Origin of the sequence: Pseudoalteromonas maricaloris (assembly GCF_024746855.1) — a bacterium.
In the GTDB taxonomy this organism is placed as follows: Bacteria; Pseudomonadota; Gammaproteobacteria; order Enterobacterales; family Alteromonadaceae; genus Pseudoalteromonas; species Pseudoalteromonas maricaloris.
The window spans coordinates 1,654,044-1,884,729 of the sequence record NZ_CP024625.1 but is presented as its reverse complement, the minus strand read 5'-3'; the positions used below and the strand labels follow the sequence as shown (position 1 = coordinate 1,884,729).

Below are 230,686 nucleotides of genomic sequence, written 5' to 3'. Positions count from 1 at the left end.
CCATCAGCGGTTTGTTTGATATCAGTGGCAAGAGAAAGGCCGCCGTATTCTGTAAAGGCAGGCTCTAACCTAATTTTCTCTCCAGCTGGTGTAACTAAAATACCTTTATTTCGCCAATCACGTACAAAATAAGTTTCTTCTTCTGTTTCACCCTCAGGAGTAAAAGTTATCTTTTTAAAAGGTGCAGAACCCCAGCCCACTATTGTACCGTCTTCTGCGATGCTTGTAAGATAGTTAGTGACCGAGCGAGTGAGTCCTTCATAATCAGGAGATTGTTCATCAAATACCACAAACTCTTCTGCGGTATTATTGTTATATGTCAAAGAAATTGCTCTTTCAATTCTTTGATATTCTTGGCTAACTACTCTACTTGAATTCATAACATAAGACAGCATAAATGCATGAGCTTGAGCATTCGTATTAGCTGCATCATTGTTTTGAATATCTTCTAATGTGAAGGTGATTTCTTCTTCGATCAGCTCGTACTGCTTTTTTGTACTGTCGTAATAATTTTTGAGTGTTGAATCATCGAAGTCGATATACGACACATCAATCTTTACACCAAATAAATTGGAAGCGTGACCAATCACGTCTCCAGCTTCATTGGCATCTGACACGTAGCTATATTTGCTATTATCATGTCTTGGTAATTCAGTTAACTGATAGGTGGCAGCGGCCGCCTGTTGTGAAAGGGCTACGGCGACACTCGCGGCTAAAAGTTTAAATTTCATTTTAATCCTTACTGCTGATTCTGTAATGCTTCTAGTTCTTCCCAGCGTTCAAACGCGGCTTCCAGCTTCGACTCTAGCTCAGTCAAATGGTTCAATGCCTTGTGGGTCGTTTCTTGATCTTGTTTAAAGAAGTCTGGATCGCTGACCAGTGTTTGTTGTTTGTTCACTGCCTCTTCAAGTTCCTCTACTTTACTGGGCAACGACTCTAATTCAAGTTTTAATTTGTAACTCAGCTTATTTGAACGAGCAGGCGCAGCTGCCTTTTTAGTCTCGGCCTGTTGCTGCTTTTCTTGATGAACCTTTTGTACTTCTTTCTTTTGCTGCTCTCGTCTTTGCTGATACAGCTCAAAATCACTATAGCCGCCAACAATTTCCGTCACTAGGCCTTCGCCTTCGAATGCCCACACACTGCCACAGGTATTATCGATAAACTCTCGGTCGTGGCTGACGACCAGCACTGTGCCCTGGTATTGGTTTAAGATTTCTTCAAGTAGTTCAAGCGTCTCAATATCCAAGTCGTTGGTCGGTTCGTCCAGCACAATAATATTTGAAGGCTTAAGGAAGAGCTTAGCAAGTAATAAGCGGTTTTTTTCACCGCCCGATAATGCCTTTACAGGAGTTCGAGCTCGCGCAGGCGGAAATAAAAAGTCTTGCAGATAGCCAAGTACATGACGCGAGCGGCCGCCCATCATTACTTCTTGCTTACCTTCTGCGACATTATCCTGCACAGTTGCTTCTTCATCCAATTTTTCACGGTATTGATCGAAGTACGCAACTTCCAGATTCACGCCTTGTTTTACACTGCCTGCGTCAGGTTTAATATCACCAAAAAGCATTTTTAACAGCGTAGTTTTACCTGCTCCATTTGGACCGACCAAGCCAATACGGTCGCCACGCATCACCAGCGTTGAAAAGTCCTTCACAATGCATTTTTCTTGGAATGCTTTGTCTAAATGTTTCGCTTCAAAGACCAGCTTACCGGAACGATCCGCCGTCTCGATGTTGAAGTCTGTCTTACCTTGCTGCTCGATGCGTTGCTTGCGCTCAACACGAAGCGCTTTTAGTGCTCGCACACGCCCTTCGTTACGAGTTCGCCGGGCCTTGATCCCTTGCCTTATCCAGGTTTCTTCTTCGGCAAGCTTTTTATCAAACAAGGCATTCTGTTGCTCTTCCACTTTTAAATCATGGGCTTTTTGTTCTAGATATTGCGCATAATCTCCAGGGTATGAAACCAACTTGCCACGGTCTAAATCTAAAATTCGAGTCGCCATTGCGCGAATAAAGGCACGGTCGTGGGAAATAAACACGATCCCCCCCTTAAACTCTTTCAGGAATTGCTCAAGCCAGATAACACTTTGCATATCAAGGTGGTTAGTCGGCTCGTCGAGTAGCAGCAAGTCTGGATCGCTCACCAACGCCTTGGCCAGCGCGACTTTGCGTAACCAGCCACCTGAGAGCTCTTCTAGGCGCATATTCGCATCTAATTGCAACTGGCTAAGCACTTGCTTGATCCGTGACTCAAAACGCCACGCATCTTCGCTTTCCAATCGCTGAGTTAAGCGCTCAAGCGAGGTCATCAATTTATCTGACTGGCTGGTTTGTAGTTTTTCACTGACTTCATGAAATTCAATGAGCAGCTCAGCAACATCAGGTAAACCGTTCGCAACATAATCAAAGACCGAGCCATTTGCGCCCTTTGGTGGGTCTTGTTCTAGCCTTGAAACTTTTAATCCACCAACACGGTTGATTTCACCATCATCAAGTTGCACTTGATCATCAAGCACTTTCAGTAACGTTGATTTACCGGCACCGTTTCGGCCCACAATACAAACGCGCTCGCCTGATTCAATAACGGCATCAGCTTGGTCAAGTATAGGGTGTGAGCCAAAAGCCAGTTGGGCTTTAGCAATTCGAATGAGATCCATATTAGTCTATAAATTCTTGTAGTTGTTGTTGAGTAAAAGGCCAGCCAAGTTCCTGACCTGTCTCGCCTTTTTTAATCACTGGAATTCTATATTGATATTCCGTCATCGTCTCTTCACTATCGACGATATCGACGAGTTCAATTTCGGCTTCAGGCAAAAATTGAATTAACATCGCCAATGCTTCTTCACAAAGATGACAACCATCGGTGTGGAATAAGGTACATTTAATCATGACGGATCAACCAGCTGTTGTGAATTTGCTTGTTACGTTTAAAATCCAAAGACAAGGTTTGCGATGAGTATTCCTCAGCAGTTAGGCCAAGTGCCGCAAGTCCCATTTCATCGATTTTAAATCCGCGTTTGTTGTTAGAAAACAGCAGTACACCATTCGGTGCTAATATTTTCTTTACCCAACCAAATAGTTTTAAATGATCTCTTTGCACGTCAAATGCGTCAGACATACGTTTAGAGTTAGAGAATGTTGGTGGGTCTAAGAAAATGAGATCATATTGACCAACGGCTCTTTCAAGCCATTTTAAGCAATCCGCTTGCTCAAATCTGAAACGTGGGTTCTTCAAACCATTTAGCTCAAAGTTTTCTTCAGCCCATTTTAGATAGGTCTTTGACATATCTACTGTGGTAACAGACTTAGCGCCGCCAACTGCGGCGTGCACAGAAGCACTACCTGTGTATGCAAATAGATTCAACACGCGTTTATCTTTCGAATGTTGCTGAATAAACTTGCGAGCTAAGCGGTGGTCAAGGAATAGACCCGTATCAAGATAATCAAATAGGTTAACCTTGAACTTAGCACCGTACTCTTCTACTACCTCAGTGCGGTTTTGCTTGTCCAGGGCTTTGTATTGTTCTTGACCTTTTTGGCGCTTTCTTACTTTTACCGCGATGTTTAGCGGGTCGATATTAAGCTGCTCGGCGGTAAGTGTGATCACGTCTTGCAAACGTTTTTGCGCAACACTATCGTCAATTTCTTTTGGCGCTTTGTATTCAAAGATGACTGCGTTATCGTTATAAATATCAACTGCAACATTGTATTCAGGGATATCCGCGTCATAAACACGATACGCATTAATGTCTTCTTTTTTCAGCCAAGATTTTAAGCCTTGTAGATTTTTCTTCAAGCGGTTGCCAAACGCAGTCGAGCCTTCAAAATTAAGCCCACTGCTCTGTTTATTTTGCTGTACCTGCATTTCATTCATTTCATACAAGTTAAGCAGCACGTCGAGCGGGCCATTTTTGAATTTATAAGACTTTTTACGCGCTAGTTTTAGCACTTTTAATAGGCTTTCTTCACTCGCAAGTAACGCCAAATTCCAGTCTTTATAGTGCTTTTTAAAGGCGATACCCATATTGCGATATAGCGTAATAATTTCAGCCATACCACCTAGACGTTCACCATAAGGTAAGTTACTCAGCACAGTGCCGGGGCGTTTAGCAGCAAGGCTAAGCTGATTGGCATCTTCAAACTTAAACTTTATATGTGACTCAACGCCTGCGCGCTTGGCATTACGCTCAGCAATTGACAGCACACGTTCATCGATATCACTACCGATCAGCCATAAGCTCTTTTGCTCTGGTTGTACATTTAATTGTGCTTTAAGCTCGGTGAACTTACTTTCACGAAAACTCGGCAGGCGTTTAAAGGCAAAGTCTTTATTGAGGTTAGTAGGTAAACCAAGTGCCATAGAAGCCGCTTCTATCAATAACGTGCCAGAACCACAGCAGGGATCAAAAAGCGGCTTATTAGTATCTTCAAGCCAGCCGCTACGTTTAACCAGCGCTGCCGCTAAATGTTCACGAATTGGCGCTTTACCTTGTTTGTCACGATAGCCTCTATCAGATAAGCGAGGTCCCGAGAAATCGATATATAGCGCACAGCCTTGCTTTGATAATTTCGCTATGATGCGAATATCCGGTGTCTGCTTGTCAACATCTGGACGTTGTTCAAACAGGTCATTGAAATAGTCAACGATCCCATCCTTAACCACCAGACCAGAGAATTGCGTATTTTTTAGCGCATTATTCGTACCATTAAACTCTACTGCAAAGGTCTGCTTTGGGCTAAACCAATCTTGCCATGCCTGAAAACGAACAAACTTGTAGAGAGAATCTTTGTCATTCACTTCTGGTTTGTCATCGATAAGCAACATCACGCGCGTTGCAAATCGTGTCATCATACAGAACTTTTGTACGTCTAGATTAGCGCCTGTGAACTTAACTGAACCAACGGTTTGCTTGTTTATTTCAAAACCAAACTCGGTTAATTCTTCAACCAGTAACTGCTCTACACCAATAGATGTCAATGCGATAAATTGCAATTTGAATACCCTTAAATTTCAACTGGGCGCAGTATAACACACAAGTTATCGTTAGTTATTAGTTGAGCTTGGTTGTATGGGGATAAATTACGTTAAAAATTTAGCAAGCTCAGAAAATCTAACTTATCTAGCGCGCTTATGTCCGAACTCTTGCTTTGGTAATTTTGTAGTAAGTTATGGAGCTCCCCTTTTTCAAACCACACGCCACCACAGCACCCGCACTCACTAAAACTAGCTTCAAAGAGCGTATAGTCTTTAAGTGTATGACCATCATCAGGGCATAATTGTAAAACGTCACGCTCAACCAACGACCGCTTTGCAATAAAATCGGTATAACTAAAATGATAAGTATGTTTAATGGAATCAATAAATTTGCGCGGCAGCCAAATGGCACCGCATGACTGACATTGATAACCGCAATGTCCTTCAGCGTCGGCATAAGTTAATTTTAATGTTTTATCGCAGAGGCAGCGCATTCTGTTCCCTAGATCAGCGAACAACTCAAAGTAGGTACAGATTAATACAGGAAATAATTGCTGGTCAATAAAACGATGGGAAGAACTTGGCTATGCGCTTTGATGAACTCGGTGTGTTAACACAAGAGGCGCTAACCGATCGTTCAGTACTTTTATCGCTTGAAATTGTTCAAGCTCTATTCCCTCATCAAGAATAAATTGCTCGTTCAAGCTTAAACAAAGACTTGATTGACCATCATGCTCGATAATTAGAAACTCGCCGCTGCTTAACTTGGAATTTAAACACACAACTGCCTCACTCACAGGTTCGCCACCAAAATATGGCTTAAAAAACCAGCTTTTTGCTTGCATAGGTTGTAGATGAAACTTTGCCGCAGTGGCATTTAAAGCGATTTGGCAGCACCTAGGCTCGTTCCAAACACCAAAACCGCAAAGGTAGGAAAATACACTCTGATAAAATTCAGCTTCGCTGAGACTAAAATTGGGATTAGCGGTGGAGTCTTCAGTAAGGTGGCGCAAACGAAAAGGCGTGCAAAGCTGAAGCTCGTCACCCAAATCAATTAACAACCTGTTCCTTTCTGTGCAGCGGATCCATTGCCACTCTTTTGAAGCTTGCAAAACTTCTCTCCCACCAACCAATTAGCTCAACTAGTAAGTGGGAGTATAACGCGAAAAACGCAATGATGAAATTTTTTATAATAACGTTTTGTTTTGGATCATTTGGTTATATGACCGATCCTTATAAGGACGAAACGATCTTTTTAACAAGCGCTGGCCCTTCATAAATAAAGCCTGTATAGACTTGTACTAAATCTGCACCAGCTGAAAGTTTCTCTTTTGCAGATTCAGCACTGTCAATACCACCTACACCGATGATTGGTAGCTTACCGTCGGTAATACGCTTCAATTCGCTGACAACATGCGTCGATTTTTCACGAACAGGTCTTCCAGACAAACCACCTGCTTCATTACCGTGCTCTAGGTTTTCTACCGCATCTCGGGCTAATGTTGTGTTAGTTGCAATAACACCATCGATACGATTATTAACTAATGATTCTGCGATCTGGGTTAACTGAACGCCATCGACATCTGGTGCGATCTTTACCAACATAGGCACTGACTTGTTATGCTTGGCGATCAGATCCATCTGTTCATTTTTCAGGCTTTGCAATAGATCGTCCAGCGCCTCGCCATATTGTAGATCTCTCAGACCCGGTGTATTTGGTGAAGAGATATTCACGGTGATATATGAGGCATGCTCAAATACTTTTCTCATACAGTGAATGTAGTCATCTTTACCTTGTTCATTCGGCGTATCTTTATTTTTGCCAATATTGATCCCAAGGATCCCATCGTATTTTGCTGCTTTTACGTTGTTGACTAGGTAATCAACGCCCTTGTTATTGAATCCCATGCGATTAATAATCGCATTTGCTTCAGGTAGACGAAAGATCCGAGGCTTGTCGTTGCCCGCTTGTGGTCTTGGCGTGACAGTCCCTACTTCAATAAAACCAAAACCCATTTGTGCAAATGCTTCGATACACTCAGCATTTTTATCAAGACCGGCGGCCAACCCTACTGGATTTTTAAACTCTAACCCCAGAAAATTAACCGGTTTGTCTTGAACTGATTGAGACCATGCAAGGCTCATTGGCGTATTCGCAAAGCGGCGCAGGTTGTTTAGGGCAAAATCGTGTGCCCACTCCGCATCTTTATTAAACATAAAACGACGCGCAAGATCGTAAAACATGGTAGCTCCTCAGTATTGGTAACGTAATCGACTTAGCTAAAATTACCCAAGCGTAACTTTAGCTAAATGGATTATGCCAATGGCATTAGACAAAAAAATACCCCAGTCAAAGCTGGGGTATTGTAGCGATTTCTAGATTATTTGGAAGTATCGCAGTTATGGCTTAGTAACATTAGCTCACGAAGTGCAACTGAGAACTTAGCAAAGTCATGACTTTGCGACGTCTTAAACTCAGTTAGCATTTGCTGCCAACGGTGTAGTAAGCCTGCTTGCTTATCCATCCACTGTTCAATCTGTTCATTGATATCACTGTCATCACCAGCAAAGCTGTTTAACACAACCTCTGACAATGAACGCTGTTGCCAATCCAGCTCTTCACGATATGAAGCACGAGCAAGCGCCTGCCAATGGTTTGCAACAGGTTGAGCCGTGATTTGGTCAAGGAACCAATGTAGGCCCATGTTTGCACCAAGCGTGAAGTAGGTATTAGACACAACACCGATCTTACGACCTGAGCTATGTGCAACTTCCGCTAAGTCCATGACAGAGAACAAGCTTGAAAGTGACACGATACGCAGTGCAATCTCAGCTGGTACACCTTGAGATTCAAGGTCACGTGCTTTATCAACGATCTGCTCGCTTTCATTTGCAACCATGTAGTTGTGTAGATTTGCACTTAAATCTTTAAATGTAGGTGCAAAGAACGCAATGGTTTGCTCGATAGTTTGAGACTTGTCACGGTGACGTAAGAACCAACGCGTTGCACGGCGAACCGTACGACGTAATTGATATAGCATTTCCGTTTGAACTGCCGCTGGGATCTTATTATCAAGCGCAGAAATCGCTGACCACGTTTCCTTCATTTCAAAGATTGCACTTGCAATTGAGTAGCAAACCGCAATTTCTGCATCCGTTGCACCTGTCTCTTCGTGCATACGAACCATGAAGTTTAGACCCATGTCGTTAACGATGTTGTTTGCAAGTTTCGTTGCAATGATCTCTTTACGTAGCGGGTGATTATCCATCGCAGCATTGAAGCGCTCGCGCAGTGGTGCTGGGAACGAGTTCACTAGCAACTGACGGTAGTATGGATTTTCTGAGATCTCATCAACAACCAATGTCTCTTTTAACACCATCTTAGAGTAAGAAACCAATACAGATAGCTCAGGACGCGTTAGGTCTTTACCTGCCGCCGCGCGCTCTGCTAGCTCTTCATCAGTTGGTAAGAATTCGATTGCACGATTTAGCTTGCCGTCTTTTTCAAGTGCATGGATAAAACGTACTTTCTCTTTCAGCGTTGCTGGACCTTTAGACTTAGTAACCGAAAGCGTGTGCGTTTGACGGTAACAATCTTTCAGTACCAATTCTGATACTTCATCAGTCATTGAATACAGTAATTCGTTACGCTGCTTATTCGTCAATTCACCTTCAGCAACTAGGCCGTTAAGTAGGATCTTGATATTAACTTCATTATCCGAACAAGCAACACCACCTACGTTGTCGATAAAGTCAGTGTTGATACGACCGCCGTTTGAAGCAAATTCGATACGACCCAGCTGAGTTGCACCTAAGTTACCACCTTCACCAAAGATCTTCGCACCAAGCTCACCGCCGTTGATACGTAGCGCGTCGTTTGCACGGTCGCCTACTTCAGCGTCAGTTTCAGATTTAGACTTGATGTAAGTACCGATACCACCATTCCACAGCAAATCAACTGGCATCTTTAACAATGCTTTGATCAACTCGTTAGGTGTCATGCTCGATTTCTTAGTGCCTATCATCTTCTTCATTTCAGCGCTTAGCGTAATTGCTTTCGCTGCACGAGAGAAAATACCACCGCCCTCAGAAATTAGATCCTTATTATAATCTTCCCAACTTGAACGTGGCAGATTAAATAGACGCTCACGCTCTACATACGAGCTTGCCGCATCTGGGTTTGGATCGATAAAGATGTGCATGTGGTTAAATGCCGCTTGTAAACGAATGTGCTTAGATAGCAGCATCCCGTTACCAAATACGTCACCGCCCATGTCACCGATACCAACCGCTGTGAAATCAGTTGTTTGACAGTCAACGTCCATTTCACGGAAGTGACGCTTAACCGATTCCCAACCGCCTTTAGCAGTAATACCCATCTTCTTGTGGTCGTAACCAACTGAACCACCTGACGCGAAAGCGTCACCAAGCCAGAAGTTATAAGACTCAGCGATACCATTTGCGATATCAGAGAAAGTCGCAGTCCCTTTGTCCGCTGCAACAACTAGGTATGGGTCGTCTTCGTCGTGACGTACAACATCCACTGGCGGCACAATGTCACCATGTACGATGTTATCTGTGATGTCTAGTAGACCACGGATGAAGATCTTGTAACACTCTTGGCCTTCTTTGAAGAACGCTTCACGTTCAGTTGGAAGTTGTTTACAAACAAAACCGCCTTTAGAACCCACAGGGACGATAACCGTATTCTTAACCTGCTGTGCTTTAACTAGGCCAAGTACTTCTGTGCGGAAATCTTCACGACGGTCTGACCAACGTAGACCACCACGAGCCACTTTACCACCACGTAGGTGAACACCTTCTACGCGTGGAGAGTATACGAAAATTTCAAACGCTGGTAATGGCAATGGCATATCTGGCACTGCGCTTGGCTGGATCTTGAATGACGTATACGACTTATTCGTGCCATCAGCTTCTTTTTGATAGAAGTTAGTACGCAGCGTTGCATTGATCATATCAACGTACAAACGAATGATACGGTCATCATCTAGATTCGCTACGTTTTCAAGCTCTAGGTAGATAGCATCAACAACCTTCTGAAGTGCCTTTTCAGTAGCAACTTTCTTCGGTGCAAACTTCTTCACGAATAGATCAACGATCATCGCTGCAATGTGCGGGTAGCGGTCAAATGTATTCTCGATGTAAGACTGCGAGAACGTCACACCAATTTGGCGCATGTATTTAGCATATGCGCGCAGGATAGATGCTTCACGACCAGTTAGACCACCTAATAACACTAAACGGTTGAAACCATCGTTTTCTAGGCGGTTATTCCACACATTGGTCAATGCCGCACGGAAACGTGCTGATACTTTGTCAAAATCAGTGATCCCTTTGCTGTCGATAAGCATAGAGAAATCCATGATCCAGTTTACTTGACCATCAGTCGTCTTCACCGCGTATGGTGTTTCACCAATAACACGTAGACCAAAGTTCTCAAGCATTGGCATCACGTCTGATAAGTGAATAGGCTCTGCTTTATGGAACAAGCTCAAACGAACAAGTTGTGACGTTGCTTCTTCCTGAGGTCTGTAGAACAGCATCTCAAGTTTGTTGTCATCATTTAGTTGCTCTAGCTTTTCGATGTCTACGACTGCTGCGCTTGGCAATACTTGGTCTTTATAAGCAGACTGGAAGGCATTCGTATATTTACGGTTTAACTCGTTACCACGAGACTCACCCGTTCTTTCAAGAAGTGCAGATTGTAGCTTGTCTTCCCAAGTACGAGCGGCTTCTACCAAGTTATTTTCAATTTCTTTCACGTTGTAATCTATGTTGTTGTCATCAACACGCACGATGTAATGCGTACGCGCTAGTGTTGATTCAGAGAAAAAGGTGGTGAACTCTACTTTGTCGCTAGACTTAAATGCACGGCCTAGCAGTTGTTGAGTTTCACGGCGTAACGCAGTGTTGTATCGCTCTCTCGGCACATAAACCATACAAGAGAAGAAACGACCATACACATCCTTACGCACAAATAAGCGACACATGTCACGCTCTTGAGTTTGTAGAACGCCCATTGCCACTTCAAGCAGCTCGCTTTCGCGTGCTTGTACTAACTCATCACGTGGATAGGTTTCAAGAATGTTGAGTACCGCCTTGTATGCATGTGTGCCTTTGGCAAAGTCACATTGCTCCATGATACGGTTAATTTTACTCTTAAGTACCGGAACATCTACCGCACTGTTGTTGTAGAAGCTAGAAGAGAACAAGCCAATGAAACGGTCTTCACCAATCACGTTACCTTCATCATCAAAACGCTTGATACCAACATAGTCGATATACGCGGGTCTATGAACGCGTGAAAGTGAATTTGTCTTAGTTAAGATCAACAAGTTGTTACTACGTGCTTCTTTGCGCGCAACTTCAGGCAATTCAGACAATAAACGACTGTGGTCATCACCTGAGTTTTTCATTAGTCCGAGACTTGTGCCTTCAACTGGCTTCAGCTCATAGTCACCTTGAACTGGAGTCAAATCATATTGGCGGTAGCCCATAAAGGTAAAGTTGTCGCTAACCAGCCAGTCTAAAAACTCGACGGCTTCAGCAACTTCTTCTTTTGAACAACTATAATGACGGGTCGGCAGCTCTTTACTTACGCTCACCAATTTATCGCGAATTGGTAGCCAATCAGCAACCGCAACAGAAACATCATTTAAGACAGATTCAAGCTCAGCTGTAAAATCAGCGATCACCGAATCATCTGTTTGCCTGTCGATTTCGATAAAAAATACGGTCTTAGTAGACGTAGATTCTTGTTCTGCTTTTAAGTTAGAAACCGCGGTGATTGCACCGGCATCGTTTCTTTGTAACTTAAGTGGAGAATGAAGTAATAGGTGAGAGACTATGTTTTTGCGATTCATCGCCATGCGCACTGAATCAACCAAAAACGGCATATCTTTAGCGATTATCTCGACAATTGTATGCGATGATTGCCATCCATCCTTTGCAACCTCAGGATTAAAAACGCGAATGACGGCGTCGTCAGACTTGTTTTTATCAAGGGCATTCCAAAGGCTCAATGCTGCGCCGTATAAGTCACTGTCGTTACGATGTGCCAAATCCTCTTTAGACATATTGCTGTACAAGGTTTTGGCAAACGTTTCGACAAGTGACACTTTGTCAGCATGGACTTTTTTATGGATAAGCTTGCAGACGTTATCTAGGATAACAGAAGCTGTGCCTTCATTTTGTGTCATTATGTGTTCCTTAATCTATACCACCTTTGAACGGTAGATTATTTGTACAGCCATTTATTAGCGTGGAGTCAGGTAAATTCTAACCTTTCTGACGCTAATAAACAGCCTTTTTGACGAAAACATTTCAAGCTTTTCAGCTGTTTGCTCATCTATTCACAAAAAATAGATATAAATCGCCAATACCAAATAAAAAGGAGCACAATTATTCACATTATTTTTTCTGGTCAGACCAGATAAGCGTTCCAATTGCCGGTAAAAGCAGCACAGCACCCAGCATATTTACCAAGAACATGAAGGTTAAAAGGATACCCATATCAACCTGGAACTTAAGCGCAGAGAAAATCCATGTGCTTACGCCAATCGCCAATGTGATACCAGTAAACAGTACCGCACTGCCTCGTTCAGCAAGCGCATTTCGATAGGCAACCGACAACGGCATACCTTGCTTAAGCTGTCCCATCATAGAGGATAGAATATAAATGCCGTAATCGACACCTATTCCCACACCCAAAGCAATTACCGGTAGCGTCGATACCGTTAAACCGATTTCAAGCTGCACCATAAGCGCCTGAGCCAGCGTTGATACCACATATAAAGGTAGTACCACTGCGATAGTCGCTCGCACGCTCCTAAAGCTCGCTAGGCACAACAGGATCACCGCGCCGTACACGTAGATCATCATAGGAACCTGCGCCTCGGAAACGGATTCATTTGTTGCCGCCATCACACCGATTGGACCTGATGCTAATTTAAAGGCAACGTCATCAGTTCCCTCTTCTTCTGAGAACGCTTTTATCTTCGCAATCACATGGTCGATAGATTCGGCCTTATGATCTGCCATAAAGATGATAATAGGCATCACCGAACAATCACCGTTAAGTAGCCCTGAGCTTGTCTCCACTCGAGAGGTAGCTTGAACTAGAGAAGCGGTATTTCTTGGTAACGTCTGCCACTTTAAGTTACCTTCGTTGTACCCAGCATTAACCGCTTGTGCAACGGAGCTTAAAGAAACAGCCGATTGTACACTCGGTAAGTTTTCTACTCGCCATTGGAAACGACTAATACGCTCCATTGTATCGTGCTCGGTACAAGCCGCAGGTGTCGCTTCTACAATGACCTTTAAGATATCAGAAGAAATTGCATAACGGTCTGAGATAAGGAAAGTGTCTTGGTTGTATCTGGCATCTTCATGTAGCGCCGGTGCACCAGCATGTAAATCACCAATACGCATTTTTTCAGATTGCCAGTAGCCAAATGCGAACAATACTGCACTGATAAGTAAAATCACTCTGGCCACTTTTTTGTCTGTGGTTTTCACCAAGGCCTCTCGCATTGCCTCAAACATACCATGGCTGGCGTTTTTACCATCACCAAGTCGCTTAATATTTGCAGACTCAAAGAACGACGCCATCACTGGAAGCAGTACCAAGTTGGTAAAGATAATAACTGCAACCCCTAAACTGGCAGTAATAGCAAGTTCACGAATAATACCGATGTCGATTGCCAGTAAGGTTAAGAAGCCAACGGTGTCAGAAAGTAGAGCAATGCCACCTGGGATAAGTAATGCTTTAAAGCTCGCTTCAGCAGCCACTTTGCAGCTTACCCCTTCCGCTACTTTTTTACCTATCGCGTTGATCATTTGCACACCGTGACTCACGCCAATGGCGAAGACTAAGAAAGGCACCAAAATAGACATGGGATCAACACCAAAGCCCAAAGTACTGAGTAAGCCCATCTGCCAAATCACAGCAATAAATGAACAAACAATCGGAAGCAGCGTAAGCTTAAAGCTCTTACAGAACATCCAGACCATAATAAAGGTAAAAGCAATTGCTAACGCAAAGAAAAGCACTACACCTTTCGCACCATCAGCAATGTCACCGGCCATTTTCGCAAAGCCAATAATATGTATGCTCACTTTGTCAGTGCTAAGAGGCGCTCGGATCTCAGACTCTAATTTTTGCGCAAAGGCTAAGGTATCAAGCTTTTCTTGAGTTTGCGGATCGGTTTCCATTAGCTGAGCGGTTACCATGGCACAAGAATAATCGCTCGCAACCATACGGCCCACAACTTTTGCTTTTTCAATGTTCTGCTTTACAACCGCTAGGCCTTGTTCAGTAGGTTGAAAATTAGCCGGAATAATAGGTCCACCGGCAAAGCCGTCCTCTACCACCTCGACGAATCTCGCACTGGGTGCAAAGATTGAATTCACCAGTGGGCGATTAACACCTGGGATAAAATAGAGCTGATCATGCACAGCCTTTAGCTGAGTGAAAAATGGCTCATTAAAGATGTCACCATCTTTATCACAAACAGAAATAAGAATACTATTTGCACCACCAAACTGTTTTTCGTGCTTCAAGTAAACTTTCATGTATTCATGATTTAGTGGAATATTTTTGTTAAATGAGGCATCGAGCTGAATTTGTGTGGCTTTGAAGCCCAAAAATATCGTCGTCAGTACGAAAAAAGACACGACGGTAATACGATGCCTAAAGATGGCGTATACCAATTGATTTAAAAACGCTTGCATTAGTTGTTCACCTCTACCTCAGCAATCCCCTGCTCCGTCGCCAGAATTAGCTGATTCTTTTTAACCACACCTGCTAAAATAGAGTGGCCGTTTTTTAGTTGTTTTGAGGTTAGCTTACCTGCTTTCAACGTGAATATTACGCCGCTGTTAGCAAACATATAGGTCACATTATCTTTGTGGGTAATACTATTTATTGTCGCCGTTTTTTGAGTATCAAGTTGCACTACTTGCTGTGCATTGCCAATAAATGCGTTGCCCCTAAGGCCTGCAACAATAAGTTGGTTATCTGAGGTTTGATCAACAGCAAAAAATGAACCGCGATAAAAAGGCTCAAATTTTTGCCATGTTTTTCCTAAGTCATCACTTTGTGCCACAAGTCCCATTTCACCGGCAAGGTACATCATGCCTTCGGCGATTAACAGGCGATTAAAATGGGGAAGAATAAACGCCGTTTCTTGTTCATATGCCGCGGGGTCTTGCTCTTTTAAATCGGCTAAGTAGTCGACATCATCGGGGTGAACAAATTCACTGATAAAACGTTTTGTCCAAGACTCACCACCATCAGTGGTTTCAAAAAACATGCCATAAGCACCCACAGCGAAGCCGTGTTGTTGGTCAATAAACTCAATATCAAGACAAGGCTTTTCCAATGTTGGTAGATATTGTTTTAGCGCCCATGTTTTACCACCGTCTGTGGTTTTGATTATGCTAGCGTCGTGGCCACAAGCCCAACCAATATCTTTGCCTTTGAATGTCACAGAGGTCAACAGTGATTGAATTGGCACCTCTGCCTGCGTCCAGTTTTGCCCTTCTTGTTTAATAATTATTGTGCCGTGTTTACCTACCGCAATTAACGCATCACCATTATCTGTAATATCTGTGAAAAGCGTTTGTTCTGGGTGAGCGACCATCAGGGCTGATTCTGCTGAAATCTGATCACTACTTTCGGCTACTGCTACATGCGCCATAGTTAAAATCGAGGCTGCTACTAACTTCTTCATCATGAGAAAACACTCGAGTTGTGAGAGGAAAGGAGGAAGAAGGCTGAAGCGAGGTTGCTTCAGCCTGATAATATTTGATTAACGGCGACCCTCACGGCGCAGCGCACCCTGAGTAAACTCGTTATCGTTGAAAGACTGACTGAAGTCATACATGTCTTCTTCGTTATCTAACCCAATCGCAAGGTAGCGACGAGAGTTTAGATCATGATAGACATCCAACGTACTCCAATGTGTCGGCACTTCGTAGTAATTAAGACCATGTGCCATCGCAACGCGATACATCTGGTCACGGTTATCATAGATATCCGTTACGTGGATTTGCCAGCTATCTTCATCAATATAGAACACACGCTTTTTGTAAATATGGCGAGTACCTTCTTTCAGGTTAGCTTCGACTACCCATACGCGGTGCTTTTCATATCGTACATGCTCAGGGTTAATATGACCGGCCATCAAGATATCATCATACTTCAGCTTGTCGCTATGTAGTTTGTAACTGTTGTAAGGGATATACATCTCTTTTTTACCAACAAGTTTCCAATCATAACGGTTTGGAGAGCCGTTAAACATATCAAAGTCATCTGTTGTACGTAAGCTATCTGACGCAGTTCCTGGTGCATCATATGCAACGTTTGGCGCACGTCTTACACGACGCTGGCCTGCGTTATAGGTCCAAGCCTGACGAGGTGTCAAAATTTGGTCCATGGTTTCATGTACAAGCAATGCAGTTCCAGCAAGACGTGCAGGCTCTGTCACTTGCTGCTTAAACTTAAACAGGATATTTGACTCTTGCAACGCTTCAGGGGTTGCATCTGTTGCAGAGTACTTAACCAATAATTGCTCATCGAAACCGATAATGTTGTAAGCACCTGACTCCGTAGGCATCGCTTGACCGCCGTAACGTGCAATCGACAAGCCACGGAAACGCAATAGGTGGTTCCAGATAGCTTCTAAGCCATCTTTTGGCACTGGAAACGGGATACCGATAGCGGTATTTTTAATGCCGTTACCACCTTCGATCAGCTCTGCTGTAGATGCGTATTTCTTTGTTGCATCATACACAAACTGCGGATAAGAAGCGCTGCGTCTAGTTGGGTAAATGTTCATTTTGAACGTTTCTGGATACGTTTCAAATAGCGCAATTTGACCTGGGCTTAGCAATGACTTGTATTTATCTAAATTTGATTTATCAATTGTGAACAATACTTTGTCATCAGCAAATGGATCTGGATGGTGCATGCCCACTTCATAACCAGCTGGAGGCACAGTGATCCCACCATTCCAAGCCGGAATACTGCCATCAGCATTACCCGCTTTCTCTGCACCGATAGGCGTCAAGTCTTTACCTAAACGTGCAACTTCGTCAGCGCTCATTTTCGCCATAGCGCTGCTGGCAGATAGCATTGTAATTATTGTTGCTGCGATAAATGTAGGTTTTCTAAACATATCGAAAGCCCTTAAATTGAATACTTAATGTTGAATGAGATGAAATCACGGTCCGCAAAGGTATTCGTCTTACCACCACCCCAAAACGTGTTATAGCCAAAATCAAATGACCACGAATTTAAGTAGTTAAAGTTAAGATTAATGCCTAGCGATTTACGATCCTCAATGAACAAGAACATAGGATCCGGGGTGATACCGTTAACATCATGTGAGAACACTACACGTGGAGAAAAATTCACACCACTGAATAGGTTGTTATACTCACCCTTAGCAATAAGGCGATAGCCCCATGCAGAAGCCGATGGGAATGGGTTGGTCTCTGGACCATTTGAAACCGCTTGATGGATAAGATTGTAATCTCGGCCAGAAAGCCCCTCAATCGTGCCACTTCGGCCAGTACCTGAAACATTCAAACGAAGCTCATCGTACTCTGGCATGTCTTTAATAGTAACAGCACCGACTTCACCAACCACTGCCCAGCTATCTGCACCTAGCGATGGTCCGAACAAATGTGTTGCAGTAAACTGTGCTTGAATAGTGTCTCGCAAAATATAACCTTGCGCGACTTCACCAGGACCCACATAAGCAACATCGTCCCCTTGACTAAGCTGAGATAAACCAGCCAAATCATCACGCAGACCCGCAGCGGCTAACTGCTCAACCATACCTGCGTAAAGTAGTTCAACGTCATCTATCTGTAGTGGCTCATCTTGTCTATATGCCACTTCACCAGCAAATGCGGTTTCACCAATCGCAGTATTAAAACTTAAACCATACAGCTTGATGTCTTCTGGGTAGGTAATTTGCGCTTGAGTAAAGGCATTTAGGTTAGTGACATTGTCTGCGGTAATTTGATTTTGTGCGATGTAAGCTAAATCAGCCATGATCGCTTGTCCTGTAAAGTTAGAAGCTTTACCGGAAATCAGAGGTCTACGGCTGTGGTAATTAATGTAATACAAACCAAATTCAGTGTCGTTTAGCTCTGGAGAGAAAATACCTAAGCGTAAACCGTACTGACCACCATCATCAGGTTCGCTCTTACCGTTATTCCCTTTTCCTTTAAGCGCCACTTTAGTCGGATAAGCCATATACATGGACGCTGCAGCACTGCCCACTGCTTCTGCTGTCGGCACTACGCCTTGAGCAACCAATGCGGCAGTTGCATCAGCATATAAACTGTTTAATGCGTCAGTGAGGTGATACAAATCGATATCAGGGTTTGAGGTAAAACCAAGCTGAACATTTTGCATATAACCATTTTCAGATGCAAAATCATTGGTTGAGAAGTAACTACCTGTTGCCGGCAATCTGGTTTCATGCCATTGATACTGATAAAAACCTTCAAGGTTGACGTTTTCAGACAAACCAATCGACGCCCAAAGCATACCGACAGGGATAAAGGCTTCTTTTACTTCAGAGCCAGGGGCTTTCAAGCGGTCAATATCCACTGGGTTGACGTTAATGCCATGGGAAATAAGCGTACTTTCACCCCAGTTAACGACTTGCTGACCTAAACGCACGGAGAGCGGGTTTTTGCCATCATTGAGGTCAAAATCCGCCCAAACAAATGCATCTAGCAAGCGTAAATCCGAACAGACTTGTTTTCTGGTATCGTCGTCTTCACACGGGTCAACTTTTTTGCCTGAAACAGGGTTGCTATACGCAAAATCGCCATCTTCCATCGCAAAATCGTAGAAATACATGAAACGAGTGAACAAACCATAGTTATCTTTGGTAATTGCTAAATCATGGGTACCTTTTAACAACTGAGAGAAAGTATCTCCAGAGTCAAAATTTAGGTTACCAGCATCACCATTATTTGAATAGGCACCCTGTTGTGACCAGATCTGTGACGAAGAATAGATGGTATTGCCAGTGGTTGCTTTATAACCATCCCAGTTAAACTGTGGATGATTACTTTTACCGATGAAATCAAAGTTACGATCTTCAACGCGAATGCTTTGACCATAAGAAAAAGTCGAGTCGAAGGTAATTTCGAAATCACCAACCTCAAAACTGGCCGCGTGTACTGACGTGGCGGCAGCTCCCATTACTGCCGCACTAAGACCGAGCATGATTTTGTTTTTCACAAAGAGCGATCTTTTTATCATTATTTCTCCCCCTTTTGGCGGGTCATGTCTAGAGCTTAAGCTCTTAGAGTTATTGTTTTTTGTTGTCTAAACGATAGAAGCAAAACCGCGAAAATACAAATACTGCTCAACTAAATCAACGCTTTTTCGCCTCTAGGGGCGTATTTTACTCTTGGTAAGACGTCCTACCAGATAATTTATAACACGTATTTCAAGCTTATAACAAACTCATTTAACAAAAATAAAATATGTTTTGCAGTTCTACTTCGATTAAGTGACTTTTTCTAACGATAGAAACTTATTGCTATCATCCAAGATGAGACGAAATCTCCCCCTGATCCCAATTGATGAAATAAAGGGGCGAATATGCTCTGCGGGGAAGCGAATGCTCTTCCCCCCATCTTCAATCACTTGCACTGAAGTATAGTGCCCGTAGTAGTAACCGAGGCACTTGTCGTAGCTCAAATCCATGTAAAAGAAGTACTCTTTCATCTACTGCGCTAGCGCCTTCTCTACCTTCTCATATAAGTCGTCGCTTAAGCCTTCTAAGTTAGCCAAACGATTCAACTGTGCCCGCATCAGTTGTTGGCGCGTTTCATCATAACGCTTCCATGACATAAACGGCGTGATCATACGTGACGCATTTTGTGGATTGATGTTGTTTAGCTCCACTAATAAGTCTCCCAATAGCGCATAGCCCTTGCCATCTGTACGATGGAATTGCGCGGGGTTACTTCTTGCGAAGCTTCCTATCAATGCGCGAACACGGTTAGGGTTGCCTTTATCAAAACAAGGATGCGCATAAAGCGCATTTATATTCGATATCACCTCATCATTAGATAAGCTTGCACTTAATGCAAACCATTTATCCATGACTAGACTATCGTGACGCCATTGACTATCGAATTGACTGAACAAGCTTTCCATCTTTGTGTGCTGCGCGGCGACGGCGGCTTTTAATGATGCCAACTTAGTGGTCATATTGCTTGAAGAAAATTGATTGTCTAGCGCGCTGGCAACACTATCGGAATCTGTTTTCGCTAAGTAATAAAGCGCTTTATTTTTAAAGGCTCTGATCGCGACATCCTTTGCTTCTAATGAGCCTGAGTCTTGCAAAGACAAATAAGCATGTTCAAACACCGGTTGCAGTGATTGCGCAATTTGCATTTCAAATGCATCGGAAATTGAAACGAGTTTGTCTACTGGGATAATTTCAAATTGACTAGCTAGCGTATCAAACGTTGGTAAAGTCAATAACTCGGCCAATAGCGCAAGGTCTCCATCTAATGTTTCCACCAATGCGGACAACGCATCGAGTACTTTTGGATCCAGTTTGAAATCGCCTGACGTAACCGCTCGTTTAACTTCGATCATAAAGATTTGCTGCACTGCTTCCCAACGAGCGTAATCACTACGCGCAAAACGCAATATGTGTAGTAACTCATCAATGGTATAGCTGTACTCCATAAGCACAGGCGCTGAGAAATCTTCTAGTAATACAGGAACGGGTTTACTTACAACTTGCTCAAACTCAAACCGCTGTTCAAATTCAGTAATATCTAACGCTCGTTGTATTTCTCCGTGCTTTGTTAGCAACGGAATGCTTTCACCTTGCTCATCCAAAAGCTCTAGCTTAAAAGGAATATGCAGTGGCGCTTTTACGGGGTCGCAATCAGCATGGCTTTGGCTCACCGTAATTGCATATGTTTGCGCCTGTTTGTCATACTCGGTAGCCACTTTTACTCTTGGCGTGCCGAATTGCTCGTACCATAGTTTAAATTGCGTTAAATCAACACCAGAAGCATCCATCATTGCATTAACGAAATCATCGCACGTCACTGCTTGTCCGTCATGACGCTCAAAGTAGAGTTTCATCCCTTTTTGGAAGTTTGCTTCCCCCAATAAGGTATGCATCATGCGGATCACTTCAGCGCCTTTGTTATAAACAGTTACGGTATAGAAGTTATTCATTTCAATAACTTGCTGAGGCCTTATCGGATGTGCCATTGGCCCCGCGTCTTCTGCAAACTGATGTGTACGCATCGCCATTACTGCGTCGATTCGGTTGAGGCCTCGAGAACCTAGATCGCTGCTAAACTCCTGATCTCTAAATACAGTTAGGCCTTCTTTTAAACTAAGCTGAAACCAATCACGGCAAGTAACCCGGTTTCCAGTCCAGTTATGGAAGTATTCATGTCCAACTATCGACTCAATGGTGTGAAAGTCTCGGTCTGTCGCAGTCTCTTGGCTTGCCAACACACAGGCACTATTAAAAACATTTAGTCCCTTGTTTTCCATTGCCCCCATATTGAAAAAATCAACCGCGACAATCATGTATATATCGAGATCGTATTCCAAATCGAACCTTGACTCATCCCACTCCATGGCCTTTTTTAATGACGTCATAGCATGGGGAGCTTTATGTAAATTGCCTTTATCAACAAATAACGCCAACTTCACTTCTCTACCCGATTTAGTGCTGTAATTATCTTCTAATACGTCAAAATCGCCGGCAACTAAGGCAAACAAATAGCTTGGTTTTTTGTGCGGATCGTGCCATTTTGCAAAATGTCTGCCGTCACTTAAGCTCCCTTCTTCAACTTTATTGCCATTTGATAATAAGTAACGATACTTTGACTCACCAATGACCGTCACCGTATATGTCGTCAGTACATCAGGTCTATCCATAAAGTAGGTGATTTTTCTAAAACCTTCCGCTTCACATTGCGTACAATAAGCGCCATCAGAGAGGTATAAACCTTCAAGTGAGGTGTTTGTTTGTGGCGAAATTTTAGTGACAATTTTAAGCTCAAAGGCCTTTGGCAAGTTAGAAAGAATCAATTCTGAGTCAGATTTTTCAAGGCTTTGCCACTCTTCACCATTTACCTGACAAGATACTAACTCTAAGTCGACACCATCTAATATTAATTGTGTCGCATTACTCACCGCGACAACCTGACTTACGGCAGTCACTATGGTATTTCTAGGGCTTAACTCAAAGGTCAAGCAAAGCGTATCAACAGTATGGCTTGGTGCAAGGTAATCTTTAAGAAATTTGGCTTGTGGTTTTTGAGTCATATATATTCCTTACAAAAACGCCCCAAAAAGGGGCGAGTGATAAAACAAATTTGATATCGCCAATTCTAAGGATAGGCGTTTAATTTCTATTTGACCTGTTGGAAAAGGCCTGAGCAAGATTGCAAATGCACTATTTTATGCACGGCCTGCTGTCTCATTTGGTTCTTCTGCGTTTACCGTAGGTGGCGTAATCTTAAGGATCTTGATACCAAGATACGCGTAGATGACCGCCAGCACAGGATTGATCAAGTTAAAGAATGCGTACATGGCATAATCAAACGGATTGATCAGTAGTACGCTCTGCATATATGCGCCGCAGGTGTTCCAAGGGATCAGTGGACTAGTGATTGTGCCACCGTCTTCCAGCGTGCGAGAGAGGTTTACACTCTTCAAACCGCGCTTTTTGTATTCTTCTTTGAACATACGACCAGGAACAACAATCGCGATGTACTGATCCGCGGCAACTAGATTTGTACCAATACAAGTTGCAATAGTCGAGGCAATTAGTGAGCCTGTGCTTTTTGCAATTTTAAGAATGCTGCGTACAAAGACATCAAGTAAGCCAGTTTTTTCCATAATGGCACCAAACATCAATGCCGTCATCACCAGCCAAGTTGTCGTTAGCATTGATGACATGCCACCGCCACTTAACAAGTCGTCCATTTTTGCATCGCCTGTTTGCAATGCAAAACCATCAAAGAAAGTCGCCCACACCAATTTCACATAGCCCACTAACTCGCCTTGGCTAGCATCAATTTGACTTGCAATAAGATCACCTTGGAACAGCACTGCCCATATCGCCCCTATCACCGCGCCGATTGAAATCGCCGGAAAAGCAGGCATCTTCTTGATAGCAAGCCCAAGCAGCACCAGCAAAGGAACTAGCATTAACAGGTTAATGTTGAAATTAGTTTGTAGTATCGAAACAATTTCATCTATTCGCCCCGCTTCACTTGACGCTTCAGCATTGAAGCCCATGACAATAAATATAATAAGTGCGATTACAAAGCTAGGTACTGTGGTCCAAAGCATATGTTGAATATGATCAAATAAATCACTACCGGCAACTGCAGGCGCTAAGTTTGTGGTTTCAGATAATGGACTTAACTTATCGCCAAAATAGGCACCTGAAATGACTGCACCTGCGGTTACGACCTGATCTAAGCCAAGCCCAGTCGCTACACCTAATAGCGCTACACCTATGGTTGCGGCCGTCGTCCACGAGCTACCTATACTCATCGCCACAATCCCACAAATCAAACAACTCGCGGCATAAAACCAACTTGGATTGATAATTTGTAGTCCGTAATAAATCAGTGTGGGAACGGTACCAGACAGCAGCCAAGTACCTATTAGGGCACCTACCATCAATAAAATGATAATGGCACCAAGAGAGATAGTGATCCCCTTTATCATCGCTTCTTCAAGCGTCTTCCACGTAAAACCATTTTTTAGGCCGACGAGCGCCGCAGTGAATGTTGCAAAAAGCAAGGCTATTTGGTTTGGACCTGATGATGAACTGTCACCATAGAGGTACACCGCAGCACCGAGCAAAGCGACCAACAAAGTGATCGGAATAAGAGCGTCAATAAATGACGGCTGTTTTTGTTGTTTCAAAAGGAATACTCCTACGCACGACGACCCATGCTTATAATTATTTTATTTGCAGTATACCGTTTTGAGCCGTTTTGAGTAGCTAGGTTGCCAGTGGTCGAGCCACGCACCATTCTCAAAAAGCCTCAAAAGAGTATCAGCTTAGAAAATCTGGCAGATGATAACAAAATTTGTAAAGTAAAAGTAAGTGTAAAAGGCATAATAAAAGGCGCTTGAAGCGCCTTTTATTATTTATTAACTTCGTTTTTGGCTATCCGCCCGTATGAAATTAGGTCCTGCGTGATAAGCGCAGCCTCTTCAAGGTAAGGGTCTAACTCCGAAATAACCTCTGGTGCATCATCCAAATCTTTAACCGGTTCTAAACCAAGACGTTTCAACCTTTCATTAGTACGTTTCAATACCAGATCATCGCGTTCTTCACGTTCCTTGATACGTTCGGCTTCAACTAATGAAATCGCCTTATCATCTTTGCGCGCTTTGTATTCTTCAATATCTTTATAAATATATTCGAATTCAGGCTCTGCTTTTACTCGCTCATCATGGCGCTTACTCAAGTATTGAATAGTTGGCGACAAGTTATCTAGACTCGCATATTTTGCACGAACAATACTATCCCAAGGCAGTGCATTATCTTCTTGGCTCTCTCCCCACTCTTCCGGGTTGATTGCCGAAGGTAGCAAGATATCAGGGATCACGCCTTTATGTTGCGTACTGCCACCGTCGATACGATAAAACTTCGCAATAGTGTAGGTTACACTCCCCAAAGGGTTTTCGAATAAATCGTAATTTTTACCGAGACCACGATGTTGTTGCACGGTGCCTTTACCAAAGGTTTGCTCACCAATCACTACTGCTCGGCCATAATCTTGCATCGCAGCAGCAAAAATCTCGGATGCCGATGCACTGTAGCGGTCAACCAAAACAGTCAAAGGTCCATCGTAGAAGGTAATGCCATCTCTATCTTGTTGACTTTCAACCCGGTTATAAGCGGTATGGATCTGAACAACTGGACCTTGGTCAAAGAATAAACCGGATAGCTGGGTCGCTTCGTAAAGTGAGCCACCACCATTTTGGCGAAGATCAATGATAACCCCATCTACTTTGGCTTCTTTAAGTTTCGCGATTTCAGCTTTTACATCTTGAGAAAGATTATTGTAGAAACTCGGGATTTCTATCACGCCTATTTTGCTTTGTAGCTCAGAATATTTGGCTTCAAATACAGAAGACTTAACTGCGCGATCTTCTAATTTTACTTTGTCACGAACAATTTCAACGACCTTAGGCGTCCCGTGACTATCAGTACCTTTAAGGTATTGAAGTCGAACCTTGGTCCCCTTAGGGCCTTTGATGAGATCGACCACATCATCTAAACGCCAGCCGATAACGTCTACAAATTCTTTATCATCTTGTGCTACGCCGATGATTTTGTCGTCCGGCTTAAGCTTTTCGGTTTTGTCCGCAGGGCCGCCAGGAACTAAACTCCGGATCACGGTGTAATCTTCATCGTAACTTAATACCGCACCAATACCTTCCAGCTCTAAGTCCATATCCATTTTGAACTGTTCGGCTCGGCGTGGTGAGAGATAGGAAGTGTGCGCTTCAATACTGCGTGCAAACGCATTCATGATTACTTGAAATGCATCTTCACTGTTCGTTTGGACTAGGCGTTTTTGCGCGTTTTTATAGCGCTTGGTAAGAACTTCTTTGATCTCTTCCCAATTTTTTCCAGTCAACTTTAAGCGCAGCGCATCAGATTTAACACGCTGGCGCCAATATTCGTCAAGTTCGCTTGTCGCGGTTGCATAATTTTGCTCTTCTCTATCAAAAATGAACTCATCTTTTTTGTCAAAGTTCATTTCTTTGTCGAGTAAGCCAATGGCAAAATCATAGCGCTCAAAGCGACGCTTCATGCTTAGGTTAAACATATCATAAGCAAAACCCAGTTTTCCTGAGATCAATGCATCATCAAATTGCTTACGATATTGTTGAAAACTATCGATATCCGACTGTAGAAGCAAAGACTTATTAAAGTCGATGGCTTCTACGTAACGATCGAAAATTTTATCCGATAAGCTGTCATCAAAGCTGAAGCGTTTGTAGTGTTGTCGAGTAAATAAGTTAGTCACTCGTTTACTAGCCGTTGTGTGTTGCGCTTCAGGTTTAAGAACCGGCAAGTCCTTAATAGTGACTGTGCTTGTTGAGGCTAAAGTAACACTCGATACGAACGCGGCGACTAGGGAAATGAGTGGTAACTTTTTACTCATATACAACTCCTTACTGGATATATAGGCTATCTGCTTTAGTTTTAACTTGCATTCCTGTTACAAGCTCTACGTGCACTTCATCATTTTTGACTTCAGTGATAGTAGCGTTAACAAGCGCTTGACCAAGTTTAACTTTAACTTTGTTATTAACCTTGACCTGTTCAGCCGGTAAAGGTTCAACTTTACCACTACGCTTTGGTTTGACTTCAGCAGGTTTACTACTCATTTTAGGGCGTTTTTGGTCTTGACGATCCCTAGAGTGAGGTTTCTTTTTGTAAGATTTTGTTTCGCCATCGCGATTGTTTGGACGCTGTGGCTTTTTACGCTTAGCCATTTTTGCGCGGCTCTCGGCCAATGCTTTTTCTGCGTGTTCAACGTGCTCTTGTTCAACCTTCTCAGCTTGATTGCCGTCTAGGTCTACACGAAACTCGTTCTTAGTGACTGCTTCGAGATAACGCCAGTTTGAAGTGTATTTACGAAGTGCTTGACGAACTTGAGTTTTACTGACTTTGTCAGACCCCTCAATACGCTCAGCGATATCTTTGAAAATACCAACCTTTAATGGCTTAATCCCTTCCTTTTGCTTGAAGCAGTTAGGAAATTCTGAAAATAAGAAGTCTAATACTTCATTTGTGTCTTTTAGCTTGTTTGTGGTTTCCATTTTTAAACCTATTAATTACATCTGCTCATCGAGCGACGAGTTTATATAGTGTGTAACCCAGTCAATTAGCTCTTCTATATCTGCTTCAAGAAGCGCTAAATCACCGCGAAGATGTTCCCAAATACCTTCTATGAGCCTATCTATTGTGTCACAGTCTAAATCTTCGGGAAGCAAATCCCATGCGTGATGAATAAGTTCATTTAAGCGTTCTGCAACAACTTCTTCTTCGCCTTCCCAATCACCAACATCGGCGTAGGAAAACAAATAATCTTGTACCTGAAGCATATCTTTCATTAAAGCGTTTCCTCAAACGCTTTAACTAACGCTTCTAATCCGATCTTATCCTGCTCGTCAAATCTTGCCAGACTAGGACTGTCAATGTCTAGCACGGCAATCACTTTATTATCTTTAAAAACAGGGATCACAATTTCTGAATTTGATGCTGCATCGCAAGCGATGTGGCCAGCAAACGCATGAACATCCTCAACCAATTGCGTTTCACAAGTTGCAGCGGCTGTACCACACACCCCTTTACCAACAGGAATTCGAATGCAGGCTGGGTTGCCTTGGAATGGCCCAAGAACCAACTCTTCAGCGCTATCCATAAGATAAAAGCCTGCCCAGTTGATATCTTCAAGAGTTGTAAATAAAAGCGCACTCAAGTTTGCCATATTGGCAATCACATTGTGTTCACCACTGATTAGCCCTTGAGCTTGTTTAACTATAGTCTGATAAAAGTCTTGCTTTTGCATTACCATCAAATTCACGAATTGAACGACAAAAGCTAAAGGTACTCTTTCGGAGAAATAATTAAAACCTTTTCGACTGAAAAAGTATTAATTATCTGTAAAACTGACACTGCTCGGTTAATTATCACTCAGTTTTACGATGACCTGCCCGTAAACCAAACAAGAACAGCCCCGCAGCGAGCATTGACATTAAGGCGTTAACAATAAAACCGATACCCGATTGTGCAGCGAAAAGATAGCTAAATACCGCACCACCAAGTAAGCCCAGTGTTAACAGACCACCATATTGCACCTTGTTGTACCTAAACATAAGGATATATCCGGGAACAACGAAAAGGCACATTGCAAGACCAACGATGTATGCGTTAGAAATTGCGCTAAGTAGTAAGTTAAAGAACATTTCACTGCGACCGAGTGTAAAGCTGTAGTAAATCCCAAGCACACCACCCACGATTAACGGTGATAATAAAGAGAACCCTACTCCTTTGCCAACTTGTTTCATATTCAACACTCTCTACACTAATTATTCATTCAACACTACTGAGTATTGTGCAAGCAGTGCCTCTGCACTAGCCGACTTTGGTCTAATAAGTATTTTTATCAAGAGTATACTGGTGAAATCGCAAGGCGGGAGATTTCTGATATCAGAAACAAAAAAGCCCTCAAATTTGAGGGCTTTAAATGTGGCGGAGAGATAGGGATTTGAACCCTAGATACGCTATTAACGTATGCCGGTTTTCAAGACCGGTGCTTTCAACCACTCAGCCATCTCTCCAAAACCTACAATCCACGCTTACGAGCATGAATCTAAAATAAGTGGCGGAGAGATAGGGATTTGAACCCTAGATACGCTATTAACGTATGCCGGTTTTCAAGACCGGTGCTTTCAACCACTCAGCCATCTCTCCGCAGCGGGGCGAATAATAGAGAATCCCTATGCGCTTGTGAAGCTTTTTTTTCAAATATTTGATCGTTTGCGTAAAATTTGGCTCAATCGTCTAAGAACCAGTCAAAATTATGCGTATTTTTGATATTTCAGCGAACTTTTGAAAATATTCAAAGTCTTACGTATTGAGTAACTATTACCGTAGAGACCCAATTAACGACAGATATTGATCCAGAAATCATTGCCCCAACATATAACAATTGATACTCTTATCTCAGTTATTTTTGGGATCAGCATGTTTTATTAAGGAGCTTGAATCATGGCATTCAATCATTCATACAACACTGCAAAACCTGTCATGTCGACAATGGAAACAAACAAAGTGTTGAAAAACACTTACTTCCTATTGGCAATGACATTAGCGTTCAGTGCAGTAACAGCCGCAATTTCAATGACAATGGCATTACCAGCGTTTACCGGTATTGTTTGTTCATTAGTTGCATTTGGTTTGCTATTTGTTATCGGTAAAAAAGCAAACTCATCTTCTGCTATCGGTCTTGTATTCTTATTTACTGGTATTTTAGGTTTCGGCCTTGGGCCTATGCTTAATCACTATGCTGCACTACCAAATGGTGGCATGTTGATAGCACAAGCACTTGGCACAACAGCGTTAATTTTCTTCGGTTTATCAGCTTATGCACTAACTACGAAAAAAGACTTCTCGTTTATGGGTGGCTTTTTAACGGTTGGTTTAATCGTGGTTATTATCTCAAGCCTAGTAAACTTGTTCATTGGATCAAGCATCGCATTCATGGCAATTAACGCGGCAGTCGTTTTATTAATGTCTGGCTTTATCCTTTATGATACAAGCCGCATCATCAACGGCGGCGAGACAAACTACGTGCTTGCAACTGTGAGCTTGTATTTAAGTATTTATAACTTATTTACCAGTATCCTTGCCCTTTTAGGCGCGTCGGATGACTAACTCAGAATTTCTGATAAAATAAGCCCCATTACGGGGCTTTTTTTATGAGTAAAATTTGAGTCAAATAGTCATATCAGTGCACTTTGGCGTAGCTGCACAGTCAAAGTTAACGTTACTAGAACGGTATGTCGATGCCGCTATTAAAAGTGACCATCAAATCGCGTGTATCTTTCTATACCAAGATGGTGTTTATCACGCCAGTCAAAATATCATACACGCTTCCGACGAATTGCAAGTCAACGCGATTTGGCAACGCATCAAAGATAAAGGGATCCCCCTGTTGTTGTGTGTCACAGCAGCAGAAAAACGCGGCGTTAGCATCGAAGACGTTAGCCCTTTCACCGTTGCAGGCCTTGCGGAGTTTGCCATGATCTCGAGTAAGTCTGATAAGTGGATGCAGTTTAAATGAGTAAAAACGTGTTAATTATTTCTCAAACCAGTCCATTTGACCAAAATAGTCTGAAAGAAGCGCTCGATGTCGCACTAATCTATGCAGCGATTGATCAACAAGTAAGTTGGCTTTTTACCGGTTCTGCTGTGCTATCGCTCCAGAAAACCCTCAATGCTCCACTACTGGGTTTAAAAGACATGTTTAAGCAATTAAAAACTCTGGAAATTTATGATGTCGAGCGGGTTTATGCCTGTAAGTCAGCGATGGAGGAGTTTAACATATCGCCACACTCCCTTGCTGTTGATACTGAAATCAAAAATCAACATGAAATCCTTGCGTTAATCAAACAACATGACTTTGTGGTGACACTATGAGTACGCTACATATTATTTCTAGTATCGAAGCATGCGATCAGCTGCAGTTTGTATCCCATCACGACACAATTTTATTATGTAATGATGGCTGCTTTGGGCAAACACGTATCTCAGCTGGAGATGCAAATGTGGTGATGCTGCAAACTTGCGCCAGTGCCAGAGGCATTGTCCCAGAGGCCGGAGTAGAGCTTATCTCTGACAAAGATTGGGTTGAGCTGACCATTACGATGAACAATTCAATTACTTGGTAATCATCATGCTAGAATTTAACAACCAAACTATCGAGACAGATAAACAAGGCTATTTGCTAGACCATACTCAATGGACTAAAGATTTAGCACCACTTCTAGCCGCAGAAGAAAATATTGAGCTTTCAGATGCACATTGGGAAGTCATTGAGTTTGTGAGAAATTTTTATCTCGAATACAATACCAGCCCCGCGATCCGCATGCTGGTTAAGGCAATGGCTAAAGCACTAGGCGAGGATAAAGGTAATAGCATCTATTTATATAAGTTATTTCCAAAAGGTCCAGCCAAACAAGCAACAAAAATAGCTGGATTGCCAAAACCCGCCAAGTGTATTTAACCTGAACTTCGGATAATTAATGCCTTTCTAGCAGTCAGTTTTAGCGCTAACTGCGTTGAATTCACTTCCAATAGCCTGCTATTGGTGCGTAAATTCGTCTAGTTATCCCTAAAACTCTCTGGCTAGATAACGAAATAATTTAATTAATTTTAAGAACAATTAGTTAGCTCATTCCTTACCTAAATCTCAGGTTATTTAGGACGGGACAATCGAATTAAAAAAGGCCTCAAATGAGGCCCTGTATAAAAACGTTACTTCGTATACGCTCTAGGCATATCAGAATCTGTTGTATATCTGTCTCTTAGTTTATCGTGGCGTGACTCAATAGACACTTCCTCACCATTGATCCAGATTTTATCGATTGTGGTGCTAAATTCGAAAGGATCCGCACTCCACATTACGATGTCTGCACGTTTACCAGCTTCAATCACACCGCCATCAATGCCCAGTGCTTTCGCGGGGTTAGCGGTAACCGCCTTAAGTGCGCCTTCATGACTCATGCCATTTGCTACAGCAATACCCGCATCAAAGCGTAGCTGGTAGACGTTATGACTACCGTCACCACCAATTGACAGGATGACATTGACACCCGCTTTCTCAAGCTTACCTGCGTTATCTAGACTTGCATGCATTGAGTCAAAGCTAGCTGGTAGATTTGATACTGCACTCAAAATAACAGGTACTTTCGCCTCAGCTAATTGCTCAGCGACCACTACCGCATCATCTGCCCCCTGAATAATCAGATCTAAACCAAACTTTTCTTTTAGCTTAATCGCTTCAAGAATATCCGACGCTCTTGAAAGCGTTGCAATCACAGGCATATCACCCGCAAGCACTTGAGTTAACACTTGTTCTTCTGAACTCGGTTTTCCCTCGTCTTTTTTGTCTTTCTTAGCAAGCTTTTCTTGCTGTGCCTCAAGCTTTTTAACAACGTTATCTAACGCTTTTGCACGAGACCCTTTGCTTTTGGCACCCAGATGAATAATTAACGCTGTTTGCTTGTCAGTCACACTGTTAAATTCACCAGATAAGTCAACAACAAAACCAAGCCCTGCAAATTCACTTTTACCACCCCAAGGTGCGACAAAGTTTTGCGTTACACCGCCTTTTCTTGCATAGGCAATTAAGCTACTACGTGGATTAAATGCGGTGCTTGCGTCAAAGTCTACGCCGGCATCGTCATCACCAGCATCACGAGAAGCAGCAACAGCACCAACTTCCACTAAACCAAGTTGGTTCATTGAGCCGATAAAGCCTGGAGTGACAACCTTACCGCTGGCGTCAATCGTTACATCAGCAGTCACGTTATCTGGGTTAATCGCTTTTATTTTACCGTTCTCGATAACTAAAGTCGCACCTTCAAGTACGCCCGCATCTGTCGCGGTATGGATCGTTGCATTAGTAATTGCGGTAACATTGGCAAAAGCAACAGAGTGAGCTAGCAATGCGCTAGTGATCATGGTTAGTTTCATGGTTTTCATCTCATCAACTCCTTACTTTTGACCTAACATAAAATCACTAACCGCTTGATATTTTTCATCGTGACGATCATAGACTTTACCACCATCTACAAAGACCTGCTCTGCACGAGAGTACACGCTGAACGGATTGGTGTTCCAAATTACTACATCGGCTTGTTTGCCTTGCTCAAGCGATCCAGTTTTATCCTGAATGCCTAAAGATTTAGCTGCGTTCGAGGTGATCCACTTAATTGCATGCTGCTCGTTGATGTTAAAGCCAGACTGGTTAGCTGTGTTCATCACTTTTGCGGCTTCATGATTCAAGCGTTGGATTGTGGTATCTGAATCAGAATGAACTATCGCACATGAGTTTTTCACTGCATCTACAATTGCTACATTTTCCTGAACCATATCATAGGCTTCCATCTTAAAGCCCCACCAATCTGGCCACAGTGCAGCACAATTACCGTTTTCACCTAACAGATCTGCAATCTTGTATGCTTCAATACCGTGGTGGAACGTCCCTGCGTGATAACCAAACTCTTTAGACAAGTCGATCATCATTGCCATTTCTTCTGCTTTATAACAATGGTTATGGATCAAGATTTCACCATCTAGCACACCACGAAGCGTATCGAACTTGATATCACGTTTCGGTGCATCCGGATTCAATCCAGCAGCATATTCGGCTTCGTACTGTTCCCAAGCGCGCTTATATTCACCAGCTTCAATCCAAGCTTCACGATATCCTGCCATATTACCCATACGAGTATAAGGGGCAACACCTTTGGAGCCATATACACGCTTTGGATTCTCACCACATGCCATCTTTAACCCATATGGCGCATCTGGGAATTTCATTGCCTGCATTGTTGGTGCCGGCACATTCTTTAAGGTAACACCACGACCACCAAATAGGTTTGCAGAGCCAGGTAAGATTTGTAGCGTGGTGATCCCCCCTTCTCTAGCTCGGTTAAAGCCTGGATCTTGCGGCCATACAGAATGCTCAACCCATACTTGAGAAGTATTAGGGTTAATCATTTCATTGCCATCACTGTGCGATTCTACACTTGGGCTGGGGTAAGCTCCTAAATGAGAGTGCACATCGATAATGCCAGGTGTTACCCATTTGCCTTCAGCATCAATGGTAATATCTGCCGTGACAGATAGGTCTTTACCAACTTGCTTGATTTTACCGTCAACAATAAATACGTCACCTTGTTCTATTTTTTCACCCGTTCCGGTTAAAACGGTAGCATTAGTGATTAGGGTTGACTGAGAAGGTACAGGCTTGTAAGTACTGGGATATGGGTTTTTCTCTATGGTAACTTTTTCTTTTTGTGGGCCGTTATCCTGACAGCCCATCAAAGCTGCGGCAATGCCAGCTACGACTAGGGAGGGAGCAAATTTATACATTTTTGTCATCTCTATTGTTTTTTTGTGACTTTAACTCATGCCATCGCACTTTACGCAATTATGAGTTTTAGTGACAAGTAATTACGACGAACGTCCGGATATTATAACGCATGTTGTCATCAGTGAGTAATTTAGAAAAGCCTTAGTTGCCATAACTGAATGTAAATTTGCGTCAATATTGACACGTTTTGACACATCAAGAGGCATAAGTAACAAAGAGGAAGTAAATCTAAGAATGAAGTGTTAAATTATCGATAATAGTATTTTAAAGTGAAAAAAGCTTTTGCTATTTGTATCCTTAGAAACAAAATAATTTATTACTTTACAGATAGATAGAAAGCCTGCACACATTTGACATACTCTATTACATTCGGAATTACTTGATTTACAGCATTCTGCAGCAACTTTAGTAATACTAAGAACGTGTCCTAGAGATAGCCAAGGAGCTAACCATGAAACTGTTCAATTTAGTATGTGCAACCTCGCTTCTGATCGCAGGTACCGCATCTGCGGCAGACTTTGTTGCTGCGGATAATAGTAAAGCGACTAAAGTTTGTATGTCGGTAGTCAAAGACAATAAGATTCACTTGTTCCACACCATTAAAGAGAACCACCTAAAAAGACGTGTTGTAGAAGAAAAACTACACTGTAATGATATGCCAGTCGGCAAATTTGCAGCAACCTACGGATTTAATAAGGCTGCGGACTTCCTTGGTGTAGACAGTAATGTAGAAACCAGTATTAAAGACATCGCTAAACTTGATAAAAAGACCATTTTTGTCTCAGGTTCTAAGTAGCCATGTCGACATGTTTGTAAACAAAAAAGCAAGGCGTAGCAATCCCTGACTGCGCCTTTTTCTTTGTTCAGCTATACAACTGCAGCCAATAACCCAAATAGACCCCCAAAGACGCCTCCCCATACAACTAACCAACCTAAGTGAGTCTTAATCATGTTTTGTACAATCTCCTTTACCATTTTCGGCGTTAGCTCATTAAGTCGATCATCCACCGCTTTTTCAATGGTTTGATGTAAATCATCACCGAGTAGACCGTTACTGAGCGACTCACTAATTGCAGCATCAAACTCAGGCTGTTCACCGAGCTCAACTATTGCTAATCGCATTTTCTCAATAAATGGCTCTCGCAGCGGTTGTACAGCTTCAGTCCCACCAAACATCTGCAGCATCGCACCAAATTGCGACGCTTCAATGACACTTAACAAACGGTCAAACGCTGGATTTAAATCGACTTTATTAGCGATAGGCGCCAAGTCAAACTTTGGATGCTCCTTGCCGATAAACTTTTCTAGTTTTTCTCTACTAAAGAACTCGCTCAAGATGAGCTCTCTAATTGACGCTTTAAACGACTCGAATTTAAGCGTAATAACCCCTGAGCCATAGAGGAAAGGCACTTTCTCAAATAACATATGTACCGCTAACCAATTCGTCATTGCGCCAGATAGTGAAAACAATCCAACCGAAAACAACGTGTCGTTTTCTAGTGCGAAGCCAGTACCTGTTAGCAGTATCGCCAGTAAATTGGTGATGATATTTTTATTCAATGTACTTCCCTTGGATAAAATGACAGACGCGATATTTTATTTTTTTTAGAAAAAGGCCTCAAGTATTTGTGATCTTGAGAATTTCAACCATATTTTAGAGTAAGTGAATATGTTGGATCTAACTTATGTGGAACAAAGTCAACCAACAAATCTCTGAATCTCTCCATGACACTTTTGAGTTTACTTCAAAGCAAACCTTAAAAAGTTATGGGTCTAAAAAACTTTATAAGATTGCAGACGATACCCATCAATTTTTGGTCAAAGTTGCTCCAATTCAGGCTTTAGAGCGATTTGAATGTGAAGCATCTAATCGTGAAAAGCTTATTCGCGACTCTGATTTCCTTGTGGCCGATACAATTACCCTAGGTACGAGTGTTGAGTTCTGCTTTATTGTGCTGGAATGGTTAGAACTTGATCATCGCAATGAAAACTGGCTTGAGTGCGGTCAAAGCCTTGCTAAAATGCACCAACGTCATGAACAGGAAATGTACGGCCTAGAAGAAGATAATTATATTCATGAGCTGCCGCAACCAAATCAATGGCACAAAAAATGGGAAGTTTTTTTTGCTGAGGAAAGAATTGGTTGGCAACTGCAATTGCTTGCTGAAAAAGGGATTATCCTCACTGATATTGATACGTTTGTGGAGCAGCTTAAGCCACTCCTTCCGCACCAAGTTCAACCGTCTCTGGTTCATGGTAATTTTTGGCATGGTAACATTGGCTTTAGCCATCAAAAACCCGTGCTATTTTCCCCAGCTTGCTATTACGGTGATAGAGAAGTTGATATTGCTATGGCTTCGTTATTCGCTCCGCTGCCAGATGACTTCTATCGTGGTTACGAGTCTATCTATCCACTCGCAGAAAATGCACATGAGCGATTAGACATTTATCGCTTATATCCTCTTTTAGTGCAAGCAAACTTGTTTGCTGGCAAGTACATACGGGACGCGGCTGAACAAGTACAAGCCCTGCTCAAATAACTGCCATATTTTCGTCACAATGCGCTATAGTTAAAAGGTATTTAGTTTGGCCAATTCAGGTGGAGGGCCAATGAAAAACCTATATCAACAACGTATTGAATGTCCGCATTGTGGACATCATATTTTTGTCAATCTTGATGCGAGTGAAGGCGATCAGGACTACTACGAAGACTGTGCTGCTTGTTGCAATCCAATACACCTAAATATGCACTTAGACCAACTGCACAATAAGCTTGAGCTTAGGGTTGATAGCGACGACGAGCAAGTGTTTTAACCAAAGCAGAAGTGCTATAGATAAAGGGCAGCTCATTTGCGAGCTGCTTATCAGGTTGGCACAACATCAGCCTGTACTTTTGGTGCCTACAGATAGACGTAAAGGGTATTACTCGGGCAAGGTACTAGTTGTGCTTCAATAGAGTTTGCTTTTTCATGTAGTTTTCAACGGTATTAATAATCGTATAGGTTTGTTGGTCAATCTCAATATTCACAGTATCTCCCACACGCATCATACCCAAATTGGTAAGCGTCAGCGTTTCAGGTATTAGGTGTAACCAAAAGCCGGTATGATCAAGCTCCCCCACAGTCAAGCTCGCACCGTTTACCGCGATAAAGCCTTTGTACATAACATACTTATGCCACACTTCTGGCAAGGCTACATGCATCCTACAATTACCTTCGTTGCGATGTATTTCACTGATATTCGCGCTTGTTTGAATATGACCTGAAATTATATGTCCACCGAGTTCTGTACCAAATGTCATCGAGCGTTCAAAATTTACCTGCGACCCTCTTTGTACCTCACCTAGATTAGTGAGTCTCAATGTTTCATCAATCACATCAAAGCAAACTTGTCCTACCACGTCATTTTCTGGCTGTTCGAAGTGCACCACAGTTAGGCAACATCCGTTAATTGCGATGCTCGCACCCAAGGTCAGCTTATCGAGGTATTCAGCACCAACAGAAATAACTAATTTTAAAATATTATCGACCTGCTTTGCCGACACCACCGTCGCTTTTGTTTGAACAATTCCTGTAAACATATCTACCCTCTTAGTTTATCCTTGAGATTGTAGCGAAATCGCAATAAGAGATGTACTTAATTTATATTGAATATCCAACTAGATAAAAATAGTTGCGACTGCTAGCCGCAAAATTTTGCTTAAAACAAAGCACTAAAATAAACTAACGTTTTTACGCCTTAAGTAGTATCTCACCATGAATTTTTCAACTTGGGAAGCCAGACGCTTGCTTCAACTTGCGATCCCCGTTTTTCTCGCTCAAGTTACTTTAGTCTTAATGACCGTCGTTGATACGATGATGGCAGGTCAAGTCAGTGCTGAAGACTTAGCTGCTCTTTCTATTGCTACGGGTGTTTGGAACCCTTTGATTTTTAGTTTACAAGGGATCTTACTTGCACTTACGAGTATTGTTGCGCATTGCCATGGTGCTAATGACACCGCAGGGATCAAACGATTTTTCCAGCAAAGCTTGTATCTTGCTTTAGCGCTTTTTACCGTTGGTTTGGTTTTAGCGAACTTTACTTCTATGGTTTTTTCAAATATAGGAGCAAGTGAGAATGTTCAGACCCTCGCTCAAGGCTATATTGATTTTGTGAAATGGGGTCTATTGGGCTTTTTGATCTTCACGGTATACCGCAATGTCACCGAAGGGGTTGGGCAAACAAAGCCTGCTTTTTACATCAGCATTGTTGGTCTTTGTATCAATGTCGTTGCTAACTATATTTTTATCTATGGTAAATTTGGCGCGCCAGCGCTTGGTAGTGCGGGCTGTGGCCTCGCTACATCTATCGTGCTTTGGTCAATGGCAATTGCACAGTGGGTGTATAGCTTGAAGAGTAAACACATAGATGGAAAGGCCCTAGTCAGCGGTTTTACTAAACCAAGTCTATCTATGATGAAATATGTTGCAGCACTTGGCTTTCCAATTGCATTGGCAACCTTCTTTGAAGTTACGCTATTCGCGTGCATTCCTTTATTTATTGCAGATCTAGGTCCTATTTCCGTATCTGGTCACCAAATTGCTGCCAGCGTCACTACTATGCTGTTTATGATGCCTTTAAGTTTGTCGATGGCTATTGCAATACGGATCGGTAATCTAACTGGACAAGGTGCCTTAGACCAACTCAAACTTTCAGTGAATACCGCGTTTCTTTTGGCCACCTTAATTGCACTATTTGTCGCACTCATTACGTATATAGGAAGAGATCAGATTGTTTGGCTCTATACCAACAATACTGAAGTAGCCGCTCTTGCAACCAGCATTATGGTACTGGCTTGTTTGTATCAATTACCCGATGCATTACAAGTCTCAGCAAATGGTGTGTTAAGGGGGCTCAAATATACTAAACCAATATCTTGGGTTACCTTTGTATCATATTGGCTAATTGGGTTTTCGTTAGGCTATGTATTAGCAAAGACCGATTTAATAACGCCTGCGATGGGTCCTCAAGGCTTTTGGATTGGTATCATTATTGGCTTGAGTACGGCGGCAGTATTATTGGTGACATGCGTAAACAAACGGGTGAAATTTGAGATTAGTCAAGCGAATAGCTAGTACGCTAATACTTTTTACTTTGGTCGGCTGCAGCAAGCAGCCGAGCGATATTGCTGTTGAATATCAACAACGTTTGGCGAGCGCGACTGACATAGAGGTGGTACACACAGCACCACTTTACAATCCGGAGGTACAAAAAGTACCATTGCCGACAAGTGAGCTAACTATCTCTATGTTAGACATCGTGACCGCTGGACACTGCAAAGTCACAAATCTCATCGCTGCGCACAATAATCAATTAGGGAAAGTTAGTTACCCAAGCGAACGCTTGAAATACAACATCTTATTTATTCAACAAGCGCCTCACTGCATTCAGCACCCAAACACAAGCGACGAGCTGCAACAAACATTAACTCAAGCAGTTCAGGAAAAGAAACAACAGCTTCCACGTTACTTTCTTCATATGATGACATTTGAAAGAGAATTGGCAAGTTTGAGTTTGTTACTCGCTGAAGAGGTGCCGCTAGAGCTGCCAGCAGCCCACAGCAACATGCTAGAGGCCGTTAACGAGCTTGCAGAGCTAGTAATAAACATGGATACGCCAGAAAATCTCAGTCCAACTACACTCACACCCGCTATAAAAGTGCTTTCTCAGCGATTTATCTCATCTTTGGTGACGAGCGTCCGTAAGCAGACTCAACTGAATAATGTGACTACAAGCCAATTACAACAACTTAGGCTGAGAGATGGCCTTTGCAAAAGTGGCGGAAATAAAAAGCAGGCAGAGATCATAAACAATATCTTCAACAAATATTATTTATCCATTCTTCAGCCTTATCAGGCGATGCTCTCTCTTTCTATGGAAGAGTTGATCTCAGCCTGGCAACCTATCCACCTATTGTATCAAAATAATAACCTTGTCGACCCGCTCACGCTTCAACAACACTTGGATAACCTTAAAGATTCTGCGAAAGCACACGTAAAATGGTGGCAAAAATTTTACGAGCTGTGTGAAATCCCTCCAGTATGAACAAAAAAAAGGCAAACAATCAAAAAATTACTGAAAGCCGCTTGATCCGTTAGCTGAGTCACTATATATTACAACGCGTTGACAGGCACAGACCTGAAAACAATTAATAAGAAAATGTTATTGTACGACCGTAGCTCAGTTGGTTAGAGCACTACCTTGACATGGTAGGGGTCGGTGGTTCGAATCCACTCGGTCGTACCAAATCTTATAATACAACCGTAGCTCAGTTGGTTAGAGCACTACCTTGACATGGTAGGGGTCGGTGGTTCGAATCCACTCGGTTGTACCACTCTTAAATATTCAGTCTTATCTAATAAGAATCCATTCGGTTGTACCAACCTTAGATCTAGAAAAAGCACTACCTACTCTCTATAACCCGCGCCAAGAGTCGATAATTCGGATCCACTCAGTTGTACCACTCTACAATATTTACTATCTAGTTAAATCCAAAACGAAAAAGCATTACCTACTCTCTATAACCCGTGCCAGGGGTCGATAATTCGGATCCGCTCAGTTGTACCACTACTAGATATCATTCAAATAAAGAAAAAGCACTACCTACTCTCTATAACCCGTGCCAAAGGTCAATAATTCGGATCCACTCGCTTGTACCACTTCTAGAACTCATTCAAATAGAGAAAAAGTACTACCTACTCTCTATAACCCGCGCCAAGGGTCGATAATTCAGATCCACTCGTTGTACCAATTTTAAATCTTTATAATTCAACTAAAGTCGAAAAAGATAGCACTTTCTCCACTATAATCAGGTCTATATTAAATTATTTCATTAGCGTGATAAGTAAAAAAGGTACAGAGTAGTAGATTAACTTTCAGGCTTTGGGGTAGGAACAGTGAAAAGGAATTTAGCATACGATGGCCTACGTGGCTGGCTGCTAATTATTATTGCCTGTAACCATTTATATGGTCACTTCATCCCTCAACTCACTAGAGCACCCTTAGGCTTTGTAACAGCGGCTGAGGGTTTCGTATTCTTGTCTGGATTTGTCGCATATCTTGTCTACGGAAGGTTAAGCAGTAATAAAACACAGCTTCAACGCAAAGTATGGCGGCGCTGTTTAACCATATATGGATTTCATATTACAGCCATTACCATCAGTTTCATATTCGTTTGGATATTTCCGTTTTATATCCAACAGTGGACAGGTTTTTTTAATGCAGAAAATTGGTTTAACAACCCCTTTCAAAGTTATATTTCGGCTATTTTATTGCTTGAACACCCAGGTTATCATGACATACTTATCTTATATCTTGTGCCAATGATATTTCTGCCTTTTGCAATACTTGCTATAAATCGTGGCCAACTTTGGTTAGTCGCAACTTCTTCTGTCCTTATATGGCTTTTATCGCAACACGTCACAATTCAGCCTTTAGCTGGTCCATTTAACGATATATTTTCCGATATCACAATCAATGTGAGCTACTTTGACCCTTTAGCGTGGCAAATATACTTTTATATGGGTTTTATTCTAAGCTACCTAAAACACCATAAAGGCTATTCTTTTGATTTTCCCATTGCCGTACGGATATGCTTGCTCACATGTATCACCGCTCTGTTTATTACTAAACATTGGTTTCCAGCACTGATGGAGCCGTATCTCTTAGGAAGTGGTAACGCCTCGGTAGTTTATCAATTGAGTTTATTATTAGCCGTTTACCTGTTTATGTTATTAAACCGGCATATACCGAGGCTCTTTACGCTGAAGTATCCCGTATTTTTAGGGCAACATGCGTTACCCGTATTTGCTTTCCATACCGTAGTCATTTATTTTCTGCAGCCTTGGAGCCAGGCTTACACAACGCAAACTTGGTATTGGGACTTACTCATCTGCATATTTTTCATCGGGTTACTTGCGATACCTGCAAGACTTGACCAAATATGGCGTTCCAGCAATCGAAGAAACCAACTTGGAGTACAGAGCAAGGCAGCGTAAATGCGTAGTGTTTGGGAAGATTCAGTCTTTATCCACTGTGAACTTCTTTGTCATTCCTTGACTCGCTGGAGATACAAGGCGGTAACCCAGTTTTTTATAAAAAGCAGGCTCGTCCGCAATCATTGAAACATAAGAGCCCGACAACACATTTGCAGCTAAGTAACCATCAATATATTCCATTACTGTACGCCCTAATCCCTGCCCCTGATAAAGCGGATTGACAGCAACATCGACAACCTCAAAATTACAACCTCCGTCTCCAACCACCCGGCCCATCGCCACAAGTTGTTCGTTATGTCGAATTGCAACCCCGTATAATGAGTTAGGTAGTCCCCTTGTGGCTGCTTCTAGAGATTTTGCAGATAATCCAGAGGCTATTCGCAAATCACAATATTCCTCAGGGCAAGGTACTTTCTCTTCAATTTTGAACGTCAAAATATTCACTCCTCTAATCACTAAGAGTGATAGAATAACAACTGTATAAATAAACAGTCAACTAACTCTAACTATCACCTTCCCGAGGTTCTGGTTGTGTTCGAGAATATCGTGGGCTTGCTCAATTTCATCCCAATATAACTCCTTATATATTGGTATCTTCATCGTCTTATCCGACAGGTCCGAGCCAAACTCATTCAGAAAATCTTTCACTAATTCCCTTTTATAGTCCAAAGAGCGATTTCTTAACGTACTTCCGTGCAAGTTAAACCTTTTCGCGAGTAACTTGGCAAAGTCTAGCTCTGTATATCTTCCGCCTAGCATAGCGAGCATCACACAGTGACAATCCATTGCTGCAACTCTTAGGTTCGCTCTGAGGTATTCACCACCTACAGGATCAAGAATGACATTTGCTTTCAAACCAAGTTTTTTCATTTCTTCAGCAAAATCACAGTCTAAATAATTAATCGTGTGATCCGCCCCCAGAGCCTTTGCGTACTCGGCCTTTTCCTTGCTACTTTGGGTAGTAATGATCGTTGCACCTAGCCTTTTTGCAATTCTTATGGCTGCACTGCCAACACCCGAAGCTCCGCCATGGCATAGTAAAACCCCATTAGAATTTAGCTTCCCAGTTCGCACAATCGCATCATAGGCCGTAAGATATACTTCTGCTAAGCCTGCCGCATAGCTCAATGACAAGCCTTCGGTTAACGGCATGAGTAATTCACTTTGTGCAACCACGTACTCAGCATAGCCGCCTCCAGAGGTTAAACAGAACACTTGATCTCCAAGTAAATGTTCAAACTCAGGAGACGCCACTTGAACTATCGTTCCAGACACTTCCAGACCCAATATCTCACTATCGCCTTCAGGTGCAGGGTATCTCCCTTGTTTTTGCAAAATGTCAGCTCTATTAACCCCAAACGCATGCACTTTGATTAGCACTTGCTTTGCACTCAATGTTGGTGTTTCGGTGTACTGGATTTGAAGCTGAGAAGATGCGTGACTGATATAACGCATCTTCTTTGGGATCACTGAACTTTTTTCCATACTTCCTTCTCGACGAACTTACCATCTTCATACAGTTCATGATGCCATAAATTACCATCAATCTTGTAGCTGAATGACATCGTTCGACCAAGTAAGGTAGTAACATTTCCATATTCATAGGTTTCGATAAATCTATCTCCCTCTATTTTGTAACTCCCTCCACCAGCGTATTTAAACTTTCCTTCGCTTTGTGTAATGTAGCTGTGGTGAGCCTCAGTAATTAACTTTATCGACGTCAAGTTCGGCGCTTGCGCTGATACAATGCCATCTGGGGTGGCATATTTTCCCTCAACAAACTCCCAAGTACCTAAAAGTGGGTTTGCCAAAGCAACAGAACTCAATAACAATAAACTAAGTGCGGTGACTTTCATCTTATTACCTTTTAACGTTGTTTTACTCAGTTTTACATAATCACCCAACCAGATCAGTTGAGATAATCTCAACATCAAGAATGAAATAATGCGTTCTCAGGTCTACTTACGAAGTAACCCTTGTAGAGAAAATAATGAAATTATTAATGCTAATACTGTCGTTCAATTTAATTGTATCTACACAGGCAGCCGAAATTGAAATCGAATATAAGGGCTGGATAAGTAGCAGCGATAAACAACATGTGGAAACTTGGCTAAAGCGCGGTGTTGAAACAACAGAGCATACCTTGGGAGCACTACAACAGCAGACGCTTCCATTTATTATTGAACCGAACTTATTCGCATCTGAGCCAGTGCCATGGGGTACGGTTCAACGTGGCGAACCCGATGCTATTCTACTCCAAATCAAACGATTTACCTCAAGCCGAGTGCTGATTAAAGATTGGACCTTGTACCATGAAATTGCTCACCTTTATCATCCTTTGCTTGACCACTCAGATTTCTGGCTTGCAGAGGGACTTGCTACCTATTTACAAAATGTCATTATGCTAGAGAACAATATTTTTAATGTTGGGGAGTTTCATACAAGATTAATTTCAGGGCTCAGCCGAGGCGCAAAAAATACGCTAATGAATAAAGGGTCACTTAAAAGAGTGAGCGAACATATGTGGTCATTAAACGCGCAACAAAGAGTCTATTGGAGTGGAGTTGCATTCTTTATAGAAGCAGAAATTGCACTACAGGATATGGGCAACAAGAATACTATCAGAACGCTTATTTCCTCATTTCAGCAGTGCTGTAAAAGCAGTGTAATATCGGGAGACAAAAACAGTGGACGTTTATTTATTGCGAGCCTAGATAAACTATCCAAAACCACCATATTTTCCAATCTATATGCTAACTATAAGCAGCGGGAGGATTTCCCTAACTTAAGTAAAACTCAAATCTATAGTCTGCAGCCATTAAGATAAAGTGTTTTATGGCATCCTTGAATGGTCACTCTATCCGCTGTAAATATTTATAAGGCGTAGAAAACTAAGCTTGTTTGGTTTGCTGCTTTTCTGACTCAATAGCGGCTGTCATTGCGCCAAGTAATTCAGTTAGCTGTACTTCTACACACTCGAGTTGTTTATTCTTCAGCTTAACATCCAACTCGTTTGCGATTTTATGAATATCAATACAATCAAACATCGCAGCAGTGCCTTTAATCGCGTGAATTGTTTTTGCTAACGCATCGTAATCCTGATACTTAGCTTGATTCTTGATCTGAATGATTTGCTCATGCAGCCCAGAAATATACTGTTGCTTTAACTGATAAAACTCAGCTTCGGGCAGATCAACTTCCTCATCGACTTGGATATCCAAATAATAGGCTATTTTTTGACTGAACACGACTCTATCGATAGGTTTTGCGAGATGATCACTAAATCCAAGTTTTAAATAACGCTCAATTTCATGCTGCATGGTGTTGGCAGTTAATGCAATCACAGGCGTGCTACACCCCGTAGCCTGAATAAAGCTAAACGCCTGCTCACCATCCATTACCGGCATTTGAATATCCATTAATATCAAATCGAAATCACCATCTAGTACCGCCTGTACCGCTAGCTGACCATTTTCAACCGCCGTAACAGATAAGCCCATACGCTCTAAAATACGCTTAATAAGCTTACTATTGTCTGTGTTATCTTCAGCTAATAACACTTCACCTTTAAGCTCTTGATTTATTTCATCTGGTATTGTGCCTTGTTCACGAACATCGCCAATTTGAGCGAGACTTTGCACCCACTTTGTTTTCTCGGTGGTATATAGGCCAACAGTAAGAGTAAAGGCAGTACCTGAACCTACCTCACTTTCTACCGAAATATCACCATCTAACTTTCTCGCTAAGCTTTTGGAAATATTTAGTCCAAGCCCTGTCCCACCATATTTCCTTGATGTGGAAGAATCGGCTTGATAAAACGCACTAAATAATTCTTTTTGCTCATCCGCTGTCATTCCTATCCCGGTATCTCGTACCGTGATCATAAGGCGCTCGTTTTGACACGCCACATCAATCGAGATTTTACCAACCGTCGTAAACTTCATTGCGTTAGATGTGAGATTTAGTAATATCTGCCGCAATCGAGTGGGATCAATAACCACAAAATCAGGCAGTGGAAAGTGATAATTCAATGCAAACTCAAGCCCTTTATCTCTAATTTGCTTACCCAATAACGAATCGACATGCGCAATTGCTTGAAAAAGGTTTGACTCCACCAACTCAACTTCTAGTTTATTAGCCTCAATTTTAGACATATCCAAAATGTCATTAATTAGTCCAAGTACATGACGCGAGTTTTGTAAAATAACAGAGATTGCGTGATTACGCTCATGCGGCTTGATATCTCCGAGCATAATGCCATCGGCATAACCAATAATTGACGTCATTGGTGTTCTTATTTCATGGCTCATGTTCGCCAAAAATCGACTTTTTGCCTCACTAGCATCTCTAAGCTCTGAGGCCACCTGCTCTAACTCATAAGTACGTTTTAACACTTTTGCTTCAAGGTTTTTATTGAGCTCTATATTTTCTTCGCTGGTTATTCTAAATTTGTCCGCAACCGCAAAAGCCAACAGTAATGCATCAAGCGCAGTACCTATTAAACCATAAAGATATAAGTTACTCGACGATTCAGGCAGCAAACTTAAGTTAGTTAAATTGCCCACCATATTGGGGATCGCCATTGCGATATATGCCATCACAAAATAACGAGCTGGTTTAAAGCCCTCAACCCAGCGCTTAATGCCGACAAATAGTCCGAAACAGAGCGCTAATCCCGTTACCAATGTTGCCCAAATAAAGCCAAAACCTGGAAAAAGAATACAAAACGGTAGTCCAAGGGCAGCTATCACTCCAAGCCAGATAGAAATCGACACATAGTTTGGATGAACATCCTTGAGTTTTAAAAGATGGATATAAAATAACGCGTTGGTTAATGGCGCAAGCGCAAAACCTAACCAATGCAAGTTTGCAGAGTAAAATCCAAATAGCTCGTCGGGAATATGAAAGAAATGGCTCCATGCAAATACCCACACACAAGTAAATAATGCGTAATAAAAATGAGTGATATCTTTAGAGCCGATGTAAATTAATAAGTTATATAGCCCAAGAACAATGCCGACACCAAAACAAAGCGTCATGATAAGGTTTTCATAGACCACTTCCTGCTGAAAATCTCTCAGAGGCTCAATGGTCAATTTTACAGGGGTGTAAAAGAAATCACTCTCGAAGAGCGTAACGATATAATAATCTTGGTTCGGTTCTAACGTGACTTGATTACCATAATGAAATGCAAATTCATTTTCGACCTTGCCCCCAGAAAAAACTCGCAAGACCGTTTCTGGTGTATATATCCTCGACTCTATTTTGCTCAATACCGTATTGTTTGGATAGAGCACAAATTCATTCAATGGCGTTTCATTTCTGACTTTAGTCACCAAGAAATAACGACCAGAAAACAGCGCTCTCTTCTTTAGTGGCTCATGAATAGATTCCCATGCACTCAACTCATCCCAGCTTTGAGGAAACCTTGTACTAGAATTTGCCTCATAAGCCTTTCCAACATGATGTAAATTTTGATATTGCCAAGGCTGCGTCAATTTCAACACAGCCTGATCTGCATAGGCGAAACTAGAAAACAGAATTATGCTGAAAATGATCAGTAGTAAACGCATTCTAGCCAGTTACCTTAGTAAAGTTACCTGTGGTTCGGTATTTGATCTGCAAGTTTTCTACCCCCAAGTCAGGTGACTTATCTCTATATAGTGCTCAAAAAAATCAAAAGCGATATGTTACATCGATGCCTATCCTTCTCCCCTCACCTTTAAAGTCTTCCAACATTCCCAAAAAGCTACTTAGGTCAAATTTAAGATGGCTATACTCTTTATCTAGAAGATTTTTACCCCAAATACCTAACTGCCAGTCTCTATACTCCACCTGTAGATTGGCATTCCAAAGCATATAACTGGGCTGCTTAGCATAGGGAGATTCGTTTTGGTCAAAGTAATATTCGCTTTGATAATCAAATGCTATTCTACTTTTTATACTAACTTCATCCCAATTAAATGCATAATTTATTTGTCCAGAGATATTCCATTCGGATGTAAACGGTAAGCGATTGTCGGTCAATACAACGCCAACTGGATCAATAAATTCCTCAAAGTTAGCTTCAGGTATATACCCTATATCCAAGCTTATCTGAGTTTGCTCCGATAGATACCAAGTGTTTTCTATTTCAGCACCATAGATTTTTGACTTACCTACGTTTTCAAGTAACTGATAAGGCGGTGCTCCAGGTACTTCTGAAGCCTGATTCATAAATACCTGTTGGTCTTTATAATCATAGTAAAAAGCGGCCAAATTTGTACGAAGTTTAAGCTCATTAAATAACAGCTTTGCTCCTATTTCATGGGCGATTAGTTCTTCGGGGCCATAACTTGCCTGTATCGCGGCATCCTTCGAAATAAGGAAGCCACCGTTATAACCGCCGCTTTTTACACCATTAGATAAACTATAATAAACACTTTTATCCGGTTTAACTTTATGGATAACTGACAATTTTCCAGACAAATTACTATCGGACTCTTTTCCCTCAATGTCGTAGGCAGGGACTAAAATGCCAGCGAGGTTATCTCCAAACGGTACATTTAGGTATGAGAAAGAGTCATAATCTACCTTTTCATCGCTGTACCTTACTCCTACAAGTACATCTGTATGTTCACTGATTTCATATTCATATTGGCCAAACAAAGCCATTGATTTTACTTTGATATCATTGTCATAGAAAAAGGTTGCCGCACTAGCACCATTAGGGGTTCCCCTAAAATCACGTAATAAGTCATTGAAATTATCTTGGTAAATACGCTCTTCTAGTTGAAATAAGCCTACCGTCAGAAAGCCGGTTTCCATACTTTGCTCAAACCTAAGCTCATTCACCAGCTTTTCATTTTTAAGCCCTAACTCACCTTCACATAATGAAAATGGACTTCCATCACAATTAAATCCATGTATCCTATCTAAGCGATTGAAAGCCCCAAGATAAATAAGTTGAGACCGGTCATCCAGTGCATAGGCGATCTCTGTTGTAACACCTTTGCTTATACTGTGATGTTTTTGATAATTATTGACCCGCACAGCCCAAAAATCGTCGCTGCCAATATTAAAGCCAAGCGCATCAACGCAGTTGCTAGTGCCCGCTTGCGCTGGAGAACATAATGAACCATCCAAAGGGTTTGAGAATAATCCGATATTCCCGACCGGCTGAACCAGTCCATTCCAATGACCATAATCTAATTTCACAAAAACACTGAACTTATCAAACTCGCCAAAATAACTTAGTCGAACATCATTTTGTTCCATATACGCCTCAGGAGCGTCAGGCTGGAGGTTATACGTTGTGTACTCATAGTTATTGTGGCTTGCGGCAAGTCGCACCGCGCTATTTTGATCTAGGCTATAGTTGAGCATCATACGTGCTCTTGTTAAAGAATCCGAACCGACCCCCACACTGACAGAAGCAAAATTACCATCTGTTGGGCGCGCCGTGCGCACTAAAATTGCCCCCCCAGTGGTATTTCTACCAAAAAGTGTACCTTGTGGACCTTTCAATACTTCTACTTGCTCAACATCAAACAAGTTAATGATTTGATTATTCGCAGACCCAACAGATATACCATCTAAATACACCCCAACCGGAGAAGTGTTGGCCGTATTGTAATCGACAAGTCCGACACCTCGAATGCTGACCGCTGGAGGCGTGCCCTCAGCTGCATTTTGACTGATTTTTACATTCGTAACTAAACTACCCAGATCGGTCGTATCTTTCAGTGCAGCGTCAGTGATGACTTGGCCGGATATGGGTTTAACAGCGATAGCAACATCATTGATAGATTGCTTTCTTTTTTGAGCGTATACCTCAATGACTTCGATTTCTTCTTCGACTTGTGCTGACGTTTCCATCGAAACTACTGAGAGTAATGTTAGTGTTATCGTATTTAACAGCACATTTGGATGTGGCATAGTTTGAATCCCGAGCTATATCATGCAATTGCACTATCAGTATAGCTGAATTAAAAAGACCCCCAAACAAATGAACCCGATTACCTTTTTAAGGTTCAAGCTATCGTTCATAACGCATACAAATTATACCAAGATGGGATTTAAGCCCTGCAAATTGCAAGGCTTGAAATGTAGTTGAGCTACTCCGTCAGTATGACTAACTATTCAAAGGTTAAACGGCTCAAACCCTGATTCTCCACTAATGCTTTGAGGATATCCGGTGATAGCTCTACTCGTTTGCATGCCAGCCATCACAGCAGCTTCAACACAACCTGCATTGACACCGGTTTTAATCCAATCTCCGGTAATGTAGAGGTTATTGAAGACGCTGCCGTCCGTAGGTAGTCGAAATTGACTGCTATCAACAACACTTAACACATAACGCTCACTGGGGTCGACATTCACCCTCCAATACTGGGTGTTGAACCTAACTTCGCCTTCATTATTATCAACATCAAACAATACGTTCCAATCGAAGTCGTCACCGTGATAAGCCTCTGGCCACAGTGGCTGCATCTGTAATCTAAGTTTTTGCAATGCGTTTTCTTTTACCTGAGCTTTCATGCGTTCAGGAAACTCATGATCGCTCGGAGGTGGATAATCTGCGCAGGTAAAAGCACTACAAAAGTAGGCAATGTTCTTGGGCTGAGTATTTGGCCAATCTTCAACCTCAAGTAAATTAGACATCGCAGCCCAAGTATCAAAGGGTTGAGAAAATGCGCTTAATATTGGTGGCTCATTACTGCCAGAAGGGTCGTGAAAACCCAGTTCATTGTCAGTTTTAGTGAGCCACAACTGTAATGCTTGAGTCGCAACAGTTTTGACCTTTTCGGCTTGCAACTTTAAGTTGTCATCTTTAGCCAATAATTGCTGACAAAGTGGCTCAAGACCTGCTACTGAGATCCCAAAAATCACTAAATCGAAATCAGTACCTTTATTCAGTGTTTTTCTCGGTAACCTCTGTCCAAATGCTTGTTGGTAAACCGCCTCCCAATTAGACCAGTAAGACTCAAGGTTAATCTCATGTTCTTTAAGTAGTGCCACTTGCTGCGGGTCAATTTGTTGCCACAATGGAGAGCTTGGCCAACATGGCAAGTCTTTGACTAATTCTAGAGGCTCGTAATTTTGCGTCTCTTTTAGTTTAACCTGTTGAATTAATTGAATACTATCAACATAATGGCCATCATCATCCTGTGCACAGTGTAACGATTCAACCTGATGAAAAAACGCAAACTTAACGCCTCGATGTTTGAGCAGCTCATAGATAGGTGAGAAAATAATATCTCCCATCCCCGCTTGCATTTTCCACATCACACCACCGCGATAACACAGCATAATCCGAAGCATAGCCAAAGCCGCAACTCCCGCTTCGACATTTGGCTTTTTAAAATCACCGTCCTCATAGCCAAAAACGAGGTCATAAAAGCCGCGGACAGGCGCAGACTCCACAGACAGCGATTCATTTGCGCCATTGCGCTTGAGCCACTGTTTAAAATCGTATCGATCAAGATAACCAAACCCTCGTGAATAGACTTTGTCACGGAGCATGCCAATGGTCATCGCAACACCTAAATCTATACATATATACAGACGTCTAATGACAGGGTTGTCATCAATTAAGTCGTTTACTTCAGACTGCAACCAACGCCTAATTTTTCGAACCATATACCAAACAACTAAATGATCTTTCTTATTTTCCAAACGATGATCAGCTTCACGCACCGTTAAAAAATTACTGAGTTGCGTTATTAACAGCTTTGGTGTGGATACAACCTCTTGGACATGGTTTTCTGCGTCATCAAATAAGGTCTTGGCTTTATCTTCGACACTATCAAAAAAGCTTTTAACTTCCTGCCCCAAGTGAGCAAGCAGCGTTTTATCTCTTTCTTTTTTAGTTTTGAGTTGTGTGGATTTGTGCGTTTTCTCAACTTCACATTCCAAATCGTCAACCCACTTGTGTAGCCAAGCCGCAAGTAATTTTAAAATTTGCCAAAAATGTAAATCGAGAGTGCCATTTGCTGGATTACCTGGGATCTCAGGAAAATCTACCGACCAAGTTTGCCATTGCTGGTCGATATATTCTTGCAGCACCACCAAACTATGCGGTTTTAGTGCTTGTTGCCAAGTGTGAATGGGGATATCACTTGAGCGCTCAAGCTTATTATAAACTGTCTCAATTGCCCTAAAAGAATTGACATAGGCACCAAACCAAACGTGAAGACCATGCTCCTCTATACGCTCGCCGTATTCAGCATTACGACCACTCGCCCCTTTGCCCCCCAAACGCCAACCTTGCTGATAAACGGTAATATCATAGCGCTCTTGCCAATCTTCTTGTTCAGTCATGTATACCGCAGCTGTCATCGCCGAAACGCCGCCGCCAAGTATTGCTACTTTTTGTTTACTCATAAGCCTTCCTTTTTCAAACGTGTTGACGAGCAACACCTAAAGCCACATAGGAAGACAACTAAACATGCAAATATCGCTTTAGTAAAAATCGTGTTTTTTTATGCCACAAATACACTAACGATGGAGATTAGCCATACTCTGAGCACTGGAAACAATTTCTTCCACACCTGCCTGATCGAAGTCCATTTTCACAAAGTAAGGTAGTTTGACCTCGCTTTTGCCTAATGGAATGCCAAACATTTTATCGAGTGGAAACGCATCTATTCGTTGTAGATTCAGGCTTAAGTCATCTTTGATAAAACCAATTTTGTGGATTTTCTTCACCTCAGAAGGGGAATGTACCACTGCCGAATATACAGACTTCTCGGCATAGCCATCTGGGAACTGCTTAAATAATATTTGATCCATTTGTGGGTGGGTAAAACCCGATAAGAACTGCTTAAGAAATTGGCTATCGACGTTTAAATCAGACACTGAATCTTTGAAAAGCTCAGCAATTTCTTCACCCACTTCCAACACTTCTTTTAGCCATGACTCCCCGTCATCCTCAGGTTCAATGGATAACAATTCATGCCATGCCATTTTGACGTTGGGATCAAATTCCTTAAAGGTCTCCAGAGAGAGGGTAAAGCTCAGTGGGTCGCCAAAGTTATCAGGCATTTCGTAGCGACATAAATATTTGTTGTAGCCCCATATTTCTCGACCATTTATCAGCGCGTTAATGTTATTGACAGAGATAAACGCAGGATACCAATACAGATGCTCTGCTTTTAACGTTTCGAGATTGACTTGCAGAATTGGTAACCAGACAATGACATCGGTTTCTTGCATATATCCATAATTACTAAATGGCGGCACTTTTGATGCGATATTTTCAATATCCGTAAAGGTCAATAAGCACCAATCCGTTAAAGCCCTGAATACAAATTCACTACTAGAAACCGAATTCAGCGTTTTATCAACATAGGCTTGGATTGTTGATTTCTTTCCTTTGACAAAGAAGCCATACATTTGTGCATTTAGCATTCTACATGGAGGTTTGGCGATCGGATTACTATAAAAATGTTGATAATCAGGCAACTCGGGATACATCTTTCACTCCTTAAAGTATGATAAGTTAGTGTTTAGTGTAGTTCGCTCAAGCCGCTTTTGCGTATGTTGTTACGAAAACTCCGCCTCTCGTTGCACAACCTCGATATAGTTGCGTGCCTCTCGCTGGCAAAAATACTGATAATGCGAGTATGCGTACTCATCATAGTTACCCGAGAGCTTGTTCATAAAACCGTGTAAATATCGCGTTCGGATACAATCCAGCCCTTTTTTATCTTTTAACTGTTCTATAACGGGCTCAACGTCAAAATGAGATTCAACTTGAGCAAAGAAGATAGACACATCGCAACTAGGCTTAATACTTAGATGGTTACGTATTTGGCTGGGATAAAATGCGATAAGCTGCTCAACAGAGTGAGATGTACCTTGTTCAGACAATGCAATCCACGCTGCAGCTCCGCCTGCACTAAAGCCAACAATAAGTTTTGGTTTGTATTCAGAAATCGCTGCTGATACTTTGTCAGCATATAAACGATGACCACACTGCGCCAAAAACAGCTCATAACAATCCGACTCAGAGACACTGTTTGGTTCTTCTATAAATGGTGAAAGCACCTGCACGCCACTTCCAAGTGATTTAGCAAAACGATCAATATGATCCGTATAACCGAAAATATCGGTAACGATTAATATAGCCATCGGTTTTCCTTATTAATAATTTATAGTTATTGGCTTGTATGACTTTCCTTGCCATACGGCCTTATCTACTTATATTGGATTAACGCGCTGCGATCAAACTCTATATTCAATCGCTTGACAAAGCTTTAACTAGCACGTTTTTACCCAAAACTAAAACCTCTTTTAAAGCTAGCATACCGCCAACCTCTGTAAACATTAAATACAAATTAAATAAACATTAATTTAATCATCAATATCGCAAACAATGCTAAGCTTATTGTAAGTTCAGCAAGAGTGACCCAATTTGATCAAAATCATCTTACTCCTCTTCATTGCCTTTCAATCCAGTTTCGTATTTGCAAAACAAATAACTTGGATTGCGATAGACTTCGCGCCTTATTATATCCTTTCTGATGATTTGGAGGGACAAGGACGGGACGAGTTATTGATAAAACTCATCCAACAACAGATGCCCGACTACACCTTCAATTATAAAGTGTTCCCCGCATCGAGGGCGATACATGAGCTCTCTAATTTCAACAACCAATATTGTATGATCTCCCTCTATAAAACACCCGAGCGGCAAAGACATATCGCTTTTAGTGATGAGTATTCCACCATTGGATTGTCAACCTCTGCCGCACTAAGGAAAGATGTCGCACAGTCGCTTGGCATTACCAACAGCGCAATTGATTTGGAAAAGCTCGTAACTGAGCACGGGCTAACCGTAGGTGTGGCGGCAAACCGGTCGTTTGGTCATGAAATTGATGCGTTATTGGCGAGTTTGCCTACCAAGCAAGTGCTTGTAAGACCAGGAAGAGATACATTAGAGAGTTTGACTATCATGCTGCTCAAAAAAAGAGTCGACGTGATACTCGGATACCCAAGCGAACACCACTACCACAAATTGCATGTTGATAAGCAAGATGAATTGACACAAGTCAGATTGAGTATCGCCTCGCAAATAACTGCTGGATATGCAGGCTGTAATAACAATGCGATTGGTAAGGAACAGATCGCTGCAATTAGCGAAGCGTTAAAACAAGCCCATAAAAACGAGCAGTTTAGACTGGCTATGTCCCGTTGGTTACCAGAGCAATTTCAGCCACAGCTAGCTAGTATTTTTAAAAACTAACTTTCTGAAACTGATATTGCGTTTTAAAAGTGGACTCCACCTAGAATATAAAGCGCAGCACCACGTATATAGAAACACGTGGTGCTAGTAGAGATTACTTACGAATACCTTCCAAGTGCAAACCGATGGTAACGTGCGTTGATGCCGGACCTAGATCATAATCAATGTCATAATCAGCAAGTTTTAACTGGGTTTCGCCTTCAAAGCCAACTCGGTATCCACCCCAAGGATCTTTACCTTCGCCCACTTTTTGAATATCAAACTCGATATTCTTTGTTACCCCATTGAGTGTAAAGCTTCCTTTTACCTTCGCATTTGTATCATCGCTAAAAGTAATCGAGTTACTCTTAAAAGTCGCCTTAGGATTTGCTTTAACGTTTAAGAAATCATTACCGCGCAAATGCTTATCACGCTCTGCATGGTTCGAATCAACAGAAGCAGTATCGATCACTACATTGATTTTTGATGCATTTGGATTTTTTGCATCATAGCTGAAGTCGCCTTCGAAGCTATTAAATCGACCATGCAACCAGCTGTATCCTAAATGTTTAATTTTAAAGTTTACAAAGGCATGTGCACCTTTAGTATCAATTACATAGTCCGCAGCATTTACTCCGGCCGATAAGGTCATAGCCGCCATGCTTAATGCAATGATTGTTTTTTTCATGTTTTAATCCTCAACTTTTGTAGCGTTTGGTACCTTGAGCATGCGAACTAAGGTACGATCTCTATTAATAAAGTGGTGTTTTAGCGCTCCCACAATGTGTAGCGCTACTAATCCAATGAGCCCCCAAGCAATGTAAAAATGCACAGTGCCTGCAATATCACTTTGTTCTTCAAACAGCTCTCCAATACCCGGAACAGAAAACCAGTTAAATACCTCGATTGCTCTGCCATCCGAGGTAGAGATTAAGTAACCTGTGACAAACAGCCCAAACAAGCCAAGATACAAAACGATGTGAACGACATACGCTATTATGTTTTGCAATTTATCCACGGGAGTTGCTTCGCTTTCGGGCTTCACTTTAGAGTTAGTGAACTTCCAAATCAGCCTAAGTACTATCAAAGCTGCTAGCAGTATCCCGATGCTTTTGTGAATGTGTAAGCCGTCACGGTAGAAAGGATCGTAATAACTGAGTTCAACCATGTACAACCCAAGACCAAACATGCCAAATACCACAAGCGCACTGAGCCAATGAAAGATGATGGCTAACAAACCATAGTTTTGTGATGTATTTTTAAACATAATATTCAGCTAATAAAACTCATTCTCAATAAGAGTAAGCTTATACGCTAAAAGTTCAGAGAGAAAGCCATAAATTTAGCGTCAGATTGTGCATATATGCACACAAAAAAAGGCGCTTCATAATACAAGCGCCTTGAGTCGGGGGGAGTGTAAACTAATTTTTATAGAAGTAGCTGTCCTTGGTGATGCTAATTTTGGCATCTTGCTGCGACTCTATCGTGAATTGGATTGGAGTCCGTTTACCTTTTAGCTCATAGCCATCAGCGGTGACCGTTACAGGGATTAATGCCATGTCACCGCCAGCAATATGCGTTGTCATTGGGGCTGTTAATTTCGCATCTGGTAGCCCCTTTAAGCTCACGGTGTAAGTTAAATCATGCTGTGTTTTGTTTATGACACTTAAGGTGTATGGGTTCTCGACTAACCCCTCATAGTTAACACGATAAAGCGCATTACGGTCGCGAATGACAGAAGCTTCTATTGGTGTACGATTAAATGCCCAAATCACCATTGTGACTACTATCAATACGGTAATGGCACCATAACCCACTATTTTTAACCTAAATGGATTCGACTTTTTACCCGCTTGTTGATGCTCACTTTGATACTTAATCAAATCTGGCTGATAACCGAATTTATTCATCGTTTCGTTACACGCATCGATACATAAACCACAGTTAATACATTCGTATTGCAGGCCATTACGAATATCAATACCAGCAGGGCAAACTTCAACACATAAATTACAGTCTACACAGTCGCCGAGCCCAAGCTGTTTTGGGTCTTCTTTGCGTTTACGACGACCCCTATTTTCACCTCGTTCGCTATCATAGGTGACGACCAGTGTATCTTTGTCAAACATAACCGATTGGAAACGAGAATATGGACATGCCACAGTACACATTTTTTCTCGCAAAAAGCCCGCGTTTCCATAGGTACAAAGTGCGAATAAGAATACCCAGAAGGAAGTAAGGCCAGTCCACTCAAGCGTAAACATGTCTAGATACAGCTCTTTTGCAGGTATAAAATAGGCCATAAATGAAGTGGCAGTAAACATCGAAATTATCAACCAAATAGCGTGTTTGGCCGTTTTCTTAGCGACTTTTTTGCTATCCCAGTTTGATTTGTCCAACTTTATTCTTTGGTTGCGAGTCCCCTCCACTCGGTGCTCAACCCAAGTGAACATCAGCATCCAAATTGTTTGTGGGCAAGTATAACCACACCACACGCGACCCAGCCAAGTCGTGACAAAGAATAAAGCAAAGGCACCCACCATAAAAATCCAGGCTAGAATCATAAAGTCTTGAGGGAGAAAGGTGGCACCAAATATCCTAAATTGCTGCTTACCAAAATCAAGCAAGATGGCCTGCTGCTCGTTGTACGGGATCCAAGGAATGAGAACGAAAGTTAACATTAAAAACCAACCAAGGTTTCTTCTTATTTTTTGGAAAAAACCTTTTTGCTCTCTGACGTAAATAGGCCCTTCTTGTTTATAGGGCTTAATGATCATGTCTTCTTCTTTGATATCAAACTTCATGTTATTTGCTACATTGGTAATACACGAGTTTGATATTGCAACTTTCAGACCAATCTGAAAGTTTATAACGCGTTGATTTTTATTACATTTGTTTTTATGATATTTTCAATATCGCGAAATATCACGGATAGGCGCGAAATATCACGAAAGTTTAGCAATTTTTAGTTTTTTCATTTTCGACCTTAGCGTACTTTCGGGTAGTCCTAACTTATCAGCCGCCCCGTTGCTGCCAGCGATCTTCCAGTTACTTATTTCTAGCACTCTTAATATGTGCTCAGCTTCCGCTTGCGCTAAAGTCAGTTCACCGTTTTCAGATTTATGCTGCTCAGTAGCGTTAAGTGCTTGAGATAAATCAAGTAAACGACCTTTAGATAATATCGCTTCGCGCTCCAACACGTTTTGAAGTTCTCGAATATTGCCTGGCCAATCATAACGCTGTAACGCATGAATAGCCTTTTTTGAGATCCCGCGTAGTTGCTTACTCAGCTTTTTGTTGAGCTGCACGATGAGGTTGTTGGCCAATACGGGTATATCCTCTATACGCTCTCGTAGTGCTGGCACTCGAATAGGAAAAACGTTTAAACGATAATATAAATCCATTCTAAACCCTCCCTCTTCGACCATTTTCCACAAATCTCTGTTGGTCGCCGCGACTATCCGTATATCTACTTGGATCGACTTACTTCCCCCTACACGCTCAAACTCTCGCTCTTGTAATACACGTAATAACTTGCTTTGCGCTTCTAGCGGTAACTCACCAATTTCATCTAAAAATATTGTCCCTTTATCCGCCAACTCAAAACGTCCTTTACGTTTTTCATTCGCTCCAGTGAATGCACCTTTTTCATGTCCAAACAACTCAGATTCGATCAAAGTTGGTGAAAAAGCAGCGCAATTTACTTTAACGAAAGGTTGCGATGAACGCTCACTAAGGCGGTGCAGATTTCTGGCAACAAGCTCTTTACCCGTGCCATTTTCCCCTAAAACCAATACCGTACTGTCGGTCTGACTAACCAGCTCTAGCTGCGCCAACATGGCCTGAAATATTGCGCTACTGCCCACCAAACCCGAGTCTTGCCAATTTTCATTTAATGTTTCTAGCAGGTAGGCATTTTCATCTTTAAGTTGCTCAGTAAGTACTTGAACTTTATTTAGCGCCTCTCTTAGGGCATTTTCAGTTTTGTGCTGTTGCGATACATCGCGAAATATCGCGACTGCACCGATAATTTGCTGATCTTTAAAGATTGGGGTTGAAGTATATTCTACAGGGAAACAGCTTCCATCTTTACGCCAGAACACTTCATTGGTTACCTGTCGTGTTTTACCATCAAACATCGTTTTGTAGATGTTACATTCATCAGCAGGATAATCACTCCCATCTGCATGACTATGATGATGGTACTGATGTATTTTCTTCCCCAAAAGCTCATCACTTTGCCACCCAGTCATACGCTCTGCGGCCGGGTTTACAAAAACAGCGTTACCAGAAAGGTCAAAACCATAGATCCCCTCTCCAACCGCATTCAATAATAATTTAGGGTCCGCCAAAAAGTGTTTGATAATAGACATAGCAATCCTCGCGATATTTCGCGAGGATTATATAACCATAGCCTTTTATTGTCAGCCATGAGTTTTGCTTAATAATCAGCATCGTCACAACAAACATGCATTTTTCACCCATGAAAGTGTAAAATGAGAGAAAGCTTATAACTTGAGTAACTGCGTGGACAAATCAACTTATATTCCCAGCGCGTTTCTGGACGACATAAAAACCTACTTACCAGATCACCTTAGCATCGAAGACTTTATAGATAAGTGCCAGTCTCCTTTACGCCGAGCAGTCAGAGTCAATACCCTAAAAATGTCTATCACGGAATTCTTAGCCTACTGCGAAAAAAGTGATTGGCAGGCAGAGCCGATCCCATGGTGTGAGGAAGGGTTTTGGATATCAAGAAGTGAACAAGAAGAAACTAATCTTGCTATCGGCAACACAGATATCCATTTAAGTGGCTGCATCTATGTCCAAGAAGCAAGTTCTATGTTGCCGCCAACAGCACTTAAATCGACTATCTGCAGTGATGATATTAATTTGGATATGGCGTCAGCACCGGGCTCGAAAACTTCGCAACTCGCGGCTTATATGGATGGACGCGGCGTACTAATCGCTAATGAGCTATCATCATCTCGACTCAAAGCGCTTGCAGCAAATATGAAACGTATGGGCATACGAAATGTTGCGTTGTCTCACTTTGACGGCTGTATCTTTGGCGATTATATGCATGAATGTTTTGATAACATCTTGCTTGATGCGCCATGCTCTGGAGAAGGCACTGTTAGAAAGGACCCAAACGCCCTTAAAAACTGGTCAATTGAGTCTAATGTTGAAATTGCACAAGTGCAGAAGCAACTGATAGACAGCGCATTTCAAGCCTTAAAGCCAGGTGGTACCTTAGTGTATTCAACTTGCACATTAACACCGTTGGAAAATCAGCAAGTATGCCAACACCTCATTGATAATTATCCTCAAGCAGTAGCAGTCGAAAACCTGTCGACCTTATTTGAAGGTGCTGAAAAAGCAACAACGTCCGAAGGATACTTGCATGTGTGGCCTCAGCTATATGATAGCGAAGGGTTTTTCATTGCTCGATTTAAGAAGTTACACTCTGTTGCCGTTAAAAACCCAAAACAGAAAAAAGGGGCTTTCCCTTTTGAAGAACTAGACAAGAAAACCACTCAACTATTGTTATCCGTCCTAAAAAAACAGTTTGGTATTGCCCAACTTGACGGTAAGTTGATGCAGCGTGATAAAGAGGTGTGGCTATTTCCTGACAACTTTGAAGCAATCCAAGATAAGATCAAATATTCTCGTATAGGGATTTTAATCGGTACTACCCATAAAAACGGGGTAAGATTAGAGCATGAGTTTGCCACTACTTTCGGTCACTTAGCGTCTAAAAACACTTTAGCACTAACAAAAGAGCAAGCAAAAGATTACTTTAATGGCAAGGATATACGCCTAGATGAAGTTACCAAACTAACGGGAGAGGTGATCCTCACGCTATGTGGCAGTGCCATCGGGTTAGGAAAATGGCAAAAGAATAAAGTTAAAAACAGTTTGCCTCGGGATTTAATTAAAGACGGCCTGTTGATAACTTGGGTATAACCTGAATATACCCTTTTGATATTTTTAAGACCAATTATGAATATAAAGAACAACTCTTTGTTTTATATAAACTTAATAAATCATTCATTTATTTGTAAAAAGAATGAAAGGTTAACTAAACTTAACAGTACTTTCTACTTCTCCCTACAGTCTTAGAAGGTGTTTTTAGTTAGCGCACGGCTCAATCTTGAGCCTTTCCCTAGGCCCAGAACTTAGCAGGTAAGTTTCTGGGCGTTTTTTTATCAGTTAACCAGAGGCTAATTAGGTCAACATTTCGAGTTCTGTGATGATCTGCATCGCTGCTTCATTACTGTCACCGCACACATCTTCCATGGCCTTAAATTGCAAACACACTTGTGGGCGCTCTGGCTGGTTAAACAGTTTACACAGATTATTTTCATCTAGTTGAATACACCGCTCCCCCGCAGGTTTACCATTTGGCATACCGGGAATGGGTGTTGAAATACTTGGTGCTATACAACAAGCGCCACAACCAAGCCTACAATCCATTCTGTTTCTCGCAATTTTGACAATAAGTGGTGCATTTTATCGAAAAATCGACTACACGTAAAAGCATCAATCGCTTTTAAGAATGTAACGATAAATTTAGGTACGCAAAGCTTTGTTACATATTCAGTCTGGATTTAAACACCTCGACATAATTATTCGCGTATTCTTAAGCTTATCGATGATCTAGAGCCGTTAATCTGGGTCATTAAAAATCATTCAACAGGAAGGATTTTAACGTGGCTAGTAAAAAACAAATAATTCTACCAATTGCCGTTCTTGCGGTGGGAATTGCAGCGGCTGTTGCCATGTCTGCAATGAAACAACCTCCAGAAGAGAAGAAAGAAGAAATAGTACATCCTCTCGTACAGGTTCAACCTATTCATATTGACCAAGTTAAGCTTAACGTATCGTCATACGGTATCGTGATGCCAAAATACAGTACTGAGCTTGTTGCTCAGGTCAGTGGTCAAGTCATTTCATTGTCTGACAAGTTTGTCAAAGGTGGCTTTGTCAAAGAAGGCGACGTGCTTGCTCGCATCGACCCGAATGACTATGAAGCGTCGCTGATTGAAGCTGAAGCGGCTTTAGCACAAGCCAGCTCAGCGCTAGAAATAGAACAAGCTCAGGTGCAAGTAGCAAAAGCAGAATGGCAAAGGATTAAAGCAAACGCTAACGAAAAAATACCTTCCGAGCTCTATTTAAGAAAACCTCAGCTCGCTGAAAAGTTAGCAAGCTTTAAAGCTGCTCAGGCTGCAGTGAAAAGAGCGAACCGAAATTTGGAGCGTACTTACATCAGAGCGCCTTACGATGCGATTATAGAGTCTCGTACCGTAAGCCTTGGTAGTGTAGTCAATCCCGGTAATGGCTTTGGTAAACTCAATGCGACATCTGTTGCGGAAGTACGCCTCCCTGTTGCCGATAATGAATTGAAATACTTACCGCAACAAGGCGTTGGCACCGATGTCGTGATCACAGCAGAAGTCGCTGGTCAACCGATGAGTTGGAAAGGTGAGATTGTCCGCAGTGAAGGCGTTATCGATAACAAAAGTCGCATGACCTACCTTGTTGCTCAAGTCGAACAGCCTTATCACAACAACGTAAAACCACTACGTTTTGGCGCTTATATCAATGCTGATATTCAAGGTTTGTTAGTGCAAAATGCCACTATGCTTCCTCATCACTTAGTGAAAGAAGGTCGCGTTGCAACATTGGATGATGATAACAAGCTGAGCTACAAAAAGGTCAATATTATTAGAGAATACAATGGCATGGTCGTCGTTGATAACGGCGTTGAGTCAGGCCAACAGGTCATTACTTCAGCGCTGGACTATCCTTCTGAAGGAATGCAACTACGTACAGACAATACTCCTTCGCAAAGCGCTAACACCCAATTGGCGCTCAAAGAGGAGTAAGGTTTATGCATAGTCAAAGCACAGAAAAAGGCTTAATTGCTTGGTTTGCACGTAACCCAGTTGCAGCAAACTTATTGATGATATTTATTATTGTGGGCGGCTTGCTTACCGCGTTTTCGATCCGCAAGCAAATGTTTCCACAATACGATAGTAACTGGATAAGTGTTCAAGCTGTGTATCCGGGCGCGGCACCTCAAGAGGTCGAGGAAGGGATCACGATTAAGATCGAGGAATCCATGGAAGGTCTCGAAGGGATCAAACGCTTGATCACCTACTCTAATCGCGGTTACTCGCAAACTTGGATAGAAGTAGACGAGCAGTACAACACCAAAGAGGTACTCGACGAAGTCAAGATGCAAGTGGACTCCGTCTCAACTTTCCCATCTGGAATGGAACGCCCTATTGTACGTCACGACAAGGCAACCCAAGAAGTGATGTGGTTGTCACTCAATGGCGACTTAAGTCCCCATGATCTTAAAGAGCTTGGTAATCGCATTCATGAAGAAATGCTGTCGTTACCCGGCGTTAACCTTGTGCGTTTTGATGGTGGCCTGAACTACGAAATTTCTGTTGAGATAAGCCCGGATAAAATGCGCGAGTACGGCCTAAGTTTTAGAGCGATTTCGGATGCTGTAAAGAGCTTCTCAGCGAACATGTCTGCCGGTCAAATTCGCTCCGAAAATGGCTATATTTCAATGCGAGTTGAAAATCAAGCCTATCGCGGTGACGAGTTTAGAAAACTCCCCTTACTAACACTACCAGACGGCGCACAGGTTAGCTTAGGCGATGTCGCCACTATTAACGATGGCTTTGAAGAAGGACTTCAATACTCTAAATACAATGGTAAGAACTCACTGGTTTATGAAGTTAGCGCGTCAAAAGACCAAGACATCACCAAAGTTGCAGATATCATTAAGAACTATCTTGAGGCAAAGAAAGGCTCATTACCACAAGGCGTAGAACTTGAGCCTTTTATTGACTTGACCTATTACCTCAATGGCCGCCTTAACATGATGCTAGAAAATATGGCGTTAGGTGGCGTATTAGTTATGCTAATGCTTGCTCTATTTTTACGTGTGCGTTTAGCATTTTGGGTCATGATGGGGTTGCCAGTTAGTTTCTTAGGTGCATTTCTAATGATGCCAATGGGTTATTTAGACGTAACGATTAACTTAGCCTCACTGTTTGCCTTTATTTTGGTGTTGGGGATTGTCGTTGATGACGCGATAGTCGTCGGTGAATCCGCCCATGCAGAAATAGAAAAACATGGTCATAGCCTCGATAATGTCGTTCGTGGTGTAAAGCGTGTTGCTATCCCAGCCACTTTTGGTGTGCTTACTACTGTTGCTGCTTTCTTACCGCAAACATTAGCAACCGGCCCAACGGCAGCATTTTCTAAAGCAATTGGTGGCGTAATAATTCTTTGCTTACTATTCTCTTTGGTTGAATCCAAGCTGGTTTTACCTGCGCATTTAGCAGCGATGAAAGACAAACCAAGCAACCCTAAAAATCCGTTCCATCGCCTCCGGGGAAAAATGGATAGCGGCCTTCAATCTTTCATTGAAAACACGTACCGCCCATTCATTGTACGCTGTATTCACTACCGTTATACCGTTATCGTTGGCTTTTTAACCATTTTAATTGTCAGCGCGGGGATGTTTGCTGGTGGCTTAGTGAAGTTTGTTGCTAACCCAAAAATCCCACATGATTTTCCACGTATCTCGATTGATATGAACTTATCTTCGTCAGAAAACGCGACGCTTGAGTCAATTCAAAAAATTGAGCAAATGGTACTGAAAGTCGACAAAGAAATTGAGGCTGAGTATGGCAAGAAAATGATCCGTGATTACATGGTGAATATGAATGGCCGCACAAGCGCAAATATTATGGTGATCTTGGTTGAACCAGATGCACGCCCAATCGATACCTTTGCACTCAGCGCCCGCTGGCGTGATGCAATGCCTGCACTGCCTGGTGTTAAATCGCTAAACATTCAAGATAGCATCATGAATGGTGGTCGTGATGACGGAGATATTAGCTTTAGATTAGAAGGTAAACACAAAGAAGAGCTTCGCGAAGTCGCACAGAAACTAAAAGACAAGCTAGCAACTATTGAAGGTGTTGGTGATATCAATGACTCTATGCAATCAGCAACCGATGAAGTGCAGCTTGAGCTTAAACCATTAGCGTATAGCCTTGGACTGACATTGGCGGATGTTGCATCTCAAGTAAACTTCAGTTACTACGGCCTTGAAGCACAGCGTATTTTACGTGATGGTGAGGAGATCAAAGTAATGATCCGTTACCCTAAAGAACATCGTGATGCCATTAGTGACATTCAGGACGTGCGTATCTTAACGCCTCAAGGTGCAGAGGTGCCGTTGGTAGAAGTGGCTGATGTAAAATTGGTTGATGGTGTTAACCGAATTCGCCGTGAAAACGCCAAACGCACGATTAATGTTTGGGCATCAGTTGATACCGAAATCGCCCAACCATTTGAGATAGCAAAACAGGTTCGTGACGAATATCTTCCTAGTCTATTAAAGAACTACCCTGGCGTTCAGAGTGCAGTGGCGGGTCGCGTACAAGAAGAAATGGACAGTGTTGCTGAGCAAATTCGTGACTTTGCCCTGTCATTAATGATTATCTTCGCACTACTGGCAATTCCACTACGTTCTTATTCTCAGCCTGTCATCATCATGTCTGTGATCCCATTTGGTGTGGTCGGCGCGGTATTCGGTCATATGATATTGGGAATGACAATGAGTAGTTTGTCGTTCTTTGGTATTATTGCCGTGGCAGGGGTTGTGGTAAACGACTCTTTGGTTATGGTGGATTTTGTCAATAAAGCACGCGAAGAAGGTATCGATTTAAAAGCCGCGGCCGTCGAGGCCGGATGTAAACGCTTTAGAGCAATCTTGCTCACTTCGTTGACCACCTTTATCGGACTTGTACCAATCATTATGGAAACCAGCCTGCAAGCTAAAATTGTCATTCCAATGGCGGTATCGCTTGCGTTTGGTGTGTTGTTTGCCACGGTGATCACCCTCGTACTTATCCCTTGTCAATATGTGGCACTTGAAGATGTTAAACGCGTTGGCCGCAAATGGTTTAAAGGTAAAGACTCGGCTGATAGCCAACAAACGACACCGGAGCTAAATTCTAATACTCACTAAGTAACAAATTACTAGCCCACAAAAAAGCTCGGAAACTTCCGAGCTTTTTTATTTTTTATACCAATTCGCTTAATTAAGTGATCTATTTTGAGGCGAGAAAATCTTGTCGATAACCAGGCGAAAATTTTGCTATTTAGTTATTCTAAATGAGAAATTTTTAACGCAGTTAGCGTCAGATTTGCTCCTTCAAATTGAGCAAGTATTAAGACTAATTGGTATTACAGATGTTACTGACTGTAATGCGCAAAAAAGCGCTTTACTCTATCCATTGCAGGCTGTAAATCATCTTTATGTGGTAAAAACACTAATCTAAAATGATCCGCACTGGGCCAATTAAAAGCACGTCCGTGGACGAGTAGAATTTTTTCTTCTTTGAGCAGGTCCAGCACCATGCGCTCATCATTCTTAATATTAAACCGCTTCACGTCGACTTTTGGAAACGCATAAAGCGCGCCCTTTGGCTTTACACAGCTTATCCCTTCGATATCGTTTAAACCTTTGAACGCAATATCACGCTGTTCATACAAACGCCCACCCGGTTCAATGAGTTGGTCGATGGATTGTATGCCTCCGAGCGCTTGTTGAATGGCAAACTGTGCAGGAACATTGGCGCATAATCGCATAGACGCAAGCATTTCTAAGCCTGTGATCAAATCCCGCATCACTGAATGCTTACCACTGATCACCATCCAGCCCATGCGGATCCCGGCCGCACGATAGGTTTTTGCTAAGCCGTTAAACGTGATAACTGGGATATCATCACAAAGACTCGCAATTGAAAAATGCTCCGCATCGTCATATAAAATCTTTTCGTAGATCTCATCACTCAGTACTAATAGCTTGTGTTCTCTGGCAACGTCAATTAATGCTTCGAGCAATGCTTTGTCATATACAGCACCGGTCGGATTATTTGGGTTGATCAGCACCAATGCCTTTGTCCGACTTGTGATTTTACGCTTGATATCTTCGATATCTGGAAACCAGTCTTGCTCTTCATCACAAAGATAATGCACTGGATTACCGCCTGATAATTTAACAGCGGCCGTCCATAACGGATAATCTGGTGCGGGGATCAACACTTCGTCACCATCATTGAGTAAGGCTTGTGCGGTCATTTGGATCAATTCACTGACGCCATTGCCAATGAAGATGTTATCGACACTAATATTGGGAAAGCTTTTTTGCTGATAATATTGATACACGGCAACTCGGGCAGAATACAATCCTTTTGAGTCGCAATACCCCTGTGCAGAATATAAGTTTTTTATGATATCTCGGTGCATATCTTCTGGCATATCAAAGCCAAATGCCGCCGGATTACCAATATTTAATTTGAGGACTTTCATGCCCTCGTCTTCCATTTTTCTTGCTTGATCCAATACTGGACCACGAATATCGTAACTCACCCCGTTGAGCTTATTACTTTTTGTTATTTGTAGCATCTATAACCCCCTCATTTTGCTCAAGCATATATCACAATGCCGTCAAAATTCTATGCTTGTGATAACTTTTTATGCTTCAAAAAAGCAACTTACAAAATGAAGTGATTAGAGTGGGATAAATAAGCGCAATTTTAAATAAAAAGGCCGTATAAACGACCTCATTTCCGCTCTTTGGCTGATGCCGGATTTAAGATTGAGCACTCACCCACTGCTGCAGTTTCGCTTTTGAACCTGCAACTTGTGCTGCCAGCTTCTCAATAGAGTCATCAACAATATCCTGCTCCCCTTGCATGAGGGCATGCTCAATCGTCTTTGCCAAATCGCTCAAACTAGCAGCTCCAAACTGGGCAGCATTAGATTTCAAACTGTGAGCATGACGAATGGCAGCTTCTTGATCCTGATTCAAATTCAGCATCAACTCCGATTCTAACCGCTCGAATTCAGAACAACAAAAATGAACCGTATCTTCGAATTGCTCGCCCAGTAACATTTGCATGTTTTCTAGGGCACCTTCATCTATTACGATGCTCATAATTTTCCTTAAATTTAATATTCTATTACTTATGCTAGCCAAATCTGGTTTCTTGTGCAAAGTAAATGCGGGCAAGATATGATAAAATATGACTTATATTAAGAAACACCTCGTTAAACATGAAACGTAATACCTGTCCAGTCTGTCAGTTTCCCACAAAAACTTGCGTATGCTCCTATATTGGTAACGTGATACCAAATGCGACTCAAGTTATTATCATGCAGCATCCGAGCGAAGTAAAAGTCGCCAAGAATACCGCAAAGCTCCTCGCCTTGCAGTTAGGCAGTTTTGCGCTGTATGTTGGAGAAAATACCACTGACTTTGAAGAGTTGATTAACTTCTGCAACCTAAACCATGTTGCACTACTCTACCCAAACAGCCACGCTAAGACCTTAACTACAGAACATAATCACGCTCAAAAGCTTGATGCCATCATCTTATTGGATGGTACTTGGAAGAAAGCCACTAAGCTTTATAAGCTCAACCCGTGGCTAAGCCAGTTGCCCAGTTTCCAGTTCGATTCGGTAAATGCGAGTGAATATACTATTCGTAAATCTAAACATGAATACAGTTTATCAACACTTGAAGCGGCAGCTCAATTTCTCGAGATTGTAGATCGATGCGAAACTTCGGTTCTCTACAAACTTCAAGCTGGTATGGTGAAAGAGCAGATGAAGCGAATGCCTGATGATGTTAAGGCTCGATATTAAAGGAAGAAAATGCCAAGCTCGAGACTACAGCGCGGATACACTCGTCGAGGACCCGATTATCGATTCGGCGATCAAGTTGATTTCAGTGAAATCAAACAGACCTTTGGCTTTAAAACCATGACCATTGGTCATTGGGTTACGCCCGAAGAAACCCGTTTATCCGCCAATTTAATTTATGATGCCCTCGCAGATCTAGCCCAAATACTACAAGTACCACCAGAAGTCATTGGCCTTCGGGGAACACTTAATTTTGATTTTGGCACAGGCGGTCAACAAGGTGTTCAAGCGCATTACGCAGCAAATACAAGAACACTCGCCTTGGCAAAAAATGCTGGTGGTGGCGCACTTGCCCACGAATGGTGGCATGCATTTGATCACTATATTTGCCAGCATTTAATAACTCAGCCAAAAAAGTCTTTTACATCATCAGCTTGGTTACTTTCTACCGAAACCGTATTACACCCTCTGAACAATGCTTTAGCAACGTTTTTTGCGCATACCTTTCTAGATGAACAACATCAAAAACCAAATCGGTATTTTCATACCGCCAAGATTGCTGATAGCGCAAACAAACAGATTTATTACGCACTGCCCGAGGAGCTAACAGCTCGGATGTTCGAGGCCATTATTGCCTACCACAGCGATATATCAAATTCATTTTTGGCCGCAGGAATTAAAGGTTCAGAGCAAGAAAAATTGGGAATTTACCCAAAGCGCAAACATAGAGAACGATGCGCTGAGCCCATTTTTCACTACTTCAGCGAACTAGGAAAGATTTTATATCGCCGGCATAGGTGACTTTACCTAGCCAACTCTTAAATTCAGTGAACGGCAACGGACGTGAAATAAAATAGCCCTGTGCAAAGTCGCAGCCATAGGCCTGCAAACGAATGTAGCTATTGATATCCTCAACCCCTTCAGCCACCACCCTTGAGCCTAAACTGTGCGCCATATCACACGTCGCTTTACATATTGTTTGGTTGCTCTTAGATGTCTCGATATCCATCACAAAACTTTTATCAATTTTAAGTTCATCAAATCCAAGTTTACTCAAATATGCAAGTGACGAATATCCAGTACCAAAATCGTCTATCGCCACCTTTACGCCGATTGAACGATAATCATCTAACACCCCTTTAAGTTCTGCTTCTTTTCCTATCGTTACAGATTCCGTGATCTCTATCATTATTTGAGAAGGTGCGAGTGATAATTCATTGATAAGCGTAATAAGCTGTACCGACAACTCTCTTCTACTCAAGTCACGACCTGATACGTTGATTGAAATAACGTGCTCAGGCAATAACTTGGTTATCTCGGCTTGATAATGAAGCGCATGCTCAATCACCCATTCGGTGATCTCGTAAATTTGCCCTGAAGACTCCGCAATCGGAATAAATTCGTCAGGTGGTATGTAACCAAGTTCAGGGTGAAGCCAGCGCAGTAGCACTTCCGAGCCAAATACCCTGCCAGTCCTGAGGTCTACCTGCGGCTGAAAGAATAAACTGAACTGTTCATGTTCTATCGCACTTTTAAGAAACGAGGTGAGCTTTAATTGTCGCTCAGTCGAGATAGAGCTTTCAACATCAAATAGATGCCAACGTTGACCATTGTGTGACTTAGTATTAAGAGCCTGCAGCGCACGCTGGATAAGCTTCTCTGTGGATTTTGCATGCATTGGATAATTCGCAACCCCAACCTCTAGACTATCGACAATCTGCGTGTCTTTATAGCCAACCCCTTCTTCGAATACAGCTGATAAAATACATACATATTGCTCAACTTGACTGACCTCTATTTTACCATCAAGCACGATGGCAAACACTTGGTCTTCTAGGCGGTAAATAGGTGTGTTTCCTTTATTTGCAACGGCAGCGCTACCATAAGTATTGATTTGCTCAGAGACCTCTTTGAATAACTTATTGATGTGCTGATTTGCAAAGGTTAAGCCAAAACTCAGTCTTATTGATGGCAGGATCAGTGGTTTAAAAAGCAACAATGTATGCGCTTTATTTTGCTCCTCAAGCTTAGCGAGCGAACCAAACAGGGCGAATTTATTGGGCAGTGCAGTCTCTTTATCAAACTCAGCATAATGAATATACATACGCCGCTTTTCCGCATCATGCCAAACCACAAACAGTAGTAAGAGCATTAAATGTAGGCTGATCAACACATGGTTTACAATTGATATCTGCTCACTTGGCTGTATTAATTGACTCCCAGCAAAGCCAATTAGTACCGCCACCATAGGAGACCAAATTGCGCAGCAAAAATAGACTTCTTTACGACTGTCTTTATCTTGGCTTACCAAAATCATCGTACTTAATACAATTGCACCAATAACCATTATGGACTGAAGTGCAAACGGTAAATCCACTTTCGCAAACGCCACAATGACACCGCTGAGTAAGTAGATATATGCGGTCGTCTTGATGGTTAGCTTTATCTTTCTATCAAGCCTATTTTTAGTAAGGAAATGATGAAAAAACAAAAGGCTGAAGCCGAGTGCAAAACACACAAAGCTGCCACTGTAATGTAAAAAATGAATGCTATTTTGGTAGCTGAAAAAGATATCAGCGAGTCCTTTATGGGTGACGTAAAGGCAGGCTAATGACAGCAAATAACCACCAACCGAAAGCAGGCTTGCGCGTTTCGAAATAATACCGGTACTGAGCATGAAAATACTCAATAAAAACATTACCCCCAGAAACAACCCAGTTAAAAATAGATGAGCATTGGTATCTTCTATATAAACTTCATAAGGTTCAATACTCACTCTTGACAAGGAAACATAGGGTGATTGAACTTTAACAATGATCGTCTCAATATGGCTATTTGCATCAATCACCAGATGGGGTGAAAAATGGGATAACGATGTATGATTGTTACTTGCGGGAATTTGAGTTAATTTTCCAATAGGGTCTGTGGTAAAAAACTCCACACTACCCATGGATGGACGTGCGACTGTTAGCACTTGGTCTGACAGATCATCGCGAACGAGGCTTGTGATTCGAAGCCAAACCGCAACGCCCTTTGGAATAATTACCGTTTCTTGCGATACACTAAACTGGGCCTCGGAAAAGTCACCATAGCCTACTGAAATTAAAGGTCTTGCTTCTACAGTTTCTGCGGCCAGCTGCGTTTCAGCAGTAGCCCACATCGCAAAGATGCAACACACAATTATCGTAAACACCAGCGTGGCATACCTAGCAGCGCTAAGCCACATACCCATTCTCCTTGAGTCACTTTGACGGTGATTTATCAGCCTATTCGTTATGCAAAGAACCAAGCGTTAACGTTCAAGAAAAACACCAACTCGAAAATATTGGCCTTAAGCTTCTCTTTGCAAATCAGGAAGCAACGTCATTCGCGCACTAATACCAGTTGTATTAAGTAAATGATCTATTTTGAAGCAAGGAAATAGCTTTAGTAGCAAGGCAAAAATTTTGCTATTTAGTTGATCTAAATGAGAAATTTTTAACTAAGCTAATATGCTATTTCACCCTTCAAATTGATTAGAGAATTAATTCAATTGGTATAATACCTATTTCACTTTGTCTACTGCTGTCATTCGCATGACGCTTTCGCCGACAACATAAAAAACGCATTACAATAAGTATGGTTTGGATCGAAGCAAATGCAAAAATATTATTGAATTTAAATCGTTATGGCTATTTGATGGGGAATCAAAAATGTAAAGATGGCATGCCGTTTAGGTAAGTTGAGGGACTAGTCTAAACTCGGAATAACAACTTGTGCTCAAGCAGCTGTTATTCCCAAGCTAAGCGTCAGATTTGTTTGTAATAGGCCAACTATTTACACACAAATCCTCTCGCCCACCTATTCAATTAACTGTCGTCACTTATACGCGAAGCAACCGCACTATTTTGATCCTTATATTTGGCGTCTTTACGCTCGTTATAAGGGAATTGCGCAGCACTTGTCATCGTTTCAAAGCTCATCGCACCTATTTTCATGTTTGGCCTAAGTGCCAAAGGCAACTTACCTGAGTTATAGAACTCTAATACGATGTTTCCAGACCAACCGGGATCAATACGATGCGCAGTAACATGAACCATTAAACCTAGCCTAGCCAGCGACGAGCGGCCATCTAACCAACCAACAAGGTCGGCAGGTAGCGTTACTTTTTCATACGTCATTGCCAGCGCCAGCTCACCAGGGTGCAAGAAAAACGCTTGGCCATCTTCTAACACAATTTCGTCACTCATGATGGATTCCATCGCGGCATTGATCTGATCTTTAGGACCACTGAGATCAACGTAAGGCGCGGCATGGTCCTGAAACACTCTAAACTTGTTACCCAGTTTTAAATCCACAGTAACGCCTGAAATCATATCTGGCTTAGGTGTAGGTTCGATGATTATGCGTTGTTGTTCAATCGCTTCTCGAATATGGGTATCCGATAATCTCATTCTTAGTCTTCCGTCATCACAATCTCAACACCCGATGTTGAGTCTGATTGGTAATATAACATACTGGCAACCAGTTGGGCACAATCAACATAGTGGTCTGCTATACCATGATTGTCAGTCTTACTTTCTGAATTAGGCTCACGGACTGTGGCAATGATATCTTCGCCCTGCTCCGTTGCTGTTCTGATCTGTTCGTTAAGCGGTACTTCCGCGAGCAGAGGCACACCATAGCGACTCGCCAGCGTGGTGCCACCAGAGTGACCAAAAATATGGTTGCGACTACCACATTGCTCACAATTGAAGTAACTCATATTTTCGACCAAACCTAAAATAGGGAGCTGCACTTTTTCAAACATCGCGATGCCCTTCTGTGCATCTGCTAGCGCCAAGGTCTGCGGTGTAGTGACAATCACCGCACCACTGGCTGGCACTTTTTGCGTCATAGTAAGTTGGATATCTCCTGTGCCTGGTGGCATATCAACAATCAGATAATCCAGCTCACCCCAATCCGTTTCATTTAACAATTGAGTAAGCGCTTGAGAAGCCATTGGTCCTCGCCAAACAGTGGCGTCCTCTGCTGGGACCAAAAAGCCGATAGACATAGCTTTAATACCCGACTTTTCAATTGGTAGTAGGGTTTTATCATCTTTCGCCTGAGGTTTTTCATCCTCAAGAGCCAGTAAACTAGGTAGCGAAGGGCCATAAATATCAGCATCTAGCACACCAACTTTCGCACCTTGAGCACGTAGCGCATACGCCAGATTAATCGCAGTGGTAGACTTACCCACCCCGCCCTTACCTGAGGCAACAAGAATAATATGTTTAATGGCTTTAAATTTTGGTCTGCCGACAACAACGACTTTCGATGTCACCTCAACGGGCTTGCCTAAGTGTTGCTGTAGATAACTAGCAACATCTTGGTCGCATTGGATGGCAAATGGAAAATTTATTTGTACTTGAATTTGCGCCTTTGATTCTTGTGTTTTGATCACCCAATTTGCATCAATGCCCACTGGTAATGCGGCACTACGATAGCCATTTAAAAGCTCAATGATTGCCTGTTTGGTGTTTTTTCCCTTGGCAAACCATTTTTCCAGTCCAAACATACAAATTAAACTCCTCTGGGTGATGAAAATAGCCACGGAATTATGTAACATTCAACTCATTAAAACCAGTCAATTCGCGGTTCATGGTCTGAACTAAGGTGAGTCACTAAGCACACTTGTCCATTCAAGTGTTAACTCGGTGAATAATCAACCAATTCAACACCATCAATTAGAAAGATCGCGCTAAATTCATGGAATCGTTATGACGAAGAGAAAAATTCTCATTACCAGTGCATTACCATACGCAAATGGCCCCACACACTTAGGCCACTTGCTGGAATATATTCAAACCGATATTTGGGCTCGCTTCCAAAAGCTACAAGGCCATGAAGCCTATTATGTATGTGCGGACGATGCGCACGGCACGCCAATCATGCTCAATGCACAGAAGCAAGGTATCACGCCTGAAGAAATGGTTAAGCAGGTGAGTATTGAGCGTCAGCGTGACTTTGCAGACTTCAATATCGAGTTTGATAACTATCACAGCACACACAGTGACGAAAACCGTGAACTAAGCGAGCTAATCTACACTCGTTTAGACGAAAAAGGCTATATCAAAAAGCGCACGATTTCACAGTTATTTGACCCAGAGAAAGGCATTTTCCTACCAGATCGTTTTGTTACTGGTACTTGCCCGACTTGTAAGTCTGAAGATCAAAATGGCGACAGCTGTGATGCCTGCGGTGCAACCTACAGCCCAACAGAGTTGATTGAGCCAAAATCGGTGATGTCTGGTGCGACACCCATTTTGAAAGATTCAGAGCATTACTTCTTTGACTTACCTGCATTCGAAGACATGCTAAAAACATGGCTACGCTCAGGTAGTCTGCAATCTGAAATGGCGAACAAGCTAGACGAATGGTTTGCAGACGGCTTGCAGCAGTGGGATATCAGCCGTGACGCCCCCTATTTTGGTTTTGAAATCCCAGGCGCGCCTGGCAAATATTTCTATGTTTGGTTGGATGCACCAATCGGTTACATGGCAAGCTTCAAAAACCTTTGCGAGAAACAAGGCCTAAACTTTGACGAGTTTTGGAGCGAAGGCTCTGACGCCGAGCTTTATCACTTTATCGGTAAAGACATCATCTACTTCCACAGCCTATTCTGGCCTGCAATGCTTGATGGCGCTAATTTCCGTAAACCAAATAACGTATTCGCTCACGGTTTTGTCACCGTGAATGGCGCTAAGATGTCTAAGTCAAAAGGCACTTTTGTAAAGGCTCGTACCTACCTTGAACACTTAGACCCTGAATATTTACGTTATTACTACGCGGCTAAACTAAACAGCGGCGTTACGGATTTAGACCTCAACTTAGAAGATTTCGCGGCACGCGTAAACTCAGACTTAGTGGGCAAAGTGGTAAACATCGCGAGTCGCTGCGCAGGCTTTATTACTAAGAAATTTGACGGCAAGCTAAGCGGCTCTATTATGGACGAAGCGCTACTAACTAGCTTTGTTGCTGCAAAGGATTCAATCGCGACACATTTTGAAAACCGCGAATACAGCCGCGCAGTGCGTGAAATCATGACCCTTGCTGACAAAGCAAACCAGTTTATTGATGCCGAAGCGCCTTGGGTGCTTGCAAAGAATGAAGAGACACTTGAGCGTGCACATCAAGTGTGCTCTATGGGTCTTAACCTATTCCGCGTACTACTTACTTATTTAAAACCTATCCTTCCAGGTATGGCGAAAAATGTAGAAGCTTTCTTAAACACTGAGCTAAGTTGGGAAAGCGTTGACAACGCCCTTGTTGATCATGAAATCAATAAGTTTAAGGCACTTATGCAGCGTGTTGAACTTGATAAAGTGAATGCGATGCTCGAGTCGTCTAAAGAAAGCCTTGAAAAGAAAGTGGGCGGTCAATCTGTAGCAGCAGATCCGAATAGCCCACTTGCCAAAGAGCCAATCGCTGCGGAAATCGAATTCGATGATTTTGCCAAAGTTGATCTGCGTGTCGCAAAAATTGCTAACGCAGAGCATGTTGAAGGTGCAGACAAACTGCTTAAACTTACGCTTGATTTAGGTGGTGAAACGCGCCAGGTGTTTGCTGGCATTAAGTCTGCTTATTCACCTGAAGATCTTATCGGCAAGTTAACAGTAATGGTTGCAAACCTAAAACCTCGCAAGATGCGTTTTGGTATGTCAGAAGGCATGGTGTTGGCTGCAGGCCCAGGTGGTAAAGAAATTTACATCTTAAATCCAGACGAGGGCTCACAGCCTGGCATGCGAGTGATGTAATCACCCTATTACTTGTATACAAATAAAGGCTTCAATTTAGAAGCCTTTATTTTTGCTCAGATCAAACCTTCGCGCCAAATTTCATTATCGAAAATTAACCAAACCGCGACCAGATACAAACAGCCGCCGTAAAACCGATTCAACCATTTATTATAATTTGGGTTATTCGACACTCGTGCCAACAAGTCGCCAGCTTTAATCCACACCAAATGCACCGAAATGTTGAGTATCGCAAGCCATAACACCAGAATTAAATTGCCCAACGCGCCGAAGGTATCATTTGCTTGCTCACTAAAAAGCGTAAACATAATAAAGACTAATACCCATCCTTTGCTATTCAATATTTGCAGCAACGCCCCATCTACAAAGCCTAATTTTTTGCTATCATTTGCTGAGATGTTCTTAGTCGCGGCAAAAAACTTCGTTGCCAGATAAATAAGGTAAATTGCACCTATCAATTGCATAATATTCAAAGCCATGGGGTGAGACTCAACGACTTTGCCGAGGCCATACCCCACCAGCAGCGACTTTAGAATATACACAATGTCAACTCCGGCCAAGAGTCCTAATGATCGCCTCACTCCGACATTGGCACCTGATGCGGCAAATACGATATTTGCAGGTCCTGGACTAAAAACTAACGGGAACATGGCACTAAACCAAATGATAAACAAACTCATGCTTGAAACTTCTCCTTTGTGAAAGCACACAAAGTACAGAAATTGCAGGGCATGTTCTTGTACAAAATTGAAATAAGCCAAAGGCCTAGATATCAGCACCTGTAACTAGACGGTGATACCCCATATGCCCGCTTAAAGTTTCGACTAAAATGGCTTTGATCATAAAAGCCACAGGTTAGCGCCGTGTCTACACACGTCATGCCCTTAGCAAGCAGCAGCTTGGCTTTTTGGATTTTAATTTGCAGGAGGAATTGGTGTGGAGTCAGGCCAAATGCAGAATTGAAACCTTTAATTAATTGAAACCGAGTGCTGTCCGTTAAACACTCTAACTCATCGAGTGAAATATTTTCTTGCCAGTTATCAAAAAGATACTCTCTTGCACGAAACACGCTGTGAGTATCAATAAAAGCAGTGTTTTCAGGGTTTGTCACTGAGCCATACTGAGTAAACACCTTTTCTAAAGTCATCAGCAACAACGACTCTTTTGTCAGTGTGAAACTGGCTTGCTCCATGGCTTGATGCAGCTGCAATAAACCTAAAAATAGACGATTATCATCAATGATGGTGCGATTAACAACGGGCGCTAAGTGCACACTCATATTGTCAAAAAGTCGCTGTAGAAATGCGAGATCAAAATAAAACATTCGATAGCGCCACCCACTAGGCACACCTGGGAATCCGGTGTGCACTTCAGAAGGGTTGATAGCAACAACGTGATGTTTAGGCACAATTAACTTTTGCCCGCCATAGAGAATACCTTCCGCACCTTCTTCTATCACGCCAATGGCCAACTCATCATGCCAATGTTTAGCAAACTCAAACTTAGTATATTGTGCTGATAAAAGCTCGACACCCTCAATAGACTTGTCTTTCCAGATTTTAGACTTTTCCACGTGTAACTCTACTACATTGGTTTACCTTGTTTGGTCACCCTTGACTACTCTACTTCTCGCTCGCGATAACTTTTCCAGCCAATCCCAGCAGCAATACGCCCGAGATACCTTCAAGTGCACGAGAGTACCGCTTAGCATTAGGACGATTGAATAGCCAGCTTCCGGCTACCGCGTAGATCAAGTTACAAAGTGTCGCCAAGGCACTAAACAACATGCCGAGCATTAAAATTTGCAGCGAGGTGGACTGTGCTGAAAGGTCAACAAATTGTGGTAAAAAAGATAGGAAAAACAGCGCCACTTTAGGGTTTAAAACACTTACTAATACCCCCTGCATAAAGACGTTGCCTGCTGCAACCTCGGTTTGCTTTACCTGCAGTTGGCTATCGCCACGCCACATTGATAATAACGACTGAACACCCAAATAAACTAGGTAAGCAGCGCCGAGCCACTTTACCACACTAAACGCGAAAGCTGAGCTCAAAATAATCGCTGATAATCCTAAACAAGCGGCAATTGTATGAACGAAATAACCGGTGCCTAAACCCAGCGCAGCCTTTAGCCCTGCTGACATTTTGCCTTTCATCGTGTTGGACACAATATAGATCACGTCGGGACCAGGGATGAGGTTAATCGCGAGACACGCCACCGCAAACACGGCGAGAGATTGCAAGTCCATCAAAATTTTCCTTTTAAAACAACACTTCGCTGTAAGTTATCAGTACCTACATATTTACACAACTAATCTAATCGCTTTTTAAAGCGCATCGTCGCAATCATAAAGCCAATCACACTAAAGGCGACCAAACAGAGTAAATCAAAATACAAATCGCTAAAGTGCGCGCCGCGAAGCACTACAGCTCGGATCGACCTTACGTAATGTGTGGCAGGTAAGATCTCTGCAAGGTATTGCGCCGCTCTTGGCATCGCGGCAAATGGGAACATAAACCCTGATAGCAATATTGCAGGCAGTAACACAAAAACCGTCATTTGCATTGCCTGTAATTGGTTTTTGGCTTTAGTAGAGATTAGCAGTCCCAAGGTAAGGCTCGCGGTGATAAACAACAACGTCACGATAAGTAGACTTGCCATATCAAAATTGAGCGGTACATCAAATAGCCAATGTCCTAAAAATAGTATTATCGCCATTTGAATAAAGCCAACAAGAATGTAAGGTAGAATTTTACCTAACATTAGTTCGGTTGGCCGAACCGGTGTGGTGATAAGAAATTCCATATTACCCTGCTCACGCTCTCTCACCAGCGCTGAGGAGGTGAATAGGATCATCGTCATCGTTAATATAATAGCAATCAATCCAGGAATAATATTAACCGACGAACGTTTCTCTGGGTTAAAGTAATTTTGCAGCGCAAAAGCTGGATCTGGCAGTGCAGGCACAGGTAACCTCTTAATGCTAATAGGCAACTTGCTGAGCCCTGCCACGGCACCACTTAATAACGGATCGGAGCCATCAATCAACCACTGCCCAACGCTATGTTGCGCTGTACTATTTCCCACTTTATAGCCACTCAGTCGATAATCACGATTGAGCTGCCGACGCACAAAATCAGCAGGAATAACCAACACGGTATTCACCTTTCCTCTGGTAATAGCCTGCTCAGCCGCCGCAATTGAATCGTAATAGCCGATAAAGTCAACAACTTGAGTGTTGGCTGCGGTTTGGATCAACTGTCTGGATTGATAAGTCTGACTAAAATCTACAATACCTGCGGAAACATGTCTCACATCAGTATTAATTGCATAACCAAATAGCAACAGCTGCGCCAATGGCAACATCACAATCATCGCAAAGGTAATACGGTCGCGTGCCAGCTGCATAAACTCTTTACTGACGATGGCATTTAACCTACGCAAGCTCAGCATAGCCCCTCCCTGTGCTCGTTACAAACACATCCTCAAGGTTAGCGCGAGTGAAATCCACTTCGTAACCACCTCCAGATTCAGCTCGCAATAATGCCAGAGGTTGTGATTCTTTTTTGTTTATCAACACCCTTAGGCGAGCACCTATTTGGGAGACGGAAATCACACTCGGTAATGAAGCTAAACGTGTTTTTAATGCCGCAACGTCGTCACCCACAACTTCGCACACCGAAACCTTTAACTGTTCCATCAGCGCGATGGGACTATCATCCGCACGCTTTACACCTTGCTCTAAGATAGCAAGCCGGTGACAACGCTCTGCCTCGTCCATATAATGGGTAGACACTAAAATGGTCGTGCCCTGCGCGCTTAAACTAAATAACTGCTCCCAAAATGCGCGACGATTTTCTGGGTCAACCGCTGACGTCGGCTCATCTAAAAAGAGCAACTCTGGTTTATGAATAACAGCGGCGGCAAGCGCGAGGCGTTGTTTTTGTCCACCACTCAATGCACCGGACTGCACCGATTTTTTATCTTCTAATTGGTATTCTTGTAGCAGCTCAGTCACTCTATGCTTAACATCATTGCGTGATAAACCATAAATTTTCGCCACAAACTCGAGATTCTCCAGCACGCTTAGCGACTCGTATAGGGAGAATTTTTGCGTCATGTAGCCTAATCGATTACGTAAGCTTTCACCATGTGCCTGCACATCCTTTCCCATAATACTGACATGACCTGTGGTTGGCGTTAACAGTCCAGTCAACATCCGGATTGTGGTTGATTTTCCACAGCCATTTGGCCCCAGAAAACCGTAAATTTCGCCCTGTTTTACGGTAAGGTCTAGGTCTGAAACCGCCCAATAGCCGTTAAACTGCTTACCCAAACCTTTACTTTGGATCACGATTTCCTTGGTCATTCTTGCAGCTCCACCCAAACCGGCGTGCCTGACGGGACAGTCACTTTATCAGTGAGCACCACTTCCACCACATACATCAAACGTGCTCTTTCCTCTTGTGAAAGTGCAAAATAAGGCGTGAAGCTCGCGCTTTGGCTAATGTAGCTGACGGTGCCTTGTAGACTTTTATCACTGCCATCGAAATGCACATTTAGCACACTTCCCAAAGAGACTTTAGCAAGCTGGGTTTGCGGCAGATAAAGTCGAGCGAATGTTTTGTCGTCAGCAGCCAGCAAAATAATCGGTGCACCTTTAATGGGACGCTCACCAACACGCCAAGGTAAATCCTCGACAATGCCGGAAGCGGGTGCTTTAAGGGTAAGATCAGCGAGCTGCTTGTTGGCAATAATTAGCTGTGTTTGTGCTTCTGTAATTGCGATTTTTGCTTGTTCGATTGTCTCCTCTCTCGTGCCATTTTCAAGCTCTTTCAAACGCGCTTGGGCCTCTTGCAAAATACCAAGTGTCGACTCGACATTGGCTGAGGCGGCATCGACCCTATCTTGAGAGGTCAACTTGTCTTTGATTAACTGCCTCTGTCGAACAAGTTGCCGCTGAGCTTCTTCCCAAGCGGCCTGTGCTGCATGGACCCTTGCTTTGGCTTGTTTGACTTGTTCAACTCGGGTGCCAGAGAGTAACAATCTATATTGCGCTTGCAAGCGCGCGATTTGCTGTTCAATAGCATTAACCTGTTGTTGCTGCACTACGTCATCGATCTTCGCCAGTGGCTGTCCTTTTACCACTTTATCGCCGCGCTCTACCAGCAACTCAACTAATAACTCTCCGGTTGGGCTGCTGATCTGCACCTGCGGTCGTTCGATAATGCCGAAGATTTTACGCTCAGGTTTAGAGCAACCAACCAAAAGCGTCAATAACACAAAACTAATGATGTAAAACAGTGTTTTCATGATGTTTTCCGTTCAATATGCTGGGATAGAAACACGTTAAAAATAGCTTGCTGATGTTTGCCAAGGGATCGCCACTGCTCAGTATCCGAGTTTTCGATACCAAGTAGCGGCTGCATCACAGGTGGCACCAAAAAAGGAAATGCCGACAAGCCAAGACAGGTTAAAAGTAACCATTCAGCTCGAATGGGCTCTGCAGGCGAAAGCGTTTGAAAGGTCGAATTTAAGGTACTGACACCGTTCTCTACATGCTCAAAGAAAATCTTTTTTATGATTTCATGCTCTTTAGAGTGCGTATCATGTAGTGCCATAAAAATGATCTTAGGTAGCGTTGGGTATTGGCTCATCACCTGAAAGTAGCGCTCTATAAACTGAGTTAAAATGAGCGGTGAGAGTTCGCGTAACTGTGATTTTTTAATCCCTTCAAGCAAGCTCAGTAGAGGTGCTGCAACTTCGCGAAATACCGCTTCAAACAGCCCCGCTTTATCGCCGAAGTAGTACTTAATCAAAGCAATGTTTACCTCTGCAAGGTCCGCAATTGCTCTGGTCGTGACTCGATTATATCCGCGGTTAATAAACAAACATTTACCAGCGGTGATGAGCTTTTCTCTCGGGGTAACAGCGGCTTCCGTTAGCTTATTTGTCATGTTTCAACTCCATTAATCACTTGATTAATATACTAGGACAAATGTGCAAGCTTCACGACAGCTTTCGCTAATCAAAAAAGAGGAAATGATTAATCACTAATCTACATCAAGTTTTCATTGGTTATCTGACCTTTTCGTGGACAGGCACACAAATTGAGTAAGTTATGACGTGATTACATGGCTGTTATCGTGGACAGTCACTTAATAGTTGATATTCAAACAGCAAAGCCAACAAAGCAAAAAGCCGAATTTCATCGGCTTTTGACACGCTGGTGCCTACATCCTGTAGGCAAAGCGTATTTATGCACCAATAGCTGGTTATTGGACGTGTATTCAACGCAGCTAGCGCTAAAACTGGCTGCTAGAAAGGCATTAATTATCTGAAGTTCAGGTTAACTTAGTGCAGTTTCATTTTTGGCCGCACCACTCTTAGCACCTTTTCGCTTATCCATAGTGCAAAGGTTTTTGCGATACCATGGATTGCGCGCTGATGCATTCTATACAATGAGATGTACATGAATCGCGCTATCTTGCCTTCAATAAAAAAGCTATTGCTGGTTAGGTTCCCCATTAAACTACCAACGGTGCTATAACGAGATAAATTCACTAAAGAGCCGTGATCACTATAGGTAAACTCTTGTAAAGGTTGATTTTTTAATGTTGCGATTAGATTTTTCTCTACACATTGTGCCATTTGATGGGCGGACTGAGCACGCGGCGGCACTTGAGTACCATCAGCTTGGGTAAATGCGCAGCAATCACCGATGACATAAATATGCTCATCTACACTGCTTTGTAAGTATTGATTTACCTTAATTTGATTATTGCGAGTAAGCTCGAACAGCCCAATCTCTTTAATAAAGTCAGGTGCTTTTACCCCCGCAGCCCACACCTTGATGTCTGCCTTTAGCTGTTCATCTTCTTTAGTAATAAAGCTGTCTTCAGTTGCCTGCTTTACCTGGGTGCCTTCTCGCACCGTGACACCGAGCTTCACAAGCTCCCGTTTGGCTGAATTAGCAATACGCTCAGGTAATGCAGGTAATATTCGAGGACCAGCTTCTATTAAATCAATACGAAGGCGTTTGGCTGTCATTTTACTCAGCCCGTACATTTTCAACATGTCTGATACATGATACAGCTCAGCAGAAAGCTCAACGCCAGTAGCGCCACCACCAACAATGCCAATGGTTAACGAGTGCTTCGGGTCATCGTCTTGGTGTAAGCGTGTAAAGTTATCGAGGAGTGCATGCTGAAATCGCTCAGCTTGCTGATTTGAATCGAGAAAGAAGCAATGCTCCTTGACCCCCGGCGTATTAAAATCATTGCTAATACTACCAATGGCAAGCACTAAATAATCATAGCTGACTTGTCGCTCTGGGAGGATACGATGACCGAGTTCATCTTTTAGCTCGCTCAGCGTGATGGTGTTATTGCTTGAGTCTACGTGGCTAAAACTGCCGAGCTGAAACTGATAATAATGCTTTGCTGCATGAGCAGAATAAACCACTCCATCTAAGTCAGCGTCTATAGACCCTGTCGCGACCTCATGAAGCAACGGTTTCCAAATATGACTGCGATTTTTATCAATTAATAAGATTTCTGCTTGGCGTTTTTTTCCCAGTTTATGCCCTAATTGTGTTGCCAACTCTAAGCCACCAGCACCACCACCGACTATCACGATTTTAGGAAGTTGCGTATTCATCATGTTGCCCTTAAAAGTATAATACTTAAGTACTCTAGGGTCTTAGAAAAGCACTTAGGTATTTCAAATCCATCATGAAATACCTTGTCTGGCAACGCCTTCAATTATGCGCTTTTTTAGTCTGTTTGTCAGTAAGACTTAGTCACTACATAGTGCTACTCGTTATATAGCGTTGACTCTCAACCCTCACTTTTTCCATAACATACCAAACCCAAAACTCCCCTCCTCAAAATTTACCAAACAATAAATTAAACGCTGTAATACCTTGTAATAGAAATGAAGCAATAATATAAATAGATTATTAACAACAAACACAACTGGCAACAATAATGATGTATCAATAACATAACGACAAGGATCTGAATAATGACTACACCTAACCAAGGTAGAATTGCGGTGAATAAAACAACGTTACTAATGCTGAGAAAAAAAAGCCCTAAGTAGAGAAAAGCTTGCTGAAAACTGTACAAACCAACGCTTCCCAGTATCGGTTTCCACAATAAAACGAGCAGAATCTGGTAATCGAGTACTCTGCAGAACTATTCAAAATTTAGCAAAGTACTTCCAGGTCAGTATTGATACATTAATCGATCAAGCAGAGTCTCCTTTATGGCTATATAGCTATTTGTTAAAAGACGAGCCCACTCCATTATATGGAAGAGAATGGGAGCTTAATCAATTACATATCATTTTTAGTAGAGCGGTGGCGTTACCTTGCGCTCAAACCATCTTACTACTGGGTATGACAGGAATAGGTAAAAGCGCGCTACTCAATTCCTTTATTTGCCACTTAAAGAGAGCGGAGAAAAACTACCTCCTATTTAGTACAAACTCCTGCTTAAATCACAACAACCCTCACTTTTTTGTTGCCAATTTTGTTCGCTCATTATTGCTTGTTAAGGCACATAGTGAAGTAGAGTTAGGCCATCAAATAGACCTCGTTTCTAGCACACCGCTGAGCGCAATTCGTATGCGTCAATGGGCGGACTTGCCTTTAAATTCTGCTCACAAGCAGGCGCTTCGTCAATTTTCAGACGAGCGCTTAAGGTTGCTTGATAGAACCGTAGTCAGTGATTTACTGAAATATCTCAATCACAAAAAAGTGCAAGCGATCTTGATAGACGATGCACACACTCTTAGCGAGCAAAGCAGATATTTTTTGAGCATACTTACACAAGTCCAATGTCATTTTGGTATTTTGTTTATCCTGTCTGCCCAGAAAAAAAATGCTTTTACTCATCCTCCCAAATGGCTCTCCTCTGCACATATTATCTATCTAAAGCCACTAGATATCAGTTCGATGCAGCAATTAGCACATCACACATTATTGAGCCGAGATATGCTTCCGTGCAAACATCAACATAGAACCGCTATTGCCTTAAAGCGGGCATGTGGTAACCCATTATTTTTAATTCAACTACTTTGTGTCACCCATCCCCAATCAGAACTTCCTGAAACCCTACAGCAACTCACTCAACACTACCTCAACTCGATGCCATGTGAAGTTGTAAATACCCTTAAGTTTGCAGCGCGAATTGGACAACACTTCGATACGAAACAACTTCACCAATTTAATGAACATAAAAAAATCCGTGCTCCCTTGTGTGTGTTACACAAAATGTTGAGCAGTGGATTGATAACCCAAGACGCTGAACACTACAGTTTTGTGCACCCTCTCGTATGGGAATCTCTGAGAAGTCACGCAAACGACTTAGAACTGGATTGGTATAAACACCATCAACCTAATACACAAAACCAAGTGACCCGTATCTGAGCCAATATCTGAGTCGAAATATCCATATCGTTTCCTTAGCCCCATAACATGCCATTCAAATGAACCTCGAATGTGCATGTTTTCTGCAACATGAGAAATAAGGAAACACCATGTCCACACTCGTAAAACTAACACCGTCAGCACAACCTTGGATTGGCAGTAGTGATGTACTTTTCAAACTAAAGCAGCAAATTCAACATTTAGCACAATGTGATTTACCCATACATATTGTTGGTCAACCCGGTTCTGGGAAGCATTTAGCCGCTTGCCATATTCATGAGCTGAGTAAATCGCATTCTGAAGATATGATTGTATCGTGTGTAAACCATTGGCAGGGTCAATGCGCAGCAACCCTATTAGAAGAGCTTGTCAACCGAGCTCAAAGCGGTACCATTTACCTCAAAAATGTCGACGCACTGACCCAAGTGCAGGCCGAGTCAATCAAAGACTACTGGCTCACCCTTTCCCCGCAGTCTCCCGCGCCACGATTAATCACCTCAACTAGCGCGGAAAAACAAACCTCTGCAGACACACACATGCAGTCCAACTCCTTTTTGAGTTGGTTGCATTATCATTGTCTTGAGCTACCCATACCTCCTCTTTACAACCGTAAAGAAGACATCATTGCCCTAATAAACCACTACAAACATACTTGTAAACATCTCGCCAAACTGCAATTTCAAGGACCTGCGCTAGAAGTCTTAACCAGTTATGATTGGCCTCATAACGTAAAACAGCTCAAACGTTGTTTAGACAAACTGACGTTCTTATGTGAGCAACCAGAAATCACTAAACAGACTCTGTTGACTCTATTCCCCGCAATGGAAAATAAACCTTCACCAACTAAGGGTAATCTTATCCCACTAAAACAAGCTGAATGCGATTTTACCCAAGCCATGCAAACACTGATATCCTGCGATGATGAGCACAGTTACACCCCTTCAGATAGTCGTGAGGGAGTCAACTTTACTCCGTTATCACCGCTTAGGCCTGTCAACAAACCTCATCCCGCTTTAGCAAGAGCGCTGCAATATATTGATGACAATTTTAAGAAGCCACTGAGCCTAAGCGAGGTTGCCAATTATGCGTGCGTCAGCCCTTCTCATCTCTCGTTCTTATTCAAACGTTATGTTGGACAGTCATTTAAACAAACTTTGCTACGGATAAGGATCAAGACAGCAATGACGCTTTTGCGTGAAGACCCTTATAGTCAAGTGACTGAGGTATGTGACGATGTCGGCTTCTCCGATCTGAGCTTTTTTGTTAGAAAGTTTAAGTCCGTCGTTGGCGTCAGTCCTGGTGCCTACCGAGATCACCGTACAAAACACTGAATAACGGTACAACCATTTGCTGAATGCACCTTTCGTGTTCAGCACTTAGTTAGCTGTAGCAACGGTTAGAATATTTCTTAGTGACCAGATTCAATTTTTGGTATTTCACCTCTGGTGATTCAGATAAATCTACCAAGTAGTTCCTGAGTTATACCAATAATTATGCGAAGTACTGCCAATTCTAACCCTACTGCGTTTTCTATACTAACCTCAGTGTTTAGGAGCTCCATCTAGCTTGTTAGACCTAAGCACCACTCATATTTTTTTTATTCGTCAAACTTAAAGCTAAAAAGGTGGAATTATGGCATTTCCAACAGCAGTAAACGATCAAATTACCGACTCGGTCACTCAGGCAAACGTAAAGGTATTAGGCGACGCTCCAGCGATGTCTATGGGTAACTTATTTCAAGCTACCTCTCAGGCATTAGCTAACGCGGCACACAATGCGACATCGGCTCAACAACAAGCTGCAATGACAGCGCAAGCGGCAACAACGATGGGGGTGACTACTTTATATTCTATTGACACCGCAACCACAGGTATTGCAACAAAAAGTATTCTTCAACCACAAAAACAGCCGGTTGCTGGATTAGGTTAATTCTCGGCTCCCCGATACTTGTTCAACATCGCGCACAGCAGCGACTCAACGAAGACGCTTATCTGGGAATGTGAGATACCTACAAACACAGCTAACGATATTTAGGCTGAACTTGTTAACGACAATAAGGATAACACTATGGCTTTTCCAACCGCTGTAAATAGTCAAATTACAGACTCTGTTACACAAGCCAATGTACAGGTGCTAGGCGATGCGCCTTCTATCGCTATGGGAAACCTCTTTCAGGCAACTTCTCAGGCATTGGCGAACGCGGCTCACAACGCAACGGCCGCACAACAACAGGCAAATATTACTGCGCAAGCAGTAACAACAATGGGCGTAAATTTACTTTACTCCATTGACACTGCAACGACTGGCATCGCGACAAGTAAGATTTTTGCATAACGTACTCGGTTCAGTCACAAACTAACGGGCTTTAACGCCTAGATATTTAATACTTTAAAAGGAAGATAGTTATGGCATTTCCAACAGCTGTAAACAGTCAGATCACTGACTCAGTCTCACAAGTGAATACGAAAGTACTCGGTGACGCACCTGCTGTAGCAACTGGTAACTTTATGATTGCTACAAGCCAAGCACTCTCAAACGCTGCACACAATGCAACAACTGGACAGCAAAATAACAATGTGACAGCTCAAGCCGCATTGGTGCAAGGCGTAGATACCCTAATGAGTATCAATACGGCAACTACGGCGGAAGGCATCACTAAAGTCTACCGTTAAGTGCTAAGTCGTACTGATGGATCCAACATCAGTACGACTTTACTCACAAAGACTTAAGTGCTGCTCAATTGGAGAAATACCATGTTACCCCTTGTCGAAGCACACACTTTTTCGCTCGGTGTAGCCGCCATCACGATGGGAAACTCTATCTCTTTATTGATGGAGAACGCCGTGCAGAACGAAGCTCGAGGTCAGATGATATCCAGTGCAAGTGTAGCACAGTGCTGTGCACTCATTATCAGCTCTGGCGTGGCTTCCGTTAAACCAGGATAAGAAAGGAATTAGCAAAATGAGTACAGTAAACGACCAAATCTCTGATTCAGTGAATCAAGTTAATTCCCTATTGACGGGCTCTGCTCCAATGCAATCTATGGGCATGCTCAATATTGCAGCAACCGAAACTATGGGGATGTCGATGTATAACGCCGTCACAGCACAGCAAAACGCGCAAACTTCGGCCTCTGCAGCTGCGGCAGCGAGCTGTGCAAAAATGCTACAGCAGTCACCGCCTAAACCAGAAAAGCCCAAAGCGCCTGAAGAACAACTGGATCTAAGCAAAATTGAAGAGGTAGTACAAAAACTCCTGCATCAATACCTCGACCCTGATAGCAAAAAAAGCACCTAGAGGTAAACCCAACATAACTTAAATTAACTGAGGCAAAGCATATGAATGAGTTAACAAATGTCGGGCTATCAACACAAGCGACGCTTGATATCATCAAAAATGCCAGCTTAAGCGGCGAGCTAAATAAACTCTCTGGTGCCGGTAAGGCTTATCAGTCAGTTTCTCAATCAACGGCAATTGCAATTCAAGATGCAACCGACAACCTAAGAAATATCAATACCATGGCGACTACCGCAATGGGGGTTGCGATTTCACAAATGCTGGCGACTGGTAAGGTCGAAGAATACAACAGTATCATCGAAGCGGCTAACAAGATGGTTGAAAATGGTACGAAAAACTTTGGTGATGTCGGTAGTTCTGCCAGTGATCTACTCAATAATTTTCCAAGTGGTGGAAGCTAATGGGGGCTCACGTCACTGACGCTGGCACGGGAGGCAAACATGACGATCGTAGTGAATAACACAGAAATTGAACAGTTGGCGCAATTTTCCGACAAAACGCAAACCTTGATCCAATTTTTAAATCAGGGAAAAGAGAGTGTCAACGCCCTCATACAACAGAGCGAGATAATGCGCTTTTCGTCAGAAGCGCAATTTATCGAGCAGCTTTACTTGGGATTGATGAATTCAACGTTGATCTACTTACATCATATTCCCATTTCAATCGATGTGAAAAAACTACTCGAGTTGACTACTAATGATCTCAGAGACCTCGCGACCTTGAGCAATCGAGACTCTGAAAAAGGCAAAGCAATTTTAGCTGATCTATTAACCAAATACCGTCTGTTAGATAGTACGATTCTGAACAAAATTGCACTGTTTTATCGACGTTATAACTTGAGTTACCATGCTCTGGGTTGGAGCGCCTCATTTAAGGATCAACTCAACTTATACCATGTTATTTGTTATTGTGAGCGTTACTATGAACTATCAAATCAAACCGTTATCCCAGCGTGCCAATGGGCAACTCAGCAAGCACAAAATCTAAGTGAATTTGCTCGATATTTATGTATTTACCTTGAGTGGAAAAAGCGCTCACCAAGTCCTATTAGTGCGCTAAATGACGCAATTACTACCCTCTCTCCGGTGGTTAATGCCAACCTAGATTCTCCTGTGGTCACCTACGAACTTCAAGCTATTGATCTACACAATGCGATTAAGCAATGGCATGAAAGTGGAAAATATCTGGGCTTTAGCAGTTTCAGCGCAGGCTTACTTAATATCGTGCTTAACATAGACCTAGGTAAGGGCGATTTAGTGCAAGCTGCAAATGACTATCTTGAAACGCTTCAACATACGCTAATCAACTCATTAGCAAAAGACAGCTATGTCTGTCAGGCCGGCCAGTGCCGGCACTATTTATATGACCTATATCACAGCGAAGCGTTGCTTGATGTTGATAGCCAAGGGTGTCTGAGTGTGCAAAATCACTGGCCGCTGGTTGCATAATAAGAGGACTGAACAATGAATACCAAAAATCAAAAGGTTACAGCGCTTGGTGAACTCTCTCAAGCCGTTATGCCGAAACAAATGAATAGTATTTTAGCCGACATTGATACCATGCTTAACCGCGCACAACACACTATAGATATGTCATTACAGCAATCTTCACAGCTAATTGAACAGTCTCGTCAACATCTCGCCAGCATTCATAATGCGCTCGAGAGTGAGACTCAAATAAACCAATCTGACGCTCACGAAACGCCCTACCAAGATACATTACTGCAAGCGCAAGTAACACAATTAGAGGACCAGCAAGCACAGATAGAGCAAGTATATACGGAGCAGGAAGTCGCAGCTCGCCAAAGTGCTGAGGCCGCACAACAAGCGATGGAAGAAACGCTAAAAAACATGGAAAAGCAGCTAATGCATCAAAATCAAGTCTTTCAACATGATGTAATGCAGCGCAGTGCTGACACGCAAGGCGAATAAAACAAGTTGCAGGGAGCCTGACCACAATGATCCAAATAGATTGTAAACCTATAGCCTGGTTACCAGACGAAGACGTAAAAATTGCAGCAGCAAATAAACAGATGCAAGCACTCATGGCGCGTCTGGTAGACGCGCCTAAATATCATACGCTGACAATTGAAGATAGAAAGCAGCTAGTAAGCGAGGGCTACGCTCCTGACTTAGTAGATAACCTCGTATTTATCACGCTCAGGCTGACAGGCTTAACAGAAGACTTGGTTAATGTGGGGTTTAACTATGCCGCTTTTGATACAGCGCTATTTGCATCCGATCATTTGAAAGCTCACTTGCAACAACTCAGTAATGGCTGCTGTGCCTATTGCGAAAGCTATTTATTAGCGACAAACTCCGGCGAAGTTGGCCACTTCAGGCCTGTTGAGTTACTGGAAAGACCGGTTTCAACACATTTAGACGTAGTGGCGACCTGCTCGCCGTACTTTTCATTGGCATATGATCAAAACAACCTACTTTTTGTCTGTAATGCTTGTCACGAGCAATATAAAGGCGGTCAATTTCCACTTGTTGGCAAACGTGCGCCACTGATTAATATCGAACAAGAGCAGCCCTTACTAGTCTGCCCTTACCTAGAAGATCCGAGACAATTTGTCCGCTTTGACCCTCAATCAGGTCGAGCCTATGCCTTTGATGTTTTGTCTACTTTTTTGATGGACAGCAAATCTATCAGTCACCGTGAAGCCGAGCAGCTTGTTTGGTCACGGCCCGAATTACTTCAAGAGTCACACGACTTGATGGAATCGCCTGCGTTTACGAGATGGCTTCAGTCATTAGACAAGGATAGCGCAATACAATTAACCAAAGGTCAAACTACGATTGAAATACTGGGTTTAAACCGCCCAGAGCTGGTTATTTCACGTCTGAACGCAATTGGCCAATTACATTTTGCTTATGAACGCTTTAAGTTAAGTAAAAATGACGATTTGCCAGCCTTTATTGACTCACTCCCGCTTTTGCAATACCGAAGTTTGGCTATAGATGCACTACACACTTGGCATAGTCAACAGAGTCCTCAAGCAACCACAGACAATACCACGACTCACCAAAACCAGCCATCCAGTTTGCCATTTCCAAACTGGTTTCGAGCGTCATTACGCTATTGCGTGGAAGAGTCTAACCTTGCGGATAACCACAAACGAAACTTAGTTTTTCTCTCTGCCAACGATAGACTCTACGGTCAAAAGGCCAAAGAAAGATGTGTATTTCTGCCAGTAAACTGGAAACAGGACAAGCATAAGCTCATCAAAGTGCGCTCCCAACGCAATATTTGGGAAACTTCTTTATCTGAACTAGCTGACTCGCGGCCGCTAGAGCTCATCAATTTGTTTACTCATAACGATGTTTGGGTTGAAGGCCCATTCGAAGCACTACACAGTGCATAATTTAACCATTAGTAAGGATATTCCATCATGACCACTCAAAATGAACAATCCGTTCTCAATGCAGAACAACAAGCAATGCAAGCAGTATCACAAGCTGAGGTCGCCACAGCAGCTCAGTCCACAGGCTACGCTACGGCTACGCCTTCTGAGGCTGAAAATATCGCGAACAACGCCGTCGTCGCAGCAGATCAGAGTGTCTATCAGCAAGCGTTTGATGCCCCTGCCACCTCAACCCCAGATGAAGCAGAGCAACAAGCAACCCGAGCTGTTGAAGCTACTGAATAAAAGTCACAAATACCCGGCTCAGTCGGGTATTTTTCATGCATACCTTCTTTCAATTTGCAGTAACCTTACGAATAAATACCAACGACTCCAGACTTTTTACCAATCGTTACCGCTATACCATGCCTATAGTAAAAGTATCCAACAAACACGAAACAACACGATGACATTTTATCAACTCACGACCAGGCAGCGCCACATTACCGGAACAGTAAGGCAGAACCCCGCACGTCAGCGAAGAGCAAAAAACGTTCCTCTTAAGAGCTGCGCTTTACCAATACGCCTCAGACGTGGCATGGAAAAACTATCTGGTGTTAATTTGGCCAATGTGCGAGTGCACTACAACTCGTCAAAGCCTTCGCAAGTACAAGCCCATGCATATGCTCAGGGCAAGGATATTTACTTGGCCCCAGGTCAAGAGAAACACCTTCCCCACGAGCTTGGTCATGTTGTTCAACAAGCGCTGGGGATAGTAAAGCCCACCACAGAGGTAAATGGCATAGCTGTAAATGACGACCCAACTCTGGAGCAGCAAGCAACGGACTGGGGAGAATTGGCACAGCGCTTAGGTAAAATTGAGTAGATACTCCAGTGACCCTCTAAATGCCGGTTAAGCAGTTCACCTATTTCATTAGGCAAGTTCGATACCTATGTAAATGAAATTGATAACCGCCATGGCCACTGATAATACATCGATGTTTGCATTAACGATAATCAAGGCTTCAGATTAAATGTTAAGACCTAATTTATAAGGAATAAGATATGTATACACACCTAACTCAATCCCTAAAACGAGACCAAAAAGTGTCATCAAATATCAGCACTTCAAATACTGGCTGCTTTAGGTTTCAGCAGCCCGTTAAATTAAAAAGAGTATTCACTCCTAAGCTCACTAATAATATTCCTAGTACATTACAGAAAATGAACTTTGGGCCTGACACTGGCGCAGATAACGATGCTGAATTTTATCTTTATGAGCAAAAAAAGCTGCAACGAGCTAGAGAGGCTGAACGCCTTGCCTATAGACAAAAGATAGATAAAGCAATCGAGGATCTAACTAAGCAATACAACCACCTAGCCAGTGGTAACTGGAAAGAAATGTTAAGAAATATGAAAAATGCTGTGCAAGACAAAGGCCCTGGTGATGGTGAGCCAAAGGTACTAATGCAAGCCGCAATCAATGAAATGATGAGTACTTATATAGGGGGCCCTGAAGACGGTAGAGAAAAATATATTGTTGGAAGCTCACTTAGAAGGTAGCGCTTTCAGATAAGTCAAACCAACTAAATATAGAGCACTACCTAGAATCTCATATAACTACACCGCTGTAATTCTAATAACTTAGCGATAGCGCGGCTGTGATAATGCCATATACAAATTAAGAGGGTTTAAGATATGTATACACAAGTTGAGAAATCGAAAGAAAATAAAAATAGACTAGCAGTTAATTCAGTTGCTCAGAATAAAATCCATATTAAGCATGGGGTTGCGGATAATCGACGAAACGCTGTTGAACAAAAAAAGGTGCAAGAGTCGGAAAATTATAGTTCTCAAGAGCTGTTACTCGCTAACGGTGCAATTCAGAAGGCAAACTTATCACAGCCAATTCAACGCATGGGTCTCTTGCCTGTGTTAGGTGCTATATCCACGGCTGCATTGCTATACATGTTGCGCTACGATAGTAAGGTGAGACAACAGAACTACACAAGCAAGGTAAAAAATATTCCAGTAGTGGCAAGTGAGATTTTCGACGACGCTGAACAGGCAAAACAAAAAGGAGAAGAGGTAGATCCAAATCTTCACCAAATTGTTACAGAAGGAGCTATAGAAGTACGAAACAGACAAATGGAAGATACGCGAGAGAAAATTACACCTCTAGGGAGAATGTTATCTGTTTTTATGAAAAAGGAAGGGTTGACGATGAACCAATTAATGGAAAAGTATAAATCTAGATTTCCAGAAAAAAATGAAGAGGAAATTTTTAAGTTGATCATTGATTCTGCGGGTCGCTCAAATCCATCTTTAGCATCGAAATTTTTGGCCTCTCTTATGAAACCTAGACTCTAAAGGGAAATGTATCAAATAAGTTCAAACGTTGCCATTCGCAACGGCTAGCATCTGGGTCTAACACCCATTACAGGAGTTTGTCCTGTAATTCTTTGTAATACCAAATATCCATAAACTGAACTAGTTTTCGCAAACAGATTATTTTTTCTCATAAGGAACAATGATGTCTAAAACCATTACCTACTATAATTCGGGTGCTATTCCTTTGGCCAATGCCGGTGAGCTTCCTTACGATATAGTAAACTTAGCGTTTTTATCTTCGGCTTCAAACAATCCGTTTAAGCTAATTTTAAGCGGTGCAATTGCTGCTACAGAGACCAGCTTCACGGCCCAAACGGTAGAAGCGATACATACCATGCAGCAAAATGGGCAAAGAGTATTGATCTCATTTGGTGGTGGCGATATGGATCACAACGTATATTACTCGTTATCTCAAGATCCAGACAGGCTAGCAGATTCCTTGGCGGACTTTGTTAAAGATAACCATCTGGATGGCATTGATATCGACTATGAAGATAGCGCTGCATTTATCGCGAATGCAAGTTATGACGGCGTACAGTTTCTCGTATCATTAACACAGGCTCTCAGAAAACAGTTGCCCTCACCCCGCTACTATATTTCCCACGCCCCGCAACCTCCTTACCTAGAGCATGGTGGTTACATGGCTGGTTATCTTAAAATAGTCGAACAAGTTGGAGAGGATATTGACTGGTTAAACGTTCAGTTTTACAACAATCCACCTTGGAGCGCATGCCCAGATCAAATCGTTAGTTCCTATATGGACTATATCAAGCTACCGAATATGTCTGCGAAGAAAATTATTGCAGGATTCCCAGTGACAGCACACGATGCAGGCTCTGGATACATGCCGGCAGGGACTATTATTCAAGCGGTTATTGACCCCATTCAAAACACCACTGAACTGGGTGGTATTATGAATTGGCAGTTTTCAAGTGACGCAAATGGCGATTGGATTAAAACCATCAAAAATGCACTTAAAAACTGAATTTTGCTTCTATTCTTTGGCCGCCTTTGTCGGCCTATCTTCCTACACTCACCCCAATAAAAGCGATAAAGTAAAATATACCAACCGAAAAATAACTTTTACCAAGTTGGTAAAACCAGCCTCTCTTATAGTTAATTCAACCAATTTATCTATTTGGTTGCTTTCACCCTGAATTAATTAAACGCATTAAGTGAGACGAGATTATGAACGCCAAAAAACCTTTAGGTTCAAAAGACGATCCAAGTTATGTCAGAGTAACGAATATGCAAGATCCTAATCTGGCCTACTCCAGTGTTGCCCACCCAGGTGCAAAAGGCTTTATTTATAACGGTACCATGAAGCCAAGTGTCGCAGACAAATATAAAGGCGAAGGTTATAGCTTTTGTATGCGCAACCTTAACACACAGGACAATGAGTGGGATGTTGCGCTAACGGCTCAAGAAACCGACAGAATAACGGGCACCAGTGACAAGCACGGATACGCGCTGGCATTGATGCCGATGTTTATCCTCAACGTGTCTTCTATCAATAACACCAATAACAATCCTCTTGATATAGCTAACAACGTTCTTGACCTGTTAAATAGCGCCTCTATTCCTATCGGTACGACAGTCTGGCTACAGCTAAAAGACAATGACAATGGTGCTAAATCTGACCAAATACAAGAAATTGAACACTATATATTTCAATCAGGTTATTCAATAGGTATTTTAGGCGATGAGGTGCAGCTACAGCAGCAAACTAACGGCCGTGTACTTGAATCAACCTATACTCCATTTGAAGAATCAAACAGTGGCACCACAATACGCACAATTATGATTGGCGAAAACTCAGGTACTTACCCAATTTACTGGGCACTTCAATGATCTTTATGAAAAGACTGAGCAGGATAGGCAACTCGCCTGCTCTTTTACGTAACCAACCACCTCTTAAATAAAAGAACTTGCAGCAATTAGTCTGTTATACCAACATAATCCCTAAAGTTGCCAATCAGATTCGCAGCCGCACAAACTACACTGTGGAACGCTTATTTAAAGAATAAGGAAGTAAAATGTGGCAATCTAACTTTGAACCTTTAGCTCAAACTCCTTCCAAAGCGGCTTTAAATGCCAAAGACTTAGAACAAGAGTGCGACTGGCTGCAGCGTGCTATTCAATATCGTGTGTCACATTACTTTGGACAGTCACTCGATAATACTGAGCAAGAATTTCCACTGCCACCTACGCTAGATAACTCAGACTCTGACTTTGCGGACTTTATTACCCGCAGCAAGCCAAACCTGATTGAAAGATTATTAATTATTCTAGCATTTGTCCCGGTTATCAAAGCCCCTGTACTCGACATTTTCCTGTCAATCAACGAACAAACAAACCGTCCTTTTAGTGAGTTTGGTATACAAGAATCTCAAGGGCTAATATTCACAACGGGAATCACAGCGGCATTCATTCTTAACGGAAATAATCTCAACACGGAGTTTGATGTCCTTCAAACGATCCATTCAAGCCAATTACTTAACCTTATGGTGGACAGTCATCGAGAATCTGAGGGTATATCACGATTAAACATCCCCTTGGTTCTTAAACCCGAGTTTATACAAATGTTCACGACGGCAGAGCCATATCGGCCAGAAACAAGTCATCAGTTTCCTGCAACCCAAGTAAACACAGCACTTGAATGGGATGATGTAAAGCTACCAGATACCACTCGTCATCAGCTAAACGAAATTATTACTTGGGTTCAATATGGCAAGACATTACAAACGCAATGGAAAATTGGTAAACAACTCCGCCCCGGTTACCGTGCACTATTTTACGGCCCTCCTGGAACAGGAAAAACCCTAACGGCGAGCGTACTTGGAAAAATACTCGATAAATCAGTCTATAAAGTCGACTTATCGCTGATCACCTCAAAGTACATTGGAGAAACAGAGAAAAACCTTGAACAGCTGTTTAGCCTTGCAGAGCATCGTGACTGGATCCTTTTCTTTGATGAAGCGGACGCGCTTTTCACTAAGCGCTTAAAAACCAGCTCTTCTAACGATCAGTTTGCTAATCAAAATGTCGCCTATCTGCTGCAGCGTATTGAAAGCTTTAGCGGTGTGGTGATCTTAGCGTCAAACTATAAAGATAATATCGACGACGCGTTTTTTCGCCGATTTGAATCGATTGTCCAGTTTCAAGCGCCAAAGGCTGCACAGCGACTAGAAATTTGGCAAAGCGGACTTTGCCACCAATCTCGCCTATCAAGCAATATATGTTTAAACAAACTTGCAGAGCAATATCCACTGAGTGGAGCTGATATTATCAATGTATTACGCTTTGTATCATTAAAATTACTCAGCGAAGCACGCACAGAAATAACCATGACGGATATACGTGAGGGCATAAGTCGACTTTCTAACTATCAAACTCAACTTAGGTGGTGATCTCATCACACTCACACCTTTTACTTTTTCATAGACTGGTTAAACTCACAATTTGCAAACATCATAACTTCTACCAAGTTGGTAAAAGCGGCCCGCGATATAGTTAAAAATGCCAACTCAGTTGGAAATGTCAATTTATGCACACTTTATCAATACGGTTTAGTCAGCAGGTGACTTAGCTAAGAGGCAAGTTCGCAGTGAATCAAAAGCTGACAACGAGTAAAGCATTCCTTAGCTGATAAACGAGTTGTAATTTAAACCTGTTTGATGGACAGGCATAGCTAATGACTAACCCCATTGCGAGAAAAGTATGGAGCTCTCATGATGGGGTTATTTTTACACCGTCAGTACTCCCTTAGCTCAGTTGTACAGCCGCAATGCGTAAAAACCACCAAACACTGTTAAATATTACGCATTTTAAAGTCGTCCAATCTACCATAAAAACAATTAGTTAAACCAAAACATCTGTGACGGAGCGGGCTACATTATCCTTTAGTTATTAACGCTAAAAAGCAACTAACCATTAAGGAAAAAATCATGGCATTTCCAACTTCTGTAAACGACCAAATCACTGACTCAGTCACCCAAGCAAACGTAAAAGTACTAGGTGATGCTCCAGCAATGTCAATGGGTAACTTGTTCCAAGCAACTTCACAAGCGCTTGCAAACGCAGCTCATAATGCAACCACAGCTCAGCAGCAGATGGCTGTTACAGCTCAAGCTGCCACCACTATGGGTGTTACAACCCTCTATTCGATAGACACAGCAACTACAGGTATTGCAACGAAGAAGATCCTTGCAAGTAGTTAACACCAAAGTGAAGTGCTGTGCTCCATCAGCACTTCTTCATCAAAAAAGAGAATAATATGAGCGAATTACACCCTGAGGTCACCTCAGCAGATCCCGCAATTTGCAGTTCTGAAAACGCTGAAACACAAGATAGCAAAACTTGTGACTCAGACACTCTTGGTATAGCGCCGATAGAGGCAAACGATGCTAGGCTACCGAGCGCCCCGCAAGACCTTGACTCATCCGAGCAAATGCAAGCGCAGGAAATTCAGCATCCTACTTCCGTGCAATGCGCCGCTTTTGACTACATTTATGCAGTGGGCCAAGTAGAAATAGTCTTTCCTAATGAGGGAATAGAAAAGCAATTTTTACAAGCCGCAATGGAGCTCGCAGTCGATGAAAGAGCCTATTACGAAGTTTTCACTAATAAATCATTGCCGATTGGGGATCCTAACAGAGACAAGTATCTTTATCTTGCCGAGCAAGTTTCTTGGATTTTAGTCATTCAAAAACAGCTAAGTTACCACTTAACTCCCGCGACAAAAGTCGAGTTAGAAGCGCTAATTGAAGCGCTACAACCACCTAAAGATACACTGGAGCTTGTGTATACTTGTGTCATTGGCCATTCCTCTAATAACCACGACACCAATTTAGCTGAGATAGTTTGTCATCAGGTATATCATCAAACATTGTCAGAGCTGCATAATACAATTCAAAAAATTTCCAGTGCGGAAACCAATGCCATTCAAGATGTGATAAAAGCACTAGAAGTCGAACCAAACGCAGGCCGTGATGACTTTGATAGAGCTAAGAATTTTGTTGCATTTCGCTATCCAGATATCTACTTACAAACCCATAAAATGCGTCTAGGGTCCGCAACCCTGCCAAGTGCTTCTCTAACCGACATCACGTTTTCCCAATTTGACGCGGTGTCTGAACATAAGATTGTTGATATTACGCTAACCTATAAAGAAAACGCTTCTGCTAAACATCATTATTACTTTTGTCGTATCGACGTGAGTGGCTTGTATCCTTTTATCAATACAGAAATACAACAATTCCTCCCGCTGCTGAATACGATGCCACAAGATTAATGCAAAGGAAGGATAGAAATGAAGACCTCAATTCACAATGATAAAACAGTGCCAATACAGTTTGCGCCTCATGACAATCATGATACATCTATTTATGCAATTGGTGTTATTCAACCAAGCTTTCCGACCTTAAACCTCGAAAAGCAATATGAAGCTGCTGCGTTGTCTATAAAGGCCAACCCCGAAGAATTTTATAAAGTGTTCAACTATCGCGTAACCATGGACAGTCAACCTCAGTTGAGTTACAGGCCATTTTTATATTTAGCACAGCAGGCAACATGGGTTCTTACCATAAACCTGGTAGACACTTACATCCTTGAGCCAGATACACCGACACAACTGAATGCACTGATCAATACAACAGAACAAAAAAATACTTATGTGGTTATTGGCGAGCTAACAGGCGAACATGCCGCACAGCACTACGATGACATCGCTTTACCAACCGCCACGGTAAAGCATCTAATCGCAGTTACCGATATCCAAGTTCCAATACTCAAAGATGGTAAACCAGCCAATCAACAGCTTGAGCTGCCCGCACTTAAGCCTACTATTGGGTTAACTAAAAAAGACAAAGCCAGTAACTATTTTTTGAGTCACTTCTATCAAATCGTCGTTGATAGCAGCCAACACTTATTGATTGATGATATTCAAGCTATTCAATTGCAACAGATACACTCTGAACCAATGCGCCACGTTGTTGAGTTTATTCTGTGTAGTTCAGATCGTAGCCGCTATGCCTGTAATATCGACGTAACCAACCACTATCCTTTTGTTTCATCCAGACTAGCGCCATTTGCGAAAAGTATTTAGGGAGGCTTCATGAACCAATCATTATCCACTCAACAAAATTTGCCACTTAGTCAGAGGTTGGCCGACGGTGAAACAAACTCAGAACCTTCAACCATATCCACAAACTTTGTCTATGCCGTTGGTGTGATAAATGCCCAATTTCCGACCCTTAATCTAGAAAAAGAGCTATATCAAAATAGCTTAATGGGCAACCAAGAAACACAGCTCCCCATGTTGGAGAACGTCAATGATGACATTGCGCTACAAAGGCTCAACAGGAATAAACAACTTAATCAGGAGCTGTTTAAAGGCTTGAGTTTAGGTAAAAATCGTTACATAGCGCGCAGCATGAAATGGGTCTTGGACAATCGTTACATTGAGCAACTTTATACTTTACTCATTCCAACGGATGAACTGTTAACTCAATGTATTACCGCACTAGATCGAACAACAAATAGTGAAACCGGACAAGTGGTAATTATCGGCGAAATGCACTCACCAAACACAGTACTAGTTAGTGCAATCATTCCAGTGATGGTACTGCCATTTGGTGAGGTGTTACACGGCGTCAAGGCAAATAACGATCAGTTTCAAAACCTTGTTACTGAAATAACTTCGCTCAATATATCTAGAGGTAATAGTGACGCAACACGCGCGTTAAACTATGTACTATATAACAACCCTACAATATACCAGCAGTCATTTCACCTTTACTACCAAAGCCGCCAAGATGGTCCTAATCCCAATGGTTATCAGCTGATCAATGTTGACGTCAATGTTAGCAACAGTGGAGATAGAGTTGCTGCAGATGTTATTTTTGTCTATCAAGGGATTAATACTGGCGCGATGCAGTTTTGGCGCAGTCGAGTAGATGTCACGGGTGAATATCCATTTGTCGTGTCGAATTGGGAACAATATTTACCAAGCAACCACAGTTAACACGATAAAATATGTATTCCATCTCAAAACGTTGCCTGTCCACTGATTTTTATTATGATTACAACGATATATTGCAAAGCTGCGCAGTTCTTTGCATAAGAACTGCGCGGAACGTTTGGCTATTGCTTTTCTACTTTGCCATCTTTCATCACAAAGATGACGTTTTCCATCACACTAATGTCTTTTAGTGGGTTACCTTTAACCGCGATAATATCAGCAAGTTTCCCCACCTCAAGTGAGCCTAATTGTGTATTTTGCTTGAGTAACGTCGCCGAGTTAATAGTTGCAGCCTGTAAGGCTTGTAGCTCAGTCATGCCAAATTTCACCATGCGGCTAAACTGCTTACCATTGTCACCGTGAGGATAAACACCAGCGTCAGAGCCAAACACCATATTCACGCCTGCTTTTACCGCTTTTGTAAAACTAGCACGCTGAGTTGCACCCACCTTACGTTCTTTATCCAAGCTTTCAGGCAAAATACCTGCCTTTTCGCCCTCGCCAAGGATATATTCCGTATTGTAGATGTCCATAGAAAAGTACGTACCTTTGTCTTTGGCTAGCTGAATGGCTTCATCATCAACAAAACTTACATGCTCTACTGAATTCACACCTGCTTTAATTGCAGACTTGATACCATCCGTGCCGTGCGCGTGGGCAGCAACCGTTAAACCGCGTAAGTGTGCTTCGGTCACAATCGCCGTCATTTCCTCTTGGGAATATTGCTGAGCACCCACTTTAGTGCCTTTAGATAGTACGCCACCCGTTGCACAGAACTTGATTAAGTTAGCGCCATATTTAATATTTTCACGTACCTTTTGCCTTACTGCCCAAGGTCCATCAGCCACCCCTTCTGAAAATACTTTATGCTCATGGGTTAGGAGGTTGTTGTCACAATGGCCGCCAGTGATCCCAAGTGAAGGACCTGCTGCGTTTACACGTGGGCCTGATACGTCACCATCAATAATGGCATCGCGCAGCGCGATGTCAGCATAGCCAGCAGCACCGAGGTTACGAACAGACGTAAAGCCCGCATCTAGTGTGCGCTTGGCGTTTCTAACACCAGTAATTGCCGCACGAGGTGCAGTGCGTTGCAACCTTTTGTAGCCATGAACATGTGCGTCTGAAGTTAGGTGGACATGCATATCAAATAGACCAGGTAATAATGTGTGACCACTTAGGTCTATCACTTCAGCGTCTTTTGGATAGGCTTTACGATTTGATTTTCCGACTGAGATAATCTTATTGTCTTCAACGACCACAGTTGCAGGGGAGATAAGCTTGCCTGACACCACATCAATCGCAGAGTCAGCATTTAAAACATACGTTTGCGCGTACACACTGCTTGAAACAAAGAGTGCCGTGCTCATCCATATTTTTTTATTCATTTTACTTCCTCATTTTTTGCTTGAGTGTAGAAAGAATATGGCTTGCAAACAAACCGATCGCGACCAATAACTGTTCCTATTTCAAAAAACTATGTTTTTCTGTCTATTATCACTTTGTTAAACCAGAATAATGCAATGGCGGCTATAAGTGCGATAGCGGCAAACAGCCCCCACATTAACTCTGGTGCCGCCATTTCTTGCACCAACACTTTATAGCTCCAACCAGATAAAAATCCAGCAAATAAGAAGCCCAGCGCCATAGAAACAAAGTAGTACCCCATATACAACGCAGCTTGAGATTGAGGCGCGATACTCGCGACATACTCTTGGCTTTTAGGAGAGGCAAGCATTTCACCAAGCGCGATAAGCAATATGACAGTGACAATGAGCTGACCGCTTAACCAGTCGCTATCGCTAAGTAATGCGATAAACGCAACCGCCATCACCAGTAAGCCAGTGACTAACACATAAAATGGTCTAAATCGCTGACAGAGAAAGCTCACCAAAATTTGTGCGACTACGATCGCTGCAAAGTCTAAATTAATGAGATACTCAGGGTTGATTTGACGATATTGTTCGAGTTGTTCAGCAAGGGCTTGCGCTTGGTGCTGTGAAAGTGCCTGTCCATTATCGTGAAGCGCATTTAGCGTTTGTAGTATCAACTGTATTTGCTCATGCGGGACATTCACTTTGAGATGAACCCATTCAAGCCTAATGGTTTCAATGGATACTGCGCCGCTTTCCTTAAGCTCGTTGAACAGCGCAAAAATGGCAGCAGTTAACTTATCAATATCAACATGTGCTAAAAACGCGACGCCAGAATCGCCAAACCACGCCAATATATCTCGGGTATCTGCATAATCACGGATATACACAGGTAAGGTGTAAAAAAGCTGATTATAGACAGTCCAAAAGCCTGCAAGGATCAGCAAATATAACGCAAACGGCAGGTTACTCACCTTCATCGGTTGTTGCCACCATGCTTTAGTCGGCCCTCGATTTATGAGCACTCGGTCCCACACCCAGTTAGCTACTAACCATATTGCAATCCAAGTAAACGCTTGACTGTAGTTAGAAAACCCAACTCCTGCTGACATCAATAGCGCCAGTGCGACAAACAGCGTAAGTGCTAAACGTGTATTACCCAGCACCGACTGCGCGGTTTTTAATACTTGAGTAAAAGATTGCTTGGTTTTAGGTAATGTTTGCGGGTCTTTGTAAAATAACATCAAGGGAATAAAGTTTATGGCAATCCAAATCGCCGACATCATAAATACCGCATCCCAGCTTATGGCGCGCATATATCCCGCAACCAATGGACCTAAAAATCCACCAATATTCACCATGGTATAAAAGATCCCAAACCCAAGACCACGATTACCATCGTTTGTGCTGTGGCTTACGGTGCCAACGACCACAGGTTTAAAGCAGGCGGCACCTAGAGCAACAAAGCTCAGCGCAGCAAAAAACGGCCAAAAACTCTGTGCCTGTCCCAATAAATAATAGCTTGGCGTCATGACCAAAAATGCAAAAAAGAACATCTTTTTATACCCGACGCGATCTCCCAGTGCACCAGTTACAACAGGCAAAAGATATAAAAAGAAGGGAATAATCCCCTGTACCGCGCCACGCTCTATATCAGTAAAGCCAATACCACCTTGTAACTTCGGTGTTGTCATATAAATTGATGACACGGCGAAGAAGCCATACCAAGCGAGCCGTTCAAATATTTCCATGATATTCGCAATGTAAAAAGTTCGACCAAACCCAGACGGCGACGTTGAGCGATTTGCCTCATTGAGATCTGGTTCACACCACTGCTGCTGATTTTGCATAATGACAATACCTGTTATCTTTGTTATTTTATATTGCATACAATATACACAAATAATAACGAGAGAAAAGTATCATGTCTTTATTTTATCTATTCCATACCTTTTATTGGCAAATACCCTCTATCCAAAAGCCCCGGCTAGTATTTGCTCCTCTAATTGCAATACTTGCTTTACTCAGCGGATGTAAAACTACGCGAAGCGATATTGTCGCTATTCCAAGCCCCGCGGATATGCGCTCTGAAATAAGCGTTAATGGCCGAGTCAGCACGTTGAAACACATTGATATCCAACATGTTGGTAAACAAATTCCGCTGACTTATAGCGATGGAAAAATAGCTAATTCGCGGGGCTATGACTGGTGGGTGAGTAAACATTTTGCGCTAAAAAGTGACTTTCCTGAGGACAAAGTAAAACTCTATTTAGAATTACTAGAAATGTCTTACCCTCACTATGTTGAATTGTTTGGTATGGCGCCTGCAGCGATTGATAAAAAGAGAATTGCTGTCGTTTATGGCAGTTCACGCCAACGTACAAAAGAAGCCATGCTGGACGACGGTTTTTTGCGAGGCGTACATAAAACGGCTGGTGGCGAAACCATGTTTTATAACCGCGCAGGATACAACTTTCCGAGTCATCGTCAGCATCACCAGCGCTACATCGTGATCCATGAAACCATGCATGCGTTTCATATGGCTCTGAACGGTCACTCAACTTGGGCACCCAATTGGATCACTGAGGGGATGGCAGATGCCATTGCAAGCCACGTATATGATCCAAATAAAAAGCAGTTAACTGTGATGGTTTTCGACCGTGCTCCAATGAATTATCTGCACTTAGGTTTACAGCAATATCACCAAAATGGACAGCCATCTTTCGAAGCAATCAATGATGATCCATCACTCAAACGCGGGCTCAACTTTTTTATCGTACATTTTTTATTGAGCGACCCTGAGCGATATCAATATTTTAAACGCTTTATCGGCAAATTAATGGATGCAAACCCGCACTCTGAAAACACCTTGCCAACTGCCAATGCACTCTTAAAACAGACTTTCCCCAATTGGCCCCAGCTTGAACAGCAGTTTGCAGCGTTTGTGCGCTCTGCCACGCCAAGTTTTTATATTGTCGATGGGCCTTGGGAGCAAAACGGTGCTGCATATTGGTTCAGAAATACCGAAAGCAAAACACTTAATCGTCTCGACATTCATCCAAACTTCTCTTCTACACATGCCGTGATGGATTTTCCTACACCAGATAAAACACCTCTAATCAACTCACTTGATGAGAATAGTGTTGCAGCACTAATCGACTTCGAGCCGGAGCAGATTAGACGTGGGGAAATTGGCTTTGCGTTAATCGCTGATTTAACAAACCAAAGCTTAGATGCGCGTCTTGGACGCTCCAAAGTTGAAGAAGTTGATTTTAGTAAAGACAACTTACTGCAATTTACCCTTCAAGAAGGAGTAAAGTTAACGGTCTCAAGCAATCAAGCATTGTTTTCCTCGAAGTCTATCGCACTGCTGCCGCAATTACGCATGGATATCAAGCAATATCATCAACTTGCGCTCACGCTTTCAAAGCAGGACGATGCGCTAGTTATTAAAATGAAAACGCAACACCATGAGCAACTGGCTAGGTTACAATTGAGCCAAATCGACATTTCAGCGCTTAGCCTGCAAAAAATCAGTCTTATTGGCCGAAATAATAATCATAGAATAGCGCCCTACTTTGCCGCGCATGACTATTTGATCACGAATGAACAAACCACTAATCCTTGGCACTTTAAAGATGCATCGCTACTGCGCAGAGCCTTTAACACCTGTGTGGAATATAGCGCTCAGTTAAATGACTGTATGACCCCACTTCGCGAAATATTTAGCAAACAGAAATCAAGGACAGTCACTGAAACTGAGAATAAAACCCTCAATCACTTGATGCAAAGTTGGCAATCAACACTTGGCGACGATGCGCTCTTTACGCTAAGTGGTATCAACACCCAAAGCTATTTTTCTGATGGAATGCACTGTCTTTACGTCAACAATCCCAGTACCCATGATATTGCGCTAACTTACGGTAACTACAAAAAAATTCTAGCTTCAGGTGAACACCGTGTTCTATTGCCAAAACATACCTTTCAGAACTTAGTGATTAGTTGGAACGGATTAACACAACAAAAGCCTCTTCGAACGCCAGAGAAACCTTTTGATGGGGTAAAAATGGAAGTCACTGTTCGTGACAATATTACCATCACGCTAACCGGTCCCTATTCAGGTGCATCGAGTGGTATATTACGCGTCGATTTTACTCCATTTCAATCATTTCAAAATGAAGGTTCACTTTGGCAGCAGCCTGTTACTTTCTTACCTTATCAAACACAAGTAATTGAAGTAGATAAGTTACAAGGATTGAAAAATGGATTACTTGAGATCACGGGTGAGTTTGACGTTGATGGTGAACCGATTAGGCTGGTTAAAATAATCAATTTGTAGAAACAATTAATTGGAAATCTGCAAAGCCAAATAAAGTAAGACCGATGGTTTTGTGCAAATAAGATTGAGTGTTTCATACAACGTGCACGACTAACTGCTCCCTCAACCTGAGTGAGCAGTTAGACACTTACAACCGGATTAAATTGGCCGTCTACGTAAGTTCATATTACGTAAAAAGTCGTTGGCTTTGCGAAATATTACTTCGTCGCCTTAATTTGCGATGCTCACAATAAGCCTCTATCGAATCTGCGCTACCAATCGCACCGTGAAAAGTTTGCTCAAGCTGGGTAGTAAGTTTAAACCAATTACGTGCTTCTAGACCTAATTGCTCCAAAATAGGTTCTTGACGCGGATCGATAAGCCCGGGTTTATCAGCACGAATGCATCTTCCTGTAGAATCAACTAAGTCTAGATATGAACGTAATTCAAAGGGTATACCTTTGTGCATATGTTTTTTGGTATTTCCTAAAAACCGCGCTAGATACTTTGGCTGTTTGCATCTTTTTGCAAACTCACACCTAAGTTTTATACTAGTGTGTTCTGAATCTTCGGGGTTACTAGCTAATTTTGCACGAATGGGGTTTAAGTCTACGTAAGCCATACATGCCAACAAGGCTGAAGCATCAAGCAAGGCCTGAGATTTAAATCTCCCTTCCCAAAAGTGTCCGGTACATTCATCCTCTTGATTAGCACGTCGAGCGATGTGCTCATTGAGCCCTCTCATAAACCAGCTAATACTCGCTAAGCGGCTTCTATATTCATTTATTTCTTTGCTCAACACACCTTTTTGCCCCTCATTTAAGCATTTACCTTGGAGGAACTGATGAGCGTGCGAAGATATCTTATAAAGCTTGCTCCAGCGTAGCAAAATAGCTTTATCATTGAGCTTTTGTGCTTTTTTATCATCGATATACAACACCACATGGGTGTGATTAGGCATTACCGCGTAAGCGCAAACATCCAAGCAAAATATTTTGGATAGAAAAAGCAATCGCATTTCAACCCAGGCTCGTCGATGCTCATAAGATTTGCCAGTCAGCATGTCTTCACCGCACAAAAAGGCGCGGCGGACGCAACGTGACACACAATGATAATAATGTGTATTTGACAAGTTGATTTGATACTTCCTTGCTAATCCCATTGTTCACTCCTTGAACATGCAAATGCTAATTGAAGAAATTAAATCTTAGACACATGCCTTCAATTTGTAAACATCAACATAAATGTGCCTGTCCATAGTTATTCGTTACTTTTTATTCCGAAAAATGGGGTGAATCTGCAACTTTCAGAGCTGTGCTCAACACCACGATTTACCGCTAAGGTTTTGGAAGAAAATAAATATCTCGGCTAAGGCCATCGTTAAATTGTTGCCGTCTTACCTTAACGCCACCTAGCTTTTCAACCAAAGCTCGAGCAGCGCCATTATCATCATTCATGTAAGTCTCGACAGTTTCCCAATTAAATACATTGTAAGCATGTTTTAATACAGCGAGCGAAGCTTCCGTTGCAACTCCTTGGCCTCTCGCCTCGGGTAGCACCCACCATGTTAATTCTTTTGGCCATTCTTTGCCTTGCCAAAAACCACATGTACCAACATAGCTATCATTCGACTTTAGTTGAATTACCCACACACCAAAACCAAGTAAATACCAAGAGCCTACATCAGCTTTAAGCCTAGCCCAAGTTTGCTCTATGCCTATTGGACCACCATACATTTTCGAAGCAGATCCGTCTGTATAAAATTTTTTATAGGTTTCAAAAGCGTCTTTATTGGGTGCGACCAATCTTAATCGATTCGTTTCAATCGTTGGGATCATATCTGCTATTCCTTTATTTTACGGTTTAATGTTGGTGTACAAGCAAAACAAAATAATACTGTATATAAAAACAGATACCTAGAATTAAACGACGAAAGATTATGCAATTATCTAAAACGACATAGGTTAAGCTTAAGTCCCTGTCCCTTAAAACTTATAACTAGATAAACACCAATTTCACATCCTGCAATGACTACGGTATCTAAATAAAGTAAATGGCAAGCTGTTAGCGTTAGGTCTTAGTCGTTGTCCTAACACTAACAGCTATAAAGATATGATTAATCAGGCTTTAGTTACGAGGCTTTAGTTAATTAAAGTGGATGTCCTTTAAAGTGCGCTTTACAAATGGCGCTTTAGCTTTTCCATACTCATCTTGGGAGGCTATACCTTGCGCTATTACTAATTGCTTCTGAGTTTCATACTCCGCACGCGCGTCAGGATTACTGAGCATATAAGCTTTAAACTTTTCTTGCTTGATATGTTCTTCACTCCCTTTTTCAATAGCATGAGCATGCACTTGAAACAACTCACCTTGATACATCACCGCGATGTCTTTTCTAGGACGAGTATCAGGAAATGGATTATCGCTGTGCTGATCTTTAAAGCCTACATTTTTAAGATGTTCAACAGTTTGCGTTAATTGCCCGGGTTTGTATAACACAGAGATATCGATGATCCCTTTGCCGGCAACCTTAAAAGAGCTTGAACCAAAGTGTAGAAATTCAAGTTCAGGGTGTGCTAATGCCATCATCACTTCTTCTGCCACTTCAACAAATATTTCACGCCATGGATTAAAGCTAGCTGGGACTAATTGGTAAGGGACGAATTCAATTTTTGACATGCCTGTCCTTTTAAATTTTTATATAAAATAGTTAGAACCAATAAACTGGGTAATGCCGCTTGGGGTTGCGCGACATATTGTTCACAGACAGCGCGACCAATAACATCAGCAGAGCCCCCATCAACACGGGATAAAATGCATACATATATCCCAAGTTATGAACAGACTCACCACCAATAATGGCGATTAGCGCGGTCGCTCCACCGGGTGGATGCAAGGTTCGAGTAAAGTGCATCACAACAATTGAGAGCGATACCGCAAGCGGTGCTGCAAAAAGACTCTCTTCTCCAAGCAAAATAAAAATGCTGACGCCGAGTAAAGCTGAAAAGAAATGCCCGCCCAGTAAATTCCTCGGTTGAGAGAACTCTGCCATAGGAGCGCCATAGAGTAAAACAGCAGTTGCACCAAAAGAGCCAATGAGCAATGCGCTGCCAACACCATATGGTAAAGCGAAGTTAGAAATCACCGTAATCAACAAGATCCCCACCATTGCACCAACCCATGACCAAAGGATTTTCTTAAGCGGTTTTCTAGGAGGACACACACCTTTGGAGGCCATTCTTTTAAAGTAAACTTTCATGCTACCTAGCAACCTTCGAGATTTATCAATGTCATTTTGCCAACGTTTGCATCGCGTGTACCGCCCGTTTAGCATCATTTACGGGTACGAAAATATGATCATGATAGAAACCAGCAATCACATTCGCGCTAATATCAGCACCTTTTAACGCATTGGAAAATGCAGCAGTTAACCCTACGGCTTCTAGGCTCGAATGCACTTGCAAAGTAATTTTATTCATCACACAGCTGTAATCCAATCCATGTTCGTCTGCCATTTGCTTGGTGACTACCAGCGTTAACCCCTCGCGCTCCATAAAGGTCGCAATTGGATTGAAAATTACGCACTCAGCAAGGCTTTTTTGCACTGTACAAAATACAAAAGGTGTTTCATCAAGCGTCGGGGAAATGTCTTTTAATAATTGAGATAAATCACTAATACCCGTCACAAATTACCTCCCGATGATGTTGTTGATAGATCGCGGCTAGGCTCAAATGCATCATAACGAGGAAGCGACGCGTCTAAGTCGTCCCAATTGGCTTTTGAAGAGACAAAATTATGTGATATTGGCTGCTCTTTGATATCCGAGTCCAAAATGCCAAGTCTTAACCTCACCCGTTTTGGATCGTTTTCGTTCGAACTAAAAATTGGACTTGCACAATGTTTGCAAAAATGGCGCTTTCTTCCAGGTTTAAACTCGAAGATGTTTAGTGCCTCTTCGCCACTGAGAATCACAAAATCACTCCACAGCACAAAGCCATTGGTCGCATAAGCCGTGCCTGTAGACTTACGACATAAAGAGCAATGACAGTGAATGATATCACTGATTGGTCCACGGATCTCAATTTGAACCGCTTTACACAAACAACTCGCCTTGTAAGCCATACTTACCCCTTTGTGTTTCTGGTGATCCAAGTATCCAATTGATTGGCGAAATTTTGCTTATCAGCTTGAGACAAAGGTGGTGGCCCTTGAGTTTGTACGCCGCTGGCACGCATCGTGTCCATAAAGTCACGAATATTTAAGCGAGATTTTATGTTTTCTTTCGTCAGCAATTCACCGCGCGTGTTGAGTGCGGTGCACTTTTTCTCAATGACTTCGTCTGCAAGTGGAATATCGCCGGTAATAACCAAATCACCTTCATTAACGCGCTTCACGATTTCGTTATCCGCAATATCAAATCCCTTTGGGACTTGAAGCTTTTGAATAAAAGGAGACGGAGGCGTTTTTAGATATTGATTTGCAACCAATGTAACCGTGGTAGAAGTACGCACTGCAGCGCGAAACAGCATTTCTTTTATCACCACGGGACAGGCATCGGCATCTACCCATATTTGTTTTGCCATAACAACTCTTTTAAATTTAAATTGGCTAGAGAATACTAAATTTAGGGGTTAGGTTCACGCCTAAAATGAAACTCGTGTTCATCGTCATCAAACTGCACAAATCCCAACTTTTCGTATAAACGCTTCGCGGGATTCGCTTTAAGCACCGTCAATACCCAAGGCAATGTTGAGTGAGTTTCTATCAAGCTTTTAATGACTTGTGCACCGAGCCCCTTTCCTTGTTGCTGGGGCTCTATTTGCAGCTGAAAGAGGTAATAATCATGTTCACGTTGTTTAAACTTAGCCAAGCCAACACACTTTTCGTTCACGTATATCAAATGTGAGCTTGGGTATTCGTATAATACTCTGGCTTTATGTTCAGCCTCAGTCAAAAACAGTCCGGCATTTTCTAAGTGCGGCACCATGGTCGCTTTACGCAGTGCCACTAGGTAATCAAAGTCACTTTCTTTTGCCTGTATGAAGTGAATCTTATTCGTCCTCAATTTCGAATATTCCTTTTGCGTAAAGTACACCAAACCCAGATACGATGACATTCGTATCCGTCACTTCACAAAATAGCTCACCGCCACGTTTTGAAGCCTGATGTGCATGAAGTTTTTGTTTGTTTAGCGCCTTTGCCCAATATGGCGCTAACCCGGCATGAATTGAACCGGTAACCGGATCTTCATCGCCCCCATTAGCAGGCCAAAAGTAGCGCGACACAAAATCAACGTCATCGCCTTTTGCTGTCACCACAACATCAAAAGGCGCAAGGGTTTTCAATTTATCGCTGTCGTATTCACAGCTGCGTACTTGCTGCTCAGTCTCAACAATCACAAAGTACGCTTGGCGATTTTTAAGTACCCGCGTCGGTGTTACGTTCAGCCCTTCCAGCAATGCGTCGGGGGCTTTAGTTAACTCAGGGGCTAAGTTCGGAAATTCCATTACAATGCGACCATCAGCCACTTGCTTAACAGTGAGTGTTCCGACTTCTTGGGTTTGAAATTTTATCTCACCTGATTTTCCCTTGTGATTAAAAAGCACATACGCCGCGGCGAGCGTGGCATGACCACAAAAGTCAATTTCAGTAATTGGAGAAAACCACCGGATCTCATAATGATTGTTATCAATTGGCTTCAAAAAGGCGGTTTCGGAAAGGTTATTTTCGATGGCTATCTGCTGCATTAGGGCGTCGCTAAGCCAGTTTTCAACCTCAACGATTGCAGCGTTGTTACCACCAAAACGTTTACGCGTAAATGCGTCAACCACAAAATACTCAACTTGCATCTTTGACTCCTTTCAGAAACACCTAAAAACACAGTATAATTTACTGTAATTAGAAGCGAATACAACTTAAATAAACGTGTATAGAGGTTAATCTGTATGACCATGATGCACGTAGTTAAAATGAGTAGAACCAAGTCGAGGCTTATATGTTTACAGATGCTACTTTATCAATCTTATGTTTATATTCATTAGCAATGTTTGTCACTAGCCTGCTAATGATAGCGACAGCCCCTAAAACTGATGATGAGAAACGCAAACAAACTATCACCGAGTACACTATGTTTGCACTTGCATCTGTTGCAGTATTTTTTGTCTCGTTTTACACGCTGTAACTGCCAGTTGGGTCATCTCGATTGATGGCCCATGACAATATCCTTTAAGACCTATTTTCCACTTTCAGCCATTGCTTTTATCTTTAACGCCTTTTCGAAGTGGTCTAGTTCGTGAGTTTGTATCCACCAAGTTGCCGCTTCCATAAGTAATGCAGGGTCCGTGTTTTTATTGACAAAAAAAGCGTAAAATGATACGCCAACGTTATCCCCTTTTTGTGCGATTTTTTTATCACATACTTCTATTATCTTGCTTCTTAGTGCCGCGCGCATTTTTCGTTAAATCCTTACATCATGATCTGCGATAAGTGTACCACCAACATCATCGGTATTCACCACTCCACGCGGCTCTCCCCCCTTAGGGTTGATTATCATTTCATCGGTGCACAAGATTAATCTTCTTCACAAGCTTCCCTCTCCCTTAGATCTAGTTCGGTGAAACTATTTCTAAACGTAAAGGCATAAGCCGAATCTCCAAAACGACGCAGGTAATCGAGTCTTTCTTTGGCCTCATCTAGCGTCGGGACATGGCCCTCTTCAACCCACCATAACACGTAAGTTTCCTGTTCAGCGCGGTGAAACCATTCTTTTTTACGCGCCAAAAATTCCTTATGCGCGGTTTTAAACATAAAATCTTTGAGCGCTTGCTCCGACTGCCATACAGACATATTCACGATAATATTTGGATCATCAAACGCCTTAATCTCTGTTGCATTACCGGTTTCATCTTTTAAGCGCCAAATAAAGCCAGGGCTTTGCTCTGCGAGTAAATTAATGCGGCCTAAACTTTCGACAAAGTATTGAATTTCTGGCGCATCCATTTGGTATTTAGCGGTGGCTATATTGAGTTGTGCTAATTGCATCGACGGCTTTTCCTTGTGGTGAGTTGCTACATTCTCCCAAACTTCACAATCATACTACTGTTTACTCGCCGCCAAGTTAAGACAAAATTTAACCAAATAGAGATTTTTTCACCTTCTACATTTCGGGGAATGGATGCATATTGATGTATTGCACTATACGAGGTGCGTTTGCTGTATTCGCGCTACCACCATGAGGTAAAAATTGATGCCAAATCACCATATCTCCTGCATTGGCTGCAATTGCTTTGGAACCCAGTTGATGTAAGTACTCGGTGTTTGGTATACATGGATCCCACGGGGCAACTGCAAGCCATGACTCTAGCTTCGTATGAAATCCTGGCACAACCGTTGTTGCCCCCTGTTTTTCTTCAGTGTCTGATAGATACAAAATCCCTTGCGTGCCAAACTTGAGTTGCTTAGAGAAATCTAAATCCCAATGTAGATCAGGACCTTGAAAGCTAGATTGCGCAGTTTCAGGCGGGTTGAAACCACACTGATCGGCTGAAACTATCAGTTGTTCGCTTTGCCATAACTGACTAAAGGCCTTATGAATTCTCATTGAATTCCGATTGTCTTCCAGTGCTTTATGTTGTACCAAATGCACCATACTGCGACTCATTTTTTCTTGGTTAACCTTATACCAAGTCTTTGGGTCTGCTAACTCAATCTCCAAATAGTCTTGGATGGCGTTTCTCGCATTGGCGCAGCCTTCAGCACTCACTGCATTCTTAACGATGACATAGCCGTTGTCCTGCCAGCATTTCAGGTCGTCCTCAGTGAGTACATCCGGCATATTCTGAACAGCAGCTATTTTTTCTTGATAACTGTCGGGGCAAGGTAAGTGGCAGGTGACATGTTTTAACAATGCTATTTTTTCACCACTCGGCTGAGCAATTGTTACAATTGCATCAATAAAGCTATCGTAATCATGAGCATATTGAAACTGTAATTGATGTGCTTGAGACAAACTTAGACCCAGTATGTCAAAAGTCGCTTTATATAATTCGAAACTAACTGGCTCTACCTGCTGCTGTTTATTTGTAAAAGTGCCGTTGGCCTGAAGCCAGATTTTTTTGAGTGTGGATAAATGATAAAGCGCTAGAGCAAGGTTTACATCGCACATTATTTTACAACCATCCTTTAAATTAGAGTTGTGTGCTTCCTCCTTAAAATTTTATTACAAAGACGTTTTTTTTCAATTTTTACCGCTTACACCTCATTACACTATACGTATCACTAAACATGAGGATTCAGAAATGAAAAGAGCAGACTACTTCAATCAGGCACCTGAACTTATTCAGCACTTATTGGGACAAGAGGAATTATTAAAACAGCAAGCCCACGCAACTTTTGGAATCACAATCTGGGAGCTCGTTAAACTTAGAGCATCACAAATCAATCAATGCGCTTTTTGTATTGCAATGCACACTAAACAGGCACTAGAGTATGGTGAAACCACTAATCGAATTATTGGATTAAGTGCATGGCAAGACATGCCGTTATACACCAATAAAGAAAAACTGGCATTAGCGCTTTGTGAAAAGCTGACAAACGCACAAGTGATTGATGATGCTTTTTATCAAACACTTAATGTAGAATTTGATGATAAAGAATTGACCACGTTAACTATCGCTATTAATGCCATCAACAGCTGGAATCGGATCGTGAAAATGTTTAAGCCGAATGTAGAGTTCAATGAGCACAGAACTAACGCTTGAATTAATAAACCCAACAGGTGAAATCGCTAGCTATGTGCAAGCTATCTGGTTTGCACAATCGCACAAGCGCGGAGAAACTTGGCTTCCAAGCGACGGGGCAACTGGATTTATTTTCCCTCTTCGTGGACTCGTTAGCTTCAATGACAATCAGCTCACAGCCCCCTTTTATCTGCAACCAATTGCCATTCAGTCTAGCAAAGTCAACTATTCTGAACAGGCATGTTTTTTCGGGATCCGCTTTAAACCCGCGGGACTGGCATTTCTGAAAACGCTGCAACACCCTATAGCAAATCCCAATAATATATTGCCCTTGTTGAACACGCTGCAAACTAGTGCCAACCTGACAGCATTACTTCGACTACTAGAACCGATATTGAATATGCCAATTCCTCGACAGAATTCTATCCTACATACCCAAATACTCCTTGAGCATATTGTTTCAATGACCCCTTTAGAGCAAGCATATGCTCAAACTCCGATCGGAAAACGGCAATTAGAGAGACAAGTTAAAACACATTGTGGGATCACCCCTAAACATTTAGCTCGCATTTATAGAGTCCGATTGGCTAAACAAAAACTGAGAGAAACGCCTGACATTAACATCGCTCAACTCGCGCTAGATTGCGGCTACGCTGATCAATCTCATCTTATTCGCGAGTTTAAAACTATCTTTCAGATCACACCGGCAAAATACACAAAGCGACTAAAAGCTGCAGACACAACGTTACCTGCAGCTCGGTAAATTTTTCAACGACCAGCAATACAAAAGCAAGGTGAATTTATTACTATTTATTCGCGCAACGTGCTACCAAGGTTTCGCTTAAAAATTGATTTACCTCAGTTTGCACTTTTTTGTTAAAGCTGTAGTGACCCGAGTTAAGTGCGATATGTTTAAATGGATGAGAAAAACTAGCTTCGCGTAAATCAGCTTCAATATATCCGGCCATTTTGTACGATGGCCAAATTTCATCGTGTTTGGCAGAGACCAGCAGCACTGGCCCATTGGTGTTTTCAACCGGGATGCGAGCGGCTGCAATTGCTTCAGGCGTTGCCTCTGCCAATGCAGCCTCAAAGGCAGGTGTAAACTCTCCCGTTACGTTCCCCTTTTGCATTTTCCATGACAACAGGGGGGCATCAATGTAGTCCAGAGCATTGCCGCTAAGCGTCCAACTCGAGCGAGAAGACAAGGTCTTAACAGCATTCCAGCTTACGTGACTAGGCATAACGGACACTACATGGTTTATCTCATCAAAGTGCGCCCCGAGTAATAACGCAAGCTCCGCTCCTTTAGAAAAACCATACACCGCTACGCAATTTGGGTTTATCTTTGGGTCTGCACTCAATGCTTTTATCCGTTTGGCTATATCATTCAAAGATAATTCAGCTGCACTGCTCGATGTATTTTCAGTGCCATAATAACCAAGTGCCGCTACTGAGACACCAATATCATTAAATCCATCTAAAAATGGTTTCCACTGAGGATTAGCGAGTGTATTCCCCCCTTCGCTGCCACCTAACACCACAACCAATGGGTGAGTCTGACCATCATCGATAAACTGACGTTTAACATCTGGTATAGTCGTGTTTGAACAGGCCGCAAGAAGCCCTACCAAAGAAAATGGCATTATAGTTTTCATCATTTTATTACCTTTTTGAGTTAGCTGAGCCCTATGTTGCTCAGTTGTTGTTTGAGTAGTTTTGCACCACCTCGGCTAGTCACAGCTTGTAAATTGCTATCTCGCAACTTGACAAGGTAACCCCCTGTAACCCAGCGTTCAAACGCAGTTATCGCGCTTTGGTTTACAATGGCATTACGGTGAACTCTTAAGAAATGTGTTGGCAATTGCTGTTGGATCTCCTCAAGGGAGCCATCAATGGGATATTGCTGTCCATTACTAAACGCAATGGCTTGACCGTATTCTAGCTTTATAAGTTCGATACTGCTGACATCAATTAGTGATGTTTTCCCCGCCACCTTACTCGTTAAAGTAGCGGCGAATCCTGTAGCGATAACACGATTAACTCTTGATAACGCCAGGGCTAAGCGTTCAGTACTATACGGTTTGAGCAAATAATCAACCGCGCCGAGCGTAAAAGCCTCAACCGCAAACTCACTGTAGGCCGTGGTAAAAATTATCGCACCTGAAAACCCCGCCCCTTGAAGTTTCTCGACCAGAGTAACACCATTGCATTCTGGCAAGTTAATATCGACAAAGACAATATCTATCGCAAGTTCTCGATATGTATCAAGAAATACTAATGGCGTGTTACAAGTCAGTACCAGATTGTACTTAGTGATCTGGCTAAGTTGTTCCGTTAATTTATCAATGGCTGGTTGCTCATCTTCCACAATAGCAATGTTCAACATTCCTTTGCTCCTCGTGTGAGTGAAAAGCTGACAACCGCACCACCTGTGTGCATGTCGTTACCAAGCCTAAGTTCAGCATTTTCTTCTAACTTTAACCGTGAGCGCGTGATCGAAAGACCGAGTCCCGCATCTGACGAACTCAATAGGTCCCGCTCCTTAAAGCCCACCCCGTTGTCACTGATTTTAAACACTAACTGGTTCGCTAACTTTTTGATTAATACATCAATGTGAAGCGGCCTACTGTTGCCATGTTTTACTGCATTTTCCAAAAGCGGCTGTAAAATCATTGGCGGTATTACTTCGCTCAATAATGCATCGTCGATATCAAAGTCGATGATAAGCGCATCCCCAAACCGGCTTTGCTCTATCTCGCACCATTGATTTAGTGCAATTAGCTCATCAGCAACGGACACTTTGCTCGGTATTTTTCCGCTTGTCACAGAATGCGTTAATGAATATCTTAATACCGCAGCGAGATTATGAACCAAAGACCGTGCTGCTTCTGGTTGATTTGGTACAAAGGCTGCAATTGTGTTGAGGCTGTTGAACATAAAATGCGGGTTTAACTGACTGTGTAATAACTTAATTTCAGCAAGTTGGCGAAGCTGTTTTTCTTGTTTTAACAACTTTTGGGAAAGGTAGAACTTAATCACCACAAAAATACCGCTAGACCAAGGCAGTGCGATGGTTAGCGCCTCAAACAGTGAAAATGCATGGGTATTTAACATTCCACTTCTGAGTACACCCCAACATAAACAGCCCATTACCATCAGTCCATAAAAGCCGATATATTGCAGCGGCCAATTGCCTATCTTGAAACGGATGATGAGTACGTAACTTATCACCATAGGTAACCAGTAGAGGAACACAACCGCCAAAATAGAAGAAACCGCGATATTTGTCGACAACAACATGCCCCGCTGCACCCAATCAGTAAGGCTGATAGCAAAACTTATTGCGGCAACGATGGCTAAAATTGCGAATTGTTCATTTCGCTGCAATGTGAGATTGACCATAATCAATACAAATAGTGACTGAATACGTTCATGGTACGCATTTAGCGTCGAAAAGCACTCTGAATATTGCTGAATGGTCGCTTTTCAATGCTAAATGGTTATCTGTATTAGTCCACACTTTTACATCCAAGTTAAAGTGCTAAAAAATAGATTAACTTGCTTTAAACCTTAAACACTTGAGGCTGCTTTGCTCATCAATATCTTTAAATTCAGGTGGGTTTTGTAAACGTTCAACAAACGTAAGCGTTGGTGCCTCTCTGGTCATTTCATCAATCAAAAATTGGCTTGAAACATCGGGAGAATTCACACACGCCAACACCTGGGCATTTGGCGTAAGTAACTCAGGAAGCTTTCTTAAAATACGTTGATAGTCTTTGGTCAGTGCAAAGCTGCCTTTTTGAAAGCTTGGCGGATCAATTACGATAAGGTCGTACGGCCCATATTTACGCACTTTTCCCCAAGATTTGAATAAATCATGGCCTAAAAAAGACACCTTACTGAGGTCGTGTTCATTGAGTTGATGGTTGACTCGGCCTTGCTTGAGCGCCGCTTTTGCCATATCTAGATTCACAACACGGGCAGCACCGCCTGCAATTGCCGCGACGGAAAACCCGCAAGTATAAGAGAACAGATTAAGTACCCGAGCCCCCGTAGACTGAGCTTTAACAAACTCACGACCCAAACGCATATCTAAAAACAGTCCCATGTTCTGTTTTACGCCAAGCTTTAAGCCATATTTAAGTCCATTTTCTTCAACGATAGGCATAGCAGTTAATTCACCATACAAAACCTCGAGATCTGAGTCAGGCAAATAACGATGCTGTAGTAAAATAGCAGAGAGTTTTCCGTTAAACGCTTCGGTCTCCACAAGTGATAATAATGCCTGCTTTAACGACGCTATCAAGTCAACGTCGTGCTCCTTGAATAAAGAGACTAAGAGCTGACCTTGCAACCAATCTACTGTGATTTGTTCCAGCCCTTCATAGCAACGACCACGTCCATGAAATAGACGCCTTAGCTCGTTTGGTACGGCTTGGGTTTGCAAATGATTAAGGAGGGTCGATACAGGGTTTATTGCTGTCATGTCGGTGTCTGGTTATGCGTAAAGTTCGGCATTTTACTTGTTACTTCATAGCAAAAGCAAATGCCTAAGGTCTGCTTATCTTTCACGTTTATTTTTTGCAGCACAGAAAACCGGTCCTATGGACGCCACAACATCGTTGTTGCCCCGCTAAAACCGATTAACCAATTTAGATAAGAAAAATCTTCATGATGGGAGGCAACAAAACCCATTCTCATATAAAGCTTTTTTGCCTGGGGATTAGAATCAATTACATCAAGTCGTAAAGCGTGAAACCCGCTTTGTTTGGTATAGCGCTGCAGTGCCACTAAAAGCGCAGTGCCAACACCTTGTCCTCTGACCGATTCTGCAACTGCGATGCCGTCCATCACCACCTCATTGGGCGCAGGCTTTCGCTCAAATAGGGTAAACACCGCTGCGGCTTTAACCCCGCCTAGCAAGCCCAATTCGTCAATGAGTCCAGTAAAGCCCATATTCGATGTAAAACCGCCTTTGCCATATTGAAAGCCCGCAACCCCCACTAACTTGCCATCTGCAAAGGCAGCAAAGGAGTATTCTGAGATGAAGCTCTTCGCGATAATAGTGATCAGCTTATTGCGATCCGGCACTGCGGCTTTGAATTTGCTACCAAACGCGTCAACATAAAGCTCAGCAGCTGCTTGCGCATACTCAATGTCCCATCCTTGTGTTATTTCTATTTCCATACCTTACCTCAAGCTAACGTATCGACTTCAATATTAGGTCAAAATTAGCTTAGGTTTTAAGTTCGAATTTGTAAAAAATTCGAGTCGATTATGCATGTAACTTAATTGTTAGTTTGCGCCATACTCGTTCAACGGGACCCACCTTAAAGAATCGCCCGTAAATCACATTTAACAGCAGCTGCACTGCCATAATCACAAGCCATAAGAGCAAGAGCTCACTGCGACTTAGCGTATTATGTAATCCAAAGCCATAAAATATCACCACCAATAACAGTGACTGTCCAATGTAATTGCTCAGCGCAAATCGACCCACTTGATTTATCGCCTCAAGGGGTTTGAACCGATGCAACCAACGGTTATATAGCAAAGATAACAAAACCAAGTAAACAATCGCTTGCAGCTCCCGGTTAAGTACAATGATCATTTGTTTAGCGTAAGATAACACTGGGATATGTGAACTTTGTAGCCAATGAAAATAGCGAGCTTGAGTGGCATAACATGACACCGCAATCAAGCAAAGCAGTGCAACTACCGCAAATGGGCTAAGTTTAGTCTTTGAGAACAATCCCCATTGAAACAGCTGCGAGCCTATCAGCATCATCATTAGCGTGGACCAAAAAATACTTGAATAAAACAGCTTACCTTTGTGGACTTGCGGACTGTCAAAGTTTTCCTGCCAATACTCAGTTAAGCTTGGCGTTTCTTCCAAAGTACGATGGGTGGGTGTCCGTGGTTCGGTTTTATTCTGCCACCGATTAATCGCTTTTTGCTGGTCTCGTGTGCGAGACGCTTCGTCCACATTGAGTGCTGCTTGGTAAGCATCATATTGGGCGATGGTGCGCTCTGCTCTGCCAAAACCTGCAACTAACATAAACGCCAAACAAATTACTATGCTGACTTTGATGGCCCGGGTGCCAAGTAATATGACGGTGGTGACAATCATTCCTATCACGGCATAGTGATAAAGAATGTCGCCACTCCAAATACAATAAGCATGAACAAGGCCGAGTATAAATAAAGCCACTAGCCTTGCCGCACTTAATTTAATAGCAAATTCAAATGGCTGTTTTTGAAGAATAATGGTGAGACCTGCGCCAAATAACATCGCCAACAGTCCGTAAAACTTGCCCTGAGCAAATACATAAACCCAGTATCTTACCTCACTGTCTATATCCGTCATAAAGCCATATTGGTAACTGCCCCATGGATTGGGATAGGCAAAGCTTTCGATGTTGATAAGTAAAATACATAGGATTGCTATCCCGCGAATAAAGTCGAGGCTGTTAATGCGATTTCTTTCAGGACTAGTCATCGGCATTACCTATGCGGCCCGACTGTCCATCATGGTGAGCTAGCTTTGTGTTTTCGCTATCGAGCAATGTGGTAATTTGTGCAACCTGCGCGCTAAATTCATCAAATTGCGTGTCACTTAGCTTAGTGTTTTTTGGTTGTTTTAGGGTGAGTGGATTGATGGCTTTTCCGTCTTTATGCACCTCATAATGTAAGTGACGCGCCTGCGACAGGCCGGTATTACCAAGATAACCAATCACATCGCCTTGCTTTACTCGCGTCCCAGTCTTGAGACCGTTCGCAAAGCCATTTAAGTGAGCATAAAGTGTTTGATAGCCTTTACCGTGATCTAACACTATACGATTACCAAAGCTGCCGCCCCACCCAGCTTTGAGTACTTTTCCAGAACCCGCAGCCATAATAGGCGTACCAACAGGCGCACCAAAATCGATCCCTTTGTGCATTCGGGTATAGCCCAACACTGGGTGATGACGTTTACCGAAGTTTGACGATAATCGAGCACCGTTAAGCGGAGTTTTCATTAGAAAGCTTTGCGCGAGGGTACCATCTGAGTGGTAAAAAGCGGTCGTTCCGCCATTATCAGTAAACCGGTATAAGCGGTATTTTTCTTTTCCTGAAAGTAGCGCAACATGTTGTAATGCTAAAGGTTTGGAGATTTGCTTGAGTAACTCTTCGGCAACCACAAGCTGCTGTTCTTGAAATACAAAATCAATTTGATCGCCGGCATATACTTCTCTTTGAAAATCAACAAGGTGAGATAAGGCCACAATACTTTGATTGATAATATCATTGGGCACCCCGATTTTGCTGGCGTCCACAAAAAAACTAGAATCTATGCTTGTCGATAAACGCTTTGTTTGCGTGACGGTTTCAAGCTCACTTAGCGATGCATGCCACTGTTCATCCGCTCTTTTAATCTCAATAACCTGTGCAAATGCATATTCAAAGCGGATCAGCTGTACTTGTCCGTCTACAAGCTCTGCTTCTATTAACTGTCCAGCCTTGAGCTTAGTCAGTGATGTCCACGTACTCACGGCTTGTTCCACCAGCCAACTATCGCGGTCACTGAATGCAAACTCACTTAAAAGATTAGCTAAACTCTCACCCGATTTAAGTTCAAGTAAACGAATATCTTGAACTGGCTTTAGCTCCTGAGTGATTTGGGCCGCGACTGAGTCTTCAGCGGATCCATTATGTACAACAGCTTGCTCTTGATCTGCTTGCGCCGACACAAAGGTGTTCTCTTGCGCTTTATTGACAGAATGAGTCTGCTCGGGTTGTTTCGAGCAGCCAAAAGTTGCCATCATTGCAATGGCGATAGAAAGCTTTTTAATCATGTTAATTTTCCAATAAGGTCAGCGGATCAATGCGCGTGTTGTTATGTAGAGCTTCTAGATGTAGATGTGGACCAGTGACTCGACCGGTTTCACCTATGGTACCGATCACTTCTCCTTGTGATACTTGCTCACCTACTTCAACATCAATGCTATCAAGATGTGCGTAGAGACTTTGATAACCATTGTCATGATGGATCAACACCACTTTACCGTAATTCTCAGGCAAGGTTTTATCATCGGCAATCGTGACCGTACCGCTGGCAACCGCCATCGCAGGTTCACCAACGCCGCCAGCTAAATCCAGTCCTTGATGTGCTTTATTGTGACGAAAGTTCGATACATGCCCAAACCTTGATGTTATTTCAGGGGTGACGACCGGGTATGTCCATGTTTTACTCACCATTGCCGTTCCCATTGTCCATTGAATATTGCCATAGGCTAAACCTGAACTAAGCAACACAAAAACCCCTATCAACACAAGATTACTTGGCTTCTTTTTAGATTTAAGAATAACGCTAAAACGCTTTTTATAGTCATCTAAAGTCAGTGAATTAGACGCAAAACTTGCTGTCATATTCATCGTTTTCGGCTGCGCAGCAGCCCGTTTTAAAGAGTTCATTAATGCTTTGCTATAAGCCAAAGGTTCAAGGCTGTGCTTCGCTATCGTCACCTCATCACAGCAATATTCCATCGCTCGAATAAAGCCCAGTTCCATTTTTGCAATGAACGGGTTAAACCAAGCAAGCGTCGCGAGTATTCGCCAAATTACGACAGCAATATGGTCGCCCTTATCTATGTGGGTTAACTCATGCAGAATAAGTGCTTGCTGCTCTGCCTCTGGTAGCGTGTCAAATTCCACCGGCAAATACACTTTAGGTTGCCACAGTCCGAACACAAAAGGAGAGCAAGTAATTGGCAATTGATAGCAACTCCGTGCACCGAGCTTTATTTTTGAGGCGGTGCTACAGAGGCGTTTTACTCGCCAATACTGTCGCCCAAGTACCAAAAGATGAGCGATTAGCCCAACGCAATAGACCAGAAATACAGCCATAAGCGTCAGGTTTAGCCAGTCAGACGCAACTTGAGTGCGCTTCGTCATTGCCAGCAGCGGCTCTGCAAATTGTTGTAAATTGGCATTAAACAATACGGCTGGAATGGCGTTGTGTTGCTCCATGTGTTCAAGTGGGATCCAAGGCACAAAAGTCACTGCCAGCACGCCCCACCAAAGTCCTTTATTCTGTACATACCGAGCGGAAAATTTCACACCTAGTGCGTACGTTAAGCCACTAAGCGCCACCCACAGCAAGACCGAAAGTAATATTAGTTCCATACCTTACTCTTTATCACCTTGCGTCTTAGCTAACTCATCTAACATGGCTTCTAATTCATCTAATTCATCCGCTGCAATTAACTTACTATCTGAAAACATAGCGATTGGCAGAGGCTCATCCAACTCCATAATTTGCTTTGCAAACTCTTGGGCATAAAGTGCGAGAGTCGGTACCTTAGCAAGGACAGCTGAGTATATTTTTTTATTGCCTTGCATTTGCTCGGCGAGATAACCCTTTTCACACATTCTCTCAAGAGTTTTTCGAGTTGATGAGTAGCTCCAGCTGAGCTTTGATCCTATTTCTGTGTGAATTTCTTTGCCCGTTCTTGGCTGTTCACGCCAAAGGATTTTTAAAACGATTAGTTCGGTTGAGTTAGGTTTCATTGTTTTTTTCACAACTGCGACATATGTCACACATTAACAAATAAAAAAGTGCGACACAAGTCGCACATTATGCTTTTTTAATTTTCACCACGAAAAATGGCGACATTATCAACAGCACTTATACTTCAAGTTGATATATAAAAAATGAGTTATCTGTAGTGCTAGAGCTAATTAATATTCGCCATAAATTATGGCTGCTAATTGTGTTTCCCATCATTGCGCTTGCCTTACTGCTTGGCTATGCTTTTAACCGTTACGCTCACCTTGAGTCAGAAGTAGAATCTCTATACGCCGATCGTGTTGTGCCGCTTATTCAAATAAAAAAAGTATCAGATCACGGTGCGATTCAGATTGTCGACATACTTCATAAGTATCGTGCAGGGCTGGTCTCCAAAGACGAGGTGTTGATGCAAATAGCAGATGCTACTCGGGTCATGAACGACGCCTGGCAAAGCTATCTAAACACATATTTGGTGACGGCGGAGCAAGTCAAAGTTGAACTCATTGAGTTCCAACTGCAGGCCGTATTTACGCATATTGCCACGCTCCAAAGCGCGATAAATCAAGGGACATTTTTAGCAATTCCACAAAATCAGTTTGTTACTGCACTCTATGAAAAGTTCGATCCGTTAACTTCGTCACTACAAGCACTCACCGAGGTACAAAATGACGTCGCACTCAGTATTGTGGAGCAAACCGAGCAACAATTTAGCCAACTAAAGTTGTTGCTCATTATTTTTTCTGTGATTGTATTGGTGAGCTTAATCGCCGTTGGCTTCGCTTTATATCGCTCTATTCAACATCCAATCGATCATATTCGCTCGCAAATCAATCACATTATTGAGAGCTCGAGTCTCGAAAAACGTATCGACATTGATAACCACAATGAACTGACTGATGTTAGCCTTGCCATCAATCGGCTCCTTAGCCACATTCATGTGATCCACCAGCAACTGGTAGAGGCGGAAAAATTATCGAGCCTAGGTAGTTTAGTTTCGGGATTGGCTCACGAGGTAAATACCCCACTTGGCGTCTCGATTACCGCAGTGTCATCCTGCCAAGAGCAAGTGGATGTGATGGAAACCGGCATGAAAACTCAGCGTTTGTCGCACGCTGAGTTTTTAGAAATTATGGCAGCATTGGATTCTGGGTTGTCTATCGCAGAGCGAAATCTCGGCAAAACGGCAAAGCTAGTACAAGAGTTCAAGAATATCTCTGCAGAGCAAGAAACTGACGTCGAGCAACTTGTCGACCTAGAAGCAGTTATTCGCGATTATTGCGAACAAACGGCCCGTTTCCAGTTAAAGATGCGCGTTGAATTTAGCGCAACAGGAAAACTGGAACAACTGGTCAAAATCAACGTTAAGGCGCTACAGCAAATCTTGTTGCAGCTGCTAGAGAATGCCCGAGTGCATGGTTTTAGTAATGATAGCGACACCCAGCCGTTTGCCGCTGTTCGTTTAGAGATCACTGACAATAAAATATTTATTCGAGTCAAAGACGAAGGCGTCGGTATGAGTAATGAGGTCCTAAACCGGATCTTTGAGCCCTTTTACACCACAGCTCGCCAACATGGTCATGCCGGGCTTGGACTTTCCGTCACCTATAATCTCGTCAAAAAACATTTAGAAGGTGACTTAAAAGTCAATTCCAAAGCCGGAAATGGCACAACGTTTACCATCTTGTTGGCGAACAAAACGTTGGCACAAACCGCCTAACCAACTTGTGCCCTCATAGCATACTTAACGAGTGACAAAGCCTCCGTTAACAAACAAAGTTTGCCCAGTCGTCCAGCGTGATTGCTCCGACGCAAGATAAAGCACCGCAGGGGTAATATCGTCTACTTGCCCTAGTCGGTTCATTACACTTGCAGACTGCAAATAATTAACGGTTTGCTCGTTTTCTTCGCCATGGAAAAAGTCAGTGTCAATTGGACCTGGTGCGATGGTATTGACGGTCACTCCTCGATGTCCGATTTCCTTTGCCAGCGCACGAGTGAAATGCTCAAGTGGTGCTTTTGAGCCAGCATAGAGCGCATAATTTCCAGTAAATGCTGCCAGCAGCGAAGTGCCCATATTAATGATCCGACCGTTATCACGAATATGTTTAGCGGCTTCTTGCATCACAAAAAATGCTCCTTTACAGTTGATCCCAAATAGCCAGTCAAAATCCTCCTCGCTATACTCAACAAACGGTTTTTTACTGATAGTACCGGCGTTATTGATAACGATATCTACGCCGCCAAACTCACTAATAATATGCTCAAATATATTCATTACCTGCGCTTTATTGCTGACATCTCCGTGTACTAGCGTCGTTCTAACACCCAGCGCTTCAACTTCCTTCTGAGTTTCAAGTGCTTGTGGTTTAGAATGCGCACTATGATAGTGAATGACAAGATCAGTGCCTTGCTTTGCCAGCGCTATGGCAAAATCCTTGCCCATATTTTTGGCAGACCCAGTGATAAACGCGACCTTACCTGTTAACTGCTTAGACATACCTATTTCTCCTACTTGAAATATTCAATCGACTTTTAGTGTAGCTAGGTGAAAGGGATACAGGTATAGTGATTTTAGTCATTTACTAATTGCATTTTTCACATCCGCTATGAAATCGATTACTGAAGAAGATTTGTTTGTTCTTACCGTTGAATCTGGCAGCCTCAAATCTGCGGCTGAAGTGATAGGTACCGATCCCTCCTCGGTAAGCCGAAAGCTCGCAAACTTAGAAAGTCGATTAGGAGTAAAACTTTTACAGCGCTCCACCAAGCAAACGGCTGCAACTGAGGTTGGGCTTGAGTACTATAAAGGCGTAAAGCAATTACTAGATGAAAAAAGAGAATTAGAAGAGTCGATTTCAGGCACCTCAGCAGTGCCTTCTGGGACATTGAGGGTTGCAGCTCCACACGACTTCGCCGAGCGCTTCATTGCTCCTGTGGTACAAACCATGATAACCACCTATCCAGACCTCAATATCGAGTTACTGATCGGCAGTCATTTTGAAGATCTCAAGGCTAAACAAATCGATATTGCAATTAGGATTGGCAAACTGGATGATTCCTCCTTGATTTGCCGACAACTAGGCCATGTACCACGGGTCTTGGTGGCCTCTAAATCGTATATTGAACGCATGGGACAACCACAACGCTTTAGCGATTTAAGCAAACTGGACTTTATCTTTTACAATAAACCTAAGCTTGATAATCAGCTCATTCTCGGTAAAGGCCTGCACCGAGAAGCCGTTGCGGTAAGTGGGAAACTCATCGCCAACAGTGTTGCAGTGCTAAAAAATTGGGTAAACGCTGGCCTTGGTGTGCATTACGGGCCGCTATGGGCATTTAAAGATGAATTAGCTATGGGCAGTTGTGTACAGCTACTACCTGAACTACACGATGAAAGTTATCCTATTCACGCACTGTACTTGTCGAAGCAATATACTCCCGCAAAGGTACGGGAGTTTGTTGAGCTATTGACTTCAACCTATCGGCAATACCGCTTCGATTAACGCAAATTACTTAGTAATTGCGCTAACTGTTTTTGCTTAGCGTCATTGAGTGGTAGCAATGGCGCTCTTGGACCACCGACATCCATACCTTTCAGTGCGAACCCAGCTTTTACTGCGGCGGCAAGGCCAGAGCTCACAATAAATTCCAGAAACTCAAACTGTTGATAAAATAGCCCTTGAGCACGTTCAAATTCGCTGTTTGCAACAGCCTGCAATAACTGTTTTGGCTTATCACCAATTAAACATGGCGCCGCAGTGCACCACCCTGCTGCACCGGCAGTCAATGCCTCTAATGCCATGTGATTACAACCGTTAAAGAATGGCACCGCTCCCTCACTAAGATGATAAATTTTGTGCATCCGCTGAATGTCACCCGAGCTCTCTTTAATCGCGACAACATTTTCAATGTCTGCCACCATTGCCAGCATTAACTCAGGTGTCATGTCCACACCACATACTGCTGGATTATTGTAGATCATGATAGGTAACGGCGAAGCTTTCGACACTTGCTGATAATGTTCAAATATCTCTTGCTCGCTCAATTGATAGTAAGAAAAAGGTGAAAGCATGATCATATCCGCACCAAATTGGTGGGCGTACGTTGCATAAGTTGTGGCTTGTGCTGTCGTTAACGCTGCAATACCGATGATAACAGGAACCCGCCCTGCGACATGTTTGACAGTAAATTCAGCAACTTGCTGCCACTCCTGCGCGGTTAAATAGGCCGCCTCTCCTGCGCTGCCAAGCGCAGCTATCGCATCCACATCGCCTGCAAGTAAAATATCTATCACTTCGCCAAGTTTAGCCAAATCAACCCCTTGCGTACAGGGATCGAACGGTGTCACGGTGTAACCGATAATACCTGAAATTTTCATCGCAATTCCTTAAATACAATCAATATGGAGTTTGAGTGCTTGCCTTGCATAGTATGCAAAGTTCACTTGATTTCTTTTTTCTGTCGACACCCAGTCATGCGCTTCTCGAGCAAGCTCAGGAGGTAAAGGTTTGATATCTCCTGCCGCCATAGCAAGGAGTTGTAACTTAGCAGCGCGTTCAATTAATACCGCCAAATTGCACGCCTCTTCTATCGTTTTCCCTGTCACGAGCTGGCCGTGGTGAGCCAAAAACACCGCACGATTATTGCCAAGCGCCTCTGAAATAAGTTTGCCCTCTTCATTACCCACAGGCACTCCAGGCCAATTGGCCACGAATGAGCAGTCTTCATATAACGCACACGTATCCATTTGTGAGATTATCAGTGGGGTTTCTAGCATTGAAAGCGCCGCCACATGAGTAGGATGGGTGTGAATAATGCAATTCACTTCAGGATGATGTTGATAAATCCAGGTATGGAAGCGATTTGCAGGGTTTGCCATCCCCTTTCCGTTAATCGGATTAAGATCTGCGTCCACCTCAATCAGATTGTTTGCCGTGATCTCATCGAACCCAAGTCCCAACTGTTGAGTAAGAAAGTGATTCTCATGCTCTACTCGACAGGTTATCTGGCCTGCAAGCCCCGAGTCATGACCCTTATCAAAGAGTATTCGACAGGTTAGCGCGAGTTTTTCATGTTGACTAAAAGCCTTTGTGGTTAGTTGGTTTTGCATTTGAAGCTGAGCGTTTTGCATCAGCTCCCCTTTACTCATTAGTGCTGTCTTCACCTATACTCTCCTCTTTACTGCTTGACAACGAGGATAAAGTAACGCCAAACTGGACCAAAAATAACATCCAGTTTTTTAATTTTAACTGGTCCAGATAAATACTCCGTTATGTCCAAATCTTGGCAAATGCACTTTTGTTTGACCCACTCGCAGGGGAAAACGATACATACCAAACTGCTCAATCAAATTACCTCAGACATCATTTTGGGCAGGTTAAATCCCGGCACTTTGCTGCCGAGCTCTCGGAAGCTCGCTGAACAATTAAGTATCAATCGAAAAACCGTACAAGTCGTTTACGAAGAACTAGAAGCACAAGGTTGGCTGCTTACAAAACCTCGCTCAGGGACTTTTGTTGCCTATGAATTGCCCGAGCAATCGTTAACTGATTCAACACAGCATCTGGTCACGATGACGCAAAAGACCAAAGCAACATCTGGCCTTGTTGAAATGCTCTATCAAAACGCAATAGAGCCATTGAACGATTTCACCAGTTTAAATGATGGCAGTCCCGACTCTCGCTTAATCCCTTATACTCTGCTCGCCAGAACCTATCGTAAAGTTTGCATCGAATTAAGTCGCAAGGCGCAGCTTGGGTATGGCGATCCAAGAGGAACACCTGAGCTTCGCGGTGCAATTGCAAACATGCTAAGCTTTGACCGCTTTATGAATTGTAATATCGAGGAGGTTTGCATCGTTCGAGGGAGTCAAATGGGCATTTATCTCGCCTCAAAAGTGCTCGATCCTCGTAAAGGTGCAATTGTTGTTGAAGCACTTTGTTATCTCCCTGCAAAGGCGGCATTTGAGGCCCACGGCTTTGTCGTTTTGCCTTGTCCAATCGATGATAACGGTCTCGATACTGAGCAGCTCGCAGCACTGTTAGCTACCCATCCAATTGCTGCGGTGTATGTTACTCCTCACCACCAATACCCAACCACAGTAACCATGCCGATGGAGCGGAGACTCGCATTGTTAGCACTGTCAAAAGCGTATAATTTTGCGATACTCGAAGACGATTATGATCATGAGTTTCACTACAACACGCGGCCTATTCCTCCACTTTCAAGCCTGCCAAATTCTGAAAACGTGATTCATGTCGGGTCAATGTCAAAAGTGTTTGCCCCAGGTTTGAGGCTTGGGTACATTGCCGCCGCGCCTGAATTTATCGAACGTATTGCACAACAGATAATGCTTATTGATAGACAAGGTAATACCGTCTCGGAAATCGTGCTGGCGAGCTTAATGGATTTAGGTGAAGTCAAACGCCACATACGCAAAACCAGAAGGCAATATCAAGCGCGTAGAGATTTTGCCATGGCTGAACTCGAACGCGTCTTTGGAACTCGGATCTCCTATCATATTCCCACAGGCGGACTGGCACTATGGCTTGACATTTCCACTGTTGCAAAGACAAACCCACTGAGCTTTGCACCCAGCAAAGACTTTACCCTAAGTTCAGTGTTTACAAATTCACAGTCCCCTACCAGCCATATTAGATTCGGCTTTGGCGCACTTTCAGAGCCGGAAATTTGCAAAGCAATACATTTACTTTATGACTCGCTGTTTGAGTGAAAACATTAACCAATTTCAAACGAAGTTACCCCGAACACTCGCGCTAATGGCAAATCTGGGCGTTTAGCGGTGTACATTCTTGCGGTTTCAAAAGAAAGTGACATCTTGTACTTTTGTGCAAGCGCAACAGCAGCTGCATTGACTTCTGGCACATCCAAATAAATGGCCTCAGTTGCTGATACCTTGGACCTAAGCGCTAAGAAGAGTGTTTCTGCAAGTTCTGCGTTATCAGCATAAAGAGGTCCTATTTTATAGCCAATGTGACAAGGACGGATCACACCTATGGCTACAAGTGTGTCATCCTGTTTAATGCCTAAAGCGTGGCAGTTTGGCTGGTTAATCCAAGCGTCAACAAAGGCTACTCTTTTTGCTGGGAAAAACGTACTGTCGTACGCAATGACTTCTTCTATCGGTAATCTTTCAAGTGCCACTAAGTTTGTGCAATCAGGCGTTTCGCCGCCACCCACTCCTTCGTAGCGAATATTACGATAGGCGAGCTTAAAACCCGATTTTTTGTAATTCTCTTGCTGCGCGACCACTCCATCCAGTGCGACGTTACAACCAGCTAAATATTGAAGTCCTGCCTGCCAAATCTGCATCCCATAACCCTGACCTCGATACTCACGCTTAACGATATAAAAGCCTAAAAAACCAAATGAATCATCGTACTTAACCACCGAAATCGAAGCGATAGGTTCATCGCCTAGATAGCCAATTAAAAAGCCATTTGGATCGGCTTGATAGTAGCACTGTGCGTCGCTAAGCCCAGGGTTCCACCCTTCTTGCAGAGCCCACTTTGCTGCAATTTCTAATTCAGTTAGATCCATTACTTTTATTTTAAATGCTTTATTTTCCATGGCGTACCTACTTTTCTCACCTGATGTAGTTTGTATTATAGCGGACAATCCAGCACTGCAATGGCCCTGTCATAAGCATGATAAGCTACAAATCTGGAGCAAATATAAAGGACAGGCACACTAACGCCCGAACAATTATTATCACTGATTGATTTTCCACACACATCGCTATATGGTGTGCACCAAATACAATCCTAACGTATTAATTACCAAAAAATAAACCACAAAAAGGAGTTGTTTTATGGCCCTCTACATTAAAGATTCGGCGCTCGCATGCCCTGCGACAAAAGTGTTACAAGCGACTGATTTTTACAAGCCATTCCCGAGTAGCCAAGATGTCGCGTTTAATGACAATCAGCTATTACCAATAGGACTACTTGCCTATTCAAAGTTAGACGTAAACAGCGATGATAATGTACTTATCGCATTACCGATTTCTATGGAGATTTTTGATGGCGACCTCCCTTATATCTCCTACTCACTAACAGACAATGGGTGGCAAGTTGACGCTCACAATGTTGACAATCTAAGTGAAGAGAAGGAGGATTTTAAAGACTATAGCGAATACTATCAGCAAGCAGCCAGCTTCTACGCCAAACATCAACGACTTAATTACTCTCTTGACGAAAACGATGAAAGCGTTCCGCTATTTGAATTCGGTGGCCAACCCATACTCGGTTGCAATTGGGACGCCTATTTGTGGGATGAAGAAGGTGATGATGAAACGCGCTATTTTGACGCTATGGATGAGCAAAGTGGCGAGAACTACAGCCACTACTCCACTCGTGAAATTGGCTTTTTTGATGAAGAGCATGACGTAGATTTTGCGTACCTTGGCACCTTCTGCTTCTCCACTTATTTTGAGGGCGGTGGCGAAGGGATTGTTTTTTATAGTGCTAAACACAAGAGAGTATTGGTTATCGCCGAGTTTTCTTAAGTTCAATTAAATTATCTCAAGGCACGATAACGGAAGTCGCCGTGCCTTTTCACTCTGTGTTGGGTCAGGTCAACAACAACCCTAAGCAAATTTTAAGTGAACCGACACACCCGTTTCGCCACTTTCAATCATCACCTCTACAGAAAACTTCTCACAAAGACGCTTTACTAGCGATAAGCCAATGCCAGTACCTAAACTATTAGGACCCCGCATGCCAGACTCAAAGGCTTGCTCGTTTGCCGTAAAGCTCTCTGGTAACCCTTGGCCATTATCCGCAATCGTTAGTGTATTATCTCTGTAACGAATATGAATTTGCTCACCTTGGCTATGATGTACAGCGTTCTGTAACAGGTTTTGCACTACCAATCTTAGCTCTTGCGCGGCCATAGGAACAAATACATTGCCGGGTAAGTCAATACTTAGGACTTTATGCTCAAACAGCGCTTGGTTATTAATAATGCAAGCTTCAATCACGGATTGTAAATTAGTCTGCTCCGGTGTATCGGCTTTTTCCCGGGCAAGGGCAAGTAGCGCCTCTAGTGTTAGCTGCATCTGCTGGTCAGACTCCGCTATCCTTGCCACCAGCTCTTGCTGTTTACTGTTTAACTCGGTGTGGTTGAGTAAACTGACCGCCCCTTGGGAAATGGTGACAGGTGTTCTCAATTCATGGGAAATATCTCTGGTAAATTGGCGTTCACGCTCAACGAATGCTCGAATACGAGCAAGGGCTGATTCTAGCGTTTGTGCAAATTTACCAATTTCATTTTGCGAAAACTGAGATGCAAAATTGGTCGGTAGGTTTTCAACGGGACTCGCCTCTACAATTACCATAAGCTCATCCAAAGGTTTAAGTAGTTTTTTTGCCAGCTTTACCGTACCGAGCGCTAGCAATAGCGCGATTACTAATCCAATCACCAATAAGGTCAATGAAAAACCAAGCATCAAGCCTCGCAGTTCGCGCACCACAAGATGGCCGCTTACTTCAGCAAGCAATATGCCTTGTCCACGGTCATCTTTGTTTAGAAAGGCGATATGATAATGTTTACCCGCCTCAGCACTAAACTCTTTGCGGTTTGGTTCCTCAGCGAGTAGCGTTCTTACCACCGCGGGTAAAGTGTCGGTTGTAGGATGAAATGTGACGAAGTCAAAATGTGCTTTTGGTGTCTCGTTATTGACGATTTGAAGCGCTATCTGCTTTCTTTCATCCTCTAAAATTTGATAAAAAAAACTGTCTTCTATGATGTAGCTAAAAAGCAAAGTGATCAGTGAAAATAATACACTGAGCAACACGACGATAGAGACAAAATAAGTGATAATGCGGTTTCTTAGTTGTTTTGTTTTCATTTTTCTCAGTTGCTATTTCAGCTATAAATCCAGCACTAAGCCAACGCTGTGAATAGTTTTAATAATGGCAGTTGGAAATGGCTTATCTACCGCTTTACGTAATTGGTAGATGTGTGACCGTAAAGAATCCGAGTCAGTGCCCTCCTCGCCCCAAATACGCTCAACGAGCTCACTCTTTGATACCGCTCGTGGATAACTTTCCATCAAAATTTTAAGAATATTGAACAATATTGGCGGTAACACGAGTGCAATCTCCCCCCGCGTTACCGTTTGATTTTGGTAATTGAGCGTAACCTGTTTATCTGCGTCCCCTACACTAAGCGTTCTTGCAGCAGATGTGGGATTTAATCGGCAAGTTAATGCGCTGACTCGGGCTGCGAGCTCCTCTAGCGAAAAAGGTTTGGTGAGGTAGTCATCCGCACCCTGCGCAAATCCTGCTAATTTATCGTCCAAAGTATCACGAGCAGTTAACATGATGATGGGAATATGCCTGTCGGCTTGAAGCCTTAATCGCTGACAGACCTCTAGCCCTTCAATATCTGGCAGCATAATATCCAAAATAATACAGTCAAAATATTGCGTTAATGCAAGCTCACAACCCTGCTCTCCCGTATAGGCAAAGTCCAAACTATGCCCCTGCATATCAAAGTAATCTGCTATATTACTTGCAATCGCGGGGTTGTCCTCAATCACTAAGATATTGAGTTGTGAGCTTGTTTTCATTAATACCAACCTTGTAATTCTTTATAGTAGCCTTCAGGCAAGATATGCTCACCTTCAATGACCACGTGATGTTTTTTAACACTCGCAATGGCCTCAAATAATGCTTCATTTTCACGCTCACTGGCGTATTCATCGTCATCTGCCGAGACCAACCACACCTTGGGAGAATCAACAGCTGTCGCAAAGTTTTTAATTGCCACTCGAGCCACCGCGTTAGTCAGGTAAGGTGGAACAATTGATAACACATTATCTACTCGTTTATCCAGTGCAGCTAAAATTAAACTGATTTGACCTCCCATGCTGTATCCTGCAACACTGATTTGGTTTTGATCAAATTGCGGTTGGGTTGCAATCCAATCAAGCAGAACTCTGTGATCTTTTACCGAATCAATAACCATGTTTTCGTATGGTTCACGTTTTCCCCACCAATCTATATCACGCATAACATCAATAAGGTTATAGTCTGGATTTTTACGTTTACCGTGGTTTCTCGAATCGATAGCGATAACAGCATAACCTTTTGCCAGCGCCATTTTGGTAAGCTCATCCGTTTGCTCGTATGTGTCGCGTCCTTTAAAGCTCTCTTGTATCCAACGTACATCACTTCGACCCATGCCGTGGACACCCACCATAATTGGAATTGGTTTAGTCGCGTCATAATTACTTGGATAGAGAATATGCCCATTGACTTTATCGCCATCAAACGTCGTGTACTCAAGCGCAAAGTGATTAGCTTTTAATGGCGATAGCTTTACCTCCACCGCTTTTTGCTCATAGCTATATATTTGCGTTAATTCCTCCGACGTAACGCTGTATGGCTTTAATCCAAATACTGCGTACCAAACAGCGGCAACACCTGCGATAATTCCAGTAACTACTAACATTGCTTTTCTCCAGTTTTGCTTAACCATAAACTTTCTCCTTTAGTGCCATCAGACTCTCCGCCGTACCGTGCTTTTTAAGTGCTGCTTCTAAAGTGAATTTCGCACCAGACATATCATTTAGTTTGAGCTGTGCATTTACTAGTGCTTCGTACAGCATGGGGTGATCGATATCTGCAAGGGTTAATTGCATCAACTCAACGGCCACTGCAAGCTGATGAGCAGTTTGCGCATGCTGCGCTTGATATAAACCAGAGATCCCGAGCAACATAGGATCAAATGATGCCTTATCCGCTAAATAACGCGCCTTCGCTTTGCTGCTATCTGAAAAAAATTGCTCTACCAACAAGATACTTTCATCGTCTTTGAAACGAGGTAACTCGCTTACCGTCAGACCTAACGCCGCAACCATCGCTTTGGCAGTATCTACCGTAGAAAAAGGGTTTTGCCCTGTGATCAATTGACCGTCAATACTGACCTGATTCAACATCAACCCGTCTTGCACAAACGATGCACCACGCTCAATGAGCTTATCTTCAAGTAGGAATGGAAACTGTTTGGTCCACTTTTTACCAAACGCTGCTTCTTCTTCGTTAGTAAAACCATTTACTCGCTTACCAGCGATTAAGTACTCTCCATTTGCAAGCTTTACATCCACCAATGCCGCAGGACCATGACAAACCGCACCAATTACGCCGTTGTTAACGTAGATATCATGAATAATTGCCTGTAACGGCTTGGAGTCATGCAAGTCGAACATTGGGCCTTTGCCCCCAACCACAAACACAGCATCGTATTGTGAGGGCTCTAACTCACTCAGTCTGTTAGTGTTTTTAAGCTGCGCCATCGCTGTCGTATCGTTACTGTATGCTTGATTGTAGGATTTGTTCTTGTCGAACTTATCTGCCAATGGTTCACCGCCCTTTGGCGAGGCTAACGTGACTTTTACGCCATTTTGTTTGAACACGGCATACGCTTTACTGAGCTCGTCAAATTCAAATCCAGGTTTGCTTAAGGTGCCATCAGCCCCCATTTCGCCATAACTACTGAGCACCATGAGCACATGAGGTGTGTTTTTATCTTGTGCAACCGCATTGATTGAAGTTGCTGATAAGGCAGCAACGAGAGATAAGGTTAATAGTGATTTGTTCATCATCCTGTCCTCGGGCCTGTTGACCCTTGTGTTGTTTTGTTACAGACACTTTATGCGGACAGGTGTGAAATGGATGTGAAGTCAATTCACATGATTTAAAAAGCGAAAAACAGTTAATTATGATGTTAAAGGCTTTGGAAATTTTGCTCTTACGTCGTCGATTAAGCGCTTGCGTGAGCTACGTTCACGCTCATGAGGCGCAAATAAGGCACTGGCCTCATCCAATAAATCAACCACTTGGTGAAGCTGAGTCAGTTCATCCAGACTCAAATGTTCATCTCGTGCTAAATACTCATTGATGATAACGATAGCGGCTTCTTTATTTGCAATATCTTCAGGTAAACCCGTTTTAGTACAAAGTCCGTAAATACCGCCAAGGAAGTGTTGCCACTCACTTTCTAAGTGCGCGTCGATGTCTTGATCCAGCTTTGCATCTCGCGGATTAAAGCCTTGCGCTTTTAATCTATGCAGTTGGTTTTTATAACGTTTACTAAAGAGTGCAAAGGCTTGTGCTTCATCCGCTACTTGTGACACAGCACCAAGCCACACTAAAGCCCCTTGCGGATAAAATTCTATGCAGCTTTCATCACAGTGCTCGCCAAAGAAAGAGTCACATTCAAGCTTTAATGCTAACTTATAGGCGGCTTTTGGCATCAAACGCTTTTCAATTAGCATAGCCAATTCAAGATGGGATAACTGCGACTCGCGTAGCAAAGTCTCTTTGGTAATAAAATGCGTCTGCAGATAGGTAAGTAACTCCATTGATTATTCCTTTGAATTAGTTAGCTTTATTTTTGCCGTGAGCGCAGTCGCGATGATAATCAAGCCAAGCAAGTTGATGTTTACAGCTATGGTTTCTAGGTTCAACTGAACCGTTAATAGCAGCCCTGATGAAAATTGGATTAGCGTATCATCGACGACTACGCCAACGGACATAAGCGCGCCGAGCACCGCTGCCCAACTTAAGGCCCTGAGTTGTTTTTGATATAACTTATACGCGACCATCAAGCATAAAAAGCTTGCTGTAAAGTCGAGGATTAACGTCAATTGCGGATGGTTAAATACACCCAGTACTGACAATACCACCCCTGCAAAGCCGGCTGCTGCTACTAAGAAAGTCGTGATTTTTGAACTGATTATGTGATGAGAGAACATTGCTTTATTATTGTTAGTTGGGTTAGCAGCAGTATAACCGCTAACCCTTTGCGTAAAAAATATTATTGTACCTTTTTCACCATTTCTTCAATATATTTGATGGCAATAAATGGGTCTGTTTCATCAAACAGGTGAGACGCATATTTCATGGTAATGGGCGTAACATTATCGCCAATTTCTTGCAGCTTTATTTGGGAGTCTTTTGAAGTTTGAGTATAAACATCAACATCAGCATAACTCATACCGGTAGAGCGGATAGAAACATGAGGGATCCCACGTGACAGTATAGTAACTGGCATTTTCCGGTTGATATTGTACATCTCTGTATGGGCAGAAGCTTCTTCCAAGTCTTCTAGTGAATGAGTATCTCGCTCCCAGTTGATGATCCATTCCATTATCTTCCATGCTTCTTTGGACATCTTACTTTTCATATCGTGATACCAAGACTCATGAGCGATATCGATAAGCACCATACCTTTTACTTTTTCAGGGTTTCGGTTGGCATAGGCTCTTGCAACAAAACCACCAAAAGAGTGAGGTACAAGTACCAAATTATCCATTTTAGTGGCTTGAGTGAATGCCTCAAGCTCTTGTGTAAGCTCCAACATAGTCCGTACTCGAGGCTTCGCAAAAGTGCTTTTTCCGGTCCCCGCTCTATCATAAAAACATAAGCGATAGCCTTTTGGATTTATGTTATGAATGGTGTTTTTGTAGGTTTCATGAGCATCAAGGCCCATCCCAGCTAGTAAAAGTGCGGTAGTCTCGCCCTCTCCTTTGCAAGCATAGGCAAGTTTGTTGCCGTTTATTTCCACATATTGATAATCGTGTTCATGAACTGATTGGTTGGCGCTGACCACTGAACTGTAAGCGACGAGTCCGAGTACTGCTGATGTTATTGTTTTCATTGTCCTTTCTCATTTTTAAGTTTTCCCAATAACATACTAATTAGTTTACTCGATAAACTCAATAAAGTTTCAGAAACTTCTGAAACTTTATTAACTCAACGTATAAATGAAATAAGCTACATAACCCATAAACAAGATACCACCTTCTCGACGACTAAGCTTCTGGCCTGAAATAAGTAGTGGAGTACAAAGTAAAGTTGCAACGATCATGACCGAAATATCTGCACTTAGCATACGATTTGTCACTTCCAAAGGGCTATTGCTGATAAGTCCAGCCACGCCTAGGACACCGAGTAAATTGAATAAGTTACTGCCAATCACATTTCCTACCGCTATATCAGCATGCCCTTTTATGCTCGCCGTTACTGAGGTAACCACTTCTGGTAGCGAAGTACCTATTGCAATAATGGTTAAGCCAATCATCACTTCATCCACCGCTAAAGTACGGGCAAGTTGCACCGCGTTATCAACCATCAACTGTGCTCCAAATATCAACAAACCAAGCCCTAAAATAAATTGCACTGTATTAACAGCGCGCTCACGCCAGCGGTTTGGTTGTTGCGATGACGCTGGTTCATCATTTTTGTGACTAAGCGCACGACCTTGCACAAATAAATACACAACATACAGCAGCAAGAGCAAACTCAGCAATCCAGCATCAAAGCGACCTAGCTCACCATCCCAAACCAACGCAGCAACAATAAAACAGGCGATCACTAGCATAGGAATATCTCTTTTTACCAATGCTTGTGACACCACCAGCGGCGCTATCAGCGCTGATATACCCAATATAAATTAAGATATTAAAGGTATTACTGCCAAGCACGTTGGCAACAGCTAAGCTGCCTTGCCCAGCTACTGCAGATTGCACACTGACCGCAAGCTCAGGAGCACTGGTACCAAAGGACACAATAGTTAATCCAATTAGTAAACTGGGTACGTTGAAGCTCGCAGCCAGTTTAGATGCGCCCGCGACTAAACGGTCAGCACCGAATACCAACAGTGATAAACCTAAAACGATATAAATAATATTGATTGTCATCGATGCAAACCTTGCGTTTTGATGAAACGTTAGCTTAAAAAACCCGAGAGTAGAATTTACTACTCCTTGTTTACACTCACTTAATTCACGTTATAGCGCAACTAAACTAAGGGAAAGATTTGTCACTCTTGACGAGCAAAATAACTCATTAGACTGAGACTTTCTATTTGTGTCTAATGCGCGAAAATTAATGAGACCTATCACTCAGTGAGTAGCCGCCATTGATGGCGCACTGCAGGCTGAACTCTAACTTACGTTAAGGAACTTGAATGACCAAATTTACCTCTTCTGAGCAAGCACGTGAATGCTACAACGTGCGCCACTGGAGCCAAGGCTTCTTTGGTATTAATGATCAGGGAGAGGTTACTGCGATGCCGAACCAACAGCAGCCACAGCACGCCGTAACTCTGACAAACATTGCACAACAAATTAAATCTGAGGGTTATACCCTTCCTGCGCTAGTGCGTTTTCCACAAATTCTAGAACAGCGCGTACATAATATTGTTGGTGCGTTTAATCAGGCGATTACTGATTACAGCTACCCAGAAGATTATTTATTGGTTTACCCAATTAAAGTAAACCAACAAAAAGAAGTCATTGAGGGGCTTATCGCAAGCCAAGCAGCCAGCGATAAAAAACAGCTTGGCTTAGAAGCTGGCAGTAAAGCTGAGTTACTTACCGTATTGGCGCTCAGTGAAAAAACCAGCGCAGTGATCGTGTGCAATGGCTACAAAGACAGAGAATACGTCCGTCTTGCGCTTATCGGTGAAAAATTAGGCCATCAGGTTTATATCGTTTTAGAAAAGCGTTCTGAGCTCGACATCGTGATGGCAGAAGCCAAAGCACTCAACGTTAAACCTCGTTTAGGCTTACGCGTACGTTTGGCATCACAAGGTAAAGGAAAATGGCAAGCAAGCGGCGGCGAAAAGTCCAAATTTGGTCTGTCTGCATCGCAAGTCCTTACGGTTGTTAACCAATTAAAGCAAGCTGACATGCTAGATGCGCTGCAACTGGTGCACTTTCACTTAGGCTCGCAAATGGCCAATATTCGTGATGTGCGCGTTGGTGTGGGTGAAGCCGCTAGATTCTACTGCGAATTACGCCGTTTAGGTGCAAACCTGTTGAATTTAGACGTAGGTGGCGGACTTGCAGTGGATTACGATGGAACGCGTAGCCAGTCGTCCAACTCGATGAACTACAGCTTAGCTGAATATGCAAACAACATCGTTTACACCGTAGGCGATACCTGTAAGCAATACAATCAGCCAATGCCAAAGATCATCTCTGAGTCGGGTCGTGCGTTAACGGCGCATCACGCGGTATTAATCACCGATGTGATTGGCACTGAAAGCTATCAAGTAGAAGAGATAACTGCACCGGTAAATGACGCCCCAAGACTACTACACAATATGTGGACGTCTTGGCAGGCGCTCAACGAGCAGAGCGACGACCGCGCATTGATTGAAATTTTTCATGATACGCAGGGCGACTTGGCAGAAGTACACAGCCAATTTGCGATGGGCCTATTAAGCCTTGAGCAAAGAGCATGGGCGGAGCAAGTAAATCTGCGTGTATGTTATGAGCTGAACAAGCGTATGGATAACAAAAACCGTTTCCATCGCCCAATTATTGACGAGCTCAGTGCTAAGCTTGCGGATAAATTCTTTGTGAATTTCTCGCTATTTCAATCTTTGCCAGACGCTTGGGGTATTGAACAGGTATTCCCTGTCCTGCCACTCAGCGGGTTAACAGAGGCACCAAAGCGCCGCGCGGTATTATTGGATATTACCTGTGATTCTGACGGTACGGTGGAGCATTATGTTGATGGCCAAGGTATTGAAGCCACGCTACCAGTACCAGAGTTTTGCAAAGATAAACCCTATTTATTGGGATTTTTCTTGGTGGGTGCATACCAAGAGATTTTAGGTGACATGCATAACCTATTTGGCGACACCCACACCGTTGTAGCCACATTAGATGACCAGGGCGAATTGTCGCTTGGTAATGTCGATGCGGGTGACACCGTTGCCGATATGATGCGTTATGTACACCTTGATGTTGAACAATTTAAGCGTAACTTTGCCAACCTAGTTGAAAGCAAACTACCGCTTGAAGAACGAGCTACCTGCCTGGCAGAGCTTGAAACCGGCCTTGACGGCTATACTTATTTGGAAGATTTTTAACCCATGAGCCACTTATTCGATCACACCGATCATTCTCTGTACTCCAACGGCATGACGTTTTTACGTCAGCCAATGGTACGCAATATCACAGATATTGATGCAGACGTTGTGGTACTTGGCTTGCCATTTGACTTGGCAACCTCTGGACGCCCAGGCGCGCGCTTGGGTCCAGATGCAATCCGTCGCGCATCCGTGCACTTAGCTTGGGAAAGTAAAAAATATCCCTGGTCATTTGCATTGTGGGACAAAATTAAACTTCAGGACGCTGGCGATTTCACCTACCCAGTTGGCGATCCTGAGTATTTTACTGCGCAACTCGAGCTAGCCGCTCTGCAAATTTTGCAGCAAGGTAAAACGCTATTAAGCCTAGGCGGCGATCACTTTGTGACCCTGCCATTGCTGCGTGCTCACCAGCAAATTCACGGCAAAATGGCACTCGTACATTTTGATGCGCACACAGACACATACAGCCAAGGTTCACGCTATGACCACGGTACTATGTTCTATCACGCTCCGATTGAAGGCTTAATAAGCCCTGAGCATTCAATGCAAATTGGCATTAGAACCGAGTACACAGAGCAAGGTCATGAGTTTGGCGTGATTGACGCTATGGCAGCAAATGACTTAAGCGCCGAAGAAATAGCAGCACAAATCAAAGCACGCGTCGGCGACTTGCCCGTGTACTTAACCTTTGATATCGACTGTCTAGACCCAGCATTCGCACCAGGCACCGGCACCCCGGTATGCGGCGGCCTAACCAGCGATAAAGTGCTGAAGATTTTACGCGCACTGCAAGGGCTAAACATGATAGGCATGGACGTAGTAGAAGTCTCCCCTTCCTACGACCAAAGCGAGCTCACCGCAATCGCCGCCGCCACCATTGCACACGAACTACTGCATCTGTGGGCTGTAAAGCATAAATAACCAGATGCGGGTTTGGACTAAGCCACCTTAACCAGGTGGCTTTTTTGTTTGGGGTTTACTGTAAAGTCGTAGAAGATCTCACATGCAACTTATTCTCCTTCGTCACACCTGAAAAACATAACTTCTCGGCGGGTGAACCGCCTCCCACAAAAATATTTATACTCCGAATTTGGAGACATACCGCGCTAACCGTGCAAGCAGCTTAATACCGCTTGGTCGCGTTGTTTTAAAAGAATGAACGAGGAACGCGTGGATGCGCTTTGATACCAATCAAAAAAGACAATTTCAAGTTAACGTATTCAGGTCGCTCTTGTAATTTATTTTGCTTTTTTAAAGATTAAGCATGCCATCTCACCAACAAAGCACTTGTACCAAGTATGGGCCAATGATAATTTGCACATCACAAGGAATGAAAAGGTAATCACTGTACGTTTTAAGCACCTTCAACACAGACTTGAGACCTGAATTCACATCGCCACTTTTTTATTTGATAAACAGTCATGGAATATAAACAACCTAACACACTATTCGAGCGTAGGCTTGATACGCCAGATCAAAATCTTTATCTCGTCTCCATTCAGGATGATGAGACTGTGTTATCTGCGTATGGTAGATATGCACACAATTCAGGCGCCAAAACCGTATCTTGGAATGAATTTCTTCAAGGGGATATGAATTCCCTCGTGGAAAAAACAATGGGAATAGCTGTACTTAATGAAGTGCTCGAAAAATTACGGGCGCTGCAATCATGATAAGAAAATACACTGAAGATGACATAGATACCATACTTGAAATTTGGCTGAGCGCATCCATTCAAGCACACGGCTTTATCTCAGCTGAGTTTTGGCAAGCTAATTTAGAAAATATGCGTAATATTTATCTCCCTGCTTCAGAGGTTTACGTCTACGAGCTGAATTCCGACGTTGTCGGGTTTTACGCTTTACACCAAAACAGCTTAGCCGCCCTATTTGTGAAACCAAAGCTACAGGGAACCGGCATAGGCAAACAATTGCTTACTCATGCAAAAAATCAAAGACCGATATTGACGCTTTGTGTATACAAAGAAAATCAAGCAAGCTATCAGTTTTACCTATCTCAAGGTTTTAGTGTTATCGCTGAACAAAAAGATGAACATACAGGGTATCCAGAGTACGTGATGAGTACAAAGGTTTAGTGGGGCGAATAGCGCTTCGGTTATTCGAACCTACTACACCATGATGATTATGTGCTGCTAGCAAACAGTCCAATGGCTTACGTAAAACCTGAAGACGCAGGCAACACCACTTCCCCCTTCACATCCGAAAGGCGGCATCACTTCTCAGCGGGTGAACCGCCTACAAGACTGTTTACACCCTCACTCAAATTGCGTTAACCATTCTTTTAACACACTATTTAACAAGGTTTGCTGCTCTTTACTCATCCCTTCAACCAATTGGGCTTGAATGGCGATATGCGGTTCAATCAGATTTTCAATCAGGGCGAGGCCTTCTGCTGTTAATTCAACTGTTACACTGCGGCGGTCTTCTTTACAATGCTCACGTTTGATAAGGCCTTTTGCCGCTAGCTTATCTAAACGATTGGTCATCGCGCCAGAGGTGAGTAGCATGGTTTTAAATAGCTCTGATGGAGTTAAGCGAAATGGCTTGCCGCTGCGGCGCAAGGTAGCTAACACATCAAATTCACCCAAATTTAAGCCGTATTGCTTATGTAGCTTTTCAACTTCGGCTTCCATATGTTTAGCTATGCGCACTAAGCGACCCATTATCGCCATGGGCGTTGTTTCTAACTGTGGTTTTTCGCGAGCCCACTGCTCTTGTACTCTATCAATCGCATCCATCAATATTTGCCCCGACAACAAACTTTGTAAAGAAATATCTTAACATAAAGATACTTTACAAAAAGTGTTTTCAGTAATACCTTAGCGCAAAGTATCTCAACATAAAGATAGTTAATGTGAATATACTCCTCGCGATGATCCCTGCATTTTTATGGGGTACCACATATGCGGTGACACAATACACCCTTGCGGACTGGCCGCCTCTTTTACTTGGCGCTATTAGAGCGCTTCCGGCTGGGCTTATTTTGCTAGCAGTTAAGCCGAGTGTGCCAAAAAAAGCTGACTGGAAAATATTATTCGGCCTAGGGACGATTAATATCGCGGCGTTTTTTAGCATGATCTTCGTGATGTCGTTAACGCTACCATCTGCCATATCTAGCGTGGGCATGGTGTCTGTGCCGGTGTTCGCCATGCTTTATCATTGGTTGGTCAATAAGCAACGTCCGGGATTGGTGCAAGCGTTATGCGGCGCGGCGCTTATTGTGTTGGCCTGGTTGTTATTTGATCCGAGTTCACTGAGTTTAAACCCTCTTGGTTTAGCGGCAATACTTGCGGCAATAACCTGTATCGTGATCGGCAGCTCAATCACTAAGTCTCTTGGTGATCGCATGCATTGGTGGACGGTGTTAACTTGGCAACTCATTATTGGCGGCGTTATTCTCACGCTCGCATCAAGCGTTCACGGCCTGATCGCACCAGCTAAGTATATTGCGGCTTTTAACAATTTCTCGATGACCAATCTCAGTGGCATGTTATGGGTTGTACTCCTGAACACTGCGCTGGGTTATAGCTTGTACGTGTGGTTACTGCAGCGTATGTCTGTAGTGGACTTTACCTTTGGTGGTATTGCAAATCCGGTTGCAGGTATTTTGACGGGGTTGGTGCTACTGGGCGAGACGTTCACGCCGCTTCAGTATAGTTTGATGGTTGGCATGATTGTAATGCCGCTATTACCGCAAATTATCGTCACTACCCTACGAAGCCGAGCTGTGCCTGCTAAATATGAGGTAAACTAATCAGTTGAGCGCATAGCAACTATGCGCTCGTTCCTCTAAAAAGGCGAAACTAAAGTGCGAGTCGATAGATATATAACGGCTCGTCACCTGCTACGCCCAGATCATTGACACAGGACTCAACAAACTGGCCGCCTATTTTTTCAATGATCCGCTGGCTCGCAATATTTGACTGTAAACATTGAAACTCCACAGTTTTAATATCACTTACCTCTCGAAGCCTGGCAATAACCTGTTCAAGCACTAGACCGATTAAGCCGTGACCTCTTGCCTTTTCGCCAAGCCAATAGCCGATTTCGGCAGTTTGCGTTTGCGCATCCATATACTTGATCCCAAACACACCACAAAACTCGCAATTAAATTCAATAGCAGACCAAAGTCCGCCAACTTGGTTGTTTATACGTGTGTCGATGTATCGCTCTGCATCAGCCTCGGTATGTAATGTCGCAACCCACGGCAACACGTTTTGTAAACTTGCGCGACTACTTTGTACGCAATCAAATAATGGCTTTGCATGCGTCAAAGCAAGGTTTTGTAGTTTGAGATTGGCAGAAATATCTAGTTGCACGGGATGTTCAGCTCCATTTACTCACCTTTATTCAAATACAGGTCTAAAGAAGCTGCGTTCATAGCTGATTATGCAACCGGTATCTTCTGCAAATTTAATTGCAGCCTGACACTGTGCGTCTTGAAACGATTCGTTGCGATACGTTTCATAAGCCGCCAGACTGGGAAAGGTGAATAATGCCAAGGCAATATTACTTGCACCTTCCGATGGTAAAAAGTAGCCATTATGCTGCCCACCAAAACGATTGACGAGTGGGATCCACATTTTGGCATATTCCTCAAAGTCAGCAATTTTTGCCGGATCAACAACATATTTTAAGTAACAAGTAACCATACAACCTTTCCTTTTTGTTAAAAACACCAGTTTCACTTTGCTCTACACACCGTTAGACAGTGTGCGAGATTACTGTAAGCGTTAATAACATGAAGTTAAAGTGATATGGGACTATCTGTCTCGATTAAATGCTCAGCCCAAGGTATTAACTCAGCGTAATGCTACTGACAATAGCTGACACACCGAGAGAGTATCGTAGCTGCAACTTTTTAAAAAATGATGGAATTCCATGATGGTCACCGTTGATTCTTTGGTGTTATATGTAAGCGATATCAAGCTTAGCGAAGCGTTCTATAGACAGCTATTCCAATGTGAGACTGTAAAGCTTTCTCCAACTTTTGTTTCTATGAAGTGTGCAAACAACATCTCCATTGCACTTAAACAAAACACAGCCCTTACACCACCAAGTCGCATTACCGGGGGCGGTACTGAAATCTCTATTATGCAACCAAGCCAAAAGGCGTTTTTTGCTTTATACGATACATGGAAGTTACTAGATATTGAGTTTGCTCAGGTCCCGCAAGCCGAGGTATATGGCGATAGTTTTATCGTATTAGACCCAGATAAACATCGTATTCGCGTCTTTATTAATAAAAATAACGAGTAAACCAATTAAAGAAAGCAACCAAAAAACATGTTCTATATTAGCCCATCATCTTAAGCATGAGTTGTTTCGCTACCAGATTTGTAATTTTGTCTATACTTGTTTACTCATTTGTGAATTCTTCATTTAGTGTGAGGCCATAGCAACACCAACACTTGAAGAATTAACATCAGCGAAAATTGCGATAGAATCGTTCTGTCGCTCTCTATTGTTATGTGGTTGAACTGGGACTTCCCAGCCCAGTTTAGAAGTTTCAGGGAATAGCTGAAATAGGAGATAACAATGGCTGTTGCATATATTCAATCGATCGACATCACTGAGAACGGAAGAGTTCAAGTTAGCGGACAACTCTCTAGTACGAACTTAAATGTTTCACTGAATGAAATGATCCCTGTAGTTCCTCCCGCAGACGGGATTTGGAACTACGAATTGACTGTTACACCTACCTCTATGATTGGCGCAGATATGCTCGTCCCATTTGTAGTTGATGCCCCTTGGATAGGTAATTCAGAAGCAAATGGTGCGAGAATCATTCAGCCAAGCAATGACCCTAACACACAGGATAAAGAGACCGTTCATCTTAAAGGTAAAACGGTCAAGACACTAACGCAAAAACAGGCAAATATGCTTTGGCTGAAAGGCGCTTACTATGACCGTTCTGCAAGCCAGTTAGTCATTGATGCAAGGTATGGTGGTGGTTGTTTTCAACACATATTTGCACTAGAGTGGGATGGCACTTCATTAGAAAGCTTTCCTCCTCAATATATGTTTAACTTAGTAGATATGAGTGAATATGATCCATGTAAAGCGCTCATCGATGTACAACTAAGATTTGACATCAGTACAATGGACTTTCAAGTTGACGAACCTGCTCGTCTGCATATCGGCACCCCCAGTTACGGTCGCACCTTGACGGTTGAGTTACAGTAAAAAAACAATTTGCAAAACGGTCGTTCACAGCGACCGTTATTCCGTACAATTAGGTGTCCATTGATTGATTTTAACCACAAAGGACTTATTAGCTGTGGATTAAAACGTTTCGTATCAGGGTCGTGCTTACTTGCATGATGGCAATAAAATAGTAAAACATGTCCCAATGCCCTCTTCACTCTCAACCAATAACTCACCTCCATGCTCTTTGATTATATCGTAGCTAATGGAGAGCCCGAGCCCTGTGCCTTTACCGACAGGCTTTGTAGTAAAAAACGGGTCAAATATCTTATCGATGATCTCCTTGGGGATCCCAATGCCACTGTCTTGCACACTGATCGCAACACTGCCATTTTCCAAATACGTTGTTACCTTAATCTCTCCTTCACTCTTTAAAGCCTGCGCTGCATTGATGAGTAAGTTTGTCATTACTTGAATTAGCTTACCTTGGTTCCCCAGCACTTGAGGGACTTCACCTAACTGTGTGATCACGTTCGCATGATATTTGAGCTTACTCTCAACCAGATTTAACGTTGTCTTTATGCATGCATTAATATCGCAAGGTTGCAATTGAATAGTATCAGCTCTTGAAAACTGCTTGAGGTCGTTCACAATCGCAGAAACTCTTTGTAGCCCAGTCATAGACTCATCAATAAGCTCTGTACAATCGCTATTAATAAAAGCAAAGTCTTTGTCTTTAACAAATTGATTGAACGCATGACGTTCACCAGGTTCAAGTCCAAGCTGAACCGCACGCTTTGCAAGCTCAGCATAATCGCCATGATAGTGACGCATCACATCAAGGTTACTCATCACAAAACCGAGCGGATTATTTATTTCATGGGCAACTCCGGCAGCCAATTGACCCACAGAGGCCATTTTTTCTGAGTGAACAAGCTGTTGCTGCGCGGCTTCAAGCTCTCTATTCGTGGCCTCAAGCTGCTGATTTTTCTGATTCAGCTTTTCAGTTCTCTGTGCCACCAGTTCTTCTAAGTGTTTATTTAGCTCAATCAAATCATGCTTATATCGTTCTCGACGCTCATGCTCTTCGGCTAAAGTTTGTGATAGTTCATCAAACGCTAAAGACAGTTCTTGTAACTCATCTTTACTCTGTATTGGTTTCCATTTGAAATCAAATACGCCTTTTTTGACATTACGAGCGATAAATTTAGCTTGGCTTTTCAATATATACAGGTTGGTTGTGAGATATATCCCCAGAAAATAAGAGAAAATAGCAACTAACGCCATTTCAAACAGCGCGATAGAAACCGTCCAGCGTTTTACTTCTGACATCGTTCGATTTATGGTGCCAATATCTATGCCTATCTGAATAGTGCCAAATAGTGTCCCTCCCTCAACAATATCAGCATGAATATCAAAAATACCGTCCGTGACTTTCGCAACTAACGTATCATCTTCAAATGTGCGCGTTTTAAAGCGCTCGTTTCCTGCAAAGGAAAGTGTTTGGCTTTCACCATCGATCACTTTAACGTAAAGGATATCTGGGTTGCTTAATAACTCATTGGTAAAAGCATCTAGCGTGGCTAAATCGTACGACAGCACAGCATCTTTGGTCGCGCTCGCAAACAAACGTGCAGTCGTGGTTGCGCGTTTATTCATGGCGTCATTTGCGGACTCCATCATAAAATCAATCACCACAAATATGAGCGCACTCAACAGCACCGCTTCAATAATAGCGGTGCCAATCATGGTTTTGAGTCTTAACGATAGCCTTTTCATTCAGTCGTGGCGCTTCTTAATCATCCGAGTACTATTTGCCAACCAAGGTTTCTAATTCTAACGCTTTTACGTCTTGCCAGTCCTCATTCGACGCTGCCATAATGCCTTTGAAATTCACCGCTTCGAGTAGCCTCATCCCCTCTTCACTCAGTTCAAGAGAGGTCAACGCCGCTACTAATCTTTGCCTTGCATCTTCTGGCATTGCTCTTTTTACGGCAAATGCATGTGGTGTATAACCTTTTGTCGTCCAGAGAATGTCAAGTTGTGATTTAATTTTAGGATCGGCGTTGTTGAAAGTACGCATGACACCGCCCCCCGCTTTGACAAACCCTCTCGACACGTTGAGATAAACGGAGTCATGGGAAGATACATATCTTGGCGTAAATTCAATACCTTGTTTCGCCAATTCCCCTCGGGGCAAAATGCTCGCAGCAAATGCAGCAGGAGCCGGAAAAGCAAGTGTCTCTCCTCGCAACTGCGATAAGTCAGTGATACCCGCTCCCTTTTTAACCACGATGATCCCTTTTATCATTTTATCTCTTTGCTTGGCGATAGCTTGATAACCTGCCCGCTCATTAAATACAACAAAGTGATAGGGATTCATGTATGCCACATCATACTCTTGCTGCAGCACCCGGGCTTCAAAGGTTGGTATATCTTTAGCGGTTTTAAACGTGTAATTATCTCCGGTTTTATCACTGAGATAATCGAGAATAGGCTGCCAATTTTTGGCTAACTTATTTGCAGACTGCTGCGGCACAAAGGCGAAGGTATAATCATCACTCAAACATAAAGCGGGAAATAAAATGAGACTCATCAGCAGGATTTTTATCATCACATCACCACCTAGCAATAAACACTTTTCGAATAAGGACTTAAGTTCCACAAAAGTATAGATCAATATTAAAAAACGGCTTATTTGCTCATTGATAAAAGTGCCTGTCCTTTATCTTTTTATCTTATGTCCTTATCTTTGTCGGCCTTGATATTTTGTAACGCGCTTGCCAGCCAAATGGTAAACTGGTGAACAATCGCAGAACTCTTGCGATAAGCCGTTTGCCGGAGCCAATAGCCATAGCCTGAAAATTCCTCCATTGTCGAGTTTTTACTTAACCACCCCTGCCTAACTGCAGACTCTGCTAATACATCGCTCAATAGTGCCAGCCCTTGCCCTGCCACAGCCGCCTGCAAGACAAAGTGTTCTTGCTCAAAATAACGCAAGTCATAATGACTTTCGTTAATGTGCGCTCGCCAAGGAATATTTTCAAGCCCCGTTTCGTCTTGCCAATGGGTGAGAAATAGTACAGGTTTACCTTGGTCTGGCACCCGATAATTTGGGCTAGCATAAAGCCCAATTTTCTCGGTAATAAGATGAGTTTCATTAGAATTCGGATCCGCTTTGCCATAACGCAGGGCGATATCAATATGCTTCTCTTTATTTAAATCAATGAGTTGATCGCTCGCGCATATTGTGACGGTTTGGTTTGGGAAAGCATGATTAATGGCAGCCATATTCGGAGCAAGCCAAAGTGCAGCAAATGAATTACAACATGAAATAAGCAAATCATTCTTTTGCTCAGTAAACTCAATAAACGCATTATCAAGCATATTGAGTGAATCAATACACACCTTTGCAAGTGCCTGTCCTTGTAATGTTAATTGCACTGCTCGCGTTTTTCGCTCAAAAAGCTGAACCCTTAACTGTGATTCCAGTGACTTTATCTGATGTGACACTGCCGTAGGCGTAACATTAAGTACCCCCGCCGCATCTTTAAAGCTCAAGTAGTGCGCAGCAACAGCAAAGGTTTTTATGTTATTCAAAGACGGTAAATGTGTGAACATAGCAAACCTATAAGTTAGTTTATCTCATCTATCTATGGATTCTTCTCAGTTGTCACATTGCTCACTTAAGCACAGAATAATGCACATAATACAACTGGAGCTAAGCCATGAAAAACATTCTATACATAAGTTGCAGCGTAAGAAAGTACAGTGAGAACGAAACACAACACCAATCAATAAGCAGAATGTTGGGAGAGCAGTTTTTAAGTACTTTTAGTCAAACTACACATAAAGTAGAAATCACCCATCGCGACCTCTCCGTGAAACAACCTGCATTCATCAATGAAGCATTTATAGCGGCTGCATTTGCAAAAGGAGTGTTGAGCGAAGAGCAACGCTTAGTACTCGCTGAGTCTGACGACATTATCAAGGAAGTGACTAATGCGGATATTATCGTGATCGCAAGCCCTATGTATAACTACGGTATGCCTGCTGTGCTAAAGGCTTGGTTTGATATGGTGGTCCGAGTAAATAAGACCTTCAGCTTTGATTTAGCACGAGGTGATAAACCACTTGAGCCAATTTTATCGGGTAAAACTCTCGTATTACTGGCATCTTGGGGAGAGTTTGCATTTAAAAAAGGTGAGTCACAATATCATTTGAATCACCTAAGTAGCCATATCGAGCAGTTGGCTCCATATTTAGGTGCTGAAGCGTTTTATGAAATCGCATCTGAGTATCAAGAGTTTGGCGACGACAGGCATAAGCACTCAAAACAACGTGCTATTGATGATGTGCACAAACTAGCACGAATACTTAGCGCTAAGTAAGAGCACAAGTGAGCGTATTGCGCTCACCTTACTCTCATGCAGCTTACTGTTTATAGTGGTAAGTGATCTGACTTTGTAGATGTTTAGGTTCAATATGAATAGGACGATAAAGCTGGATAGTGCCAACAATCTTTGCACCATCACTAATTGTAAGCGTTGGTATGTCTTTCTCAAGCTTAGAAGCAAGATATCCTGCCTGACGATAAATCACATCACCTAAAATAGTAGCGCCGCTGGCAATTGTAATATCTCCGCTCGCGTTAATGACGTTTCCTTCAATTAGAGCCGACTCACCAATCTCAATATTACCATTGGTAACTTGAATGCTCCCATATACGTGCGCTTTTTCCATCAGCATAATATTACCATTATCAATATTAATCGACTGCGCTTCACTATGCTTATCAAGCTGGATATTACCGTTAGTCACTTCTGCAGACTTAACTTTGGCCCCTTCAGCTAGCGTAATATTGCCATTTTGTAGGGATAAGTTCCCGGCTCTTTGACCACTTGCCACATTAATATTTCCAGCAAAATGGCTTAGGTCTTCACCATGAGTAGCGTTAAGATTACCTACCGAGCATGCAACCAAGTTGAAGGTAAACGCAAGCGCAAGTGGATATTGATAAAGTTTGTTGGTCATTATTTTTTCTTCTGATTATTGGTTACTAGAGCAAAGTATTAAAATAAAGTGGTGTAACTACCTAGAGCCACTAAGCAGATTTCTCATAACTTTAGCATTCAAACCGAGCTCAAGAGGTGTTAGAGGCGGATAGAGTTTACATCGGAGAAGCCTACCCAGAGTGTCCTGAGTAGGCTCAAAGAGCAATGGTTATGCGTTCAAAACAGCAAGTAACCTGCCTTTTGACGTCACTATATCGGCTTTGTCAGCCTCAGCGAGATAACTGATAAGGTAAGTCTCAAGGCTGCTTTCTTCACCTTGCAGTTTTGCATCCAGCATCGCGACTTGCTCAGACATTCTTTCGCTTTGCAACGCTTCCGGTGATGACTGATTCGTTAAAATCTCAAGTCTCAATAGCAACTGAGCAGCGTTTAGCGAGGTTTTATTATTACCTTGCCAAGAGCTAGGAATATCACCGTCAGTGTCTACTGCTTCCACCAGTTCATTGAACTTTTCACGACGCTGGGAAGAAAATAGATCATCTAATTTCGACTTCACTTGTGACAATAAACGATTCTTTTCTTGCTTCAGTCCTGGCACTACAATAAACGTATTGAGTTCATCACGAATGGCAGCCAGTTCATTTTGAGTGACCGCTTCAATGACCTTGTTGTCGAACTCTGCAAGCAACTGACGCTGCTCGGCTTCTTGTGACTTCTCCTGTGCTTTTTGCTCGGCATATTGTGCGCTGCGCTTTTCAAACACGGCATCATTATGAGCACGAAATGCTTTCCACAGAGTATGTTCTTGTTTGGCACCAGCAAAACCAATTTGCTGCCACTGTTTTTGCAATGATTTCAGTAAGTCACAAGCAGCAGCTAAATCTTCAGCTTCTAGCTGCTGCTGTGCAGTTTCAACTAACTTAGCCTTTTCAACGGCATTGGCTTGATGGAAGGCTTTAAGTTTCTCGTAAACCGCTTGATGGTGCTCACGGTAAATCGAATTCAGCTTTTGATAGACTTTGGCATCCACATTGCCAGCATTTTTCCACACTTTGGCTAGGCGGTTAAATTGTGCTTCCACTTCTCGCCAATCGATACCCTCGTTATCCAAACTACTAAGCAGTGCTTTAACTTCTTCAATCACCGCTTCACGCGCTATTTTTGCCTGCTCACGCTGTACTTCTTGCTCCGCAAAGTAAGCGCGACAAGGTACAAACAATAATTCGATTTTTTCATCAAATTGAGCTGCTTGCGCTTTTTCCTGTTCCGTTTCTACATGACCAAGTTCGTTCCAACGTGTTCTAAGTAATTTTACTTCCTCAGCACGCTTAACAGGGTCAACCGACTCCTCAGCCAGTTTGATATCAAGCTCCGTAAGCAATTCTTCACGTTTAGGTGTAGCTGCATACTTTTGCCAATCTTTAAGATCTTTTAATGCTTGAGACAAGCTTTCATGCTGGTTTTCAAGCTGCTTTTTGTAGCTTGGCGTAAGCAACTCAAACTGCTCAATAAAGCCATTAAAAACACCAAATGCCACGTTAAATCGACCCTGATCAATTAGTCGTTGAACATCACGTGCTTTCTTCTTCGCGATTTTGAGTGCCTTTTCTTGCTCATTTTTCAGCGGCTCGATAGCTGTCATAAACGCTTGGCTTGCATCTGATAGCTCAGCTTTTGCTGATTTATGCAATACCTTAGACAGTGAATCTAGTGCTTTACGCGCTGTAACATAGCGGTCTTTTTGTGCTTGTACTTGAGTATCAAGCGCTTCTAACGAAGCTGGTACTTCAACTGCCTTTAACTCTGCTAAGGCATTATTGAAGGTTTCACTTGCAGCAATAAGTGCGGGTAAATCGGCAAGATCACGCTCAATATTTTGCAGTTTTCTTGTGAACTCGCCAAGCGCTTCAACAGTGACATATTGAGGTGCAGACACTTTGCCTTTTAATACTTCACTACGCTTAACTAGTGCATCGTGTGGGGCTAAGTCTAGTGTTTTACATGCAACTTCGACCGATTTTTCAATAGCCTCAAGTTCAGCAGTTAATTCAGCGACCTCTAGGGCTTCATTTTGCTTTTGCATTAACTCAGCTTGCTGCGCTTGATGTTTAACTTGTAACTCATTGAGATGACGGTTTAATTTATCTGCTACTTGTTGATACTTTGCATCTAGTGCAGTTACTGTTTCAGCATCTAACCACTTAAGCTCAATGCTTTGCCACTGTGCAAATAACTGCTGTGCTTGCGCGTTCACCGTTTCATAGTTTTGCTTATCTCTTAGCGCGTTTAACTTGGCAAGCACAACTCGCGTTTGCTCAGCAACTTGAGCAGGCATTTCTTTTGCTAGTCGCTGCTGTTCCAGTGATCCAGTAAGAGAAGTCAGCGCTTCACCTTTGGCTGCTTTTAGGACACTCTTTTCAAGTGAATGCTGTGCAATCAGTTCCAACATAGCGATCTGAAGTGCTTCATCACCTTCTTTGAACGATTTTTCGATTAACGTGGCGTTCGCAAGGCGCTTAAGCAGTTTAACTTTATTTGCTAAATCGGTTTCAATTAACGCAACTTTCTCAAGCGTTTTAACTGGCGCATAGCGTTCAATGTATTCTTCACGAATGTTGCTCTGCAGTGCGGTATCTTGATTAATCACCGCACTCGAAATTTTCTGCTCTGCAAGCTCTTTTAGCTCGCTATCTTGCTTATAAACTTTCCACCAAAGACCAAGGTCATTTACCTTAGTAAGTACCTTTTTTCTGATCTGCGCAGACTCGTCCTCAAGTGCTAGCGTATGTAGTAAAGTTGCGTCTTTGCTTAAGTCTAACTTGTCCACTGCTTGTGAGCGAACGTCAACCTTTGGGTGTTTCCATTTCGGTGTAAAAAGGTGTTTAAAGATCATTTTCACTGAACCTAGCTATTTCATTGTCGGCTTTGAATTCTTGTTGTAATTCGCGTTTGGATTTTTGCACCATTTCACCTTTTTCGTTGATGGTGAACTGCTCATTGGACTTAGCTACTTTTGCTTGATATAGCATGACCAATTGCACGGTTTGCTCTTTTTGCGTATCACTTAGTGGTGTACCATCAGGCCACTTTCCGGTTGACGCACCGTATTGCAAACGCTCGAATACTTCAGGGGTAATATTTTGAACTAAGCTATCTACATTCATTACTACTTTTTCTTTTTCAAAATAACGAGGATGACTCGATTAATTAAGTACCAAACCGCACCAATGCCTATAACGCTTTTGCTTGCGATCATTTCAAACGAGTTAGGGTCAGGCTGCTGCCAATAGATATATAAGAATCCACCTAGTACTAGGATCAGTGCAATAAACGAGTAATTCATTACAGATTGCTGACGTTTTACACGATTTCTAGAGGCCGCTCTCTCTCTGTCTTCTTGAGAAAAGTCTGCTAAATTGGTTTCACAATGCGGGCAGGACTTATGTTTGGAGGAAATAGATTTACCGCAGCTTGGGCACTGTGCTATTGCCATCGTGTTACTTCTCCATAATACAAAAAAGGGCACCTGTGAGGCGCCCTATTCTACTACCTTTGCGAACTCTTGTCCTTAAATGACAAGATAATTTTAATTAAAATTCGCTCACTGTTTGTGTTCTTTGTTGAAATCTTCCCAGTATTCTTTAACCGAAGATTTCATTTCTTTTCTGAGTAGTAAAATACCAAACAAGTTAGGTAACGTCATCACTACGATGGCCACGGCAGCCAACTTCCACACTAGTGTCGTATCAGCAAACGACGCCCAGAAGAAGCCTGCAACATAGAATACGCGATACGGCATGACCGAACGACTACCAAGAAGATAAATCATCGCGCGGTCACCATAGTATGACCATGCAATTGCCGTAGAAAACGCGAATAACAACAAACCAATCGAAACGATGTATTTACCATTTTCGCCCAAATAACCTCGGGTAAATGCTTTGGTTGTTAGCTCAGCCGAATGCACTAAAGAGTAACCAATCACGCTGATGCTATTGTCTGTTGGCAAGCCGTCTTTCACTTCGACCGTTCCTGTGTACTTGTGACGCTCAGTAATACCAAAGCGTACTTGCTCACCAATAGAACGCGAGTGGATCACGGTAAAGTTTTCCGTTACCGCTTTACCCTGTACGACTTCAATCTCACCATTGAAAGGTTTGACAGTATGCTCTTTTTTACCATTCAAGTAGGCGTACAATGCATCTCGGTCTTGTTGATTCGATTCGTCATATTTACCGTCTAAGATAACCATAGACGAGCGCTCGAAATGGGTTTCGAACTTTTCGGTCCACACACCCGATGACAAAATAACCAATCCCGTCAAGGTACAGATAATGATTGTGTCAATAAACGGTTCAAGAATGGAAACCATACCTTCAGACACTGGTTCATCGGCTTTTGCCGAGGCGTGCGCGATTGGTGCTGAACCTTGACCCGCTTCGTTAGAAAACAGACCTCGGTTAACCCCACGGTTAAATGCATAAGCAAAAGAAGCCCCTAAGAAACCACCCGCTGCCGCAGAACCCGTGAAAGCATCTGTAAATACAGAAAGGAAAGAAGGAACGATATTCTCAACGTTGTAGAAGATAACGGCAAAAGAACCAAGAATATAAATCGCGGCCATTAATGGCACGACGCGAGAAGTGATAGCAGCAATGCGCTTGATACCACCAAGTATTACAAGCGCAAGCAAAACTGAAAGCACAGCACCGGTTGCCATCGGTGCAAAACCAAAGGTCGCTTCCATGCCTTGAGCAATGTTGTTGATCTGCGGCAAGCTACCTGTACCAAATGAGCTAATCACAGTAGCAATTGCAAATAATACCGCTAACCATTTCATGTTTAGGCGACGATCCATATAGTACATTGGACCACCGGCCATGGTGCCATCATCTGTTTGTACACGGTATTTATGCGATAGTGTGACTTCCACAAACTTGGTTGTCATACCAAAAAAGGCAGTCATCCACATCCAAAATAATGCTGCTGGCCCACCGATTGAAATTGCCAGCGCCACCCCACCAATATTACCAGTACCAACTGTGCCAGAAAGTGCCGTTGCGAGTGCTTGGAAGTGCGTGGTATCGCCTTCTAGGCCTTTTTTATCATATTTACCAGTAACGACTTTACACGCATGTTTGAAATATCTGATCTGTGGAAATTTCAAGTAGATTGTAAAAAACAAACCTACCCCTAACAGAACATACGGGAACCAAGGTGAACCACCTAACATTCCATCTAAGCTATCTAATAAGCTGCCTAACGCATCCACGAATATTCCCCTTTATTGTTGTTATTACACCCTGTCGAGGTGCTCTACCTTATTATTTTTAAATATTATTTTGTTGTTCTTTTAAACGCACAAAAATAAACGGGTAATCAATATGGTGATTACCCGTCTTTAAGCTTATCTTAAGTCATCAACCACATTTAAGATTGCAGCTAAGGTGTCTTGACCAAACTGATATGAACGTCGGTCTGACCAACCGAAGTAAGGATCTGGCAGATTTGCATTGTCCTTAAACGGCATTTCAACGGTATAAGCCAACGCTTTGAACGCTTCACCGACAGCACACGAAGCAACGGTGAGGTTTGCTTCACCCGGTGCATCTTTATCGTAACCAAATTCATCTTGGAACTCAGGTGTGATAGTTAACAGTGCCGCCTTGAAAGAGTCTTCCAAACGCTGTAGGCGATCATCATAACTCGGAATACCTTCACTACCCGCAACGAAGTTATACGGTAGTGCTTCATCACCATGAATATCGAGGTACATATCCAGCCCAGTTTCATGCATTTTATTTAATACATAATAAACTTCAGGTGAGTTCTCAAGTGTTGGCGTTTGCCATTCACGGTTAAGGTTAACGCCTTTTGCATTTGTACGCAGATGACCACGAACGCTGCCGTCTGGATTCATATTTGGCACGACATAAAATACCGCTTTCGATAACAGTGCAGCGGCATGTGGATCCTCGTCATCCAATAGTTTGTGAAGCAAACCTTCAACAAACCATTCTGCCATCGTTTCACCTGGGTGCTGGCGCGCCGTGATCCAAATCTTTTTCTTCTCATCTGACGGCTCACCAATAGTGAGTAAGCTCATATCACGGCCATCAAGCGTTTGACCTAGCGTCTCTACAACGCACGCATCATGGGCTTGAGCCCAGTAGACTAGGTCTAAATGGCGCTCATAACTATAAGGCGCAAAATAAGCAAAGTAGGTGTGAGCACATTCAGGCTCAAAATCGATAGTTAATGTACCATTCTCATAACGGGTTGGCACACGGAACCAAGTTTGACGATCGTAAGATGCAACCGCATGATAATCATCCCAACCTTCTGGGTAGGCTGAGTTTAGTAGCTGGTTGATATGAATTTTGTGCTCTAAAAAAGGCGTAGACTCAAGTCTAAAGTGAAACCATTGAAAAAAGTCTGACTCATTGTCTTTATTGATTTCTAGTTGAATATCCGCAGGTGATTCTGCTTTTACCACCTTGATATTACCACTATCGAAATTACTCGTAATGCGCATAGGTTTCCCTAAATAAGTTAAAAACTGCTGTGTAAATACACTGTTACCATACCTAGCTTGGCGTCCATTCAGAACAATGTTACAACTGAAAGAAGTTGTAATGCTGCGCTGCTGTTCGCGCTAAGTAATTACATAACTTTTTGTTAGCTAATTGTAGCTGACCTATCTTTGCAAGCCTACCACAACCAATTTGTTTCAAAAACTAAAAAAGCCAGCTGGTGCTGGCTTTTTATCGTAAATCTTGTGTTAGCGAGGTAGGCTCGGGAATTTTACTTCCGCCATGTCTTGCATTACACGTACAACCTGGCAGCTGTAACCAAACTCGTTATCGTACCATACGTAAAGTACTACACGGTCGCCATCAACGATCGTTGCTTTTGAGTCAACCACACCTGCATAACGGCTACCCACAAGGTCAGTAGACACGATTTCTGTTGATGCAGTGTAGTCAATCTGGTCACGTAGTTCAGAGTAAAGTGAAGACTCACGAAGGAATTCATTTAGCTCTTCAGCAGTTGTTTCTTTACCTAGATTTAGGTTAAGAATTGCCATTGATACGTTTGGTGTTGGTACACGGATTGCGTTACCAGTTAGTTTACCAGCAAGCTCTGGCAGTGCTTTAGCAACCGCTTTCGCAGCACCGGTTGAAGTAATAACCATGTTCAATGCCGCACTACGACCACGACGCTCAGCTTTGTGGTAGTTGTCGATCAAGTTTTGGTCATTGGTGTAAGAGTGAACCGTTTCAACGTGACCGTTTTTAATACCAAACTTGTCGTTAAGTGCTTTTAAGACCGGTGTGATTGCGTTAGTTGTACAGCTTGCTGCAGAAACAATCTTGTCTTCAGACTGAATGTCTGAGTTGTTAACACCATAAACGATGTTTTTGATGTCGCCTTTAGCTGGCGCTGTAAGTAGCACTTTAGACGCACCAATTGACTTAAGGTGTTTACCTAAGCCATCTTCATCTTTCCAAACACCTGTATTATCTACGATAAGTGCGTTTTCAATACCGTATTTTGTGTAATCCACTTCTTCAGGTGAGTTTGCGTAGATAACTTGAATGTAGTTACCGTTTGCTTTAATCGCACCTTTTTCATGGTCCACTGTGATTGAACCATTGAAAGGACCATGAATTGAGTCACGGCGCAATAAACTTGCACGTTTCTCAAGATCACCATCGCGGCCACCGCGAACAACGATTGCACGTAGGCGTAAATCAGCGTGAGAGCCGCCACGTTCGATAAGTAGGCGTGCTAATAAACGGCCAATGCGACCAAAACCATAAAGAACAACGTCACGAGGTTCTGGACGTGCGCCTTGGTTTAGTAATTCTGCAAGTTCTGCATTTAAAAACTCTTCGATTGAGCGGCCTTCACCTGCATTTTTATAAATGTAGGCATAAGCTAGCTTACCAAGGTCAACACGACCTGGTGCTAATTCCATTTTGCTGATCACTTCTAAGAATGGAAAGCTTTCACGAAGACGTAGTTTACGCTCTTCAAAACGTGCTACTGTTTTGTGTGCTTTGATAACATCAATGGTGCTTGCGCTCACAAGAGGACGACCGTATACAGAGATTTCAACGCCTTTGTTACGGTATAGACGACCGATTAGGGGTTGCATGCTTTCTGCATAATCTTGACGCTCTTGCCAGCTGTTTTGATATTCTTGCTCGTGAGATAAGGTCATTTTTTCTGCCTAATAAACAATTTTCTTTGAACGGATAGCCCGAATGGGCACGGCTATTCTAATTTAAACTGCCGTGATTCTCCACTGTTACCGAACAATTCATTGCGTTAAACTAGTAAACTATTAGCTCTACCCTGTTTATTCGGGCGTAACCCCCTATAATTATAAAAAATCATTGAGGTCAAACTATGGCGTTTAAAAAGTCGCTAGTTTTTGCAGCGTTACTACTTGCTGGTTGCGACGACACCCTAACCCTGAACCAAGTGTGTAGCGAAACGCCTGGTTTTTGTGAAGACTTAAATAAAGACAGTCACTGTAAAGACGAACGTGCGTCGCTAATCTACGCGCGCTATCACGAATACAAGTCACCGACGGACGAAAACAAATATGACTTGTTGCAAAATTTAGAAAGCTACAACCTATGTGTTTCTCGCGCTGCCAAAATTGAGCACATCAAGTTAAAAGAAAAAACCACTTCACGAGTGGAAGGTCATCTCACTGCATTAAAAGAAATGACACGTATTTATAATGAAACAAAAGGCAGTAACCACCCAGGCCTACTTTATTATCATTGGTCTCGTAACAATGATCGCACAGCAATGAACAAGCTTTTGAACATGCAGGATGACCCTAGAGTTCAAAACGATCCCGAAATTCAGCTTTTCCTCGCAGAGTTTTACGCCAAAGTAGATGATGATAAAACCGTTGATATTCTCTACCGCGTATTAGAGCTGAATAAAAGCGGCCATACCCCTAACCCAGAAGTCTATTCATCTTTAGTCAGTATTTTCTACAAACACGAAAAATATAAGCACGCATATACGTTTGCCCGAGTGGCTCAACTTTCTGGGGTTGAAGATATCGATATTATTCCAGTGACAAACCAACTGGCTTCAATGGGAAAAGATTTAGCCAACCTAGATTCATTGGCGCAACGAACTTATGAGAGCATTCAAGCTGGGGAGTTCGTTTCCCCTCGTGATTTTTGAGCCTTGTTATCAAAATGAAAACGGGAAGCCTATGCTTCCCGTTTTTTGAAAATAAATGACCACTACTTTGCCAGTGCTACGTTAATAAATACCGCGGTCATCAAGACTGGGCAAACAAATCTAACGTACTGAGCAAACCAGTAATGTGCACCACGAGATTCTAAGTGAAGCTGATTACCACGCTTCCAAACCCAGCCAACAGTAATAAAGTAGAACAGTCCCATCAATGGTAGCTGATATTGCGTGAATAGACTGATCACCAATTCGAACAGCCAATCAAAGTTTAGAATAATCGTGCTCGATGCTAATAAGATAACTAACGTAACCAACCAAGTCGCTTGTTTACGTTGAAAGCCATGGTTTTCAACCAAGAAAGATACCGGAATTTCTGTTGAAGAAATGGTAGAAGTTACCGACGCAATAGACATAAGCACAAAGAAAGTCAGGCTAACTAATAATCCCATTTCCCCCATATTGGCAAATAGCTCGGGTAAAATGGCAAAAATCAACCGGCCTTCACCGATTAATTTGCCGTCTTGAAATACTTGAACACCATTTTGCTGCGCAACGAATATTGCAGGGATAATAAGTAAACCGGCCAAAAATGCGACACTGGTGTCTAGCATTGCAACACTAAACGTAAGCTTAGGTAGATTTTCATTCGGTTTTAAGTACGAGCCATAAATCATCATGCAGCCCACACCCAACGATAACGAAAAAAACGCCTGCCCCATCGCCGCAATGATCAAGTCAGGATCGCTAATTTTTGAAAAGTCCGGAACTAAATACGTTCTAAACCCTTCTGCTGCGCCGTCTAATGTCGCCATATAGCCAATAAGGCAAAGCAGTAATACCAGTAACAACGGCATAAGTCTGCGCGACCAAGCTTCTATACCTGATTTTACGCCTTTGAGAATAATGCTCGCAGTCAAAATTAGCATCAGTGGCGTAAAGATAAAGTTTCTCAGCATCGAGTCACCGCTAAGAAACTGGTGTGCGGTATCTAATTCAGCCATTTGCGCAAGAGGATCAAGTGCATGAGACAGCATCCACCCAGCCACAATGGAGTAAAAGCTGAGCATCACGATAGCACCAGCAAGGCCGATATACCCCGCCGCGGCTCCTATTTTCGGATTACCTTCACGCCAGGCTGTTTTAAGTGCTTTAACTGGGTTTGCTTGTGCCTGATGGCCTAAATACAATTCTGTGTAAAGTGCAGGTAATGCGAGTAAGAAAATTACCGCAAAATAAACCAGTAAAAATGCACCGCCACCGTGGTTTGCGGCTTGTGTAGGAAATCCCCAAATGTTACCAAGTCCAACAGCCGCACCAGCTGCTGCTAACACAAAGCCAAGTCGGCTTTGAAATCCATCGCGCGTATGAGCCATGTCTGTAATCAATCATTATTTTTGTAGACGGCCGATTATACGTACTTCCGCTGAAAATGCGAGAGGTTCTAGCCGTGCCTCAAAAACTCGAGTTGGGCGTCTCTAGAAAGTCCATTTCTTCTTCTGTTGAATCGCGATTGAGTATTTCATTTCGATGGGGATAACGGCCAAATCTATCGATAATTTTTTTATGCGCGACTTCAAAATCATAATTGGGCAGGTCGCGAAAATAATGGTCTGCTGCACGATGGATGATGCGACTTTCGCTATGCATCATAGGTAGGTATAAAAACATCAATTCAGTATCATTGAGCTGGCGGTGATAGCCCTTTTCGATGGCGTGTTGGGTGAGGCTCAGCGCCAAAGGATCACTGGCAAACGCCTCTGGAGTGTCTCTGAATATATTGCGTGAAAACTGATCTAAGATAATGATTTCGCACAGCGCGCCAAGTGGTGTTGCTCTCCAGCTCGAAAGCTCACCTTGGTGCGCCATTTGGTGCAAAATACCGAAGCGATTTTTTATTATGCGATCAAAGTCCGCAGACTTCTTCCACCAATCTGATTCAGTGCATTCAACAAACCAGAATTCGTAGACGTCTTTATAATTCATGATGGCACTCCTAGGGAAAAACAAACTTGATGGTCAGCAGACCCTAACCGTTATAAACAAAGTGCCACCCATTACTCAATAATGCAACTTTTTTATTAGTTCCTAAAAAACAATAAATTCACTTATGCAACCTCTAGTAATTTAGCATGAATTGACTGTACGACCTGATCTGACTCCTGCTGCTCAACTAAAAAGCACAGATTGTGCTTGCTCGCACCATGGCATATCAATCGAATATTAAACTCTGACAACACATCCATCAGGTTAAGTTGGCACTTCTTCAACTGGATCTCAGAACCTATCATGGCCACCAAAGTAAGATTATTTTCAACGGTCACATGACAAAACTCGCCAAGTTCATCCAAACAAGCTTGTTCTAGCTCGGGTCGAGAAGCATTCGGTGCATTATCTAGCGTAAGCGCGACACTAATTTCCGAAGTCGTTACCAAGTCAACCGATATATTGTAATTACTTAAAATGGTGAAGATACGAGCCAAAAAGCCGCTTGCAAGAAGCATTTCAGGGCTCTTTAGCGTCAATAGTATTTGGTTTTTACGTTGTGTCACTGCGCGAATGCCTGCTTGCGCCGTTTTCTCTTTTTCAATCCAAGTGCCACCCGCTTGCGGATCACGGCTTGAACCAACAAATACTGAAATACCTTTACGACTCGCTGGCAATATAGTTGCGGGATGTAACACCTTGGCACCAAATGTCGCCATTTCGGCCGCTTCATCAAAACTCAAACGAGGAATAGGTCTAGCCTTTACACACAAACGCGGATCGGTACTGAAAATACCAACGACATCGGTCCAAATATGCACACTTGACGCGTCAATTGCCTCTGCTAACAATGCAGCACTGTAGTCAGAACCGCCACGACCAAGCGTGGTCGTCTGGCCGTATTGGTCACTACCAATAAACCCTTGCGTCACCTGCACTGTGTCGCCAAGTAGCGCGACCAAATTGGTTTGCGCGGCTTCACGCGTAGCTGCAACATTTGGATTCGCTTTTCCAAATTGATTATCTGTTTTAAGCACTTTACGCACATCAAAGCGCGACGCCTGAACCTGATTATTACGTAGTATTTGGGTAAACAAATAAGAAGAAAAACGTTCGCCAAAGCTCAACATTTCATCGCATTGCTGTCTGCTAAGTGCAGGTAAACTCGCAAGGTTTTCAAATTCACTGAAAGTTTGCTTGTAACCCTCAGCAAGATCAGCATCCAAAGACACTTGGTCGATAATCGCTTGCTGTATGTTTTCAACCGCTGCAACAACTGCTTTGCGCCCGGCTTCATCTTCCTTTTGTTGGGTTAGCGTTACAAGGTGATTGGTTACGCCAGCACATGCACTCACAACCACCACGCGAACATTTGGGTTGTCACGAACAATGTGAGCACAACGAGACATAGCTTCAAAGTCAGCGACACTGGTACCGCCAAATTTGGCTACAACATACTGCGAATTCATTTTCTCTCCTCTCGACTGTTGGCACAGTCAAATTTTATAAGGAGAACTCGGCATGGGATTTCTAGAAAGACGAACGCTTGAAATGACCTTTGCCAGAAGCTCTCCACCAATACGGTGACAGTTCCGAGGATTCAGCCTCGTAAACCGAAGAATCGTTGCGACGAGCAACTTTTCTCCTCGGCGAATACTTCCCTCACTAGTGGTCATTGGTCTCGTCACCTCACACTAACTACCTAAGCATCGCGCCTCTTCTGTTTATTTTGCCTTTGTTAATCTGAATAAAAGCAAAATAAAAGCCCGCAATAAATGCGGGCGATGTAAGAAAATTATCTTTTAGCCGTCTAGGTGTCAAGTTATTTATGAAAAACTTATCCCAAAGCGGTAAAAAATTAAATCCATTGGTCTTAAATAAGCTGACCCGCGAAATACGCGCCACTATATCCAATGGTATATGCGATAAGCAGATAGATACTCATTTTAAGATAGCTTGAGAAGGTTAAGGCTTTAACCTTACTCATTGCAATGATCCCCGCTGCAGAGCCAATGATAAGCATAGAGCCACCAACGCCAGTCGCATAAGTAAAGGTTAGCCATTGCGCTGGAGTCATCGTAATGTCTGCTTTTAATAGTGCCGCCGTCAAAGGCACGTTATCTACCGCCGCACTCATTAAACCGACCAAGTAGTTTGCGTATTCCGGCGCAAGATGCAGGTATAAATCGGTAAATTTAGACAGTACACCGACCTCTTTCAACGCACCAACTAATAACAGCACACCCACAAAGAACAATAAGGTGTCGTATTCAATTTCACGGATATAGTCGATGATTTTCTTATTAACGTCTTTCTTGCGCATCAAGAATTGCGCCATTAAGAACATCAAAGACAAGCCAAATAAGAAAGTTAGCATCGGCGGCACATGGTATTGCACGCTTAAGAATAACGTGGCAAAAATGGTTGATAAGAAGATGAGTGCAATCGTGATATCGGTCTTTTCAATTCTGCGTAATTCTGCCTTTTCAAAGGTAATTTTTTCATTCATACCAATAGAAAGCATGGCTGCTAACACAAATACACTCAACATCGACGGCATGATCAGCAATAAAAGGTTTGGGATCGTGACTTTATCGGCCAAAAATATCATCAAGGTGGTTACATCACCGGTGATCAATGATACCCCACCGGAGTTGACACTGAAGATAATTAACGTCGCATATTTTATTAACTTTTTCGGGTCAAGTTTCAAAGACATGACCACAGCTAATGAAATAAGCGTCGCAGTAATATTATCCGAGATGGATGAAAATATGAATGCAAAAGCACCGACCAAAAACATTAGCTTGCGTTCGCTAATATGGGTTGGCATGATCCGGTGAACAATATTTTGGATAAACCCTTTTGAGTTCAAGTAAGCCACAAACGTCATGGCAGCCATTAAGAACAGCCAAAGTGTCGCGATTTCTAAAATGTTATGGTCTAGCTCAATTTGTACAATTTCTGGGCTTTGACCATGAATTGGAGAGATAAAGGCGATAATCCAACATAAAGTACCAAAAAAAAGCGTTGTTTTGGCCTTGTTTACGTGAATAATATCTTCTATAACGATGAGTATAAAAGCGATGGCGATCAGGGTTAGAATAATGGGCGTGACCATAATGCGTAAACAACCTGTAATTAAATGTAACAAGGGGTGGGTTCGTTTTCGCGGCGGATTCTAGCACCATCACAGTCCCCATGCTACGTACGATAAACATTTTGTGACAAATTGATGAAGTAGCGATGTAACTTAGCTACTACACACTGGAAAGTTATGATCCCAGCAAAAAAATTATTAAATACGATAAATGAACACTGGAGCGTACTCGAGCTACTTTTTAAACGATTTAAGCTCGCAGATTTCAGTCTAAAAGATGTACAAAACATCCTAAAACAGAAAAACCCTAGCTGGTCGAGTGAACGAATTTATAAAGAAACCAATCGATTACTCCAACAAGAAATTATTATCCCTTTAGCTAAATCTTCACAGTTAGAAATCAACCGTGCCATCGCTGACTTCGCCAGCTTTCTTTTACAAGAAGAGAGCCTTGGTTTAGCGGAAGAGATCACGGTGCTGGTAAAAGACTTAGAAAGATTAGGTAATCGCATCGCACAAGCTGGTGAAGAGGCTGACTACTCTGAGCTACGCCGTTTTAGCCGCATTATGGACGAACGCGTTCGTAAAATTGTTAAGCTGTTCGAGCATAACGAAAGCGCTATCATGAACTTGGTTGAACAAGCAAAGTCTGACACTTCAACGCTTTCTCTTGGCATGAGATATAAAGCGGTACTGGAAGCGTTTGACGAATATATCGAACCTATGCTGGAAATGGTCGATATTCATGGCCCTTTCCAACGCTGCTTTGATCAAATAGAGCTTCAGGTCAGTGAGCAAATTGACGAGATTGAACAATTAGGCCGTGGTGCTGCAGACAAACGCATGCTGGAGCAGCTCAGAACACGCATTTTAGATATGCACCTCATTGGTAGAGAAAGTTTAAGCCGCAGTGCCGATCTCCTCATGCCGTTAAGAGAAGAGCTACGCCGCAATACACTCATTACGCGGCAAGCCTCTAAAGTCCTTGGACAAATTAGAAAGCGCGGCGTTGACCGTTTACTCTCACCAGTTCAACCAGAATTTGTGTCAGACATTCAACGTTTTAACCTCGGACAAAAGCGTCACATGGTCGCTTATATGGCAAGTCTTGTTGAGTTTGAGCATGAAGAATATCAGCTACCCGATCACGACAATGTGCCAGCTTATCAAAGCCCTAACATTCCAGATTACAACTCAGTAAAAACGAGATTTCAACAAACCGGTAAAAAGCGCCAGGCACTATTGGGCTTTTTAAGCGATAGCTACCCAGATCTCGAAGCAGACGAAATGCTGTTTCTTTATCAAAAGCTGATCAACGAATCTGACTTGGCACTTAGCCAAGAGCAACAAAAGAGTAAGATCACTATCGCATCGCATACCTTCTCTTTATATCCATTTAGTGCCAAAGCAAAACAAGATTAGCATTATGACGACAATTAACTTAGACATGCTCAATGAACTCCAAGCCATTAATAAAAAACTGGTGAGCGGGTATCATATCAGTGAGCAAGACACTACCCTTTGGCAAGAATTAGATCAGCAAATTGATAGCTATCAAGCGCTATTTTCAGCCTTAGGCCATGACTTACAGCACGATGCCCGTGGTTTTTATTATTTGGCAAGCGATGAAAGCACGCCAAATATGGGGAAAATTTCCCGTGCGATTGCCCTAACCATTTATATTTTGATTGAACACTATGCCAACCAAGGTAAAGATCCGCTTCGCGTACTATTTGATGAAAGCTGCGATTTAGAGCTAATGCAAACCATAGTGCAGCTCAATAAGCATCTTTTTGATCAGTTGGAAATATTTTCGGGCTCAGATCTCAGAAAAGACGTGTTTTTACGTATGGTGAGACTGGGTCTAGCCCGTGAGGTTGAGCAAGGCTTTATGCTACTTGCACCGATTTATCGCTACATTGACGCGCTAATGGAAGTAAACGAAGAACAATATGATATTGAGGACGAGCTATGAGCGAGCAGTTGTACGGCTTAAGGAAACTAGCATTATTAAATACCGCCGGATACGCTAAATGTGTCATTCCTCTGGATAAAAGCGCGTCTATCTGCGCTCCGAATAACACCGGTAAAAGCTCGGTGATCAATGCGCTGCAGTTTCCACTTATCAACGATTTAAGACTGACTGAATGGGATGGTCACGATTTAGAAGAAACGCGTAAGTTCTACTTTTCTTCTGATCAATCCTATATTTTGCTGGAAGCCAACCTCCCCCACGGCGATGTGGTCATTGGCGTTGCGGGGCTGGGTAAAATCGCCGGTTACGCGCACCAGTTTTTTTGCTATCAAGGCAAACTGAATCTTGATGATTACACCCAAGGTAAAAGTATCATCAAGTACACTAAGCTATTTAATCACTTACAGGAAAAACAACTTAAGCCTGTAGAGCTAAAAGCACAAGAGCTTAATGCCCTACTCACAGGTGGCGCCACACCATTTGATGGCGATATCAACCTGAAGATGATCCCACTGAATAATGTCCAAGATGCGCCGGTATACAAAGAAATATTCCGTCGTATTCTGAATCTGCATAAACTCGGCGCGCAAGACGTAAAGCGCTTTATGCTCAAGGTGTTTGAACGCCATATGTCGAACTCGAAAGTCGACTTTTATGAAGTCTGGCGTCGCGCTTTCGATAAGGTCAACCGCGCGCGCCGTGAACTAAATGCGCTGGAGTCGATGCAAGAGCCAATTTCAGCCCTTGAGAAAATGCTTGAAAATGAAGCGGTATTAAAAGGTAAACTGGCGGCTTACGCCCCGAAACTCGATTTAGCTTTGGTTGAATATGATAACTATCACAACGAGCAAATTGCAGAGCTGGCAACACAGCTAGAAGACATCGAAGCCGAAAAGCGCGAATTTGAGTCTAAGCAGCAGCTGTACGTCCAGCAATCTCGCGATATCGAGCGTAAGCAAACCCAAATAGAGCAATGGTTTACCGATTTCCACGCGTTAAAACGTGAATTTGAACTGACTAATCATGCAACGCTTAAAACCAATTTAACGCTGTTGAAAAAGGAATATGAGCAGCTTTCCTTCTCTATTAATAGTGCACAGGGGCAAAGTCTCCATACCCTTGATTTTCGCATCAATGAAACGCAAAAGCAGATTAAGAGTTTAAAACTGCAACTCAAGAACCTTGAGTTCAACTTGTTTACTCGTATGCGTGAAGATCTTTCTTTAAAAGAAGTGGAAGAGATCTCGCGGATCTTGAACCCAGATTTATTATCGTTTTCAACCACTTCTCAAGGTGAAATTGATATCACCGACGAAGATGCCTTTGGCGCATTTTTAGAGTCGCTATCTAAGTCAGTTCAAGGCGGTGAGCTTAAAGTACCTGGTGCTACCGTTAAGTTGAAAAAACTGAGTCCAGTACAAATGCAAAGCGGTGAGAACAAAGCCCAATTGCAAGCACAACTAGAGTCACTACAACAGTCGCTTAACGACTTAAAGCAGCAGCGAGAAGTAGCCGCAAACGTCGCTGAAAAGCAAAAAGAACGTGATGCGCTTTATGATGAACTCATGGCAACAGAAGCGGCCATGAAACGCTTTGAGCAGTATCAAACCATGTTGCAATCGGTCGATGCTCAACAAGCACTAAAAGAGCAACTAGAGATGGAACGAGAGCAAGTTGATGAATATTTACATGATATTCAACGTAATGCTGGTTCAATTTCAGACCGCCGCTCTATCATTAAAAGCAAGCAAGACTTGTTGGTGCGCCAAGCCGACCGCCTAAAGCAAGTGAAGTCAGAACGTATCGACCACACACTAGACCTATATTCAGGTAAGCTGGCACCGTATGAAATAGAAATTAATCTTGATTTTGATAATCTCTCTGAAGTGATCCACCAGTTTAACAAAGATTGTAATGAGCTTAGAAACTTAGACGTTAATGTTCGTAATACCTACTTGCATATCTACAATGCTGGGATCACTAAGTTTGAAAACGAGTCAGACGTTAGCATTAAGTATCAAAAGCTGATCAGCGCGTATCATAACTTAGATAACGAACGAGATGCCGTCGATAAACAAGCACGAGTGGCGCTCACTGAAGTGGCCGCAACCATTAAAGGACTGCGTCAAGACTTAGACCGCTTACGCCGAGAGATGAACAGCTTTAACAAAGGCATAAGCCAGCATCGAATCTCTAACTTGCAGGCATTCAAAATCAATGTCATCCCTCGTAAGATGCTAGTTGATAGCATAGATACCATTATCAGCACTTCAGATTTATATGAAAAGGGCGAAAGCTTAGACTTACTGAGCGAGCAGCCTAGCTCAGAAAAGTCTGTTAATGAGGCGAAAGATCACATCATCAAACTAGCAAGTGATAAAGCGGGATTGACGTTAACCGATCTCTTCGACATTCGCTTTGAGGTGGTCAACCGCGCAGGTGACACTGAGCACTTTGATAAAATTGACTCGGCCGGCTCAAACGGTACGCGGATCACTATCAAGCTTTTATGTGGCATGCTATTTATTCGCTATCTGTTATCTGATCAAGAGCAAGCGATGTATCGTATCCCAATTTATATCGATGAAGCCGCAGATATCGACCCACAAAACCAAAAGGCTATTATCGAAACCGCACTAAGCTTTGGGTTTGTGCCAATTTTTGCATCGGTGAAACCACAGATCAGCTGTGACTACTTGGTGCCAATCCGCAGTGTTGCACAAGGTAGCCAAAACTGGGTGGATGAAAAAGACTGGATAGAAGTGGAACATTAATCCCAAGTTAATGTCTTAGATACAATTATTAAAGGGTGCTTGTCTCTACCATTTAACGCCTTAACACGTTAAGGTAGAGCAAACATCCGACTAAGGAGTAAAGACACATGTTTAAGAATATTGTTATCGCCACTTTGGTGCTGATGTTAGCGGCCTGCGCCAAAACCCCTGATTGGGATTATGATAAGTCTGTACAATTCGCTAACTACAAAACCTATGCTTGGTCACCTGAAGCAGACCTAAAAAATAATGGTCGTGAATACCAAGTCAATGACTTAATGGAAAAGCGGATCCGCAGTGCAATTCAAAACGAAATGAGCAAACAAGGTTTCACCCTCACCGATCCGCAATCGGCCGACTTACTGGTTAACTATCACGCATCAGTTGATACAAAAATTGAATCTGACTCACTTCACACCACGTATGGTGCGCGTTGGAACTACTGGGGTATTGGCTGGCAAACACAGACCACAACACGTGAATATGAAGTAGGTACGCTAGTACTCGATATGATAGACAAAGCATCTAACCAGCTAGTTTGGCGCGGTGCAAAAGAAGGTCGCTTACGTAGCAACCAATCACCAGATCAAAGAACAGCATCAATCAACAAAACCATTTCGGAGTTGCTGGCTAACTTCCCACCACAGCCACAACACTAAGCGAAAACCGGATCAAGCCTTCGCTTGATCCGAATTCCTGATCTTTATTTTGAAGGTGAATAAGTCTTAACTATACAAACTAACCTGCGTCGGCGAGCTCTATTACTGCCTCTTTCGGTTTTGCTGAAAAGTACTCTACATCTGCCAATATTTTAGCAGATTCACTCACAGTCAACCAATCGTCATCTGCCATCTGTAAGTCATTGCGCAGCTCTTTGTACTTACTTTGGTCCAAATCATACTGGCCGCTTTTTAAGTCTGAAACAACCTGCTTTAACTCATCAATCAACGTATCCCACACATCTTCGATCATTTTAATTTGGGTGCTAGCGGGTTTTGCTAATGCAGTTAGTTTTGAAAGATTTTGTGACAGTATTTTTAGTGCAGCAATAGAACTATTGTAATCATCCATCTCACTTGTTTTGGATTTAATTTTCAGTTGCAGAACTTTTATTTGAGCCTGTTCAACAATTATCGTTGCAATGCCTGCAACGGCCCCAATTACACCGAATGCTATACCCAAACCGAATGTAAAGATTCCTATCACAGCACCTGCGAAAAATGATACACCAGCCCCTATTCCAGCACCTGCTATTATTTGATTTTTACTTTCTATTTCTTTCTCCAACTCTTCGATGTCTTTTAATAATGATTGAACCTGTTTTTCGTCGTACTCTTTCTGTTTTTCAGCTTCAACAATAGCGCCTTTCATGGCTAAGTTATCCGACTCCATATTCTTCTCAAAATTTTGTAGCTTCACATGAAAACCCTGCGAAATTTCTACAAAATCGTTTAGGCTGTCAATCAAGTTTTCAATATTCCTTGTAAGCTGTTCCTTTGCTTCTTTATCCTTAGGGTTATCTACAAGTATGTCCAACGCGTCATTTATCGTTTTCATTTTTCTCTTAAAAATGAAGCCATAACTAACAATACTTTGAGGAATTTCTTTTAGTTCATATGCAACAACATTAAACCAATCTAGCGCATGTATTTTAGCTGATGCAAAAGACTTCTGAAAATTTTGATACCATTCTGGGTTGTCTGGCAACACTGGAATTTTTGTATTAAGAATACCATTGCAATAGTTCAAAATAGCGTTATTTGCATTTATTGCATCTGCTAATTCTTGCGCTGATGGGGTGCCACTCGATGCTAGAAATAAGTTTGTAGAGAATCTCTTTCTGATGAACTGATTTACGTCTGTCATATCATTCATAATCATTTTCCTTGTGTTGTAGAGCATGTTATTCATTAGCTCGTTAAATTAAAATCTATAATAGTCAACCAGCGCCAAACAGACCATTACACCAAATTACAGTTAATTACATTAAATAAATGGGGCATAAATCGCTGGGTAAATCGCTGATATGGGTAAATCGCTGATGCGCATAAATCGCTCGCATAAATCGCTGACACCCACCACTATTAACATCCAAGCTGAGGAAGTGAAGTAAAAGAGTATAAAAATACTTCAATCACTTTGGTCAAAAACGTTCATAGATAGGTTGTTTTTAACACTCAAGCATATCTCTACATCAAAACTGAGTTATTGCGCACGACAACGCGCTGTAAATACAACAGTTATAGATTTCTGAGTTGATGGTGTTCGTTTTACTAAGCCAACAAGCGCTCGCAATTTGTTAGGTTCGTCCGTCGTCGTTTTTGAAGTGTTTCGCAGTAAGCGGTTATTGTTCGCTCTCGTCCAACTGCACCGTGGAATACCCGAGAAAACTGCGTAGTAAGTTTTATCCAGTTTTCCGGTTCTATATTTAATCGAGTAAGAATGGGTTGAGACTCACAGATATAGCCTCGCTTGTCGGCGCGAATACATTGGCCTGTGAGTTCAACTAATTCAATATAGGATTTGAGTTCAAAAGGCAGACCTTTTGGCATATGTTTTCGTGGGCTGCCAGCAAAGCGTAGTAGGCTTTTTGGTTGTTTTCCCAGCTTCGCATGGTCGATGCGTTTTTTGATGCTGGTGTAGTCTGAGGTTTCAGGCGTTGCGGCGATTTTGGCTCTAATGGGGTTTAAGTCTACGTAAGCGAGACAAGCGACCAACGCCGCCTCGTCCAGTAATGCTTGGGATTTGAATCGTCCTTCCCAAAACCGGCCTGTACAATTATCTTCTTTATTTGCTCGCCGGGCGATGTCTTCGTTAAGCACTCGCATAAACCAGCTAATATCTGCGAGTCTTTCTCTGTACTTATCAACCAGCTCATCGAGTATCAATTGCTCCGACTCATTCAGTGGCTCATCTTCAATAAACTTTTGGCTTATCCAATTACCTTTAAATAACTTGTGCCATCGTATCACAGTCGCTTTATCCGACAGACGCTTAGCCTTTGTATCATCAACATATAAAACAATGTGAGTGTGATTATTCATCACGGCGTAAGCACAAACATCAATACAAAAAACAGACCCCAACATCAATAGCTTTTCTTCAACCCAATCCCGGCGGTGTTCGTATGATTTGCCAGTAAATTTATCTTCACCGCACAGAAAGGCGCGCCTTACGCAGCGGGAGATACAGTGGTAGTATTTGGTGTCGGTTAGACTGATTTGTCTTTTACGGGCAGTTGCCATAGTTTGGTTTCCTCAATCCTTTGAGTGCAGAGTTAAAGCTTAGGCGGTATCTTAGGAAGGTGCAAATTAGTGGTGGGTGTCAGCGATTTGCGCGGTAGTATTTGGTGTCGGTTAAACTGATTTGCTTTTTACGGGCAGTTGCCATAGTTTGTTTTCCTCAATCCTTTGAGTGCAGAATTAAAGCGTAGGCGGTATCTTAGGAAGGTGCAAATTAGTGGTGGGTGTCAGCGATTTGAGCGTGTCAGCGATTTGAGCGATTTGTGCGCTGGCAAAACCTATGGCACCAACGGCAATAAAATTGGAAATGGACACTTGAAATGGGCGTTCAGTGAAAAGCCGCTGTACTTTATTTACGTGGAAATGACAAAGCTCGGTGCTACTTAAACAAATTACAAAACGCATGAGCAAAGCTAAAGCACTTTCAGTGCTCGCCCATAAGCTCGGTCGTTGTGTTTATTTTATGCTTAAGAACAAAACGGTATTCGACGATGAACGTTTTTTAAAAAGCTAAGTCGCACAATGGGGTGAGCTCTACACCTAACTAGATAAGCACGAACAACCATGCATTATTTGTGTTTTTGTCAGTAATAGCTGAATTTTACAGGTAAGTGTTGTCGAAGTAATAAGCTATTTGGCCTTGATTAGACACCCCATTGGTGCGCATTTGTTTGAGCAATGAATTGAATCGTTTACACCTTAGCTGAGCCTTTAACTAACTGGACGAATGAGCCATCCCCTTGAGTAGTGCAAGATTAAGGTTAACCGATGAATGTCTAGTGGCCCTAAACGACAAGTTGTATCGACTGATTTAGGCAGCGATGAGATCGCAATAAGAGATTACGGCGTAACGCCCCTATATGTGTTTGCCGTAAACGATTTAACGGCTAACCGACATAACGAAGTTGAACAGGTTTAAGCGTTGCCAATACAAATTAGCAGCTTAAAAGTAGCTAAAAAGAATCGTTATGCTTACTTGACCGGATAAGGTTCATATGTGTTAGGTGTTCTTTGTAAACCAGAATTCAATTTCATCTGTTTCTACTTCGAACCGAGCTGAATGTTCGACGTGGGCAGGAACGTGATACCACTGCCCGAGCCCTATTTTCTCAGTTTTTCCACCCATAGTTAGAATCAACTCGCCCTTAGTTATTACACCATAGTTGTCAGTATCATGTGTATGTAGTGGAATTTCAGTTCCCGCAGGATATGAGGCGAACAAAACATCGCTATCTTTAGCCTCTAGCTTGTAAGCATCAAAACGACCATCGTAGAGAGGTAATTTCTTTATTTTTGCAGGGTAACTTCCAGACATCTCAATCCTCGCTAGAACACATAACATTTTAGTATTTATGCGACACGCAGTTTGTGTTGCATAATCGCTTTTTGGACTGAGCCTCTACCTGCTCGGTGTGACAGAGCTGGTGTTGTTTATGCTATGGCTTACTAAGAAAAAATAGGCTTTTTGGAGGCTCTCACTTTCCTAGCTAGTGTTATCAGTTTAGCTAGCGTTATTAAGCTTTCCCTGCATTGCTCAGCGCTTGTTATGTATTCATTACACCTAAATTTGCCTTAATAAGCAATTATATTTTTTACGCATACAGAGGCCGCTAGCCTGAACAATTAATTAGGTTAACTACTTGATTTTATAAAGCAGCCCTAATCAAGCAGTTAGCCCCTTGAGCAAAATTTTCTAGCTTGTTTTGGGCAGGAATGAGTTGGCTGAACGGCCGCTTTGTAGAATGAAAGTGACATTGACGACCCTCTAGTTTGCTCTAAGCCGCCTGTGAGGCCTGGTCTAGACCCATATTCACAAATCAGAAAATGCTCTGTGAGTTCTATCTAGTATTTTTATGGGGGCTTAAAATGAATGAGTACAGACCAGACAGTGTGCTTTGAAAAGCCGACTGCCTGGTTTAATACAGGTTATTTTGAGCTAAACGAGCTCATTCCGATTTTCTTTTAACTTTTTCTTTGTGATCCGCCAGTTTAGATTGACACCAGCCGCCCCTATCAAAATTGCACTGGCACCAGCGAATTGTAGTAACGTCAAGCGTGTATCGAATGCCGCCCAGTCAACGATAACCGCAACGACCGGATAGATGAAAGACAACGCTCCCACCAAAGCGGTCGGTATTTTCTGAATGGCACTATATAATAGTAAACACATCAGCCCGGTATGAATAATCCCTATCGTAACTAAAAAAGACCAAGATACAGCTGAAATGGCAGAAATATCTCCCAAAGGAGTAAATGGAAGAAGCACAAAAATACCAATAAAAAGTTGAAATGCCACAATAATATGAGGTGGGATATGCTTCAGCTTTTTGGCCGTGATAGCCGCAATCGCATAGAAGGACGCGGCTATTACCGCATAAAATACACCTTGTAAGTAAGTGTCTTTATCAGTGAGCGCCGCCCCTCCTTCTTGTTTTCCCACAATAATAAATATGGTTCCTAAGAAAGCACATATTAGCCACAACACTTTGTCCGTAGAAATATGCTCTTTAAAAAAGATAGCGCCAAGCAAGACAAGTATAAACGGTTCAATATGATAAGTAATCGTAGCAATTGCAATGGATGATAGCGAAAAGGATTTGAATAAAAACAGCCAGTTGAGTGATAAAGCCACACCGCCAACTGTTAGTAATATGAGTGACGGTTTATTGAGTTTAACTTGTTTAAAAATGCCCTTATACAAACAAACTAAAAGCATGAAAGTGGCCCCAAATAAACAACGCCAGAAAACTGCCGTTTCCGGTGATTGTTCTGACATCACAACGAACCAGCCTATGGTCCCTGCAATGGTCATTGAAGCAATCATTTCGAGGTTTCCTCTAAAACCTTCCTGTTTTTGCATTCTAACTCACTCCTTTTTCAGTGTTATTGAACCTGCGGTTAAGACATTTCTATTAGACTATACCAATATAAGAAAATGGAAAGGCTTTCACTTCAATAGAGTGTTGATCTGAACTGACATAAGACTGAGCATTTCCTGCAACCACTTTCCTGTTGTCACTATTGAAAATGTTAGTTTCGATACGAACTTTGTTGATCCCTATTTTCTCTCGCACTGTAAGCTCTATACGTATAACTTCATCAATCTTTACCGCGCCCAAAAATGCTAGATCCTGACCAAGATAAATACTCCCAGGTCCGGGCATTGCCATCGCTAGCGCGGCACTTATCAACGCGCCACTTAGCATGCCATGAGCAACTCTAGTTTTAAAAACGCTTTGTTGAGCGAACACTTCATCAAGATGAAGCGGGTTACAATCGCCAGATACTTGTGCAAACAGTTCGACATCAGATTCAGTAACTTTTTTATATAAAGTGACCTTTTTACCTAGGTGTAATTCATCAAATGGTGTACTTATTAATGTGTGCATACTTAACCTTCTATGTCTTCCTGTACTGAATTCAGCAGCACCACTTTTCCCGGGTTGAGGATATTATTAGGATCTAGTGCTTGTTTAATTTTTTGCATAAGGCTAATGGACTCGGACCCCAATTCCTGTTCCAGATAGTGCATTTTTCTCATTCCAACACCATGCTCACCTGTACAAGTCCCTTCAAACTTAATCGCACGTTCGATGAGTCTGGAATTTAATGCTTCAGCAGTTTGCCTCTCTGCTTCAATATCTGGGTCAATCAAGTATCCGAAATGAAAGTTACCATCTCCAACATGCCCCACAAGGAAATAAGGGAGACCTGAGTCGTTAACCTCATTAATCGATTCAAGTAAGCAATCAGCCAATTTATCTATTGGAACACATGTATCAGTGCTAATCGAACGAGCGTTCTCTTTTGAGGCGATAGCGGCATAATAGGTATCGTGTCTTGCCTGCCATAGTTTGTTTCTTTCTTCTTTTTCTGTTGCCCAATTAAACTCGGAACCACCAAACTGAGATACGATTGAATTTACTCTCTCAACTTGTTCACTGATATACTGCGACGATCCATGAAACTCCAAGATTAACTTTGGAATTTCAGATAGTTCAAGTTGGCTATAGTCATTCACTAAAGAAACAGTATGGCCATCCATCAGCTCTACTCGCGCAATAGGAATACTATTCTGAATTATACTAATAACAGAGTTGACTGCGTCAGAGATACTTTCAAAAGAACAAATGGCCACTGATATTTGCTCTGGTACCGGGTAAAGCTTCAGTGTAATTTCGGTGAATACACCCAACGTTCCCTCACTGCCGATCATCAATCTAGTCAAGTCATAACCTGCACTTGTTTTTCTCGCTTTGGTGCCTGTTTTAGCAAGCTTTCCTTCGCTTGTAATAACTTCAAGCCCGAGCACGTTTTCTTTCATTGTTCCATACTTAACAGCATTGGTACCACTGGCACCGGTTGAGCACATCCCACCTAGCGTCGCATTCACTCCTGGACCAATTGGAAAACATAAATTATATGCAGCAAGTGCCTGATCAAGCTGCTTTCTGGTAACGCCTGGTTGCACTTTTGCTGTAAGAGACTCAGGAGAAATTTCGAGAATCTGGTTCATGTGTGTCATATTCATGGCAATCCCCCCATGAATTGGTAGCACGTGACCCTCAACAGAGGTACCAGCTCCGAAAGGTACAATCGGCATTTTCATTTGATTAGCGATAGATACAATGTCCATCACATGCTGAGTATGCTTCGGGTACACGACTATATCAGGAGAAATCACGGTAGAAATAGGTGACTGATCTTGTCCATGCTTGACGCATTGATCCTCATCCATAGAACAGTCGACACCAAGATTTTTTAGTGCTTCAAATACCGTTAATGCATTTTGACTTACCATCATCTTTCCTTTTTAAACTGAAAGTCCACCGTCAACAGGAATAACTTGCCCTGTCATATAGTTACAAGAGTTTGAGCCTAAGAAAGTGACAATTTCTGCAATATCTTTTGCACTACCAAATCGCTTCATCGGGATCGAGTCCAGTACTTGCTCCTTTACTCGCTCGTGCAGTTTATCTGTCATATCCGTTACGATAAAACCAGGGGCTAGAGCATTAACATTAACACCTCTGCTTGCATACTCTTTGGCAAGTGAACGAGTGAGACCCAATATGCCAGCTTTACTAGCGGCATAATTTGCCTGGCCTGCTACGCCTATTAAGCCAGATACAGACGCAATGTTAATAATGCTTCCTTGTGTTTCTATAAGGTATTTGATTGCCTGTTGGCAGTGTAAAAAGGTACCTGATAGGTTAGTATCTATAACTTGTTGCCAGTCTTCGTAAGATAGGGATTTAAAAGCCTTATCTCTGTTTATACCCGCATTGTTTATCAAATAATCTAATCTTCCAAATTGCGTAATGTGCTTCTCAATTGCCAGACAAATGCTATCTTTATCTGCTGCATCACTAAGTACACCGAGCACAGAACCATCACATTCCTGAATTAGTGACTCTGCGGCTTCTCGGTTATTTCGATAGGTGAATGTGACATTATAATTATGTGCGACAAGGTGACGAACGATTTCTCGTCCTATACCTCTGGCGCCTCCCGATACGAAAGCCGCTTTTTTTTCAATGTTGTTATGCATATCTAATTCCTTGAAATTAATTGTTTTATTTTTTATGACAATTCAGATTGGTTAGCCATGATTGATTATTTTGTGTTTTTGATATTTGAATATCTGATAACTTCTGAGCGAGTGTTTGCGCGGTCAAATACTGTTCAAAATTAAGGCTGTGCTGTAAATAATCAATTTTTTTAACTGAGGTGATACCCGCGGTGGTACCTGTAACAAAGACTTCTAACAGATCGCCGTTATACCAATCATTAATAAGTTGTTGCAGCTCAATGCTTGACTCTTCAACAGTAAAGTTATTTTGCTGTATAAGACTGATGGTGGTATCTCTGGTTATCCCCGGTAGAATCGAGCCACTTAGGCGAGGTGTTATAACTTTGTCTTTATAAACAAAGAAAATATTTGAGGAGCTTAACTCCTCTATATACTTGTTGTGGTTGGCATCTAACCACAGAACCTGGTGATAGTTCTGTTCTTTGGCCTGCTGCTGAGAGAGGATGGTTCCGGCATAATTACCAATCGCTTTAACAGCACCAGTTCCACCTTTAGCTGAACGACTGTAATTGGACTCAACCATAATGTTAATGGCGTTGGTTGAGCTAAAATAGTTGCTCATAGGACACGCGATAACAATAAACTTGAAGCTCTTAGCTCGACCATAGAAGCCTAATGAAGGCTCAGTTGCAATTATGAAAGGTCTGAAATAGAGCGTACCCTCCCTTATATCAGGAAGGTATTGAAGATCTGCTTTAAGCAGCGTAAGCAACGCATCAACAAACACATCTTCACCTAACACTGGGATGGCTAAGCGCTCACATGAAGATTGAAAACGACGAGCATGATCATAAGCTCTAAACAATGCCGCATCGTTGTTTGCTTGCCTAAATGCTTTTAACCCTTCAAATACACCTTGAGCATAATGAAAGCACTGAGAATGTGGCGCCAGAGACAGGTCATGATATTTCTGAAGATGAATATCGCCCCAGCCGTTAGCTTCATGCCAATCTATTGTGACCATATGGGGCGTCATCGTCAGACCAAAGTCAGATGGTGTATTCTTCATTTAGAATGTCCTCACTTTGTGGGTAACGTTGACAAAGTTGCTCTTGATAACCTAGCTGACTGATGTGTGTTGTAACGCGGTCTCCGGGCTTGAGGTAAGGTATATTGTCATTTCCAAGGGATATACCATCCGGGCTTCCCGTTAGTATTACATCACCTGGGTACAAGGTCATAAACTGGCTGACATAATGCACTAAAAAGGCAGGTGTAAAGACCATGTCTGTCGTACTTCCATTTTGTCTCAAGACCCCATTAACGTAACAAGTTAACGTTAGGTCCAGAGGGTAAGAGAAGGAATCAGCAGTCACAACGTATGGTCCTAGAGGACAAAAACTTTGAAAAGATTTGCCTTTTACCCATTCACCTTCACGTTCAAGTAGCCATTGTCTATCTGAGAAGTCATTGGCGACACAGTACCCTAATATCGAGTTGTGTGCTTGTTGCTCTGACTCCAATAATTGGCAGGTTTCGCCGATGACAACGCCGAGTTCAACTTCCCAGTCGACGTGGTTGGCGTGCGTAGGGATTAACACTGGGTCTGTCGGCCCACATACAGAGCCAATTGATTTGCAAGAAATAATGGGCTCCTTTGGTAAAGAAAGGCCCGCTACCTGAGCATGCTTTCTATAATTTAGCCCTATAGAAATGATCTGTTTTGGCTGTATTGGCGCTAGAAACTGAACTTCCTGGTCATTAAACTTAGGTAATAAGGTTAAGTTAACATCGGAAATTAAGGTGTTGAGTGCGCTAAGTGGCAGCGCTGTATCATACCAAGAACCGATAATGCTCGACACATCTCTTAAATCACCATTGCAGTCAACTAAGCAAGGGTAGCGACTACCCTTGCTTAAAATGGTTGCTAACTTCATAAAGTAACACCACTATCCTGATGAAGGTAGGTCTCGAAAAATGCACTTTCTGCTGCACTTAAAGACCGGGGCCGTGACTTTTTATAGCAATAAGGTGCCATAGTTGTTTCAGCTGAAGTGCAAAGCCGATCGCCATCATGCACGGTATATGCAATGGTTACTGTCGCTGCGGATATGTCACTTACCCACATTGTAATGTTCACGGGCTCATGCTTGTGAACCAATGGAGCATGATATCTAACAGAATGAGACACAACTACCGAGCCTTGATCGAAAAATGCATCGCCATTTTTTTTTGAAATCCCCCAAATAAAATCAACTCTAGCCTCTTCGAGCAAACGCATGATTGATACATTATTTACTACACCATAGACATCCATATCAGACCATCTCACGGGGCATTTATATAAGTGCTTATTCATAACGCTTTCCTTCGCTATTCATACGTTCGGATCTAGCCGTAAACTGTTCGCCATAATCAGGGAAGCAAATGGGAGCATCAAAAAGTGCTTCGTCATAGCCAAACGCGTCAATGAGTGTGTTGATATGAGGCTCGAGGAGCAGGCAAAGCCTGTCGATTTCTCTGTCCAAGCCATGAATCAGATCGCGCTGGACTAGACCACAACTGTAATACCAGGCTGAATCTTCTTTTAGAAGTGATAACCCAAACAAGCGACCTAAAGTTTCCAAATGTGATTGGGCTACAGAAGACTCACATTGCCATTTCGCCTGAGCTTGCAGCGCTAATCGATGGCCTCTCAGACGGGCTAACTTAATAGAATCATTTGCGTTGTCATTCCACTCATCAAAGAAACTACCTGCTGAGTTTATCTTATTCTCTGAAATGCTCTTATGTAAGTGGCTTTCTCTCGCGTTTAACAATGTAATGATATTCTCTACAGACAGTTCACTCAGGTGCTCATCACCTGTATGGATAAGAGCCGCAGGAGACTGATTGACAAGTTGCCCAGCCGCAGTGGCAATTAGGACTTGGTTATCACCTTCAGCCGTTACTAGGCCTTGCAGCAAGGAAATATATTCAGTGATTTTATTTATAGAGAATATCCCCTGAGCGCCAACTCGTTCTCGGCAGTTTGAGACAACATCAGCCATTTCCCAGGTTACAATGGCTTTAGTGATATTAATTTGAGTTGTTAAGTCGTTATCTACTTTGCCATCGCCATCGAGGAATTTAGTCTTGCCATCGTTTGTTAATGCAGACATGGCATACACTTTACTCAAGTTAACAAACAACGCTCGCTGGAATGGTCGGAAATGTATAATTGCAGTATCGCTAGCACCAGGCGCATTAGATAAACGATATTGAGCAAATTTCAAGGCAATGTAACAGCTCGCTTTGCCTGCTCCAAGCGCAGCACTCGAAACACAAAGGCGACCGGGCATGATGCGCGACATAGATTTTAAAAATCTTGCTCGTACATTCTTAATATTGGCTACAAATTCTCCATCTTCTGAGATAGCTGCGATCTCACCCATTAAAGCGTGATCTCGCTCGACTCTCAGGTTGTGGAACGAAGTGAGGCCATTGTCCAGACCTTGCACTGGTTTTTCTGGGCAAGGTATCGCCTGAATACCGTCACGTAACCCGTTTTCATCGCAAAGACGAACAACAAAGGGAAACACACCGTGGTCTTTCTCTTTAATTTTTAGTCTTGCCATTACAACAGCTATTTTAGGTATGTCTGAAAAGCCGCTGTAAGACATGTATTTTTGTGCCAGGCAGTCAGGTGTATTCAGAAAGAAGCACTTTTCATCATGGTCATAGATTGCTTCCGTTTTTAATGCGGCAACATTATTTCCATACCCTAGTTCAGTGGCCATATAAGGCCCGAAAGATTTTAGGTTATTTAATTCTTCTAATTCTGCAGCGGTCGCTTGGTTATGTAATGCATGGTCATAGAATGTACCCATAGTTAGGTTATAGTGAACCATGATGATTGAGAAGCAAGATACATCAAGCAAACCTGCCCACTCAGCAAGGGCAAATAGCCTAGAGGGATTTGCCAGTACCTCAAGAGGAGATTCAATCTTAGAGTGTATAAATTCACTTCTTTTATAAGATAGCTTACCCAACTCGGCCATATTAAGACCACTTTGGTATTTGAAAATATTGTCTCGTAATAAAACCTGCAGATCTTTATGATCCAAGTCATAAGCTCGGTTGTAGATAAAGCCTAGCAAGTCCTTTTTTGTCTGTAGTTCCATATAATTTTCCTTATTAATTTGATAACAACAGCGCCGCGTTTTGGCCTCCGAAACCAAATGAATTTGATAGCGCTATGCGATACTGTCGCTCAATGGAGTTACCTGCAATTACATTTACATTGATATTTGGGTCCAACTCTTTCAAGTTCGCACTGGCGGGGATAACGCCGCTTTGAAGCCCTTTGAGACAATAAATAGCCTCAATAGCACCACCTGCGCCTAGTAAGTGACCTGTGACTCCTTTTGTTGAGCTAACTGGTACTTGTGAGCCAAATAGCCTTTTTATCGCTTCACTTTCAATAACATCATTGCCTTTAGTTGATGTCCCGTGCGCATTAACGTAACCAACATCAGAGGGGTGACATTGCCCATCTTTTAGTGCCGCTTGCATCGCCAAAAATGCGCCTTCGCCTTCAGGGTGAGGCGTTGTTACGTGATGAGCATCGGCCGAAAAGCCATATCCTAATAAATGACCAGCTACAGGGGCATTTCTTTTGCTCGCATGTGCCTGAGATTCTAAGATTAGAACACCGGCTCCCTCTCCAATAACAAACCCGTTTCGCTCTTTGTCAAACGGGCGCGAAGCCGTAGCAGGATCGGGGTTTAAACTCAACGTCCGCATTTTTGCAAACGACGAGACATAGAAAGGAGTAATGGCGGCTTCCGCTCCTCCCGCAATGACCACATCGGCAATGTCGTTGTTAATTAGATATTTAGCTAGTCCAATTGCCATAGCACCTGACGCGCAGGCACTGCAGGGAGAAAAGCACGGTCCGAGCGCATTTACCTCAATAGCAACTTGCCCGGCAGCCATATTTAATAACCCCATTGGCAATGTCAGAGGAGATAAATCTTCATAATCACCTTCTAACATAGCGCGATGTTGCGCCTCCAATGTCTGTGTACCACCGGCGCCAGAGCCGATTAAAACAGCTACGCGTGTCGGGTCTTCCCAATTTTTGTGATCCAATCCCGCCGATCTCAGAGCTTCAAGAGTGGCAAGTTGGGCGAACTTTGCATAGTCGTCCCAAAACCAAGGTTTGGCTACTTCCATATCCAGTTCATCGATATTGTTGACTCTGCAACTTAATTTAACCGGACAATCTTCGAGACTTGGGTCTAAAGCCGCTTTGGTTTCGCCTTTGATGATATTGTCCCAGTTTTCTGAAACAGAGTTACCTGCAGGGGTGATCATCCCCATACCGGTAATCACCACAGGTTGATTGCTCATGACAGTTTCCCGCTGACATAATTAACAACATCATCTAGCGTTGAGATTGACTCCATATCATCATCGCTAATTTTAATGCCGTGTTGTTTATGGATCGCCTGAGCAAGATCCAGCTGAGAAAGAGAATCAAAACCGATGTCTTCGAGAGAAGTATCTCCGGAAGTTGTAGATACATCCATTTTGAATCTAGTTTCAATGATCGTTTTAAGTTCGTTTAGTGAAAACATAATTGCCTCGCTTGTTTTTTTGTTGATGAAAAAATGATTGGAAAATTAATTCCATTCTTTTGGATAGGTTCTGAGATCTGGCCAGGTCACAACCGTTGACCCCCAGGAGAAACCTGCGCCAAATGCTGTGATTAGAAGTTTCTGACCTGGTTTTAGCTGGTTGCTGTGTGCATAATCGTTTAGTAGCAATGGAATTGAAGCCGTAAGCGTATTGCCATGATCAGCAATGTTGCTGGCTACTTTACACTCCGGTAGGTCTAACTCATACGCTACTGTTTGAAGAATTCTGATATTGGCTTGATGCCCGATCATCCAGTCTAACTCTTCGATGGTCAAATCGTTCTGTCTGACCGCTTTGAGCGAAGACTGGGTCATTTGTGAAACTGCATTTTCATATACGACCCGGCCATTCATACTGAGATAGTAGGCTTGGCTTTGCGCGTGTTGCCCTAAGGAGTCCTTAACCCTTTGCCTTGCCCCCCCTGCATGTGTGCATAATGCATCGCTGAGAGAACCATCAGCACCAAGATCAAATTGACCAATCGCACCTAGTTCATCTGGCTCTCCTTTGCCGATAACCATAGCACCTGCGCCATCGCCAAAAATTGGCCAAGTGGTTCTATCATCTTTATTAACAAATTTTGTAAATGCTTCCGCGCCAATAAGCAAAACAGTATCGGCAATGCCGCTTTCCACAAAGCCCTTTGCGGTTGCCATGCCATAAACAAATCCGGCGCAAGCAGACGTGATATCGTAGGCCGCGACTCCTTTAAGCCCCAGTTTGTCAGCCACTTCTGGAGCAACTGCCGGGCAAAGTCTTTCGGGAGAGGTTGTTGCAACGATAACCATGTCTATTTTATTGGTTTGTGCCGATTCGATTGCCCTAAGCCCGGCTTTAATCGCGAGATCCATAGTGGATATCTCGCCATCTACCATGTACCGGCGCTCTATTCCCGTCCGTTCACGAATCCACAGGTCGCTGGTATCAAGTGTTTTTGAAATATCATCGTTAGTAACAATATTTGGTGGGACACATACACCGATCCCTCTAATGACGGCTGTCATAATCGTTATTCCTTTAATTTAATGTTATTACTGCTTTTATAATGCTAAACACCAACCAAAATTAACAATAACTTTACCCAAAATCAACACTTATATTTAAATATTCACCCAAATTTAAAGAGTATTGATTGTTACTTGATGGTGTGGGCTCTCTGTACACGATGCTGAACGAGGAGTCGCTGGATAAAAATTTTAACTGACTTGCAATAGCACCTGACGAAATTTCCGCTAAAAAGGCTAGGAACAGAGTAAACTTCACCTAAACACAAGGCCATAGAATACTGACTGAGTCTGCAATGAGCGGCCTAATGTTTGCGTTTTATAATAAAAATAAGAACAAGCTGAAGGTGTTGTATTGGGATAACACCGGCTTCGCTTTGTGGTAAAAGCGGCTTGAAAAAAGTTAAGTCTAAATGGCAAACAACTTAAAGCTATTAAAATATCTAAATTTTTCAGTGCATTAGAAAAAAATATAAAAAGGAGATATTTGTAGGCTGAAGGCTAAATACTTAAGAAAAGTAAAAATTCAGCAAACCAAGGAGCTCGCACAAGTGGTTTTGGAGCGTTGCGCTGTGCTTAAACCAACACACGACGCAACAATTATACAAGTCTGTAATTGTTTTAAGATTTGTTCTCGCATTTTATCGTCTCTTCCCCAAGACGATAGGCATTATTTGCCAGCACATAAGTTCCCGAAATAATAGCAGTAGTAGGTACGAGTATCGGCGTTAATATAATTCCACTCACGGAATAATACGTATTGGTTTCATCTGCAACATCTACTATCTTTAGGGTTTTTCTATCCGATGAAATCTCGCACTTGTTGGTGTGAGCAGTATCTTGAACAGGCATTACTACACAAGCGCTGAGTGAGACTATCGGTAACATAATCAATAAACTTAATTTCATCACTTTTCCTTGAATTTGGGTTGTAATATTCTTGTGACGTAAGTCTTAAATATTACCTTCCTCAATAGATTCCCTGTACTTACGTTTAAAGTACTTCAAACTGGCATTGATCTCTTTAATTTCCATTCTTGATTCCACTGCTAAATCTCTCATTTCTTTGACTCGTTTTGAAATAAGATAAATAAAGAGGGGAATTGGTATACACAAAAAAATAAAACCTATGTAAACAAGCGCACTTATGACGCTGATACTACTCCACATTACTTCCATCATATAATTCTCCTTGAAACTTCCTATGTATTATTTTATGTAAAGCTGGCAAAAATACGTAAATAAAGTTACTCCTTTCAACGCCATAAAACTAGCTTTATATGATCTGTGTCTACAGATTTTGGAGAATTATGAAATGGAAGTATTAGGTAATGGCACTACTTGGGTCAAGGTGATGAAAAACATGAGACCTTCATAATGGTATAAATAAGTCCGAGGTACCTCTTTTAAAATGAAGCACCCCTTACCAATAAGTCGAACCGAGGTTTTAAGATTTACCGAGGTTTTGTTCGTAAACCTTAAGTGCGTGTTCTAAATCTTCTATCAAGTCTTCTACGTCTTCAAGACCTATGTGAAGGCGGATCACGGGGCCCAATATCCAACCTGTGGTTGATCGCAAATGCTCCATGGTTTTATTGGCTGTAACTAAACTTTCATAGCCGCCCCATGAGAAACCCATTTTAAAATGGGATAAAGCATCTAAGAAGCGGTTAATCGCCTTTTGGCTACCTTCTTTCATTACGATTGAAAATAAACCATTACTACCATCAAAGTCTCGCTTGAAGAATTCATGGCCTGGGCAAGTCTCAAAAGCGGGATGTCTAACGTGATCCACGAGCGGATGCGCTTCGAGCCATTTCGCCACTGTCATTGCCGACTGCTCATGTTGTTTTAACCTCGCAGGCATAGTACGTAGCCCACGTAGTGCTAAATAGGCATCATCTGCAGAGGTACATTGACCAAGTAAATACGAGTGTTCTCTAAGTTCAGGCCAATAACGCTCGTTTGCAACAGCAACCCCCATCATGACATCCGAATGCCCAACAATATACTTGGTTGCGGCTTGAATGCTGATATCAACACCATGATCGAGCGGACGAAACTGCCAGCCATTACCCCACGTATTATCAAGCATAGTGATAACGCCACGGCGCTTTGCAATTTCAACCATCGCTGGCACATCTTGAACTTCCATAGTGATTGAACCTGGAGACTCTAAGAACAACACTTTGGTATTGTCTTGAATTAACGCGTCAATACCAGCGCCAACCATAGGGTCATAATAAGTGGTTTCGATACCATAGCCTTTTAACAGCTTATCGCACAAATCTCTGGTTGGTTCATAGGCAGTATCCACCATTAGCAAGTGATCGCCTGCTTTTAAAAATGACAGTAGTGACTGTGCGATAGCAGCAGCACCAGACGGATACAAGGCGCAACCCGCACCATTTTCAAGCTCAGTAATGGCATCTTGCAAGGCGAAATGGGTATTGGTGCCACGGCGGCCGTAAAACAAAGTGCGATGTCCACGGCCTTTTATCGCTTCTTGCATTTCGGCAACGCTCTCAAAAACTACGGTAGAGGCGCGCTGAACAACTGGGTTTACTACCCCTTTGGTATATTCTGCTTTTCTTCCAGCAGCAACGATTTTAGTATGCTTTTTCATAATTACTCTTCTGATTGTGCACGCCAGTATTCAACTAAATATCTGGAGATCGAGTCTTCTCTGGTGAGTTTATAGCCGGGCTTTGTATCACCCCACTCTGAAAATGTATTAAGCTCCGCCCGTGAAAACCATTTAGCTTGCTCAAGCTCATCTTGCTCGACAAAAATCTCTGTGGTTTTCGCCTTCGCGATAAATCCAAGCATAAGTGAAGACGGGAACGGCCAAGGCTGTGAGGCAATATAAGTGGCGTCATATGCTTCAACACCCGCCTCTTCCATCACTTCCCTTATCACGGCTTGCTCTAACGACTCGCCGGGGTCAACAAACCCAGCCAGCGTCGAAAATACACCTTCTGGCCAAACAGCCTGACGGCCCAACAAACAGCGTTCAACGCCATCAGGGAAAACATGAGTGACAAGCATGATAACGGCGGGATCGGTACGTGGAAACGTCATATGGCGACATTCAGGGTTAACACAACGTCTTGCGTGACCTGCTTCAACCATTTTATTGGGTTGCCCACAACGTCCACAAAAACAATGGGTTTTATGCCAGTAGCATAAGCCTCGTGCAAGCACGCCAATTGAGCCTTGTTGCTTTGGTAAGTTACGACCCACTTGGCGCATGTCGATGAACTCTGACTCGGAGTCAATAAAAGAAAGCTTGTCTCGTTGTTTAGAGACGTCAAGCGCAAAATAGCTGTGCGCTTCGTCACGACCTAAGAATATCGCGTCTTGGAGTGCTAAATCAGCGACTTCTGTTCGAGAAAGATAATGTAATTCATTATCTCGGGCACGCACTAAATTAGCGTCGTCTTGAATTAATAACCAGCGACTATTGTCACCCATTTGAGATAATAACCAGTTTTGATCTTTTCTTTCGTTAGACGCTCTGTCCAACGTCATTTGCGTGTAATACAGCAAGCCCCTATTCCTTCGTGTTCTGGAACATTTTATCCACCTCGGTGAGACCTTAAAACTACCATAGCACAAAGGTACAGGCAAAAAAAAAGCCCATAAATGGGCTTTTGAAAACTACAGTGTGATTTCACACTACAGAGAGGCAAGATAGTCCAACAGCTTTTGATTTTCGTTTTCAATATGCTTATAGAATTCAATATCTTTTAGCTTAGATGCCGCAGCTTCATCGATGACGATTACAGCATCACGATGCATTTGTAGTGCCGAAGCAGGACACGCCGCAGTTAACGGCCCTTCCACCATAGCAACAACAGCATCGGCTTTATTTTCACCCGTCGCTAATAACACGACTTTTTTAGCGTCTAAAATCGTGCCAATACCCATTGTGATTGACAAGTGAGGTTGGTACTCATCAGCTTTAAAAAAACGAGCATTATCATCAATCGTCGCTTTCGTTAGGGTTTTAACCCGAGTGCGTGACGTTAAGCCAGAAGATGGCTCGTTAAAGCCAATATGGCCATTTCTGCCAATACCTAATAGCTGTACATCAATACCACCAGCAGATTTAATACGCGCTTCATACTCGCCGCACGCCGTAATTGGATTTTTTGCATCCCCCGGTGGTACGTGCGTGTTACTTTTATCAATGTTGATATGGTCAAACAGCTGCTGCTGCATAAAGTAACGATAACTTTGCGGGTGCGAGCCATCTAAGCCTAAATATTCATCTAGGTTGAAGCTGGTAACTTCAGCAAAACTGATTTCGTTCGCTTGGTTACGCTTAATTAATTCTTGATACAAAGCGACCGGTGTTGAACCCGTCGCTAATCCCAACACAGAGTTAGCTTTACGCTTTAATTGCGTTGTAAAAATGTCTGCACCATATGCTGCCACTTCGGCAGCGTCTTTTAAAATGACTACTTGCATACAATTAACCAAATGTTGAGATGATTAGAATAAAATGGGATCTGAGCCTTGCCTCGCGTGCAATCAAAGCAAGGTCAGATCGAACCTAATTGGGATACACAACATTAGGTTATTACCATTATGACAACGCTGTCATTATTATCAGAAATAATTCGCTTGTAAAGCAAAAGTGAAAAAAAATATGGATATTTTTTACTCTATGCAATCGAAAGGTGTTAAAAAGCCCACAACGGTGGGCTTTTTGGAAGGAGGCTTGTGAATATTACACACTTACAAAAATACGACGTTTATACATCCAATGCAGCACTAAAAGCTGTACCGCCAGTAGCGCAAAAACAGCAATTAATGGTTGCCACGCAGTTGGCACGGCGGCAATCACGCCACCGAATACGCTTTTACTAATAAAGGTCCAATTCACTAAGCTTGACGCCAAATAAATAATAATGGAGTTGGCTCCTATAATAACAAATGGATACGCCCAACGCTGAAAACTCAGTACATCTACTATCGCGTAAAATACCGCTAGTAGAATTGCACTCCAGCCGACGGTTACTAGCACAAATGAGCTTGTCCAAAGCTCTTTATTAACTGGAAATTGCATATCCCAAAGCCAACCTAGTGCTAAGACGAGTACACCTGAGCCTGCCAAAATACCAACGGTTTTCCACTCTCCCTGCGTTTGTGCATTAGCAATAACACGACCAGCAAATACACCTGCGATAGCATTTACAATGGCAGGTAAGCTTGACAGCACACCTTCTGGGTCAACAGGACGATTTTGATAACTGATCCCTGGTAGTAAATACGTATCAATGAACGCATTCCAACTACCAACACCATTTGCACTTAAGTCCCCCGCTTGCCCACCAGGAACCGGGATAAAGCAAAGCAGTAACCAATAAAATATCAATATGCCTACACCCACATAAGCCAAGGTTCGCAAGCTCGTATGCCAAACCAGTAAAGCACAAAAGAACCAAGCAAACGCAATGCGACCTAATACACTGGCGTAGCGAACACCGTCAGGATCCATTGGGATCCCAGTTCCCCAACCGTGGTTGTATAACACGCCAAAAGCACACAGTAACAAAAGGCGCTTCAGTGCTTTGAGATAAAACGGTTTACGTTCATTAAAGGGCAGATGGTCGATACGTTTAGGTGACAAGCCCATCGCCACACCTGATAAAAAGATAAACAGTGGAAAGATAAGATCATAAAAAGTGAAGCCATGCCAAGGGCTGTGTAGCGTGTGCGCTTCAAAAGCCTTCCAGCCTTGCCATCCGGTCAATACAAACAGTGTCGCAAAAATAGACTGGCCACCTAAGATCCAGAACATATCCATGCCGCGTAAGGCATCTAAAGACGCAAGTCGCTTTGGCTTATTATTCGTTGTCATTGTTATTTATCCGCGTGAAAACATTAACTATGGATCGCTCAATCAAGCAAATCCATTTGCCTCAAGGTTAGTTTTGATGCGCGTTGCAATCATGACTCTATCATTACACACGACAATAACTACCCGAGTTGTCGATCCACCCTTGCTTAACCAATTACCGGCTAAGCTTAAAAAACAAAGCCCCGCGGTACTGCTGCGGGGTTTTATCAGGGAAACTTAAGCGGCCGTTTCCGTCCACTACTCGATTGCATATCAGTTATAACAACTGGCCACCAATATAGGTTTGCTTCACAATCAAATCGCTATCGAGCACCACGAAATCAGCATCAGCACCCGATCTTAGATGCCCCTTTTGAGACAAGCCAAGATATTGCGCAGGGTAAAGTGAGGCCATGCGCAAACTCTCCGCTAGACTCACGTTAAGCGTATTGACGGTATTTCGCACCGCACTTGCCATATCCAATACACTGCCAGCAAGCTCACCGGTTGTTGAATTTAATCGATCACCGGTACGAATAACTTTTCTGCCGTCAAAAAAGTCAAACTCCGTATCATCTGTCCCAACTGGAGGCATGGCATCCGTCACTAGCATCATTTTGCCACGCTGCTTAGTACGAATCGCAAGCTGCGCCGACAATGGATGAACGTGATGGCCATCAACAATCAAACCACACCAGCTATTGTCATTCCAAAGTGCGGCGCCGACAACGCCCGGCTCACGGGAAGTAAACGCAGACATTGCATTTAATAGGTGAGTAAAGCCATCAACGCCAATATTGAGTGCAGCGTTAGCGGTGTCATAGTCCGCGTTTGAATGACCGATACACACTTTCACACCCAATGAAATCAAGCGTTCGATATCGCTAAGTGGCACAGTTTCAGGTGCTAAAGTCACCATTTTGATGCCTAAATCTTGACGCGCGTAAACCGCAAATTCTTGCTCTGAAATTGGTCTGATGAACTTTTCGCTATGCGTACCCTTTTTAGGATGAGATAAGTGTGGACCTTCAAAATGGATCCCAAGCACTCCGGGCTGATTAGTAGCAATCGCTTCTGCTGTTGCATCTGCCGCTTGTTGCATCACTTCAATTTTGTCAGTGATAAGGGTTGGCATTAATCCCGTGGAACCAAATTGGCCATGTGCTTTAACCATAGTCGCCAAGCATGCCGTCGATTGTTCGGCGTTAAAAAATGCACCGCCACCACCATTAACTTGTACGTCAATAAAGCCTGGTGCAACTAGTCCCGATAACTTAGATACATTGGTCGCTTGCGACTCATTGATATAACCAATTTGGCCGTTGTTTATTTCGAAGTAAACGTCTTTTCTAACACTTTCACCATCAAAAAATTCTGGAGCAAAATAACATTGAGTCGTCATTAGTTCGCCTTTTTTAATTCTTGACCTGCACTTTGAATTGCAAAGTAAATTGCCCCCATTTCAGGAGGTTGTTTCGGTAATTGGACTTGCTTTGCAACTTCTGGGTCGAGCCAAGGTTGTAGCGGCTCTGATAATCCGCCGATCATAGAGAGTCTAGGCGGGTTTAGTTCAAGTAAACGCTTTGCTAAACGACTAATATATTCCGCACCAGACTTTACGATAGTAAGAGCAATTTCATCATTTAGCTTGGCTTGCTCTAATACATAACGAGCCAGCTTTGCATAACCACTAGACGGTTGTCCCGCCATTTGCTCTGCAATACCCATTGCCCCTTTCGCACTGAAGTGCTCTAGTAATACTTGGCTCAATGACGTTTTTTTGCCAAGGCCATCGAGATCGAGCAATGCAGCTTTTACCGCCTCTAATCCCATCCATGCGCCACTGCCCATATCTCCTTGAGCAAAGCCATGACCACCATAGTTCACTGTTTTACCATCAACCAAGGCAAAACCACAGGAGCCGGTGCCCGTAATAATCACGGCACCATCGCTCCCCTCATGAGCACCAATACACGCCGTGTGTAAATCTGTGGTAAGGAACATTTGTTTAAAGGGATGTTCCCATTGCATGATTTTGTCATAGAGCGCGGGTAAGTTAACACCTGCAAGGCCAAGACCTGCATTTAGCTCATGTACTTGTTCAACACGAAGACCCGCGTCTTGTAACGCCATTTGTGTCGACACCATGATAGATTCAAGCGTACGCTCTAAACCATGTAAGGGATTCGCAGGACCGCCTAGACCCGTACCCAAAACGCCATGTTGAAGAGAATAAATTGTAGCGCGGCATTTTGTTCCACCACCATCGACGCCGATGTATAGTTGGTCTTGGTTAACCTGTTTAGCCATCATGTAAAGACCCCTACCTTGTTCTGGATTAGACCGCGTTATTATTTTCGTTAGACACGGTTTTTCATTCATGTTGAATTGATGTTACACAACAAATGACAGCGTTGTCATTAAATTTTTCAAGAAATTTCTTCATTTTGAAAAAAACTAATATTGCACAGATTGTGAGGATTGTCAGTGAAAAATTGCAATAATCGTCAAATTACAAGGACTAACAGAGATTAGGGATTGTTAGACACATAATAAAAAAGCGACTCAATATTACATCAAGTCGCTTTATCGATTTAACCTTATCGTTCAGGTTATTCGCAGATTACTTAACCCCAAGTTCTCTTAAACGCTCTTGCAAATAGCTATCTGCAGTGTAACGCTCTGACAACACAACATCCGGTCTTGGATGTAAGAATAGCGGCAATGAAATACGAGATTTCGTCGACGCTTTGCCTGTTGGGTTAATCACACGGTGAATTGTCGATGGGAAGTAATCACCCGACGCCTCTTGCAGCATGTCACCAATGTTAATAATCAACGAACCAAAGTCGCATGGTACGTCTAACCAGCTGCCATCTTGTCTTTGCACTTGTAGGCCAGGCTCATTTGCCGCAGGCAATACAGTAAGTAGATTGATATCACCATGAGCTGCGGCGCGAATTGCACCTGGTTCTTCATCGCCTGTCATTGGTGGGTAATGAAGAATACGCAGTAATGTCTGCTCTGATTCTTTGATCATATCTTTGAGATCAATAGAGAATCTCGCTCTCACATCTGCTGGTGCTTCCGCTTGTACCCAGCTTAGCAATTCTTGAGCAAACTCGCTCGCTAAACGGTAATATTCACGAATTTCTGCTTCTAATTGAGCCGGTACACGACCTTTTGGATAAACGTGAAAGTACTCTTTGATGTCTTTTACTGTAAAACCTTTCGCAACTTCAGAGACTTCTGATGGGAAGTAACCATCTTGGGTTTCTTTATTGAAAAGGAATTCGTGTTTTTCTTCTGAATTAAAAAATTCTTGCCAATGTTTGTAGATTGATTCAACCAACTCTTGTGGGATTGGGTGATTTTTTAGTACACCAAAACCCGTGTTTCTTAAAGATTCTACAAATTCTTTCGCAGCATTTGGCGATTGATAGTCTACGGTAGGTAACTGTTGCATAATGGTTCCACCAAAATTATTAGTAATTCATGGTTATTTACTCAATTGCACATTGGAGTAAATAACGCACTTCCCGTGTCATCTCAACACTGCGTACCTAGTAGAAGGTAAGGCGTATGTTATCGGGTCTGTTAACCTAGGGGGTTGTTTTTAAGCAGTAAACTTGCATCTAACAAGACTCGCTAAAAACAGCAACAGCAAAGGCTAAAAAGCCCTTATACGATCGTGTTGTCGATAATTCTTCAAAAAGTGTAGCTAATTACATGGTTAGCAGAGTACTTTTTAAAGATTACGTTTTAACAGCGAGCGAGCTTATTGAATTAGGGCAAATGATATAAGGACTTATGTCCGCTTTTATGTATAGGACCTGAGACTTTTGATGCAGATCAAGCATTATCGGGGGCATCTATCGGTATTTGGATATCCCACTCCAATCCTTGCGGTGTATTTTTCACGCTAAACTCTCCATTGAGTGCCCCTGAAACCAAGTTGGCAGTTAAATTTGCGCTTAACCCAACATGACCTGCATTACCTCTTTTTGTTGTAACAAATGGTTTTAATAACTCTTGTGTACTAATTCCTCTAAGCCCTATTCCATTGTCAGTATAATTCACATGTAAATTGTTACCCGAGTGCGTGAAGGTGATAGTCGCAAGGTGATCATGGTCAATCCAGGCATGCGCAATGGAGTTCTCAACTAAGTTGCTCAGTACCTCAACCAGAGCTTGTCCATCCACATAAACCTCAGTTGTTGTGTTACTAACAAACTGAATTTGTACGTCTTGCTTTGAAAAATCTTTTTTCAGTCTTGTTTCTATTTCTTGTAATTTAACGTCAGCACAGCTGCTATCTCGCTCAGACTGAGAGACCGATTTTAATAAGCTAACAAACTTAGCCACTTTTTCTAGATTACGGCTGCACAGCGCACTACTGTCTTTGATCTGTTCAAACCCCGTAACCAACCCATCCTGCGTAAGCGTACCTGCGGTAAGTGCACTTTGTAGCTCTTGCATGACGCCTTCTAAAAAGGTGTTGGACGTAATACTGGTACCAAGCGGGGTATTGATTTCGTGAGCAATCCCCATCACCATTTGGTTTATTGCCTTAGATAGCTGCTGTTTTACCGCTAACTTTTGCGCTTCAATTAACTTAAATTGGGTGTTTACTCTGGCTATGATTTCAGCGGGTTTATAGGGTTTGGTGATATAATCAACACCACCGACCTCGAATGCCTGTACCAAGCTCTCGCTGTCTTCATAAGCACTCACAAAAATAACGGGAATGGCCGCCGTTGAATTGTCGGACTTAAGCATTTTACATAGTTCAATTCCCGACATATTTGGCATTTTTATGTCAGTAATAATTAATTCAGGCTGATGCTTTTTAACGATACCTAAGGCAATGTCCCCCCCTCGTGCTGCCAATACTTTAAATCCTTCCTTTCTTAGTATGAGCTGCAATACTTGGAGGTTTTCCGGCATATCGTCAACAATTAAAATGTCTGACATGTAGCGTTACTCAAATCCTTACGATAGACACTTTTTAAAGCATAGCTTGAGAAATTGTATATCGCGACTATGTTTATATATAAATTCACGCGTAAATAATAACTTATGTCCTCAAAAGCATTACTAAGTTGGATCGCACTTTTCGCCTTGATGGCAGCCTTAGGAAGCGCAACGCTTATCTACTACTCAACAACCACTCATAGCACACTCGCGACCGACGTTAATACCGCTTATCACAACCACCTCTCACTTGAGATGTATAGCAAAGATAAAAACGCCCAATGGCTCGATGACATCAAAGCTGCACCAAGTCACTCATTGCCACTGCCGCTACAACAAATTTATGAAACTCAAGCAAGATTAAAATCTCGATTTTTAGCAAACACGGTTGAACAGGTCGATTTACCTCAAAGTTATCAAAACGCCATCTCGCAACTACCTCTCATTGCAAACGCTGAACTCGAAACACGCACCAATCAACAACTTAAAATACTGTTAATTACTGGCCTTGCTTTCGCGGTGTTAACACTATTTTTAGGCTTTTATGTTTGGTTTATGCGCACTAAACATTTCTCCCCGCTCTACCGCATCGTCAATACGTTACGTGCACAAGCGTTAAACGGCGCCCCTCTTTCAGTCGCCCCAACAAACAGTGATGCAGATGTAAAACGGCTCACACAAGCGATCCATGCTGCCACCACCTCTCAAAGCCAAAAGTTGGCGTCAGCTGCAATTATCGAAAACTATAATCGCGAACTAAAATCCATAACCGGTTCCGAGCCTATCGTGCGCCACGCACTAGAGTTTATTGCCAATGAGTTCAATGCACCGAGTGTTTGCCTCTATGCCAATTCAGAAGACGACACCTTGTCATTAGTGAAAAGCCATGGGGTGACACCAAGCCATTCAATTATTGCGTCCACGATAGCGCTTTGCGCAACAAATAATAAACCACAAGTACAACAAGAACCGCTGTGGCTCAAAGAACAAGAAGTTGAAGTGAAGTTACAAAGCCGTTATTGCTTTCCACTAGCCATCGGTAATCATGTAGTTTATGTGCTGCTAGTCGGTAGTGCACAGGCGTTGATAGACAGCCAATTTGAAGCGCTTGAGTACTTGTGTAAGGACTTAAGTCTCGCGCTTGCTATTAATGAAAATATCGAAAAACAACAAAAGACAGAGTCGGCCTTAAGTGAACAACTTGAACTTACCCACCACATTATCAATGCTATCCCAAACCCGACGTACTATCGTTCTATTGACGGGGTATTTATGGGGGTAAACAAGTCCTTTTTGGCGCTGTTAGATCAATTTGAAGTAGATGTGATTGGCGCCAAACTAGACGAAATTTTTGATTTAGGAATAGCCAGCCTATTTGAGTCCAAAGCCCACGAAATTATCACCACAAATCAAGAGCAAACTTACGAAGTACTATTGCTCGATGGCCAAGAGCAGGCGCGGGAACTGATTGTATACGAAGCGCCATTTTTTAATGAAAATGGCGCTGTAGCTGGGATTGTTGGCATGTACCTTGATGTTTCGGAGAGGAACCAACTACAACGAGAACTCATAGAAGCAAAAGACTTGGCCCAAAACTCGGCAAAAGCGAAAAGCGAATTCCTCGCCAACATGAGCCATGAAATTAGAACCCCAATGAACGCGATTATTGGTATGTCTCATCTCGCACTCGCGACCGAATTAAATGCAAAGCAGCACGACTACGTATCAAAAATAGATACTGCGGCAAAGCAATTACTGAGATTGATCAACGATATACTCGATTTTTCAAAAATCGAAGCTGGCAAAATCGAGTTAGAATATCAGGCTTTTTCAACAGAAAAGCTACTTGACAGTGTTGCCACTATCGTCAGTGTAAAAGCCCAAGAAAAACAACTAGAGTTAGTCTTTGATCTAGACTCACAAGTGCCCTACTGCGTGATTGGCGATCAATTTAGAATAAGCCAAGTACTCATCAACTTAGCGGGTAACGCGGTTAAATTCACGGAAACCGGGGAGGTTGTTATTCGTGTTGCCCTCGTCAACGTAGAAAAAGGGTTAGCGAAAATTAAGTTTAACGTCAAAGACTCCGGTATTGGCATGAATAAACGTCAGCAAAAAAACCTATTTCAATCTTTCTCGCAAGCAGACAATTCAATCACCCGAAAATATGGCGGTACTGGGCTTGGCCTCACGATTTCGCAGCAACTGGTCAAGCTTATGGGGGAGAAATATATGTTGAGAGTGAGGAGAACGTCGGTTCGGAGTTTTATTTCACATTAGAAATGGAAGTCAGTGACGAGCTGAGTCAGGCGAAAATGGCCTCTACCCACATATCAGAGTTATCAGCAACTATTATTGACGATAACCAACACGCATTGGACGTGTTAAGTGGTATGCTAACAAACTTTGGTATGCAGGTTTGCTCTTATTTAGACCCTCATAAGGCGTTAAATCAATTCGTCCTGACACAAGATTTACCCGATCTTATTTTCGTCGATTGGCATATGCCGAAATTAGATGGTATCGAGCTGATCACTAAGCTGCAATCGCAAATCGATGTGTCGCAAAGTAAGTTCATTTTAGTCACAGCTTATGGTCGAGAATTAAACCTCAACGATAGCCAAGCCAGTTTAGTCGATGGTGTACTTTTAAAGCCGATTAATCCGTCAAATCTTGTGGACGTTATTCAAAATGCCGTGTTTGACTCACCAGAAATAAGAACCACTATCACCAAAAAAGAACAAACGATTAGTAAACAAGCACTAAATGGCATATCGATTTTGGTTGCGGAGGATCAACCTGTCAACCAGGAAATCGCAGTGGAGATCTTATCTAGCTTCGGAGCTCAAGTGGCGGTCGCTGATAATGGGCAAGAAGCCATTGAGCAAGTTCATAGCAAACATATAGATATTGTTTTAATGGATATGCAAATGCCAGTGATGGATGGCATTACCGCGACGCAAAACCTGCGTATAGAGTTCGATAAAAATACGCTTCCTATACTCGCGATGACCGCCAATGCCATGGAAGAAGACATCCAGACTTGCATCGATGCTGGTATGAATGACCACGTCACCAAACCCATCGACGTAGAGCAACTCGTTAAAAGTATTTTGAAATATGCAAGCGCTGAGACCAGTAACCTTTCAGCAACGCCTGTAGCAAACCAACCAGAAGTCACTACAGAAGGAGAGGAAGTTGATGAGGTCATTGAGTTTGAAGGCATTGATATTGCCGAAGGTATTGCTCGAGCAGCTGGCAACCAAAAGGTTTACTTCGATATCTTAGAAAAGTTCCTATCCCAGCAGATTGAAGAGCTGATCAATTTAAAACAGGCTTTAGCCATTGAGAATTTTGAACTGGCACATAGCATGTTACATGCATTAAAAGGTGCTAGCGCTAATCTTTCGATTGTTAGGCTGACTGAAGAGTTTAAGCACATTGAAGCTTCTCTTAATGTCCGCCCACCTAATGCGAGCGAAATTGACGAGCTGATTAAATACGTCAAATATGCACTGGAACAATGCCAAAAACGTCGTAAAAAAGAAGCGTCTCATCAGGTAAAAAATGTAACGAAAAACAACGAAGAAAAAGGTGGCAATAGTCAATTAGAGGAACTTATCCAGCTTGCGTGTGCGTTAAGAGATTATGATACTCAAGCCACAGAGCTAGTAGACTCAATTTCAGTAAGTAGCTATTTGACTGAACCAGAACTACAGAAATTAAAAACCGCCATCGCCCGCTTTGAGTTCAATGAAGCCTTTATGATGCTAACATCCATAAAGCATGTAGAAGAAGCACCTGAGCTTAATGCAGGAAAAGGCGCACTGCATTAGTGCCATTACTATATATTTTATCCTAGGGCGAAATAAAGATTTTTACCTAACAGAAAGGCCACTGAGGTGGCCTTTCTGTTAGGTGCTCAAACACATGTATTTAAATACGGTTTTACAGTCCTAACTGGTCCATAAAGTCGTCATCTACAACATCTTCTTCCTGCGGCTTCGCTGGCTTTTTCTTCTCAGCCTGACTTGCAATAATGTCATCTGGGTCTACCGACTCCGCAATATCAAAGTCATGTAGCTTAATGAATTCAGTTTTATCCATTGCCAATTCAAGATAGAAAATATTCTGACCTTGCGTGGTAAAGGTAACGCGTCTAGCCTGCGGGCGATCCATCGTTGTGTCTACCGAGATCTGCACCTGTTTGTTGATAGCCATCATCTTAGGTTGGTTTTGCGTGATAGAGGTATGTAGTTGCTCACGTACTTTGTTGGTGAAATCACCAACAATTTGGTTCATCAACTCACCCAATACATTGGCAACGTCGTCGGACAAATGACTATGCGCAATTTCTTCTTCAGGCATGCCCATGTTGCGCATGTAATCGGTATACACCTCCATTGCTGCTTGCGCGGTAAAATTAGTTACGACTAAACCGGTAAAGCCGCCATCAAACAATACGAAACAGCCGATGTCAGGCCTCATACAGGTACGAGTGATCTTTTGTACCATCGCGGAATAGTTAATTTGGTTGCCGCTTGCCGACGACAGAACTTCTGTTACTGAGTGGCATAGCGTTGAGAGGATATCTTCTGTGCTAATCACTTTGCTTTTCGCCATTTTTGGTCTCATATTTACTTCTTATTATTAATAGTAGCCAAGCTACTGAATTTATCACTGACTATCCAGCATAAAATGCTAAAATAGCGAGATTATTTTCAAAGAGAGATTTAATGTGACGGGCAAAGACAGTATTTATGCCACTGAGCAAGCAGTAAAAGATTTCACTTTCGACGCCAATGTCGTCGAAGTGTTTCCAGATATGATCCAACGCTCAGTGCCGGGCTACGCGACAATAGTAAGCACAATGGGCAAACTTGCGGGTACTTACGCGCAAAGTAACTCAAACTTATATGACTTAGGCTGCTCTTTAGGCGCGGTCACGCTAAGCATGCGTAGAAATATAGATAAAGAAAACTGTCATATCATTGCCGTGGATAATTCACAGCCTATGGTAGAGCGTTGCCAACTGCATTTAAAAGGCTTTAAATCTGACGTCCCAGTCTCGGTCACTTTAGGTGATATCAATGAAATAGAGATTAGCAATGCATCTGTCGTTGCGATGAACTTCACCCTACAGTTTATTCCACCAGAAAACCGCAAAGCAGTTCTCGAAAAAATATATCAGGGTTTAAAACCTGGTGGCGTACTGCTATTAAGTGAAAAAATCCGCGGTGAAAACGGTACTAAAGACAACTTACTTATCGACCTTCACCACGACTTTAAACGCCACAATGGCTACTCAGAATTAGAGATCAGCCAAAAACGCACTGCGATTGAAAACGTGATGCGCACGGACTCATTAAGTACCCATATAACAAGATTAGAGGATATTGGCTTTAATCAAACTCAAGTGTGGTATCAGTGCTTTAACTTCTGCTCAATGGTAGCAATAAAATAGAGGCAATTATGAATCATTGGTTTACCGACTTTTATGCAACCATTGCGAAAACCCCTTTGAGCCATTGGCTAGAAACGTTGCCTGCGCAGCTTAGCCATTGGCAAAAAGAAGCCCAACATGGCGACTGGCCGAAATGGGAAAAAGTCATTAAAAATCTACCAGAGATCTCAACCACGCATGTTGATATAAAAACCAAGGTTGAGATAGGTACTGGCGAAGACGTTAATGAAGGTCATCAAAAGCAATTAACGCATTTACTAAAACGCATGATGCCATGGCGTAAGGGACCATTTCATTTACATGGCGTCCATATTGATACTGAGTGGCGCAGCGACTGGAAATGGGACCGACTGCTCCCCCATATTAGCGACCTTCACGGCCGTAATGTCTTGGATATCGGCTGTGGCTCTGGTTATCACTTGTGGCGTATGCGCGGCGAAGGCGCAGAGCTTGTTGTTGGCATTGATCCTTCCGATCTATTTTTATGCCAATTCCAAACTATTAAACACTTTAATCCCGATCCAAACGTGCATTTGCTACCGCTAGGTGTAGAGCAACTGCCTGAGTTAAAAGCATTTGATACTGTGTTTTCAATGGGCGTGCTATATCACCGTCGTTCACCAATCGACTTTTTAGCGCAGCTAAAGTCTCAGCTAAGAAAAGGTGGCGAATTAGTGCTAGAAACACTCGTCATTGAGGGCGATGTAAATACCGTATTAGTGCCGACCGACCGCTACGCCAAGATGCGCAATGTATGGTTTATTCCAAGCTGCGACGCATTAACATTATGGCTTGAGCGTGTGGGCTTTAAAGATATCAAAGTGGTAAACAAAGACGTCACGTCGTTAGACGAGCAGCGCCAAACCCCTTGGATGGAAACAGAGTCGCTTGCTGATTTCTTAGATCCAAATGACACTAGCAAAACCATTGAAGGCTACCCCGCTCCGCTCCGTGCTATATTTATCGCAAAAGCGTAAAACTGGTAAGGGGCACCGGCCCCTTACTCATAAGAACCATCAAAATAAAACCATAAACGACTGATTTAGTCGCATTATTTTACAAATCTAAGGTTGACCCAAATATTCTTCGTTCATTACAATCACGCCACTATGCGGTTGCACTGCGTAGCTTGAATTATACCAATTGTATTAGGTAAATGAGCTATTTGAAGCGGAGAAATAGCTTTAGTAGCTAGGCAAAAATTTTGTTATTTAGTTGTTCTAAATGAGAAATTTTTAACGACGCTAATATGGTATTTCACCCTTTAAATTGATTGGAGACTTAGTGCAATTGGTATTAGACTATACAATAAGGAATTGTTAATGAAAAAGATGTCTCTTACCGCCCTCTTCATTTCTTCACTCGCGCTTAGTGGTCAAGCAATTGCTGACGATTTTATGATCACGAAAGAAAAACAACCTAGTCGGATGCTAGTATTAAGCTCAGCAGGCGGTCTTTCGACTACAGAGTTTTCTGTATTAAACATCGATTTAAGTGATATCCCATATGGAAGTAAAACGGGTACTATCACTGGAGTTAGCTATACTTCAGCGGGTTACGCCGATCCTGGCAATGAAACGGTGGAGCTTTGTTTCAGTCGTGCATACAGCACGGCACCTTTCAAGTGCATTGAAATTAATCCTAACGATTCAGGGAATACAGCTACGTTTAATGGTGAGGCATTTAAAGCGGGAATTTCAGCCTCTATCGTTCATAGAGTAGAAGCCACAGGCAACTTCCATTATGCAGAGCCAAGTCGAAAAGAAAGTATTACTTTCCACTACAGCACTTATTAAAACGATTTAGCTAGTTTAGAGATAATGTAGGAGTCTCATAGGACTCCTACTTGTTAACCAAGCAAACGCTTAGTTATTAACCCAATAGTTCACCTAACTGCTTGCTTACCGCATCAACAGCTTGTGTACCATCTAGTTTGTGATATTGCGTGTTACCAGCATCCGCTTCTGCACTATAGTAATCTACTAGAGGTTTTGTCTGCTCATGGTAAATCGCTAGACGTTTACGTACTGTCTCTTCAGTGTCGTCATCACGAATGATTAAGTCTTCACCCGTTACGTCATCTTTGCCTTCTACTTTAGGCGGATTGTAAACGATGTGATAAACACGACCAGAACCTGGGTGTACACGACGACCGCTCATACGCTCCACGATGATCTCATCAGCCACGTCAAATTCGATAACATGGTCAACTTTGATGCCATTTTCTTTCATTGCATCTGCTTGTGGAATTGTGCGAGGGAAGCCATCAAGCAAGAAGCCATTTGCACAATCTTCTTTAGCGATGCGCTCTTTTACCAAGCCGATAATGATTTCGTCAGATACTAGTTGACCTGCATCCATGACTTTTTTCGCTTCAAGACCCAACGGAGTCCCTTCTTTGATAGCAGCACGTAACATGTCGCCTGTAGAGATCTGAGGGATCCCATATTTGTCCATTAGAAATTGAGCTTGAGTACCTTTACCTGCACCCGGCGCGCCTAGCAAGATGATGCGCATAATTGAATCCTCGTTTGGAGTTATTGGTGTTTGTGTGGTGAATTTTTCCATATACGGTGCCGATCCTCAAGGAACTTATACTAATTGATAAGGAAGAATGGCAATTTTTCCGTCAAAAACAAAAAAGCTCCGCGATCTGCAGAGCTTTTGGTCAGAAATTAATCCTGATTATAAAAATGCACCTAGTGCTTTAACTTGGTCTAGCATGCGGCAAGAGAAGCCCCATTCGTTATCATACCAAGCCATCACCTTTACCAGCTTTCCATCTACTTTGGTTTGTGTTGAGTCAAACACTGAAGAAGCCGGGTTGTGGTTGAAATCGATAGAAACCAAAGGTAATTCATTGTACTCAAGGATTGCACTCATCACGCCCTCAGCAGCCGCTTTGATTGCTGCATTCACTTCTTCTTTTGAAGTTTCACGCTTAGCAACAAACGTTAAATCAACCAGTGATACGTTGATGGTTGGCACACGAACCGCCATACCATCTAGTTTGCCAGCAAGTTCAGGAAGCACTAAGCCAACCGCCTTTGCCGCACCCGTTTTCGTCGGGATCATCGACTGAGTAGCACTACGCGCACGATATAAATCAGGGTGGTAAACGTCTGATAGATTCTGATCGTTGGTGTAGGCATGAATGGTTGTCATGCTACCTTGCTCAATACCAATAGTATCATTCAATACTTTTGCAATAGGCGCAAGACAGTTTGTGGTACAAGATGCGTTAGAGATAATGGTTGATTCAGCATTTAGCACTTCGCTGTTAACGCCATGAACAACCGTTGCATCCATATCTGTGCCCGGCGCAGATACAATCACTTTTTTCGCACCGGCTTCAATGTGTTTAGCCGCAGCTTCGCGAGAAGTGAACAACCCTGTACATTCAAGCACGATATCAACGTTTAGCGCTTTCCAAGGAAGATTTGCAGGGTCACGCTCTTGCGTTAGCGTGATTTCGTCACCACCGATAACGAGTGTGTTGTCGTTAAGAACAACCTGCTCTTGAAAGCGACCATGTACAGAGTCAAATTGGGTTAAATGCGCGTTTACGTTTGCAGGTGCGAGATCGTTGATAGCAACGACTTTGATGTCTTTATTCTGACCTGACTCGTACAGTGCACGAAGTACGTTACGACCGATACGTCCATAGCCATTAATTGCGATATTAATCATGATAACTGTCCCCTAATCTATTTTACTTCACTTGCTTGTTTCGCAAGCGCTTCAATGGCTTGCCAGTCTTTGTTTGCGATAAGTGCTTTATCAAGCATCCAAGTACCGCCCACACATACCACATTGTCGAGTGCAAGATACTTAGGTGCAGTTGCCAACGAAATACCACCCGTTGGACAGAATTTTACTTGTGGAATTGGTCCGCCAATGGATTTAAGCATTGGTGCACCACCTGCAGCTTCTGCTGGGAAAAACTTTAAGAATTCAAAACCATGACTTGCAAGCTTCATCACTTCGCTTGGCGTTGCAGCACCTGGAAGAAATGGAATACTTGACGACTTTGCCAGTTCCAATAATTCGTCATTGACACCTGGACTTACCATGAAGTCAGCGCCGGCTTCTACAGAGGCATTAAAGGTTGCCTTATCCACTACCGTACCAGTACCAACATAGGCGTCTGGTAAAGCCGCTTTAATGTCTTTTACCGCTTGCGCTGCCACCGGTGTACGAAGTGTCACTTCAAGTGCTTTTAAGCCACCATTAAACAATGCCGTAGCAAGCGGCACCGCGTCTTCGAGGTTATCAATAACGATAACCGGAACCACTGGTGCTGCTGACAATATCTCTTTAATACTCATGCTCACCCTCATTCCCACTGTTATTATTCTTCGATGCCAAATGAGCATGCGCCTTGATCTGCACTGCTCACTACGTGTCTAAATCCTGAGAATAGCTCTCGACCCGTACCAAATGTTTGCGATTGCGGTGAAAGCTGTAATTCGCGCTGTGCCATTTCTTCATCAGAAACATGTAGCACTAATTCGCCTTTTGGTGCATTTAAGGTGATCAAATCACCTTCGTGTACTTTTGCAATTGCACCACCTTCAACCGCTTCCGGCGCAAGGTGGATCGCCGCAGGTACTTTACCCGAAGCACCAGACATACGACCATCAGTCACAATCGCCACTTTAAAACCTTGGTCTTGTAATGTAGCCATGACAGGTGTCAGTTTATGTAACTCAGGCATACCTTTCGCTTTAGGGCCTTGCTCTTTAATCACAGCAATAAAGTCTTGGTTAAGCTTGCCAGCACTAAAGGCTTCTTGTAATTCGCTTTGAGAGCTGAATACTTTCGCCGGTGCAGTCACCGTTTGGTGCTGCTCTTGTACCGCAGACACTTTAATCACCGCTTTACCCAAATTACCATTAAGTAGTTGCAAGCCGCCTTGCTTGTTAAATGGATTTGCTACTGGGCGAAGCACTTCTTCATCCAGTGAGTTTTCAGGTACTGGTACCCACTTCACTTTGGCTGGACCTTGATTATCGCTGATGATCACATTGCTGTTGATATCCAGTAGTGGTTCCATCGTGTAAGCATCAAGTCCTTCACCCACAATCGTTTTTACGTCATTGTGTAAGAAGCCGCCATCTCTTAATTCACGCATTAAGAAGCCCATGCCACCAGCCGCTTGGAAGTGGTTTACATCGGCATGACCATTTGGATAAATACGCGTTAATAACGGCACTACTTCAGACAAATCCGCCATGTCTTTCCAAGTGATTTGAACGCCAGCCGCTTTTGCCATTGCGACTAAGTGAATGGCATGATTGGTAGAACCACCAGTAGACAACAAACCGACCAAACCATTGATCACGGTTTTTTCACTCACGATATCCGCAAGTGCATTGCCGCTTTTACCGTCAAGTAGCTGAGTTAGCATGGTCTCAACCGCACTCGCCGTTAAGCCATCTCTTAATTCTGTGTATGGGTTGATAAACGAGCTACCAGGTAAATGAAGACCCATGATCTCCATTAGCATCTGGTTCGAGTTCGCCGTACCGTAGAAAGTACAAGTACCTGCACTGTGGTATGAAGCACTCTCAGCTTCCAGTAACTCTTCGCGGCTGACTAAGCCTTGTGCAAACTTTTGACGAATACGTGCCTTTTCTTTGTTCGGGATCCCAGATTGCATTGGACCTGCGGGTAAAAAGAAAATGGGCAAATGGCCAAAAGACAAAGCACCAATTAATAGTCCTGGGACGATTTTGTCACATACACCAAGACAGAAAACCCCATCGAAGACATCGTGTGATAATGCCACCGCTGTTGACATAGCAATAACATCACGAGAGAACAAAGACAGTTCCATGCCATCTCGGCCTTGGGTAACCCCGTCACACATAGCAGGTACACCACCCGCTACTTGCGCAGTCGCGTCAAACTTGTTTGCCACTGCTTTAATTAAATCTGGATATTCTTTATAAGGTTCGTGCGCAGACAACATGTCATTGTACGAATTGATAATTGCTAGGTTTGGTTGCTCGTCTTCTTTTAAACGAGCTTTATCACTGCTTGAGCAAGCAGCCATTACGTGTGCTAGGTTTCCACAGCCCAGTCCCGCTCGTACGCGCGTTTGTTTTTTTGCTTGTTGGATTCGAGCTAAATAGGCTTGACGTGTTGCTTTGCTTCGCTCAATGACGCGTTCGGTGACTTCCTGAATTCGTGGATGCAACATATTACTGACTCTCTAGTGTTAGAGGAAAAAGGCTCTGCACGATTACCAGCATTCGTGATAATCCTTGTACAGAGCTGCTTTGATTTACCCGTTCAAAGGTACGCTATCAGGTTGTCTCTCACCCCAACCTGACACCGGTGTCACTATATTTACGCATAAAGCTGACACCGGTGTCAACCCTTCTTATAAATTTAGTCTAACTTTTTAAAATGACCAAATTATAACCACTTAAAACTTTGCCGATATCAGCGGTATTAAAACCATTACCTAACTGATTTTATTAGTAATTATTATGACAAAAAGAATAATATTAATGATTGAGCGAAATCATTATTTGATAGCAAAGTTATCAATGAGCCTTAACTTGGTAACATGGCCTTTAATCGCTGGGTCAGCGAGCCTGATTATCGCGACATAAATCTGCGCATTTATCTAGTCCGCAACGTTTTCCCTAGTAGCTGCGAAAATAAAAAGCCCAACGGCTAAGCGTTGGGCTTTGGGGCAAGTATAAAAATTGAAAAAGTTATGAATTCGAGCGCGCTTTCGTCGACTCTCGAGTGATGAGTTTAGCTTCTAAAACTTGCTGAAACGGTGCTTCTTGCGGTTGAGATATATGCTTAATCAGCTCTTCTACCGCTATCCGAGTCATTTCTTCCACAGGTTGTGCTATTGTCGTCAGACCCGGCCAAATATGCCTTGCGATAGGTGCGTTATCAAACCCAGCAATAGATAGCTGCTCGGGCACTTTGATCTCTCGCTGCGTAGCAAGTTTTAACACGGCCGCAGCCATGTAGTCGTTTGATGCAAATACAGCCGTTGGTCTTGGCTCTAAGTCCAATATAGCTTTTGCACTGTCTGCACCTGAATGATAACTAAAGTTACCTTCTGCAACTAACCGCTCTCGATATTCAATACCATGCTTTGCTAATGCTTTTTGGTAACCAGAGAAACGATTTTCCGTGGCACTGTGATCAGGGTGACCTTTAATAAAGGCAATTTCGGTATGACCTAAATTGATAAGATGCTCAGTTAACTCAAAAGCGCCCTGCTCGTCATTACTGCGAATTGAAATCGAATCATCGCCTTCAATGGCTGAAGCAACGCGTGCATAAGGAATATTTCGCTGCTTTAAAAAAGCAATAAGCTCGTTAGAGTCTGAAAATGGCGGAGTAAGCACAATACCGTCAAGTCTCGAGGTGGTAAGCAGCTGATCAACATTGTCGATAAGGTCTTGGCCGCGCAGTTCACAAGGATGTATCAATAAATTGTAACTATGTTTCTGACACGCTTCCAGCGCACCGCTTTGCACTCGCGTGATATAGCTTTTTGATGGGTTGTCGTATAAACAGCCGATGATAAAGCTACGATTTTGTGCCAAGCCGCGTGCAATAGGATTAGGCTTATAATTCAGCTCTTCAAAGACCTTCAGGACTTTTTCCCGCGTTGCTGGACTAACATTTGGCTCGTTATTTAATACCCGAGATACTGTCTTTTTAGACACTCCGGCATATTCGGCAACGCTATTAATAGTTACTTTTTTCATCGATTTTCCCTTAAGCCCGGCGTCGCTCATGAATACATGCAGCTGCGCCAATCAGTGGGATATTATCTTGTACCACCAAAGTAACTGGAATTTGGCTCGTGTACTGTGACATCATGCCTTTTTCGGTAAAGCGTTCAACAAAGCTACTTGCTTGTAATCGCGCTTTCATCCGCGGCAAGATCCCACCACCTATATAAACACCACCTAAGGCACCAAAAGTCAGTGCTAAATCGCCAGCCACACTACCCATCCAGTCACAAAAGTGACTCAATGTCGCATCGCACACTTTACATTCTTTCGCAAGTGCACTGATCTGCGCCGCATTAAGATCTTTAGCTTGCTCACCACGCACTTCTGCCATGGCTTTGTAGAGTCTCGCAATACCTGGGCCCGAAAACACCGTCTCGACTGAGACATGTTGAATACTCGCGCGCAGTACCGTTAACAGCTCTTTGTCTAAGGCGGTAACCGGTGCAAGTGAGATATGTCCCGCTTCACAGCTCATCACCGCGCTGCCGTTAATATCTCTAGCAAGACAAGCTGCACCAAATCCAGTGCCAGGACCCATTACGCCGATATTTGCACCTAGCTCAGGCTGACCTTGCTTAATCACTAAGTTTTTCTCTAGTGCTAAGTAGGGCGCCGCATAGGCAAAAGCAGCAAAGTCGTTGATCACGGCAAGTTCGGTAAAATCGAACTGGGCTTTGATGTCTTCGGAATTAAAATGCCAACCTAAATTAGTTAAATGAACTTGCTGAGATTTGATAGGACCGGCAACCGCGAGACAGGCTCGGCTTGGCTGCGCAACAGGTAGCTCAGTTAAATATTTTTGGATAGCGGATTCAAAAGACTGGAATTCAGCACTAGGAAAAGTGGCTTGATGCGTAATTACAAAATGGTTAGTTCGCGTATCAAAATCTGACACGATTGCAAATCTGGCGTTTGTTCCCCCGATGTCGGCAACGACAATCGGCTCAAACGGCACGGATGAATGGCTTGTTGTCTGGCTCATATTATTATCTCTTTATCACTGCGATTATGCTTGGGCTAACATCAGGGCTGCCAGCACACGTCCTGCAATTTACTGTCTCAACTCGCCAAAATTTGCACGCCTTGGCTTTTGCTCTTACCTGTTATTCTGTTAATTTGGTAAAAAATGCTGCCCTTGGCATAGGGCAGCCAAATACGTTTTGACAACAAAATGATAAAACATCGACATTATGACACCGGTGTCAGACTGTATCAATAAAAATTTGCAAATTCGGTGAAATTGGTTGAAAAAAAAATTGAATGGCTGACAATGTCACTGTCTTAAGCGTTGAGAAGAACATGAAAGGTAAAGCAACTTCATTTGATATCGCCCATTATGCTGGCGTTTCGCAATCTACGGTGTCGCGCGCCCTAAGAAATAGCCCTTTGGTTAACGAAGAAACTCGTCGTCGCGTTCATGAGATTGCTAAAAAGCTTAACTATAAGGTCGATAAAAACGCGAGTAATCTGCGCACTCAGCAAAGCAGTACATTAGCTTTGCTGTTATTTGAAGATCCCACAGAAGATGAGTCGCAAATTAATCCTTTCTTTTTAAGTATGCTTGGCAGTATTACCCGAGCGTGTGCAAAAGAAGGCTATGACCTTTTAGTATCGTTCCAATCGACGAGCAGTGATTGGCATGCCGATTACGAGGATAGTCACCGTGCTGACGGGTTAATTTTACTAGGCTATGGTGATTACATCGATTACCAGTCAAAGTTACAAACTCTACTCGACAACCACACAAAGTTTGTTTGTTGGGGGGCAACGGTTGATAACCGTCCAGACCTAACTGTGAGCTGCGACAATTACGGTGGTGGTGTATTGGCTGCAAAGCATTTAATCGACATGGTCAGAACAGATTGTGCGTTTATTGGCGATGCTTCGGATCACAGCCCAGAATTTTTTGCGCGCTTTAAAGGCTTTAGAGACACCCTTAAAGCAAAAGGTATTGAGGTGAGCGACCGTAAGATGGCAAATGCTATTTCCACAGAAGACTCTGGGTATCATGCAACTCGCTCCTTAATCGCCAACAATGTTAAATTTAACGCGCTTTTCGCAGCTAGCGATCTCATTGCTATTGGCGCGATTAAGGCGCTTCAAGAAGCAGGTGTTCGCGTCCCTCATGATGTACATGTCGTTGGCTTCGATAACATTGCCGCAGCGGGTTATGTTTCTCCCTCTTTAACTACTGTGCAGCAAAACACCACATTGGCAGGACAAATGCTGGTCGATAACTTACTTACGCTTATCCGAGGTAAAGCGGTAGCCTCTACCCTCTTACCGCCCAAACTTATTATTAGACAATCTTCGCGATAGCTAGATCTTCAGCGGAATCGAATAAAAAATGCCGAACTCATCTTCGGCATTTTTTATGTGTTTACTTACTGTATGTTATTTCAGTTTATTTTCTACGATTGGGTAGTGATCCCATACTTGCTTTTCATTAAGAGAGCGTACTAACTTTACGTATTCAGCATGTGTCCAAGCCAAAGGCGTCGCCGAGTTCGTTCCTTCTCCAAGTTGATAGCCAAAGGTATTTTTACCCACACCATCCCATACTTGCTCAGGTAACATCATGCCTTCATTAGCAAAGTGCTCCATCCCCTTCACATAAGTATTTTGTATTTTGCTCTGTTCATCCGCACTCAACTCACCATCGAGCAGCGCCAGCGCAATATCATAGTGACCACGCTCTCCGGTAAAGAAAGGCCACACTCGACCGCGTTGGCCATCGGTATTCTGACCATTTTCGGCATAATTGATACCACGCTTCTCGTCTTCACCATAACCGTCGTTACCGTAACGGCGGTACCCCGGATAACTATTAACATCGCCATCAAATTTAAAGCTATATTTTACTCTTAAGTTTTCAGCTATCGACTCATCATCGTATTCAGGCATGGTAGCCACGATGCTCGGAGCGTCAGCCCCTCTAACCCCGTAACGCACAAGTTCTAAGAAGCCACCGTCGATGATCTGCTTCTTATCCATTCCGCTGCGGCCATTATTGGCATTTAAGGTCGTACTGGAATTAGGGTTTTCGTCTTGTCCAATACGGAAGAAATATTGACCGTCACTGTGTTTGCTTTGCAAATTACCTTTGGTTGTGAACATGAATGACTCAACATCACGATTGTACTGCTGCGCCGTCGCAAGGAATTTCTCTTGTCCCGCTTTATCACCGGCCAATTTAGCAATGTCGCTCGCCGTTACAAGGCCTGCAATGATTGCCGCAGTAGTCGATGGTGAATAGCCATTTTGCTCTTCCCAACGCTCTTGTTGCGTCGCAGGCGGTGTGATTTGCGTGTCATTCCACAATATTTTAGCCAGTCCACCTTCAACTAAGAAGTTAGCTGCGGGCTTTAACATCTTATTGTACCAATAAACCAGTCTATCATCGCTTAGCACACCCGCTTGCCACAGTTTCCATGCCAGCATAATCGGCATTGCCGTTTGGTCAAGTTGTACACCAACCCACTCAAGCTCGCCATCTACATGCGTTTTTTGTAAGAACCAGCCAGTATCACCATGGTTACCCGGTGTTTTATCCGTAACCTGCACTTTTTCTAGATACTCAAAAGCAGTGAGTGCTGTTTGTGTATCTCCCATCGCCAAAAATGCCATCGCTACTTGATAAAAATCACGCACCCATACTGCTTTATAACCGGTATGGCCTTGCTCTGCTGGCACTGTGTCACCCCACGGATTTGACAACGATGCTATCAGCGCGCCGGCATGGGTTTTATCTTCTTGCGCCTTAAGCACAAGCGCACTGGTGTAAAGTAACTTGCCGTTGTCTGCGGTATTTGCCGTCATGGACTTTAGCGGCACTAAACTGTCGAGATAATCTTGCCAGCCCGTCGCTTCGCCTTGGCCATTATAATCAGCCAATACCTTATCGTAACCTTTGGCTAATGTGGCTGCCCCCTCAGCAAAGCTTTGCTGCTGAGAATGACCAAAACTCAAGGTAAGATCAAAGGTGCTGCTGCCCTTTACTTGTCCTAAGTTTGCCAACCAGTTAACGTTGCCACTTTCTTTGCCTGTAGACGCATAAGCCCGAGCTATATGTCCTGTAGACTCAAGTGCCGCTAAATTATCGCTGGTGCCAGTAAAACCGACAGATGCTTCAACAAAACCGGTTTTGCTCCGCAATGAGAGATAGTTCTTACCTTCCCATGCTAACAAACCTTGCTCTGTCACTTTTGCAAAATCGTTTAAGCCATTGTTATTCACGTATGGATTAACGTTCACAAAAGTCTGTACATCTTTGAGATCAGTATCTACTTTTGCTCTAACAAACAAGGTTTGTCCATCAGGGTCGGTAAAAATGTGCTTTTCAAGGGTAAAGCGACCTTGTTTATCTTTGCTTAAAATTTTGTAAGCCAGCGATAACGGTCGTCCACTGGCATCTTTATAAAGATAGTCAATCGTGACATCTAGGGCGTCAGTATCAGATTCTTTCACTGCAAAGCCGTCACCCACGATGATAAATTGCATGTCTTTGATCTGCGCTTGGTGAATAAGTCCAAACATGGTCTCTGTGATCATCCCTTTTGCAACAGAAAACCATACCTTTGAAACTGCTTTAGTAACCGTGGAATCGCTGTACTTGCCGTCTTCGTACACTTCGTACGACGTGCCAATCCCCGTTTTTCCAGAGTATGACCAATAAGGTTTAACGCCAGGTGCACCTGGTGCCGTCAGGGTTTCATTGCCAGATTGCTGTGATCCGCAACCCATGAGGCCTGCACTTACCAAGGCTAGTGCGATTGTTGGTAGTTTAATCATCTCGTTCTCCTTATTGAGCCTTTATCGTGACTCTTGAAACAGCTAATGCAGCGAGTAAAAATGACACGCCTCCGATGACGAGTGCGAATATCGGTTGGTTATCAAAACCATGACGTAGAATTAGACCTAGAATACTGGCGGCGAGTAATTGTGGGATCACGATAAAAAAGTTAAAGATCCCCATAAATACACCCATTTTGTTGCTTGGCAAAGCGTTACTTAACATCGCGTAAGGTAATGACAAAATAGATGCCCAAGCAAAGCCAATACCCACCATTGGCAACCAAAGTAATGTGGGATCACCGATAAATTTGAAGCTAATTAAAGACACTGCGCCAAAAAACAAGTTAGCTGCATGCGCCCCTTTGAGACCAATGCGCTTAACCATGAATGGGATCACCATCGCAGCAATAGCAGCAAAGCCATTGTAGGCTGCAAATAACACCCCGACCCAATCAGCACCGTCGTTATAAAGCTTGCTCGTTACATCTGACGTACCATAGTGATGGCTCGTTACCGCTGAGGTGGTGTAGATCCACATGGCAAATAGCGAAAACCAGCTAAAAAACTGCACCACAGCAAGCTGCTGCATGGTCTTTGGCATCGTAAATAAGTCAAAAATAACATGATAAAAACCATTACTTACGCGCTGTTTTTGCTGCATCACATGCGCAATGACAAATACAATTGCAAAAGCGATTAGCAGCCCACTAAGCAAATACAGCTCTTTTTCAAGGCCAAGAAATGCAACGGCAAACAACACGATAACACCAATGAAACCGCTCACCGCACTGCCTTTTAAAAAATTCACAGGTAAGTCTGACAATGTTGCGCTTTGCGTATTCATTTGCGCTTGTTCAAAGGCTGCGAGTTGTTCAGGGCTATATTCTTTCGTTTTTAGAATCGTCCACAATACGGAGATGAACAAAATAGCTCCCCCCCAGTAAAATGCGTATTTTACCGAGTCAGGGATTTGTCCTGCAGGAGCTGTGTTACTCACCTCAAACCAATTGGTCATCATCCAAGGCAGCGCAGACGCGACCACGGCACCAACACCAATGAAAAAGCTCTGCATCGCATAACCTGTAGCACGTTGCTTTTCATTCAGATTATCACCTACTAATGCTCTAAACGGCTCCATCGTGACGTTAATAGACGCATCCATGATCCACAGCATACCCGCCGCAATCCAAAGCGTTGGAGAATTGGGCATGATGAAAAGCGATAGCGTGGTGAGAATAGCCCCCCACAAGAAAAATGGTCTTCTACGGCCAAGTTTTCCCCATGTCCTATCACTCCAGTAGCCGATAATTGGCTGCACGATTAAACCCGTTAAGGGCGCTGCAACCCACAAAATAGGGATGTCATCGACCTTGGCACCGAGGGTTTGAAAAATACGACTCACATTGCCGTTTTGCAGTGCAAAACCAAATTGGATCCCAAGAAACCCAAAGCACATATTCCATATCTGCCAAAAACTGAGTTGTGGTTTTTGTTGTTCTTGTTGCATAGCTTACTTCTCTACTTGATAAACCGCGCTGGCAAGCGGCGCTAGCGCAATCGTTGCGTTGACGTGCTCGCCATCAGTCGTTGGTTGTAATTGTAAAGTCGGGTGTGACTCTAAAATATCGTTATAAGCACCATGCCAGTCTTTAGGCAGATTTACGGTGACTATTTGTTCTTGTTCCGCATTAAAGTTGCTCACGACCAACAACTTTTGTTGACCTAATTTACGGCCAAATGCCATAACTGTTTCAGCATTGCTTGGCATCTCAGCACTCAGGGTGACTTGCTGGTATTCACCAGCCGCAATCGCCGGCTGCTTTGCAAGATTGAGTAATTTGACGTAGTAATTACGAAGCGCCTTTTGCTCATTTGAAAGTAGCGCGCCATCAAATTTCCCGTCATTCATCCATTTTTGATGTTCGGGTACGCCAATATAGTCAAAGATACTGGTTCTGCTTGGACTGCCGAACCCCGCCTGCTCAGAGCCGTCTTCCCCTAATGTTTGTCCAAAATAGATCATCGATGGCGCTGTGCTTATTAGGTGACTAACCACCATAGCGGGTTTACCTTTTAGCGGATCGCCAACAAAGTCAGGGCTTGCGATACGCTGCTCATCATGGTTTTCTAAAAAGTGCAACATATGGGGTGCAATATCGGCTACCGATTGATGACTATCCAACACGGCTTGGGCACTACCTTTGCCTTGCATTAACGCCTTCAAGGTGTCGTAGAAACCCACTTTGTCGTAGAGGTAATCCATCTTCCCTTGCTTGATATACGGGCGATATAAGGTGGGGTTATAGACTTCAGCAAGCAAGAAAGCTTGAGGATTTTTTGTTTTAATCGACGAGTTTAAGAAGCTCCAAAATTCTACTGGCACCATTTCCGCCATATCGTAACGGAAACCGTCTACGCCCTTTTCTAACCAAAAATGCGTAATGGCTTGAAATTTGTACCAACTATCGGGCAATTGCTTGTGTTGCCAAAATTCAAAATGCGCACGGTAATCCTGCTGAGCATAATCGTCTGGCAAGCGGTCGAAATCGTAGCTACCGTCAGGCTTCACACCGTAATTCACTTTGACGGTTTCATACCAATCGTTAATATCAGGCTTTGCCGCGCGAGCACCGTTACCGGTCCACTTTGCTGGATTTTCTGCAAATTTGCCATCCGCCAATGGATGAGACTCACCACCTAACACCTGATAGCTTTCACTCGTTGGTACGGTAAACTCCTCACCAACCACATAATAAAAATTATTGTCCCGAGCATATGCAACTTGCGTGTCGTCATTCGCGCCAAAATCGACAGTCCCTTTAGGCGCACCGAGTGACTCATAGTTACGAGCGACATGGTTTGGCACAATATCAATGATCACTTTCAAGCCGGCGTCATGTGTGCGTTTGATTAAGGCTTCAAATTCAGCCAGTCGTGCAGAAGGATCGTTCGCAAGATCAGGGTTAACGGTGTAGTAATCTTTTATTGCATAAGGTGAACCCGCTCTGCCTTTTACAACATCAGGATCATCTTGGCTGATCCCATACTTGCTATAATCCGTCACTACTGCGTGATGGAGCACGCCGGTATACCAAACATGAGTCACACCCATCGCCTTAATTTGTTGTAATGCCGTAGGAGTAAAATCAGAAAACTTGCCTACGCCGTTTTCCTCTAGCGTTCCCCAAGGTTTGTTCACCGTTTTAGTATTGCCAAAGAGCCTTGTGAATACTTGATAAACAACGGGTTTGCTCACTGGCGCCACTTCCGATTGCAATGTCATTTGTTCAGTTTTTTTATCAACTGGCTTGGGGCCACAGCCGCTTAAACTTACTGCACCACCCAAAAGCGCTGACACAGCCAATAGTAGAGGTTTATTTTTCATAGTGTTGTCATAATGCTGTTTTAAAAGAGCCTACTTGCGTAAACGAACGTACTGAACCCATTACATATGTATTCAGAGAGACCCTTAATTAGATTTTATTTATAACGATTAATACCAAGTTACTTGTGAACATTTGCCACAAAGCTTTCTAGCTCCATTCGGTGATCTTTAAAATTCAATCCACATCGTCTGATGAAGTCATTCACTTTTTCGATGTTATGTTGGTTTGCTAGGGCATTGCCTGACTTAAGCTGAGCTTGTTCTGGGTAGATACCATAACCTGCCAATAAACAATGCCAGCTGACTGAAGGGTAATATTGCTCAACGTTTTGGCGAACTAATTCATCCGATAAGTTATTACCAGAAACCCAAGTCTGTAAAATTTGATAGAGTGACCGCGATAAGTGGTTATTGTTGGCATTATCAAGCCAGTAGTTGGTGTCAGTACGACTATTGACACGATAATGAGCGACAATATAGTCTCGAATAGCCTGATACCGTTCGCTCAAAGCGCGGTTGTGTTTATCTCTGTTACCATCGGTAAAATCCGCATCTTGATAGCATTCAATGAAACTTTGAACGGTTTCTTGGACTATATGCAAAGCGGTTGCTTCTAATGGCTCTATAAAGCCCTGAGATAAACCAATAGCGATGCAGTTTTTACTCCAATGCGCTTTAACTTGCCCGACTTTCATTTTTATATGCCGAGCTTCTACTTCTGAGTCCAACAAACCCAAAGCCGCCCTTAGCTCGGTTTCGGCTTGATCCGCATCGCAGTAACGCTGACTATAAACATAACCATTGCCGATACGGTTCGTTAGTGGAATGTGCCAAGACCACCCAAATTGACGCGCAACAGATTGTGTTTCGGAGCGAATAGTGTCAAGTTGCTTGGTAGGTATAACGACCGCAGCGTCGTTAAATAAATTGGACTCGAATGACTCAAAACCCACACCTAAAGTATGTTGTAGCAGTAAACTTTTGAAGCCCGAGCAGTCAATAAAAATATCCCCAGCGATTTCTGTACCATCAGACGTTATCAGTGCCGCAATATCACCATCAAGGTGTTTCCGAACGTCGGTAATTGTGGCATCAATGTGTTTTACATTAAACTCAGCCGCTTTGCGAGCCAACAACTGGCCAAGCAATGCTGAGTCAAAGTGATAACCATAATTAATTTCGAATGGGAAGCTTTCTGCAGCAATTGGGGATTTATTTAAATCAGCCAAGTGAGTCGCTAAAAAAAAGTGGTCTGGGTGGCCTTCTACGTCAATCGCCTTACGCCGAACAAAGCTGTTATGAAAAAAAGCCGGTGCACTGTAGTCATCAGGTTGTGCAGGAAATGGATGAAAATAGCTAGAAAATCCAGGTTTTGTAGACCAATCTATAAACCGAATGCCATTTTTATAGGTCGCATTACAAGCAGGCATCCACTCGGCTTCCGAGATACCTAAATAGTCCATAAATCCTTTGAACTGCGGAGTAGACCCTTCACCAACACCAATAGTCCCGATGCTAGAAGATTCAACCACAGTGATTTCTATCGCTTTATCTGCCCAGCTTTTTGCCATCATATTTGCGGCCATCCAACCTGCAGTTCCACCACCTAAAATCACTATTTTCTGACTTTTCATCGCCTTCGCACCTTAAACCTATTAAAAACCATGTATTGAAAGTGAACCAAACATATCAATTTAGATAATTGATGATAACCACTCATTGCGCTATGAGCGATTATAAAAAAGCCACCAAAGCAGGTGTTACTTTGGTGGCCATGGATGCTTGCGACTAATTAGAAGCTATAGTTAAACCCTAAATAATACTGGCGACCAAACTCTTTGTACTCACCAGTGGCAAGTGCAGTACCATAGTTAGTGGTATTTGGCTCATCAGTTAGGTTATTAACCTGTAAGACGGCTTCCAAACCATTCTCAAAGTTGTACGATGCCTGCCAATCAACCACAGTATATTCATCAGCCCAAGCTAGAGAAGAGCCACCAGGTGAAGCCCCTTCATACACATACTCATCACGGTAACGGATATTCAGGTGTGTTGTGAACGAGTCTATGTTCCAAAATACCGTAGCACTCCAAACATTTTTTGATAGACCTGGGAGTGGCAATTGCTGATCAGGGAAGTTACCACCGCCATCTACCGTTGTTTCGCTCTCAGTATATGAATAGTTAGCGTTAAAACCTAAACCTGAAAAGACGCCCGGTAAATTATCAAACATAGTGGTATAAGCAAGCTCAATACCTCTTATGTATCCACCTTGATCATTATTCTGAGTCGTTTGGTATTGACCTGCAACGAATCCATCAGGAACCTCTAGGCCAATATCAGCCCAGTCAACTTCACCTTCTTGATAAGTGATACTTTCAATCAAAGATTCAATATCTTTCCAGAATATCGCGGCAACAAAAGCACCACCATCTTCAAAGTAACGCTCATAAGATAAATCAATTTGAGTCGCTCTAAACGGGTCTAAATTTGGGTTACCTTTTGACCACACATTATAACGAGGACTAGTACCATCATTTGCGGTGTCAGCCCAAGAACCTGCACCACCTCTAAGCTGGTAGACAGGTGGACGGCCAATAACTTCTGCTGCTGCAAACCTAATTTGGTCTGTGTCACTCACTCTGAAATTGAGGTTTAGTGAAGGCAATGTGTCTGTATACTCAGGACCATAATTAACATGGCGATAATCGGTTCTTTCAACGCCATTGTCATCGATAATTGAGTCACCAACTTCATCACCTTGGATCTGTTGAATGCCTATTGATTTCGTATCAGTTCTTACTACTCGAACGCCAAAATTACCCGTCACTGGTATGTCAGCAATTTCGGTATCTATATTTGCCATAATATAACCGGCTAATACTTCTTCTCGAACTGCTCCACTTTCAATGAGCGTCCAATTGTGGCCCCAAGTTTGTTGCGCCTCATAATTACCCGGACCAAATACTTCGTTAGCGATACCTTCAAGGTCTAATTCCAAGTATTGGAAGCCTCGAGTATCTCTAACCGAAACATATCCCGTCAAATCGTGTGGAATACACGGGTGGTTCTGATCATTAAATTCACAGCCTTTGTTCGTGACGATGGTGCCATCCGGTAACTGGTAACCATTTTGGCCTTCGCGTGCGCCCCATCTAAATGTAGAGCGTTGATCCGTAAATTCTCGGTCTGACCAACGTGCACCAACTTCAATCGAAGAAATAAAGCTGTTCTCAATAAAATATTTAAAATCAACTTTAACGCTATCTAACTCGTCTGTGTACTTGTGAGGGAATTGTTCCCAATCACCCAGTCGCATATTAGATAGGTCGGTATACCCGTTGCCAAGTGTTAACAGTGGTGAATCTTTCTCTCTTTGTTCAAAAGAAAACGTTTGATTTCTTAATTCTTGCCAGGTGTTAACTAATGTTCCATCTTCCAGTGTAGAAGTACCGTACTCGTATGCATGCATTGAAGCAATCATATCTCTACGCGTTTTTTCCCCTTCACTATGAGCCCAGTCGAACTTTAATTCCCACGAATCTGTCGTGTATTGCAAGTTTAAGCCAAAGCTGTCGGTGGTTGAGTCCGTTGATTGGTCTTCAGAGCGCATCTCAACCCATGGGCCATTGGGATCCGTAATAGTTACATCCCCAGCGACTAGAAAACCATCTTTAACAACTGCATTGTCAACCGTATACAACGAGTTAATATCTTTTGAAAACCCTTCAATATTTAAGCCGCTCTTTTTATCTTCCGATTCAAACTTAGAATGGAAATAATCAAATTGTACTTTGAATGCGTCTGTTGGCTGATACACCAAGGTGCTTAACAGGCCAAGTCTTTCATCGCTGCCTTTGGCTGAGCGATATTGAAAGCCATTGACTGAGCGCTCTTCAGTACCATCGCCATCAAAATCCTGAGAGCGTGTAGGAGCATGCGCTGAGATATCAATTGCGTTATTTGGTTGGTTTAGATACGCCCCACCAATAGCAAAACCAAGTGTCTCATTTAGGAATTTACCTCGGTATGAAAAACTAATACGTTCGCCTGTTGAATCCGCGCCTACATCTGACGCTGCATCATTGTAGGAATATCTTACCGAAGAATTAAAATTATGTTCTTTTTCAGCATCGAGAGGGTTTGCCGTTTTAAGTTCAACCGTAGCCGCAACACCACCTTCAATCAGCGATGCTTTTGGTGATTTATACACTGCGGCTTGATTAATTAATTCTGACGGATATTGGTCGAATGAAATCCAGCGACTACCTGCGGTATATCCACTGGTACTCGCCTGCTCACGTCCGTTTAATGTGGTTTGAATAAAGTCGCCGTTCATCCCGCGAATATTAAGTTGCGAAGATTGCCCACTTGCTCTTACCGCGGTGATCCCAGGTAGACGGCTTAGCGAGTCAGCGATTGACACGTCAGGTAAGGAAGCTAAGTCTCCAGCATCAACTACTTCTGCAATGGTGTCGCTAAATCTTTTTTTATCGATTGAGGCGATGATACTGCGCGAAATACCTCGAACTTCGATCACCTCAACGTTATTTTCTTCATTATTAGCAGTGTTATCTTCAACAGGAGCAGCATGGCTCACACCCGCAGCAATCAGCGCAAGCGTTAGCATACTCGGTTTGAACTTAGACATAATGTTTTATCCCAATTAACCATATTATATTGTGCGATTTGTTCATCAGGCGTGCAAAATGATGAAAAAACAAACGAGCACAGTTGTTGTCAGTCAAATACTAGCGGCTGATTAAATTTGTAAACAACTTTATGCATACGTATTCAAAGCTAGTGCATTTCAACGAAATTTACAGGCTTTTTACAGGAATAAAACTCAACCTCATGATAAATATATATTTTTATTAGTTAAGGTCATAAGACCGACCGCATTTATTTACCTGCTTTAATTTCACTAAATCTTAACTTTCATGGGCTATTATTGTCGACTGAGCATCAAAATATCCTCAACATGTCATCACTAGTCATACCCAAGTTAAATTGGTCTTACCAAAAACTTTCTCTCGAAAAGCTTTATTTATCTGGTTATTCCTTTTTAAAGGCCAATATTGGTAAATTTATTTTATAAAATAAAATTATGTAAATGACTTATCATAAATTTACCCAACAAAACCTGCATACGTATGCAGGTTTTTTACAGCCCCATGAGCATGACGTATTCTTTGGCAAAATTAGTGGTGAAAGTGCCTAGCATAGTATTTACTTGATACTCAGCACTGCCAAAGAACAAACACGCACATAGCCTGGAGAAAGTGCATGGTAAATAATGAATGGTGGAAAGGCGCGGTTATCTATCAAATATATCCGCGTAGCTTTCAGGACAGTAATGCAGATGGTATTGGCGACTTACAGGGTATTATTCAGCGACTAGACTACATTAAATCGCTTGGTGTTGATGCAGTATGGATTTCACCATTTTTTAAGTCACCAATGAAAGACTTTGGCTATGATATTAGCGACTATCGCGATATAGATCCTATGTTTGGTACACTCGACGATTTTGACACGCTTATCAGCGAAGCACATAATCGTGATATTAAGATCATTATTGATCAAGTACTTAGTCATACCTCAAATCAACACCCTTGGTTTGTCGAAAGTCGTGAAGACAAAACAAACGACAAAGCAGAATGGTATGTATGGGCCGATGCCAATCCAGACGGCAGTCCACCAAACAATTGGCTATCCATTTTTGGTGGTGTCGCCTGGCAGTGGGAGCCTAGACGTTGCCAATATTACCTGCATAACTTCCTCACTGAGCAGCCGGATCTTAACTTTCATCACCCTGAAGTACGTAAAGCCGTACTAGACAACGTCGAGTTTTGGCTTAAAAAAGGCGTTGATGGATTTAGACTAGATGCAATCAACTTCTGTTTTCACGATAAGCAGCTTAGGGATAATCCAGCTAAACCTATTGAGCTTCGTCAAGGTCGTGGCTTTAGCGAAGACAACCCTTATGCTTTTCAGTACCATTATTACAACAATACGCAACCTGAAAACTTACTGTTCATGGAAGAGATCCGTGCCTTATTAGATAGATACCCAGGCACAGTTAGCTTAGGTGAGATAAGCTCAGAAGACTCTTTGCAAACAATGGCAGAGTACACGGCCGATGGTAACAAGCTACACATGGGTTATAGCTTTGAGCTGCTAACTAACGACTATAGTGCAAAGTACATCAGAGAAACGGTTTCTCGCCTAGAGTCAGTCATGACCGAAGGTTGGCCATGTTGGGCGTTTGCAAATCACGATGTAGAACGGGTAGCAAGTCGCTGGAGTGTAGATGGCAAGGTAAACGATACACAGGTCAAAATGCTCACCGCCCTTCTCGGTTCATTGCGCGGTAGCGTCTGTATGTATCAAGGCGAAGAACTAGGACTTGGCGAAGCCGCCGTTGCCTTCGAAGAGCTTCAGGACCCATATGGCATTACCTTTTGGCCAAACTTTAAAGGCCGTGATGGCTGTAGAACGCCACTTCCTTGGACGAAGGCAAAAACCAATGCTGGCTTCTCAGAGTCTAAGCCTTGGTTACCAGTTTCTGAAGCACATGCTCTACGAGCAGTAGACGAACAAGCAGTAGATAGCAATTCAACGCTCAGCTACTATCAAGCCTTTTTACAGTGGCGAAATGCGCAACCTGCACTAAAAACAGGTGACATTGAGTTTATTGATACCCCAGAGCCGGTGTTAGCTTTTTACCGTAAGACACAAACCCAGACACTGCTGTGCGCATTCAACTTAGCAGCTACTCAACAAAGCGTGACACTTCCTGAAGTTGCATTAACACAGTGTGACCTGAAACACCTAAGTGGCACGGCAAGCGCAAATGTACTAACTCTTGATGCATTTGGTTGCTACTTCGCTGAAGTTTTATAATAGTTGGGTCTTTTAATTAAATAAGAGCGGTTAAGCCGCTCTTTTGTTATCTAACACTTTATCCATCTCACGCTGTAGTTGCGGCAGTTCCAGTGCTTTGAAATAAAGCCAACCTTGATGCACATTCACCCCTCGACTTTTGAGATAACGAGCCTGAGCTTGAGTCTCTACCCCTTCAGCAATCAGCTTTTTATCGAGCTTTTCCGCCATATCAATCACTGCCGATAACACTGGGGATTGCAAAGTATCTAGGCCAATTGATGCAACAAAGCTCTGATCTATTTTCAGCAGGTCGATCGGAAAACTTTGTAAGTACTGCAAACCACTATATCCCGTACCAAAATCATCAATCGCGATTTCTATCCCAGCACGTTTGAGCTCGGTGAGTACCGTTTTCGTTTGAGCCTGCGTCAGCACATCACGCTCAGTTAATTCAATAGTCAACGAGGATATTTGGTTTTTTGCAGCAAGTAAGGCGTCGATATAGCGTTTAGAGCCCAGAAGTAAACCATTAACGTTAAAAGACACCTTAAAGTCTGGCTGAGCGACTAAGATGTCCGTCAAATCACGCACAGCGTTTTCGACTTGCGCTATCGAGATATCTAAAATAGTACCATCACGCTCAGCCTCTGGCACAAAGTAAGCGGGGCCGAGCACACCTTCAAGTGGATGACGCCAACGAATGAGTACTTCCACGCCCACTATCGATGGCACCTGTGCATTAACAAGAGGTTGATACACATTAAATAGCTCATCATTTGCCAATGCTCTTAATATTTGTGTTTTACTGCTTAGCTGGCGCTTGTCATAACTGATCAATAACAACGTGAGGCCAACCCAAGAGGCACAATACAACACACTCCAAAGTACTAGCCACAACCACCCTAGACTCACTAGTTGCTCATCATTTTTTGCAATGATTAAGCTCATCTGCGGCAAACTCGGAATAGCTGCAACGTACGCAAACTTTACCTTTTCATCATCAAAGAGTCCTTCTACTGCGCGACTATTAGCAGTTGGAAATAGTTTTTGGCGGATTGGCAAAGCATATTTACCATTTAAAAAAACCGGCACACCCGTGCTATTGTCGACCAAGGCAGCAAAATCGGTATTATGATGAGCCGAGATATCAAGCATACTCTTTAGCCAATGATCCGGCATCAACACATTTACCTCATAACCATCGTCTCTCGTGCGCGCTAAAACAAAGGCTGGAAGTTCTAAATAGTCGGTAATGATTGGGCCATAGTATCTAAGTCCGGGCTTTTTTATTGGGGCACTGGTATTCACAGGTGGAGTGAGTTGCCCAAAAGAATTGCAGACCAATTTCCCTTTACTATCTACGATCCCTATCTCGCTCATGCCAGGGTTTTCAAAAACCAATCTACGCATGTAGTGTAGACCGTCAGGGTCACAATTTGGAGAAAGGTGGATGGCATGTTTTAAGGTATCGTCTACAACGACAAACTCTTTGTTGATGTCAGATACGATTCGACTCGCTACGGTGACAAGATTGGATTTAGCGGTCTCTTTTTGATGCACATAAGTGAAGGCGGCCACAATTGAAAATACAAAGGTGCAAGACAACCAAGCAATAAAGATATTCTTAAACAACTTGCTTAAGGAGTGTGCTCCTCGCATAAGCTCCTCACTCCACGGAACGCAAACAGGCGCAGAGTGTAGCTTGAATATGTGACAAAACTATTTCAATATAAAAAAAGCCTTGGTATCACCACCAAGGCTTTCTTATATTACAAGTTTTTGCTTGTGCCGACCTCAACACGAGTTTTTAACTTTTGGCCAGGCCTAAAAGTTACCACGCGTCGCGCAGAGATAGGAATATCTTCCCCAGTTTTTGGGTTCCTACCTGGGCGTTCCTTCTTGTCGCGAAGGTCAAAGTTACCAAACCCGGAGAGCTTCACTTGCTCGCCGTTTTCTAGCGCTGAG

The 230,686-nt window shown here is 42.7% G+C and carries 212 protein-coding genes, 4 tRNA genes, 1 pseudogene and 1 riboswitch (2 of these 218 only partly in view); of the genes and pseudogenes, 74 read left to right on the top strand and 143 right to left on the bottom strand.

The window, feature by feature from the left end; genetic code table 11:
* The 22 genes from CTT31_RS08155 to CTT31_RS08050 all read right to left on the bottom strand — a co-directional run.
* Window positions 1–731, bottom strand: the 5' end (the start) of a protein-coding gene (locus CTT31_RS08155) for a DUF3466 family protein (protein ID WP_211859763.1). It extends 994 nt beyond the left edge of the window; only the first 731 of its 1,725 coding nucleotides appear in the window; it begins with the start codon at window positions 729–731; its stop codon lies beyond the left edge, outside the window.
* A gap of 8 nt (window positions 732–739) precedes the next feature.
* Window positions 740–2,656, bottom strand: coding sequence for an ATP-binding cassette ATPase Uup (gene uup, locus CTT31_RS08150; RefSeq protein WP_211859762.1), 1,917 nt, complete (start codon window positions 2,654–2,656; stop codon window positions 740–742).
* Window position 2,657: 1 nt separating this feature from the next.
* Window positions 2,658–2,888: a glutaredoxin family protein gene (locus CTT31_RS08145; RefSeq protein ID WP_045989052.1), complete on the bottom strand. Its 231-nt coding sequence runs from the start codon at window positions 2,886–2,888 to the stop codon at window positions 2,658–2,660.
* Complete coding sequence (gene rlmKL, locus CTT31_RS08140) at window positions 2,881–4,992, bottom strand: bifunctional 23S rRNA (guanine(2069)-N(7))-methyltransferase RlmK/23S rRNA (guanine(2445)-N(2))-methyltransferase RlmL (protein WP_130126233.1); 2,112 nt, start codon at window positions 4,990–4,992, stop codon at window positions 2,881–2,883. Before rlmKL ends, CTT31_RS08145 begins: the two co-directional genes overlap by 8 nt.
* Window positions 4,993–5,084: 92 nt before the next feature.
* Window positions 5,085–5,468 (bottom strand): zf-TFIIB domain-containing protein, encoded by a 384-nt coding sequence (locus CTT31_RS08135; RefSeq protein WP_130126232.1) that lies wholly within the window; start codon window positions 5,466–5,468, stop codon window positions 5,085–5,087.
* 90 nt (window positions 5,469–5,558) lie between these two features.
* Window positions 5,559–6,086, bottom strand: a complete 528-nt coding sequence (locus CTT31_RS08130) for a cell division protein ZapC domain-containing protein (protein WP_211859760.1) — start codon at window positions 6,084–6,086, stop codon at window positions 5,559–5,561.
* Between the two features lie 121 nt (window positions 6,087–6,207).
* Window positions 6,208–7,218, bottom strand: coding sequence for a quinone-dependent dihydroorotate dehydrogenase (gene pyrD / locus CTT31_RS08125; RefSeq protein ID WP_239980789.1), 1,011 nt, complete (start codon window positions 7,216–7,218; stop codon window positions 6,208–6,210).
* Between the two features lie 137 nt (window positions 7,219–7,355).
* On the bottom strand, window positions 7,356–12,194 hold the full coding sequence (locus CTT31_RS08120; protein WP_039495730.1) for an NAD-glutamate dehydrogenase: 4,839 nt from the start codon (window positions 12,192–12,194) through the stop codon (window positions 7,356–7,358).
* A gap of 211 nt (window positions 12,195–12,405) precedes the next feature.
* The gene (locus tag CTT31_RS08115) at window positions 12,406–14,727 is read right to left on the bottom strand and encodes an efflux RND transporter permease subunit (RefSeq protein ID WP_045989048.1); all 2,322 of its coding nucleotides are present in this window, start codon (window positions 14,725–14,727) and stop codon (window positions 12,406–12,408) included.
* Window positions 14,727–15,728, bottom strand: coding sequence for a WD40/YVTN/BNR-like repeat-containing protein (locus CTT31_RS08110; protein ID WP_249122501.1), 1,002 nt, complete (start codon window positions 15,726–15,728; stop codon window positions 14,727–14,729). The genes CTT31_RS08115 and CTT31_RS08110 overlap by 1 nt, the downstream gene beginning before the upstream one ends.
* Before the next feature lie 78 nt (window positions 15,729–15,806).
* The gene (locus CTT31_RS08105) at window positions 15,807–17,174 is read right to left on the bottom strand and encodes a DUF1329 domain-containing protein (protein ID WP_260492327.1); all 1,368 of its coding nucleotides are present in this window, start codon (window positions 17,172–17,174) and stop codon (window positions 15,807–15,809) included.
* A gap of 11 nt (window positions 17,175–17,185) precedes the next feature.
* The gene (locus CTT31_RS08100; protein WP_211859758.1) at window positions 17,186–19,285 is read right to left on the bottom strand and encodes a DUF1302 domain-containing protein; all 2,100 of its coding nucleotides are present in this window, start codon (window positions 19,283–19,285) and stop codon (window positions 17,186–17,188) included.
* A 249-nt stretch (window positions 19,286–19,534) separates the two neighbouring features.
* Entirely contained in the window at window positions 19,535–19,756 is a 222-nt protein-coding gene (locus CTT31_RS08095) for a DUF2835 domain-containing protein (protein WP_211859757.1), read from the bottom strand.
* Window positions 19,757–22,342, bottom strand: coding sequence for an aminopeptidase N (gene pepN / locus CTT31_RS08090; protein WP_211859756.1), 2,586 nt, complete (start codon window positions 22,340–22,342; stop codon window positions 19,757–19,759).
* 135 nt (window positions 22,343–22,477) lie between these two features.
* Window positions 22,478–23,959 carry a Na+/H+ antiporter NhaC gene (gene nhaC / locus CTT31_RS08085; RefSeq protein WP_039495721.1) on the bottom strand — a complete coding sequence of 494 codons (1,482 nt, stop codon included), beginning with the start codon at window positions 23,957–23,959 and terminating at the stop codon, window positions 22,478–22,480.
* 224 nt (window positions 23,960–24,183) lie between these two features.
* Window positions 24,184–26,220 carry a carboxy terminal-processing peptidase gene (prc, locus tag CTT31_RS08080; protein ID WP_260492326.1) on the bottom strand — a complete coding sequence of 679 codons (2,037 nt, stop codon included), beginning with the start codon at window positions 26,218–26,220 and terminating at the stop codon, window positions 24,184–24,186.
* Between the two features lie 10 nt (window positions 26,221–26,230).
* A complete protein-coding gene (proQ, locus tag CTT31_RS08075) occupies window positions 26,231–26,881 on the bottom strand; it encodes an RNA chaperone ProQ (protein ID WP_039495719.1) in 651 nt (216 codons plus the stop codon).
* A 15-nt stretch (window positions 26,882–26,896) separates the two neighbouring features.
* A complete protein-coding gene (locus CTT31_RS08070) occupies window positions 26,897–27,175 on the bottom strand; it encodes a hypothetical protein (protein ID WP_010371557.1) in 279 nt (92 codons plus the stop codon).
* The gene (locus CTT31_RS08065) at window positions 27,175–27,633 is read right to left on the bottom strand and encodes a GAF domain-containing protein (RefSeq protein ID WP_260492325.1); all 459 of its coding nucleotides are present in this window, start codon (window positions 27,631–27,633) and stop codon (window positions 27,175–27,177) included. Before CTT31_RS08065 ends, CTT31_RS08070 begins: the two co-directional genes overlap by 1 nt.
* A gap of 121 nt (window positions 27,634–27,754) precedes the next feature.
* Window positions 27,755–28,132 carry a hypothetical protein gene (locus tag CTT31_RS08060; protein ID WP_211859754.1) on the bottom strand — a complete coding sequence of 126 codons (378 nt, stop codon included), beginning with the start codon at window positions 28,130–28,132 and terminating at the stop codon, window positions 27,755–27,757.
* A 182-nt stretch (window positions 28,133–28,314) separates the two neighbouring features.
* Window positions 28,315–28,405 (bottom strand) — tRNA-Ser (locus CTT31_RS08055).
* Between the two features lie 42 nt (window positions 28,406–28,447).
* Window positions 28,448–28,538: transfer RNA gene (locus CTT31_RS08050), tRNA-Ser, on the bottom strand.
* A 297-nt stretch (window positions 28,539–28,835) separates the two neighbouring features.
* Here CTT31_RS08050 and CTT31_RS08045 point away from each other — a divergent pair.
* Genes CTT31_RS08045 through CTT31_RS08025 form a run of 5 tightly spaced genes read left to right on the top strand, consistent with a single transcriptional unit; the run spans window position 28,836 to window position 30,852 of the window.
* Window positions 28,836–29,501 carry a Bax inhibitor-1/YccA family protein gene (locus tag CTT31_RS08045; protein ID WP_010604622.1) on the top strand — a complete coding sequence of 222 codons (666 nt, stop codon included), beginning with the start codon at window positions 28,836–28,838 and terminating at the stop codon, window positions 29,499–29,501.
* 55 nt (window positions 29,502–29,556) lie between these two features.
* Window positions 29,557–29,910: a sulfurtransferase complex subunit TusD gene (tusD, locus tag CTT31_RS08040; RefSeq protein WP_211859753.1), complete on the top strand. Its 354-nt coding sequence runs from the start codon at window positions 29,557–29,559 to the stop codon at window positions 29,908–29,910.
* Complete coding sequence (locus CTT31_RS08035) at window positions 29,907–30,266, top strand: DsrE family protein (RefSeq protein ID WP_260492324.1); 360 nt, start codon at window positions 29,907–29,909, stop codon at window positions 30,264–30,266. The genes tusD and CTT31_RS08035 overlap by 4 nt, the downstream gene beginning before the upstream one ends.
* Window positions 30,263–30,517, top strand: coding sequence for a DsrH/TusB family sulfur metabolism protein (locus CTT31_RS08030; RefSeq protein WP_039495714.1), 255 nt, complete (start codon window positions 30,263–30,265; stop codon window positions 30,515–30,517). Before CTT31_RS08035 ends, CTT31_RS08030 begins: the two co-directional genes overlap by 4 nt.
* A gap of 5 nt (window positions 30,518–30,522) precedes the next feature.
* A complete protein-coding gene (locus tag CTT31_RS08025; protein ID WP_045989037.1) occupies window positions 30,523–30,852 on the top strand; it encodes a TusE/DsrC/DsvC family sulfur relay protein in 330 nt (109 codons plus the stop codon).
* A 251-nt stretch (window positions 30,853–31,103) separates the two neighbouring features.
* Here CTT31_RS08025 and CTT31_RS08020 read toward each other — a convergent pair whose 3' ends face one another.
* Both CTT31_RS08020 and CTT31_RS08015 read right to left on the bottom strand, forming a co-directional pair.
* The gene (locus CTT31_RS08020; RefSeq protein WP_211859751.1) at window positions 31,104–32,333 is read right to left on the bottom strand and encodes an amidohydrolase family protein; all 1,230 of its coding nucleotides are present in this window, start codon (window positions 32,331–32,333) and stop codon (window positions 31,104–31,106) included.
* Between the two features lie 12 nt (window positions 32,334–32,345).
* A complete protein-coding gene (locus tag CTT31_RS08015) occupies window positions 32,346–33,728 on the bottom strand; it encodes an amidohydrolase (RefSeq protein ID WP_130163961.1) in 1,383 nt (460 codons plus the stop codon).
* 452 nt (window positions 33,729–34,180) lie between these two features.
* On the opposite strand from CTT31_RS08015, the gene CTT31_RS08010 reads away from it, so the two are divergent.
* The gene (locus CTT31_RS08010) at window positions 34,181–34,525 is read left to right on the top strand and encodes a DUF3718 domain-containing protein (RefSeq protein WP_039495709.1); all 345 of its coding nucleotides are present in this window, start codon (window positions 34,181–34,183) and stop codon (window positions 34,523–34,525) included.
* 71 nt (window positions 34,526–34,596) lie between these two features.
* Here the strand turns inward: CTT31_RS08010 and CTT31_RS08005 are convergent, their stop codons facing one another.
* On the bottom strand, window positions 34,597–35,289 hold the full coding sequence (locus tag CTT31_RS08005; RefSeq protein WP_260492323.1) for a DUF445 domain-containing protein: 693 nt from the start codon (window positions 35,287–35,289) through the stop codon (window positions 34,597–34,599).
* A 125-nt stretch (window positions 35,290–35,414) separates the two neighbouring features.
* Here CTT31_RS08005 and CTT31_RS08000 point away from each other — a divergent pair, with 125 nt between their 5' ends.
* Both CTT31_RS08000 and CTT31_RS07995 read left to right on the top strand, forming a co-directional pair.
* Window positions 35,415–36,269: a fructosamine kinase family protein gene (locus CTT31_RS08000; protein WP_211859748.1), complete on the top strand. Its 855-nt coding sequence runs from the start codon at window positions 35,415–35,417 to the stop codon at window positions 36,267–36,269.
* 70 nt (window positions 36,270–36,339) lie between these two features.
* Window positions 36,340–36,543, top strand: coding sequence for a CPXCG motif-containing cysteine-rich protein (locus CTT31_RS07995; protein ID WP_039495704.1), 204 nt, complete (start codon window positions 36,340–36,342; stop codon window positions 36,541–36,543).
* 124 nt (window positions 36,544–36,667) lie between these two features.
* Here the strand turns inward: CTT31_RS07995 and CTT31_RS07990 are convergent, their stop codons facing one another.
* Window positions 36,668–37,309, bottom strand: coding sequence for a riboflavin synthase subunit alpha (locus CTT31_RS07990; protein WP_260492322.1), 642 nt, complete (start codon window positions 37,307–37,309; stop codon window positions 36,668–36,670).
* Window positions 37,310–37,484: 175 nt separating this feature from the next.
* On the opposite strand from CTT31_RS07990, the gene CTT31_RS07985 reads away from it, so the two are divergent.
* The 5 genes from CTT31_RS07985 (at window position 37,485) to opgC (ending at window position 41,765) form a co-directional block, all read left to right on the top strand.
* Complete coding sequence (locus tag CTT31_RS07985) at window positions 37,485–38,843, top strand: MATE family efflux transporter (RefSeq protein WP_211859746.1); 1,359 nt, start codon at window positions 37,485–37,487, stop codon at window positions 38,841–38,843.
* Window positions 38,818–39,813, top strand: coding sequence for a DUF3080 family protein (locus tag CTT31_RS07980; protein ID WP_211859745.1), 996 nt, complete (start codon window positions 38,818–38,820; stop codon window positions 39,811–39,813). The genes CTT31_RS07985 and CTT31_RS07980 overlap by 26 nt, the downstream gene beginning before the upstream one ends.
* 124 nt (window positions 39,814–39,937) lie before the next feature.
* Window positions 39,938–40,014, top strand: a tRNA-Val gene (locus CTT31_RS07975).
* An 11-nt stretch (window positions 40,015–40,025) separates the two neighbouring features.
* Window positions 40,026–40,102, top strand: a tRNA-Val gene (locus tag CTT31_RS07970).
* Between the two features lie 562 nt (window positions 40,103–40,664).
* The gene (opgC, locus tag CTT31_RS07965; protein ID WP_260492321.1) at window positions 40,665–41,765 is read left to right on the top strand and encodes an OpgC domain-containing protein; all 1,101 of its coding nucleotides are present in this window, start codon (window positions 40,665–40,667) and stop codon (window positions 41,763–41,765) included.
* Window positions 41,766–41,786: 21 nt separating this feature from the next.
* On the opposite strand, the gene CTT31_RS07960 is transcribed toward opgC, so the two are convergent.
* The 3 genes from CTT31_RS07960 to CTT31_RS07950 are packed head-to-tail and all read right to left on the bottom strand — an operon-like array spanning window position 41,787 to window position 43,621.
* The gene (locus CTT31_RS07960; RefSeq protein ID WP_211859744.1) at window positions 41,787–42,200 is read right to left on the bottom strand and encodes a GNAT family N-acetyltransferase; all 414 of its coding nucleotides are present in this window, start codon (window positions 42,198–42,200) and stop codon (window positions 41,787–41,789) included.
* A 57-nt stretch (window positions 42,201–42,257) separates the two neighbouring features.
* Window positions 42,258–43,250 (bottom strand): NAD(P)H-quinone oxidoreductase, encoded by a 993-nt coding sequence (locus CTT31_RS07955; RefSeq protein WP_260492320.1) that lies wholly within the window; start codon window positions 43,248–43,250, stop codon window positions 42,258–42,260.
* Complete coding sequence (locus CTT31_RS07950) at window positions 43,232–43,621, bottom strand: hypothetical protein (RefSeq protein ID WP_260492319.1); 390 nt, start codon at window positions 43,619–43,621, stop codon at window positions 43,232–43,234. Before CTT31_RS07950 ends, CTT31_RS07955 begins: the two co-directional genes overlap by 19 nt.
* A gap of 134 nt (window positions 43,622–43,755) precedes the next feature.
* Between CTT31_RS07950 and CTT31_RS07945 the strand changes: the two genes are divergently transcribed.
* On the top strand, window positions 43,756–44,592 hold the full coding sequence (locus CTT31_RS07945; protein WP_211859741.1) for a hypothetical protein: 837 nt from the start codon (window positions 43,756–43,758) through the stop codon (window positions 44,590–44,592).
* A gap of 64 nt (window positions 44,593–44,656) precedes the next feature.
* Here the strand turns inward: CTT31_RS07945 and CTT31_RS07940 are convergent, their stop codons facing one another.
* From CTT31_RS07940 to CTT31_RS07920, 5 genes are all read right to left on the bottom strand, one after another.
* Window positions 44,657–47,338 carry an ATP-binding protein gene (locus CTT31_RS07940; protein ID WP_260492318.1) on the bottom strand — a complete coding sequence of 894 codons (2,682 nt, stop codon included), beginning with the start codon at window positions 47,336–47,338 and terminating at the stop codon, window positions 44,657–44,659.
* 103 nt (window positions 47,339–47,441) lie between these two features.
* Complete coding sequence (locus tag CTT31_RS07935) at window positions 47,442–49,682, bottom strand: TonB-dependent receptor (RefSeq protein ID WP_260492317.1); 2,241 nt, start codon at window positions 49,680–49,682, stop codon at window positions 47,442–47,444.
* A 204-nt stretch (window positions 49,683–49,886) separates the two neighbouring features.
* On the bottom strand, window positions 49,887–52,130 hold the full coding sequence (locus CTT31_RS07930) for an NAD(P)-binding protein (RefSeq protein WP_260492316.1): 2,244 nt from the start codon (window positions 52,128–52,130) through the stop codon (window positions 49,887–49,889).
* Window positions 52,131–52,244: 114 nt separating this feature from the next.
* Window positions 52,245–53,222 carry an acetoacetate decarboxylase gene (locus CTT31_RS07925; RefSeq protein WP_211859737.1) on the bottom strand — a complete coding sequence of 326 codons (978 nt, stop codon included), beginning with the start codon at window positions 53,220–53,222 and terminating at the stop codon, window positions 52,245–52,247.
* A gap of 69 nt (window positions 53,223–53,291) precedes the next feature.
* Complete coding sequence (locus CTT31_RS07920) at window positions 53,292–53,879, bottom strand: dienelactone hydrolase family protein (RefSeq protein ID WP_260492315.1); 588 nt, start codon at window positions 53,877–53,879, stop codon at window positions 53,292–53,294.
* Between the two features lie 283 nt (window positions 53,880–54,162).
* On the opposite strand from CTT31_RS07920, the gene CTT31_RS07915 reads away from it, so the two are divergent.
* On the top strand, window positions 54,163–54,993 hold the full coding sequence (locus CTT31_RS07915; protein WP_017218665.1) for a TIGR02285 family protein: 831 nt from the start codon (window positions 54,163–54,165) through the stop codon (window positions 54,991–54,993).
* 94 nt (window positions 54,994–55,087) lie between these two features.
* Here the strand turns inward: CTT31_RS07915 and CTT31_RS07910 are convergent, their stop codons facing one another.
* The 4 genes from CTT31_RS07910 to CTT31_RS07895 all read right to left on the bottom strand — a co-directional run bounded on the left by CTT31_RS07910 (window position 55,088) and on the right by CTT31_RS07895 (window position 59,345).
* Window positions 55,088–55,660 (bottom strand): YceI family protein, encoded by a 573-nt coding sequence (locus CTT31_RS07910; RefSeq protein WP_017218664.1) that lies wholly within the window; start codon window positions 55,658–55,660, stop codon window positions 55,088–55,090.
* Window positions 55,661–55,663: 3 nt separating this feature from the next.
* On the bottom strand, window positions 55,664–56,239 hold the full coding sequence (locus CTT31_RS07905; RefSeq protein WP_211859735.1) for a cytochrome b: 576 nt from the start codon (window positions 56,237–56,239) through the stop codon (window positions 55,664–55,666).
* Window positions 56,240–56,393: 154 nt separating this feature from the next.
* Entirely contained in the window at window positions 56,394–57,776 is a 1,383-nt protein-coding gene (gene ccoG, locus CTT31_RS07900) for a cytochrome c oxidase accessory protein CcoG (RefSeq protein ID WP_211859734.1), read from the bottom strand.
* A 141-nt stretch (window positions 57,777–57,917) separates the two neighbouring features.
* Window positions 57,918–59,345, bottom strand: a complete 1,428-nt coding sequence (locus tag CTT31_RS07895) for a sigma-54 interaction domain-containing protein (protein ID WP_211859733.1) — start codon at window positions 59,343–59,345, stop codon at window positions 57,918–57,920.
* A gap of 154 nt (window positions 59,346–59,499) precedes the next feature.
* On the opposite strand from CTT31_RS07895, the gene rsmF reads away from it, so the two are divergent.
* On the top strand, window positions 59,500–60,939 hold the full coding sequence (gene rsmF / locus CTT31_RS07890) for a 16S rRNA (cytosine(1407)-C(5))-methyltransferase RsmF (RefSeq protein ID WP_211859732.1): 1,440 nt from the start codon (window positions 59,500–59,502) through the stop codon (window positions 60,937–60,939).
* A gap of 261 nt (window positions 60,940–61,200) precedes the next feature.
* Here rsmF and CTT31_RS07885 read toward each other — a convergent pair whose 3' ends face one another.
* A complete protein-coding gene (locus tag CTT31_RS07885) occupies window positions 61,201–61,449 on the bottom strand; it encodes a YkgJ family cysteine cluster protein (protein ID WP_010371625.1) in 249 nt (82 codons plus the stop codon).
* Between the two features lie 236 nt (window positions 61,450–61,685).
* Here CTT31_RS07885 and CTT31_RS07880 point away from each other — a divergent pair, with 236 nt between their 5' ends.
* Together CTT31_RS07880 and CTT31_RS07875 are read left to right on the top strand one after the other, a co-directional pair.
* Window positions 61,686–62,861 carry an efflux RND transporter periplasmic adaptor subunit gene (locus tag CTT31_RS07880; RefSeq protein WP_260492314.1) on the top strand — a complete coding sequence of 392 codons (1,176 nt, stop codon included), beginning with the start codon at window positions 61,686–61,688 and terminating at the stop codon, window positions 62,859–62,861.
* Window positions 62,862–62,866: 5 nt separating this feature from the next.
* Window positions 62,867–66,037 carry an efflux RND transporter permease subunit gene (locus CTT31_RS07875; RefSeq protein WP_260492313.1) on the top strand — a complete coding sequence of 1,057 codons (3,171 nt, stop codon included), beginning with the start codon at window positions 62,867–62,869 and terminating at the stop codon, window positions 66,035–66,037.
* Between the two features lie 227 nt (window positions 66,038–66,264).
* Here the strand turns inward: CTT31_RS07875 and CTT31_RS07870 are convergent, their stop codons facing one another.
* Window positions 66,265–67,479 (bottom strand): pyridoxal phosphate-dependent aminotransferase, encoded by a 1,215-nt coding sequence (locus CTT31_RS07870; protein WP_211859729.1) that lies wholly within the window; start codon window positions 67,477–67,479, stop codon window positions 66,265–66,267.
* Window positions 67,480–67,666: 187 nt separating this feature from the next.
* Complete coding sequence (locus CTT31_RS07865; RefSeq protein ID WP_039495682.1) at window positions 67,667–68,011, bottom strand: Hpt domain-containing protein; 345 nt, start codon at window positions 68,009–68,011, stop codon at window positions 67,667–67,669.
* A gap of 119 nt (window positions 68,012–68,130) precedes the next feature.
* Between CTT31_RS07865 and CTT31_RS07860 the strand changes: the two genes are divergently transcribed.
* The gene (locus CTT31_RS07860; RefSeq protein ID WP_260492312.1) at window positions 68,131–68,721 is read left to right on the top strand and encodes a tRNA-uridine aminocarboxypropyltransferase; all 591 of its coding nucleotides are present in this window, start codon (window positions 68,131–68,133) and stop codon (window positions 68,719–68,721) included.
* Between the two features lie 9 nt (window positions 68,722–68,730).
* Window positions 68,731–69,519 carry a CLCA_X family protein gene (locus CTT31_RS07855; RefSeq protein ID WP_211859727.1) on the top strand — a complete coding sequence of 263 codons (789 nt, stop codon included), beginning with the start codon at window positions 68,731–68,733 and terminating at the stop codon, window positions 69,517–69,519.
* Here CTT31_RS07855 and CTT31_RS07850 read toward each other — a convergent pair.
* The 3 genes from CTT31_RS07850 to apbC form a co-directional block, all read right to left on the bottom strand.
* Window positions 69,479–71,944, bottom strand: a complete 2,466-nt coding sequence (locus CTT31_RS07850) for a bifunctional diguanylate cyclase/phosphodiesterase (protein WP_260492311.1) — start codon at window positions 71,942–71,944, stop codon at window positions 69,479–69,481. The two genes, CTT31_RS07855 and CTT31_RS07850, sit on opposite strands and share 41 nt — an antisense overlap.
* Before the next feature lie 622 nt (window positions 71,945–72,566).
* Window positions 72,567–73,151: a dCTP deaminase gene (gene dcd / locus CTT31_RS07845; protein WP_260492310.1), complete on the bottom strand. Its 585-nt coding sequence runs from the start codon at window positions 73,149–73,151 to the stop codon at window positions 72,567–72,569.
* A 2-nt stretch (window positions 73,152–73,153) separates the two neighbouring features.
* Entirely contained in the window at window positions 73,154–74,257 is a 1,104-nt protein-coding gene (apbC, locus tag CTT31_RS07840; protein WP_193521791.1) for an iron-sulfur cluster carrier protein ApbC, read from the bottom strand.
* Window positions 74,258–74,459: 202 nt separating this feature from the next.
* Between apbC and metG the strand changes: the two genes are divergently transcribed.
* Window positions 74,460–76,496, top strand: a complete 2,037-nt coding sequence (gene metG / locus CTT31_RS07835; RefSeq protein WP_260492309.1) for a methionine--tRNA ligase — start codon at window positions 74,460–74,462, stop codon at window positions 76,494–76,496.
* A gap of 56 nt (window positions 76,497–76,552) precedes the next feature.
* On the opposite strand, the gene CTT31_RS07830 is transcribed toward metG, so the two are convergent.
* The 7 genes from CTT31_RS07830 to CTT31_RS07800 all read right to left on the bottom strand — a co-directional run bounded on the left by CTT31_RS07830 (window position 76,553) and on the right by CTT31_RS07800 (window position 82,454).
* A complete protein-coding gene (locus CTT31_RS07830) occupies window positions 76,553–77,176 on the bottom strand; it encodes a LysE family translocator (protein ID WP_260492308.1) in 624 nt (207 codons plus the stop codon).
* A gap of 92 nt (window positions 77,177–77,268) precedes the next feature.
* The gene (locus CTT31_RS07825; RefSeq protein ID WP_260492307.1) at window positions 77,269–78,069 is read right to left on the bottom strand and encodes an AraC family transcriptional regulator; all 801 of its coding nucleotides are present in this window, start codon (window positions 78,067–78,069) and stop codon (window positions 77,269–77,271) included.
* Between the two features lie 49 nt (window positions 78,070–78,118).
* The gene (locus CTT31_RS07820) at window positions 78,119–78,745 is read right to left on the bottom strand and encodes a LysE family translocator (RefSeq protein WP_260492306.1); all 627 of its coding nucleotides are present in this window, start codon (window positions 78,743–78,745) and stop codon (window positions 78,119–78,121) included.
* Between the two features lie 62 nt (window positions 78,746–78,807).
* Entirely contained in the window at window positions 78,808–79,950 is a 1,143-nt protein-coding gene (locus CTT31_RS07815; RefSeq protein WP_260492305.1) for an ABC transporter permease, read from the bottom strand.
* A complete protein-coding gene (locus CTT31_RS07810; protein ID WP_260492304.1) occupies window positions 79,934–80,866 on the bottom strand; it encodes an ABC transporter ATP-binding protein in 933 nt (310 codons plus the stop codon). Before CTT31_RS07810 ends, CTT31_RS07815 begins: the two co-directional genes overlap by 17 nt.
* A complete protein-coding gene (locus CTT31_RS07805) occupies window positions 80,863–81,810 on the bottom strand; it encodes an HlyD family secretion protein (protein WP_260492303.1) in 948 nt (315 codons plus the stop codon). Before CTT31_RS07805 ends, CTT31_RS07810 begins: the two co-directional genes overlap by 4 nt.
* Entirely contained in the window at window positions 81,807–82,454 is a 648-nt protein-coding gene (locus CTT31_RS07800; RefSeq protein ID WP_045988222.1) for a TetR/AcrR family transcriptional regulator, read from the bottom strand. Before CTT31_RS07800 ends, CTT31_RS07805 begins: the two co-directional genes overlap by 4 nt.
* Before the next feature lie 177 nt (window positions 82,455–82,631).
* On the opposite strand from CTT31_RS07800, the gene CTT31_RS07795 reads away from it, so the two are divergent.
* On the top strand, window positions 82,632–82,838 hold the full coding sequence (locus CTT31_RS07795) for a hypothetical protein (RefSeq protein WP_260492302.1): 207 nt from the start codon (window positions 82,632–82,634) through the stop codon (window positions 82,836–82,838).
* Between the two features lie 13 nt (window positions 82,839–82,851).
* On the opposite strand, the gene CTT31_RS07790 is transcribed toward CTT31_RS07795, so the two are convergent.
* Window positions 82,852–84,156 carry an NAD(P)/FAD-dependent oxidoreductase gene (locus CTT31_RS07790; RefSeq protein ID WP_260492401.1) on the bottom strand — a complete coding sequence of 435 codons (1,305 nt, stop codon included), beginning with the start codon at window positions 84,154–84,156 and terminating at the stop codon, window positions 82,852–82,854.
* A gap of 625 nt (window positions 84,157–84,781) precedes the next feature.
* Between CTT31_RS07790 and CTT31_RS07785 the strand changes: the two genes are divergently transcribed.
* From CTT31_RS07785 to CTT31_RS07680, 22 genes are all read left to right on the top strand, one after another.
* The gene (locus tag CTT31_RS07785; RefSeq protein WP_211859719.1) at window positions 84,782–85,930 is read left to right on the top strand and encodes an AAA family ATPase; all 1,149 of its coding nucleotides are present in this window, start codon (window positions 84,782–84,784) and stop codon (window positions 85,928–85,930) included.
* Window positions 85,931–86,040: 110 nt separating this feature from the next.
* The gene (locus CTT31_RS07780; RefSeq protein ID WP_260492301.1) at window positions 86,041–87,261 is read left to right on the top strand and encodes an AraC family transcriptional regulator; all 1,221 of its coding nucleotides are present in this window, start codon (window positions 86,041–86,043) and stop codon (window positions 87,259–87,261) included.
* 301 nt (window positions 87,262–87,562) lie between these two features.
* A complete protein-coding gene (locus tag CTT31_RS07775; RefSeq protein WP_010371676.1) occupies window positions 87,563–87,859 on the top strand; it encodes a RebB family R body protein in 297 nt (98 codons plus the stop codon).
* 138 nt (window positions 87,860–87,997) lie between these two features.
* Window positions 87,998–88,264 carry a RebB family R body protein gene (locus tag CTT31_RS07770; protein ID WP_010371679.1) on the top strand — a complete coding sequence of 89 codons (267 nt, stop codon included), beginning with the start codon at window positions 87,998–88,000 and terminating at the stop codon, window positions 88,262–88,264.
* Between the two features lie 71 nt (window positions 88,265–88,335).
* A complete protein-coding gene (locus CTT31_RS07765; protein WP_010371682.1) occupies window positions 88,336–88,602 on the top strand; it encodes a RebB family R body protein in 267 nt (88 codons plus the stop codon).
* Window positions 88,603–88,683: 81 nt separating this feature from the next.
* Window positions 88,684–88,875, top strand: a complete 192-nt coding sequence (locus CTT31_RS07760) for a RebB family R body protein (protein WP_010371687.1) — start codon at window positions 88,684–88,686, stop codon at window positions 88,873–88,875.
* A 16-nt stretch (window positions 88,876–88,891) separates the two neighbouring features.
* Complete coding sequence (locus tag CTT31_RS07755; protein ID WP_260492300.1) at window positions 88,892–89,227, top strand: RebB family R body protein; 336 nt, start codon at window positions 88,892–88,894, stop codon at window positions 89,225–89,227.
* 41 nt (window positions 89,228–89,268) lie between these two features.
* A complete protein-coding gene (locus CTT31_RS07750) occupies window positions 89,269–89,628 on the top strand; it encodes a hypothetical protein (protein WP_260492299.1) in 360 nt (119 codons plus the stop codon).
* Between the two features lie 39 nt (window positions 89,629–89,667).
* A complete protein-coding gene (locus CTT31_RS07745) occupies window positions 89,668–90,675 on the top strand; it encodes a hypothetical protein (RefSeq protein WP_099029697.1) in 1,008 nt (335 codons plus the stop codon).
* 15 nt (window positions 90,676–90,690) lie between these two features.
* Window positions 90,691–91,158 carry a hypothetical protein gene (locus CTT31_RS07740; protein WP_010371699.1) on the top strand — a complete coding sequence of 156 codons (468 nt, stop codon included), beginning with the start codon at window positions 90,691–90,693 and terminating at the stop codon, window positions 91,156–91,158.
* A gap of 26 nt (window positions 91,159–91,184) precedes the next feature.
* A complete protein-coding gene (locus tag CTT31_RS07735) occupies window positions 91,185–92,594 on the top strand; it encodes a hypothetical protein (RefSeq protein ID WP_260492298.1) in 1,410 nt (469 codons plus the stop codon).
* 27 nt (window positions 92,595–92,621) lie between these two features.
* Window positions 92,622–92,879 carry a hypothetical protein gene (locus CTT31_RS07730; RefSeq protein ID WP_211859715.1) on the top strand — a complete coding sequence of 86 codons (258 nt, stop codon included), beginning with the start codon at window positions 92,622–92,624 and terminating at the stop codon, window positions 92,877–92,879.
* A complete protein-coding gene (locus tag CTT31_RS23550; protein ID WP_312026962.1) occupies window positions 92,809–93,459 on the top strand; it encodes an eCIS core domain-containing protein in 651 nt (216 codons plus the stop codon). Before CTT31_RS07730 ends, CTT31_RS23550 begins: the two co-directional genes overlap by 71 nt.
* Window positions 93,460–93,638: 179 nt before the next feature.
* Window positions 93,639–94,136, top strand: a complete 498-nt coding sequence (locus tag CTT31_RS07720) for a hypothetical protein (RefSeq protein ID WP_260492296.1) — start codon at window positions 93,639–93,641, stop codon at window positions 94,134–94,136.
* Between the two features lie 135 nt (window positions 94,137–94,271).
* On the top strand, window positions 94,272–94,943 hold the full coding sequence (locus tag CTT31_RS07715) for a hypothetical protein (protein ID WP_260492295.1): 672 nt from the start codon (window positions 94,272–94,274) through the stop codon (window positions 94,941–94,943).
* 160 nt (window positions 94,944–95,103) lie between these two features.
* Window positions 95,104–95,949, top strand: coding sequence for a glycosyl hydrolase family 18 protein (locus CTT31_RS07710; RefSeq protein WP_260492294.1), 846 nt, complete (start codon window positions 95,104–95,106; stop codon window positions 95,947–95,949).
* Between the two features lie 203 nt (window positions 95,950–96,152).
* Window positions 96,153–96,815, top strand: a complete 663-nt coding sequence (locus tag CTT31_RS07705) for a hypothetical protein (protein ID WP_260492293.1) — start codon at window positions 96,153–96,155, stop codon at window positions 96,813–96,815.
* Window positions 96,816–97,000: 185 nt separating this feature from the next.
* On the top strand, window positions 97,001–98,374 hold the full coding sequence (locus CTT31_RS07700; RefSeq protein ID WP_260492292.1) for an ATP-binding protein: 1,374 nt from the start codon (window positions 97,001–97,003) through the stop codon (window positions 98,372–98,374).
* A 537-nt stretch (window positions 98,375–98,911) separates the two neighbouring features.
* Window positions 98,912–99,184 carry a RebB family R body protein gene (locus CTT31_RS07695; RefSeq protein ID WP_010371716.1) on the top strand — a complete coding sequence of 91 codons (273 nt, stop codon included), beginning with the start codon at window positions 98,912–98,914 and terminating at the stop codon, window positions 99,182–99,184.
* 56 nt (window positions 99,185–99,240) lie between these two features.
* On the top strand, window positions 99,241–100,257 hold the full coding sequence (locus tag CTT31_RS07690; protein ID WP_260492291.1) for a cyanobactin maturation protease PatG family protein: 1,017 nt from the start codon (window positions 99,241–99,243) through the stop codon (window positions 100,255–100,257).
* Between the two features lie 18 nt (window positions 100,258–100,275).
* Window positions 100,276–101,070, top strand: a complete 795-nt coding sequence (locus CTT31_RS07685) for a hypothetical protein (protein ID WP_260492290.1) — start codon at window positions 100,276–100,278, stop codon at window positions 101,068–101,070.
* Between the two features lie 9 nt (window positions 101,071–101,079).
* The gene (locus tag CTT31_RS07680; protein WP_211859710.1) at window positions 101,080–101,988 is read left to right on the top strand and encodes a cyanobactin maturation protease PatG family protein; all 909 of its coding nucleotides are present in this window, start codon (window positions 101,080–101,082) and stop codon (window positions 101,986–101,988) included.
* Window positions 101,989–102,107: 119 nt separating this feature from the next.
* Here CTT31_RS07680 and CTT31_RS07675 read toward each other — a convergent pair whose 3' ends face one another.
* Both CTT31_RS07675 and CTT31_RS07670 read right to left on the bottom strand, forming a co-directional pair.
* Window positions 102,108–103,373 (bottom strand): Xaa-Pro dipeptidase, encoded by a 1,266-nt coding sequence (locus tag CTT31_RS07675; protein WP_010371730.1) that lies wholly within the window; start codon window positions 103,371–103,373, stop codon window positions 102,108–102,110.
* Between the two features lie 89 nt (window positions 103,374–103,462).
* Window positions 103,463–105,208: an MFS transporter gene (locus CTT31_RS07670; RefSeq protein WP_312026966.1), complete on the bottom strand. Its 1,746-nt coding sequence runs from the start codon at window positions 105,206–105,208 to the stop codon at window positions 103,463–103,465.
* Window positions 105,209–105,282: 74 nt separating this feature from the next.
* Here CTT31_RS07670 and CTT31_RS07665 point away from each other — a divergent pair, with 74 nt between their 5' ends.
* Entirely contained in the window at window positions 105,283–107,697 is a 2,415-nt protein-coding gene (locus tag CTT31_RS07665; RefSeq protein ID WP_260492288.1) for a hypothetical protein, read from the top strand.
* Between the two features lie 166 nt (window positions 107,698–107,863).
* Here CTT31_RS07665 and CTT31_RS07660 read toward each other — a convergent pair whose 3' ends face one another.
* From CTT31_RS07660 to CTT31_RS07605, 12 genes are all read right to left on the bottom strand, one after another.
* Window positions 107,864–108,838 (bottom strand): transposase, encoded by a 975-nt coding sequence (locus CTT31_RS07660; RefSeq protein ID WP_211859708.1) that lies wholly within the window; start codon window positions 108,836–108,838, stop codon window positions 107,864–107,866.
* Between the two features lie 175 nt (window positions 108,839–109,013).
* Window positions 109,014–109,514, bottom strand: coding sequence for a GNAT family N-acetyltransferase (locus CTT31_RS07655; protein ID WP_239981363.1), 501 nt, complete (start codon window positions 109,512–109,514; stop codon window positions 109,014–109,016).
* Between the two features lie 307 nt (window positions 109,515–109,821).
* Complete coding sequence (locus CTT31_RS07650; RefSeq protein ID WP_069019018.1) at window positions 109,822–110,355, bottom strand: GrpB family protein; 534 nt, start codon at window positions 110,353–110,355, stop codon at window positions 109,822–109,824.
* 31 nt (window positions 110,356–110,386) lie between these two features.
* Entirely contained in the window at window positions 110,387–110,935 is a 549-nt protein-coding gene (locus CTT31_RS07645; protein WP_211859707.1) for an HPP family protein, read from the bottom strand.
* A 31-nt stretch (window positions 110,936–110,966) separates the two neighbouring features.
* Complete coding sequence (locus CTT31_RS07640; RefSeq protein ID WP_211859706.1) at window positions 110,967–111,362, bottom strand: ACT domain-containing protein; 396 nt, start codon at window positions 111,360–111,362, stop codon at window positions 110,967–110,969.
* Window positions 111,359–111,799, bottom strand: coding sequence for a GFA family protein (locus CTT31_RS07635; protein WP_260492287.1), 441 nt, complete (start codon window positions 111,797–111,799; stop codon window positions 111,359–111,361). Before CTT31_RS07635 ends, CTT31_RS07640 begins: the two co-directional genes overlap by 4 nt.
* A 2-nt stretch (window positions 111,800–111,801) precedes the next feature.
* Window positions 111,802–112,260: a YaiI/YqxD family protein gene (locus tag CTT31_RS07630; protein WP_010371749.1), complete on the bottom strand. Its 459-nt coding sequence runs from the start codon at window positions 112,258–112,260 to the stop codon at window positions 111,802–111,804.
* Between the two features lie 41 nt (window positions 112,261–112,301).
* Complete coding sequence (locus tag CTT31_RS07625; protein ID WP_260492286.1) at window positions 112,302–112,742, bottom strand: GNAT family N-acetyltransferase; 441 nt, start codon at window positions 112,740–112,742, stop codon at window positions 112,302–112,304.
* Window positions 112,729–113,526 carry a PhzF family phenazine biosynthesis protein gene (locus tag CTT31_RS07620; protein WP_039495651.1) on the bottom strand — a complete coding sequence of 266 codons (798 nt, stop codon included), beginning with the start codon at window positions 113,524–113,526 and terminating at the stop codon, window positions 112,729–112,731. The genes CTT31_RS07625 and CTT31_RS07620 overlap by 14 nt, the downstream gene beginning before the upstream one ends.
* 383 nt (window positions 113,527–113,909) lie before the next feature.
* Window positions 113,910–114,128: a DUF6500 family protein gene (locus tag CTT31_RS07615; protein ID WP_211859703.1), complete on the bottom strand. Its 219-nt coding sequence runs from the start codon at window positions 114,126–114,128 to the stop codon at window positions 113,910–113,912.
* Between the two features lie 119 nt (window positions 114,129–114,247).
* The gene (locus tag CTT31_RS07610) at window positions 114,248–114,718 is read right to left on the bottom strand and encodes a DUF3291 domain-containing protein (RefSeq protein ID WP_211859702.1); all 471 of its coding nucleotides are present in this window, start codon (window positions 114,716–114,718) and stop codon (window positions 114,248–114,250) included.
* A 115-nt stretch (window positions 114,719–114,833) separates the two neighbouring features.
* Window positions 114,834–115,841, bottom strand: coding sequence for a phytanoyl-CoA dioxygenase family protein (locus CTT31_RS07605; protein WP_211859701.1), 1,008 nt, complete (start codon window positions 115,839–115,841; stop codon window positions 114,834–114,836).
* Between the two features lie 133 nt (window positions 115,842–115,974).
* Between CTT31_RS07605 and CTT31_RS07600 the strand changes: the two genes are divergently transcribed.
* Together CTT31_RS07600 and CTT31_RS07595 are read left to right on the top strand one after the other, a co-directional pair.
* Window positions 115,975–116,436, top strand: coding sequence for a carboxymuconolactone decarboxylase family protein (locus tag CTT31_RS07600; RefSeq protein WP_010371767.1), 462 nt, complete (start codon window positions 115,975–115,977; stop codon window positions 116,434–116,436).
* On the top strand, window positions 116,414–117,178 hold the full coding sequence (locus tag CTT31_RS07595; protein ID WP_211859699.1) for an AraC family transcriptional regulator: 765 nt from the start codon (window positions 116,414–116,416) through the stop codon (window positions 117,176–117,178). The genes CTT31_RS07600 and CTT31_RS07595 overlap by 23 nt, the downstream gene beginning before the upstream one ends.
* A gap of 43 nt (window positions 117,179–117,221) precedes the next feature.
* Here CTT31_RS07595 and CTT31_RS07590 read toward each other — a convergent pair whose 3' ends face one another.
* From CTT31_RS07590 to CTT31_RS07550, 9 genes are all read right to left on the bottom strand, one after another.
* Window positions 117,222–118,076 (bottom strand): acyl-CoA thioester hydrolase/BAAT C-terminal domain-containing protein, encoded by an 855-nt coding sequence (locus tag CTT31_RS07590; RefSeq protein ID WP_017218617.1) that lies wholly within the window; start codon window positions 118,074–118,076, stop codon window positions 117,222–117,224.
* 17 nt (window positions 118,077–118,093) lie between these two features.
* Window positions 118,094–118,804: a LytR/AlgR family response regulator transcription factor gene (locus CTT31_RS07585; RefSeq protein ID WP_260492285.1), complete on the bottom strand. Its 711-nt coding sequence runs from the start codon at window positions 118,802–118,804 to the stop codon at window positions 118,094–118,096.
* The gene (locus tag CTT31_RS07580) at window positions 118,798–119,820 is read right to left on the bottom strand and encodes a sensor histidine kinase (RefSeq protein WP_260492284.1); all 1,023 of its coding nucleotides are present in this window, start codon (window positions 119,818–119,820) and stop codon (window positions 118,798–118,800) included. The genes CTT31_RS07585 and CTT31_RS07580 overlap by 7 nt, the downstream gene beginning before the upstream one ends.
* A 151-nt stretch (window positions 119,821–119,971) precedes the next feature.
* The gene (locus tag CTT31_RS07575; protein ID WP_260492283.1) at window positions 119,972–120,904 is read right to left on the bottom strand and encodes a class I SAM-dependent methyltransferase; all 933 of its coding nucleotides are present in this window, start codon (window positions 120,902–120,904) and stop codon (window positions 119,972–119,974) included.
* Window positions 120,905–121,020: 116 nt separating this feature from the next.
* A complete protein-coding gene (locus CTT31_RS07570; RefSeq protein ID WP_260492282.1) occupies window positions 121,021–121,605 on the bottom strand; it encodes a GNAT family N-acetyltransferase in 585 nt (194 codons plus the stop codon).
* Window positions 121,606–121,693: 88 nt separating this feature from the next.
* Window positions 121,694–122,917: a DUF418 domain-containing protein gene (locus CTT31_RS07565; protein ID WP_260492281.1), complete on the bottom strand. Its 1,224-nt coding sequence runs from the start codon at window positions 122,915–122,917 to the stop codon at window positions 121,694–121,696.
* Window positions 122,910–124,253, bottom strand: coding sequence for a M23 family metallopeptidase (locus CTT31_RS07560; protein WP_260492280.1), 1,344 nt, complete (start codon window positions 124,251–124,253; stop codon window positions 122,910–122,912). The genes CTT31_RS07565 and CTT31_RS07560 overlap by 8 nt, the downstream gene beginning before the upstream one ends.
* Before the next feature lies 1 nt (window position 124,254).
* On the bottom strand, window positions 124,255–125,583 hold the full coding sequence (locus CTT31_RS07555; RefSeq protein ID WP_260492279.1) for a M23/M56 family metallopeptidase: 1,329 nt from the start codon (window positions 125,581–125,583) through the stop codon (window positions 124,255–124,257).
* 3 nt (window positions 125,584–125,586) lie between these two features.
* A complete protein-coding gene (locus CTT31_RS07550) occupies window positions 125,587–125,967 on the bottom strand; it encodes a BlaI/MecI/CopY family transcriptional regulator (protein WP_010371797.1) in 381 nt (126 codons plus the stop codon).
* Window positions 125,968–126,125: 158 nt separating this feature from the next.
* On the opposite strand from CTT31_RS07550, the gene CTT31_RS07545 reads away from it, so the two are divergent.
* Entirely contained in the window at window positions 126,126–127,685 is a 1,560-nt protein-coding gene (locus tag CTT31_RS07545; protein ID WP_260492278.1) for a sensor histidine kinase, read from the top strand.
* Between the two features lie 24 nt (window positions 127,686–127,709).
* Here the strand turns inward: CTT31_RS07545 and CTT31_RS07540 are convergent, their stop codons facing one another.
* Window positions 127,710–128,465, bottom strand: a complete 756-nt coding sequence (locus tag CTT31_RS07540) for an SDR family oxidoreductase (protein ID WP_260492277.1) — start codon at window positions 128,463–128,465, stop codon at window positions 127,710–127,712.
* Window positions 128,466–128,574: 109 nt separating this feature from the next.
* Here CTT31_RS07540 and CTT31_RS07535 point away from each other — a divergent pair, with 109 nt between their 5' ends.
* Window positions 128,575–129,471 (top strand): LysR family transcriptional regulator, encoded by an 897-nt coding sequence (locus CTT31_RS07535; RefSeq protein WP_260492276.1) that lies wholly within the window; start codon window positions 128,575–128,577, stop codon window positions 129,469–129,471.
* On the opposite strand, the gene CTT31_RS07530 is transcribed toward CTT31_RS07535, so the two are convergent.
* Window positions 129,468–130,346, bottom strand: coding sequence for a dihydrodipicolinate synthase family protein (locus CTT31_RS07530; RefSeq protein ID WP_211859690.1), 879 nt, complete (start codon window positions 130,344–130,346; stop codon window positions 129,468–129,470). The genes CTT31_RS07535 and CTT31_RS07530 overlap by 4 nt on opposite strands.
* A gap of 9 nt (window positions 130,347–130,355) precedes the next feature.
* Window positions 130,356–131,132 (bottom strand): aldolase, encoded by a 777-nt coding sequence (locus CTT31_RS07525; RefSeq protein WP_211859689.1) that lies wholly within the window; start codon window positions 131,130–131,132, stop codon window positions 130,356–130,358.
* 108 nt (window positions 131,133–131,240) lie between these two features.
* Between CTT31_RS07525 and pdxR the strand changes: the two genes are divergently transcribed.
* Window positions 131,241–132,701, top strand: a complete 1,461-nt coding sequence (gene pdxR / locus CTT31_RS07520) for a MocR-like pyridoxine biosynthesis transcription factor PdxR (protein ID WP_260492275.1) — start codon at window positions 131,241–131,243, stop codon at window positions 132,699–132,701.
* A 5-nt stretch (window positions 132,702–132,706) separates the two neighbouring features.
* On the opposite strand, the gene CTT31_RS07515 is transcribed toward pdxR, so the two are convergent.
* Complete coding sequence (locus CTT31_RS07515; RefSeq protein ID WP_260492274.1) at window positions 132,707–133,558, bottom strand: GNAT family N-acetyltransferase; 852 nt, start codon at window positions 133,556–133,558, stop codon at window positions 132,707–132,709.
* A 241-nt stretch (window positions 133,559–133,799) separates the two neighbouring features.
* Between CTT31_RS07515 and CTT31_RS07510 the strand changes: the two genes are divergently transcribed.
* Window positions 133,800–134,495 (top strand): hypothetical protein, encoded by a 696-nt coding sequence (locus CTT31_RS07510; protein WP_260492273.1) that lies wholly within the window; start codon window positions 133,800–133,802, stop codon window positions 134,493–134,495.
* Window positions 134,496–134,576: 81 nt separating this feature from the next.
* Here CTT31_RS07510 and CTT31_RS07505 read toward each other — a convergent pair whose 3' ends face one another.
* From CTT31_RS07505 to CTT31_RS07465, 9 genes are all read right to left on the bottom strand, one after another.
* Complete coding sequence (locus CTT31_RS07505) at window positions 134,577–135,839, bottom strand: sensor histidine kinase (protein ID WP_260492272.1); 1,263 nt, start codon at window positions 135,837–135,839, stop codon at window positions 134,577–134,579.
* Between the two features lie 21 nt (window positions 135,840–135,860).
* Window positions 135,861–136,562 carry a response regulator transcription factor gene (locus tag CTT31_RS07500; protein ID WP_211859685.1) on the bottom strand — a complete coding sequence of 234 codons (702 nt, stop codon included), beginning with the start codon at window positions 136,560–136,562 and terminating at the stop codon, window positions 135,861–135,863.
* A complete protein-coding gene (locus CTT31_RS07495; protein WP_211859684.1) occupies window positions 136,562–137,473 on the bottom strand; it encodes an alpha/beta hydrolase in 912 nt (303 codons plus the stop codon). The genes CTT31_RS07500 and CTT31_RS07495 overlap by 1 nt, the downstream gene beginning before the upstream one ends.
* Window positions 137,466–138,599 carry a type 1 glutamine amidotransferase domain-containing protein gene (locus CTT31_RS07490; protein WP_249122482.1) on the bottom strand — a complete coding sequence of 378 codons (1,134 nt, stop codon included), beginning with the start codon at window positions 138,597–138,599 and terminating at the stop codon, window positions 137,466–137,468. The genes CTT31_RS07495 and CTT31_RS07490 overlap by 8 nt, the downstream gene beginning before the upstream one ends.
* A gap of 114 nt (window positions 138,600–138,713) precedes the next feature.
* Complete coding sequence (locus CTT31_RS07485; RefSeq protein WP_211859683.1) at window positions 138,714–139,358, bottom strand: DUF6058 family natural product biosynthesis protein; 645 nt, start codon at window positions 139,356–139,358, stop codon at window positions 138,714–138,716.
* 3 nt (window positions 139,359–139,361) lie between these two features.
* Window positions 139,362–139,751, bottom strand: coding sequence for a hypothetical protein (locus CTT31_RS07480; protein ID WP_010604541.1), 390 nt, complete (start codon window positions 139,749–139,751; stop codon window positions 139,362–139,364).
* A gap of 62 nt (window positions 139,752–139,813) precedes the next feature.
* The gene (locus CTT31_RS07475; protein ID WP_211859682.1) at window positions 139,814–140,656 is read right to left on the bottom strand and encodes an alpha/beta fold hydrolase; all 843 of its coding nucleotides are present in this window, start codon (window positions 140,654–140,656) and stop codon (window positions 139,814–139,816) included.
* A 90-nt stretch (window positions 140,657–140,746) separates the two neighbouring features.
* Window positions 140,747–141,412 carry a sodium:calcium antiporter gene (locus CTT31_RS07470; protein WP_370649635.1) on the bottom strand — a complete coding sequence of 222 codons (666 nt, stop codon included), beginning with the start codon at window positions 141,410–141,412 and terminating at the stop codon, window positions 140,747–140,749.
* Window positions 141,330–141,698 carry a hypothetical protein gene (locus CTT31_RS07465; protein WP_260492270.1) on the bottom strand — a complete coding sequence of 123 codons (369 nt, stop codon included), beginning with the start codon at window positions 141,696–141,698 and terminating at the stop codon, window positions 141,330–141,332. The genes CTT31_RS07470 and CTT31_RS07465 overlap by 83 nt, the downstream gene beginning before the upstream one ends.
* A 269-nt stretch (window positions 141,699–141,967) precedes the next feature.
* Here CTT31_RS07465 and speA point away from each other — a divergent pair, with 269 nt between their 5' ends.
* The 4 genes from speA (at window position 141,968) to CTT31_RS07445 (ending at window position 145,979) form a co-directional block, all read left to right on the top strand.
* Window positions 141,968–143,881, top strand: coding sequence for a biosynthetic arginine decarboxylase (gene speA / locus CTT31_RS07460; protein WP_039495609.1), 1,914 nt, complete (start codon window positions 141,968–141,970; stop codon window positions 143,879–143,881).
* Window positions 143,882–143,884: 3 nt separating this feature from the next.
* Window positions 143,885–144,805 carry an agmatinase gene (gene speB / locus CTT31_RS07455; protein ID WP_010604538.1) on the top strand — a complete coding sequence of 307 codons (921 nt, stop codon included), beginning with the start codon at window positions 143,885–143,887 and terminating at the stop codon, window positions 144,803–144,805.
* 500 nt (window positions 144,806–145,305) lie between these two features.
* Window positions 145,306–145,557 (top strand): hypothetical protein, encoded by a 252-nt coding sequence (locus CTT31_RS07450; protein WP_211859680.1) that lies wholly within the window; start codon window positions 145,306–145,308, stop codon window positions 145,555–145,557.
* Window positions 145,554–145,979, top strand: coding sequence for an N-acetyltransferase (locus tag CTT31_RS07445; RefSeq protein WP_211859679.1), 426 nt, complete (start codon window positions 145,554–145,556; stop codon window positions 145,977–145,979). Before CTT31_RS07450 ends, CTT31_RS07445 begins: the two co-directional genes overlap by 4 nt.
* A 180-nt stretch (window positions 145,980–146,159) precedes the next feature.
* On the opposite strand, the gene CTT31_RS07440 is transcribed toward CTT31_RS07445, so the two are convergent.
* Window positions 146,160–146,642, bottom strand: a complete 483-nt coding sequence (locus CTT31_RS07440; RefSeq protein WP_211859678.1) for a MarR family winged helix-turn-helix transcriptional regulator — start codon at window positions 146,640–146,642, stop codon at window positions 146,160–146,162.
* Window positions 146,643–146,758: 116 nt separating this feature from the next.
* On the opposite strand from CTT31_RS07440, the gene CTT31_RS07435 reads away from it, so the two are divergent.
* Window positions 146,759–147,658 (top strand): DMT family transporter, encoded by a 900-nt coding sequence (locus tag CTT31_RS07435; RefSeq protein ID WP_211859677.1) that lies wholly within the window; start codon window positions 146,759–146,761, stop codon window positions 147,656–147,658.
* Between the two features lie 49 nt (window positions 147,659–147,707).
* On the opposite strand, the gene CTT31_RS07430 is transcribed toward CTT31_RS07435, so the two are convergent.
* Both CTT31_RS07430 and CTT31_RS07425 read right to left on the bottom strand, forming a co-directional pair.
* The gene (locus CTT31_RS07430; RefSeq protein ID WP_211859676.1) at window positions 147,708–148,223 is read right to left on the bottom strand and encodes a GNAT family N-acetyltransferase; all 516 of its coding nucleotides are present in this window, start codon (window positions 148,221–148,223) and stop codon (window positions 147,708–147,710) included.
* Between the two features lie 27 nt (window positions 148,224–148,250).
* Window positions 148,251–148,556, bottom strand: coding sequence for an NIPSNAP family protein (locus tag CTT31_RS07425; protein ID WP_010604531.1), 306 nt, complete (start codon window positions 148,554–148,556; stop codon window positions 148,251–148,253).
* 229 nt (window positions 148,557–148,785) lie between these two features.
* On the opposite strand from CTT31_RS07425, the gene CTT31_RS07420 reads away from it, so the two are divergent.
* Together CTT31_RS07420 and CTT31_RS07415 are read left to right on the top strand one after the other, a co-directional pair.
* Window positions 148,786–149,163: a VOC family protein gene (locus CTT31_RS07420; RefSeq protein ID WP_249122481.1), complete on the top strand. Its 378-nt coding sequence runs from the start codon at window positions 148,786–148,788 to the stop codon at window positions 149,161–149,163.
* Window positions 149,164–149,442: 279 nt separating this feature from the next.
* Window positions 149,443–150,090, top strand: a complete 648-nt coding sequence (locus CTT31_RS07415) for a hypothetical protein (protein WP_211859675.1) — start codon at window positions 149,443–149,445, stop codon at window positions 150,088–150,090.
* A gap of 126 nt (window positions 150,091–150,216) precedes the next feature.
* Here the strand turns inward: CTT31_RS07415 and CTT31_RS07410 are convergent, their stop codons facing one another.
* The 3 genes from CTT31_RS07410 to CTT31_RS07400 all read right to left on the bottom strand — a co-directional run bounded on the left by CTT31_RS07410 (window position 150,217) and on the right by CTT31_RS07400 (window position 153,672).
* A complete protein-coding gene (locus CTT31_RS07410) occupies window positions 150,217–151,830 on the bottom strand; it encodes a sensor histidine kinase (RefSeq protein WP_249122480.1) in 1,614 nt (537 codons plus the stop codon).
* Window positions 151,831–151,861: 31 nt separating this feature from the next.
* Complete coding sequence (locus CTT31_RS07405; RefSeq protein WP_211859965.1) at window positions 151,862–152,665, bottom strand: phosphate/phosphite/phosphonate ABC transporter substrate-binding protein; 804 nt, start codon at window positions 152,663–152,665, stop codon at window positions 151,862–151,864.
* 119 nt (window positions 152,666–152,784) lie between these two features.
* A complete protein-coding gene (locus CTT31_RS07400) occupies window positions 152,785–153,672 on the bottom strand; it encodes a LysR family transcriptional regulator (protein WP_211859674.1) in 888 nt (295 codons plus the stop codon).
* A gap of 107 nt (window positions 153,673–153,779) precedes the next feature.
* Here CTT31_RS07400 and CTT31_RS07395 point away from each other — a divergent pair, with 107 nt between their 5' ends.
* Window positions 153,780–154,442, top strand: a complete 663-nt coding sequence (locus CTT31_RS07395; protein WP_260492269.1) for an FMN-dependent NADH-azoreductase — start codon at window positions 153,780–153,782, stop codon at window positions 154,440–154,442.
* A gap of 43 nt (window positions 154,443–154,485) precedes the next feature.
* Here CTT31_RS07395 and CTT31_RS07390 read toward each other — a convergent pair whose 3' ends face one another.
* The 7 genes from CTT31_RS07390 to CTT31_RS07360 form a co-directional block, all read right to left on the bottom strand.
* The gene (locus CTT31_RS07390; RefSeq protein WP_211859672.1) at window positions 154,486–155,085 is read right to left on the bottom strand and encodes a polymer-forming cytoskeletal protein; all 600 of its coding nucleotides are present in this window, start codon (window positions 155,083–155,085) and stop codon (window positions 154,486–154,488) included.
* 189 nt (window positions 155,086–155,274) lie between these two features.
* On the bottom strand, window positions 155,275–157,959 hold the full coding sequence (locus CTT31_RS07385) for a DUF349 domain-containing protein (RefSeq protein ID WP_260492268.1): 2,685 nt from the start codon (window positions 157,957–157,959) through the stop codon (window positions 155,275–155,277).
* Complete coding sequence (locus CTT31_RS07380; RefSeq protein WP_211859670.1) at window positions 157,949–158,230, bottom strand: YeaC family protein; 282 nt, start codon at window positions 158,228–158,230, stop codon at window positions 157,949–157,951. Before CTT31_RS07380 ends, CTT31_RS07385 begins: the two co-directional genes overlap by 11 nt.
* A gap of 2 nt (window positions 158,231–158,232) precedes the next feature.
* Complete coding sequence (locus CTT31_RS07375; RefSeq protein WP_039495584.1) at window positions 158,233–158,559, bottom strand: hypothetical protein; 327 nt, start codon at window positions 158,557–158,559, stop codon at window positions 158,233–158,235.
* Between the two features lie 108 nt (window positions 158,560–158,667).
* The gene (locus CTT31_RS07370) at window positions 158,668–160,338 is read right to left on the bottom strand and encodes an alanine/glycine:cation symporter family protein (RefSeq protein ID WP_017219279.1); all 1,671 of its coding nucleotides are present in this window, start codon (window positions 160,336–160,338) and stop codon (window positions 158,668–158,670) included.
* 135 nt (window positions 160,339–160,473) lie between these two features.
* Entirely contained in the window at window positions 160,474–161,601 is a 1,128-nt protein-coding gene (locus tag CTT31_RS07365) for a M14 family metallopeptidase (protein ID WP_211859669.1), read from the bottom strand.
* A gap of 246 nt (window positions 161,602–161,847) precedes the next feature.
* Window positions 161,848–163,293 carry a glyceraldehyde-3-phosphate dehydrogenase gene (locus CTT31_RS07360; protein WP_017219277.1) on the bottom strand — a complete coding sequence of 482 codons (1,446 nt, stop codon included), beginning with the start codon at window positions 163,291–163,293 and terminating at the stop codon, window positions 161,848–161,850.
* 188 nt (window positions 163,294–163,481) lie between these two features.
* On the opposite strand from CTT31_RS07360, the gene CTT31_RS07355 reads away from it, so the two are divergent.
* The gene (locus CTT31_RS07355; protein WP_039495580.1) at window positions 163,482–164,282 is read left to right on the top strand and encodes a DUF2989 domain-containing protein; all 801 of its coding nucleotides are present in this window, start codon (window positions 163,482–163,484) and stop codon (window positions 164,280–164,282) included.
* Between the two features lie 62 nt (window positions 164,283–164,344).
* On the opposite strand, the gene CTT31_RS07350 is transcribed toward CTT31_RS07355, so the two are convergent.
* From CTT31_RS07350 to nhaD, 4 genes are all read right to left on the bottom strand, one after another.
* A complete protein-coding gene (locus CTT31_RS07350) occupies window positions 164,345–165,670 on the bottom strand; it encodes a sodium-dependent transporter (RefSeq protein ID WP_039495578.1) in 1,326 nt (441 codons plus the stop codon).
* Window positions 165,671–165,749: 79 nt separating this feature from the next.
* A complete protein-coding gene (locus CTT31_RS07345; protein WP_010604514.1) occupies window positions 165,750–166,280 on the bottom strand; it encodes a DUF924 family protein in 531 nt (176 codons plus the stop codon).
* A gap of 122 nt (window positions 166,281–166,402) precedes the next feature.
* Entirely contained in the window at window positions 166,403–167,749 is a 1,347-nt protein-coding gene (gene lysC / locus CTT31_RS07340; RefSeq protein ID WP_193521804.1) for a lysine-sensitive aspartokinase 3, read from the bottom strand.
* A gap of 88 nt (window positions 167,750–167,837) precedes the next feature.
* A riboswitch (Lysine riboswitch) is annotated at window positions 167,838–168,008 on the bottom strand.
* A gap of 145 nt (window positions 168,009–168,153) precedes the next feature.
* On the bottom strand, window positions 168,154–169,401 hold the full coding sequence (gene nhaD, locus CTT31_RS07335) for a sodium:proton antiporter NhaD (protein ID WP_211859963.1): 1,248 nt from the start codon (window positions 169,399–169,401) through the stop codon (window positions 168,154–168,156).
* Window positions 169,402–169,557: 156 nt separating this feature from the next.
* Between nhaD and CTT31_RS07330 the strand changes: the two genes are divergently transcribed.
* From CTT31_RS07330 to CTT31_RS07315, 4 genes are all read left to right on the top strand, one after another.
* Window positions 169,558–170,802, top strand: coding sequence for a hypothetical protein (locus tag CTT31_RS07330; RefSeq protein ID WP_260492267.1), 1,245 nt, complete (start codon window positions 169,558–169,560; stop codon window positions 170,800–170,802).
* A 4-nt stretch (window positions 170,803–170,806) separates the two neighbouring features.
* On the top strand, window positions 170,807–171,355 hold the full coding sequence (locus tag CTT31_RS07325; RefSeq protein ID WP_010371906.1) for a condensin complex protein MksE: 549 nt from the start codon (window positions 170,807–170,809) through the stop codon (window positions 171,353–171,355).
* Window positions 171,352–174,129: a coiled-coil domain-containing protein gene (locus tag CTT31_RS07320; RefSeq protein ID WP_260492266.1), complete on the top strand. Its 2,778-nt coding sequence runs from the start codon at window positions 171,352–171,354 to the stop codon at window positions 174,127–174,129. The genes CTT31_RS07325 and CTT31_RS07320 overlap by 4 nt, the downstream gene beginning before the upstream one ends.
* Before the next feature lie 107 nt (window positions 174,130–174,236).
* Window positions 174,237–174,788 (top strand): DUF4136 domain-containing protein, encoded by a 552-nt coding sequence (locus CTT31_RS07315; protein ID WP_010371911.1) that lies wholly within the window; start codon window positions 174,237–174,239, stop codon window positions 174,786–174,788.
* Window positions 174,789–174,867: 79 nt separating this feature from the next.
* Here the strand turns inward: CTT31_RS07315 and CTT31_RS07310 are convergent, their stop codons facing one another.
* Both CTT31_RS07310 and CTT31_RS07305 read right to left on the bottom strand, forming a co-directional pair.
* Window positions 174,868–176,004, bottom strand: a complete 1,137-nt coding sequence (locus tag CTT31_RS07310; RefSeq protein ID WP_260492265.1) for an HBL/NHE enterotoxin family protein — start codon at window positions 176,002–176,004, stop codon at window positions 174,868–174,870.
* Between the two features lie 398 nt (window positions 176,005–176,402).
* A complete protein-coding gene (locus CTT31_RS07305) occupies window positions 176,403–177,374 on the bottom strand; it encodes a transposase (protein ID WP_211859667.1) in 972 nt (323 codons plus the stop codon).
* A gap of 264 nt (window positions 177,375–177,638) precedes the next feature.
* On the opposite strand from CTT31_RS07305, the pseudogene CTT31_RS07300 reads away from it, so the two are divergent.
* Window positions 177,639–177,885: pseudogene (locus CTT31_RS07300) on the top strand (IS110 family transposase); the annotation flags it as partial.
* A 258-nt stretch (window positions 177,886–178,143) separates the two neighbouring features.
* The gene (locus CTT31_RS07295) at window positions 178,144–178,290 is read left to right on the top strand and encodes a hypothetical protein (RefSeq protein WP_211859666.1); all 147 of its coding nucleotides are present in this window, start codon (window positions 178,144–178,146) and stop codon (window positions 178,288–178,290) included.
* 81 nt (window positions 178,291–178,371) lie between these two features.
* Here CTT31_RS07295 and CTT31_RS07290 read toward each other — a convergent pair whose 3' ends face one another.
* From CTT31_RS07290 to CTT31_RS07235, 12 genes are all read right to left on the bottom strand, one after another.
* Entirely contained in the window at window positions 178,372–178,686 is a 315-nt protein-coding gene (locus CTT31_RS07290; protein ID WP_039495568.1) for a cupin domain-containing protein, read from the bottom strand.
* A 621-nt stretch (window positions 178,687–179,307) separates the two neighbouring features.
* Complete coding sequence (locus CTT31_RS07285; protein ID WP_039495567.1) at window positions 179,308–180,231, bottom strand: DMT family transporter; 924 nt, start codon at window positions 180,229–180,231, stop codon at window positions 179,308–179,310.
* A 52-nt stretch (window positions 180,232–180,283) separates the two neighbouring features.
* The gene (locus tag CTT31_RS07280; RefSeq protein WP_017219267.1) at window positions 180,284–180,760 is read right to left on the bottom strand and encodes a MaoC family dehydratase; all 477 of its coding nucleotides are present in this window, start codon (window positions 180,758–180,760) and stop codon (window positions 180,284–180,286) included.
* Between the two features lie 2 nt (window positions 180,761–180,762).
* Window positions 180,763–182,175, bottom strand: a complete 1,413-nt coding sequence (locus CTT31_RS07275; RefSeq protein ID WP_026001087.1) for an FAD-binding oxidoreductase — start codon at window positions 182,173–182,175, stop codon at window positions 180,763–180,765.
* 9 nt (window positions 182,176–182,184) lie between these two features.
* A complete protein-coding gene (gene fabG, locus CTT31_RS07270; protein ID WP_211859663.1) occupies window positions 182,185–182,922 on the bottom strand; it encodes a 3-oxoacyl-ACP reductase FabG in 738 nt (245 codons plus the stop codon).
* A gap of 25 nt (window positions 182,923–182,947) precedes the next feature.
* Window positions 182,948–183,973, bottom strand: coding sequence for a branched-chain amino acid aminotransferase (locus CTT31_RS07265; RefSeq protein ID WP_017219264.1), 1,026 nt, complete (start codon window positions 183,971–183,973; stop codon window positions 182,948–182,950).
* Window positions 183,954–184,841, bottom strand: coding sequence for a fumarylacetoacetate hydrolase family protein (locus CTT31_RS07260; protein ID WP_260492264.1), 888 nt, complete (start codon window positions 184,839–184,841; stop codon window positions 183,954–183,956). The genes CTT31_RS07265 and CTT31_RS07260 overlap by 20 nt, the downstream gene beginning before the upstream one ends.
* A complete protein-coding gene (locus CTT31_RS07255) occupies window positions 184,838–185,263 on the bottom strand; it encodes an acyl-CoA thioesterase (protein WP_039495564.1) in 426 nt (141 codons plus the stop codon). Before CTT31_RS07255 ends, CTT31_RS07260 begins: the two co-directional genes overlap by 4 nt.
* Entirely contained in the window at window positions 185,256–187,067 is a 1,812-nt protein-coding gene (locus CTT31_RS07250) for an acyl-CoA dehydrogenase family protein (protein ID WP_211859662.1), read from the bottom strand. The genes CTT31_RS07255 and CTT31_RS07250 overlap by 8 nt, the downstream gene beginning before the upstream one ends.
* A 13-nt stretch (window positions 187,068–187,080) precedes the next feature.
* Complete coding sequence (locus CTT31_RS07245; protein ID WP_017219260.1) at window positions 187,081–188,298, bottom strand: beta-ketoacyl-[acyl-carrier-protein] synthase family protein; 1,218 nt, start codon at window positions 188,296–188,298, stop codon at window positions 187,081–187,083.
* Window positions 188,295–188,525 (bottom strand): acyl carrier protein, encoded by a 231-nt coding sequence (locus CTT31_RS07240; protein ID WP_052258289.1) that lies wholly within the window; start codon window positions 188,523–188,525, stop codon window positions 188,295–188,297. The genes CTT31_RS07245 and CTT31_RS07240 overlap by 4 nt, the downstream gene beginning before the upstream one ends.
* Window positions 188,526–188,570: 45 nt before the next feature.
* On the bottom strand, window positions 188,571–189,590 hold the full coding sequence (locus CTT31_RS07235; RefSeq protein ID WP_017219258.1) for a beta-ketoacyl-ACP synthase III: 1,020 nt from the start codon (window positions 189,588–189,590) through the stop codon (window positions 188,571–188,573).
* A 278-nt stretch (window positions 189,591–189,868) separates the two neighbouring features.
* Between CTT31_RS07235 and tnpB the strand changes: the two genes are divergently transcribed.
* Window positions 189,869–189,976, top strand: coding sequence for an IS66 family insertion sequence element accessory protein TnpB (gene tnpB, locus CTT31_RS23610; protein ID WP_369605588.1), 108 nt, complete (start codon window positions 189,869–189,871; stop codon window positions 189,974–189,976).
* Window positions 189,977–190,211: 235 nt separating this feature from the next.
* Here the strand turns inward: tnpB and CTT31_RS07230 are convergent, their stop codons facing one another.
* The 10 genes from CTT31_RS07230 to CTT31_RS07185 form a co-directional block, all read right to left on the bottom strand.
* Window positions 190,212–190,499 carry a hypothetical protein gene (locus tag CTT31_RS07230; RefSeq protein ID WP_211859661.1) on the bottom strand — a complete coding sequence of 96 codons (288 nt, stop codon included), beginning with the start codon at window positions 190,497–190,499 and terminating at the stop codon, window positions 190,212–190,214.
* Window positions 190,500–190,544: 45 nt separating this feature from the next.
* A complete protein-coding gene (locus CTT31_RS07225; RefSeq protein ID WP_010378049.1) occupies window positions 190,545–190,772 on the bottom strand; it encodes a hypothetical protein in 228 nt (75 codons plus the stop codon).
* Between the two features lie 265 nt (window positions 190,773–191,037).
* Window positions 191,038–192,216, bottom strand: a complete 1,179-nt coding sequence (locus CTT31_RS07220; RefSeq protein WP_260492263.1) for a cystathionine beta-lyase — start codon at window positions 192,214–192,216, stop codon at window positions 191,038–191,040.
* Between the two features lie 2 nt (window positions 192,217–192,218).
* Entirely contained in the window at window positions 192,219–193,121 is a 903-nt protein-coding gene (gene nudC / locus CTT31_RS07215; protein WP_017219254.1) for an NAD(+) diphosphatase, read from the bottom strand.
* Between the two features lie 147 nt (window positions 193,122–193,268).
* A complete protein-coding gene (nagB, locus tag CTT31_RS07210; protein ID WP_045988699.1) occupies window positions 193,269–194,063 on the bottom strand; it encodes a glucosamine-6-phosphate deaminase in 795 nt (264 codons plus the stop codon).
* Between the two features lie 262 nt (window positions 194,064–194,325).
* Entirely contained in the window at window positions 194,326–195,459 is a 1,134-nt protein-coding gene (gene nagX, locus CTT31_RS07205) for a transmembrane glucosamine N-acetyltransferase NagX (RefSeq protein WP_260492262.1), read from the bottom strand.
* 256 nt (window positions 195,460–195,715) lie between these two features.
* Window positions 195,716–196,840, bottom strand: coding sequence for an N-acetylglucosamine-6-phosphate deacetylase (gene nagA / locus CTT31_RS07200; protein WP_260492261.1), 1,125 nt, complete (start codon window positions 196,838–196,840; stop codon window positions 195,716–195,718).
* Window positions 196,840–197,751: an N-acetylglucosamine kinase gene (gene nagK, locus CTT31_RS07195; protein WP_260492260.1), complete on the bottom strand. Its 912-nt coding sequence runs from the start codon at window positions 197,749–197,751 to the stop codon at window positions 196,840–196,842. The genes nagA and nagK overlap by 1 nt, the downstream gene beginning before the upstream one ends.
* A 310-nt stretch (window positions 197,752–198,061) precedes the next feature.
* Window positions 198,062–198,904: an isopenicillin N synthase family dioxygenase gene (locus CTT31_RS07190; protein WP_211859657.1), complete on the bottom strand. Its 843-nt coding sequence runs from the start codon at window positions 198,902–198,904 to the stop codon at window positions 198,062–198,064.
* A gap of 386 nt (window positions 198,905–199,290) precedes the next feature.
* Window positions 199,291–200,412, bottom strand: a complete 1,122-nt coding sequence (locus CTT31_RS07185) for an ATP-binding response regulator (protein ID WP_260492259.1) — start codon at window positions 200,410–200,412, stop codon at window positions 199,291–199,293.
* A 105-nt stretch (window positions 200,413–200,517) separates the two neighbouring features.
* On the opposite strand from CTT31_RS07185, the gene CTT31_RS07180 reads away from it, so the two are divergent.
* Entirely contained in the window at window positions 200,518–202,692 is a 2,175-nt protein-coding gene (locus CTT31_RS07180) for a PAS domain-containing hybrid sensor histidine kinase/response regulator (protein ID WP_260492258.1), read from the top strand.
* A gap of 2 nt (window positions 202,693–202,694) precedes the next feature.
* A complete protein-coding gene (locus tag CTT31_RS07175; RefSeq protein ID WP_260492257.1) occupies window positions 202,695–204,248 on the top strand; it encodes a response regulator in 1,554 nt (517 codons plus the stop codon).
* A gap of 112 nt (window positions 204,249–204,360) precedes the next feature.
* Here the strand turns inward: CTT31_RS07175 and CTT31_RS07170 are convergent, their stop codons facing one another.
* Window positions 204,361–205,035 (bottom strand): DUF3334 family protein, encoded by a 675-nt coding sequence (locus CTT31_RS07170; RefSeq protein WP_010378035.1) that lies wholly within the window; start codon window positions 205,033–205,035, stop codon window positions 204,361–204,363.
* Window positions 205,036–205,150: 115 nt separating this feature from the next.
* Here CTT31_RS07170 and cmoA point away from each other — a divergent pair, with 115 nt between their 5' ends.
* The 3 genes from cmoA (at window position 205,151) to CTT31_RS07155 (ending at window position 207,672) form a co-directional block, all read left to right on the top strand.
* Complete coding sequence (gene cmoA, locus CTT31_RS07165; RefSeq protein WP_130126498.1) at window positions 205,151–205,876, top strand: carboxy-S-adenosyl-L-methionine synthase CmoA; 726 nt, start codon at window positions 205,151–205,153, stop codon at window positions 205,874–205,876.
* Window positions 205,877–205,884: 8 nt separating this feature from the next.
* The gene (cmoB, locus tag CTT31_RS07160; protein WP_017219248.1) at window positions 205,885–206,853 is read left to right on the top strand and encodes a tRNA 5-methoxyuridine(34)/uridine 5-oxyacetic acid(34) synthase CmoB; all 969 of its coding nucleotides are present in this window, start codon (window positions 205,885–205,887) and stop codon (window positions 206,851–206,853) included.
* A 345-nt stretch (window positions 206,854–207,198) separates the two neighbouring features.
* On the top strand, window positions 207,199–207,672 hold the full coding sequence (locus tag CTT31_RS07155) for a hypothetical protein (RefSeq protein WP_211859654.1): 474 nt from the start codon (window positions 207,199–207,201) through the stop codon (window positions 207,670–207,672).
* Between the two features lie 76 nt (window positions 207,673–207,748).
* Here the strand turns inward: CTT31_RS07155 and adk are convergent, their stop codons facing one another.
* The 6 genes from adk to glk all read right to left on the bottom strand — a co-directional run bounded on the left by adk (window position 207,749) and on the right by glk (window position 214,636).
* Complete coding sequence (adk, locus tag CTT31_RS07150; protein WP_010378026.1) at window positions 207,749–208,393, bottom strand: adenylate kinase; 645 nt, start codon at window positions 208,391–208,393, stop codon at window positions 207,749–207,751.
* A 168-nt stretch (window positions 208,394–208,561) separates the two neighbouring features.
* Window positions 208,562–209,566, bottom strand: a complete 1,005-nt coding sequence (gene gap, locus CTT31_RS07145; RefSeq protein ID WP_260492256.1) for a type I glyceraldehyde-3-phosphate dehydrogenase — start codon at window positions 209,564–209,566, stop codon at window positions 208,562–208,564.
* 17 nt (window positions 209,567–209,583) lie between these two features.
* Window positions 209,584–210,204 carry a bifunctional 4-hydroxy-2-oxoglutarate aldolase/2-dehydro-3-deoxy-phosphogluconate aldolase gene (locus CTT31_RS07140; protein ID WP_010378022.1) on the bottom strand — a complete coding sequence of 207 codons (621 nt, stop codon included), beginning with the start codon at window positions 210,202–210,204 and terminating at the stop codon, window positions 209,584–209,586.
* A gap of 23 nt (window positions 210,205–210,227) precedes the next feature.
* On the bottom strand, window positions 210,228–212,081 hold the full coding sequence (gene edd / locus CTT31_RS07135; RefSeq protein ID WP_039495544.1) for a phosphogluconate dehydratase: 1,854 nt from the start codon (window positions 212,079–212,081) through the stop codon (window positions 210,228–210,230).
* Window positions 212,082–212,604: 523 nt separating this feature from the next.
* Complete coding sequence (locus CTT31_RS07130; protein ID WP_010378018.1) at window positions 212,605–213,624, bottom strand: LacI family DNA-binding transcriptional regulator; 1,020 nt, start codon at window positions 213,622–213,624, stop codon at window positions 212,605–212,607.
* 10 nt (window positions 213,625–213,634) lie between these two features.
* Entirely contained in the window at window positions 213,635–214,636 is a 1,002-nt protein-coding gene (gene glk, locus CTT31_RS07125) for a glucokinase (protein WP_039495541.1), read from the bottom strand.
* Between the two features lie 317 nt (window positions 214,637–214,953).
* On the opposite strand from glk, the gene CTT31_RS07120 reads away from it, so the two are divergent.
* Window positions 214,954–215,973: a LacI family DNA-binding transcriptional regulator gene (locus tag CTT31_RS07120; protein ID WP_260492400.1), complete on the top strand. Its 1,020-nt coding sequence runs from the start codon at window positions 214,954–214,956 to the stop codon at window positions 215,971–215,973.
* 75 nt (window positions 215,974–216,048) lie between these two features.
* On the opposite strand, the gene CTT31_RS07115 is transcribed toward CTT31_RS07120, so the two are convergent.
* The 5 genes from CTT31_RS07115 to CTT31_RS07095 form a co-directional block, all read right to left on the bottom strand.
* Window positions 216,049–218,445, bottom strand: coding sequence for a glycoside hydrolase family 15 protein (locus tag CTT31_RS07115; RefSeq protein WP_260492255.1), 2,397 nt, complete (start codon window positions 218,443–218,445; stop codon window positions 216,049–216,051).
* Window positions 218,446–218,455: 10 nt separating this feature from the next.
* A complete protein-coding gene (locus CTT31_RS07110; protein WP_260492254.1) occupies window positions 218,456–219,955 on the bottom strand; it encodes an MFS transporter in 1,500 nt (499 codons plus the stop codon).
* 3 nt (window positions 219,956–219,958) lie between these two features.
* The gene (locus CTT31_RS07105; RefSeq protein ID WP_260492253.1) at window positions 219,959–221,833 is read right to left on the bottom strand and encodes an alpha-amylase family protein; all 1,875 of its coding nucleotides are present in this window, start codon (window positions 221,831–221,833) and stop codon (window positions 219,959–219,961) included.
* Between the two features lie 119 nt (window positions 221,834–221,952).
* Window positions 221,953–223,467: a tryptophan halogenase family protein gene (locus tag CTT31_RS07100; protein ID WP_211859650.1), complete on the bottom strand. Its 1,515-nt coding sequence runs from the start codon at window positions 223,465–223,467 to the stop codon at window positions 221,953–221,955.
* 158 nt (window positions 223,468–223,625) lie between these two features.
* Window positions 223,626–226,484 (bottom strand): TonB-dependent receptor, encoded by a 2,859-nt coding sequence (locus tag CTT31_RS07095; RefSeq protein ID WP_010378003.1) that lies wholly within the window; start codon window positions 226,482–226,484, stop codon window positions 223,626–223,628.
* Window positions 226,485–227,119: 635 nt separating this feature from the next.
* On the opposite strand from CTT31_RS07095, the gene CTT31_RS07090 reads away from it, so the two are divergent.
* Entirely contained in the window at window positions 227,120–228,739 is a 1,620-nt protein-coding gene (locus CTT31_RS07090) for an alpha-glucosidase family protein (RefSeq protein WP_260492252.1), read from the top strand.
* A gap of 30 nt (window positions 228,740–228,769) precedes the next feature.
* Here the strand turns inward: CTT31_RS07090 and CTT31_RS07085 are convergent, their stop codons facing one another.
* Together CTT31_RS07085 and ihfA are read right to left on the bottom strand one after the other, a co-directional pair.
* Window positions 228,770–230,380, bottom strand: coding sequence for an EAL domain-containing protein (locus CTT31_RS07085; protein ID WP_260492251.1), 1,611 nt, complete (start codon window positions 230,378–230,380; stop codon window positions 228,770–228,772).
* Between the two features lie 110 nt (window positions 230,381–230,490).
* On the bottom strand, window positions 230,491–230,686 hold the 3' portion of the coding sequence (gene ihfA, locus CTT31_RS07080) for an integration host factor subunit alpha (RefSeq protein WP_010377997.1). The gene runs 104 nt beyond the window's last position; only the last 196 of its 300 coding nucleotides appear in the window; the start codon falls outside the window, past its right edge — the gene reads right to left on this strand; the stop codon is at window positions 230,491–230,493.

What these genes read in the sequence shown, in the direction of transcription:
- uup (WP_211859762.1), bottom strand. Translation starts at nt 2,656, where the DNA reads ATGGATCTCATTCGAATTGCTAAAGCCCAACTGGCTTTTGGCTCACAC.
- CTT31_RS08145 (WP_045989052.1), bottom strand. Translation starts at nt 2,888, where the DNA reads ATGATTAAATGTACCTTATTCCACACCGATGGTTGTCATCTTTGTGAA.
- CTT31_RS08135 (WP_130126232.1), bottom strand. Translation starts at nt 5,468, where the DNA reads ATGCGCTGCCTCTGCGATAAAACATTAAAATTAACTTATGCCGACGCT.
- pyrD (WP_239980789.1), bottom strand. Translation starts at nt 7,218, where the DNA reads ATGTTTTACGATCTTGCGCGTCGTTTTATGTTTAATAAAGATGCGGAG.
- CTT31_RS08120 (WP_039495730.1), bottom strand. Translation starts at nt 12,194, where the DNA reads ATGACACAAAATGAAGGCACAGCTTCTGTTATCCTAGATAACGTCTGC.
- CTT31_RS08115 (WP_045989048.1), bottom strand. Translation starts at nt 14,727, where the DNA reads ATGCAAGCGTTTTTAAATCAATTGGTATACGCCATCTTTAGGCATCGT.
- CTT31_RS08110 (WP_249122501.1), bottom strand. Translation starts at nt 15,728, where the DNA reads ATGAAGAAGTTAGTAGCAGCCTCGATTTTAACTATGGCGCATGTAGCA.
- CTT31_RS08105 (WP_260492327.1), bottom strand. Translation starts at nt 17,174, where the DNA reads ATGTTTAGAAAACCTACATTTATCGCAGCAACAATAATTACAATGCTA.
- CTT31_RS08100 (WP_211859758.1), bottom strand. Translation starts at nt 19,285, where the DNA reads ATGATAAAAAGATCGCTCTTTGTGAAAAACAAAATCATGCTCGGTCTT.
- CTT31_RS08095 (WP_211859757.1), bottom strand. Translation starts at nt 19,756, where the DNA reads ATGAAAGAGTACTTCTTTTACATGGATTTGAGCTACGACAAGTGCCTC.
- pepN (WP_211859756.1), bottom strand. Translation starts at nt 22,342, where the DNA reads ATGACTCAAAAACCACAAGCCAAATTTCTTAAAGATTACCTTGCACCA.
- prc (WP_260492326.1), bottom strand. Translation starts at nt 26,220, where the DNA reads ATGAGTAAAAAGTTACCACTCATTTCCCTAGTCGCCGCGTTCGTATCG.
- proQ (WP_039495719.1), bottom strand. Translation starts at nt 26,881, where the DNA reads ATGGAAACCACAAACAAGCTAAAAGACACAAATGAAGTATTAGACTTC.
- CTT31_RS08070 (WP_010371557.1), bottom strand. Translation starts at nt 27,175, where the DNA reads ATGAAAGATATGCTTCAGGTACAAGATTATTTGTTTTCCTACGCCGAT.
- CTT31_RS08065 (WP_260492325.1), bottom strand. Translation starts at nt 27,633, where the DNA reads ATGCAAAAGCAAGACTTTTATCAGACTATAGTTAAACAAGCTCAAGGG.
- CTT31_RS08060 (WP_211859754.1), bottom strand. Translation starts at nt 28,132, where the DNA reads ATGAAACAAGTTGGCAAAGGAGTAGGGTTCTCTTTATTATCACCGTTA.
- CTT31_RS08045 (WP_010604622.1), top strand. Translation starts at nt 28,836, where the DNA reads ATGGCATTCAATCATTCATACAACACTGCAAAACCTGTCATGTCGACA.
- CTT31_RS08035 (WP_260492324.1), top strand. Translation starts at nt 29,907, where the DNA reads ATGAGTAAAAACGTGTTAATTATTTCTCAAACCAGTCCATTTGACCAA.
- CTT31_RS08030 (WP_039495714.1), top strand. Translation starts at nt 30,263, where the DNA reads ATGAGTACGCTACATATTATTTCTAGTATCGAAGCATGCGATCAGCTG.
- CTT31_RS08025 (WP_045989037.1), top strand. Translation starts at nt 30,523, where the DNA reads ATGCTAGAATTTAACAACCAAACTATCGAGACAGATAAACAAGGCTAT.
- CTT31_RS08020 (WP_211859751.1), bottom strand. Translation starts at nt 32,333, where the DNA reads ATGAAAACCATGAAACTAACCATGATCACTAGCGCATTGCTAGCTCAC.
- CTT31_RS08015 (WP_130163961.1), bottom strand. Translation starts at nt 33,728, where the DNA reads ATGTATAAATTTGCTCCCTCCCTAGTCGTAGCTGGCATTGCCGCAGCT.
- CTT31_RS08010 (WP_039495709.1), top strand. Translation starts at nt 34,181, where the DNA reads ATGAAACTGTTCAATTTAGTATGTGCAACCTCGCTTCTGATCGCAGGT.
- CTT31_RS08000 (WP_211859748.1), top strand. Translation starts at nt 35,415, where the DNA reads ATGTGGAACAAAGTCAACCAACAAATCTCTGAATCTCTCCATGACACT.
- CTT31_RS07995 (WP_039495704.1), top strand. Translation starts at nt 36,340, where the DNA reads ATGAAAAACCTATATCAACAACGTATTGAATGTCCGCATTGTGGACAT.
- CTT31_RS07990 (WP_260492322.1), bottom strand. Translation starts at nt 37,309, where the DNA reads ATGTTTACAGGAATTGTTCAAACAAAAGCGACGGTGGTGTCGGCAAAG.
- CTT31_RS07985 (WP_211859746.1), top strand. Translation starts at nt 37,485, where the DNA reads ATGAATTTTTCAACTTGGGAAGCCAGACGCTTGCTTCAACTTGCGATC.
- CTT31_RS07955 (WP_260492320.1), bottom strand. Translation starts at nt 43,250, where the DNA reads ATGGAAAAAAGTTCAGTGATCCCAAAGAAGATGCGTTATATCAGTCAC.
- CTT31_RS07950 (WP_260492319.1), bottom strand. Translation starts at nt 43,621, where the DNA reads ATGAAAGTCACCGCACTTAGTTTATTGTTATTGAGTTCTGTTGCTTTG.
- CTT31_RS07945 (WP_211859741.1), top strand. Translation starts at nt 43,756, where the DNA reads ATGAAATTATTAATGCTAATACTGTCGTTCAATTTAATTGTATCTACA.
- CTT31_RS07940 (WP_260492318.1), bottom strand. Translation starts at nt 47,338, where the DNA reads ATGCGTTTACTACTGATCATTTTCAGCATAATTCTGTTTTCTAGTTTC.
- CTT31_RS07935 (WP_260492317.1), bottom strand. Translation starts at nt 49,682, where the DNA reads ATGCCACATCCAAATGTGCTGTTAAATACGATAACACTAACATTACTC.
- CTT31_RS07930 (WP_260492316.1), bottom strand. Translation starts at nt 52,130, where the DNA reads ATGAGTAAACAAAAAGTAGCAATACTTGGCGGCGGCGTTTCGGCGATG.
- CTT31_RS07925 (WP_211859737.1), bottom strand. Translation starts at nt 53,222, where the DNA reads ATGTATCCCGAGTTGCCTGATTATCAACATTTTTATAGTAATCCGATC.
- CTT31_RS07920 (WP_260492315.1), bottom strand. Translation starts at nt 53,879, where the DNA reads ATGGCTATATTAATCGTTACCGATATTTTCGGTTATACGGATCATATT.
- CTT31_RS07910 (WP_017218664.1), bottom strand. Translation starts at nt 55,660, where the DNA reads ATGAAAAAAACAATCATTGCATTAAGCATGGCGGCTATGACCTTATCG.
- CTT31_RS07905 (WP_211859735.1), bottom strand. Translation starts at nt 56,239, where the DNA reads ATGTTTAAAAATACATCACAAAACTATGGTTTGTTAGCCATCATCTTT.
- ccoG (WP_211859734.1), bottom strand. Translation starts at nt 57,776, where the DNA reads ATGAAGTTTGATATCAAAGAAGAAGACATGATCATTAAGCCCTATAAA.
- CTT31_RS07895 (WP_211859733.1), bottom strand. Translation starts at nt 59,345, where the DNA reads ATGTCTATTATCAAACACTTTTTGGCGGACCCTAAATTATTATTGAAT.
- CTT31_RS07885 (WP_010371625.1), bottom strand. Translation starts at nt 61,449, where the DNA reads ATGGATTGTAGGCTTGGTTGTGGCGCTTGTTGTATAGCACCAAGTATT.
- CTT31_RS07875 (WP_260492313.1), top strand. Translation starts at nt 62,867, where the DNA reads ATGCATAGTCAAAGCACAGAAAAAGGCTTAATTGCTTGGTTTGCACGT.
- CTT31_RS07870 (WP_211859729.1), bottom strand. Translation starts at nt 67,479, where the DNA reads ATGCTACAAATAACAAAAAGTAATAAGCTCAACGGGGTGAGTTACGAT.
- CTT31_RS07865 (WP_039495682.1), bottom strand. Translation starts at nt 68,011, where the DNA reads ATGAGCATCGTAATAGATGAAGGTGCCCTAGAAAACATGCAAATGTTA.
- CTT31_RS07860 (WP_260492312.1), top strand. Translation starts at nt 68,131, where the DNA reads ATGAAACGTAATACCTGTCCAGTCTGTCAGTTTCCCACAAAAACTTGC.
- CTT31_RS07855 (WP_211859727.1), top strand. Translation starts at nt 68,731, where the DNA reads ATGCCAAGCTCGAGACTACAGCGCGGATACACTCGTCGAGGACCCGAT.
- CTT31_RS07850 (WP_260492311.1), bottom strand. Translation starts at nt 71,944, where the DNA reads ATGTGGCTTAGCGCTGCTAGGTATGCCACGCTGGTGTTTACGATAATT.
- dcd (WP_260492310.1), bottom strand. Translation starts at nt 73,151, where the DNA reads ATGAGATTATCGGATACCCATATTCGAGAAGCGATTGAACAACAACGC.
- apbC (WP_193521791.1), bottom strand. Translation starts at nt 74,257, where the DNA reads ATGTTTGGACTGGAAAAATGGTTTGCCAAGGGAAAAAACACCAAACAG.
- metG (WP_260492309.1), top strand. Translation starts at nt 74,460, where the DNA reads ATGACGAAGAGAAAAATTCTCATTACCAGTGCATTACCATACGCAAAT.
- CTT31_RS07830 (WP_260492308.1), bottom strand. Translation starts at nt 77,176, where the DNA reads ATGAGTTTGTTTATCATTTGGTTTAGTGCCATGTTCCCGTTAGTTTTT.
- CTT31_RS07820 (WP_260492306.1), bottom strand. Translation starts at nt 78,745, where the DNA reads ATGGACTTGCAATCTCTCGCCGTGTTTGCGGTGGCGTGTCTCGCGATT.
- CTT31_RS07815 (WP_260492305.1), bottom strand. Translation starts at nt 79,950, where the DNA reads ATGCTGAGCTTGCGTAGGTTAAATGCCATCGTCAGTAAAGAGTTTATG.
- CTT31_RS07810 (WP_260492304.1), bottom strand. Translation starts at nt 80,866, where the DNA reads ATGACCAAGGAAATCGTGATCCAAAGTAAAGGTTTGGGTAAGCAGTTT.
- CTT31_RS07805 (WP_260492303.1), bottom strand. Translation starts at nt 81,810, where the DNA reads ATGAAAACACTGTTTTACATCATTAGTTTTGTGTTATTGACGCTTTTG.
- CTT31_RS07800 (WP_045988222.1), bottom strand. Translation starts at nt 82,454, where the DNA reads ATGACAAATAAGCTAACGGAAGCCGCTGTTACCCCGAGAGAAAAGCTC.
- CTT31_RS07795 (WP_260492302.1), top strand. Translation starts at nt 82,632, where the DNA reads ATGGCTGTTATCGTGGACAGTCACTTAATAGTTGATATTCAAACAGCA.
- CTT31_RS07790 (WP_260492401.1), bottom strand. Translation starts at nt 84,156, where the DNA reads ATGAATACGCAACTTCCTAAAATCGTGATAGTCGGTGGTGGTGCTGGT.
- CTT31_RS07780 (WP_260492301.1), top strand. Translation starts at nt 86,041, where the DNA reads ATGTCCACACTCGTAAAACTAACACCGTCAGCACAACCTTGGATTGGC.
- CTT31_RS07775 (WP_010371676.1), top strand. Translation starts at nt 87,563, where the DNA reads ATGGCATTTCCAACAGCAGTAAACGATCAAATTACCGACTCGGTCACT.
- CTT31_RS07770 (WP_010371679.1), top strand. Translation starts at nt 87,998, where the DNA reads ATGGCTTTTCCAACCGCTGTAAATAGTCAAATTACAGACTCTGTTACA.
- CTT31_RS07765 (WP_010371682.1), top strand. Translation starts at nt 88,336, where the DNA reads ATGGCATTTCCAACAGCTGTAAACAGTCAGATCACTGACTCAGTCTCA.
- CTT31_RS07760 (WP_010371687.1), top strand. Translation starts at nt 88,684, where the DNA reads ATGTTACCCCTTGTCGAAGCACACACTTTTTCGCTCGGTGTAGCCGCC.
- CTT31_RS07755 (WP_260492300.1), top strand. Translation starts at nt 88,892, where the DNA reads ATGAGTACAGTAAACGACCAAATCTCTGATTCAGTGAATCAAGTTAAT.
- CTT31_RS07750 (WP_260492299.1), top strand. Translation starts at nt 89,269, where the DNA reads ATGAATGAGTTAACAAATGTCGGGCTATCAACACAAGCGACGCTTGAT.
- CTT31_RS07745 (WP_099029697.1), top strand. Translation starts at nt 89,668, where the DNA reads ATGACGATCGTAGTGAATAACACAGAAATTGAACAGTTGGCGCAATTT.
- CTT31_RS07740 (WP_010371699.1), top strand. Translation starts at nt 90,691, where the DNA reads ATGAATACCAAAAATCAAAAGGTTACAGCGCTTGGTGAACTCTCTCAA.
- CTT31_RS07735 (WP_260492298.1), top strand. Translation starts at nt 91,185, where the DNA reads ATGATCCAAATAGATTGTAAACCTATAGCCTGGTTACCAGACGAAGAC.
- CTT31_RS07730 (WP_211859715.1), top strand. Translation starts at nt 92,622, where the DNA reads ATGACCACTCAAAATGAACAATCCGTTCTCAATGCAGAACAACAAGCA.
- CTT31_RS23550 (WP_312026962.1), top strand. Translation starts at nt 92,809, where the DNA reads ATGCCCCTGCCACCTCAACCCCAGATGAAGCAGAGCAACAAGCAACCC.
- CTT31_RS07720 (WP_260492296.1), top strand. Translation starts at nt 93,639, where the DNA reads ATGTATACACACCTAACTCAATCCCTAAAACGAGACCAAAAAGTGTCA.
- CTT31_RS07715 (WP_260492295.1), top strand. Translation starts at nt 94,272, where the DNA reads ATGTATACACAAGTTGAGAAATCGAAAGAAAATAAAAATAGACTAGCA.
- CTT31_RS07710 (WP_260492294.1), top strand. Translation starts at nt 95,104, where the DNA reads ATGATGTCTAAAACCATTACCTACTATAATTCGGGTGCTATTCCTTTG.
- CTT31_RS07705 (WP_260492293.1), top strand. Translation starts at nt 96,153, where the DNA reads ATGAACGCCAAAAAACCTTTAGGTTCAAAAGACGATCCAAGTTATGTC.
- CTT31_RS07700 (WP_260492292.1), top strand. Translation starts at nt 97,001, where the DNA reads ATGTGGCAATCTAACTTTGAACCTTTAGCTCAAACTCCTTCCAAAGCG.
- CTT31_RS07695 (WP_010371716.1), top strand. Translation starts at nt 98,912, where the DNA reads ATGGCATTTCCAACTTCTGTAAACGACCAAATCACTGACTCAGTCACC.
- CTT31_RS07690 (WP_260492291.1), top strand. Translation starts at nt 99,241, where the DNA reads ATGAGCGAATTACACCCTGAGGTCACCTCAGCAGATCCCGCAATTTGC.
- CTT31_RS07685 (WP_260492290.1), top strand. Translation starts at nt 100,276, where the DNA reads ATGAAGACCTCAATTCACAATGATAAAACAGTGCCAATACAGTTTGCG.
- CTT31_RS07680 (WP_211859710.1), top strand. Translation starts at nt 101,080, where the DNA reads ATGAACCAATCATTATCCACTCAACAAAATTTGCCACTTAGTCAGAGG.
- CTT31_RS07675 (WP_010371730.1), bottom strand. Translation starts at nt 103,373, where the DNA reads ATGAATAAAAAAATATGGATGAGCACGGCACTCTTTGTTTCAAGCAGT.
- CTT31_RS07670 (WP_312026966.1), bottom strand. Translation starts at nt 105,208, where the DNA reads ATGCAAAATCAGCAGCAGTGGTGTGAACCAGATCTCAATGAGGCAAAT.
- CTT31_RS07665 (WP_260492288.1), top strand. Translation starts at nt 105,283, where the DNA reads ATGTCTTTATTTTATCTATTCCATACCTTTTATTGGCAAATACCCTCT.
- CTT31_RS07660 (WP_211859708.1), bottom strand. Translation starts at nt 108,838, where the DNA reads ATGGGATTAGCAAGGAAGTATCAAATCAACTTGTCAAATACACATTAT.
- CTT31_RS07655 (WP_239981363.1), bottom strand. Translation starts at nt 109,514, where the DNA reads ATGATCCCAACGATTGAAACGAATCGATTAAGATTGGTCGCACCCAAT.
- CTT31_RS07650 (WP_069019018.1), bottom strand. Translation starts at nt 110,355, where the DNA reads ATGTCAAAAATTGAATTCGTCCCTTACCAATTAGTCCCAGCTAGCTTT.
- CTT31_RS07645 (WP_211859707.1), bottom strand. Translation starts at nt 110,935, where the DNA reads ATGAAAGTTTACTTTAAAAGAATGGCCTCCAAAGGTGTGTGTCCTCCT.
- CTT31_RS07635 (WP_260492287.1), bottom strand. Translation starts at nt 111,799, where the DNA reads ATGGCTTACAAGGCGAGTTGTTTGTGTAAAGCGGTTCAAATTGAGATC.
- CTT31_RS07630 (WP_010371749.1), bottom strand. Translation starts at nt 112,260, where the DNA reads ATGGCAAAACAAATATGGGTAGATGCCGATGCCTGTCCCGTGGTGATA.
- CTT31_RS07620 (WP_039495651.1), bottom strand. Translation starts at nt 113,526, where the DNA reads ATGCAAGTTGAGTATTTTGTGGTTGACGCATTTACGCGTAAACGTTTT.
- CTT31_RS07615 (WP_211859703.1), bottom strand. Translation starts at nt 114,128, where the DNA reads ATGCGCGCGGCACTAAGAAGCAAGATAATAGAAGTATGTGATAAAAAA.
- CTT31_RS07610 (WP_211859702.1), bottom strand. Translation starts at nt 114,718, where the DNA reads ATGCAATTAGCACAACTCAATATAGCCACCGCTAAATACCAAATGGAT.
- CTT31_RS07605 (WP_211859701.1), bottom strand. Translation starts at nt 115,841, where the DNA reads ATGTGCGATGTAAACCTTGCTCTAGCGCTTTATCATTTATCCACACTC.
- CTT31_RS07600 (WP_010371767.1), top strand. Translation starts at nt 115,975, where the DNA reads ATGAAAAGAGCAGACTACTTCAATCAGGCACCTGAACTTATTCAGCAC.
- CTT31_RS07595 (WP_211859699.1), top strand. Translation starts at nt 116,414, where the DNA reads ATGAGCACAGAACTAACGCTTGAATTAATAAACCCAACAGGTGAAATC.
- CTT31_RS07590 (WP_017218617.1), bottom strand. Translation starts at nt 118,076, where the DNA reads ATGATGAAAACTATAATGCCATTTTCTTTGGTAGGGCTTCTTGCGGCC.
- CTT31_RS07585 (WP_260492285.1), bottom strand. Translation starts at nt 118,804, where the DNA reads ATGTTGAACATTGCTATTGTGGAAGATGAGCAACCAGCCATTGATAAA.
- CTT31_RS07580 (WP_260492284.1), bottom strand. Translation starts at nt 119,820, where the DNA reads ATGGTCAATCTCACATTGCAGCGAAATGAACAATTCGCAATTTTAGCC.
- CTT31_RS07575 (WP_260492283.1), bottom strand. Translation starts at nt 120,904, where the DNA reads ATGACAGCAATAAACCCTGTATCGACCCTCCTTAATCATTTGCAAACC.
- CTT31_RS07570 (WP_260492282.1), bottom strand. Translation starts at nt 121,605, where the DNA reads ATGGAAATAGAAATAACACAAGGATGGGACATTGAGTATGCGCAAGCA.
- CTT31_RS07565 (WP_260492281.1), bottom strand. Translation starts at nt 122,917, where the DNA reads ATGACTAGTCCTGAAAGAAATCGCATTAACAGCCTCGACTTTATTCGC.
- CTT31_RS07560 (WP_260492280.1), bottom strand. Translation starts at nt 124,253, where the DNA reads ATGATTAAAAAGCTTTCTATCGCCATTGCAATGATGGCAACTTTTGGC.
- CTT31_RS07555 (WP_260492279.1), bottom strand. Translation starts at nt 125,583, where the DNA reads ATGGAACTAATATTACTTTCGGTCTTGCTGTGGGTGGCGCTTAGTGGC.
- CTT31_RS07550 (WP_010371797.1), bottom strand. Translation starts at nt 125,967, where the DNA reads ATGAAACCTAACTCAACCGAACTAATCGTTTTAAAAATCCTTTGGCGT.
- CTT31_RS07540 (WP_260492277.1), bottom strand. Translation starts at nt 128,465, where the DNA reads ATGTCTAAGCAGTTAACAGGTAAGGTCGCGTTTATCACTGGGTCTGCC.
- CTT31_RS07535 (WP_260492276.1), top strand. Translation starts at nt 128,575, where the DNA reads ATGAAATCGATTACTGAAGAAGATTTGTTTGTTCTTACCGTTGAATCT.
- CTT31_RS07530 (WP_211859690.1), bottom strand. Translation starts at nt 130,346, where the DNA reads ATGAAAATTTCAGGTATTATCGGTTACACCGTGACACCGTTCGATCCC.
- pdxR (WP_260492275.1), top strand. Translation starts at nt 131,241, where the DNA reads ATGTCCAAATCTTGGCAAATGCACTTTTGTTTGACCCACTCGCAGGGG.
- CTT31_RS07515 (WP_260492274.1), bottom strand. Translation starts at nt 133,558, where the DNA reads ATGGAAAATAAAGCATTTAAAATAAAAGTAATGGATCTAACTGAATTA.
- CTT31_RS07510 (WP_260492273.1), top strand. Translation starts at nt 133,800, where the DNA reads ATGGCCCTCTACATTAAAGATTCGGCGCTCGCATGCCCTGCGACAAAA.
- CTT31_RS07505 (WP_260492272.1), bottom strand. Translation starts at nt 135,839, where the DNA reads ATGAAAACAAAACAACTAAGAAACCGCATTATCACTTATTTTGTCTCT.
- CTT31_RS07500 (WP_211859685.1), bottom strand. Translation starts at nt 136,562, where the DNA reads ATGAAAACAAGCTCACAACTCAATATCTTAGTGATTGAGGACAACCCC.
- CTT31_RS07495 (WP_211859684.1), bottom strand. Translation starts at nt 137,473, where the DNA reads ATGGTTAAGCAAAACTGGAGAAAAGCAATGTTAGTAGTTACTGGAATT.
- CTT31_RS07490 (WP_249122482.1), bottom strand. Translation starts at nt 138,599, where the DNA reads ATGATGAACAAATCACTATTAACCTTATCTCTCGTTGCTGCCTTATCA.
- CTT31_RS07485 (WP_211859683.1), bottom strand. Translation starts at nt 139,358, where the DNA reads ATGGAGTTACTTACCTATCTGCAGACGCATTTTATTACCAAAGAGACT.
- CTT31_RS07480 (WP_010604541.1), bottom strand. Translation starts at nt 139,751, where the DNA reads ATGTTCTCTCATCACATAATCAGTTCAAAAATCACGACTTTCTTAGTA.
- CTT31_RS07475 (WP_211859682.1), bottom strand. Translation starts at nt 140,656, where the DNA reads ATGAAAACAATAACATCAGCAGTACTCGGACTCGTCGCTTACAGTTCA.
- CTT31_RS07465 (WP_260492270.1), bottom strand. Translation starts at nt 141,698, where the DNA reads ATGACAATCAATATTATTTATATCGTTTTAGGTTTATCACTGTTGGTA.
- speA (WP_039495609.1), top strand. Translation starts at nt 141,968, where the DNA reads ATGACCAAATTTACCTCTTCTGAGCAAGCACGTGAATGCTACAACGTG.
- speB (WP_010604538.1), top strand. Translation starts at nt 143,885, where the DNA reads ATGAGCCACTTATTCGATCACACCGATCATTCTCTGTACTCCAACGGC.
- CTT31_RS07450 (WP_211859680.1), top strand. Translation starts at nt 145,306, where the DNA reads ATGGAATATAAACAACCTAACACACTATTCGAGCGTAGGCTTGATACG.
- CTT31_RS07445 (WP_211859679.1), top strand. Translation starts at nt 145,554, where the DNA reads ATGATAAGAAAATACACTGAAGATGACATAGATACCATACTTGAAATT.
- CTT31_RS07440 (WP_211859678.1), bottom strand. Translation starts at nt 146,642, where the DNA reads ATGGATGCGATTGATAGAGTACAAGAGCAGTGGGCTCGCGAAAAACCA.
- CTT31_RS07425 (WP_010604531.1), bottom strand. Translation starts at nt 148,556, where the DNA reads ATGGTTACTTGTTACTTAAAATATGTTGTTGATCCGGCAAAAATTGCT.
- CTT31_RS07420 (WP_249122481.1), top strand. Translation starts at nt 148,786, where the DNA reads ATGATGGTCACCGTTGATTCTTTGGTGTTATATGTAAGCGATATCAAG.
- CTT31_RS07415 (WP_211859675.1), top strand. Translation starts at nt 149,443, where the DNA reads ATGGCTGTTGCATATATTCAATCGATCGACATCACTGAGAACGGAAGA.
- CTT31_RS07410 (WP_249122480.1), bottom strand. Translation starts at nt 151,830, where the DNA reads ATGAAAAGGCTATCGTTAAGACTCAAAACCATGATTGGCACCGCTATT.
- CTT31_RS07405 (WP_211859965.1), bottom strand. Translation starts at nt 152,665, where the DNA reads ATGATAAAAATCCTGCTGATGAGTCTCATTTTATTTCCCGCTTTATGT.
- CTT31_RS07400 (WP_211859674.1), bottom strand. Translation starts at nt 153,672, where the DNA reads ATGTTCACACATTTACCGTCTTTGAATAACATAAAAACCTTTGCTGTT.
- CTT31_RS07395 (WP_260492269.1), top strand. Translation starts at nt 153,780, where the DNA reads ATGAAAAACATTCTATACATAAGTTGCAGCGTAAGAAAGTACAGTGAG.
- CTT31_RS07390 (WP_211859672.1), bottom strand. Translation starts at nt 155,085, where the DNA reads ATGACCAACAAACTTTATCAATATCCACTTGCGCTTGCGTTTACCTTC.
- CTT31_RS07385 (WP_260492268.1), bottom strand. Translation starts at nt 157,959, where the DNA reads ATGATCTTTAAACACCTTTTTACACCGAAATGGAAACACCCAAAGGTT.
- CTT31_RS07380 (WP_211859670.1), bottom strand. Translation starts at nt 158,230, where the DNA reads ATGAATGTAGATAGCTTAGTTCAAAATATTACCCCTGAAGTATTCGAG.
- CTT31_RS07375 (WP_039495584.1), bottom strand. Translation starts at nt 158,559, where the DNA reads ATGGCAATAGCACAGTGCCCAAGCTGCGGTAAATCTATTTCCTCCAAA.
- CTT31_RS07365 (WP_211859669.1), bottom strand. Translation starts at nt 161,601, where the DNA reads ATGCGCATTACGAGTAATTTCGATAGTGGTAATATCAAGGTGGTAAAA.
- CTT31_RS07360 (WP_017219277.1), bottom strand. Translation starts at nt 163,293, where the DNA reads ATGACCTTATCTCACGAGCAAGAATATCAAAACAGCTGGCAAGAGCGT.
- CTT31_RS07355 (WP_039495580.1), top strand. Translation starts at nt 163,482, where the DNA reads ATGGCGTTTAAAAAGTCGCTAGTTTTTGCAGCGTTACTACTTGCTGGT.
- CTT31_RS07350 (WP_039495578.1), bottom strand. Translation starts at nt 165,670, where the DNA reads ATGGCTCATACGCGCGATGGATTTCAAAGCCGACTTGGCTTTGTGTTA.
- CTT31_RS07345 (WP_010604514.1), bottom strand. Translation starts at nt 166,280, where the DNA reads ATGAATTATAAAGACGTCTACGAATTCTGGTTTGTTGAATGCACTGAA.
- lysC (WP_193521804.1), bottom strand. Translation starts at nt 167,749, where the DNA reads ATGAATTCGCAGTATGTTGTAGCCAAATTTGGCGGTACCAGTGTCGCT.
- nhaD (WP_211859963.1), bottom strand. Translation starts at nt 169,401, where the DNA reads ATGGTCACGCCCATTATTCTAACCCTGATCGCCATCGCTTTTATACTC.
- CTT31_RS07330 (WP_260492267.1), top strand. Translation starts at nt 169,558, where the DNA reads ATGATCCCAGCAAAAAAATTATTAAATACGATAAATGAACACTGGAGC.
- CTT31_RS07325 (WP_010371906.1), top strand. Translation starts at nt 170,807, where the DNA reads ATGACGACAATTAACTTAGACATGCTCAATGAACTCCAAGCCATTAAT.
- CTT31_RS07320 (WP_260492266.1), top strand. Translation starts at nt 171,352, where the DNA reads ATGAGCGAGCAGTTGTACGGCTTAAGGAAACTAGCATTATTAAATACC.
- CTT31_RS07315 (WP_010371911.1), top strand. Translation starts at nt 174,237, where the DNA reads ATGTTTAAGAATATTGTTATCGCCACTTTGGTGCTGATGTTAGCGGCC.
- CTT31_RS07310 (WP_260492265.1), bottom strand. Translation starts at nt 176,004, where the DNA reads ATGAATGATATGACAGACGTAAATCAGTTCATCAGAAAGAGATTCTCT.
- CTT31_RS07305 (WP_211859667.1), bottom strand. Translation starts at nt 177,374, where the DNA reads ATGGCAACTGCCCGTAAAAGACAAATCAGTCTAACCGACACCAAATAC.
- CTT31_RS07295 (WP_211859666.1), top strand. Translation starts at nt 178,144, where the DNA reads ATGTCTAGTGGCCCTAAACGACAAGTTGTATCGACTGATTTAGGCAGC.
- CTT31_RS07290 (WP_039495568.1), bottom strand. Translation starts at nt 178,686, where the DNA reads ATGTCTGGAAGTTACCCTGCAAAAATAAAGAAATTACCTCTCTACGAT.
- CTT31_RS07285 (WP_039495567.1), bottom strand. Translation starts at nt 180,231, where the DNA reads ATGCAAAAACAGGAAGGTTTTAGAGGAAACCTCGAAATGATTGCTTCA.
- CTT31_RS07280 (WP_017219267.1), bottom strand. Translation starts at nt 180,760, where the DNA reads ATGCACACATTAATAAGTACACCATTTGATGAATTACACCTAGGTAAA.
- CTT31_RS07275 (WP_026001087.1), bottom strand. Translation starts at nt 182,175, where the DNA reads ATGATGGTAAGTCAAAATGCATTAACGGTATTTGAAGCACTAAAAAAT.
- fabG (WP_211859663.1), bottom strand. Translation starts at nt 182,922, where the DNA reads ATGCATAACAACATTGAAAAAAAAGCGGCTTTCGTATCGGGAGGCGCC.
- CTT31_RS07265 (WP_017219264.1), bottom strand. Translation starts at nt 183,973, where the DNA reads ATGAAGAATACACCATCTGACTTTGGTCTGACGATGACGCCCCATATG.
- CTT31_RS07260 (WP_260492264.1), bottom strand. Translation starts at nt 184,841, where the DNA reads ATGAAGTTAGCAACCATTTTAAGCAAGGGTAGTCGCTACCCTTGCTTA.
- CTT31_RS07255 (WP_039495564.1), bottom strand. Translation starts at nt 185,263, where the DNA reads ATGAATAAGCACTTATATAAATGCCCCGTGAGATGGTCTGATATGGAT.
- CTT31_RS07250 (WP_211859662.1), bottom strand. Translation starts at nt 187,067, where the DNA reads ATGGAACTACAGACAAAAAAGGACTTGCTAGGCTTTATCTACAACCGA.
- CTT31_RS07245 (WP_017219260.1), bottom strand. Translation starts at nt 188,298, where the DNA reads ATGAGCAATCAACCTGTGGTGATTACCGGTATGGGGATGATCACCCCT.
- CTT31_RS07240 (WP_052258289.1), bottom strand. Translation starts at nt 188,525, where the DNA reads ATGTTTTCACTAAACGAACTTAAAACGATCATTGAAACTAGATTCAAA.
- CTT31_RS07235 (WP_017219258.1), bottom strand. Translation starts at nt 189,590, where the DNA reads ATGACAGCCGTCATTAGAGGGATCGGTGTATGTGTCCCACCAAATATT.
- CTT31_RS07230 (WP_211859661.1), bottom strand. Translation starts at nt 190,499, where the DNA reads ATGAAATTAAGTTTATTGATTATGTTACCGATAGTCTCACTCAGCGCT.
- CTT31_RS07225 (WP_010378049.1), bottom strand. Translation starts at nt 190,772, where the DNA reads ATGATGGAAGTAATGTGGAGTAGTATCAGCGTCATAAGTGCGCTTGTT.
- CTT31_RS07220 (WP_260492263.1), bottom strand. Translation starts at nt 192,216, where the DNA reads ATGAAAAAGCATACTAAAATCGTTGCTGCTGGAAGAAAAGCAGAATAT.
- nudC (WP_017219254.1), bottom strand. Translation starts at nt 193,121, where the DNA reads ATGACGTTGGACAGAGCGTCTAACGAAAGAAAAGATCAAAACTGGTTA.
- nagB (WP_045988699.1), bottom strand. Translation starts at nt 194,063, where the DNA reads ATGCAAGTAGTCATTTTAAAAGACGCTGCCGAAGTGGCAGCATATGGT.
- nagX (WP_260492262.1), bottom strand. Translation starts at nt 195,459, where the DNA reads ATGACAACGAATAATAAGCCAAAGCGACTTGCGTCTTTAGATGCCTTA.
- nagA (WP_260492261.1), bottom strand. Translation starts at nt 196,840, where the DNA reads ATGACGACTCAATGTTATTTTGCTCCAGAATTTTTTGATGGTGAAAGT.
- nagK (WP_260492260.1), bottom strand. Translation starts at nt 197,751, where the DNA reads ATGATGGCTAAACAGGTTAACCAAGACCAACTATACATCGGCGTCGAT.
- CTT31_RS07190 (WP_211859657.1), bottom strand. Translation starts at nt 198,904, where the DNA reads ATGCAACAGTTACCTACCGTAGACTATCAATCGCCAAATGCTGCGAAA.
- CTT31_RS07185 (WP_260492259.1), bottom strand. Translation starts at nt 200,412, where the DNA reads ATGTCAGACATTTTAATTGTTGACGATATGCCGGAAAACCTCCAAGTA.
- CTT31_RS07180 (WP_260492258.1), top strand. Translation starts at nt 200,518, where the DNA reads ATGTCCTCAAAAGCATTACTAAGTTGGATCGCACTTTTCGCCTTGATG.
- CTT31_RS07175 (WP_260492257.1), top strand. Translation starts at nt 202,695, where the DNA reads ATGGAAGTCAGTGACGAGCTGAGTCAGGCGAAAATGGCCTCTACCCAC.
- CTT31_RS07170 (WP_010378035.1), bottom strand. Translation starts at nt 205,035, where the DNA reads ATGGCGAAAAGCAAAGTGATTAGCACAGAAGATATCCTCTCAACGCTA.
- cmoB (WP_017219248.1), top strand. Translation starts at nt 205,885, where the DNA reads ATGAATCATTGGTTTACCGACTTTTATGCAACCATTGCGAAAACCCCT.
- CTT31_RS07155 (WP_211859654.1), top strand. Translation starts at nt 207,199, where the DNA reads ATGAAAAAGATGTCTCTTACCGCCCTCTTCATTTCTTCACTCGCGCTT.
- adk (WP_010378026.1), bottom strand. Translation starts at nt 208,393, where the DNA reads ATGCGCATCATCTTGCTAGGCGCGCCGGGTGCAGGTAAAGGTACTCAA.
- gap (WP_260492256.1), bottom strand. Translation starts at nt 209,566, where the DNA reads ATGATTAATATCGCAATTAATGGCTATGGACGTATCGGTCGTAACGTA.
- CTT31_RS07140 (WP_010378022.1), bottom strand. Translation starts at nt 210,204, where the DNA reads ATGAGTATTAAAGAGATATTGTCAGCAGCACCAGTGGTTCCGGTTATC.
- edd (WP_039495544.1), bottom strand. Translation starts at nt 212,081, where the DNA reads ATGTTGCATCCACGAATTCAGGAAGTCACCGAACGCGTCATTGAGCGA.
- CTT31_RS07130 (WP_010378018.1), bottom strand. Translation starts at nt 213,624, where the DNA reads ATGAAAAAAGTAACTATTAATAGCGTTGCCGAATATGCCGGAGTGTCT.
- glk (WP_039495541.1), bottom strand. Translation starts at nt 214,636, where the DNA reads ATGAGCCAGACAACAAGCCATTCATCCGTGCCGTTTGAGCCGATTGTC.
- CTT31_RS07120 (WP_260492400.1), top strand. Translation starts at nt 214,954, where the DNA reads ATGAAAGGTAAAGCAACTTCATTTGATATCGCCCATTATGCTGGCGTT.
- CTT31_RS07115 (WP_260492255.1), bottom strand. Translation starts at nt 218,445, where the DNA reads ATGATTAAACTACCAACAATCGCACTAGCCTTGGTAAGTGCAGGCCTC.
- CTT31_RS07110 (WP_260492254.1), bottom strand. Translation starts at nt 219,955, where the DNA reads ATGCAACAAGAACAACAAAAACCACAACTCAGTTTTTGGCAGATATGG.
- CTT31_RS07105 (WP_260492253.1), bottom strand. Translation starts at nt 221,833, where the DNA reads ATGAAAAATAAACCTCTACTATTGGCTGTGTCAGCGCTTTTGGGTGGT.
- CTT31_RS07100 (WP_211859650.1), bottom strand. Translation starts at nt 223,467, where the DNA reads ATGAAAAGTCAGAAAATAGTGATTTTAGGTGGTGGAACTGCAGGTTGG.
- CTT31_RS07095 (WP_010378003.1), bottom strand. Translation starts at nt 226,484, where the DNA reads ATGTCTAAGTTCAAACCGAGTATGCTAACGCTTGCGCTGATTGCTGCG.
- CTT31_RS07090 (WP_260492252.1), top strand. Translation starts at nt 227,120, where the DNA reads ATGGTAAATAATGAATGGTGGAAAGGCGCGGTTATCTATCAAATATAT.
- CTT31_RS07085 (WP_260492251.1), bottom strand. Translation starts at nt 230,380, where the DNA reads ATGCGAGGAGCACACTCCTTAAGCAAGTTGTTTAAGAATATCTTTATT.